This window comes from Kitasatospora sp. NPDC051984 (assembly GCF_044593455.1).
In the GTDB taxonomy this organism is placed as follows: domain Bacteria; phylum Actinomycetota; class Actinomycetes; order Streptomycetales; family Streptomycetaceae; genus Kitasatospora.
In genome coordinates this window covers 1-205,799 of sequence record NZ_JBIUCB010000014.1, presented here as the reverse complement: position 1 = coordinate 205,799, position 205,799 = coordinate 1, and the positions used below count along the sequence as shown (strand labels likewise).

The following is a 205,799-nucleotide window of genomic DNA, read 5'->3' as shown; positions in this document are numbered from 1 at the left end:
ACACTCCAGCACGGCCGGACACCCCGATCAGCGCGGACGCATCGGCACCACACGTTCTGGTGATGACAGAAGCGACATCACGTCACATACCGTCCACTCAGGCGTGATCGGTTCGAAGAGTTCTGGGGTCGATGCCTCGAAGAGGAACTGCGCCACGAAGTCCTCATGACCGTCCTCGAGGTCCAGGCCATCGTGGAGGTGCACCACCTGGGCCCACGTGGTGAGCTCGGCCGATGCCACAAGGCCGTCGGTGGCCTTGGCCAGGGAGGCCTCAAGGGCGGCGCGATCCACGACGGCGCGATCCACGACGGCGTGGGCCGATTGACCTGCGCGGCGTGCGTTTCGCACCAGGTCGTCGAGTTCACCACGCCAGTTGACGAGATCTTCGAGAGCTGGGCTTTCGTCGGCGTTCATGCCGCTCATCCTGCCAGCGGGCGGTCCCCTCCCGAGCGCTGTCCGGTCGAGACGTTCGGCGGCGGCAAACAGTCGAATCCCCTCCCTGGAACGGGTTAAGTGCCGCCCTTCGGCCCCGGCGCGGTCTCGGTGGCCCGGTTACGGTGCAGTGCTCAATCCGGCAACCCGGACCACTCGGAGGCACACATGGTCACCCGAAACACCGCATGGCCTGCTGGAACGCCCTGTTGGGTCGATCTGTCCGCGGACGACCTCGACAAGGCCGTCACGTTCTACAGCAGTCTGCTCGGCTGGCAGGTCCAGCGCGGCGGCAAGGACGTCGGCGGCTACAGCCTGGCCCTGAAGAACGGCGCGAACATCGCCGGCATCGGCCCGAAGATGAAGCCCGAGATGCCCACGGCCTGGACCACCTACCTGGCCACCGACAACGTCGACGACACCGTCGCGAAGATCACCGCGGCCGGAGGGAAGGTCCTGTCGCCCGCGATGGACGTGATGACCCTCGGCAGGATGGCGATCGCGGCGGACCCCGGCGGCGCGGTGTTCGGCGTGTGGCAGTCCGGCGACCACACCGGTTTCGGCGTCGCCAACGAGGACGGCACGGTCGCCTGGAACGAGAACATGAGCCGCGACTACGAGGGCAACCGCAGGTTCTACCGCGAGGTGTTCGGCTACAAGTACGGCGAGGTGTCCGACGGTTCGATGAAGTACTCCACCCTCGACCTGCCGCACGGCACGGTCGGCGGGATCGGCGAGCTGCCGGCGGACACTCCGCGCGAAGTGCCGGCGCACTGGATGGTCGTCTTCGCCGTGCAGAACGTCGACTCGACCGCGGCCAAGGTGCCCGGCCTGGGCGGTCGCGTCACTCAAGCCCCGTTCGACACACCGTACGGCCGGATGTCCGTGGCGTCCGACGACCAGGGCGCGACGTTCACCCTCGTCCAGCCCCTGCCGACGGACTGATCCGCGCTCTGCCGAAGCCCAACTGACCGGCTCTTGCGGCGAACCGCCCCGTAAGCGCCGGTCAGTTGGGCTTCGGCAGGCGGATCACGGCCGAGCCGCGTGCGAGGTCGATCCGGCTGCGGTTCGGCGGGGCGCCGTCCTCGTCCTCGTCGCGAAGCATCAGCGCGGACTGGCGTTCCTTCAGCTCATTCTGCTTGCCCGCCGAGAACTGGGCGTGCAGTTGCTCGAATCCGGTCGCCGAGACCTGCCCCTGCCGGCTGCCGGGCCGCCACGGCAGGAGACCGGCGCGACCGGCCCGCAGCAGCACCTGGTCGACCACCGCGAGCGCGGTGAGCAGCAGCACCAGACCCGGCAGCGTCATGAAGACGATGAACCCCATTCGGCCAGTATCACCGCCCGGCCGCCCTCCGCACAGGGCCTCGCGGCACAGGGCCTCGCGCATCCCCCGCGAACGGCCACCGCATCCCAGCCAACACCCCTCGTACCCCAGCCACCCGGCCGCGCCGCACCGGCCGACTCGCGGATTCGCGTCGTAGCACCGGCCGACTCGCGGATTCGCGTCGTAGCACCGGCCGACTCGCGGATTCGCGTCGTAGCATCGCCCTCGGAGCACCGTGCACCGTTCGCACCCACCCCGCCGGAGGCAGTGAGCATGGACGTCGGTTTCGTCGGTCTGGGTGCGATGGGTCGGGCGATGGCCCGTCGGTTGCTGGATGCGGGGCACTCGGTGCGGGTGTGGAACCGGTCGGCGGAGCCGGTGGCCGAGCTGGTCGCGGACGGGGCGTCGGCGGCGGGGACGCTCGCGGAGGCGTTCGGCGCCGAGGTGGCGATCTCGATGCTGGCGGACGACAAGGTGGTCGAACGCCTGTTGCTGAACGAGGAGTTGCTGTCCGCCGCGCGGGCCGCCGTGCACGTCAACATGGCGACCGTCTCGCCGGGGCTGGCACGCCGGGCCGCCGAGTTGCACGCGCAGCACGGGCTGGGTTACATCGCGGCTCCGGTGCTGGGCCGGGCGGAGGCCGCGGCGGTCGGGAACCTGAACATCCTGGCGTCGGGTCCAGCGGCCGAACTCGACTGGGTGGCACCGCTGTTCGACGCGATGGGCCGGCGCACCTGGCATCTCGGCGAGGACCCGGCGGCCGCGAACGTGGCGAAGATCAGCGCCAACTTCCTTCTGGTGTCGGCGATCGAGGCGTTCTCGGAGGCCGCCGTACTCGCCGAGGCGAACGGTCTCGCACCGTCGGCGCTGCTCGACGTCCTCACCAACTCCCTTTTCCCGGGCCCGGTTTACGCCGGCTACGGCGCGATGATCACCGAGCGGTCCTTCGACCCGGCCGGGTTCCGCCTCGCACTCGGGCTGAAGGACGTCAACCTCGCCCTGGACACCGCCGCCGGCGCCAACGTGCCCCTCCCCCTCGCCTCCCTGCTGCGCGACTCGCTGCTGCAGGCCGTCGCCCACGGCCACGGCGAGAGCGACCTCGCCGCGATCTCCACCACCTCCCGCACCCGGGCCGCCATCTGAGGCCCACGGCCACCGGAACCACTCCAGAACCAGGACCACAGCCACCCACAGCCCGCCTCGAACGTAGCCCACCCCCCCTTTTCGTCGTATTGACGACAACCGGCACGCCCGCTTATCGTCATAGAGACGAAAAGAGAGGACGCCGCGACTCCCATGGCCGACATCACCCGCCGCTTCGGCTTCCGCCACCTGCGCTCCGCACCGACCAGCCACATCCGCCACCTCCGGGGCGGACAGCTCACCCACGAAGGCGCCGGACTCGCCTTCTGGTTCCGGCCGCTCACCGCCGCCATATCCGAAGTACCGGTCGACGACCGCGAGTTGGCGATGATGTTCCACGCCCGCACGGCCGACTTCCAGGATCTCGCGGTGCAGGCCACCGTCACCTACCGGATCAGCGATCCGACGGTCGCCGCCGCCCGCCTGGACTTCGGCATCGACCCCGACACCGGCAGCTGGCGCGCCGAGCCGCTCGCCCAGCTCGCCACCCTGCTCACCGAGACCGCGCAGCAGCACGCCCTCCAGCTGATCGCCCGAACTCCCCTCGCGGACACTCTGGTTGACGGTGTGACGGCAGTCCGCGAGCGGATCGCCGAAGGCCTGGGCACCGAGCCCCGGCTGGGCGAGATCGGGCTGACGGTGCTCGCGGTGCGCGTCACCGCCGTCCGGCCCGAGGCCGAGCTGGAGCGGGCGCTGCGCACCCCGGCCCGGGAGCAGGTCCAGCAGGAGGCGGACCGGGCGACCTACGAGCGTCGCGCGGTCGCGGTCGAGCGGGAACGCGCCATCGCCGAGAACGAACTCGCCAGCCAGATCGAACTGGCGCGCCGCGAAGAGGAGTTGGTGGCGCAGCAGGGCGCGAACGCGCGCCGCGAGGCGGAGCAGAAGGCGGCGGCGGACGCGGTGCGCACCGACTCCGAGGCCGCCCGGCGCACCCGGCTGGCGGTGGCGGAGGCCGAGGCGGCCGGCACGCTGGCCGCTCAACAGGCCGAGGCGGTACGGGCGTTGGGCGAAGCGAAGGCGGCCGCCGAGGCGGCGTGGCTGACGGCGCACCAGCAGGTCGGACCGGAGATCCTGCAAGCGCTGGCCCTGATCCGGCTGGCCGAACACCTGCCGCGGATCGACAGCGTCACCCTCACCCCGGACGTGCTGACCGGCCTGCTCACCCGGCTCTCCACCCCGACGCCCGCCACGACGCCCCACACCCCGACGGGTCCGGCCGGCGACACGGATCGACCGGTCCGATGAGCCTCGCTCCGCGCGTGGTGCTGGTCCACCGGCGCACCGAGTACCAGGAGTTGATCGCCCATCACGGGACGCACGGCCAGGCGGAGTTCTTCCTCGCCGGCCGCGGGCGCTCGCTCGCCGAGGCGGAGCAGCGGCACGACCTGGCCCGGAGTGCGCTGGCCGAGGTGTCGGCGGCGGTGCCGCTGGACTGGCGGCAGACCCGGGTGGAGCGGGCGGACCTGGACCGGTTCCTGTTCGGGCCCGAGGACCTGGTGGTGGTGGTCGGCCAGGACGGGCTGGTCGCCAACACCGCCAAGTACCTGTCGGGGCAGCCGGTGATCGGCATCGACGCGGAGCCGGGCCGCAACCCGGGCGTCCTGGTGCGACACCGTCCGGGGCAGGCCGGGCCGCTGCTGCGGGCGGCCGTCGGGCCGGGCGCGGAGCGGCGCTTGGAGTTGCGCACCATGGTGGAGGCGGTGGCGGACGACACCCAGCGGCTGCTGGCGCTGAACGAGATCTACCTCGGGCAGCCCGGCCACCAGACCGCCCGCTACCGGCTCTCCGCACCGGGTGGCGACGCGGAGTCGCAGGCATCCTCGGGCGTGCTCGTCGGCACCGGCACGGGCGCGACGGGGTGGTGCCGCTCGGCGTGGCTGGAGCGGTCCAGCCGGCTGCCGCTGCCCGCGCCGACGGTGCCGCAGCTGTCCTGGTTCGTCCGGGAGGCGTGGCCGTCCCCGGTCACCGGCACCTCGCGCGTCGAGGGCCTGCTGACCTCGGAGCAGCGGCTGGCCCTCACCGTGGAGTCCGAGCGGCTGGTGGCGTTCGGTGACGGCATCGAGTCCGACGCCCTGCACCTCACCTGGGGCCAGACCGTCCGCGTCGGCCCGGCCGCGCAACGCCTCCACCTGCTCGCCTGAGCCCGCCCCGCGTCCCCCGACCGCACGTCGCCGCAGGCCGGACGGGCAGCGGGCCCCCGCCCCCCGGGGGGCCCCCCCCCGGCGGGGGGGCCCCCCCCCCGGGGGCCCCCCCGGGGGGGGCCCCCCCCCGGGGGGCGCCACCCCGGCGCCCCCGCCGCGGCCCGCGCCCCCGGCCCGGCCGGGGCCCCCCCCCCCCCCCGCCCCCCCCCCCGGGGGGGCGGGGCCCCCCCCCCGGCCGGGCCCCGCCGGCCGCCGGGGCCCTGCCTAGGATGGAACGAACGACGGCAAGGAGGTCCGGCCATGGCTCGACGATTCGCTCTCACCTTCCCCGGGGAGACCGGAGGCCACGCCGAACAGGACGTGGTGGTGGTCGAGGCGACCGGCACCCGAGGCCCCGGCGGGCACCCGGTGTACACCGACCCGTCCGGCATCGTGCAGGCCGAGATCAGCGACGCCGGCGAGGTCCGGATGATGGCCACCGGCGGCCATCAGGCCCCGCGAACGCCGATGCACGCCGAACCACTGCCCTGAGCCTCGGCCTCCCCGCCGCCGACACCAACGGGAAAGCGCTTGCCGGACACCTTCCGGTAAGCGCTTTCCCGTTCGTTCCGGTTCGACCGACTCTCAGCCGCTCACCAGCGCGAGTGCACCTGCGCCCGCAGGCGGCGGTCGTACAGGTCCTGAACGGCGTCCAGGGTCTGCGGCGACAGCGGCGGCAGAGCGGCCGTCTCGGCGTTGGCCCGGGCCTGCTCGGGGCTGCGGGCGCCGGGGATGACGCTGGTGACGCCGGGCTGCTGGACGATCCAGCGCAGCGCGGTCTGCGCGGAGGTGGCGCCGGGCGGGGCGAGGCGGGCGAACTCGTCGGCGGCCTCCACCCCGGTCGCGAAGTCGACGCCGGAAAAGGTCTCGCCCTGGTCGAACGCGGAACCGTCCCGGTTGTAGGTGCGATGGTCGTCCGCACCGAACAGGGTGTCCTTGGTGTACTTCCCGGACAGCAGGCCGGACGCCAGCGGGACGCGGGCGATGATGCCGACGCCGGCCTTCTCGGCGGCGGGCAGCACCTCGTCCAACGGCTTCAGCCGGAACGGGTTGAGGATGATCTGCACGCTGGCGACGCCGGGCCGGGCGATCGCGGTGAGCGCCTCCGCGCAGGTCTCCACGCTGACGCCGTACGCGGCGGTGCGGCCCTCCTCGACCAGGGTGTCGAGCGCGTCGAACACCTCGTCGCTGGAGTACACCGCCGTGGGTGGGCAGTGCAGTTGCACCAGGTCGAGTCGGTCCACGCCCAGGTTGCGACGCGAACGGTCGGTCCACTCACGGAAGTTGGCGAGGGTGTAGTTCTCCGGCAGTTGCGGCAGCCGGCGGCCGAGCTTGGTGGCGACCAGCAGTTCGTCGTCCTGGCGGGACTTCAGGAAACGACCGACCAACTGCTCGCTGCGGCCGTCCCCGTAGACATCGGCGGTGTCGAAGAACGTCACCCCGGCGTCGGCGGCGGCGTCCAGCACCGCCAGCGCGTCGTCCTCCAGCACCACGCCCCAGTCGGCGCCCAGCTGCCACGTCCCGAGACCCACCACCGACACCGGACGCCCGGTCCGGCCAAGTACACGCTGTTCCATGCGCCGAGCCTGCCACAATGCCCGACGCGGCCCAACCCCCGACACTCCCCGGACGGCACCGGCCCCACCGGCCGTGCAGACCTGAAGGCCGCCCCGGCGCCCAACGGCACCGGGACGGCCCGGCTCGATCAGCGGCGCGTACCCGCCAAGGGGCGACGCCCGCTCAGACGTTGACGCCGTAGTCCAGCGCGATGCCCCGCAGGCCGGAGGCGTAGCCCTGGCCGATGGCGCGGAACTTCCACTCGGCGCCGTAGCGGTAGAGCTCACCGAAGACCATCGCGGTCTCGGTGGACGCGTCCTCGCTCAGGTCGTAGCGCGCGACCTCGGCGCCGTCGGCGTCGTTGACGACCCGGATGAAGGCGTTGCGGACCTGGCCGAAGCTCTGGCGGCGCTGCTCGGCGTCGTAGATCGACACCGGGAAGACGACCTTCGCGACCTGCGGCGGAACGGCCGTCAGGTCGACCCGGATCTGCTCGTCGTCGCCGTCGCCGCCACCGGTGAGGTTGTCGCCGCTGTGCTCGACCGAACCCTCCGGGCTGCGCAGGTTGTTGTAGAAGACGAAGTGCTGGTCGCTGAGGACCCGTCCGGCCTCGCTGCACAGCAGCGCGCTGGCGTCGAGGTCGAAGTCCGCGCCGGTGGTGGCCCGGACGTCCCAACCGAGGCCGACGATGACGGAGGTGAGCCCCGGGGCCTCCTTCGTCAGCGAGACGTTTCCGCCCTTGGCGAGCGAGACTCCCATGTTGCCCTCCTGTGGTATCCCCGTACCGGGCCCGGTAGTTCGGCCCGGCGGCCGGCAGCCGCCGCGTGATGCGGGCGCAGGCCCCGAAGTTGAATCTACAGCACTGTAGAACAGGACGGAATCCACCTTCGTACCAGCAGCGTCCCAAAAGTCACCGCGCGGCACCGGATCTGACGGCACCACACCGAGCGGCACCGGCCTGATCGTCGGATCGGTTCTCGCGAGGTCGGACGCCGGCGTCCCCCGCTGGTCACCCACAGCGTCCCCCGCAGGTCACCCGCAGCGTCCCCCCGCAGGTCACCCGCCGCGCGCCGCCCAGGTCACCCCCCGCGCCGCGCCGGGGCCGCCTACCGGCGTCGGCCGTCGCCCCGGGCATACCCTTTCCGAGGAGGTGCCCCAGATGAGTGATGACACGACGATCCCCGGTATCGATCCGAAGGTGCCGCCCAGCGGCGACGGCTGCGTGGAGTGTCTGGCCGGCGACGGCCAGGGCTGGTGGTTCCACCTGCGCAGGTGCGCGGCGTGCGGACACATCGGGTGCTGCGACTCCTCACCGTCCCAGCACGCCACCGCACACGCCCGGTCGGCCGGCCACCCGTTCCTGACCAGTTTCGAACCGGGCGAGGACTGGTTCTGGAACACCGAGACCGAACAGTTCTACGAGGGCCCGCCGCTCGCCGGCCCGTCCGCGCACCCGGTCACCCAGCCCACCCCGGGCCCGGCCGGCCGCGTCCCGATCGACTGGCAGCAGCGCCTGCGCTGACTCCCCGCCCACCACAACCGACCGTACCCGCGCCACCATCCGTGCCGGGTACGGTCGGTTTGTGGTGCGACGCGGGCCGGCGCGGCCACCCGCACGGACCGGCAGCGACAGCGGCGGCGACGGCGACAGCGACGGCGAAGGCGAAGGGGCGGGAACGTGGACGCACAGCAGTGGGAGACGGTGCGGCGGCTGGCGGCGTGGCTGGCCGAGGGAAGTACTCAACCCCCGGAGATGCAACGGGTGTTGCAGTGTCTGAAGATCAGCGAGGAGGCCGGCGAGGTGGCCGAGGCGGTGATCGGCGCACTCGGCCAGAACCCGCGCAAGGGCTTCTCGCACACCTGGGACGACGTGGCGGGCGAACTGTGCGACGTGGTGATCACCGCGATGGTCGCGCTGACCCGGGTGCATCCGGACCCGGCCGCCGCGTTCGACGCGCACCTGGCGAAGGTCGCTGCCCGCGCGCTGCCGACACCGGAGTCCGACGCCGCCCCGAACTGAGGCGGGCCGACCCGTCAGCGGTGCCCGACGGCGAACAGCAGGAGCACGAATCCGGCGAACACGTGGGTACCCACGATGTAGATCAGCGCACGGATCAGCATCTGCTTGCGCCGCGCCTTCTCCTCACGCACGGCGGAGCTGGTCACGTCGGTCCTCCTGTCGTCCTGTCCTGTCCCGGTTCTGCCGTTCCGGCCTTTGCAGGGTACGCCGTACGGGGCCCGTGGCGGAGATCACGGGCCACTTAGGGCCACCTACGGTGGCGTAGGTCACTTCACACAGTGAACTATCTCCTCCATGGCCGACTACCAGGAGACCCTCGACCTCAGTTCCTACGCCGCACTCGGTGACAGCTTCACCGAGGGCCTGAACGACCCCGGCCCCGACGGGAAGTTCGCCGGCTGGGCCGACCGGCTGGCCGGAATGCTGGCCGAGCGGCGCCCGGAGTCCGATCTCCGGTACGCCAACCTGGCCGTGCGCGGCCGCCTGCTGGACCAGATCGTCACCGAGCAGGTCCCGAAGGTTCGCGAGCTCCAGCCCGATCTGGTGACGTTGTGCGCCGGCGGCAACGACATCCTGCGTCCGGGCAGCGACCCGGACCTGATCGCCGAGCACTTCGAGTCGGCCGTGCTGGAACTGCGCGAGCACGCCGGGAAGGTGCTGATCTGCACCGGCTTCGACACCCGCAACGTGCCGGTGCTGCGCCACCTGCGCGGCAAGGTCGCAACCTACAACTCGCACCTGTGGGCGATCGCCGACCGCAACGGTCTCGCCGTCGCGGACCTGTGGTCGCTGCGGGCGGTGCACGACCGCCGGGCCTGGTCGGACGACCGGCTGCACCTGTCGCCGGAGGGCCACCAGCGGGTGGCGCTGCTGGCGGCGCGCGCCCTCGGCCTGACCGAGGTCGGCGACCCGGAGGCCGCCTGGCCGCCGGCGCCGGTCACCACCCCGGCCGAGCAGCGCCGGGAGAACCTCCAGTGGGCCCGCACCTACCTGCTGCCGTGGGTGGGCCGCCGCCTGCGCGGCGAGTCGTCCGGCGACCACATCGAGGCGAAGCGCCCGGAACTGCTCCCGCTCTGACCCGACCCGGCCCGCCCGAGGCACAATCCACGCGACCCGAGACCCGATCCACCCGGCCCGGACGCAACCCACTCGGCCCGAGCCCCAATTCACCACCGCCAGACCCGACTTCGACCCAGCCATGCCCAGACCCAGCCATGCCCAGGTCCGAACATGCCCAGGCCCGGCCATGCCCAACAGCGCCTGGACACCACTGCGGGCCGCCCCGCCCCCACGCGGTCGGCGGCCCGCAGTCCCCAGGTGAGACCCCTGCCTCGCCTTACTCGACGACCAGCTCCACCGGAACGTTCCCGCTGATCGCCTTGGAGTACGGGCAGACCTGGTGGGCCTGCTTGACCAGCTGCTCACCGGTCTCGCCGGCCAGCTCCTCGGGCAGTTCCACCCGCAGGACGACCGAGAGGGCGAAGCTGGTCTCGTCCTTGCCGATGGTGACCTCGGCGGTCACCGAGACGTTCGAGACGTCGACCTTCGCCTGCCGGGCGACCAGGCCGAGCGCTCCGGAGAAACAGGCCGCGTAGCCGGCCGCGAACAGCTGCTCGGGGTTGGTGCCCACGCCGTCGCCGCCCAGCGCCGGCGGCAGCGACAGCTTGAGGTCGAGCTTGCCGTCCGAGCTGACGGAGCGGCCCTCGCGGCCGTTCGAGGTGGCAACTGCGGTGTAGAGCGGTTCCATTCCGAGCTCTCCTGTCTCGTCCATACCTGATCTCAGACCGGTGTCCGGCAGCGTTTCCGCCGGCGCCGTCTCCGGCCTGCCCTGTCCTGCCCCGTAACTACAGCACACAATTCAATTGCGCACAACTGAATCGGCCGCTTGCTACCCTTGAGCCATGACCAGCCACGACGAAGAGGACGAAGCCAGGGCCGGGACCGGCACCGACCCGACGATCACGACGCTGGAGGAACTCGCGGCCGCAGGCTCCGACCTGCTCCTGCTCGACCAGCAGATCTGCTTCTCGCTGAGCGCCGCCTCCCGCGCGTTCGGCAGCGTCTACCGGACGGCGCTGAAGGATCTGGGCCTGACGTACCCGCAGTACCTCGTGATGCTGGTGCTCTGGCAGCACCGCGAACTCCCCGTCAAGCAGCTCGGCGAGCGCCTGCGGCTGGACTCCGGCACGCTCTCCCCGCTGCTCAAGCGGCTGGAGGCGACGGGGCTGATCGCCCGCGAGCGCAGCCCGCAGGACGAGCGGTCGGTGATCGTCTCGCTGACCCAGGCCGGCCGCGACCTGCGCGAGCCCGCCCGCGCCGTCCCGCGCCACATCGGCGCCGCGGCCGGACTCCCCCTGTCCGACCTGCGCACCCTGCGCGAATTGCTCACCCGCCTGACCGCGAACCTGGACGCGGCCGGCGCCTGAGCGTCGAGAATCCTCAACACGCAGGCGCCGGGGCCGCGTTGAAAAGACCTACCGGTGCCGCAGGTATGCCGCCGCGGTCGCGCGCAGCCGCTCGTGCAGGCCGTCGTACGCGCGGGCCCGGCCGAGGACGGACTTCGGCAGCTTGGCGACCATCGTGTAGTTGGTGTCGCAGACGTTCGCGGCCGGCGCCAGTCCGGCCTGGCTGACCAGCTGGTACGCGTCGAGCTGGTCCAGGCCGAGGAGTTCGCCGGTCCAGCCGACCAGGTCGTGCTGGCTGATCCGGAAGGCGTCCTCCAGCGGGCGGGCGGAGCCGGTGCTGATCAGGTAGTCGTCGTTCTCCAAGCGGGGCCAGGCCGGCCCGCCGCCCTTGATCAGGTCGACGATCACGGTGGTGCGCATCGCGGCCTCGACGGCGGTGCCGCACACCTCGCCCTCGCCCTGGCGGGCGTGGCCGTCGCCGATGGCGAGCAGGCCGCCGTCGACGTTGACGCCGAAGTAGGCGGTGGTGCCGGCCCGCATCTCGGGGGTGTCCAGGTTGCCGCCGTGCGCTCCGGGGGTGATCGAGGCCAGCACCTCGCCGGCGGCGGGGGCGACGCCGACGGTGCCGTGCATCGGGTCGAGCGGCAGCGCGACGGTGAAGTCGCTGCCCCGGGCCCGGAAGTGGCACAGGCCGGCGGCGACGTCCAGGTCGTAGATCCAGACCCGTTCCTCCAGCGCGGGGTGCAGCATCGCGGTCTGGTGGGTGGCGGTGAGCGCCCCGAAGTGCGGGAAGGTGCTGGAGATGCCGTAGTCCCGGGCGGGGGTGATCTCCACGAAGTGCACCGCGAGGACGTCCCCGGGTTCGGCCCCGGCGACGGCGATCGGGCCGGTGACGGGGTTGAGGTACGGGAAGACGCAGACCTGGCTGGGCAGGTCGCCGGTGCCGCGCACCTTGCCGCCGAAGCAGTCCTCGGTGGTCAACTCGACGATGCTGCCGGGCTGAACGGTGGTCAGCGGGGCGCGTCCGCCGAAGGTGTAGGCCCAGTCCTCCGGCGCGGGGGTCAGCTGGACGATCTCGGGCAGGGTCACTTGTCGGTCTCCTCGGAGGTGGTGTCGGCGACGGCCAGTCGGGGCTTGCGGCCGGTCAGCATCAGTCCGGCCAGCACGATCCCGCCGATCAACAGCCAGACGAAGCCGAGCCGTTGGGCCGCGATGTTGGCGTTGACGACGACGTAGGCGAGGATCGCGAAGCCGAGCAGCGGGGCGATCAGGTGGCGCCAGTAGTCCGTGCTGCGCTTGCGGATCAGGTAGTGGACGACGACGGCGACGTGCAGCACCAGGAAGGTGGTCAGCGCACCGAAGTTGACCAGCGTGCTGAGCAGGGTGATGCCGTCCTCGCGCGAGGCCGTGTACAGGCCGAGCACCAGCGAGATGCCGGCGGTCAGCAGGGTGGCGTTGACGGGCACCCGGCGGGTGGGGTGGATCTTGGCGAGGAATCGGGGCAGTTGGCGGTCGCGGGCCATCGCGAACAGCAGCCGCGAGGTGGCCGCCTGCGCGACCAGGGAGTTGGCGAAGCCCCAGGCCACGGCGGTGGACGCGGCGGTCAGGGTGGCCAGCCAGCCGCCGCCGGCGGCGCGGGCGGCGTCGTAGAAGGCGGTGCCGTTCGGGTCTCCGTCGGCGATCAGCGCGTCCGGGTCGGCGACCAGCAGCGAGGCCACCCAGGTCTGCACGATGAACAGTGTGCCCGCGAGCAGCAGCGCGGCCACCATCGACCGGCCGATCGCCTTGGTGGAGTCGCGGTTCTCCTCCGAGAGGGTGGAGATGCCGTCGAAGCCGAGGAAGCTGAGCACGGCGATCGAGACCGCGCCGAAGGCCAGGTGCCACGAGAAGTGGTGCGAGTTGTACAGCGGCGTGAGATCGAAGCCGCGGCCCTTGCCGTTCGCCAGCGCGATCACGCCGACCACCAGGAACACCGCGAGCACGACGAGTTCGCCGATCAGCACCGCCTTGTTGACCTTGGCGGTGGTCTCGATGCCCAGGTAGTTGACGACGGTGTTGAGCAGCACGAAGCCGACCAGCCACAGCCAGACCGGGACGGACGGCACCAGCGAGTTCATCGCGACGCCGGCGATCAGGTAGAGCAGGCCCGGCACCAGCACGTAGTCCAGCAGGATCATCCAGCCGGACAGGAAGCCGACCGGTGCGCCGATGCCGCGCCCGGCGTAGGTGTAGACCGAGCCGGCCATCGGGAACGCCCGGGACATCTGGGCGTACGACAGGGCGGTGAACATCATCGCCACCATGCCGAGGACGTAGGCCAGGGCGACCATGCCGCCGGAGCCCTGGAAGACGCCGCCGAAGATGCCGAAGGGGGCGATCGGCACCATGAAGACCAGCCCGTAGACGAGCAGGTCGGTGAAGGTCAGGGACCGGCGCAGCTCCTGTTGGTAGCCGTAGTCCTCGATGCCTTGGTGCGCGGGTGTGTCGGCCATGGTGCTCTCTCTCCGTGACGACCCTGCGGGTGTGTGGGGGAGACTGTAGAGCGAAGTATTTCCATATGGAAGGGTTTTGCGAGGGCGTTCCACCGACTGAGAAAGCGGGCGCTCAGCGGTCTTCGCAGGTCAGCTGCCTTGACGCGGCGACAGGACGGCGAAACCGGCCCCCTCGGCCCGGGCCAGGTGCACGGCGCGCCGCGCCCCGCCCAGCAGCCGGCCGGCCGCCCGGGCCAGCCCGTGCGGCTCCAGGGCGTGACGGTGCGCGAGCGCCGCGAGCAGCTGCAGGCCCGTCGTAGAGACCGACGGCGTACGCGTCCAGCACGGGCGCCCACGGCCCGCACAGCGCCCGGTGCCGCTCGCCGAGCAGCTGCCGGGGCTCCTCGGCGAGGGTGGCGAAGGACGGCATGGCGGCGTACAGCGTCCCGGTGTCGTCGCCGCCGAGAGCGAGCAGTCCGTTCTCCTCCAGCGCCCCGGACAGCCGGACGATTCGGCGGTCGAGTCCGCTGCGGCGCAGCGCGCGGTTGAAGTGCACCAGGTCGCGGCCGATCAGGCTGAGCAGCAGAGCGTCGGCGCGGGCCGTGCGCAGCGCCTCGAGCAGTGGTTCGACGGCCGGTTGGACGGCCCCGAACGGGACGCGGCGCTCCAGCACGATCCTGGCTCCGGCGCGGGTGGCGAGGGTGGCGGCGGCGCGGTGGACGGAGCGCGGCCAGATGTAGTCGTTGCCGATCAGCGCCCAGCGGCGCAGTCGGTGACGCTCCGTCAACATGCCTACCGCCCCGGCGAGTTGACCGGTCGGGTCGGTGCCGGTGCACAGGACGCCGGGGCGGCGGGTGCCGCCTTCGTGCGGCGGGGTGTAGATGTAGGCGATGCGTCCGGCGGCGACGGTTTCGACGGCACGGTGGACGTCGCTGGTGTGGCAGCCGGCCAGGGCGTCGAGGGCGCCGGCGTCGAGCAGCCGGCGGACTTCGGCGGCCACGGGGTGGGGTGCGCCGCCGCCGTCGACCAGGACGAGGTCGAGGGGGCGGCCGAGGATGCCGCCGCGGGCGTTGATCTCGTGCGCGGCGAGCAGGGCGCCGTCGAGTGCGGACGGGCCGGTCAGTCCGAGCGGGCCGGACTGCGGCACGACGAGGCCCACCCGGAACGCGCCGCCCTCCCTGGGGAGGTGGAGCGCGTCGAGCGGGTCGACCAGCCTGGCATCCAGCGTCACCAGTGCGAGTATGGTCGGGATGTCGGCCCCGGGAAAGCCCGCGAGGCTCGGGGGGACCTCGGAACGGGAGGGTCGGATGGCCATGAGGAGCGCTGCCGCGCACACCACCGCCGCGCCCGGTCCGGCGGGCTCGCCGCCGCTGCTGGTGGAGCTCGTGGCGCTCGCCCACCGCCGGCTCACCTCAGGGCTGGCGACGGCGCTCGCCGAGGAGGACTGCACGGTCGACCAGTGGCGGGTGCTGCGGGCGCTCGCGGACGGCGAGGGCCGATCCATGGGCGAGTTGGCGCAGGCGCTGTTGATTCCGCAGGCCAGCCTGAGCCGCCTGGTGGACGCCCTCGCGGATGCCGGGCTGGTCTACCGGCGCCAGGACGACCAGGACCGCCGCCGGATCACCGCCCACCTCTCCCGCCAGGGCCGCACCCGCCTGACCCGCCTCGACGCCCTCGCGGCCGCCCACGACGCCGCCGTCCGCGCCGCCTGCGGCCTCCCCGACCCCACGGCGCCGCTCACCCGCCTCGCGTCGATCTGACACCGGGCAGCCCGCGGCTACGACTCGTAGCGTTCGATCTCCTCGACGCTGCGGACGCCGGCCTGGTTCGGGTCGTCGCCGGCGTCGGTGCGGGCCCGGCGCTGGCGCAGCAGGTCCCAGCACTGGTCGAGCTGTTCTTCCAGGTCCTTGAGTTCGCGCTGTTCGGTGGACTGGTCGATGCGGCCTTCGGAGAGCGCGGCGCGCAGTTTCCGTTCCGCGTCGACCATGGCGCTGATCCGGTCCAGGATGCGGCGGTCGGTGGCGCCGCCCTTGCCCTGCTCGTCCATCGGAGGCCTCCTCACGGTCCGCCCTGTTCCTCACTCTAGGAAGCCGGGATGCGGCCCGCCACCAGGGCCGATCGGGGCGGCGGGCCCTTCGCGGCGGGGCGGGTTGACCCGAAAGGGGGAGCGTAATTGACAGGGCATCAGGGGGCTTGCCAGGATCACTTATTGAAAACGACTTCCACTTCCATTCCGATTCCATTCCGCCCCCGAAAGGCCACCCCCATGTCGCTGGACGTCTCCCCCTCCCTGCTCACCCTGGCCGAGCGCGACGAGGTCGCCGACGCCGACTTCCTCGCCACCGTCCGCACCTCGCTGCCCTACGCGTACCGGCTGGTCAACGACCTGACGGCCGAACTCGCCACCAGCGACGCCGAGTTCGCGGACAACACGGTCGCCCCGACCGACGCCGAACGCGCCCAGCTGCTGCGCGCACTGGCCAGCGACTCGATCCGCGGGGCGCTGGAGCGGCACTTCTCGGTGAAGCTGGCCTTCCAGAACTGCCACCGCCTGGCGGTCTTCCACCCGCACACCGAACACACCGACGCCTACCGGAAGTTCACCTCCATCCGGGCCCAACTGCTGAACCAGTCCCCGGAGTTGCGCGACTGCTGACCGCACGCCGAACACCCGCCGCCCCGAAGACTGCACCGGGGCGGCGGGTTCAGCGCATCCAACTCGGCTCAGCCGAGGGTGACCTCGGTGTCCCGCTGGGCGGCCGCGGGCTCCACCGGCGCGGGTACCGGCCGGGTGCGACGGGACGGCACCAGCAGTGCGGCGAGCGCCGCGGCCAGGCAGAACGCCGCGAGCAGCGCGAAGCCGTGGGTGTAGCCGGACTCCATCGGGCGGCCGGAGGGCTGGAGGTGGCCGGTGACCAGGCCGGTCATCAGCGCGGCGCCCATCGAGCCGCCGATGGTGCGGATGTTGGCGTTCATGCCGGTGGCGGCGCCGGTCTGGGCGGTCGAGACGCTCTGCACGATCAGGTTGCTCATCGAGGCGAACGCCAGGCCGATGCCGAGCCCGAACACCCCGGCCGCGACGGCGACGTCCGCCGGCGTCTGGTGCCGGGCGGCGAGCAGCGCGCAGGCCACGGCACCCAGCAGCGCGCCGGTGACCAGCTGCGCCTTGGCGGGAAAGCGGCCGGCCAGGCGCCCGCCGAGGATGCCGGAGACGAACATCGCGCCGACCATCGGCAGCATCAGCAGGCCGGCGCCGGTGACGGTGGAGCCGAAGCCGTAGCCCGCGCTCGTGGGGGTCTGGACGAAGCCGGGCAGGAACGCCCACACGGCGTACATGCCGCCGCCGAACAGCAGGGCCGCAGTGTTGGTGGTCCACACGGCGTGCAGCCGCATCACCCGCAGGTCGATCAGCGGGTTGCGCGAGCGGGCCTCGTTGAGCACCCAGAGCGCGAACAGCACGACGGCGGCGGCCAGCAGGCCGAGCACCCGGGCCGATCCCCAGCCCCACTGGGCGGCCTGACTGACCGGCAGCAGCAGCGCCACCAGCCAGCCGGAGAGCAGCACGGAGGAGGTCCAGTCGACGCCGCCCTCGCTGCGGGTCGGCGACTCGGGGACGTAGCGCCAGGCGAGCAGCACGGTGGCGGCGACCACGATGACGGGGAGCCAGAACAGCCAGCGGTAGTCCAGCGCGCCGACGATCGGGCCGGCCAGCACCATGCCGAGGCCGCTGCCGACGGCGATCACGGCGGACAGGTTGCTGATGCCGGTGGGCACCCGCCCGGCGGGGAACTCGTCGCGAATGATGCCGAAGGACAGCGGGAACAGCGCACCCGCGATGCCCTGGAGGACGCGCGCGATCAGCAGCACGGTGATGTCGGGGGCGAGCGCGGCGACCAGGCAGCCGGTCAGCAGCGCGACCAGCGCCGCGACCAGGGTGCGCTTCTTGCCCACCAGGTCGCCGACCCGGCCGAGGATCGGGGTGAACACGGACGCGGACAACAGGTAGGCGGTCATCACCCAGGTGACGGTGGACTGCGAGGTGTGCATCGCCTCCTGAACGATCGGCAGGGCCGGCGTGATCAGCGACTGGAGCAGCGCGAACACGCCCGCTCCGACGGCGAGCACGCCGAAGGTGACGCGGTGGGACTGGCGATTCATCGAACCCTCTCGGGACTCGGGTCGCGGCGCACGGGAACAACGGCGCGCCACGGCGCACAACTGGCAGGCAGACGCCCGAACGGGCGGTGGTGCGGAGCAGAAACGGACGACGGGTCAATGCCGGTACGGTCAAACAGAATTGACGACAGCGGTGCACGTTCCGTCAGTTCGGATTGACGACCGCGATGCCGGTACGGTCAACCCTGTTTGACGGCAGCGGTGCCGGCACAGGGCGCCGGCACGGGGCGCCGGCACGGGGCGGCGCGGGTGCTGCGGAGAGCCCGTCGCCGACGGGCGACAGGCCGAAGCCAGGGCCCCGGTGCTAAAGTCGAGGCATGCCTCCAGATTAGCGGAGGTGAGCCTCCGGTTCAATCCGGATGTGTCGAAACGAGGTCACCGTGTCCGAACCGATCTCCGTCGGCGAGTTCCTCGCTGCCCGGCGCCCGCGCCGCGCCGACGCCGCGCGCAACTTCGACGCGCTGCTCACCGCCGCCCGTGAGGCCTTCGCCGAACACGGCGCCGACGCCTCCCTGGAGGACATCGCCCGCCGGGCCGGCGTCGGCATCGGCACCCTGTACCGCAACTTCCCCACCCGCCGGCACCTCTTCGAGGCCGTCTACGCCAACGAGGTCGAGGACCTCGCCCGGGTCGCCACCGGCCTGGCCGACCGGCCGTCCTGGGACGCCCTGGTCACCTGGCTGCGCCGCTTCGTCGACTACGCGATGACCAAGCGCGCCATCCGCGAGGCCCTCCAGGGCGAGGAGTCCGCCGTCTTCCTCGCCTGCCGCCGCTCCATGTACGACGCCGGCACCCCCCTGCTGGAACGCGCCCAGCAGGACGGCAGCGTGCGCACCGACATGAACATGGACGACCTGCTCCGACTGGTCTCCGGCATCGCCTCCGTCGCCTTCCCGGACGACAAGCAGCGCGCCAAGGTCCTCGCCATCGCCCTGGACGGCATCCGCCCCCGCCCCTGACACCTCCCGTTCGACGATCAGCCGCTCCCGAACGGGTTCGCGGCGTCCCGGCCCACCAGAGCCAGCAGCCTGGTCTGCGGATCGGCGTCGGCCGCCACCGGCACCGCGTCCGCGAACAGGCCCGAGGCCGCCAACGCGCCTGCGTGCGGGGCGACTTCGGCCAGTCCGAAGCTCACCGCCGCCGGATCCATCCGGGCGTCCGCGCCGATCCCGGTGGCCAGGTCCCAGCCGTGCACGATCGCGTCCACCGTCATCTCCCGGGCGTACCCGGCCGCCCGCCGCTGCCCGTAGGAGAGGTGGACGGTGCGCCGCAGCGCGCCCGGCGCGGCGAACGCGGCCCGGGCGGCGTCGGCGGCGGCCGTCCATGCCGCCACCGGGTCGTCGCCGAGCATCTCCCCGTCGTAGCGGTCGCCGACCTCGGCGACGGTCGCTCCGTCGAGCAGGTCGGGCACCCACAGCTGTTCGTAGGTGAGATGCCCGACCAGCTGACGGACCGTCCAGTCGGTGCACGGGGTGGGGGCCTGCCAGCGGTCGTCGGGCACGGCGCGGACCAGCCGGCCGAAGTGGTCCAGGGCCTGGGCGTGCAGCGCGAGCAGGGCCTGGTCGTCGAGGTGTGTCGCCATGGGCCCACGCTTGCCCGCCCGCGCCTCCCGGGCAAGGCGACACCCCGTGGCCCGGACGGACCGCTCCCCGGCCCCGGACGGACCGCTCCCCGACCCTGGACCACTCGTCCAGGCCCGGCCTACTCGTCCAGGCCGGCCTACTCCTCGACCGGGGCCTTCTCGCGCAGCAGCTCCACGAACGCGCGCATCCACGCCGGGTGGTCCGGCCAGGCGCGGGCGGAGACCACGGTGCCGTCCACCACCGCGTCCCCGTCCACGAAGCTCGCCCCGCCGGCGGCCACGTCCGGCTCCAGCGCCGGGTATGCGGCGGTGCGGCGGCCGGCCATCGAACCCGTCCGCAGGGTGATCAGCGGGCCGTGGCAGATCTGCGCGAGCGGCTTGTCGTCGGCGACGAAGTGCGCGACGATCCGCTGCACCTCCGGGTTGTTGCGCAGGTACTCGGGCGCCCGGCCGCCGGGCAGCACCAGCGCCACGTACTGCGCCGGGTCCACCTCGTCGAACGCCAGGTCGGCGGGCCAGGTGTAGCCGGCCTTCTCGGTGTAGGTGTCGAAGCCCTCGACGAAGTCGTGCACCACGAACTGCAGGGTCTTCCGGGTGGGCGCGGCAATGTGCACCTCGTACCCCTCCTCCAGCAGCCGCTGGTAGGGGTAGAACACCTCCAGCGACTCGGCCGCGTCGCCGGTGATGATCAGGATTTTCGCTGCCATTCGGGGCTCCCGTCCCTCCGCGCGTCCGGCACACCGCCCACCCCGGCGGGGCCCGCGCTGCCCACCCTGCCCGCTGACGCGTCGTCAGGCAATGGGGCGCGCGCAGCACACGGCGCGCGGTCGGGGCGTGCGCTCCGCCGCTCGATGCAGCGTCCCGCCCGGCAGGGGGTACTCCGGGGGCGACCCGCCCGGGGCCCGCCTAGCGTGCTGACGGGGCCGGTCTCAGGGCGACGTTCGCGATGCCGTCGGGCCCCGCCACCGCAGGTCCGCCGGCAGGGAGGTCGCCATGCAGCACTCGCACATCGTTGACTCCGCCACCGTCGCCAACCTGCGCGATCTCGGCGGCATCGACCTGCCCGGCGGCGCCCGGGTCCGCTCCGGACTCGCGCTGCGCTCCGGCCAGTTGGACCGGCTCGACCCGTCCGGCGACCCGATGTTCGAGGCGCTCGGCGTGCGCACCGTGATCGACCTGCGCAGCGGCGCCGAGCGCACCGCCTACCCGGACCGGGTGCCCGGCGGGGCGCACCTGCTGGTCGCCGATGTGCTCGCCGACCGGGCGGGCAACGGCGTGGCGACCGCGCTGACCGCCGCGCTGGAGGACCCGGCCGGCGCCAACCGCACCCTCGGCGGCGGCCGTGCCGCGCTCGCCCTGACCGAGGACTACCGCGCCTTCGTCACCTCCGCCGCCGCCCGGCACGCGTACAAGCAGCTGCTCACCGCCCTCGCGCACCAGGGCGGCGGCCCGGTGCTGTTCCACTGCACGGCGGGCAAGGACCGTACCGGCTGGGGCGCCGCGCTGATCCTGCTGCTGCTCGGCGCGGACGAGGAGACCGTCCGCACCGAGTACCTGTCGGTCGATCCTGCGGTGCACGTCCGGTACGCCCCCGTGCTGGAACGTTTCCTCGCCGGGGGCGGCGACCCGGAGATCGCCGACGCGATCCTCTCGGTCCGCGCCGAGTACCTGGCCGCCTCCCTGGACACCCTCGCCGACCACTGGGGCGACCCGGAGAGCTACGCCCGGGCCGCCCTCGGCCTCAAGGACGAGACCCTGGAGAGCCTCCGCGGCCGCCTGGTCCAAACGTCCTGACCGGACCGGCGTCAGCCCGCCGCGCCGGCCGCGCCGACGCAGGCCTCGTTGCCCTCGGGGTCGGCCAGCACCCACAGGGCCGGGGCGTGCTCGTCCGTCACCACCCGGCCGCCGGCGGCGATCGCGGCGGCGACCCGCTGCTCCGCGACGTCGTACGGCACCCACACGTCCACGTGCACCCGGTTGCGCTGCGGCCGGGGCTCGTCCATCTGCTGGAAGTAGAACGGCGCGCCGCGGCGGGCCGGGTCGATCAGGTCCTCGGGGCTGCCGGCCCGGTCGCGGTAGCCGAGCAGCGCGCGCCAGAAGGCGACCACGGTGGGCATTTCGAGGGCGTCCAGGGTGACCTGCACGGTCTGCACCGCGTGCGGTTCGGCGACCGCGCCGAACGCGCGGGCGGCCGCGGAGATCCGTCGGGCCAGCTCGATGTGGCGCTCCGTCAGCCCGTAGAGCTCGTCGGTGGCGGCGATCAGCCGGACGGTGACGCCCTCGGGCCGCAGGTCGATGTCCGGCGCGCCGAAGCCGTCCACGGCGGTGGCGATCGCGGCCACCAGCCGGGCGCCGTCGGCGAAGGAGCCGGTGCGGAAGAACGTGCACGCCCCCTCGCCCAGGACCCGCCAGTCCTCCGTGCCGGGCGCGGCGTGGAACGCCAACGGCCGGATCCTGCTGTCGGTCCCCACCTGAAGCTGATCATCAGTCATCCGGGCAGGGTAGCGCCGGAGTCCGACAACCCGATCAGCGGGCCGCGGTCCAGGCCAGCAGGTGGTCGACCGACCAGGCGGTGAGGATCCGCTCGGCGTCCAGGCCCAGCGCGGCGGCGCGTTCGCAGCCGGTGATCTGCCAGTCGAGCTGGCCGGGGGCGTGCGCGTCGGTGTCGATGGTGAACAGGCAGCCGAGGTCGGCGGCGAGGGTCAGCAGGTCGTCCGGCGGGTCCTGGCGGTCGGGGCGGCAGTTGATCTCCACGGCGGTGTCGTGCTCCCGGCAGGCGGTGAAGACCGCCTCCGCGTCGAACTCGGACTGCGGGCGCGGCTTTCCGCCGAGCCGCCGCCCGGTGCAGTGGCCGAGCACGTCGACCAGCGGGTTGCGGACGGCCGCCAGCATCCGACGGGTCATCGCGGCGCTGTCCATCCGCAGCTTGGAGTGCACCGAGGCGACCACCACGTCCAGCCGGCCGAGCAGTTCCTCGTCCTGGTCGAGCGAGCCGTCGTCGAGGATGTCGCACTCGATGCCGGAGAGCAGCCGGAACGGGGTGAGCCGGCCGTTCAGGTCCTCGATCACGTCGAGCTGTTCGCGCAGCCGCTCGGCGCTCAGACCGTTGGCGACCGTCAGGCGCGGCGAGTGGTCGGTGAGCACGGCCCAGCGGTGGCCGAGGTCGCGGGCGGTGCGCGCCATCAGTTCGATCGGGGCGCCTCCGTCGGACCAGTCCGAGTGCAGGTGGCAGTCGCCCTGGATCTTCTCGCGCAGCCGGAGCCCGGCCGTGGACGGCGCGGGCCCGGCGGCGGCCCGGGCCTCGGCCTCCAGCAGGTACTGCGGGGTGCGTCCCGCCGTCGCGTCGGCGATCACCCGGGCGGTGACGGGCCCGACGCCCGGGAGGCGCTCGGCGGTGGCGACGTCGACCGGCCCGGCGGGCAGCCCGGTGGCGGCTTCGGCGGCGGTGCGGAACGCCTTGACCCGGTACGGGGAGGCGAGTTCACGTTCCAGCAGGAAGGCGATGCGTTCCAGGGCGGTGACCGGATCCATGCGGCCAGTCTGCGCGGGGCCGCAGGGGGTCGCATGCGGGCCGCAGCCGGACGGCAGCGACGACAGCGACGACAGCGACGGCAGCGGCGGCAGCGAGGGCACGAATGGACGGCCGGGGCGCCGGTGATCTGCGCGAAACCCTTGTTGACACTCTGTCTCATTGGTTTACTCCTCCTGGAGCCCCTGCCCCCGCGACCTCCGGAGCCCGCCCATGCCCGACACCACGGCCCCCACCGGAACCATCGCCCAGCAGCGCAACGCCGACCGCGAACTCAACGCCGCCCGCCTGCTGCGCGCCTCCGCCAAGCACTCCTTCGACCCGCTCACCGAGATCGACTGGACCGCCCCCGTCGACCCCGACCACTACGCGCTGCCCGCCCACCGCGTCGCCCTGTACGGCACCCCGCTCTGGGAACGCCTCGACGAACGGCAGCGGGCGCAGCTGAGCGTCCACCAGTTCGCGTCCACCACGGCGGCCGGCATCTGGTTCGAACTGGTCCTGATGGAAGGTCTGATCCGGCACGTCTACGAGAACGACCTGACCACCGGCCACGCCCAGTACGCGCTGACCGAGGTCGCCGACGAGTGCCGGCACTCCACCATGTTCGCCCGCTACATCACCGCGACCGGCTACCCGTCCGCCCGCCCCACCAGGCGCGCGGACCGGCTCGGGCGGCTGCACTTCCTGCTCAACGACACCACGATGACCTTCGCCGGGGCGATCTTCGTCGAGGAGTTCACGGACGCGATGCAGCGGGAGATGATCCGCGACGAGAGCCTGCAGCCGCTGGCCCGCTCGGTCGCCCGCATACACGTCGTCGAGGAAGCCCGGCACATCGGCTACGCCAAGCCCGAACTCGAACGCCGCTGGGCCCGGATGCACCCCGCCCGCCGCGCCGTCTTCCGCCGTGCCCTCGCGACCCTGGCCCGCCAGTCCGTCGCCGAGATCGTCCACCCCCGCGTCTACACCCTCGCCGGCCTCGACCCCACCGAGGCCCGCCGCGCCGCCGCCACCAACCCGCACTGGCGCCAGGCCCGCATCGACTGGTCCCGCAAGGCCCTCGACTTCTTCACCGACCTCGGCATCGTCACCCCCGCGACGGCCCGCGCGTGGCGCCGCGGGTCGCTGCTCCCCTGACCCTGTCCATGGCCCTCCGCCTGCCCGAGCAGGAGATCTCTATGCTGGTGCGTCTGTGCCCACGGCGGCAGAAGACAGCCGGCCGCGGATCGATGCGGGCACTCCGGAGGGGGAGCGGGAATGACTGCTGCGCGAAAGTTCGCCGACGCCGAATCGCTGACCCCGGTGATACGGGAGGTCTTCGGCACCGACCGCCGCGTCACCGGAGTCGACCGGCTGCTCAAGGGAAGCAAGAAGGGCGTCTACCGGGTCACGCTGGACGACGCCACGAGCACGATCGTCTACGTCTGGAACGCTGACGAGGACTTCTGGGACGGGCTGCTCCCGGACGGCCACGACGACCCGTCGAACCCGTTCGCCCACGCCTCCGGTCTCGACTTCCTCGAGGGTGCCACCCGCCGGCTGGAGGCGGTCGGAGCCCGTTCGCCGCGGCTGATGCTCGCCGATCGCAGCAAGAACCTGTACCCGGCCGACATCGCCGTCGCGGAGGACATCCGCGGCGGAACGCTGGAGGCCCTGCTGGAACGCGATCCGGACGCCGGCCGACGCACGCTCGCCCGGCTCTCCGACATGCTGCGGCGCATGCACGCCCACCGTGCGCCGGCCTTCGGGCGGGTGGCGTGGATCGACGGCGGGGGCGCACCGCCGGACGGGAGCTGCGAGCAGGCGTACTTCGAGCGGGCGCTGGTGAACATCGCCACCGCCGTGTCCCGTGACGTCCGCGCGGCCGAGGGCGAGGCCGTGCTGACGGAGAAGCTCCGCGTCCTGCGCGCGGCACTCGAGCCGCGTGCGGAGTTCGGCGTGGTCCACGGCGAACTGTGCGCGGAACACACGCTCGTCGGGCCGGACGGGGAACCCGTCCTCATCGACATCGAGGGCCTGATGTACACCGACATCGAGGTGGAGCACTGCTGGATGCGGATGCGTTTCGGCCCGCACTACGAGGCGCTCCGCAACCCGGACCTCGACCCTCGGCGCATGAACTACTACCAGTACGTCATGCACCTGGACCTGGTCGGCGGCCCGCTGCGGATCGCCGACGGCGACTTCCCGAACCGGCAGTGGATGCTCGACGTGGCGGACTACCACCTGCGGAAGGCACTCGCCTACCAGGCCTGAGTCGGCCGCGAGTCCTCCCTCCGACCGCCCCGGCCGCCCGCACCGCGCCCCGCCTTCGCCCCCGCCAGCCGGCAACCCGCAGGGCGCGGTGGGCTGGTCCCGGCCACCCACACCGCAACCTCCCCCCACGGCCGCCCGCAGGGCAATCCCCCTCCGCCCCACCAACCGCGCACAGCGCACTCCCCCATCCCCCAACCGCCCCCACCGCGCCCCCGCCGGCCGGCAACCCGCAGGGCGCGGTGGGCTGGTCCCGGCCACCCACACCGCAACCTCCCCCCGCGGCCACCCACACCGCAACCTCCCCCCACGGCCGCCCGCAGGGCAATCCCCCTCCGCCCCACCAGCCGCGCGCAGCGCACTCCCCCATCCCCCAACCGCCCCCACCGCGCCCCGCCGGCCGGCAACCCGCAGGGTGCGGTGGGCTGGTCCCGGCGCGGGTCCTGGCGGAGGATTCGTTGCGTGAGCGAGGATGCGGCGGGTGTGGCCGGCGGAATTCGGCTGGGGACTGGGCGTGGGCGGTGGGTCGTCGCGGCGACGGCGCTCGGGTCCGGGATGGCGTTGCTGGACGGCACGGTGGTGAACGTCGCGCTGCCGCGGATCGGTGAGGATCTGGGGGCGAGTCTCGCCTCGCTCCAGTGGACGATCAACGCCTACATGCTGACGCTCGCCGCGCTGATCCTGCTGGGCGGTTCGCTCGGTGACCGTTTCGGCCGGCGCCGGGTGTTCCTGATCGGGGTGTGCTGGTTCGCGCTGGCCTCCGCGGGGTGCGCGGCGGCGCCGACGGTGGAGGTGCTGATCCTGGCCCGGGCGTTGCAGGGCATTGGTGGCGCGCTGCTGACGCCCGGTTCGCTGGCGATGCTTCAGGCGGTGTTCCACGAGGACGACCGGGCGGGTGCGGTGGGCGCGTGGTCGGGTTTCGGCGGCGTCGCGGCGGCGGTCGGGCCGTTCCTCGGTGGCTGGCTGGTGGACGGCCCGGGCTGGCGGTGGATCTTCCTGCTCAATCTGCCGCTGGCGGCGGTCGTGGTGGCGGTGACGGTCCGCCATGTCCCGGAGACCCGCGACCCGGACGAGCAGGGCCGGTTCGACGTGCTGGGTGCGCTGCTCGCGGCGCTCTCCCTGGCGGGGATCACGTACGCGCTGACGGAGGCGGGTTCCGGTCTGACGCCGGCGGCGGCCCTCGCGGGGCTGGCGGGTGTGGCGCTGGCGGCCGCGTTCATCTTCGTCGAGCACCGTTCGGCGAATCCGATGCTGCCGCTGTCGCTGTTCCGGTCCCGGCTGTTCACGGTGGTCAACCTGGTCACGCTGTGCGTGTACGCGGCGTTCAGTGGGGTGTTCCTGCTGCTGACGGTGCAGTTGCAGATCGTCGCCGGGTTCACGCCGCTGCTGTCGGGGGTGGCGCTGGTCCCGATCACGGTGCTGATGCTGCTGTTCTCGGGGCGGGCGGGCCAGTTCGGCCGTGCGGTCGGGCCGCGGATCCCGCTCACCGCGGGCCCGCTGCTGGTGGCGTGCGGCGTGCTGCTGATGCTGCGGATCGGCCCAAACGCGAACTACTGGCTGGACGTGCTGCCCGCCGTGACCGTCCAGGGCGCGGGCATGACCCTGCTGGTCGCCCCGCTCACCGCGACCGTCCTCGCCGCCGTCGACGTCCGCCGCGCGGGCATCGCGTCCGGCGTGAACAACGCGGCCGCCCGCGCCGCGGGCCTGTTCGCCGTCGCGGCGATCCCGCCACTGGCCGGTCTGAGCGGTGAGGCGTACCGGATCCCGTCCGAGGTGGACAGCGCTTTCCGGACGTCCATGCTGATCTGCGCGGGGCTGCTCGCCGCCGGCGCCGCGATCGCCTTCACCACCATCCGCTCCGACGCCCTCGCCCCGGCCCACCCCGTCGCCGAGCCCGACTGCGACTGGTACTGCTCCCCGACCTCCCCGCCGATCCATCCGAACCACGAGGAGGCCTGACGGCGCGTCGCCCGAGGCCGTTTACTTCAGGACGGCGGTCACGGTGGGAATCGGCATCGTGTGGGGCCCCGTCGGCCCGGGGGTCGGCACTCCGGTCGGCTGTTGCGGTGCCGTCGTCGTCGGGTCGGGGTAGACGGGGGGCTTGATCGGTACCCCGGTGGGCGCGGGCTTCTGCGTGACCGGTGTTCCGGTGGGCGTGGGCGCCTTCGTGGTGCCACTGGGAGCCGGCATGGTCGTGCCGATGGGTCCCGGCCCCGGAGGCGTCGTCGTCGGCCCCGGGCCCGGTGAGGTCTCGACGTACCCCCAGCTGACGTCGATGGGGCCGCCCTTGGGGTCACCGCCGAGCGCCACGAAAGCCCCGAGCGACAGATCGAGGTCGTGGAGCGGCATGCCGGCGGGCCCGCGGTCGAGGACGGTCGCGACGATCGACGTCCCGCCGTGCTGGATCCAGACCGACTGGAAACAGTGCGGCGTCGAGTATCCGTTGCCGAACTCGCCGGGGCTCAGTGCCACCACCAGGTCGCCCGGCACCGATGACTGGCCACAAGCACCGAGACCCACGGGGTAGTGCGTCGCCCGTCCCGTGTAGGCGGCGCTGGGCGAGGCCGTCGCCAGCGTGATGCCGCCGGCGAGCAGCAGCGCAGCCGCTCCGGTCTTCGCCGTTCGTGCCCTCATGAACTCCTCTTCTCTGCCGGCCCGCGCCGATCGGCGCCGGTGGGCACCACGCTCGCAGCCCCCGCTCACGCCTGACTCACGTTCGGCGTGCGCGGGCCTGGTCAGCGGCGTGCCGCCCGGTCGTCGCACGCGCCGAAGCCCCGAAGAGCACCTGCGGGTGCAGGGCCCTCCGGGGCTTCGCGAAGGCGGCGGGGCGGCAGCGTCAGAGAATGTCGCCCGGCGCGTACTTGGCGGCCTCCGGGTGGGCGGCGGCCACGGCCTCGATGCGGCGGACGAGTTCGCCGACCTGGGCGGCGGCGGCGCCGGTGAAGGAGAGGCGGTCGGCGAGGAGTGCGTCGATCGCGTCGCGGTCGAGCGGGATCCGGGTGTCGGCGGCGAGCGCCGGCACCAGGGTGTTCTCGCGGGCGCCCTCGCGCATCGCCAGCGCGGCGGCGACGGCGTGCTCCTTGATGACCTCGTGCGCGGTCTCCCGGCCGACGCCGGCCCGGACGGCCGCCATCAGGACCTTGGTGGTGGCCAGGAACGGCAGGTAGCGGTCGAGTTCGGCCTCGATGACGGCGGGGAAGGCGCCGAACTCGTCGAGGACGGTGAGGAAGGTCTCCAGCAGGCCGTCGAAGGCGAAGAACGCGTCCGGCAGCGCGACCCGGCGGACCACGGAGCAGGAGACGTCGCCCTCGTTCCACTGGTCGCCGCCGAGCTCGGCGGTCATCGAGGCGTAGCCGCGCAGGATGACGGCGAGGCCGTTGACGCGCTCGCAGGAGCGGGTGTTCATCTTGTGCGGCATCGCCGAGGAGCCGACCTGGCCGGCCTTGAAGCCCTCGGTGACCAGCTCGTGGCCGGCCATCAGGCGGATGGTCTTGGCGATGCTGGACGGGCCGGCGGAGAGCTGGACCAGGGTGGAGACCACGTCGTAGTCGAGCGAGCGCGGGTAGACCTGGCCGACCGAGGTGAAGACGTTGTCGAAGCCGAGGTGGCCGGCGACCCGGCGCTCCAGCTCGGCAAGCTTGTCGGCGTCGCCGCCCAGCAGGTCGAGCATGTCCTGGGAGGTGCCGACGGGGCCCTTGACGCCGCGCAGCGGGTAGCGGGCGATCAGCTCTTCCAGGCGGGCGAAGGCGACCAGGACCTCGTCCGCGGCGGTCGCGAAGCGCTTGCCGAGGGTGGTGGCCTGGGCGGCGACGTTGTGCGAACGGCCGGCCATCACGAGCTCGCCGTACTGGGCGGAGAGGCGGCCGAGGCGGACCAGGACGGCGACGGTGCGGTCGCGGACGTGCTCCAGCGACTGGCGGATCTGCAGCTGCTCGACGTTCTCGGTGAGGTCACGCGAGGTCATGCCCTTGTGGATCTGCTCGTGCCCGGCGAGCTCGGAGAACTCCTCGATGCGGGCCTTCACGTCGTGCCGGGTGACCTTCTCGCGGGCGGCGATGGACGCCAGGTCGACCTGGTCGACGACGCGCTCGTAGTCGGCGATCGCGGTGGCCGGCACCTCGATGCCGAGGTCCTGCTGGGCCTTCAGGACGGCCAGCCACAGGTGGCGCTCGAGGACCACCTTGTGCTCGGGGGACCACAGCTGGGCCAGGGTCGCCGAGGCGTACCGGGAGGCCAGGACATTGGGGATCTTGGGCTTCGCGCTCACGCTTCGCAAGCCTAACAGTCGAGGTCAGGAGGTAGTGCAGCGCATCCGGTGTACGGGTGGACGGACGGCCGGGTAGCATGGCCGGTTATCACCAGATCGACTCTCGACTAAACAACTTCCTCAACGCAAGGATATCACGTTGACCGAACAGATGGCAAGCGACGCCGTCCTCACGGCCGAACTCCGCACCGAGCAACGCCGGTTGACGGAGCTGTACGCCCGCCTCGACATCCTGCGCGAGCAGGCCCGCACCGCCCTCGAGCAGGCCGGCGCCGAGCACACCGGACCGGGCGGCACCCGGCAGGCCCGGCTGGAGCAGGAGGTGGTGCTCGCCGAACGCACCCGCCGGCTGGCCCGGCTGACGGCCGTCGAGCGCGGCCTGTGCTTCGGCCGGATCGACGGCCTCGACGGCACGGTCCGCCACCTCGGCCGGATCGGCCTGCTGGACGAGGAGTTCGAACCACTGCTGCTGGACTGGCGGGCCCCGGCCGCCCGCCCGTTCTACACCGCGAGCGCCGCCGACCCGGCCGGCCTGCTGCGCCGCCGTCATCTGCGCACCCACCGGCGGGAGGTGGTCGGCCTGGACGACGAGGCGTTCGACCTGGACGCGCTCGGGGACGACGGCCGGCGCACCCTGGTCGGCGAGGCGGCGCTGCTGGCCGAGCTGCGCCGGGCCCGGACGGGGCGGATGCGCGAGGTGGTGGCGACCATCCAGGCCGAGCAGGACCGGGTGATCCGCTCGGGGCTGCACGGCGCGGTGGTGGTGCACGGCGGTCCCGGCACCGGCAAGACGGTGGCCGCGCTGCACCGGGCCGCGTACCTGCTGTACACCCACCGGGAGGTGCTGGAGCGGCGCGGCGTGCTGGTGATCGGCCCGAACCGGGCGTTCCTGCGCTACATCGAGCAGGTGCTGCCCTCGCTCGGTGAGACGGAGGTGCTGCTGCGCACCCTCGGCGAGCTGTTCCCGGGGGTGCGCGCGGTTGACGCGGACCAACCGGAAACCGCTTTTCTGAAGGGTTCGCTAAAGATGGCGGACGTCCTCGCCGAGGCGGTGCGCCTGCACCAGCGGCTGCCCGCCGGGGACGGCCGGATCGAGGCGCTCGACCTGCCGCTCCCCCGCCGGCTGCTGGCCGCGGCCCGGGAGCGCGCCCGCGGCCTGCGGCTGCCGCACAACGCGGCCCGCGCCGAGTTCCTGCGCGCCTCCCTGCACAGCCTGGCCCGCACCCGCGCCGACGCGATCGGCCGCCCGTGGGACGAGGAGGAGGCCCGGTACGCGCCCGGCGAACTGTGGGCCGAGCCGGAGGTGCGGGCCGCCCTGGACGCGCTGTGGCCACTGCTGACCCCGCACCGGCTGGTCGAGTCGCTGCTCGCCGACCCGGAGCGCCTCGCCCCGTCCCTCTCCCCCGCCGAGCGCACCGCCCTGCGCCGGGCGCCCGGCGCGCCGTGGGCGGTGGAGGACGTCCCGCTGCTGGACGAGGCCGCCGAACTGCTCGGCAGCGACGGCGCGGAGCGGCGCCGGGTCGCCACCGAGCAGGGCCGGGCCCGGGCCGACGCCGAGGCGTACGCCCGCGGAGTGCTGCAAGTGACCGATCAGGAGGGCGAGTTGGACGCGATGGCACTGGCCGAGCGGCATGCCGACGCGGGGCGGTACCGCTCGACGGCGGAGCGCGCCGCGGCGGACCGGGAGTGGACGTTCGGTCATGTGGTGGTGGACGAGGCGCAGGAGTTGTCGGCGCTGGCCTGGCGGATGGTGATGCGGCGGCTCCCGACCCGTTCGCTGACGGTGGTCGGCGATCTGGCCCAGACCTCCTCGGCGGCGGGCGCGCACGACTGGCAGCAGATGCTGGGCCGCTACCTGGGCACCCGCTGGCGGGAGGAGCGGTTGAACGTCAACTACCGCACCCCGGCCCCGATCATGGCGGTGGCCGCGGCGATGCTGGCGGCGGTCGATCCGGCGGCGCGGGCCCCGGAGTCGGTGCGGGCGGACGGCGAGGCGCCGCGGGCCGTGCCGGTCGAGGACTACCGGGCTCAGCTGCCGGCCCTGCTGGCGCTGGACGGGCCGGGCACCACGGGTCTGGTGGTGCCGGACCGGCGGCTGGCCGAGCTGGCGCATCTGGGGGCGCTGACTGCCGTGCAGTGCAAGGGACTTGAGTTCGACGCAGTGGTGGTGGCCGATCCGGCGGCGATCCTGGCGCAGTCCCCGCGCGGCGGCCACGACCTGTACGTGGCGCTGACCCGGGCCACCCGCCGGCTGACCGTCGCCCACCACGGCCCGCTGCCGGAGCCGCTGCGGGCGGCCTTCTCGAACACCGGCCGGGCGGAAATGGGGTGATCGGGACAGGCCGGGCGGGTTAGGGTCCCGCCATGACGACTCGTACGTTCCGGATCATGGTGCGCGGTTCCTTCGACGCCCTCACGCCCGAGCAGCACGCCGAGCTGACCGCCGCGGCGGCCGAACACGACGTGCTGCAGGCGAAGTTCACCGACGAGGGGCATCTGACGTACGACCTGTCGGCGCGTCCGTTCTTCACCTTCCGGTTCCTGGAGTACGGGGAGGCGGAGGAGGACATCGTGGCGGCCTCCGTGCGGGCCGAGACGGCGGCGGAGCTGTGGCTGACGAACCGGGGGTACGGCTACAAGAACCTGAAGTCGCAGGCGCAGGACATGTCCTTGGCGGCGGTGGGCGCCCGGGGCAAGCAGGAGGCCCGAAAGAAGAGCTGACGTCAGAACAGCGTGTCCTGCTCGGCGGCGGGGCGGGCCCGGGGCAGCAGGGTGAGGCCGTCGCAGCTGTCGGCGGCCTCGGCGTGCAGGGTCCAGCCGGTGAGCAGGCGGGTGTCGAGGAGCAGCGGGGGGCCGGCCGGCGGGTCGAGGAAGAGGTGGCCGCCGATCGGGCGGCGCAGTCGTCCGGTCAGGCGGGCGCCGTCGCTGAGTGCTTTGACCTGCTGGTACTGCTCGGGGGCGCCGGCGGCGAGGCCGTACAGCTCGACCTGGTCGGTGACGGGGTGGTCGGGCAGCAGGGTGACGGGGTGCTCGGCCAGGAGTTGGTGGGCGCGGGTGCGGCCGGCGGTGAGTTCGGCGTGCCGGTCGGCGGGGGTGGGCAGCGTCCACCAGGCGGGGTACTTGGCGGCGGCGGGGATCCGTTCGCGGGCCAGTTTGGCGTGGGCGACGGCGAGTTCGGCGCGGCGGACGGCGGGCAGCGGTCCGCGGGCGAGGAACGTCCAGGTGAGGGCGGCCTGTTCGAGCAGCCGGACGGTGCCGCGTTCTTCGGCGGTGAGGCCGATCTTGAGCAGGCCGGGGCCGAACCAGGCGAGGTAGAGCCGATAGGTGCGGCCGTCGTCGAGGATGCGGTCGCGGGCGAGTTGCAGGCCGCGGTCGGCGCTCTGGCAGCTGGGGCACTGGGTGGTGGTGCCGTCGGGTTCGATGTGCGCGTGGTGCGGGCACGGGCGGTGGCCGCGGGCGGTGGTGGCGCCGGTGCATTGGCGGGGGCCGGCGATCCGCCAGGCGACGGGGAGGCCGTCGGTGAGCGGCCGGGTGTGGCTGGTGCGGCCGTCGGTGGCGGTGAGGCGGGGTGCGCCGTCGTGCCAGCGAAGGCCGGTGGAGGTCCATCCGTTCGCCTGGTGCATCCGGTGAGCGTAGGGCATGCGACGGACAGTCAGGGGCGCAGCAGGGGCAGGACCTGTTGGCAGAGCCGGGACAGGGCGGTGCGTTGCTCGGCGTCGAGGCTGTCGAAGGCGTGGCGGGCGCGGGTCATGTCGTCGCGGATCCGGTCGAGGACGGCGCGGCCGTCGTCGGTGATGGTGACGATCTTGACGCGGCGGTCGGCGGCGGCGGCTTCGCGGCGGGCCAGGCCCAGTGCTTCGAGGCGGTCGACGATGCCGGTGACGTTGGAGGCGTCGCAGCCGAGGCGTCCGGCGAGGGCGCGCATCGGGACGGGTTCGAGGACGGCTTTGAGTGCTTTGGCCTGCGAGGAGTTGAGCCCGTGGCGGGCCGCGGCGGCGGCGAAGTCCTGGAAGTAGGCCGCGCCGACCGCGGCGACCTGCTCCATGAGTTCGGGGGTGGTGGGTGCGGCGGTGCCGGTGCCTGTGGTGCTGCCCATGGCGGTCAGGGTACGCCCATCGTTTCAGTGCCTCAAGTATTGAGTGAGGCAAGTAGTCGGGAGGTCCGGAAGCGAGGCAGGCGGTCAGAGGACCAGACGGTCGAACAGGTGGTGGAGTTCCGCGGCCGGGTCGGTGGTCAGGCCGGTGTGCACGGGGCCGGGCTGGACGACGGCGCTGCGCGGAGCGGTGAGCCAGCGGAAGCGCTGTCCGGGGCTGTCGGCGGCGGCCGGTCCGGCGGCTTCGCCGCCCGCGCAGATCGCTTCGATGCCGCGCAGGGCGCGCCGCACGCCGGCCACGTCGGCGACGGCGTCGAGGGCGAGCAGCCGGCCCTGGTCGAGGTGGGTGCGGGCGCCGAGGTAGCCGGAGTCGCGGCAGTACAGCAGGACGCCGATGTTGACGCACTCGCCGCGTTCGACCCGGGGGACGGCGCGGATCAGCGCGTACTCGTAGTCCTTGGGGTGCTGGTCCATCAGGCGTCCACCTCCGGGAGCCAGTCGCGGGGCCCGGCGAGGCGGGCGGTGAGCTGCGCGGTGTAGGCGGCGCGGACGTCGTCGGGGGTGTCGAAGCCGGGTTCGTCGGTGAGCCACACGTCGGGGATCGCGGCGACGGCGGCGGGCAGCGCGGTCTCGGCGAGGGCGGCGAGTTCGGCGTCGACCTTCGGCAGGTGGCCGACGGCGTGCCGCAGGGCGTGGTCGGAGGCGTCGTACGGCTTGCGGCGCCAGGCCTCGGCGCGCGACCAGCTGTGGTGGAAGATCAGGCTGGCGCCGTGGTCGATGAGCCGCAGGCCGCCGGTGGCGACCAGCAGGTTGGGGTTGCGCCAGGACCGGTCGACGTTGCCGATCAGGGCGTCGAACCAGAGCACCCGGGCGGCGGTGTCGGTGTCGGTCTCGAAGCACAGCGGGTCGAAGTTGAGCGCCCCGGACACGAACGCCATGCCGAGGTTGGCGCCGCCGCTGGCCCGCATCTGGTCCTGGATCTGCACCTCGGGCTCGCTGCGGGCGAGCACCGGGTCGAGGTCGACCAGGGCGAGTTCCGGCACCGGCAGGCCGAGCCCGCGGCCCAGTTCGCCGGCCAGCACTTCGGCCACCAGCGCCTTGCGGCCCTGGGCCGCACCGACCCATTTCAGCACGTACATCCGGCGGTCGTCGGCCTCGATCAGGCCGGGCATCGAACCGCCTTCGCGCAGCGGCGTCGCGTAGCGGACGGCCGTCACCTCGGAGAGCATCCCGACAGCCTAGCGGCCCTCACAGGCGGCTCCGGCCGGGCAGGGGCCGCGACCGGTTGGAGATGCACCCGCCGTTGCCCCGTGCGAGTGTGGCCAACAGTCGTCCTTAGTCAGTCACGGACCCGCAAACCCAGGGGATGAACGATGGAACGACCTCGGATCCTGATCGTCGGCGGCGGCTTCGCCGGGCTGGAGTGCGCGCGTCGTCTGGAGCGCAAGCTCGCCCCTTCCGAGGCGGAGATCTCGCTCGTCACGCCGTTCAGTTACCAGCTGTACCTGCCGCTGCTGCCGCATGTCGCGGCCGGGGTGCTGACCCCGCAGTCGGTGGCGATCTCGCTGCGGCGCTCACTGCGGCGCACCCACATAGTCCCGGGCGGGGCGATCGGCATCGATCCGCGCTCCCGCGTGGCGGTGGTCCGCAAGATCACCGACGAGGTGGTGGCGGAGAAGTACGACTACCTGGTGCTGTCGCCGGGCAGCGTCACCCGGACCTTCGACATCCCCGGCCTGCCGGACTACGCGCGCGGCATGAAGACGCTCGCCGAGGCCACGTACATCCGCGACCACGTGATCGCCCAGCTCGACCTGGCGTCCGCGTCGATGGACGAGAACGAGCGGGCCTCGCGCCTGCAGTTCGTGGTGGTCGGCGGCGGGTACGCGGGCACCGAGACGGCGGCCTGCCTGCAGCGGCTGACCACGGCGGCCATCAAGCGCTACCCGCGGCTGGACCCGGACCTGATCAAGTGGCATCTGATCGACATCGCGCCGAGGCTGATGCCGGAGCTGGGCGACAAGCTCGGCCAGACCGCGATGGAGATCCTCACCCGCCGCGGCGTGGACGTCTCACTGGGTGTGTCGGTCGCGGAGGTCGGCGCGGAGACGGTGAAGTTCACCGACGGCCGCACCCTGCCGTGCCGGACGCTGATCTGGACGGCGGGCGTGGCCGCGTCGCCGCTGATCGGCACGCTGGACGCGGAGACGGTGCGCGGGCGCCTGGCGGTGACGGCTGAGATGCGGGTGCCGCAGTTCGAGGGCATGTTCGCGCTCGGTGACGCCGCCGCGGTACCGGACCTCGCCAAGGGCGACGGCGCGGTGTGCCCGCCGACCGCGCAGCACTCGGCGCGGCAGGGCCGGCAGCTCGCGGACAACCTGGTGGCGGCGCTGCGCAACCAGCCACTCCAGCCGTACTTCCACAAGGACCTGGGCCTGGTGGTGGACCTCGGCGGCAAGGACGCGGTGTCCAAGCCACTGGGTGTCGAACTGCACGGCCTGCCCGCCCAGTTGGTGGCGCGCGGCTACCACGTGATGGCGATGCGCACCAACAGCGCGAAGTACCGCACCAGCGCGAACTGGCTGCTGAACGCCACCGCCGGCGACGACTTCGTCCGCACCGGCTTCCTGGCCCGCCAGCCCGCCCGGCTGCGCGACTTCGAGTACACCGACGCCTACCTCTCCCGCGACCAGGTCCGCGAACACGCCCAGGCCCTGCTGGCCAAGGGCTGACGCCTTCCGGTGCGGGTGGAGCCCCCGTCCTCGAACGGGGGCTTCGTCACACGGTGTACGGGTACAGCTCGGCGTACTCGCGCGGGACGGCGAGCTCCAGCGGGCCGGGAGGGTGGCCGGGCAGATCCAGCAGGACCAGGCTGTCGCCGATCCGCAGCGCCGCCTCGCCGTCGAACTCGCCCACCAGCACGAGCAGTTCGCCGTCCATCCGGACCTCGGGACCGGGCCCGGCGGCGGGGCGGACCGCGGCGTGCTCCTCGTCGATCGTCCACTCCACGAAGTACGGCCCGGGCGGGTCGGCCGGGCCGCCGCGCCAGCGGGCGACGGCCGGGCCGTGCGGGGTCGCCACCTCGGCGAGCCCGGCGCGCAGCCTCCGGAGCTCGATCCGCATCAGGTCACCCGCGATCCGTGGGCCGGGCCGCGCAGCGCGTCGGCGATGGCGGCGGCCAGGGCGGGGGCCTCGGCGGGGGCGAGGGCGGCGATGCCGATCCGGATCGCGGGCGGGGAGCCGAGGCGGAAGCGGGAGCCGGGGGCGACCACCCAGCCGCGGTGCAGCAGGGCCGCGGAGACGGCGGTCTCGTCGGGGACGGGCACCCAGACGTTGACGCCGCTCTTGCCGTGGGCGCGGACGCCGTACGCGGCGAGCGCGGTGAGCAGCGCGTCGCGCCGGGCCCGGTAGGCGGCGGCGGGGGCGGCGTCGGTGCGGCGCAGTTCGACGACGGCGCGTTGCAGCAGGTGGCTGACCCAGCCGGCGTCCAGGCGCTGGCGGCCGAGGACCCGGGCGACGGTGTCGGCGTCGCCGGTGAGGACGGCGACCCGCAGGTCGGGGCCGAGTGCCTTGGCGGCGGAGCGGATCAGTGCCCGGTGGGTGACGGTGGTGCCGCCGCGGCCGTCGGAGGCGAGCGACTGGAAGGGCTGGTCGACCATGCCGTGGCCGTGGTCGTCCTCGATCAGCACGGTGTGCGGGCGGGCGGCGAGGACGGTGCGCAGCGCGGCGGCGCGGGCGGGGGTGAGGGCGGCGCCGGTGGGGTTCTGGGCGCGGCTGGTGACGACGAGGGCGCGGGCGCCGGCGTCGAGTGCGGCGGCGACGGCGTCGGGGAGCGGGCCTTCGTCGTCGACGGGGACGCCGGCGGTGCGCAGGCCGAGGGCGGGGACGAGGTCGAGGACGCTGCCCCAGCCCGGGTCCTCGACGGCGACGGTGTCGCCGGTGCGCAGGGTGGCGGCGAGGACGCGGCCGATGCTGTCCAACGCGCCGGAGCAGACGGCGAGTTCGCCGTCGGGGGCGCCGTCGGCGCGGAATTCGGCGCGGAAGCCGTCGAGGAGTTCGGGTTCGGCGACGGGTTCGCCGTACAGGACGGTGGGGCCGGCCGCGGCGGCGGCGAGGGCGGGGCCGAGCGGGGGCAGCAGCGCGGGGTCGGGGTTGCCGGCCGACAGGTCGCGGGCGCCGGGCGGGACGGGCAGCCGGGCCTCGTCGCGGGGGGTGGTGGCGGGCCGGGGTCGGATCCGGCTGCCGCGCCGGCCGGCGGTCTCGATGACGCCGCGTTCGCGCAGCAGGCGGTAGGCGGCGGCCACCGTGTTGGGGTTGACGCCGAGCTCGCCGGCCAGGTCGCGCAGCGGCGGCAGGGCGGCTCCGGGTGCCAACTGGCCTTCGGCGACGGCGCGTTCGACGTCGGCGGCGATATCGCTGGCCCGCCGACCGGTGATCCGATATTCTCCTAGCACAAACGTGAGTATGCACTAGTACATTGAGGTTGTCATGCCGGACACGCCCAAGGACACCTACGCCCGGAACCCTCTCACCACCCCCACCCGGGACAAGGAGCGGGCCGACTGGGACCGGGACGCGGTGCACGCCGTCCTGGACGCCGGATACCTGTGCCACCTGGGCTTCGTCCGGGACGGCGCGCCGGTGGTGCTGCCCACGCTGTACGCGCGGGTCGGCGAGCGGCTGTACATCCACGGCTCCACCGGCAGCCGCCCGCTGCGCGGCGCGCGCGGCGAGCAGGGCCTGGCGGTGTGCGTGACGGTGACGCACCTGGACGGCCTGGTGCTGGCGAAGTCGGCGTTCAACCACTCCGTCAACTACCGCTCGGTGGTGGCGCACGGCACCGCGCACCAGGTCACCGACCCCGAGGAGCTGCGGATCGCGCTGGACGCGATCGTCGAGCAGGCGATACCGGGCCGCGCCGCCGACTGCCGGCCGGGCAATCCGAAGGAGCTGGCGGCGACGGCGGTGATCCGGCTGGAGCTGGACCAGGTCTCGGCGAAGACCCGCACCGGCGACGTGATCGACGACGAGGAGGACCTCGACCTGCCGTACTGGGCGGGCGTGGTGCCCGTCGCCCCGGTCTACGGCACGCCGGTGGCCTCCCCGCACTCGGACCTGCCGCTGCCCGGGTACCTGGCCGGCCCGGCATGCTGATCCGCGGCTGGGACCGGGGCACCGACCGGGAGTGGCAGGAGTGGCTGGCCGCCGGGCGGGACTTCGGCACGCTGGCCGCCAACGGCCCCGACGGCCCGGTCCTGGTCCCCACCCACTTCCTGCTGGACGCCGAAGCGGGCGAGATCCTGCTGCACCTGGCCGCCCCCAACCCGCTGTTCGCGGCGGTGCGCGCCGACCCGCACGTCACGCTGGCGGTCACCGACGACTACGCGTTCGCGCCGGGCCGCTGGCGCGACGCGCCGTACACGCCGACCAGCTACTACGCCTCGGTGCAGTTCTCCTGCACCGCCGAGATCGTGGACGACCCGGCGGGCAAGGCGGAGATCCTCAACCGGCAGCTGGCGCACTTCCAGCCCGAGAACCACGAGGACCGGGTGACCGTCGGCGCGGCGCCGTACGGCCCGCAGCTGACCGGCCTGCGCGGGCTGCGGCTGACGGTGCGCCGGGTGCGGGCGAAGTTCAAGTACGACGACAAGAAGCCGGTGGAGCTCCAGTTGGAGATCGCCGAACGGCTGGCCGAACGCCACGCGGCGACCGGCAACCCGCAGGACGCGGCGGCCCGGGCGCAGCTGCTGCGGCGGCGCACCCGCCGTCCCGCGCTCGGCCCTTCGTCGGACTGACAGCTCATTGGTTCCGGGCGTGTCGAAGCCGCGCCACGGGGTAGCCGCTGGTCGAATTTACCTCCGGATAGATCCGCCCCGACCGGACGGATCGTCACGTAGGGAGAAGAGCACTGGCTACCCACTCCTCCGCCGTCCGGGACGAGCACCTCGGCCATGTGGTGTTCATCTCCGCCGCCGCCGCGATGGGCGGCTTCCTGTTCGGCTACGACAGTGCGGTGATCAACGGCGCGGTCACCGGCATCCAGAAGCACTTCGGCGTCGGCAACGGCGAGACCGCGTTCGTGGTGGCGATCGCGCTGCTGGGCTCGGCGGCCGGCGCGGTGGTCGCCGGGTGGCTGGCCGACCACATGGGCCGGGTGCGGACCATGCTGCTGGCCGCGACACTGTTCGCGATCAGCGGCATCGGGTCGATGTTCCCGCCCACCATCGAGGTGCTGGGGGTGTGGCGCGTGCTCGGCGGCATCGCGATCGGCATCGCCTCGGTGATCGCCCCGACCTACATCGCGGAGGTCGCGCCGACCGCGTACCGGGGCCGGCTGGCCTCGTTCCAGCAGATGGCGATCGTGCTCGGCATCACCGTCTCGCAGCTCGCCAACTGGGCGCTCAACCAGGCCGCAGGCGGCGAGTCCACCAACCATCTGGCCGGCATCCAGGCCTGGCAGTGGATGCTCGGCGTGGAGGCCGTGCCCGCCCTGGTGTACGGCCTGATGGCGCTGTCCATCCCGGAGTCGCCGCGCTACCTGATCGCCGACGGGCGCGAGGATCAGGCCCGCAAGGTGCTGGCCGAGGTGGAGGGCGAGGACACCGACCTGGACGCCCGGGTCGCGGAGATCCGCCGGGTGCTGGACACCCGCCGCAAGCCGCGGCTCACCGACCTGCTCGGCGGGCGCTTCGGGCTGCTGCCGATCGTCTGGGTCGGCATCGGCGCCTCGGCGTTCCAGCAGTTCGTCGGCATCAACGTGATCTTCTACTACTCGTCGTTCCTGTGGCAGTCGGTCGGCATCAACGAGTCCAACTCGCTGCTGATCTCGCTGTCCACCTCGATCGTCAACGTCATCGGCACGGTGGTCGCGATGGCGCTGGTCGACCGGATCGGCCGCAAGCCGCTGGCGCTGGCCGGCTCCACGGGCATGGCGCTCTCGCTCGGGCTGGCCGCCTGGGCGTTCTCCTACCGGCACGGCACCGGCGACACCGCCACCCTGGCGAACACGTACGCGACGACCGCGCTGGTCGCCGCGCACGTCTTCGTGTTCTGCTTCGCGTTCTCCTGGGGCGTGGTGGTGTGGGTGCTGCTCGGCGAGATGTTCCCGAACACCATCCGGGCGCTCGCCCTGTCGGTCGCCGCGTCCGCGCAGTGGATCGCCAACTGGGCGATCACCGTCTCCTTCCCGACCCTCTCGGACTGGAACCTGTCCGCGACGTACGTGATCTACGCCTGCTTCGCCCTGCTGTCGATCCCGTTCGTGGCCTTCTGCATCAAGGAGACCAAGGGCAAGGCACTGGAAGAGATGGGCTGAACTCCCGCTGACACACCGCCAGTGTGCCGTTGAAGCAAGCGAGTTCGCGCCTAGAGTGCCAGACGAGACTTCCTGCCCGCCGCCGCGCGCGGCCGCCTTGACGGAGAGCCATGGGTGCTGCCCGCCAGAACGTCAGCTTCGTCGGCCGCTCCGGCCGGACCGTGCACGGCTACCTGGCGGTGCCGCCCGCCGGGGTCGGTCCCGGAGTCCTGGTGATCCAGGAGTGGTGGGGGCTGACCCGGCACATCGCCGAACTCACCGACCGGCTGGCCGCCGAGGGCTTCCTCGCGCTCGCGCCCGACCTGTACGGCGGTACCGTCACCCACGACCGGGAGGCCGCCGCCCGGATGAAGCACGAACTGCCCGCCGCGCGGGTCGCGGAGGAACTCGACGCGGCCGTCTCCCACCTGCTCGCCCACCCGGGGTCGGTCGGCGACGCGGTCGGCGTGGTCGGTCTCTGCATGGGCGGCGGCCTCGCCCTGCGGCTCGCCGCCCACGAGGGCGACCGGGTGGCCGCCGTCGTCCCGTTCTACGGCCTGCCCGGCGACCCCGAGTACGACTACCGCGGCCTGACCGCCCACGTCCTCGGCCACTTCGGCGAACAGGACGCCTCGCTACCCGCCGCGGTGGTCGACGAGGCCGCCATCCGGATCGGCGAGGCCACCGGCCGCCGCCCCGAGATCCACTTCTACCCGGCCGGCCACGCCTTCATGAACGACGAGAAGACCCCCAGCAGCTACGACCCCCTGCAGGCCGCCATCGCCTGGCGCCGCACCCTCACCTTCCTCTGGGCGCACCTCGGCTGAGCCGGGCGCACCTCGGCTGACGAAAAACGCTGGCCAGGGCGGTGCGGCGGGTGGTAGCTCTGACGGATGCTGATCGGGGAGAAGATCCTGCTGCGGGCCCGGCACGAGAGCGATGTCGCCGTCCTGCACGAGGAGTTGTACGAGGACGTCGCGATGCGCACCCGCACGGACGGGCGGCCCTGGCGGCCGTTGCCCGTCGAGGCGTCGCCGTTCCGGGCGACGGGGGCCGAGGAGCCGGCGGTGTTCTCGGTGGTGGAGCGCGCCGGCGGTGAACTCGCCGGCGCCGCCGTGCTGTGGGGCGTCAACACGCACCACCGCTCCGCCCACCTCGGGATGTCCCTGCGGCCGGGTGTCCGCGGGCGCGGCTTCGGGACGGACGTGGTGCGGGTGCTGTGCCGGTACGGGTTCGAGGTACGCGGCCTGCACCGCCTCCAGGTGGACACGCTGGCGGACAACGCGGCGATGATCGGCGCCGCCGAGCGGGCCGGGTTCCGCGTCGAGGGGACGCTTCGCGGGGCCGCGTGGGTGTCGGGGCGGTTCGTCGACGAGGTGCTGCTGGGGATGCTCGCGGCGGACTGGACGCCCTGAAATTCGTTGGACAGGGCGGTGGTTGGCGGTCCATCGTCTGGAAGTGCGAATCACCTATCCGGCGTGGGCCGGCCGAAACTACCGGATCCAGACCGCCGCCACGGTGGTCAGCGGGCTGGGCAACGCCGCCGCGCCGATCGCCACCGCGTTCGCCGTGCTGGGCGCGGGCTGGCACGCCACCGAGGTCGGCTATGTGACGGCGGCGCGGACGGTGCCGCTGGTGGCGCTGATGCTGATCGGCGGGGCGGTGGCCGACCGCTGGCCGCGGCATGTGGTGATGGTGGGCGCCAATGTGTTCAACGCGGTGTCGCAGGCGGTGCTGGCCGCGCTGGTGCTGATGGGGCATCCGCCGCTGTGGGCGCTGCTGGTGCTGTCGGCGGCGGGCGGCGCGGGGCAGGCGTTCTACACCCCGGCCGCCGAGGGCGTGATCCTGCAGGCGGTGCGGGCCGAGCACGCGTCCAAGGCGCTTTCGGTCTTCAAGATGGGCGTGAACGGCGCGCAGATCGCGGGCGCCGCGCTCGGCGGCCTGCTGGCCGCGCTGCTCGGACCGGGCTGGGTGCTGGCGGGGGACGCGCTCTGTTTCGCGGTGGCGGCGCTGATGCGCTCCGGTCTGACGCAGGTCGGCGAGCGGCGCGAGTCCGGGCCCAGCCTGGTGCACGAACTGCGGGTCGGCTGGCGGGAGTTCGTCTCGCGCCGCTGGCTGTGGGCGATCGTCGTGCAGTTCTCCCTGATGAACGCCTGCGTGCTGGCCGTGGAGACGGTGTACGGGCCGGTGATCGCCGAACAGCGGATGGGCGGCGCCGCGGCGTGGGGCACCGCGATGGCCGCGCTCAGCGTCGGCATGGTGGCGAGCGCGGTGCTGATGGCCCGCTGGCAGCCGCGCCGGATCCTGCTGGTCGGCAACGGCGGCGTGTTCCTGTTCGGCCTGCCGGCGCTGGTGCTGGCGCTCGGCCTGCCGCTGGTGCCCGTCGTGGTGGCGATGTTCCTGTCGGGTGTCGGCGTCACGGTGTTCGTGGTGGGCTGGCTGGTGGCGCTCCGTCAGGAGATCCCGGAGGAACTGCTGTCGCGGATCTCCGCGTACGACGCCTTCGGTTCCTTCGCGCTGATGCCGGCGGGCACCGCGCTGGCCGGCCCGGCGGCGAAGGTGCTGGGTCAGTCCGGCGCGCTGTGGGCCTGCGCGTTGACGTGCCTGGGCCTGGCCGCGGCGGTGCTACTGGTGCCGGAGGTACGGCAGTTGGAGCGCACCGTGCCCGAGGCGCGCGGCAACGTACCGCAGCCGGAGCCGGCCACGTCCGGGTGACGCGGGAGTTGACCTGCAACCCCCCGGGGCCCGGATGTCGTCCAGTCCCTGACTGACCTTGACCCGGGGAAGGGACCCGCATGGGCAAACCGCTGCTGTACCTTGACGTCGACGGGGTGCTGAACCCGGTGTTCCCGCACCCCGAGGAAGACTTCGACTCCCATACGCTGCTCGGCTATTCGGTGCTGCTGTCACCACGCCACGGCGAGTGGCTTCGCGAACTGGCCGACCACTACGACCTGGTGTGGGCGACCACGTGGGAGTTCGAGGCCAATGAGTACATCTCGCCCTTGCTGGGCCTGCCCGAGCTCCCGGTGGTGAAGTTCACCGGCTACGTGCCGCAGCCGGGCGATCCGCGGGTGCCGCTGATGGAGCTGTTCTCGGCGTTCAAGTGGGCGCCGCTGCTGCGCTACGCCGAGGGCCGCCCGTTCGCGTGGGTGGACGACTGCATCCCGCCGCGGCTGGTGCGCCGCAGCCTGCTGCGCGCGGACCGGCTGCTGATGCCGATCGACCCGGCGCAGGGCCTGCAACGCGAGCACGTGGACCGGCTGTTGCGCCGTCCCCCGTCGCGGGCCTGGCTCAGCCGTCGGACGGGCTGACCTCGGACGTGGGGAGCGGTTCGCCGACCTCGACCCAGACGTGCTCCCAGCGGGCGGTGCGGGCGTGGCCGAAGCGGTCGCCGTGGCGCAGGACCCGCAGCAGCGCCAACGTCTGGGTGCCGTCCGGGCGTTCGGCGATCTTCACGCTGACCTTGGTGGTGCCCTTCGTGCGGCCGCGCTCCACCAGTGGCGGCCGGCCGGTGAGCTTGTGCAGGGCGTCCGCGATGCGGCGGGCGCGGTCCCGGTCGCCGTGCCAGCCCTGCTGCCCGCCCATGGCCGCTCCCCGCTCCCCTGCCGGGCGGCGCACCGCGCGCCGTCCACCGGGCGTCACCCTACCGGCAGCCGACCGATCGTCAGGCGGGATTCGGCAGTCGGCTTCAGGAGGGCAGCCAGCTCACGTGCCCGGCCAGCAGGGCGTAGCCGATGAAGCCGACGGTGTCGATCAGGGCGTGCGCGGCGACCAGCGGGCCGACCCGGCGCCAGCGGCGGTACAGCAGGCAGAACACCACGCCCATCACGATGTTGCCGATCAGGCCGCCGATGCCCTGGTACAGGTGGTAGGAGCCGCGCAGGACGGCGCTGGCGGTGATGATCGCGGGCCAGGTCCAGCCGATCTGGTGCAGGCGGCGCACCAGGTAGCCGACCACCACGACCTCTTCCAGGATGGCGTTCTGCCAGGCGGCGGCGATCAGCACGGGGATCCGCCACCACACGTCGGGCAGGCCGGAGCCGGCGACGGTCAGGTTGAAGCCGGCCGCCTGCATGGCGATGTAGAACGCGAGCCCGGAGCCGCCGATGGCCGCCGCGAGCAGCGTGCCCCGGCCGAGGTCGGAGAGCTTGTGGCGCAGGTCGAAGCCGATGGTGCGCAGCGAGGCGCCTTCGCGGACCAGCAGGTAGCCGACCAGGGCGACGGGCATCAGGGCGCGGACGATGTAGAAGAGCTGCCAGGCGAGGTCGAGCCAGGGCCGGCCGGGGGCGCGGGAGGCGTTGAGGGTGGCGACCTGCTGGCCGAGGCCGACGGGTTCGGTGAGCGAGCCGAGGAAGCTGATCAGCGCGGAGACGCCGCTCATGCCGAGCGAGAGGCCGAGCACGATGAGCAGTTCGGCGACGAGCAGGCGGCGGGAGAGGGTCTTGGTGGTGGCGGGCTCGGCCGAGGCGGTGGTCACTGGTCTCCCCGAGGACGGATGCGGCCCGGAGCGCACTGCCTGGCTCCGGGCCGATCATCCTTTCACAGCACGATGAGACGTTTCTGGACCTCGGGGAGCGGCGTCAGTCCACCGGCCAGGTGTGCACGGGTTCGCCGCTGCGCATGCCCTCGATGTAGCGCCGGGTCATGGCGGCGATCGCCGCGTTCGGGTCGAGGCCGTGGCGTTCGCGCAGGCGGTGGACGACGGCGGCCTGCCAGGCGGCGCCGTTGGTGCGGCGCAGGCAGCGCTGTTCGATGATGCCGAGGTAGTGGTCGCGGTCGCGGGCGGCGATGCCCCAGCGGTCGAGGCCCTGGTGGGCGAGCGGGAGCAGTTCGTTCAGCACCAGGTCGGTGGCGGGCAGTTCGACCAGGCCGCGGGCGCCGCGCCCGGAGCGGGGCCACCACTGGACGGCGTCGATGCCGTGCCGGGCGCCGTTGACGAAGTTCTGGTCGGCCTTCTCGTACGGCAGCCTGGTCCAGATCGGGCGGGGCTGTTCGGCGAGCACCCGGACCAGGCCGTAGTAGAAGGCGGCGTTGGCGAGGATGTCGGCGACGGTGGGGCCGGCGGGCAGGCAGCGGTTCTCCACCCGCAGGTGGGCGACGCCGTCGGCGACGTCGTACACGGGGCGGTTCCAGCGGTAGATGGTGCCGTTGTGCAGCCGCATCTCGAAGAGCCGGGGGGCGCCGCCGGAGGCCAGCACCTTGACCGGGTCCTCGTCGTCGCAGATCGGCAGCAGTGCGGGGAAGTAGCGCAGGTTCTCCTCGAACAGGTCGTAGGCGGAGTCGACCCAGCGTTCGCCGAACCAGGTGATCGGGCGCACCCCCTGGGCCTTGAGTTCGGCCGTGCGGGTGTCGCAGGCCTGCTGGAACAGCACCGGGCGGGTCTCGCGCCACAACTCTCGGCCGAACAGGAACGGCGAGTTGGCGCCGAGGGCGAGCTGGACGCCGCAGATGGACTGGGCGGCGTTCCACACCGAGGCGAACCGGGCGGGGGTGACCTGGAGGTGCAGTTGGAAGGAGGTGGCGGCGGCCTCGGCGACCATCGACACCGAGTCGATGGTCAGCCGCTCCACGCCGTCGATGTCGAGGGCGATGTCCTCGCCGCGGGCGGCCAGGATCTGGTCGCTGAGCAGGGTGAAGCGGTCGTTGCTGGACATCGCCTCCAGCCCGGCGTGCTCCAGGTCGAGGGTGGGCAGGATGCCGACCATGACGAGGCGTCCGCCGGCCTCCTCGGCCCGCCGGTCGGCGTAGCGCAGGGCGGTGCCGAGTTCCTCGCGCAGGTCCTCGAAGACGTGTCCACTCAGGCGGCGGGGGGCGATGTTGAACTCGATGTTGAAGCGGCCGAGCTCCGTCTGGAAGTCGGCGGAGGCGATCGCGTCCAGCACCGCTTCGTTGCCGAGCATGGGGAGCCCCTGCTCGTCGGCCAGATTGAGTTCGATCTCCACGCCCATCATGGCTTTCGGGCGGTCGAACCGTTCCTCCCTGAGCATTCGCCCCAGGACGTCCAGACAGGACTGGAGTTTGCGGCGGTACAGCTGCCGGTCGGCCAGCTCCGCCCGGGTCGCGACGACCTTCTCGCCCACGGGTGCCTTCCCTCCCCTCGGTCGACAGTGCCTGTCCATCATGCCCACGGCGAAGATTTCTAGCCCACGGCTCGAACAGCCGAACGGGAGAGCATTTCTGACGGCCGATCAGCTCAAACGCACTTGCGCAATGACACGGAACGTGATATGAAGGTCACCCTGCGCACTTGTTCGAGTAGAATTCGCACGCCGCTCAGGCCAGGTCAGGGCCGTCCGAGAAACCCCCACTGTCGAGGGACTCGTCGACGACCCGCCCACCCCCTCGGCGATCATGCCCAACCGGACACGGCCAGACCCCTCAATGTCGATGCCATGCCGGTATGCCGCAGCACGCCGATCTCGAACGGAGAGGCGACTCACCATGACGTTGCACCTGTCCCAGCCCCCGGCCGGCGCCCTGCACGCCGTCCACTCGGCCCTCGCGCCCGGGGCGGCCCTGCCGCCGTCGGCGGCCGCCGTGCTCCGCCATAGCGAGGGGCGCCCGGAGCCGCTGCTCGCGCTGCCCGTGCACGCCCTGCGCGGGCCCACGCCGCAGCTGGGCGGGGCGGACTGCATCGGCTGGCGGTTCCTGCTGCGCGCCGCCCGTCCGGACGCGGCGCTGCCGCACTGCCCGCACGGGGACTGCGACGGCGCGGGCGGCCCGGCGGGCGGACGGGCGGCGGGCGGGCGGACGGAGCACCGGCCGCTCGCCGTCGGCGAGTTCACCGAGGACGGGCTGGAGCAGGTGACGGCCGCCGCCGAGGTCGCCGTCGGCGCGAACGGGCCGGCCTTCTCGCACCTGACCGCCGGGCCCTACCTGGACTCCACGGTGCGGGCGCTGCGCCAGGCCTGGCAGCTGGTGCACCCCTCCCCCGCCCGGTACGAGCCGCGACTGCTGTCGCTGCCCGAGCACTACGCCTCGGCGCTGTGGCTGCACAGCGCGCTGCCCGGGGAGGACCTGCTGATCCCGCTGGCGCCCGCCCCGCTCGGGGTGGCGGCCCATCAGGTGTTTCCCGCCGCCGAGCTGCTGGCCCGGCTGGCGAACGCACCCGCGGCCCGGCCGACCGCGCTGATCGGCTGACGCCCTTCTTCCGCTCGCACCACCCGGACGGGCCATGCCGGAATGATCCGATCGGATCGCTCCGGGATGGCCCGTCCGTGCGCGGATCGGATCGCCCGCCGCCCGGTAGGGTGATCTCGCCGGATCTTCTGTGGCGCATGTCACCAAATGCCTGCGCGAGCGCCCGCGGAGTCGGACACTGGTGTCGGTCGGGGAGGACCACACGTCCTACCCGGCTGACGCCGTTTCACACCTGATGCGGTGAGAAAGTTTCCGTCGGCAGGGCGGGCGCCCCGGGGGGGTGACCGTACGGCGGCGCGAATCCCGAGCGAAGCGAGGTACAACGATGTGCCAGCACCGAACCGACTGTCCGTCCGCCGAGTCGTCGGACCGTGAAGCGGCCGAAGCGGTCGCCCGCCACCCCGAGCAGGGCTGGAGCCTGCTCTGCAACGGGGTGCTGCTGTTCGACGACACCGGCGAACTGCTGCCGGACGGCCGCGTGATCGCCCCGCGCCGGACCCTGCTGATCGCCGCCTGAACGCCGGTCCGCACCACCTCACCGATCACCGCCCGCCCGGAGTGCGCCCTCCTGGCGGGCGTCGGCATTTCCGGGGCCCTTCAGCACGCCTTCCGGCGCGGCCATACGCCGTCCGGCGCGGCCGTTCGACGCAGCCGTTCGACGCAGCCTCAGGATCCGCCGAGCGGGTGGTCGGTGGGCGTGGACGGGTCGTACCAGAGGCTGAGCATCGGGGCGTGCCAGCGCCAGCCGAGGGCGGAGTAGAGGGCGCGCCCCTCGGTGGTACCGACCAGCAGACCGGTGTGCGCGCCGGCCGCGTGCGCCTCGCTCTGCAGCGTGCGCATCAGCAGGGAACCGAGGCCGCGGCGGCGGCGCTCGGGGGCGGTCTCGATCTGGTCGGCGGCGGCGAGCAGGCGGCCGTCGGAGCCCGGCCCGATGCCCATCTGGCCGCGCGCGGCGTACTCGCCGTCGGTGGTGCGGACCAGGGCGCGGATCACGCCGCCACGGCTCCAAGTGGTGATCCGGTAGCCGGCCGGGACGGTCGGGCTCTCCGGGCGCAGCCGGCAGGTCATCAGGTGGCCGGGGACGTCGATGTGCCAGCCGGGGCCGATCCAGGGCAGGGCGCGTTCGTCGACGTCGAACAGCTTGAGCCAGGTCCACGGGACGGTGGTGCCCTCGGTGAGTTTGCGGACGTCCGGCTCGGTGGGGGCGGGCAGGACGTGCCGCCAGGGGTGGCGGGGCTGGCCGACGTCGATGCTCCAGCCCCATGGCTCGGGGCGGGGGTCGGCGGCGCCGCGGGAGACCGTCCAGCCGCTGATCCAATCCCGGACGAGGGCGGGGACGGTCGGGTCGTCGGGCATGGCCACACTCCACTTGTAAGGGTCTCAATTGCCTCGTGGATATTACCTGTTGAGGGTGCGGGGCGTCCCGGAATTTCGCTGCCGGGCGAGATGTCTGTACAGGTTGCGGAGCGCGTCATCCACTGGACACCCGTCGCACCGGTCCAGTCCACCTGGGCGGCCTACGACTGGTCGCGGCCGGACGGAGCGAAGCCCGGCACCGTGCCCGAGGGGCCCCGATGAGTCCCGAACTGTCGCGCCGTACCCTGCTGGGCGGTGCCGCCGCCGCGGCGGTGCTGTCCGCGTTGCCGCTGAGTGTCCGTCAGGCGCTGGCCGCCCCCGCCCGCCCGGGCAGGCTGGAGGACATCCAGCACGTGGTGATCCTCATGCAGGAGAACCGGGCGTTCGACCACTGCTTCGGCACCCTGCCCGGCGTGCGCGGCCTCGGCGACCGCGCGGCAGTGCGCGGCGTCAACGGCCGGTCGGTCTTCCACCAGCCCGACCCGTCCCGGCCCGAGGGCTACCTGCTGCCCTATCCGATGAACGCCGCCCACACCAGCGCCTACCAGCAGGGCGCGCCCGCGTTCGGCTACGGCGACTCGATGAGCGCCTGGAACGAGGTCAGGTGCCGGGGCAGAGCGGTTCGGGGGCGGTGTGCACGGCGGCCCTCGGGGTGGGGTCTGGTGTCAGCGGGCGGTGCGCAGGTGGCGGCGGCGTTCCTCGTTCACGTAGCCCTTGCCGGGGCTCTGGATCGTCCAGCCGCAGGTGCACACGGCCTTGGAGTACGCGCGGCCGGGGCAGCCGTCGGTCAGCGGCTTGTTGCGGCTGGTGTGCTTGTGGGCGGGCGGGCAGTCGGTGTCGTCGGCGTGGTGGTCGGTGCGGGGCGCGTGATGCTTGGCCGCGGGGGTGTTGTCCTTCGGCCGGCGGGCCGGGGGCGGGGCCTGGCGCCCCTCGGCGGTCTGCTTCAGCGGGGCCCACTCGGATTCCTGGGCGGCCCACTCGTCCTCGGTGAGGGCGTCGCCGGCGCACACGGGTTCGGTGTGGTGGTACCAGGTCTCCCAGTCCTGTTCGACCAGTGGTCCGGCCTGGGCCTGGGCTGCTTCGGGGGTGTCGGCTTCGACGGGCACCACGTGCACGGTGATGACGTCCACGGCGACGGTGTACTTGGGCATGCCGCTTGCTCGCCTGGACTGCCCGGGGGGCCCGGGGTCTGGCCGGGTCTCGGCACGGCCCGGGTGGTCCGGGCCGCACCGGGGTCGGTCGGGCCTTGCCGCAGGGGCGTTGGGTGCCGGCTTGATCGCAACGGGTGAATTTCGGACGTGTTGTACACAAATCTGACGGTACGTGGAATCTGTGGGTGTATAGACGAGTCCCGCTGAACACCGGGGACTCCCCCTCAGTGAAAGAAGGAGACCCCAGTGGTCAAGCGCGCGGTGAAGTTTGCCCTCGTGGCAGCAGCGGCTGCGGGAATGCTGGTCAGCTCGGTCGGCTTTGCGGGAGCTGACGGCCCGGCAACGATGGACATCGTGTACGGCCCGATTGTCACGCTTCCCCCGTCGCCCGGCGGCGGCTACGCCGGTGACGCGGCGGCCCAGGCCAAATGTCCGGCCGGAGAGGTCCTCACGGGCGGCGGAGCCGAGGTGAAGGCCGGAAACGCGTACGTCCAGCGCTACAACCTCGCGGCCAGCAGGCCGCTCGGCAACGAGACCTGGTGGGCGTACGCCACGAACAGCGACCCCACCAGCCCGGGCACCCTCCAGGCGTTCGCGGTCTGCGCGAAGGTGACCAACATGAATGTGGTTCACACTCCCTGACGTCCCCGTGACGTGACGACGAGGTGGTGCCCCTCTGGGGCGCTGCCTCCTCGTTCATCAGGCTGGACCCGGTCGGCCTCAGGAGTGAGCACCCACGGAGGGGGCAGGCCTGGTGCTTACGCGGCCTGGGCGGTGGCCGGCAGCGAGGCGTTGAGGGCGTGGAGTACGGCTTCGGCCATGGCGGGGGTGAGGTGCGAGCACGTGATCTCGACACTGCCGAACCGGGCGCGATGGACCTTGACGACGGCGTGGGGTGATGCCCGGGACGTTCCGGGGCCCTGGTTCCACCGCAGGGTGCGGGTGGTGTCCTCGCCGTGGCGGCGGTTCGCGGTGCTGGGCGGCTGGCCGGTGGTGAGCGGTACAGCCTTCAACCTGCGGGCGACGGCGGTGACTTCGTGCAGGTCGGTGAGGTGCCGGTGCTGCCTGCGGCTCATCTCCGCTACCGCCTCGTTGAGGACGGGCAGCAGCCGCCGCTGCATGTCCCGTGCGACCTGGGCCGCCGCTTTGGCCCGGGTGACGGTGATCTCTCCGGCGTCCAGGCCGTGGCGGTCGTAGTAGGTTCCCTCGGGCCGGACGCCGTGCACCCACCACCGGCCGGGGCGAAGGCGTTCCTGCTGGATCAGGACACGGGCCCCGTCTTCGGTGCGGACGAGTTCGACACACGGGTGTCAGTCGGTCACCCGGCGCGGGTCCACGGTCCACTCGTTGTCGCCGAGGGCCTGGGCGAGTCCTTCGGCCAGCTCCAGCAGTTCGGCGCGGAGGGGGCGAGTTCGTCTCGGAGGTGGGCACTGGTGTCTCCTGCGGGTGGTGCGGGGGCGGGGCCTGGTGTCAGCGGCGGGTGGTCACGCGGCGAGCAACTGCGGTGCGCGGACGCCGGGTTCGTGGCCGTTGCGGTACCCGGACTCGCGGTCGTCGCTCTCGAAGATGTCCAGGGCTTCGGCCTCGGCTGCCTCGGGGCTGGCGGCTTCGACCTCGTACAGGTAGGTCTCGGTGTTGTCGGTGCGGACGGTGTAGCGGGGCACTGGTGTCTCCTGCGGGTGGTGCTGGGGGTGGGGGCTGGGGCTCGGCCGGCGTCGGGGCGCGTCCCCGGCCGGCCGGGGGGTGGGGCCTGGTGTCAGTGGCCGTCGTAGGAGATCCACCAGTCGCTGTATCCGGTCTCGTAGGCGAACCACTCGCCGTCGTCGCCGTGCAGGCCGACGGCTTCGGCCCAGGCCTTGTATCCGGCGAGCGCGGCCAGCGCCCGGCGAACGTGCATCACGTGTCGAGGCGGGCCGGTCAACGGGCGTCCCGGTCACGGTCGTACGGGCTGGCGGGGGCGACGGCCACGGACGGGCCGCTCACGGCCCGCTTGACCAGCGCGGGCACCTGCCGTGCCTCATGGGCGGCCAGGGTCGTCAGCAGGGCTGCTGCGATCGTTCCGCCCCAGTTGTGGGTCTGCCACGGCGACGCCGCCAGGAACATCGCCAGCCCGAGGGCTGCGGGACCGAGATTCTTGCGCACAGTGGCTCATTTCGAGGGCCGAGGGGCGCGGCCGTTGCGCGCCGCCATCGGGGGATTTCCAGTCGATCGCTCCGGCGGTGATTCCGTCCGTGGCAGCGGCATTTTGCCTCGCTGCGCTTCGCCGTTCCGGCCGATCAATTCCAATGAAGCAAATGTGCAGCTCAGAAGGCAAGTTGAGGCGACGTGGTGTGCGCCTCATGCATTTCAGGCAATACCCGGGGGCGACTCCCCCGCATCTCCTTTTACTGCCCGGGGCGTCATAGCAGCCCGAATCCGATACGAACGCCGGCCGACCCTTTCTTCCGGGTCAAGAACGCGGCGCGACCAGCAGGAATGGACTGTTCGTCACGCACTGAATACTTTTAGTAGTGTCGGCCTCGTGGGGCTTGCATGCCTGAAGGCGGGGTTCTTCAAGCCGTTTGGGTGCATAAAGGCTTGTGGTCCGCCCGGCGCTGCCAGACTGAGTGGGTGCCAACTCGGCGCCTTACCGGACCTCGGAAAAGGAGTTCCACGTGGCAAGCTTCAGCTACGAAGACGTGGGCAGTCCTCTGGACAGCCTCAACATTCGGTCCGTTACCGCCACCCCGGACCCCCCGGAGCCGGGACGTAACGCCACCCTCAGGATCTCCGGCGTGGTCAACTCGGAAATCAAGGAGGGTGCCTACTACCAGGTCGTGGTCAAGGTGGGCCTGATCAGGATTCTCCAGCAGCAGGTCGACCTCTTCGAGCAGTTGCGGGACACGAAGGACGACGGCTTCAGGCTGAGCTGTAACACCAGTGGCGGGAACGGCTCCATTCCCGCAGGGGAGACTGTCCTGACCGCCGCTTGTGAACCCCTTCAGCGCGAGATCCCGAGGGCGAAGCTAAAGATCGAAATCCGCGCTTACACCGTGGATGATGACGATCTCGCCGCCCTCAACCTCACGGTGGACTTCACGCCGAGCGCGCGGCCCTAACCGGAGCGCCCGGGCGTCGGCCGGCGTGTTGACCGCCCGGCCTTAATTCATGTGGAGGCGGTTCGCGCGCGTGCGCGCACGCGTTGCAGCGGCACCCCGGCCGGCCTCCCCTCGCAGCCCTGCCAGGGCAACGCTCCCCCGACCGGCCCTCTCTCCCCGGTCGCGGTCGAGCACCTGGCGGGGCCCTGCGCTTCAAGGAGGCTGCCGTGTCTGCGAGTTCACGCCGTACGACCCCGCTTCCCGCGCACTGGCCGCGCCTTCGCCGGGCGGTGATGAACCGCGACGGCTGGGTCTGCCGGCACGTCCGGCACGACACCGGCGAGATCTGCGCCGAGCCCGCGCGCCACTGCGACCACATCGTCCCCGCCTCCGAAGGCGGCAGCGACAACCCCGCCAACCTCCGCGCGCTGTGCGACTGGCACGTGCTCCGCAAGGACGCCGCCGCCGGCCGCGCCCGCAAGAGGGCCGCCGCCGGCCGCTGGCAGCCCGCCCGAACCGGCCGACCGCACCCCGGGGAGGTCCGTTGAACGTCGATCCGACGCTGAAGGACCCGCAGGCCGTCCGCGCCGCGCTCATCGAGCTGTACGAGACCGAACTCGACCTCGAACCGGGCGACTTGGTGGCGATCGACATCGCCGCGGCCATGCTCGCCCGCGCCGCCCAGCTCGACGCCGTGGTCAAGCGCGAAGGCCAGATGATCCCCGGCGGCAGCCGCGCCGGCATGTTCGTCCTGCACCCCGGCATCGCTCAGGCCCAGACCAACCGGGCGAGCGCGGCCGGCCACCTCGCCAAGATCCGGGGTGAGGGCGACGGCCCCAAGCGCGGCCACAACGCCCGTGACGCCGTCGGCGCCCGCTGGGGGAATCGCGTGTGAAGCGCGGCTCCCGCTGCTCCGTTAGTCGCAGACGACCACACGGACGACATCAACTCGTTACGGAGAGCGGCGAGTTGAGGCTGAGTGGCTGGGTTGGCGCCAGGGCATCATGGCTGCGGATTCCAATCGACCTGCGCGTAGAGGTGGCTATGCGGAGCAAGTACCGAGCAGCATTTCAACGGCTAAGTGGACTCTTGCTCGTTCTGTATTGGGTTGTCTTCGCCCTCATAGCCGTAGCGCTCGTGGTGGGCATGATCTACGCCTTCGTTAACGGGCCTGATCCCGACCGCTCGAACAAGCCGGTTCGCCACGACCCACCTGTCTACCGGCCCCCGATGATTCCTCCCCCGCCGCCCTATCCAGGGTGGCCGGGGCCGCCGCCAGGACAGGTGTACCGGTAGTCGCCTTCGACGTCGACGCGATGAAGGGAGCCCGCCATGGCACGCCGCAAGACCCGGGCCGCCGGGCCCTCGGACGAGTCCCTGCGCATCACGCGGACGATCGTCTACTACGAGGCGTGCTTGGACTCCGAGGTCCCACACGCCATGGCCCGCGAACTGTGGGCCCACGACATGAACTTCTCCTTCGCGGCCGGTGAGCACGTCTCCATGGACACCGCCCGGCTGCTGGAGGAGCGCGCCCGCCGGGATGCATCCCCCCAGTAGAGGCAGCCGTCAGCCTTCGTCTGCGCTGGGCTGCCTAATGCCGAGCCGCAGTTCCTCCAGCCGAAGACGGACCTGAGCCTCTTGGAGACGCACTTGCGCCTGATGAAGGCGCAGTTCCTCTTGCTTGGTCTTCTGCACCTCCTGTTGGGTCTTCTCTTCCGCCAGTCTGACCTTCATTGCGCGCTTGTCCCTGATCAAGCCAGGCAGCTCTTGGCCGAGCACGTCGATCGTACGAGAGGCTCCGAACTCCGCCACCCTGGCCGCTCGGTCGCTGAGCTTCACCACTTCTGGGAAATGGGGCTCCATCGGCGTGCCGGACACGACGTGCCGCGGCGGGGTGACTGCTGGGGTGCGGGGGGCGGGCAAATTCGACATACCGTCAGTTTAGGGCTGCTGCGCAGTCACTCGGCATGGCCTACCCTGTAGGCCGCGGGTAGGAGGTGACGGTCCTGGCCATCGCCTACGGGCCCGTCCGCACGATCCCGGATACCGTCCCTCACCCGCACCGCACGCCCGCGGGCGAGTTGCTGCGCTGGTCCGCACACGCGTTCCGACCGGACTGGAAATACACCCCCCGAGCAGTGCCGCATCCTGGCGCGCTGGTACGAGCTACGCGACGACGCCGTTCCCGAGGGCTTTCGCGCCGACGGCTCGCCGGTCGGCGGCCCGCCGCAAGAGGCGTGGGTGCAAATCTTCGCCACCGCGGCCGGACAGAACGTCAACACGATGTCGGCGCTGTCCACGATCTTCTCCCAGGCCGCCATCGACCGGTACGCGATCAAGCTGGGCCAAGAGGTCTGCTACGCCAGCCAGTCCGACTCCGACGGCCGCCAGTGCCGACTGGAGGCGAAGGCCTCGTCCTTCCGTGCCGCCGAGGGCGGGCGCCCGTCGTTCGCCCTGTTGAACGAGACGTGGCACTGGGTGGAGGGCAACCACGGACCCCGCCTCGCCGCCACAATCCGCCCCAACGCCATGAAGGTTGGCGGGCGGACGATGGAGATCACCAACGCCCGATGATCGGCGAAGAGTCCGTCGCGGAGGGGACCTGGTACGCCTTCGAGAAGCAGCGCGACGGGGTCAACCGCGACGCGGGCATCTACTACGACTCAGTGGAGGCCCCGCCCGGGGTCGATCTCGCCGACGAACAGCAGCTGCGCGCCGCGATCCTGTGCGCGCGGGGCGACTCGGTGTGGATCAACCCGGACCGCGTGATGAAGGACATCTGGTCGGCGTCCACCACCGAGGACGAGTCCCGCCGCAAGTACCTGAATCAGCTGTCCAGCCACGACGACGCCTTGGTGGACCGCGACACGTGGGACCTGGCGACGGTCGAGCCGGCCGACGGAATACGCCCCGGCGAGAGAATCATCCTGTCGTTCGACGGCGGCAAGACCGACGACTCAACCGGCCTGCTGGCTATGCGCGTTCGCGACAAGCTCGTGCAGAAGGTCGCGCTGTGGGAGAAGCCGGACGGCCCGGCCGGCAAGACCTGGGAAGTGGACGGCACCGAGGTCAACGACATGGTGGGCCACGTCTTCCGGAAGTACACGGTGGTCGGGTTCTTCGCCGACGTCGCGGGGTGGGAGTCCTACGTCGCCGACTGGTCGGAGAAGTACGGCAAGCACCTGCTGATCAAGGCGTCCGGGAAGTCCACGGTGGGCTTCGACATGCGCGCCAACCAGCGCGAAATCACCACCGAGCACATGGCGATGGTCGGCGCGATCGAGACGGTGGCCCTGCCGCGCGTGCGGGACTACTCGCTGACCCGGCACACCCTCAACGCCCGTAAGAGGCCCAACCAGTACGGGATTTCGTTCGGCAAGGAGTCCCGCGAGTCGAAGCTGAAGATCGACCTCTACGCCGCGATGGTGCTCGCCTGAATCGCCCACCGGCGCCTGACCGAGAGCGGCAAGCTCAAGCCCCCGAAACAGCTCGGAACGCTACAGACCAGAGGAGGGTGCTGATGTCCTCCCTGTCCGTCGTTCTCCAGCGTGCTCGGCACGCGAAGGGCCTGATCGACCGCGACCAGGAACGTCTGAACCTCGTGGACCGTTACGCCCGCGGCCTGCACCGCGCGCCGTGGATGCCGGCCAAGGCGAACGCCGAGTTCAAGGACCTCGTGAAGCGGTCGATCGTCAACGTCTCCGCCCTGGCGGTGGAGGCCCCGCTGAACGCCCTGCGCGTGCAGGGATTCCGCAAGCCGGGCAGCGGCGAGAACGCGTACGAGTGGCGGTACTGGCAGAAGAACCGGCTGGACGAGCGTCAGAACGCCGTCCACCGCGCCGCACTCACCTCCGGCGCGGCCTACGTCGTCGTCACCCCGGACCCGCGCAAGGGCCGCCGCGAGCCGCTGATCCGCGCCTACGATGCGATCAGCACCGTGGCCGTCTACACCGACCCGGCGTGGGACGAGTTCCCGGTGTACGCGCTGCACGTGCCCGAGCAGCAGCCCGACGAGCGCGGCACGCTCGCGTTCCTGTGGGACGACGTGGCGAAGTACACCGTCGACCTGGACGCCGAGCCGGAGGCCGCGGTGCTCACCGCCGAGCCGCACGGCATGAACGTCTGCCCGGTGCTGCGCTTCTCCCCGGCCGTGGACCTGCGGGGCCGCACGAGGGGCCTCGTCGAGCCGCTGATCGTCTCTCAGGACCGTCTGAACCAGCAGACGCTGTCGCTGCTGCTCAACGAGCACTGGGGCGCCCACGCGATCCGCTTCGGCACCGGCCTCGCGCCGGCCGAACGCCTGGACCCGGAGACCGGCGATCCGCTGCACAACCCGGAGACCGGCGAGCCCGTGTACGACGCGCCCTCGCTGGACCCGTCCACGCTGCTGACGGCCCCCAACAGCGACGCCAAGTTCGGGCAGCTCCCGGCGATGCCGACCGGCGATCTGCTGGCGTCCCGCCGACAGACGATCGAGGAGCTGATGGGCCTGGCGGACGTGCCGCCGCGCTACCTCGCCAGGTCGAACCTCGTGAACCTGAGCGCGGACGCGTTGGCCGCTGCGGAGACCTCGTTCAAGCGGTTCCTGTCCACCCTTCAGGATTCGCTCGGCGAGTCGTGGGAGTCGGTGTTCCGGCTGTGCGCCCGTGCGGCCGGCCGGGGCGAGATCGAGCAGGACGAGAGTCAGGTCGAGTGGGCCGAGAAGGCCACCCGGTCGCTCGCGCAGTCCGCCGACGCCATGGTCAAACTCATGCAGCAGGGCGTCCCCCTGTCCGTCGCGCTGCGCAAGGTCCCAGGCTTCAGCCAGGCCGACATCGACGAGGCGGTGAAGGCCGCCGAAGAAGCCGCCCGCAAGGCGGAGGCCGCCGAGGCCGCAGCCCTGAAGCAGCAGGAGGCGACCGCCGGTGGCATGGACTCCAAGGTCCGCCGAGATTCTGCGGGCGGTGGCCGCGTACCAGCTCGCGCAGCAGGCGCTGGCCGCTGACTTCGCCGCCCGCTGGGCCGAGGTGCTGGCCACCGTCGAAGCCCGCGAAGTCGCCTCCTCGCTCGCCGAGTTGAGCACGCGCTACGCGGCGGCCGTCCGCGAATACGCGGCCACCTCCCGCGTCCTGTCGATCGCCTTCTACCGACTGGTGCGGGCGCTGGAGACCGGCCGCGTGATCGGCGGCCCCGGCTACCGGCCCGGGGGCCTCGCTCGGCTCCCTGTGGGCCGACTTCAACAAGGCGACGGGCAGGCGGACCGGCTCCGGCCACTCGACGCCTCTGCCCGTGAACACCCGCAACCCCTTCCCTGTCGCCAACCTCAGGCGTGAGGCCCAGCGGGCCGAGGACGCGTTCCGCGCCGAGGTCGCCGCCCGTGTCGAGAAGGACGAGCGCGAGCGCGCCGGCCGGGGCTCGGCCGCCCTGGACGACGCCGAACTGGTCGCCTGGGAGAAGGAGTTCCTGGAGTCGCTGAAGACCGGCAGCAGCGGGGCGGGCGGAATGCTCGCCCAGGACGGCGGCCGGGACATGATCCACAGCGCCCTGCAGAACGGCCCCCGGGGCGATCGGCTACTACCGCAAGACCGACGCGAGCCCCTGCTACTTCTGCGCGCTCATGGCCGCGCGCGGCGCGGTCTACAAGTCGAAGCGCACCGCCGCGTTCGGCGCCCACCGCCACTGCCACTGCCAGGCCGTTCCGATCTTCTCCCGCCGCTACCAACTCCCCGCCGAGAACAGGAAGTTCGACCGGATGTTGCGGGACTTCGGCGGCGGGTCGCTGGCGGACTGGCGCATCTTCTATGGAAAGAGGACATAGAAATCCGAACGGCCCGCCGAGCGAATCGACGGGCCGTCACGGGCGCGGTCCGATCCTGGCTACTCGACGCTCCACTTGATCGTGACGTAGTCATCCTTGGACTCCCCGCCGAGAAGCTTGATTTCCTCTCCGGCGAGGCCAGAAGACATGCCCTTGCTCCCGTCGGCGAGGAGGTCATGCTGGCTAAGGAGGTCGTACTCCTTCACGGTGCCACTGAAGTACAACCGTTCCGGGCGAGAATCCGCCTGGATTGTGACGGTGGCGGTGGTGGATGCCACGGTCGGGGTGCTGTTGCCGTCCAGTTCCTGCTTCCACAGGCTGTACCCGTACGACTGGACGTTCTGAGGGTGGAGCATGATGTGACCGTAAGGCTCCGGGTCTCCGGGCTCACCTCCATTGACGAACTTGATTTCACAATTAATCTTGTACGACTCGCCCATGTTTAGCCCCATGGATTCTTGGCGACTGGCCAATGCTACTGACCTCACCCTAGTAGCCGCCAGCGGCCTTGGTGGGAGAATCGCGCAGAACTGGCTGAAATGCGAGAATCGGATTAATCGGGCCGCCTCGCCGTCCAGTAAATACCACCAATCCCTTGACTCAACGACTTTCGTCGGCCCCGTTTTGGTTACGTGCGAAATGCTGGACGCTTCACTGCTTCACTAGTGTTGCCATAGACCTTATCTGCTATCGCAGGCTATTCCCATGAGATGATTTTAGGAGAGACGTGCCCGAGACCCCGACCCCGGCCGAGGCGATCCCCGGCGGCGTCGCCCACCCGGACACCCCGCCCGCGCCCGAGGAGCCCGAAGCCCCGGCCCCGAAGCCTGCGGAGCCGGACTACCGGGCGCTGCACGAGAAGATGCAGGCCGATCTGGACGCCACCCGTGAGCGCTCCACCGAGGCCGGCGTCGAAGCGGACGAGCTGCGCGCGCAGGTCACCCAGCTCCAGGAACAGGCGATGCGCGACCGGATCGCCGCCGAGTACGCCCTGCCGCCCGTCCTCGCCTCCCTCGTGCAGGGCGGCAACGAGGACGCGGTGCGCCAGCATGCCGAGCAGCTGGCCGCCGTCGCCGCGCCGAAGCCGCTGCTGGGCGCCGGGGGTCTGACCCCGCACTCCGAGCCCGACCCGTACAAGGGCCTCGCCGAGAAGCTCCGCCAGCACCGCTACGGCATCTGACCCACCCCCGCCCCACCTGAGCCGCCCTACCCCCGGGGCGGCTCTTCGTCTTTCCGAGGAACAGCGCCATCTCTCTCAACCCCGCACGTGCCAAACGCCTTCCAGAACCCGGACAAGCTCGTCACCCAGGCCCTGGCCAACCTGAAGGACTCCGTGGTCCTGGCGAACATGTTCGACCGCCGCTCGGCGGCCGACTTCGTCAACGCCACCGGCCAGGTCATCAGCATCCGCCGCCCCGCCCGCCTCAAGGGCGCGGAAGAGGCGATCGACGCCAAGCGCAAGTTCAACGACGCCTCCACCTGGATCCAGTCGGAGAACCTGAACGAAGGCCTGCTGGAGGTCCGCATGGACACCCACGCCTACTCCGCGGTGGACCTCTCCGACGCCGAACTCACCCTCGATCTCCTCTCGTTCGGCGAGCAGGTGATGGTCCCGCAGGTGGACTCCACCACCGAGCGAATGGAGCGCAAGGTCGCCACCGCGATGAACGAGTTCCCGGACGTCGCCACCGCCGCGAAGATCCCGGTGGACCTCACCAAGGCGACCAGCGACGAGCACGCCGGCCAGATGATCCGCAAGGCGCTCGCCCGCCTGCGCGTCCAGCTCAACAAGGAGAACATCCCGGCCGAGGGCCGCACCGCCGTGCTCGGCTCGGAGGCCGCGTTCTACCTGCTGAACTCCTCCTTCATCCTCAACGCCTCCGAGCACGCGGACGGCGGCGCGGCCCTGAAGGAGAGCACCCTCGGGCGGGTCCAGGGCTTCCGCCTCGTGGAGGCCACCAGCGACACCCTCAACCCGATGGGCATCTACGCCTTCCACCGCTCCGCGATCCAGCTCGTCTCCGGCGCGCCGTCGGTCCCGGAGTCCGCGAAGGGCGGCCGGCAGTCGGCGGAGGGCTTCTCGCTGCGCTGGATCAAGGACTACAACTCCGGTGCGGCGATGGAGCGTTCGCCCCTCTCCTCGCACTGGGGCGCCACCTTGGTCACCGACCTGAAGAAGGGCGAGACCAACTGGCAGGACCCGAAGAACCTGGTCAAGGTCCGGGGCGTGCGGGTCACCTTCACCGGCGAGCCGAAGCCGCTCGCCCTGGCGGCCTGACCGGGCCCGTGGTGCTGGACGTCGCCGACCTGTTCAAGCGCCTCGGCAGGCCCGATCCCGAACCCGGCACGCCGGACTGGGAGCGGGCCAACGCCGCACTGGAGGACGCGTTCTGGGTGATCGCCGCCACCGGCCACCCCGCGTGGTCGCCCGAGCGGCACCCGCCCGCGATCCGCACCCTGGCACTCGCCGTCGCCGACCGCCGCTTCCGCAACCCCGAGGGGTACGTGCAGGAGCAGGCCGGAGAGGTCTCCTACCGCATGCCCGACGGCTCGCCGATCGGCCTCGCCCTCACCCGGGGCGAGATCGCGCTGATCGAACGGGTGGCAGGCCGCGGTGGCCTGCGCTCCGTCCCCGCCCGCCGCGAAGTCGCCTCCCGGGGGCTGCGCACCGGCTACCCGTTCCCCGACCCCGAGGACTGGCGGGGGACTCCAAGGGCCTGTTCTCGATCCCCACCAGCCCGGCCGCGCAGGACCGGGCGCTGATGATCGCCGCCGTAGACGGCACCAAGGCCGTCGTGTGGCACTACCCGAAGACGTCGATCATCGGCGCGGACTCCGTGACCATGGACCCCGCTGCGCTCGGCGAGATGCCGGTGAAGGCCAGCGTCGTAGCCCTCAACCAGTCCGCGCCGCTCGGCACCGTGACGCCGGTGTTCGACCTGGAATCGGGCCTCCGGCCCGCCGATTGACCGGCCGTGCAAGCAAGTGACGTCACCTGCTTGGGCCGTTGCTTTGGCGAAGAACACCCAGCCCGGTACAGGATCAGTCCGTGTTCACTCGAACACGGAACGCATTGATTGCCTGCAAGCAGTTCTTCATACGTATTCGATCTGTCTGTGTCGTCGCTGCTGTAGCAGTGGGTGCGACCACCCTTGGGGTGGGTACTGCCGACGCGACCGGGCCGTTGACCGGAACCAAGATCCGCACCTACCAGACCGGGTGGGTCCTGGGCGTCACGAACAATGTCGGCGGCAGTTCGGTTCTGTATCAATTCGACACCGACGATCTGTCCCAGAAATGGGCCGTCGGTCCGGTCAGCACCACGACCTTCCTGCTTCGCAACCTCTCCAGCGATATGTGCATCACCGCTGTGACTGGTGCAGCCGGGGAAGCACTTCAGCAGCGGCCGTGCGACCCGCGCTGGGACGAGCAGGTCTTCTCGCTGGAGGACTCCAGCAGGACCAATCGCTACCTGGTAAAGAACCAGGCATTCGGCAAGTGCCTGAACCCCAGCACGGGCGCAGTGAACACCACCGCCACGCTTGTCGCCTGCGCCAGCAACATCACCAACGGGTACACCCAGCACTCGTTCGATGTCCGCTGATCACTCCTGCGGCGTCTGTGCCTCCGAGACGAAGCACAGGCGCCGCATCTTGCTGCCCCGGCCGAGCAGTCTCGTTTTCTTCGACACCTGTTCAACCCCTTGGAGTAGATAATCCGTGGCCATACTGACGAGCAGGCCGCGCCGGGGGAAGCGCAGGCCTGATCAGGCTGCTGGACAAGCACGGCGCGGAGATCGCCGCCGACCTGCGGCGCTTCTGCGGCGTCGATGTCCTGGACTTCATCCGGGCCGGCACTCCGCCCGCTACGTCCTCGCCCTGATCGGGACACTGCCCGACGACTCCGCCACGGTCGCCGCGATGCGCGGCGGTCGTGAGGCCCTGGGTTGGGACGCCCAGACCTACGTCCTGGCAGATCTGGTGGACGCCGTACAGGCGCTGACCCACGTTCAGGTCGCCAAGGGCGCGAAGAACCCGCGCAGCGTGGAGCGGCCGAAGCCGTACCCGCGCCCGTACGCCAAGAAGTCCCGCCGGCCGACCGGTGCCAGTAGCCCCTTCGCCCAGGCCCTCGCCCGTGAGGTCGGCGAAGGTGGGGGCCCGGCTGTCGCCGAGCCTCTTTCCCCCCTTTCAGAAACGTTCCGCCTTCCGGCGGGCGTGCTCGCGCGCTCCACCGCGCCTGTGCGGCCCGCGCCGGTCCGGCTCACGTAGGAGGTGAGCCTGTGGCCGGCCCCGGCGGCAAGGAGGCCGGGCGCGTGCACGTGCGCGTCCTGCCGGACACCGACGGCTTCCGGAACCGCCTGAAGCGGTACCTGGAGATGCTGGAGAAGTACACCAAGCCCTCCCGCAGCAGCCGCGCGCCGTCCGCACCGCCCGGCCCGTACCACCTGCGGGTCAAGGCGCGGGTCCGCAAGGGCGTGCTCACCCTCGACCTGGCCCACCCCGGCCGGCAGGGCGCGGCGATCGCCGCCTACCCCGAGCCCGGCACCGCGCCCCGGCACTGCACCGTGGACGTCAAGGGCAAGCTCTCCGACAGCTGGCAGCTCGGCCCGGACGGCTACGACCTGCGTCTGCACGGCCCGAACGGCGCGCTGTGGCACCTGCGCGGTGACGCGGCCGGCTCGTACGAGGCGTCCGTCTCCGAGGACGGCGGCGGCGGGTGGCAGCTGGCCGTCGAGGTCGCCAACCGCACCGGCGTCAGCCGGGTGATGACGGAACTGGTACCGGGCCGTCGACCACGTCCGCCTGGACACCCGCCCGATCGGCGGCTGAGCCGGCTGTCGCCCTGTCGTTGGCCTTGCGTCAACGACAGGGCGCCGCACGGCGGTTCAGATGATCTGGATGGACCGGACCCGCGGCGGGTTGTTGGGGAAGGTGATGTCCGTCCAGCGGTCGATGCGCACCGAGTCCCCGTTGACGTCGTAGTAGATCAGGTCGTTGTTGCCGGTGGAGATGCGGTCCACCCACCAGCCGCCGAAGTCGGTGGTGCCGCCGTTGGCGTAGCAGTCCACGCTGTCCCGGCCGTCGAGGTGCGACCAGATCTTCAGGAAGTTCTCGCCACCGACGCACTGGATGTGGTCGATGGCGAACGCGTGGCCGCTCGGCACGGTGATGGTGAACGCGACCGCCGCCGCGAACGCCGTGGCCAGCGAACAGACGACCCTCTTGGTCCTCGAGAACACGGATTCCCCTTTGTGCGAAGCCGGCCGGTGGACGGCCTGCTGCCGCCCGGTCCGGGAGACCTCAACGTAGGGGACCGTCCCCCGTTCGGCGGAGCAACACTCCGGGCGCGAACCGCCCTTGCGCGAGTTCACCCATTCGTGTGAGAAGCGCCGGTCAGTCGCGAGTGAAGAACGGTTTCTGGTCCAGCTGTTGGGGCAGGAAGGCGAGCTGGAGCCCGTTGTCGAGGCGCACCCGCAGGGTGGTGTCGGCGGCCAGGGACTGGGCGAGGCGGGACGCGAGCGGGCGGGGGTCGGCGGTGGGGTCGGCGAGGACGAGGGCCAGGGTGGCGTCGGCCTCGGCGGCCGGGGCGAGGTGGGCGGCGGCGATCTCGGGTTCGGCGGCCAGCAGTTCGCGCAGCGCGCGGTGCACCTCGGGGTCGGTACGCGGCGGCAGGTAGGGGCGGTTCTCGGCGATGGCGCGCAGGCGGGCGCCGCCGAGCTGGTAGGTGACGGGGCCGGCCGGGTCGACGAGGAGGATGTCGGCGCGCTCGGAGAACGCGACCATCGCGGCCTGCGGGGCGGCCACGGGCGCCGGGCGGGCGTCCGCGCGCCAGCTGGCCATGGTCTCCATCGACGTGAACGCGGGCAGCGCGCGCCGGCCGTCGGCGGCCTCCAGTACCGGCACCGCCATGTCGCTGGTCTTCTCGCGCTTGTGCCCGTTCTCGTCGTACTCCACCTCCCCCAGCACGGCGACGATCGGCACCATCAGCCGGCTTCGGGTCAGCACGGTCAGCAACTCGCCCTCGACCGACGAGTCCTGCTGCCAGGCGGCGAGGGCGGCGGCGAGGACGGGATCGGCAGTGCCGTCGTCCTCGGCGAATCCGGGGTTGGGGATGTTCTTGCGGTCCACCCGTCGAGCGTATGCCACGTTTACGTCCGGGCGGTCGGCGGTGCGGGGGCCGCCGCCGTTCGGGTGGGCCCGGCGGATTTCGCCGCGGGCCCGGCGCCGGTGCGGCACGCTGGGCGGGACGGTACCGGTGGAAGGGGAGATCGTGGGTTACGACCCGATGTACGCGGTCCGCACGGCGGCCCAGGCGATGACCGAAGCAGCAAAGGACGTGGCTGCCGGGCACACCGGATGGGACCGGCCGGCGGACGCCGCCAATTCGCTGGAGCAGATGGCGAAGCTGGTCACCGCCCTGTCGGACCTGCTGCGCCAGCAGGCGGAGGCGCTGCCGGGGCTGACCGCGGATCCGCAGGCCGCGGAGGCGGCCAAGCTGGTCTCTGAGGCGGTCGCCACCGCCACGAAGCTGGGCGAGCAGATCCGGAAGGCCGGCAGCACGGCGAGCGCCGTTCGCTGATCCCTCCCGGGCGCGGCCCCGACTCCCGTCATGATGATCGGACCGGCCCACCGGGTGTGGGCGAGTCGTCGGACGGGCGGGAGCGGTGCGGGCATGGGTGGGTTGCGGATCGGCATACTGGTTCCTCTGAGCCGGCCGGGTTGGGTCGAGGCGGGTCAACAGTTGCTGGGCGGAATGGAGTTGGCCGTCCGGGAGATCAACGCGGCGGGCGGCGTGGACGGGCGGCCGGTGGAGCTGCTGGTACGGGACACGGCCGCGGACCCGCAGCGGGCCGCGGCGGCGGTGACCGAGCTGGCCGGACTCCAAGTCGCCGCACTCGCAGGCGAGTTCCACAGTGTGGCGGCCCGCGCGGCCGCGACGCAGGCGGACCGGCTCGGGCTCCCGTTCCTCTGCTCGTCGGCGGTGCTGGACGCCCTGACCGACCACCCGACGGACGTGGTGGCGCGGCTGGCACCCGCCCAGTCGCACGGCTGGCGGGTGTACGCGGACTTCCTGCTGGCTGCCGGGCACCGGCGGATCGCGGTGGTGACCCAGGGCGGCGCGTACTGGGAGTCCGGCACCCGCATCCTGCGCGAGCGCCTGTCGGCGGACGGCGGCAGCGTGGTCGAGCTCGGCCCGGCCGACGTGCCCGATGCCTTGGCCGCCTCGGGCGCGAGCGCCGTCCTGCTGCTGACGGGCTTCCCGGAGCCGGCCGTCCCACTCGTCCGGGCCGTCCGCCGGGACCGGCGGCTCTCCGACGTGCTGATCGGCGCCCCGGCCGGGCAGCCCGAATTCGCCGAGTGGGCCCGGCTGTTGGGCGCGGAGGGTGCGGGGGTCCCGTTCCTGCGCTACCTGCCGGAGCGGCTCGACCCGCCCGGTGCGCGAGTCGCGGACGCCCTGCGCGAACGCCTCGGCGGCGAGCCGTCGTTCGTCGCGTTCGAGGGTTGGGACACCGTCACCGTGCTGACCGCGATGGCGCGTTCGGGCAGCGCCGACTGGTCCGGCGTGCGCGTGACGGGCAGCCGGGGGCCGATCCGGTTCGAGCGGGTGCCCGGGATCGGCGTGTGGCAGTGGGCGTGGGCGCCGGTCCATGTGGCCGACCGCGATCCGGCGGGGGCGGGGCGGTGGCGGGTGCTGCACACCGGCTGAGACGCGAACGGCCCGGGGCAGGTGACGCGGCGGGTGGGGGCGCAGCCTCGGCGGGGGTCGGCGAGTGACGGTGGGCGTGGGCGCCGGCCCGAGCCGTCGAGCGCGATCCGGCCGAGCCCGGGCGGTGGCGGGTGCTGCACACCGGTTGAAGCCCAGGCGGGCGCGGTCGCAGCCCCGGCGAGTGGCGGGGGTCGGCGAGTGGCGGTGGGCGTGGGCGCCGGCCCGAGCCGTCGACCGCGACCCGGCCGAGCCCGGGCGATGGCAAGTGCTGCACACCGGTTGAAGCCCAGGCGGGCGCGGTCGCAGCCCCGGCGAGTGGCGGGGGTCGGCGAGTGGCGGTGGGCGTGGGCGCCGGCCCGAGCCGTCGACCGCGACCCGGCCGAGCCGGGGCGGTGGCGGGTGCTGCACGTCGGCTGAAGCCCGGGTGGCCGTGGGCAGGTGGCGCGGGGGCGGCCCCAGCAGGTCGTTCGCCGGGCGATGGCGTGCGCGACGTCGGCCATGGCCTTCCATCGAGCGGGCCCGGACCGCACGCGGGTGTGGTCCGGCCACGGCCCGGCTGGAGTTCCTCAGCGGGCCCGTCGCCGTCGAGCGGCGGCCTGCGAGATGGATTGCCCGGGCGGAGGACCTACCGCCCGGTAGGGGGATGTGGCAGTCTGCGGCCATGGCTCTCGCTGACACCACCGCGACTCGCGGCGCCGTCTCCGACCGCGCCCGGTACGACCGGGCGACCGCGCATCTGGACGCGCCGCTGGCGATCGTCGATCTGGCGGCGTTCGACGCCAATGCGGCGGATCTGGTGCGGCGGGCGGCGGGGAAGCCGATCCGGGTGGCGTCGAAGTCGGTGCGGTGCCGGGCGTTGCTGGAGCGGGTGTTGGCGCGGGACGGCTTCGCGGGGGTCATGAGTTTCACGCTGGCGGAGTCGTTGTGGCTGGTGCGCAGCGGGTTCTCGGACGTGCTGCTGGCGTACCCGTCGGCGGACCGGGCCGGGTTCGGGCGGTTGACGGCGGATCCGGAGCTGGCGCGGCAGGTCACCGTACTGGTGGACGATGTGGCGCAGTTGGAGCTGATCGACGCGGCCCGGGAGGGTTCGGCGACGGTGCGGGTCTGCCTGGAGCTGGACACCTCGCTGCACCTGCTGGGCGGCCGGGTCCGGGTCGGCGCCCGGCGTTCGCCGCTGCGGACGCCCGAACAGCTGGGCCGGCTGGCCGAGTTGGTGAACGCGCGGCGCGGCTTCGAGGTGGTCGGGCTGATGGCGTACGAGGGCCATGTGGCGGGTGTCGGGGACGCGGTGCCGGGCCGGGCGGTGCGTTCGGCGGCGATCCGGCTGATGCAGTCCAGGGCGCGGACGGAGCTGGCGCGGCGCCGGGCCGAGGTGGTGCGGCGGGTGCGGCAGGTCGCGGATCTGGAGTTCGTCAACGGTGGTGGTACCGGCAGCGTGGAGTCCACGGTGGCGGAGCGCGCGGTGACGGAGGTGGCGGCGGGGTCGGGTCTGTTCGTGCCCCGGCTGTTCGACAACTACCGGTCGTTCCGGGGCCGTCCGGCGGCGCTGTTCGCGCAGCCGGTGGTACGCCGGCCGGGGGTGGGTGTGGTGACGGTGCTCGGCGGCGGCTACCCGGCGTCCGGCCCGGCGGGGGCGGACCGCTCCCCCGTCCCGTACCTGCCGGCCGGTCTGCGCTACGACCCGCAGGAGGGTGCGGGCGAGGTGCAGACGCCGCTGCTGGGTTCGGCGGCGGACGACCTGCTGATCGGCGACCGGGTGTGGTTCCGGCACGCGAAGGCCGGCGAGCTGTGCGAGCGCTTCGCGCAGTTGCACCTGGTCGAGGGCGACGCGGTGGTGGAGACGGTGCCGACGTACCGCGGCGAGGGCCATACGTTCCTGTAGAGAAGCCGGCGGAAAAATCTTCGGGGGCCGTGTCGAGAACCTCGTCGCGGCTCCGTCCCCGGGGTGAAGGCGACCACAATGGGTCGCGTCACCACCGAGGAGTGAGAACGATGGCGAAGTACCTGCTGCTGAAGCACTACCGCGGCAACCCGCAGGCCGTGAACTGCGTGCCGATGGACGAGTGGACGCCCGCCGAGGTCTCCGCGCACATCCAGTACATGAACGACCTCGCGGACAAGCTGCGGGCCAGCGGCGAGTTCGTGGACGCGCAGGCGCTCGCCCCGCGCGGCACCTGGGTGCGGTCCGACGGCGAGGGCCGTCCGCCGGTCACTGACGGGCCGTTCGCGGAGACCAAGGACCTGATCGCCGGCTGGATGGCGATCGACGTGGACTCCTACGAGCGGGCGCTCGAGGTGGCCGCCGAACTGTCCGCGGCGCCGGGCGCGAACGGCGAGCCGATCCACGAGTGGCTGGAGCTGCGCCCGTTCCTGACCGAGTACCCGGACACCGTCACCGAGTGAACGAGCGCGGACAGGACGGCCGGGTGAGTGTGATGGACGAGGCGCGGCTGCGCGTCCTCTACCCCGAGGTGCTGGCCGTCCTGGTCCGCCGGGGCGCGGATTTCGCGGCGGCGGAGGACGCCGTCCAGGAGGCGCTGCTGGAGGCGGTGCGGACCTGGCCGGACGATCCGCCGCGCGACCCGAAGGGCTGGCTGATCACCGTCGGCTGGCGGCGTTTCCTGGACGCGGCCCGTTCGGACGCCTCGCGCCGCCGCCGTGAGGACCTGGTGGACGAGCAGCCGGAGCCCGGCCCGGTGCCGGACGTCGACGACTCCTTGCAGCTGTACTTCCTGTGCGCGCACCCGTCGTTGACGCCGGCCTCGGCGGTGGCGCTGACGCTGCGCGCGGTCGGCGGGCTGACCACGCGGCAGATCGCGCAGGCGTACCTGGTGCCGGAGGCGACGATGGCGCAGCGGATCAGCCGCGCCAAGCGGACGGTGAGCGGGGCGCGGCTGGACCGGCCGGGCGACCTGGCGACGGTGCTGCGGGTGCTGTACCTGGTGTTCAACGAGGGCTACTCGGGGGACGTGGACCTGGCGGCGGAGGCGATCCGGCTGACCCGGCAGCTGGCCGCCCGGATCGACCACCCGGAGGTGTCCGGCCTGCTGGCGCTGATGCTGCTGCACCACGCCCGCCGGGCCGGGCGCACCGCGCCGGACGGCAGTCTCGTCCCGCTGGCCGAGCAGGACCGCAGCCGCTGGGACACCGGGCTGATCGCCGAGGGGGTGGCGATCCTGCAGCTGGCGCTGTCCCGCGAACGGCTGGGCGAGTTCCAGGCGCAGGCGGCGATCGCGGCGCTGCACGCGGACGCGCCGAGGGCCGAGGAGACGGACTGGGTGCAGATCGTGGAGTGGTACGACGAGCTGGCCGCGCTGACGGACAGCCCGGTGGTGCGTCTCAACCGGGCCGTCGCCGTCGGCGAGGCGGACGGCCCGCGGGCGGGCCTGGCGGCGCTCGCCGCGCTGGACGACACGCTGCCCCGGTACACCGCCGCGTGCGCCTACCTGCACGAGCGTTCCGGCGATCTGCGGACGGCGGCCCGGCTGTACACGGAGGCTGCGGCGAAGGCCGGGGCGGTGGCCGAGCGGGACCACCTGGTGCGGCAGGCCGCGCGGCTCAACACCCTGCTGCGTGAGGGGAGTTGAGCCGCGCGGCCACGGTGGTCAGGCGGCGGTGCCGGTGACCGGGCCGCCGCCCTGGAAGGCGGCGATGCCCTTGACGATGGAGTCCATCTGGTCGAGGCCGGGCGCCTTGTCGGCGATGTCGAAGCCCATCCGGACGCCGGTCAGCGCCTTGCCGTCGGCGGTCGGGAAGACCACCGTCTCCACGTAGCCGCCGTTGCCCTTGGACACGTCCACCTGCCAGCGCACCAGGTAGCCGGAGCGGCCGGCCACCGTGACCGCCTCGCTCTTCAGCTCCTTGTGGCCGGTGATGTCGGGGTAGGACTCCTTGGCGGCGGCCTCGATGTCCTGCTGCGCGGCCTGCTTGGCGTCGGTGCCGGTGATCTTGCTGGTGTTGACGCCGCCCAGCGTGCAGGTGTTCGAACCGTCGACGCAGGTGTACTCGCCTACGTACGCGCTGGCGAAGCCGTCCTTGGTGGTGCCGCCCTTCCAGCCGCTGGGGATCGGCAGCGAGACGCCGTTGATGAGGTCGATGGCGAGGTTCGCGTTCGCGCCGCCACCCTTGCCCTTGCCGCCCTTGCCGTCCCCGTTGCCCTGGCCGTTCCCATTGCCCTGGCCGGGCAGGCCCGGCAGGCCGTCGCCGCCCTTCTGCCCGTCGTCCTGGCCGTCGCCGCGGAGCTGGCCGTTCCGCGACCGTTCGGCGGACGCGGACTTGTTCGAATGCCCGTCCATCGCCAGGTAGGTGACGCCGGAGCCCACCGCCAGGCCGAGCAGCGCGGCCGCCGAGGCCGCGATCAGCACCGGCTTGGACGCGCGGCGGCGCGGCTTGGCCGGCGGCTGCTCGGCGTACGGCGGCAGCGGCGGGTAGTGGACGGCCTGCCCGGAGGCGTCCAGCACGGTGCCCTCCAGGACGCTGGTGTCCTCGGCGCCGGCCGGCCCGCCGGCCGGGGCCTCGGCGGGCGTGTCGGCGGGCGTGTCGGCGGGGGCTGCCGAGGCCGGGCGGGTGCTGGCGGTCCAGCCCTTGCCGTCCCACCAGCGCTCGGGGCGGGGGTCGCTGTCGGTGTCGACGGGGTCCGGGTACCACCCGGCCGGAATCTGCTGCTCGGTCACACCCATGACCCTAAGCGGCCCCGGATAAGCGGGAAATCAGCGGGCGGCCGGAATCGGGCTCCGGCGATGAGATTCGGGTGAGAATCGCGCACAACCGCCGTTCGGGTGGTCCGGATACGCCGGCCGGGGCGTGCGGGGGCACGCCGGTGGGTGCGTCGCACTACCGGGGGCGCGGCCGGGCGACAGAATCCGCGCCATGACCTCTCGCCCCGTGATCGGCATCAGCACCTTCCTCACCAACGCCGGATGGGGGCGGTGGGACGCCATGCGGTCGGTGCTGCTCCCCGAGCGCTACCCGGCCCTCGTCCAGGAGGTCGGCGGGATCGCCGTCATGCTGCCGCCCGACGCACCCGAACACGCCGCGGACGCGGTGGCCCGCCTCGACGGCCTGGTGATCGCGGGCGGCGAGGACGTCGCCCCCGCCCTCTACGGCGAACCCGCCCACCCGTTGACGGTCGCCAACGCCCCCGAACGCGACCTCTGGGAAGCCGCGCTGATCCGCGCCGCGCTCGCCTCCGGCACCCCGCTGCTGGGCATCTGCCGGGGCATGCAACTGCTCAACGTGGTCTGCGGCGGCTCACTGATCCAGCACCTGCCGGACGTCGTCGGCGACGGTCTCAGCCACCTCGGCGCGCCGACCGAGTACGGCCGCCACGCGATCCACCCCGTCCCCGGCACCCTGCTCGCCGACCTGCTCCCCGAACCCTCCGTCACCGTCCCCACCTACCACCACCAGGCCGTCGCCCGCCTCGGCAAGGGCCTCACCGTCTGCGCGCACGCCGCCGACGGCACCGTCGAGGCCGTCGAGGGCGCCGGCTTCACCCTCGGCGTCCAGTGGCACCCCGAACAGGGCGAGGACCTCCGCGTCGCCCGCGCCCTCGTCCACGCCACCCGCCTTCTCCGCGCGCCCGTCCGCGTCCCGGCCGTCTGACACCGGCACCCGCCGGGTCAGGGCGCGCAGTAGCTGTTCAGTTCGTTGATGTCGCGCTTGAGCGCCTCGGTGGCGCCGCCGTTCCAGGGGTGGTCGTCGATGAACTGCTGGGCGTCGTCGCGGACGTCCTGCCAGTCGGTGTCGTCGGTGGGGGCGCCGGCGTTGGCCAGGTCCTGCCGGGTCTGCGCGACGGCGTCGCCGCACACGCTTGCGGGGCGGGCGGTGGCCGGCGCCGCCCAGGCCAGGGTGGCCAGCGGCAGGGCGGCGAGCACGGCGAGAGCGAGTTTGCGAGTCGTGGCGGCCATTCGGGGGCACTCCTTCGTCGACGTTCCGTCATCCGGCCGTCACGGTACGCACCCGTGGAGCCCTTCCGCCGTGCAACACGCCACGGAAGCCGGCTACGGAAGCGGGAGGCCGGACAGGGTGGCGAGGGTGCCGAGGGTGCCGGCGGCCAGGAGGCAGGGGACGACGCCGCGGCGGAGGGCGAGCAACCAGATGGCGGCGAGGGCGAGGATCGCGTACTGCCAGGGGTGGTGCAGGGCGAGGGCCAGCGGGAGTGCGGAGCCGGCGATCGCGCCGATGACGGCGGGGCCGGCGCCGGTGAGGAAGTCCTGGACGGCGGTGTTGGCGCGCAGGCGGTCGAAGTGGGCGGCGCCGAGCAGGACGAGCGCGAAGGACGGGGCGAAGGCCACGAATGCGGCGAGCAGTCCGCCGAGGATGCCCGCGGCGGCGTAGCCGACCACGGCGACGGTCTGGACGACCGGGCCGGGGGTGATCTGGCCGAGGGCGACGGCGTTCAGGAACTGGCCGTCGGTCATCCAGTGGTAACGGTGCACGGCGTCCTGCTGCATCAGCGGGATGATCACGAAGCCGCCGCCGTAGGAGAGCGCTCCGACCTTGAAGGCGACCCAGGCGAGCGCGCCGAGTCCGCCGGTCGCGGCCAGGCCGGGGACAAGCAGCGGGAGCGCCGAACGCGGCGGGGTGTCACCCTCCGGTCGGCGCGTCGCGGGGGCGGCGGTGTCACCCGTTCGGCTGGTTCGGCGGGCGCCGCGCCGGAAGGCGATCTCGGCGGCGCCGGTGGCCAGCAGGACCAGCACCAGCCAGGGGCCGGTGAGGATCGCGGCCGCGGCGCCGAGCAGCAGGTAGCAGGCCCAGCGGATCCGGGCGGGGCCGCCGCCGGAGCGTTGCAGGCTGGCCGGGACGAGCGCGGTCGCGGCCTGCGCGGCGACGGCGGCGACCGCCGCGCCGGCCCCGGCGGCGGCGCCGAGCACCCAGCGCGGCGGGTTGCCGGCCAGGAACAGTGCGGCCAGCAGCAGGATCAGCGCCAGTCCGGGCAGGATGAACGCCGCGCCGCCGACCAGCGCACCGGCCGTGCCGCGCACCCGCCAGGCGGTGAAGATCGCCAGCTGGGTGGAGGCGGGGCCGGGCAGCAGGTTGGTGGCGGCGATACCGTCCTCGAACTCGCTCGCCGCGAGCCAGCCGCGCTGCTCCACGCAGAGCCGGCGCAGCAGCAGGATGTGCGCGGGCGGCCCGCCGAATCCGAGAGCGCCGATCCGGCCCCACTCCTTGGCGATCACCGTCAGCGGCACCTGCTCCGTCATCGCTCCCCCATCTCCCGTTCAACGGCCCGAACACCCGCGCGACCTGCACGGATGCGGGCCGCACCCTACCTGACCCGAATGGCCTACAAGGGAACGACAACGGTCACCAGTGCAGCCTTTGGATCTTCCTCCGAATTGGGGTTCACTTCCGGTGCGGACACCGGAGCGGAGGGACCTCGATGGCCAAGCACGGGCACGACCACGACGACCACCAGGACGACCACGGCCACGGCGGACACAGCCACAGCCACGCCGTCTCGGCGGACGCGGACCGGCGCTGGCTGTGGAGCGCGCTGATCCTGCTGGTGGTGTTCATGGCCGGCGAGGTGGTGGTCGGCTTCGCCGCGCAGTCGCTGGCGCTGATCTCGGACGCGGCGCACATGCTGACCGACGCCGCGTCGATCGCGCTCGCGCTGGTGGCGATGCGGCTGGCGGCGCGTCCGGCGCGCGGCGGCTACACGTACGGGCTGAAGCGGGCGGAGATCCTGTCCGCGCAGGCGAACGGGGTGACGCTGCTGGTGCTGTCGGCGTGGCTGGGCTACGAGGCGGTCGCCCGGCTGATCGCGCCGCCGGCGGTGACGGGGTCGCTGGTGCTGGTGACGGCGCTGGTGGGCGTGGTGGTGAACATCGCGGCGACCTGGTGCATGTCGAAGGCGAACCGGTCCTCGCTGAACGTGGAAGGCGCGTTCCAGCACGTCCTGACCGACCTGTACGCGTTCATCGCGACGGCGGTGGCGGGTGCGGTGGTGCTGCTCACCGGGTTCGTCCGGGCGGACGCGATCGCCTCGCTGGTGGTGGTGGCGCTGATGCTGCGGGCCGGCATCGGGCTGGTGCGGGACTCGGCGCGGATCTTCCTGGAGGCGGCGCCCGCCGGGATCGACCCGGACCAGGTGGCGGACCGGCTGGTGGCCACCGCGCAGGTGGAGGAGATCCACGACCTGCACATCTGGGAGATCACCTCCAACCAGCCCGCGCTGTCGGCACACATCCTGGTCACCCCCGGCGGCGACTGCCACGCCGTGCAGCACGAGTTGCAGCGGCGGCTGCGCGAGGAGTACCGGATCACCCACGCCACCCTCCAGGTCGACCACGTCGGCGAGAGCGGCGCGGACGGGCTGCTGCAGATCTCGTCCAGCTCCTCGGCGGCGGCCGCCGAGGAGGAGGCCCGCGAGCACTGCGCGGACGCGCACGGGCCGGTGCACCGCTCGGGGCCGCACCCGCACTGAGGCCGTGCAAGTGCCGGCCCGGACCTCTCGGCAGGGCCCGGCTGTCACCGGCATGCGGCATGATCGGGGGGTGACCGCACCCACCGCACCGCGCCTGATGCTGCTCGACACCGCCAGCCTCTACTTCCGCGCCTACTTCGGCGTGCCGGATTCGCTGCGCTCGCCGCAGGGCGAGCCGGTGAACGCGGTGCGCGGGCTGCTGGACTTCATCACCCGCCTGGTCCAGGACCACCGGCCGGACCACCTGGTGGCCTGCATGGACGCCGACTGGCGCCCGCAGTGGCGGGTCGATCTGATCCCCACCTACAAGACCCACCGGGTGGCGGAGGGCGCGACCGCCGGCGAGGAGGAGGTGCCGGACACCCTCGCCCCGCAGGTCCCGGTGATCGAGCAGGTGCTGGACGCCATCGGCCTGGCCCGCGTCGGCGTCCCCGGCTACGAGGCCGACGACGTGATCGGCACCCTGGCCACCCACGCCACCGGCCCGGTCGAGATCGTCACCGGCGACCGGGAGACTGCAGATCACCAACCTGCGCGCGTCCTGATCGTGACAGGGGACAGAGACCTCTTCCAGCTGGTCGACGACGCCCGCGGCGTCCAGGTCCTCTACCCCGTCAAGGGCGTCGGCAACGCCGAGGTCATCACCGAGGCCGCCCTCCTCGGCAAGTACGGCGTCACCGGCCCCGAGTACGCCGACATGGCCGCCCTGCGAGGCGACCCCAGCGACGGCCTGCCCGGCGTCAAGGGCATCGGCGAGAAGACCGCCACCCAACTCATCCGCGAGTACGGCAACCTCGCCGGCATCCGCGCCGCGGCCGCGGACCCCGCCTCCAAGCTCACCCCGGCCCGCCGCAGGAACCTCCTCGAAGGCGCCGCCTACCTCGACGTCGCCCCGACCGTCGTCCGCGTCGCCACCGACATCCCCCTCCCCGCCTTCGACCCCGCCCTCCCCCGCGAACCCCTCGACCCCATGGCCTTGGAAGAGCTCTCCACCCGCTGGGGCCTCGGCACTTCCCTCACCCGCCTCCTCGACACCCTCGCGGCCACCCGCTGACGAGGATCGGCAGGACACCGGCGCCCGGCGACCCCCTTGCCGACCGCACAGCACATGCGCACCCGAACGGGAGCCGTACAGCTCACTGACAATCAGAAGCCGTTGTCGTACCGGTCTTGGTGGACGTGGGTTCGACTGGAACAGCTCGGTCGGGTGATCTTGCCGCGTGCCGAGCATGAAGACAGCGCCTCTGGTGCAGCTCGGGGTTGTCGGGACCTCGAGTGCGCCAAGAGGCCCTGTTGTCGCAGTTGTACGCCGAAGAGAGGACACGACACCCCGACTCTGCCACCGAATCTCCGGCACTATGCCTGACCAGCGGAAACGCACCCGTCACTCTTGGAAAGACAACGGTTTCCAACAGCCGGCCCGTGTCCGTGCTGGCCCGCAGTCATCTCTGATCTGGGCCTTGCGGTCGTCGCAGGAATCCACCTCTGGGGCTTCGAGATCGGAACGGTTCGCCGCCCTGCAACGTCGACAGCCTCGTCGTTCCGCCCGGCGATGGGCTTCGGAGTGGTCGACTCCACGACCGGCGTCACCGTGCCCATCGCCATGCCGATCTCGCGCAGTGGGGCGTTCGCGTTCGACGGAGTCACCTACGCCGCAAAGCGGCCAACCTTTGCAGCGGCACTCGGCGCCCCGGCGGCCCGTACAGGAAGGGCATGCCCCCGGCTTACCCGCTTCCATTTACCGGAGATCAGACCACAGCGGGGAGGATACTGCGCGGCCAATGGCCGAGCCAGAACACTGCCGTGGACGGCTCGGGTTGGTCCTCGGTCGAGCCGTCGTGGGGCAGTAGTTCGGTGGGGGCGATGTAGCCCTCGCCCGGGGCCAGCCGGATGCGGAAGACGCGCAGCGGCTGCCGACCGGTGACGTAGGCCCGCAGGTCGTCGGTGTGGGGGTAGCGGCTGGCAGAGTCGGCGTAGAGGGTGCGGCAGATGGTGCGGATGTCGAGGTCGGCGAGCAGGAGGTAGCGGGTGCCGGGGCCGAGGTTGAAGCACAGGCGCCGTCGGCCGGTGTGCTTGGACTCGTAGTCCAGGCGGTCCCAGTTGTCGACGTGCAGTCCGATGCGGCGGCCGTCCTGGTAGTTGGGAGTGGTGGTCAGGGCCTTGGCGGGGCTGGCGGCCTGACCGAGGTGAACGGCGTCCGGATCTCCGAGCGGGTCGGCCAAGGCCGCCAGGCTCGCGGGCACCGGACCGTCGGGGAGCTTGACCAACTCGACCAGCGTGTCGTCGGCTGTCTGGGCGCTGGGCATGAGCCGTGCGGCCAGGTCGGCCGTCAGGGGTTGCCAGGGGCCGGCCGGAAGGACAGCCCCTGGCTCGTACTCCGGCTCACTGCCGGCGATGCGGACCCCGGCGGTCTCGCAACGGGCGATGAGGGCGGCGGGGTCGGTGTGGGCGATGGCGAGGTTCAATCCGGGCTCCTCCCGGTTCGGGTCACCGGTGCTGGTTCAGGGTGTCGCCGAAGGTCACTTCCAGCTCCGCGATCAGGGCTTCGGCGAGCTCGGCCTGCTGGGACCGGTCGATGACCACCTTGGCGAGGTGGGCGACACCCCGCAGCGAGGTCAGGTCGTTGCCCCGCAGGTCCAGGCCCTGGTACTTGCCCCGCCCGAACTCCGCCAGCCGCAGCGTGCACGCGTCCAGGACCACTCCGGTCAGGTCGCAGCCGGTGAACGAGGCTTCGGTGAGCGCACACTTGGAGAACGAGACCGGCCCGGTGGCCCGGACCTGCTCGAAGCTCGCATAGTCGAGCTTGCAGTTCTCGAAGAGCACGTTGTCCAGGGCCACGCCGGTGAGGCTGGCACCCATGATCTTGCAGTTCCGGAAGACGACACGGGACAGCTTGCTGTCGGCGATGCGGGCGGTGGCCAGGTCGCAGGTGTCGAACTCGACGGAGTCCAGGCGGACCTTGTCGAGCTGGACGCGATCGGCCCGCAGCCCCCTGACGCGGCCGGTGATGAGGCTGGTGTCGGACAGGTCCAGGTCCCGCAGGTCGGCGTCGCCGTACTGGAAGTCCTGGACGATGCCCCGGGCGGAGTCCAGGGACGCGACGTTGGACAGGTAGAGGCCGGGCTCGTCCAGGGTGGGCAGGGTGACGGTGACGCGGCCGAAGGTGATGCTGTCCACGGGTGGGGCTCCGCTCTGTCGGGCCGGGCCCGCACCGCGCGGTGCGGGCCCGGGTGCTCAGGTGGTGCTACTTGCTGGTCTTGTTGTCCCAGGTCGGCCGGTTGTCGAACGACGAGCCGACGTTGTCCCAGGTCGGCCGGTTGTCGAACTTGGCGACCGCGATCGGGTGACTGGACGTCAGGTGGGCAACCACGGGGGAATCAGTGACGGCCAGCAGTTCGAGGATGGTCATGCTGCTTGCTCCTCTCGGACGGTATCGGACAGTGCGGTGACGAGGGCCTGCCTGGATACGCGGCAGTAGTTGGTTTCGGTGGTGTCCAGGCGCCCGTTCTCGAAGTAGCGATTGCCGGCTTGGGCTCCCCGGCAGAAGCCGAAGAACTCGCACCGGGCCTCGCACTCGTCCAGGCCGGTCAGGAACTCGCGCACGTACCGCAGGTGGTGCGCGCGGTCCAGCATGGAGCCGATGGTCAGCTCCAGGACGTTGCCGGCCCGGAAGTCGTTGTATGCCGGGTCTCTGATGCCGGCGAGCTCGGGCGAGAGCAGGACCACGTCCCCGGCAGCGGAGACGGTTGGGATCGGGTCGATCAGCGCGTCATCCCACGCGGCCAGACCCGTTGCACGGGCGGACCGCAGGTAGCTGCCGAGCCGATCGACCTCGCGGACGGTCAGCTCGCGATACCGCCTCGACCAGGCGATGGCGCGGCGCCAGAACTCGCGGGCCTGTTCGACGGTGGGCACCGTCCGGCCGGTATTGACGCCCTCGGTCTCCTCCATGTTCAGCCCGACGCTGTGGCATCCCAGGCCCGCCATGAAGTCCAGCAACCCTTCTGGGTCGAGGATGCTCTCCGCGCTGACGACTGCGATCGCGGAGAACCGGACCCCGTGCTCCCGAAGGCACCCGATGCCCTTCATGATCCGATCGAAGGCCGGACGTCCGGCCCAGTCGACGCGCTGGCGGTTGAGGGCGGCCGGGCCGTCGATGCTCACCCCGATCCGGAACCCGTACTCGGTCAGGAAGTCGCACCAGGCAGGGTTGATCAGCACCGCGTTGGTCTGCACCGAGTGCTCGACCAGGCCGGCCTGCCGCAGCGGCTCGAACGGGGCCAGCAACTCCGCCAGGCGCTGCCGCCCCACGGCCAGCGGCTCGCCCGCGTGCCACAGGATCTCGATGGGCGAGGAGGTCGTGGTGTCGGCGAACTCGGCAATCGAGCGGGCCACCGCCTCAGCGACCGCCACCGGCATCGGTGTGCGCCGGCCTCGGTCGGGCAGGTAGCAGTAGGTGCAGTTGAGGTTGCAGAAGCCGTCGGGCTGCACGACCACCGTGTTCGGGCGGCGGGCGATGCGGCGCCGGTATCGGGCCAGGGTCTGCATCGTGCTGGCTCCTCGCTCGGTCAGAGGGATTCGGTGGCCGGGTCGGCGTCCGGCGCGCTGGCGGTGAGCGGCTGGTACTGAGGCGGCTGGTGCTCGACCAGGTAGCCGAGCAGACCGAGCACGACGAGGTGGCCGGACACCACCGGGGCCTTCAGGGTGTCGCCGAGCAGGTCACGGTCGGGGTTGCGGTGCTGGGCGCTCATGCCACGGCCCCAAGTTCGGCGTGAACGGTCTTGCCGTTCGGCAGTTGGTCAGCGCCCCAACGGCCGCCGGTAAGGTGGTGGACCAGCGCGATACCCCGACCGCCCTCGTCCTGCCCGTCGGCCTTGACCATGACCGGCAGGATGCGGCAGCCGTCGGTGACACGGATCTGGACCGCCTTCTCGGTGAGCCGTTCGATCTCGACCCGCATCCGCAGCCGACAGCCGGTCTTGGCCGCGTTGGTCGCCAGCTCCGAGACGATCACCTGGGCGTCCTCGACCAGGTGCTCCAGGCCCCAGACCGCAAGCTGCCCGCGCACCAGCCGACGAGCGGCAGACACGGACTCGGCCCGATAAGGCAGGTCCACGCCGACCGACTCGGTACCGCTGGTGGCTGCGGTCACGGCGGCCGTTGGCTCGGCTCCCGAAGGCATGCCAGCAGTGAAGGCCATGGCGGAACTCCTGGTTGGAGTGTGGTTGAGGGTTGGCCGGTGCCAGGCTCGGAACACAGGACGGGCCTGACACCGGATGCCGTCCCCGAGAGGAGGACGACCTCGCGTAACCAGTGAACGACCGTCAGCTACGGGCCGGTGAGGCAAAGTACGAGTGCCTCTGGTCCGGGTGCGACCGGAAAACTTGACCGCCTCATTACCCGACCCCCTGCACACCACGTCACACCGCAACTACGTTGATCGCATGGTGGCCAACGTCGCACTCCGCCTCCGGATGGCCGAACGCCGCATGACGAAGGCAGAGTTAGCCCGCGAAGTGAACGCCGAGGTCGAGATCCTCACCGGGAAGCTCGGCACGGTGTCAGAGCGCACGGTCCACAACTGGCTGACTGGTCAGACCCGTTGGCCGCCTGCGAAGATCCGCCTTGCGCTCACGGCAGTATTCGACTGCCCGCCCGAGGAACTGGGCTTCGTCCCCCACAGGACGGGCCCGAAGCAGCACATCGGAGGAAGACGTGAGGCGACGCGACTTCGTAGCAGCCGCCGGAGGCACCGCCGTGGCCGCACTCACGGGCGCCGCGGCCGGACCACGTCGGATCGGGATCGGCGACGTCCAACAGTTGCAGGCCCGCTTCGCCGAGGTCGTCGCCAGCGACCACCGCCACGGCGGTCGCCTCAGCATCGAAACCCGGGCCGGCCAACTGGCCGACGAAGCCCTCGCCCTCCAGGAGCGCGGCACCGCTACCCAGCGGATCAGAGCTCAGCTGTATGCCAGCGCGGCCTCCTTCATGTCGAGCGCGATGTGGGCCGCCATCGACGGCCGCCGCTTCGACGCCGCTCTCCAGCACCATCAGAAGGCCGCCTCCCTGGCAGCCATGTCCGGTGACTCGTCCATCCAGTTCCGCATCTGGTCCCACGCCGGCAGCCTCTACCGGCATCTCGGCCGGCCCGGTGACGCGCTCGCGGCCAACGACGTGGCCCGCAACCTGCCCATCGCCCGGCGCGACCCGTTGTTCGCTTCCCTCGGACACGCCCGCCACGCAGCCATCCACGGCCTGACCGGAGACACCAATGCGGTGCGACGCTCCCTGGGGCGCGCGCAGGAGGCCCTTGACCGAGCCGACTCCGGCGCTTCCCGCCCACTGTGGATAACAGCCTTCTACGACCAGGCCGAACTCGACTCCCTGGCCCTCGCCGCCTACCTCTCAGCCGGCAGTTGGGAGGAAGCGGAAGCTCACGCGCACCGCAGTATGGCGCTTCGCCGGGGCGCCATGCAGCGCTCGCACGCGATCACCACCGTCCGCCTCGCCCACGCCCAGCTCGGCCAGGGCGACCTCGAACCCGCTGTCGTCACCGCCATGTCGGTCCCGGCGGAGGTCTCCGCCCACCCCCGCGTCACCGGCATGCTGAACGCCTTCGGCGCCAAGCTGAGCGACCTGGCCGATGGCAGCAACCTGGCCCGCTCTTGGGCCGAGTACGCATACAACGCCAGGAGGACCACCGCGTGACGATCGAGCTCCGCCACCACACCGACCTCACCGCACAGGCCCGCCAGGACCTGCTGGACGTCTACGCCGACGTGCGAGCACCCTTGCTGCACCTGGCCAACTACCGCGTTCAGACATTCGCCGAGCGCCTCGAGCGGCACGCCGCCGAGCCCGGCTTCGAACTCGTCCTCGGCTACGACGGCGACGTCCCGGTCGGCTACGCCTACGGCAACACCGCCGACGCCGACGACCGGTACTGGAAGCGCATGACCGAACCGCTGCCCGACGGCTTCACCGACACCCCCGTGCTGATCATCAAGGAGATCGGCGTCCGCACCCCCTGGCGCGGTACCGGTACCGCCCGCCGCATCCACGACGAACTCCTCGCCCACCGCGCCGAGGACCGCGTCACCCTGATGGTCAATCCACTCGCCGGCGACGGCAAGGTCCAGGCCCTGTACGAGTCCTGGGGATACCAGGCCATCAACAGCCAGCAGCCTTCACCTGACTCGCCCCGGCTCACCGCCATGGTCCGCCCACGCTGACTCCAGCGCAGGAGCGCTGCAATGTCCAGCGTGATCGGGCGCGAGCCAGCTACGTAGCCATGGCCGGCTTCCTTCTACACCAGGTGCGAGACCTTCTCGGACCCCTTGACCACGCTGACGCGTGCACCGACAACGGCTCTGAGAATGTCCGAATCCTCGCAGGTCAGACCCGGTTTCGCGGGTTGGGAAACTTCTGCCTCCCGCGACCGCGACCTGTTCCAACTGGTCGACGACGCCCGCGCGGTGACGGTGCTGTACCCGGCGAAGGGCATCGGCGCGGCGCAGCGCATGGACGACGCGGCGCTGCTGGAGAAGTACGGCGTCCCGGGTTCGTCCTACGCCGACCTGGCGGCGCTGCGAGGCGACGCGAGCGACGGTCTGCCGGGTGTGAAGGGCATCGGCGAGAAGACCGCCACCCAGCTGATCCAGACCTATGGCGACCTGACGGCCGTCCGGGCGGCCGCCGCCGACCAGGCCTCGAAGCTGACGCCGGCCCGCCGCAAGAACCTCCTCGATGCGGCCCCGTACCTGGACGTCGCGCCGACCGTGGTCCGGGTCGCCACCGACATCCAACTCCCGCCGTTCGACCCGCAGTTGCCCCGCGAGCCGCGGGACCCGATGGCGCTGGAGTCGCTCGCCGAGCGCTGGGGCCTGGGCACCTCCCTGACCCGGGTGCTGGAGGTGCTGGCGGCCCGCTAGATCCCACCTGCCGTCGGGCGCCCACGGCCGTGGGCGCCCTTCCGTGACGCGGGACGGCTTAGATGTAGCCCTCGCGCAGGGCGTAGGCCACCGCGTGGGCGCGGTTGCGGAGTTGGAAGCGGGTGGTGACGGTGTGGATGATGTTCTTGATCGTCCGCTCCGAGTAGAGGAGCTTGACGGCGATCTCCCCGGTGTCCATGCCGTCGGCGACCAGGCGCAGGACGTCGACCTCGCGGGGCTGCATGCCGTGGTCGGCGGGGCTGTTGTCGGGGCCGTCGCCGGTGCGCCGGCGGCCCATGCAGCCGAGCAGTTTGCCGAGCAGGTCGGGGGGCAGGTCGCCGTGGCCGCGGACGGCGGTGCGGACGGCTTGGCGCAGGCGTTCGCCGGTGACCTCGCGGCGCCACAGGATGGTGGTGACGCCGAGGGAGACGACGTTGAGCAGTTCGGGCTCCTGGATCCGGTCGAGGATCAGCACCACGTGCGTCCGTTCGGCCTTGACCAGCCGGGACAGGCCGGCCAGGGCGGCCTCGTCGAAGGTGTCGGCGACCAGCAGGGCGACGCCGGTGCCGGCCGGCTGGTGGTCCTCCTCGACGAGCGATATCTCCGGGCACTGCCGGAGGTAGCTGACCACTCCGGCCCGGGAGAGCGGGTCCAGGGCGTGGACGGCGACCGGGATCGGCCGGGCGGTCTGTGCCGGGATCGTTCTGGCGGTCTGCGTCGGGATCGTTCGGGTGGTCGTCGCGCGGACGTCGTCGGCGTACTGCAGCACGGCGCTGGATTCCTTTCGTTGCGCTTGGCGGTGCGCCCACCGCCCCCCACGAGCGGTGGCGCACCGTCAGAACCGGTCGGCTGGCGTCGTCCGCACGAGACGCCGTCTCTCCTCCTCCTGCGGCCCGGCTGGTCCGCGGGAGCTCCCGTGTCCGCCGGAGGGCCGGCGGGCATGTGCACCGAGTGCAAGCTATCCGTCGCCGGTCAATAAAAGATTGACGGATCCGCATCCGCGTCATCGGTTCCCGTTCGGCGGGAAAAGTTTTTCCGGGCCCGCCGGGCGGGCGATCCGCGGCGCGGCCGTTTCCGCGAGCGGGCATGGCGGAATCGAATGCGCGCGGGCGCGTGGCCGACCGGGTTCCGTCCGTGGCGGTGGAATTGCGTCCGCCCCGGCGCGGCAGTCGGCCGGTCCGAACCGCTACCTTCTGACAATGACGGAAATCGGAGAGCCCCACGGCACGTCGGCCCCGGAGCCGGACGGTGGGGAGGGGCTGCGCCTGTGTCTGCTCGGGCCGGTGCAGGCCTGGTGCGGGGAGCGGGAGTTGGAGCTCGGTCCGCCGCAGCAGCGGGCGCTGCTCACCGCGTTGGCGCTGCGGGCGCGCCGGATCGTGTCGGTCGACGAGCTGCTCGACGCGCTGTGGGAGGAGCCGCCGGCCCGGGCCGCCGCCATCGTGCGGACGTACGTGTCGCGGCTTCGGCGGGTGCTGGAGCTGGACCGGGTGCGCCCGGCGGTGCTGGTGTCCTCGGGCAGTGGCTACGTGCTGCGGCTCCCGGCGGAGTGCGTGGACGCCGAGGTGTTCGAGGACCGGGTCGCGGCGGCGGGCCGGGCCCGTGCGCTGGGGGACGTCGCCGGGGCGCTCGGGCTGCTGCGGGAGGCGTGCGGGCTGTGGCACGGCGAGCCGCTGGCCGGGCTGCCGGGGCCGTTCGCCCAGGCCCACCGGGCCCGGCTGGTCGAGCGCCGGCTGAACGCCGTCCAGGCTTGGCTGGAGACCGAGTTGGAGGCCGGGCGGCACGCGGACGTGATCGGTGAGCTGACCGTGTGGGTCAGCCAGTACCCGCTGCTGGAGCCGATGCGCGAGCTGCTGATGCTGGCGCTGTACCGCAGCGGGCGGCAGGCCGAGGCGCTGGGCGTGTACGCGGACGCCCGCCGCACGCTGCTGGAGCAGCTGGGGGTCGAGCCGGGGCCGCGGCTGCGCGAGCTGCACCTGGGCGTCCTGTCGGGCGATCCGCTGCTGGCCGCGCCGGCCGCGGTGACCGCGCCGGCGGGCGGGCCGGGCGGCGGGCCGGTCGCATCCGTGCAGGTCGCACCGGCCCAGCTGCCCGCCGACATCTCCGACTGGACCGGCCGGGACGAGCTCTGCGCGGCGCTGTGCGCGGACCTCGCGCCGGGCGGTCCGGCCGTGCCGGTGGTGGGGGTGTCGGGCCTGGGCGGGGTCGGCAAGTCGGCGCTGGCGGTGCACGTCGCGCACGCGGTGGGTGGGCAGTACCCGGACGGCCAGCTGTACGTGAACCTGCAGGGGGCGGGGGCGTTCCCCGCCGATCCGGGCGAGGTGCTGGCCGGTTTCCTCGGTGCGCTGGGCGTGGCCGACGCGGCGATCCCGCAGGGGACGGCGGAGCGGGCCGGCCTGTTCCGGTCCCGGGTGGCGGGTCTGCGGGTGCTGATCGTGCTGGACGACGCCCGCGACAGCCGGCAGATCGGGCCGCTGCTGCCCGGCAGCCGCTCTTGCGCGGTGCTGGTGACCAGCCGGGCCTGGCTGTCGGGGATTCCGATGACCCGTCAGGTCGCCCTGGAACCGCTGACCTCGGAGGAGTCGGTGCGGCTGCTCACCGCGATCGCCGGGGTGTCCCGGGTGGCGGCCGAGCCGGCGGCGGCCCGGCGGGTGGCGGAGGCCTGCGGGTTCCTGCCGCTGGCGGTGCGGACGGCGGCGTCCCGGCTGGCGGCCCGCCCGACCTGGCAGCTGTCGCACATGGCGGACCGGCTGGCCTCGGAGCGGCGGCGGCTGGCCGAGCTGGAGACCGGGGAGCTGGCCGTCGCCGCGTCGTTCCGGCTCAGCTACGACCAGCTCGACCCGGAGACCGCGCGCGCGTTCCGGCTGCTCTCGCTGGCGGACGGCCCGGGCGTGTCCTCGGCGGCGGCCGCGGTGCTGCTGGAGCTGCCGGAGCCGGCGGCCGAACGGCTGGCCGAGGCGCTGACCGACCTGGGCCTGCTGTCCTGCCCGTTCGCGGGCCGCTACCAGTACCACGACCTGCTGCGGCTGTTCGCCCGCGAGCTGGTCCGGGAGGTGGACGGGGACGCCGCCGGGCGGGCCGCCGTCGAGCGGCTGCTGCGGCACTACCTGGCGACGGTGGCGGGCCTGTACCGGGTGGTCCGGCCCGGCTACCCGTTCGCGGACCTGGTGGCGGCGGAGGCCGCCCAGCCGGAGGCAGCCCAGCCGGAGGCCGCCCAGCCGGCCTTCGCCCAGCCGGAGTTCGCCAAGCCGGCCTTCGCCCAGTCGGAGTTCGCCGAGCCGGCCTTCGACGGGCCCGCGGAGGGGCTGCGCTGGGCCAGGCAGGAGATCGCCGCCGTGCTGGCGGTCGCCGAGCAGGCCACCCGGGATCCGGACGGCCCGCTGGCGGTGGTCGCGGACCTGACGCTGGTGCTGATCCAGCTGATCGACCTGGGCATGGCCGTGCCGGAGCTGTGCGACCTGGCCGGACGGATCGCCGAGGCCGCCCACGCCGCAGGCCTGCCGGAGAGCGAGGCCCGGGCCCGGTACACGCTGATGTGGGCGCAGCGGGAGTTCCAGCGCACCTGGCAGGCCCGGTCCGAGGCGGGCCGGGTGGTCGCGCTGGCCCGGCGGACGGGGCAGACGGCGCTGCTGCCCGGCGCGCTGGTCGTGCAGGCGCTGACCGGCCTCCCGCACTGCACGGACGAGGAGGTGACGGCCTGGTGCGACGAGGCGATCGCGCTCAGCGCCGAGCTGGGCAACCCGTCCTCGCACGCCTTCGTCGAGGGGATGGCGGCGCTGGCCGACCTCGCCGTGGGCCGGCCGGAGTCGGCGCGGCGCCGGGCCGAGCGCAGCCTGGCGACCTTCCGGGAGCTGGGCGACTTCGTCGGCCAGGTGCACATGCTGTACGCGCGGGCGACGGCGCTGCACGGGATAGGGCGGTACGAGGCGGCGTGCGCGGACTACCGGGAGTGCCTGGGGGCGCTGCTCGCGCTCGGTGCCCGGGACCGGATGCCGGGCGTGCTGGTGGGCCTGGCCGAGTCCTGCCGGGCCGCCGGGCTGCCGGCCCAGGCGCTGGAGGCGGCCGAGCAGGCGCTGGCGATCGCCCGGAAGGTCGGCCTGGAGCACCGCCGGGCGGACGCCGCGGCCGCCATGGGGCGGGCGCTGTTCGACCTCGGGGAGCGCGACCGCGGCCAGGCCTGTCCGGCGTAGCCGGGCCTTCCGGGGCGGCCCGAATTCGAGGGCCTTCGCCGACTCGGGAGCATCTCCATCGCAAATCCGTTATCTTCCCGAGATATTCGGCGCAGGGTGCGCAACGATCATCACGAATCAATTTCGAAGCGGGCGCCCGGGCGGCGAATAGGCGTTCCGGAGATCAATCGGTCGGGCCGGGCTCCGGTGCACCGGACTTCGGGTACGGAAGTCGGGTCGTGCCTGCCGTAGACGATTCCCGGCCGGATTCCGCGCGTGCGTTCTCCGTTCACCCGGAGGGCTCCGCGGCTCACTGGAAGCATTTCGCCCCAGGGCAGGGCCGGCTGCCCCATCGGGCAGTGTCGGCGGGCGGCGGGGACGGGCCGGGGGCGGTGCGTTGACACCCCGCATTGGTCCAGTCCACTGTGGTGAGACCAGGCCATCCACGTTGCCGCCACAGCCCTCCGCCCCGCCGGCGAGCCCGTCCAGGACGGTACGGCGGACCGGTCGGGGCACCTTCTCCTCGCTCGACTGCCGGGCGCCGCAACGAATCTGACGATCAGACGGAGATCCCCACACCATGCAACGAGTCTGCCTCGCCCTGCCCACCATGCGAGCCTGCCCCGGCACCATCGTGGACCTCGTCGAGGAGGCGGCCTACGCCGTCGAGACGTTCGGGGCCGAGGTCCACCTCCTGGTCCTCGACACCACCGAGGACGCCGAGTTCACGAAGAACGCGGACGCCGTGGCCGCGCTGGCCCCCGTCCCCGGCGTGTTCGTCCACCACCTCGGCAACGAGGCGCAGCGCGAGTTCTTCCGCGACGTGGCGGAGCGCTCCGGCGGTGCCGACCCCGGGCTGCTGCTCGACCTGATGCTGCCGTCGGACGTCGCGTACGGCTCCTGCGTCAACCGGATCTTCCTGGGCGCCGCCGCCCTGGGCTGCACCTCGGCGCACCTGCGCAACGACGACTTCGACTACCAGGTCGTCGACGGGAAGAAGATGTTCCCGATCCACCACGAGCTGCTGTCGATCGGCAAGCCGGCCGGGGAGGCGCTGGCCGGGGTGGCCCGCTCCGAGCTCGACCCGGCGGACGCGGACAAGCCGGTGATGCTGGTCAGCGCCGCCTTCATGGGCGAACTCAACGTGGACATCGGCGAGATCAACGAGCTGGACCCGGAGGTCTACCGGGACCTGGTGCGACTGTGGACGCCGCGGGTGTGGACGCGGGAGGAGCAGGACGCCATGGTGGACATCTCCTTCAAGGGCGCCGGGCACGAGACCTTCGACAGCGACGACTCGGTGCTCGGCGTGCCGGACATCTGGGACGTCTACATGTGCAACGTCGCCCTGGACCACCGGGGTTACGAGGTGCTGCCGCTGGTCCCCTCGCTGCGCACCATCGGCAGCGACTACGCGCTGCTGCACGCCCTGGTGCACTCCAAGCTGCCCGCCGTCATCCACAAGCGGCACATCGTCAACTACTACACGCCCGAACGCCGGATCGGCGCCGGGTTCCTCTCGTACCAGCTGCGCTTCGTGAAGATGCTGCTCTCGATGCTGTACCTGTACCCGGTCTACGGCCAGATGATCGACCTCGGCACCGGACTGCTGGACGAGCGGCACGAGTTGAAGGTCGAGCCGATCCTCGGCCTGGTGCGGAGCACCTTCGACCTGGACCGGGACGTCAACGAGCAGTGCCTGGACGAGGTGGACCGCCTGTACCGCAAGCTGGGCGGCAAGTACGCCGAGCTGGCGGACGTGGTGGCCGGGCAGCGGCAGCAGCTGCTGGACGAGGCCCGGGAGGACGCCGAGCGCTGGGCCGTGCTGATCGAGGCCTGGGCCCCGATGGTGGCCGCCGCCCGCGAGCGGGGGCTCGCCGGGTGAACGAGGAGTTCCTGATCCGGCAGCTGGCCGACGGGGACTGGGACGCCGTGGTCGCGCTGGAGCACGACGCCTACGCGGCCGACGGCCTCTCCGAGGGCCGGGAGGCGCTGCAGTCCCGGGCCCGCTGCTCGCCGGAGACCTGCTACGTGCTGGAGCAGCACGGCACCGTCCGCGGCTACCTGCTGAGCCTGCCGTACCCGCCGCTGCGGTGCCCGGACCTCGCCGTGGCCGAGGCCGGGGCGTTCGAGTCGGACAACCTGCACGTGCACGACCTGGTGCTGGCCGAGGAGTTGCGCGGCCGGGAGCTCGCCGCGGACCTGATGGAGCACGCGCACGCGCGGGCCGCCGCGGCGGGCTTCGCGCAGATCTCGATGGTCGCGGTGCGCGGCTCCGACATCCTGCTGCGCTTCTACGGCTACCGCGCGCACCGGGAGGTGGCCGTGCCCGCGTCCTACGGGCGGCGCGCGGTCTACATGTCGAAGTCCCTGGGCTGACGGCGGTGCGTTCTGGGCCCGACCGGCTTGACTGCCGTCGGGCCCTTGCCGCTGTCGGTCAGGCCCAGTGGTGCCGGCGGACGGTGAAGGGGCGGTCCTCGTCGGCGGCGACCGCCGCGCGGAACGGGCCCGGGACGGGGACGTCGGCGAGCCGGAGCGGGCCGGGGCCGAGCGGGCCCGGGTCGGGCAGGCGCAGCGGGGAGGGCCCGGCCAGCGGGAGGCCGAGGCCCTGGGCGAGCCGGCCGCCGTACACCTTGACGCAGGCCTCGCGGCGGCACCAGAGCCGGGTGAAGCACTCGGCACCGTCGGCCGGGGTTGGCGCGTCGAGGACGAGTGCCGCGTCGGCGGGCGGGAAGTGGCGGCGGGCGATCCGGGTGCCGACGCCGGGCGGGCGGAGCTGCTCGACGTCCGCGCCGACCTGGCGCCCGTCCGCGATGGCGAGCAGCGCGAGGGCGCCCGAGGCGGACCAGTTGACGTCGATCCCGCCGCCGCCGCCCGCGGGGCTGGGCTTGCCGTGCGGGCCGCGACGCCACGTCAGGTCGGCGGGCGCGACGGCGAGCCGTTCGGCGACCAGCAGTCGGACGGCGCCCCGGACCACGGTGAAGCGTTCGCCCTGCCGCGGGTCGTGGGCCCGGTCGGCCCGCTGCCGCTCCTCGGCGTCGAGCAGGCCGTACAACTGGCGGACGACGGCCGGGGGCTGGTCAGTGGGGATGCTCCAGACGTCGATGACGTCGATGACGTCGGTGGCGTCGGTGGCGTCGGTGGCGTCGGTGGCGTCGGTGGCGGTGCTCACGGCAGGGTCAGGGTGCTGAGCCGGCCGAGGCGCCGGTCGTGGTCGGCGACCAGCAGCGGGCCATCGGCGCCGCGCCCGGGGAGGCGCTCGGCGAGGCGGTCGGCAAGCAGGCTCCAGACGCCGGTGAACGGCTGTCCGGGGCTCGCGGCCCCGGCGGCCTCGGGGATGCCGCGCGAGGCCAGCTCGGCAGCGAGCAACAACCTTGCACCGGGCCCGAGTTGGCGGTGTTCGTCGAGGACGGAGCGCAGCGCCCGGGCGCCGTCCGGCTCGGCCTGCTGACGTACCCGCAGGCCCTCCCCCGGGGTCTCCTCGCAGACCAGGACGACGGCGCGGTGCTCGGCGGGCAGCTCGACGGGCTCGGCGGGCTCGTAGTGCAGGGCGCTCTGTTCGGCGAGCACGATCACGGCCCGCCGGCAGCCGCCGGTGCGGTGGTGGGCGGCGGCGATCCGCAGGGCGGTGAAGGCGGTGGCGCTGCCCTGGTCGCAGACGGCGAAGGCGGTCGGCTGCCCGGGGCAGTGGCGGCTGAGTTGGAGCGAGGCGGGCGCGGCGGGCCGGACGTCCGGGGAGGAGAAGGCGAGGATCAGCAGGTCGGCGGGTTCGCCCCCGGGCAGGGCCTGTTCGAACAGGCCGGCGGCCATCGCGCCGTAGTCGTGCCCGGCGCCTCCGGTCAGCAGGTCTTCGCGCAGCGGCAGGCCGTACGGGCGGACCAGGTCGGCGGTGAAGGTCCGCAGGTCGGGGTGGAGCGCGGCGGCCGAGTGGCCGTCGAATCCGGCGGCGACCGCCCTGGTCACGCGCAGGCCGCGGGTCTCGGCGGGCATCGGTCAGTCCTCGTCGGCGTAGTGCCCGACGACGTAGTCGGTGAGGCTGTCGATGGTGCGGATGTCGTCGATGGCGAGGTGCTCGACGTCGACCTGGATGGCGAGCGTCTCCTCGATGTCCAGGACCAGTTCGACGATGCCGGAGGAGGTGAGGCCGTAGTCGTCGAAGAAGCAGGCGTTCGCGGGGATGTCGGCGAGCTCGACGCCCAGGACGCGCGGCAGGACGTCCTCGATGCCGCGCCGGATGCGGACGCGCACCTCGGGGTCGACCGACTCGGTGGTGGGCAGGGTGGATTCTGACATGGGTGGACCGTCCGGTGGTGGGTGGCGAGGAACAAGGATGCGTCAGTGCCGCAGCACCATGGCCGCGAAGGTGGCGCCGATGCCGGCGGCGGCGATCAGGTAGTGGTCGCCGGGCCGGAGCGCTCCGCCGGTGGTGGCGGTGCGGAGGTTGATGAAGGCGTCGGCGGCGAAGCTGTGTCCGACCGTGAGCACGTTCTCCAGGACCACCTGCTCGACGGGGTAGCCGAGTTGGCGGCAGATCATCCGCCAGGAGGCCTGGTTGACGTTGTGCGGGAGCAGCAGCGCGATGTCGGAGAGGTCGAGGCCTGCCTGGTCGAGTGCGGCCTGCACGGTCTCGATCATGGTGGGCTGGTACTCCCGCTGATAGCGGACCAGCAGCTCCGGGTCCTCGGCGGGTCGGCCGTAGAACTCGGGGCGCTGGCGGACCGCGTAGGAGAGCACCCGGTTGCGGTCGCCGTCGGGGCCGACCAGGCAGGCCGTCGAGGCCTCGGCGAAGATCGTGGTGTCGGGGACGAGTTGGGCGTCCCGGGTGAAGGTCTTCTCCCCCGCCACCACCAGGGCCAGCGCCGTCGGGTCACCGTCGTCGGCCAGCAGTCGCCCGGCCAGGTCGACGGCCAGCAGCGAGGCGGCGCAGGCCTGTTGGGTGACGGTGAACGCGTCGGCGTGGGTGAGGCCGAAGCGTTCCTGGAGCTGGTGCAGGGGGTTGAGCGGGTAGGGCACGGCGACCGGTGTGTTGCGGGCGTGCAGCAGGTACCGGACGCGGTGTTCGTTGCCGCGCAGTTCGGGCAGCGCCCGGACGGCGGCGTCCAGCAGGTCGAGCAGCGTCCCGTCCGGGTCCAGGCGCACCTGGTCCAGGCCGTGGAAGCGGCGGAAGAGTCGGAGTTGACGTGGGGTAAGGCCGATCCGGGCGCCCACGTCCTCGATCGATTCGAGTCGTGGGGGGAGGTGGACGGCCACTGCCTCCAGTGCGGTCACGCCGGTTAGTATTCCCACGCTCTGCGGGTCGCACAAGCGATCACCGCCCTGGAGCCCCCTCCCTCACCCCCGTTGCCGTCGAGCCGGTGGAGCCTTCCGATGACTGATCCTCAACATTCATCCGTATACCCAGAAACCGTTTCCGGCCTGGCCTCCGGGCCGCCCGGCGCCTTGGATCCGGCGCTGCTGGCCGCGCTGGCCGAGGCCGCCGACGCTCTGCCCGAATGGGCAGAGTCGCTCGCCCCCGGGGACCGACTCGACGGTGATCTCGCCCTGGACGAGAGCGAGTTCGCCGCCCTGGACGCGCTGCTGCGGGAGCGTTTCGGCGCCGACCTGGGCGCGCTGCGGGCCGGCCTCGGCCTGGACGGCCTGAGCGCCCTGACCGTCGGCGACCTGGCGGAGCTGGTGCGCCGATGAGCCGCTTCCTGCTGGTGGTGCCCCCGCTGGCCGGGCACGTCAATCCGGCGGCCGGGATCGCGGACGAGCTGGTCGCGCGCGGCCACGAGGTGGCCTGGACCGGCACCGAGACGATGCTGCGGCCGCTGCTCGGCCCGGACGCCCGGATCTTCGGCACCGGCAACCGGATGTTCCGGGCGATGGGGGGCCACGGCCTGGCCTCGCTGCGTTCGCTGTGGGAGGGCTTCGTCGTCCCGTACGCCAGGTTCACCCTGAAGCCGTTGGACGCGGTGGTGCGGGAGTTCCGGCCGGACGCGCTGCTGGTGGACCAGCACACCCCGGCGGGCGCGCTGGTCGCGCACCGGCACGGGCTGCCGTGGGCGACGCTGGCGCCGGGGGCGATGGAGCTGGGCCGCCCGTACCGGCACCTGCCGCAGGTCGAGGCCTGGACGGCGGGCCTGCTGGCGGGGCTGTGGGAGCGGGCCCAGCTGCCCGCCGACGAGTTCACGGACCCACGCTTCTCGCCGCACCTGCTGCTGGCCACCACCGGCCGGGCGCTGCTCGGCGAGCTGCCGCCGCTGCCGCAACTCGCGCTGGTGGGACCGGTGCTGACCGCCCGTCCGGCGGATCCGGCGTTCCCGTGGGCGCAGCTGGAGCGGGCGCGGCTGGAGTGTGCACGGCTGGAGCCCGGCCGGCGCACCGTGCTGGTCACCATGGGGACGATGTCGGACGCGGTCGGCGCGGACTTCCTGCACCGCACCGTCGAGGCGCTGGCGCACCTCGGGGACGTCCGGGCGGTGATCGCCTCGCCCCGGGGGGCACTGCCGGCTGCCCTTCCGGACTCCGTCGTGGTGGTCGATCGGGCACCGATCCTGGAGCTGCTGTCCAGGGGCGGGTTGGACGCGGTGCTCTGCCATGGTGGGATGAACACCGTGGTCGAGTCGCTGGCGCACGGTGTCCCCGTGCTGGCGGCGCCGATCCGCAACGACCAGCCGTTCGTGGCGCAGCGGGTCGTGGAGGTCGGGGTCGGCCTCCGGGTCCCGTTCGCCCGGGTCAGTCCGCCGGTGATCGCCGAGCGGCTGCGGCGGGTGCTCGACGAGCCCTCCCACCGGACGGCCGCCGAGTCGATCGGTCGTCAACTGCTGTCCGGCGGTGGGGCGTTGACCGCCGCCGACCGGATGGAAGCGCTGGTCGCCCCCTGATATCGCCTCACGCCCGCCAACTCCTGCTTTCTGCACGGGGGTTGGCGGGAGCGAGCCCCCACACACCGTCCCAGCCCGGGAGTTCTGGTTGATCAAGACCAAGGGACTTCGCAAGTCCTATCCGTCCGGCAAGCACGGCCGCACCGTCGTCGACGCCGTCCGCGGCATCGATCTGGATGTCCGGGCGGGCGAGATCTTCGGCTTCCTCGGCCCGAACGGCGCCGGGAAGACCACCACGCTGCGCATGCTCGCCACGCTCATCCGCCCGGACGGCGGCGAAGCCCTGATCGCCGGCGCCGACCTGCTGGCCGACCCGGCCGGGGTCCGCCACCGGATCGGCTACGTCGCCCAGGGCGGCGGCACCGCCGACGCGGTCACCGGCCGCGAGGAACTGGTGATGCAGGCCCGGATGTACGGCAGTCGCAAGGCCGACGCGCTGCGGCAGGCCGAGGACGCCCTGAAGGCCTTCGACCTCACCGAGTTCGCCGACCGCCACTGCAGCACCTACTCCGGCGGCCAGCGCCGCCGGGTGGACATCGCCCTCGGCGTGATCCACTCCCCGAAGGTGCTGTTCCTGGACGAGCCGACGGTCGGCCTCGACCCGGCCAGCCGCGGCCAGGTGTGGGCCGAGATCAAGCGGCTGCGCACCGAGGGCATGACCGTGGTGGTGACCACCCACTACCTGGACGAGGCCGACGCGCTCTGCGACCGGGTCGCCATCGTCGACCACGGCCAGATCGTCGTCGAGGGCACGCCCGAGGCGCTCAAGCGCGAGATCTCCGGCGACGTCGTCCTGCTCGGCCTCGCCACCGGGGACGCCGAGCCCGCGGCCGAGGCCCTGCGCAAGCAGCCCTACCTGCACCGGCTGGAACCGGGCGAGGACGGCCTGCGGCTCTACCTGGACGACGGCGCGGCCGCGATCCCGCAGCTGCTGAGCGTCCTGAACGGGGCGGGCATCGTCCCAGGGACGGTGCAGCTCCAGCGGCCGAGCCTGGACGACGTCTTCCTGGCCCGCACCGGCCGCTCCATCGAACAGTCCTGACGAGAAATCCCTGGGGTCCCTTTCGTGAAGCTCGCCCGTGACACCTGGCTGGTCTTCCAGCGGCAAGCACTGCTGATGTGGCGCACACCGATCTGGATCGTGATCGGCATCACCCAGCCGGTCTTCTACCTGCTGCTGTTCGCCCCGCTGCTCAAGAAGGTCCTCGCGCCCATGGGCGCCACCAGCTACGCCGAGGCCTATCAGATCTACGTCCCCGGCCTGTTGGCGGTGCTCTGCATCTTCGGCGGCCTCTACACCGGCTTCAGCCTGCTCGGCGAACTGAAGGCCGGCATCATCGAACGCTCCCGGGTGACCCCCGTCAGCCGGCTCGCCCTGCTGCTGGGCCGGGCGCTGCGCGAAATGGTCGGACTGCTCGTCCAGGCCGTCATCATCACGCTGGTCGCGCTGCCGTTCGGCCTGCGGGTCGACCCGCTGAGCCTGCTGCTGGCCTACGTCCTGCTCGCCCTGCTGGCCCTGATGACCTCCGCCATCTCGTACGGCATCGCGCTGGCACTGCCCAACGACGCCGCGATGGCGCCGGTGGTGAACACCATCGCCCAGCCGATCGGCCTGCTCTCCGGCGTCCTGCTGCCGCTGGCCCTGGCACCGATGTGGCTGCAACGGGTCGCGGAGTGGAACCCCTTCTACTGGGCGGTGGAGGGCATGCGGGCGCTGTTCTCCGGGCACCCCGGCGACAGCGTGGTCTGGCAGGGGCTGCTGATCGTCGCGGTGCTGACCACCGCGGCGGTGTTCTACTCGGCCAGGCTGTTCTCGGCCCGGATCCGGTAGCCGCGAACGCACGGAAGGGGAAGGGCATCAGCTGGGTGGACTACCAGAAGTCCCGCCCGATCACACGGATCGGACGGGACTTCGTGAACCGCTCCTGAGCCGGCTCCAGCACAGTCGTTCTTCAGGGTTCGGCGTGTTCAGCTCGCGGCGGCCCGGATGAAGTCGGCCAACCGGGCCACTCCCTCCGCTGTCTGACGCTCGCTCAGGGCGCTGATCGACAGCCGCAGGCGGCGCTCGCCGCCGCCCGCCGGGTAGAACGGGGCCATCGGCGTCCAGAGCACGCCGTGTTCGCGGGCGCAGCGTTCCATTGCTGCTTCGTCGGCGGTGAACGGCACCTGGAGCACGGCGAAGAAGCCGCCCTCCGGTTCGTTCCAGGAGACGCCGAGCCGGGCCCGTTCGGCCGGCGGGAAGTGTCGCTCCAACTCCCGTAGCAGGGCTGCCAGGTTGGCTGCGTAGTGGGCGCGGGCGGGGGCGTTGGCTTCGCGCAGGCGGCAGTCGTGGTGGAGCAGCATGCCGCCGATGACGGCCTGGCTGAGCGCCGGGGTGTTGACCGTCGTCATGCTCTTCAGCTTGGCCAACTCGTCGGCGAGCAGGGTCGTCCGGCCGTCCGGGGCGAGTACCCGCTGGTCGGCGACGACGTAGCCGAGCCGGGCGCCGGGGAAGCAGGTCTTGGCGAAGGAGCCGAGGTAGATCACTTGGCGGCGCCGGTCCAGCGCCTTCAGGGTGGGGCGTTCGCCGGGCGCACCGGGCTCGCGGGTGAAGAAGCCGTACGGGTTGTCCTCGATCACCAGCAGCCCTTCCTCGGCCGCTGTCTCCAGCAGCCCGGCCCGCGCCGCGACCGGCATGCTGGTGCCGGACGGGTTGGCGAAGTCCGGGACGACGTAGAGCGCGCGCGGGCGGCGGCCGGAGGCGCGGACGGCGCGAGCTGCCTCGCGCACGGCCTGCGGGTCGGGGCCGCCGTCGGGGCCCTCCGGGACGGGGACGGTCGTCAGGTCGAGCAGCCGGGCGGCGCCGGTGACGCCGACGTAGCAGGGCGAGCTGACCAGCAGGACGTCGTCCGGCGTGGCGCACAGCGCGCGCAGCACCAGCAGCATGCCCTCCTGGGCGCCGACCGTCAGCACCAGCGACTCGGGGGCGACGTGCAGCCCCTCGTCGTTGGCGAGGGTGCGGGCGACCAGGTCGGCGATGATGCCCTTGGTCGGCCCGTACTGGAACAGCGCGGTGCGCACGGCGCTGCCACTCAGACCGCGTTCGGCGAGGTGGGCGAGGTAGCTGCCCAAATAGGTGTGGACGTCCTCGGGCTCGAAGAAGCCCTCGTGCGGGCGGCCGGGGGCGAAGGAGAGCGCGTCCGGGTAGCGCTCGGTGACCTCGTTGAGGAAGGTCATCGCGTCCAGCAGCGGGTCGGCGAGGCTGGCGTGCAGCTCGCCCAGCGGGAGCGTGGTGGTTGTCATCATCGGAGGGCCTCGCGGAGTCGGTCGGCGGCGTAGTGCTGGGCGTCACTGCCGTCGTCCAGGACGCCGGCCATCGCGAAGAAGCCGTGCGGCATGCCTTCGTAGCGGCGCAGTTCGACGGGGACGCCGGCGGCGCGCAGGGCCTCGGCGTACGCCTCGCCCTCGTCGCGCAGCGGGTCGTACTCGGCGGTGATCACGGTCGCGGGCGGCAGGCCGGCCAGCGAGGGGGCGCGCAGCGGGGAGGCCAGCGGGTTCGCGCCGTCGGCCGGGTCGGCGAGGTAATGGCCCCAGTACCAGGCGACCGAGCGGCGGTTGAACAGCAGCGGGTCGTCGTGCTCGCGGACGGACGGGGTGTCCGCGGCGTGGTCGGTGTTGGGGTAGACCAGCAGCTGGTGCCTGATCGCCGGGCCGCCGCGCTCATGGGCGGCCAGCGTGAGCGCGGCGGCCAGGTTGCCGCCGGCGCTGTCGCCGGCGACCGCGATCCGCTCGGCGTCGGCGCCCAGTTCGGCGGCGTGCGCGGCGATCCACTCGGCGGCGGCGATCACGTCGTGCACGGCGGCCGGGAAGGGGTGCTCGGGGGCGAGCCGGTAGCCGACCGAGACGGTGACGCAGCCGACGGCGTTGGTGAGGCGGCGGCAGATCGCGTCACTGGTGTCCGGCGACCCGAGGGTCCATCCGCCGCCGAACAGGTAGAGCAGGACGGGAAGTTGAGCGTCGACCTCGGGGCGATAGACCCGTAGCGGCAGCGGGCCGCCGGGGCCGTCGACGGTCAACTCCTCGACCGAGCCGACCGGTTCCGGATTCCCGGCGGCGGCCCGGATGTCGGCGAGATCCGCGGCGCGAGCCTCGGCGAGAGTACGGGTGTACAGCGGCGGCGTACCGGCGGCGGCGCGCTGCGCGCGCATGGCCTCGGCCTGGGGGTGCAGTGGCAAGGGACGTTCCTGGGGGTCGGTACGGATTGGGGTACGAAAACAGGGGCGCAAATGCCAGTGGTCGCGACCTTACGGACGGGCTCTGCGCTTGTCGCGCAGTTCCCCACGCCCCGGTCTTCGCGCCTGCCTGCGTTCAGCGGGCTTCGGGAACGACCGCAGTGCGGTCGAGCTCGGCCAGCCGAGGGCGGCCCAACAGGGCGAGGGTGTCGTCGAGTTCGGCCTTGAGGAGGTCGAGGACCTGCCCGGCGCCCCGCTCGCCGTCGACGGCGAGGCCCCAGAGGAGCGGTCGGCCGATCAGGACGGCGCGGGCGCCGAGGGCGACCGCGAGGGCAATATCCGTGCCCGTCCGGACACCGCCGTCCAGGAGGACGGGCAGGTTCGGCGGTACGGCGGCGGCCACTTCGGGCAGTGCGGCGAGGGACGGGAGGGCACCGTCGAGCTGGCGGCCGCCGTGGTTGGAGACCAGGACGGCGTCGACGCCGTGCTCGGTGGCGAGCCGGGCGTCCTCGGCGGTGAGGATCCCCTTGAGGACGATCGGCAGGCGGGTGCGTTCGCGCAGCCAGGCGAGGTCGGCCCAGGTCAGGGTGGGGTCGAACTGCTCCTTGGCGTGGTCGGCGATGCCCGAACTGCCGTGCCCTGCACGGTGGCTGGCGGCCATCACGGCCTGGTCGAGGTTGACGGCGCGGACGTGCGCGGGGATCGCGAAGCCGTTGCGGGCGTCGCGCAGGCGGCGGCCGATCCGGGGGGCGTCGACGGTCAGCATCAGGGCGCGGTAGCCGGCGGCTTCGGCGCGTTCGACCAGGGCGGCCAGCGCGTCGCGGCGGCGCAGCCAGTACAGCTGGAGCCAGAGCGGGCCGGTGGCGGCCTCGGCGATGGATTCCAGGGTCCGGCTGGCGAATATCCCGGCGACCATGAGGGCGCCCGCGCGGCCCGCGGCGCGGGCGGTGGCGACCTCGCCTTCGGGGTGGAACAGCTGGTGGTAGGCCATCGGGGCGATGCCGATCGGGGTCTCCAGTCGGCTGCCGAGCAGGGTGAGGCCCTGGTCGGTGACGGAGACGTCGACCATGGTGCGGGGGCGCAGCCGGCACTGTTCGAACCGGGCCCGGTTGGCGGCGAGGGTGCGTTCGGCGCCGCTGCCGCCCTGCACGAAGTCCCAGATCTCGTCGGGGAGTCGGTCGCGGGCCGCGCGTTCGAAGTCCGCCAGTTCCAGTGCGTCCAAGGGTCTGCCTTTCCGGGCAGGCCTCGGTCGGGCCCGCTCCGGCCCGGCAGCGTAGGAGGCCATGCCCCCGCTGGTCTAGACCTTGCCCGGCTCGGACGCCTGTGTAATCGTCGGAAAGCCGAACCGACCCCGTGAGTCGTGAACGGCGTCCTTCCAACCTCCCCTTCGTGGAGTGGCGTTGACCGGATATCCCGCTCTCCCCGCCCAGCCGTACGAGGCCGCCGAGGCCCCGCACGACTGGGTGGACCGTTACCTGCTGGCCGGCCCCGCCGACCAGGAGTGCCTGCGCTTCGGCGCCCCCGTGGACCGGGCCGCGCTGCGCGCCCTGGTCGCCGGGCAGGCCGCCCGGCTCACTGCCGCCGGTCTGCACCGCGGCGGCACGGCCGCGCTGCGGCTGGCGCCCTCGCTCGGCTACGTCGCCGCGCTGCTCGCCTGCTGGCAACTGGGCGCCCAGGCCGTCCTGTTGGACCACCGGCTCACCGATCACGAGGTCGCGCTCGCCGTCGAACGGCTGGCGCCCGAGGTGCTGGTCGAGTCGGCGCACGGCCCGGCGGCGGCGATGCGCGGCTTCGCCGAGACCGACCCGGTGCCGGTGGCGCTGCCGAACGGCCGCCCGGCCGCGACCGGCCACGCCCTGGTGCAGCTCAGCTCGGGCTCGACCGGCCCGGCCAAGGTGATCGCCCGCACGGCCGCCGACCTGCTGCGCGAACTCGACTGCTACGCACGGCTGGAGGCGTTCCCGAAGGCCGGCGAGCGGGTCGTCCTGCTCTCCTCGGTGGTGCACGTCCTCGGCCTGGTCGGCGGGCTGCTCAACAGCCTGCACGCCCGGGTGCCGCTGACCGTCCCCGAGCGGATGACCACCGCGGGCATCCTGGCCACCATCGCCGCGGACGACCGGCCCACCACCGTGATCGGCGTCCCGTTCCACGCCGAACTGCTGGCCGGGGCCACCAACCCGCCGCCGCTGCCGCAGCTGCGCCGGATGATCGTCGCCGGCGAACTGGTCCGCCCGGGCCTGCCCGCCGCCTTCACCGACCAGTACGGCGTGCCGCTGGGCACCATGTACGGGATGACCGAGCTCGGCGTCATCGCCACCGACCTCGACGGCACCCTGCACCCCGAGGCCGCGCCCGTCCGCGGCATGGACCTGCACGAGGACGGCGGCGAACTGCACATCGCGATGGCCGCCTCCCCGTATCCCGGCCTCACCGACGCCACCCGCTGGTCGGACGGCCGGCTGCACACCCGCGACGCCGGCCGGGTCGACCCGGCGACCGGCCGGATCACCGTGCTCGGCCGGCGCGACTCGCAGGTCTCGATCGGCGGCCTCAAGGTCGACCTCAACGAGGTCGAGCACACCCTGGCCGCCCTGCCGGAGGTCCGCGAGGCCGTGGTGGTCTTCGCGGACGGCGCCATCGAGGCCTACCTGGCCACCGAGACCGCCGCAGGCGCCGCAGGCGCCGCAGGCGCCGGAGCCGGCGACCGGGCCGACGCCGACCCGGCCGACGCCGACCCGGCCGACGCCGTCCGGGATGCGCTGACCCGCGAGTTGGCCGCCTTCAAGCGGCCCCGGCAGCTCACCTTCCTCCCGGCGCTGCCCCGCACCGCCACCGGCAAGCTCGTCCGCGACACCGCCGCGCTGCGCGCCGCCGCAGCCGCAGCCGCAGCACCCTGATCCACCGCACCGCACGCACCGAACCCCGACCCCGAATCAGCACGAGGAGCACCACCATGCAGGAGCGCATCCACGAGTTCGTCGTCGCGGCACTCGCCGGGATGAACTACGACGTCGACGGGATCACCGGCGACACCGACCTCGGCCCGGCCGGCCTCGACCTCGAGTCGCTGGCGCTGGCCGAGCTCTCGGTCCAGGTCGAGGACGAGTTCGGGGTCAAGTTCGAGGTGGAGGAGATGGAGACCACCGCGCTGATGACCCTCGACCAGTTCACCACCGACGTGGCCCGCCGGATCGCCGCCAACACCCCCGCCACCGCCGCCACCTCCGGTACCGCCGCGTGAGCACGACCGTGCTGCCGGACCGGGCCGAGGTCGTGGCGATGCTCGCGGCGTTCGGGCAGCGGGCCGCGGAGAGCGTGCCCGAGAACCTCGGCTCGCTCGAACTCACCTGGCTGACCGCCGAGTTCGAGCAGCGCTACGGCATCGAGCTGGACCTCTCGGACGAGCAGTTCGCCGCCGTCCGCACGGTGGACGACGCCGTCGCGGTGCTGCGCGAGGCCGTGCTCGCGGCCGCGCCCTCCCCCGGCACCGGCGCGTCCGACACCGGCGGGGTCGCCCGGTCATGAGCAGCAGCGCACCGCCGGCCGGACGGCCGGTGTTCACCGGCCTCGGGGTGCTCAGCGCCTTCGGCGCCGGGCTCGCCCCGCTGGCCGCCGCGACGGCGACGGGCGGGGCCGGGTTCGCCGAGGTGACCCGCTTCGACGTCGCCCGGCGCGGCACCCGGCGGGCGGCCCTGCTGGCCGACCCGCCGCCGCTCGCCGACGCGGTGCTCGGCGCCGTCGCCGATGCCTGCGAGCAGTCCGAACTCCCGGCCGGCGCACCGCTGTTGCTCGCCCTGCACAGTGACCTGCGCACCCGCGAGGTTGCCGCGGAGGTGTCGAAGGGCGCCGTCGCCCTCGGCCTGGCCGGGGTGACCCGGGTCTACACCGGCGCCTGCGTGGCCGCCGCCACCGCGGTGGCCGACGCGGCCGCCATGGTCGGCTCCGGCCGGCATCCCCGGGTGCTGGTCGCGGCCGGCCACCTGGTGGAGCCTGGCGTCTTCGCGGCCTTCGACGCGGGCCGGGCGCTGGCCCGCGACGGCGAACTGCGGCCGTTCAGCACCGGGCGCAGCGGCACCCTGCTCGGGGACGCTGCGGTGGCCGTGGTGATCGAAGCGGCGGACGCCGCCGCCGGGCGCGGCGCCCGTCCGCTGGCCCGGCTGGCCGGCTGGGGCCGCTCCGGGGACGCGCACCACGTGTGCCGACCGCGGCCGGACGGCGCGGGCGTGGCCCTGGCGGCCCGGTCCGCGCTGGCCCGGGCGGGCGTCGCCCCGTCCGAGGTGGGCTACGTCAACGCCAACGGCACCGGTTCGCCGATGTCCGACCTGGCGGAGGCGCGGGCGCTGCGCGAGGTGTTCGGCGACGTATTGGCCGGGTTGCCGGTCAGCTCCAGCAAGTCCGTCCACGGGCACGCCCTGGAGGCCTCCGCGCTGCTCGAACTCGCCGTCACCATCGGCGCGTTGAGCAGCGGGCGGCTGCCGGTAAACGCCGGCTGGCGGGGCCCGGACCCGGAGATCGGGCTGAACCTCGTGCTGGGCCCTGTGGACGCCCGTCCCCGCTACGCGCTGAGCCTCAACTCGGCGTTCGGCGGCGCCAACACCGCGCTCCTGGTGGCCGCCGCGTGAACCACCTGCGCACGCTCGCCACCGCGAGCTGGACCGACGGCGAGCCGCCGCCCCCGCTGCCCGGCTTCTCGGCCTCGACCTTCAACCCGCTGGTCGCGGCCGTCGCCGAACGCTGCCTGGCCGCGCACTACGGCGAGCCCGGCGAGCCGCGCCGTACGGGTCTGCTGCTCGCCAGCGCCGGGGGCGACCGCGCCACCGCGCTGGCCATCGACACCGGCGCGGCGGGGCACCGGATGCCGCCGCTGCTGTTCTTCCAGTCCAACCCGAACGCCGTCCTCGGGCACCTCGCCGCCCGCTGGGGCCTGACCGGCCCGGTCGTCGCGATCAGCCCCCCGGTGGCCGCCGCGCCCGGCGAAGTGCCGCCGGACGCACTGGAGTTGGCCGCCCTGCTGCTCGCGGACGGCGACGCCGAGCAGGTCCTGGTCATCGCCGCGGAGCAGACCGAGCACGCCGCCGAGCACACCGCCGAGCGGACCGAGCAGGCCGCCGAGCGGACCGAGCAGGCCGCCGGGGAGGCCGCGGGCACCGGCCACGCCACCGCCGTCCTGGTCACCGCCGTCACCACCGCCGTCCTGGTCACCACCGCCACCGCCACCACCGCCGTCACCGCCGTCACCGCCGCCTGAGCGCTTGTCCGCGCGCACCCGCTTTCCGACACCCTGTCCGTACGCGTCCCCGGACGCCGCACCGCACCCGCATGGTCAGCACCATGGGAGGGATCCATCACCGTGAGCATCCGCAGCATCCGCAGCCTCCTGGCGAACGACCCGGACGTCGGCGCCGGGAACGTGCTGACCAGCAGGATCGCCCTGGGCATCGGTCTCGACGACCCGCGGCTGACCTTCGACACCCCGGTGGACGGCCACGCCGCCCGCGAGGCCCTCACCCTGCGCGAGGCCGACCGCGCCGTCCGGGCCCGGGCGGCCGCGCTGCACGCCCTCGGGGTCGGCCGGCGGGACGTGGTGGTGGTGTACACGACCGCCGCCGCTGACCAGGTGCTGTCCTTCCTGGCGCTGGCCCGGCTCGGCGCGATCCCGGCGCTGCTCAACCCCGGGGTGGAGGGCGAGCGCGCGGCCCGCTACATCGCCCGTCTCGGCGCCGTCGGCATCCTCACCGACCCCGCGCACCGGGCCGAACTGGCCGGGTACGACCCGGCGGCCCCGGTGCTCGCCGACGCCGCCGACCTCGGCTCCGGAGACCCGGACGCGGCGCCCGCCCCGTACCGCCACCACCCGGACGACCCGATCGCGATCACCCACTCCTCCGGCACCACCGGGATGCCCAAGGCCGTGGTGCACTCGCACGCCAGCCTGTACGCGTCGATCCGGCACCGCGCCACGCTGCCCCGGCCGCAGGGCATCGACCGGGTGCTCAGCGCGCTGCCCGCCGCGCACGCCGCGACGCTGATCGCGCTCAACCTGGCGCTGAGCTTCGACTCCGAACTGCACCTGATCTCCCAGCAGACCGGCCCGGCCGTGCTGGAGGCGATCGAACGCTGGCAGCCGCAGAGCGTGTTCGGCTTCGCCACCAGCTGGGCCGACCTGGCCCGGCAGGACCTCTCCGCCCGTGACCTGTCCTCGGTCGGCCTGTGGTGGAACACCGGTGACTGCGCGCACGAGGCGCACATCCGCCGCCTGATCGCCCAGGGTTCGCGCGAGACCGTCACCCGCGAGGGCCGGGTCCGCCTGCCGGGCTCGGTGTTCGTCGACGGCCTGGGCTCGACGGAGATGGGCCACTCGCACTTCCACATCACCCACGCCCCCGGCACCGAGAAGTACGGCCGCTGTGTGGGCCGGCCGCACACCTTCGTCGACTGCGAGGTGGTCGGCCCGGACGGCGAGCCGCTCGGCCCCGGCGAGGTCGGCGAACTCGCCACCGCCTCCCCGACCCTGGCGCCCGGCTACTGGAACGACTCGGTCACCACCTACCGCACCCGGCTGCGCGGCCGCTTCCTCACCGGCGACCTGATGTACCGGGACGAGGAGGGCTACTACTACCACGTCGACCGGCTGGTCGACTCGGTCGACCTCGGCGGCGGCCGGCGGCTGTACACCGCGATGTCCGAGGAACGGGTGCTGGCCGACGTCCCCGGCGTGCTGGACTGCACGGTCGTCGCGGTGAAGGACGGCGACCGGGTGGTCACCGACGTGCTGCTGCTGCTCGCGGACGGCGCCGACCGGGCCGCCGACCGCACCGCGGAGGTGGTCGCCGCGCTGGACGAGCACACCGCCGCCACCGTCCGCGCGGTCCTGGTGGTCGACGACGCGGACATCCCGCTCGGCCCGACCGGCAAGGTCCGCAAGGTCCTGCTGCGCGAGCGCCACCTCACCGCAATGACCCCGGCGGCCGCCGTCCCGGCCGGCGCTCTCCCGGCCGGCGCCCGCTCGGCCGACGCCCGCGCGGCAGCCGCCCGATGACCCGCGTCGGACGGCCGGGCGCCGTCGTCACCGGCATGGGCATGGTCACCTCGCTGGGCCGCAAGCCCGGCGAGGTCTTCGAGGCGCTGACCTCCGGGTTCAGCGGCATCACCGCCGTACCGGAGGGCCACGTCGCGCACGGCTGGCTGCCCGCCGCCGGGATAGCCCCGCACATCGACGGCCGAGAGGTGCTGCCGCCGACCGAGACCCGCTGCGTCGACCGCTTCGCGCTGCTGGCGATGGCCGCCGCGGACGACGCGCTGGCCGACGCCGGGCTGGTCGTCGGCCGCGACGTCGACGCCCGCCGCACCGCCGTGGTGCTGGGCACCGGCGGCGGCGGCCTGGAGACCTACGAGCAGCAGGCGCAGCGCCGCCAGGAGCGCGGCCGGCCCGGCGTCAGCCCGTACATGCTGCCCGGGATGCTCTCCAACATGGCGACCGCCCGGATCGCGATCAAGCACGACATCCGGGGCTTCAGCACCGCGATCGTGACGGCCTGCGCGGCCGGCGCCCAGGCGGTGGCCGAGGGGCTGCGGCTGATCCGGGCCGGCGACGCGGACGTGGTGGTGTGCGGCGGGACGGACGCCTCGCTGCACCCGACGATCGTCTCCGCCTTCGCCAACGCCCGTGCGCTGGCTGCTGGTTGGGACGACCCGACGCAGGCGTCCCGGCCATTCGACGCCCGCCGCAACGGCTTCGTGCTGGGCGACGGCAGCGCCGTCCTGGTGCTGGAGAGCGCCGAACACGCCGCCGCCCGGGGCGCGGCCGGGTACGCCGAACTGATCGGCTGGGGCTCCAGCACCGACGCCCACCACCCGACCATGCCCCGCCCCGACGGCGCGGGCGCCGCCGACGCCATGCGCACCGCCCTCGCCAACGCCGGCCTGGCCCCGTCCGACATCGGCTACGTCAACGCGCACGGCACCGGCACCAAGCTCGGCGACATCGCCGAATCGGCCGCGCTGAACGCCGTGTTCGGCGAACACCGGCCCGCCGTCAGCTCCACCAAGGGCGCCACCGGCCACCTGCTGGGTGCGGCCGGGGCGGTGGAGGCCGCCGTCACCGCGCTGGCCGTGGCCCGCGGCCTGCTCCCGCCGACCCTCAACCTGGACGAGCCCGACCCGGCCTGCGACCTGGACCACGTCCGCGGCGCCGCCCGGTCGGTCCGGCTGCGGACCGCGCTCAGCAACTCCTTCGCGTTCGGCGGCCACAACACCAGCCTGATCTTCGGGCCGACGCCCACCGGAACCGTCAAATAGCCCGCTGCGGCCTGCCATCTTCTTTCTCAACTCCGCTTGCAGGGAGTCCAGTTGTCGATCCAGACGATCACCCATGTCGAGTACCACTGCGCCGACGTCGCGCAGACCGCCGCCGAGCTCCAGGCCGGCTTCGGCTTCCGGCGCGACGCCGAGCAGCCGGTGTGGCAGCCCGGCGTGCGGGCCGTCCACCTGATCCAGGGCGGCATCCGGCTGCGGCTGCTCTCCAGCGAGCTCACCGACCACCCGGTGGCCCGCTGGGTCGAGCGGCACGGCGAGGGCGTCGCCGTGCTGGCGCTCGGCTGCGCCGACCCGGCGGCGGCGCTGGAGCGGGCCGAGCGGCACGGCGCCGAGGTGCTGGACCGCGCGGGTGCGCTGATCGCCGGCTTCGGCGACACCGCGCTGCGCTTCGTCCCGCTGCCGGACGGCGCCCCGGAGACCGTTGGCGGCGATCTGTTGGACGCCCTCGACCACGTCGCGATCTGCGTGCCCGCCGGGCGGCTCGCCGAGTCCGTGCGGTTCTGCGAGGCCGCGCTCGGCATGCGCCTGATCTTCGGCGAGTACATCGAGGTCGGCGAGCAGGCGATGGACTCCAGCGTGGTGCAGAGCCCCTCCGGGGACGTCACCTTCACCCTGATCGAGCCGGACACCGGCCGCCGGGCCGGACAGATCGACACCTTCCTCGCCGATCACGACGGCGCGGGCGTCCAGCACCTGGCGCTGCGCACCGACGACATCGCCACCGCCGTCCGCGCGGCCCGCTCGCACGGCGTCGAGTTCCTGACCACCCCCGGCGCCTACTACGACGGCCTGGCCGAACGGCTCGGCGACACCGCGATCCCGGTCGGGACGCTGCGCGAACTGGACGTGCTGGTCGACCAGGACCACGGCGGCCAGCTGTTCCAGATCTTCGCCCGCTCCACCCACCCCCGGCGGACCTTCTTCCTGGAGCTGATCGAGCGCCAGGGCGCGGGCACCTTCGGCACCGCCAACATCAAGGCCCTGTACGAGGCGGTCGAGCGCCAGCGCGCCGCCGCCTCCGTCTGACGCCCGACGCCTGCCCCACCCACCCCGCACGCACCCCGCACCCGTCCTCCGAGGAGGAGCACCCCGTGACCGCCGCACCCGAGTTCGTCCTGACCCCGGCCGAGACCGCCCTGCTGCCCACGCCCGAGGAGGTGGCCGGCTACCGCGAGCACGGCTGGTACCTCTCCGGGAAGCTGCTCACCGACCAGGAGATCGACACCCTCCAGGCCGCCACCGACGACTACTACGAAGGCCGGCGCGACCGCACCCTCGCCGTCCGCCCGCCGCGGCTGGCCGCCTGGGAGCCCGCGCACGGGCCGGTCCAGCGGCACAACGACTACGTGCACTACGAGAGCGACGCGATCGCCGCGATCCTGCGCAAGCCACTGGTCGGTGCCGTCGCCGCGGTGCTCGCCGGGGCCGAGGAGATCCGGATCTTCCAGTCGACCCTGATCTTCAAGCCGCCGGTGCCGGAGGAGCCCTCCAACCAGGTGCCGTGGCACTTCGACAAGCACTACTGGCACACCTCGACCTCGGACGACATGCTGACCGCCTTCATCCCGTTCCACGACTGCGGGGTGGAGAACGGCACCATCACCATGGTCGACGGCAGCAACCGCTGGGAGGAGCTGCCCTCCGAGGAGGACGCCACCCGGCACTTCGCCCAGCGCGACCGCTCCGAGCTGGAGTCGATCCTGGCCGCCAACGCCGCTCACAACGGCGCCGAGGTGCGCAAGGTCCCGGTGGTGATCCCGCGCGGGCACATCAGCTTCCACCACTGCCGCACCTATCACGGCAGCGGCGCCAACCTGGCCGACTTCCCGCGCCGGGCGATCTCGCTGCACCTGCAGGACGGTGCCAACGAGTACCGCCACGCCACCCGCCCGGACGGCTCCCCCGCCGCGTACAACCACGACGTGCTGGTCCGCCGCACCGCCGACGGCCGCCCCGACTACGCCGACCCGGCGATCTGCCCGGTCATCTGGCGGGGACCCCGGTGACGGACCTGCCCACGCCGAACCTGCCCACGCCGAACCTGCCCGGCTCCCGCGACCACGACCACGACCGCCCCCGCGACCGCGACCACGACCACGACCGCCCCCGCGACCACGACCACGACCACGACCACGACCCGGTCGACCTCGACTCCCCCGCGGGGCGCTACCGGATGCTGCGGCTGATCCGCAGCTTCGAGGAGCTCGCGCTCGGCCTGGTGAAGTCCGGGGAGATCACCGGCGGCATCCACCCGTACATCGGGCAGGAGGCGGTGGCGGTCGGCGTCTGCGCAGCGCTGCGCCCGCAGGACCGGATCACCTCCACCCACCGGGGCCACGGCCATGTGCTCGCCAAGGGCGCGGCCCCGGACCGGCTGCTGGCCGAACTGCTGGGCCGCACCGGCGGGTTGAACCGGGGACGGGGCGGCTCGATGCACGCCGCGGACTTCTCGCTCGGCATCCTGGGCGCCAACGGCATGGTCGGCGCCGGCGGTGCGATCGCGGTCGGCGCCGCTTGGTCGGCCCGGCAGGCCGGCGAGGACCGGGTCGCCGTCGCGTTCTTCGGCGACGGCGCGCTCAACCAGGGCGTCCTGCTGGAGTCCCTCAACCTGGCCGCGATGTGGCGGCTGCCGGTGCTGTTCGTCTGCGAGAACAACGGCTACGCCACCACGCTGCCGGCCGCCACCGCGGTGGCCGGCAGCGCCACCGGCCGGGCCGCCGCCTTCGGGATCCCCGCCGTCGAGGTGGACGGGATGGACACCGAGGCCGTCCGCACGGCGGCCGCGGAAGCCGTCGCGCGGGCCGCGGCCGGCGGCGGACCCGGCTTCCTCGAGTGCCGCACCTACCGCTTCGAGGGGCACCACACCATGGAACGGCTGATGAAACTGCGCTACCGCACCCCGGAGGAGGTCGCCGGCTGGCGCGGCCTCGACCCGCTGCCGCGCGCCGCCGCGCTCCTGCCGCCCGGCCTGGCCGAGCGGCTGGACGCCTCGGTGGCCGAACAGCTGGCCGCCGCCCGGCAGTTCGCGCTCGGATCCGAACTCCCGTCCCCCGATGGCGCGTTGGAGTACCTCTACGCGGACGGGCTGCGTCCGAGGGCGGGGTCCGGGGCATGAGGCTCTCCTACACCAAGGCGCTCAACCGGGCGCTCATCGACGCGCTCGCCGAGGACCCGGCGGTCTGCGTGTTCGGCGAGGACATCGGCGCCGGCATGGCCGGCCCCACCCTCAACCTGCTCGACCGCTTCGGCCCCGGCCGGATCGTCGACACCCCGCTCTCCGAGCAGGCGTTCACCTCGATGGCGATCGGCGCCGCGCTGACCGGGCGGCGGCCGGTGATCGAGTTCCAGATCCCCTCGCTGCTGTTCCTGGTCTTCGAGCAACTCGTCAACCAGGCCCACAAGTTCTCGCTGATGACCGGCGGCCAGACCGGCGTCCCGCTGACCTGCCTGGTGCCGGGCTCCGGCTCCCGGGACGGCTGGGCCGGGCAGCACTCCGACCACCCGTACAGCCTGTTCGCGCACGCCGGGATGAAGACCGTCGTCCCGGCCACGCCCACCGACGCCTACGGGCTGCTCCGCTCGGCGATCGCCGACCCGGACCCGGTGGTCGTCTTCGCCCCCGCCGGCGCCCTGCCGGTGCGCGAGACCGTGACCTGGGAGCTCGCGCCGATCCCGCTCGGCTCGGCCCGGATCCACCGCGAGGGCACCGACGTCACCGTGGTCGCCGTCGGCCACCTGGTGCACGACGCGCTGGCCGTCGCCGAGGAGCTCGCCCCCGAGGTCTCCGTCGAGGTGTTCGACCCGCGCACCCTGTACCCCTTCGACTGGACGGCGCTGGCCGCCTCACTGGAACGCACCGGCCGGCTGGTCGTCATCGACGACTCCAACCGCAGCTGCGGCATCGGCGGCGAGATCATCGCCACCGCCGCCGAGGAGATGCGCCTGATCGCCCCGCCCCGGCGGATCACCCGCCCGGACGGCACCGTCCTGCCGTTCGCCCCCGCACTGGACCGCGCCCTGCAGCCGAACCGCGACCAGCTGCGCGACGCCGTCCGCGCGGTGACGAAGCAGCAACGACCCTCGTGCGGCAAGGACCGGGGACAGTGAACCTGACCGCCGAACTCACCTCCCTCAGCCCGGCGTTGCGCTCCGCCCTGGCGGCGTCCGGCGACGACCGGATCTTCTACGACCTGGGCGGCATCACCCGTCGCTACACCGCGCTGCGGGACGAACTCCCGGGCGTCGCCGTCCGGTTCGCCATGAAGGCCTGCCCGGTGGACGAGGTGCTGACCGAACTCGCCGCGCTCGGTGCCGGTTTCGACGCCGCCGGCCCGAACGAGATCGCCCAGGCCCTGCGCACCGGCGTCCCCGCCGAGCGGGTGCACTACGGCAACACCATCAAGTCCGACCGGGGCATCGCCGAGGCCCACCGCCTGGGCATCCGGGACTTCGCCACCGACAGCCTCGCGGACGTCGCCGCGATCGCCCAACACGCCCCCGGCGCCCGGGTGTTCTGCCGGCTCGCCACCAGTGGCACGGGCGCGCTCTGGGGCCTGAGCCGCAAGTTCGGCTGCTCGGCGGCCGACGCCGTCCGCGTGATGACCGCGGCCCGCGCCGCCGGACTGACTCCCGCCGGACTCTCGGTGCACGTCGGCTCGCAGCAACTGACCGCCGAGGCCTGGACGGCGGCCTTCGACCTGCTCGCCGACGTCATGGTGGAACTCGAACGGGACGGCATCCGCCTCGACCACGTCAACCTCGGCGGCGGCCTGCCCGCCCTCGGCTACGCCGACCGCTACGGCGCCGCCCTCGAACCCCCGCTCGACGAGATCTTCCACACCGTCCGCCACGGCCTCGACCGGCTGCGCCGACTGCACGGCGGCGGCCTGCGGTTCGTCCTGGAGCCCGGCCGCCACCTGGTCGCCGACCAGGGCGCGATCCGCACCCACGTCTACCGCCTCACCGACCGCCAACAGCCGGACGGCGAGCGGGAACACTGGCTCTACCTGGCCTGCGGAAAGTTCAACGGCCTGTACGAGACGGACCAGGTCCAGTACCGCCTGGTCTTCCCGACCCACCCCGACGAAGACCGCGTCCCCGCCATCATCGCTGGCCCCACCTGCGACAGCGACGACACCTTCCCCCACGGCCACACCACCGGCCGCGTCCCCGTCCCCCGCACGGCAGCCTCCGGCGACCCGGTCTGGATCCTCTCCAGCGGCGCCTACGCAGTCAGCTACCTCACCCAGGGCTTCAACGGCTTCGACCCCCTGCCGTACACGGTCCTCCCGCCCGACGCCTGACGTCGAACCGAGGCGCCCCCGACGCGAGCGAGCCCGGCCACTTGTGCGAATGGCCGGGCCCGGGGTGTCGAAAATGTGGTTACCCGACGGACGAGTAGGCGATGATGCCGCGGCGCATGCCGTCGACGGCCTTGCGGGCGGTGCGGCGGAGTTCGACGTTGTCGCCGGCAGCGTCCTGGATCTGGCCGAGGACGTCGATCAGTTGCTTGGTCCAGCGGACGAAGTCACCGGCGGGCATGTCGGCGTCGCGCAGGACGGAGTCCAGGTCATGGCCGAGCGCCCAGCGGTAGGCGGGCCAGGCGAAGCCGAGGTCGGGTTCGCGCTGGCCGACGCCCTCGGCGGTGGAGATCTTGTGCTGCTCCTCGAGTGCGTCGAGCTTGCCCCAGATCCGGACCATCCGGCCGAGCGCGTCCTTGGCGCCGCCCTCGGGGACCCGGGGGGCGGTGGCGTCGTCGGACTGCCGGGCCTCGTAGACCAACGCCGAGGCGCAGGCGGCGAGTTCGGCGGCGGCGAGGCCGTCCCAGATGCCTTCTCGGATGCACTCGGAGGCGAGCAGGTCGAGTTCGCCGTAGAGCCGGGCCAGGCGCTTGCCGTCGTCGGTGACGGTGTCGCCGCTGAGGTAGCCGAGGTCGGTGAGCAGGCCGCAGACCCGGTCGAAGGTGCGGGCGATGGTGTGGGTGCGGGAGCGCATCCGGCGTTCCAGCAGTTCGGTGTCGCGGTGCAGGCGGTGGTAGCGCTCGGACCAGCGGGCGTGGTCCTCGCGTTCGTCGCAGCCGTGGCAGGGGTGCTGGCGCAGGGCGGCGCGCAGCCGGGCGATCTCGGGGTCGTCGGCGGCGGCGGCGCGGCCCTTGCGGAAACGCTCGGGCTCGAGGTGGCCGGCCTTGGTGCGCAGCGCGGAGGCGAGGTCGCGGCGGGACTGCGGGCTGCGCGGATTGAAGGACTTGGGGATGCGCATCCGGTCCATGGCGGCGACCGGGTGCGGGAAGTCGATCATCGCGAGGCGCTTGACCTGGCGTTCGGCGGTGAGCACGACGGGGCGCGGCCCGTCCTGGTAGTCGGGGTGGCGGGGGCCGCTGCGCCCGTGCCGGCCGCGGACGTCCGGCGGGAGGCCTGGGTCGAGGACCAGCGCGAGGCCGGCGAACTTGCCGGTGGGGACGTGGATGATGTCGCCGGGCTTGAGCTGCTCGATGGAGTCGATGGCGGCGGCGCGGCGCTGCGAGGAGCCTTCGCGGGCGAGTTCGTTCTCGCGGTCCTTGAGTTCCCGGCGCAGCGACATGTATTCGCCGAAGTCGCCGAGGTGGCAGGTCATCGACTCGCGGTAGCCGTCGAGGCCTTCTTCGTTGCGCTGCACCTGGCGGGCGATGCCGACGACCGAACGGTCGGCCTGGAACTGCGCGAAGGAGGTTTCCAGCAGTTCGCGGGAGCGGTGGCGTCCGAACTGGCCGACCAGGTTGACGGCCATGTTGTAGGACGGGCGGAACGACGACTTCAGCGGGTAGGTGCGGGTGCCGGCCAGGCCGGCCAGCGCCTCCGGGTCGAGGCCGCGCTGCCACAGCACGACGGCGTGGCCCTCGATGTCGATGCCGCGGCGGCCGGCCCGGCCGGTGAGCTGGGTGTATTCGCCGGGGGTGATGTCGGCGTGGGTCTCGCCGTTCCACTTGACCAGCTTCTCCATGACCACCGAGCGGGCGGGCATGTTGATGCCGAGGGCGAGCGTCTCGGTGGCGAAGACCGCCTTGACCAGGCCCTTGACGAAGAGCTCCTCGACGACTTCCTTGAACCGCGGCAGCATGCCGGCGTGGTGGGCGGCGATGCCGCGCTCCAGGCCGTCGAGCCACTCGAAGTAGCCGAGCACGTTGAGGTCTTCGTCGGGGATGTCGCGGCAGCGTTCCTCGACGAACTGGCGGACGGTGAGGCGGTCGGCCTCCCGATTCAGCCGCAGGCCGGAGTTGAGGCACTGCTGGACGGCGGCCTCGCAGCCGGCCCTGCTGAAGATGAAGGTGATCGCGGGCAGCAGGCCCTCGGCGTCGAGCCGGTCGATCACGTCGACCCGGCCCGGCGTCCAGACCCGGCCGGGGCGGCCGGCGGGCATCGAGCGGCCGCGGCCGCGGGCGAACCTGTCCCGGCCGCGGTCGCTCTCGGAGCGGGCCAGGCGCACCAGTTCGGGGTTGACCGCCTTGGCGGGGTTCTTCAGGCTGCCCTTGGGGCGGCCGTCCCGGTCCGGGCTGGCGAACAGGTCGTACATCCGGTTGCCGGCCATCACGTGCTGCCACAGCGGGACGGGGCGGTGCTCGGAGACGATCACCTCGGTGCCGCCGCGCACGGTGTCCAGCCAGTCGCCGAACTCCTCGGCGTTGGAGACGGTCGCGGACAGCGAGGCCAGGATCACGGATTCGGGGAGGTGGATGATGACCTCCTCCCAGACGGCGCCGCGGAACCGGTCGGCGAGGTAGTGCACCTCGTCCATCACCACGTAGCCGAGGCCGTCGAGGGCGCTGGACCCCGCGTACAGCATGTTGCGCAGCACCTCGGTGGTCATCACGACCACCGGCGCGTCGCCGTTGACGGAGTTGTCACCGGTGAGCAGGCCGACCTTGGCGGCGCCGTAGCGCTTGACCAGGTCTCCGTACTTCTGGTTGGACAGCGCCTTGATGGGCGTCGTGTAGAAGCACTTGCGGCCGGCGGCCAGCGCCAGGTGGACGGCGAACTCGCCGACGATGGTCTTGCCGCTGCCGGTGGGGGCGGCGACCAGGACGCCCTTGCCGCTCTCCAGAGTCTGGCAGGCGCGGATCTGGAAGTCGTCGAGCGGGAAGTCGTACAACTGCTGGAAGCCGTAGAGGGCCGTTGCCTGCTCCTTGGCGCGCTCGCGGGAGGCCGCGTACCGCTCGGCGGGGCTGAGCTGCTCTTCGGGCATGGGGTTGCCGTGCACTGGCGTCACCTTTTCTTCCCGTGGGTGTGGCTGGACGGGGGCGCAGACGGCGACGCCTGCGGCTGCGGGGCCGTGGCCTGGGACGGCGACGGGGCGCGGCGGGTGCTTGGGGTGTGGTGATCGAGCATCTCAGCCTGAGATTACCCGTCTGGAGTGACATCAACATCAGACTTTTCCGGCAGCTGAAACGGGTTGCGGGCGGGCGGTGCGAAGCGTGATCGGACGGGTGCCGGGGGTGATCGGGAAAGGGCGCGCGGATGGGGTGAGGTGGAATGCAGGCGGGGCGCGCGGATCGGGTGGCGTGGAATCCAGGCGGGGCGCGCGGATCGGGTGGGGTGGAATGCACGCGGGGCGCGCGGATCGGGCTGGACGGGGTGCGGGGCGGGGTCCTGGTGGGGTTCCGGCGGGGTGCCCGGCGGGTTCGGAAAACCGGGTGCGGGTCGAACTCGCGTTCCGCTAGCGTCCTCGCCGTGGCCAAGTTGAACCAGATCATCGCCGTGGAAAAAGGCGTCAAGTCGAAGTCGTTCCAGGAGCTGACGCAGGCTCACCAGGATCTGCAGAAGCCCGCGCTGCTGGCCGGTATCTCCCGGTCGTACCAGCCGAAGGACGAGGAGGGCGAGCAGTTGCCGCCCGAGTCGACGCGGGTGCAGGTCAAGGCGGAGGACGTGCTGCGCGCCACCGCCACCACGCTGACCCGGCTGTTCGACGTGACAGCCACCAAGGACTGGGCCAACACCGAGGCCCGGGCGGACGTGGTGGTGGACGGGCGGACGCTGGTGACCGGTGCGCCCGTCACCTACCTGCTGTTCCTGGAGAAGCAGTTGACCGACCTGCGGACGTTCGTCCGCAAGCTGCCGGTGCTGGACGCCGCCGAGTCCTGGTCGCACGACCCGTCCTCGGACGCGTGGAAGACCGAGGCGGTGCGCACCATCCGCACCAAGAAGGTGCCGCGCAACCACGTGAAGGCGGAGGCGACGGAGAAGCACCCGGCGCAGGTCGAGGTCTACTACGAGGACGTCGCGATCGGGTACTGGACGACCGTGAAGTTCTCCGGCGCGCTGCCCGCGCGGCGGGTGAACGAGCTGCTGGAGCGGGTGGAGAAGCTCCAGCAGGCGGTGCAGTTCGCCCGCGAGGAGGCGAACGCCGCGGAGGTCACCGACCGCCGGGTCGGCGACGCCGTTTTCGGCTACCTGTTCGGGTAGCCCCATGAGCCCCCCGGGTGAGACCGGGGGTGGCGCGAAAAGCGCAAGCTGACACTGAAGTTGAAGCTGACTTCGGGGTACAAGGTGGAGGTTCGAGTCCTCCCCCCGGCACCAACACGCGTCGGGGTGGCCCAACTTGGCAGAGGCAGCCCCGTCAATCTCAGACTCTCGCTCAAGTCTCAGCATTCGCCGCCGAGCGCCGGATCGACCGGTCGAGGGCCGGTAACGTCGGATGCGGGTTCGACTCCCGCCTGCGCCTCTCCGCGGCGCGGTAGCTTCAATGGCAAAGCACGACGTTGTGAGAGTGACCCTCGGCCTTAAACGTGCCGGCGCAGAGCAATTGGGTGGCACCGCAGGGGCCCGGGAGCTGGATACCGCTCCCGGGCTCCGTCACGTTTTGGGGGCGGGTTCGCCGGCACGTTTCGGGCGCGGGTGCGCCTCGTCTCGGGGCGGCCGCGTCGCACGGGGTGAGCGGGTCGGGCGGCTCCGACGCGTTGATCTATGCGGAGATGATCCGCGCGTAGATGATCTGCTGGGCGGTTTCGAACGTGATCATCCTGAGCCGCTGCGGAAATCACACTCACGTGAACTGTTCACATCCAGAGTTGCAAATGTCTTCATGTGGTCAGCGAATCGGCCTCGCTCGATCGACTTCCGACCAGAGTCGGACGATTGCGATCAGCAGATGGCCGCAGTGCGATCCGGTTCCTACAGTCGTGCCACCGAACCCCACGACAGGAGGACAGGCGATGGCGAATCTCGAGACCTCGCTCAAGGAAGCCATGACCATCGAAGGTGCCATCGGGGTGGCCCTGGTGGACTACGGCAGCGGGATGGCCCTGGGCACTCTCGGCGACGGCGGGGAGATCGATCTGAATGTCGCCGCCGCTGCCAACACCGACCTGGTGCGTGCCAAGATGCGGGCGATGGAGATGCTCAACCTCCACGACGACGGCATCGAGGACATTCTGGTCACCCTGACCGGGCAGTACCACCTGATCCGCCCGCTCACCACGGCCGGCGGGCGAGGACTGTTCCTCTACCTCGCGCTCAACCGCAGCCGGTCCAACCTGGCAATGGCCCGGCACCAGTTGAAGCGGATCGAGGCGTCCCTGGAGGTCTGAGCGCGGGCGGCGGCCTGCGGGCCGCCGGCGACAAAAGGGGAGGAAGCATGCCCGTACCGCTGTACCAGGCCAAGGCCGAGTTCTTCCGGATGCTCGGCCATCCGGTCCGGATCCGAGTGCTCGAACTGCTCCAGGCGGGGCCGACGCCCGTGCGCGACCTACTGCCCGAGCTCGAGATCGAACCGTCCAGCCTCTCCCAGCAGTTGGCCATCCTGCGCCGCTCCGGCCTGGTCACCGCCACCCGCGAGGGATCCACCGTGGTCTACGCGCTGGCTGGCGCCGACGTCGCCGAACTGCTGCGCACCGCACGCCGGATACTCACCGAGCTGCTCGCCGACCAGGGCATGCTGCTGGAGGAGCTCCGCGCGTCCCACTGACCACCCCCGACGGGCCACCCTGCTCCCATCCGGATGGCCCGTCAGTGGTGTTCGGTCACGCAGTTCGCCCGGCCCGCCCGGCCCGCCGGGCCCGCCGGGCCCGCTCGGTCTGCCAGGTCCGCCCGGCCCACCCGGTCCGCCAGGCCCGCCCGCTCCACCCGGATCAGGACTCAGCGAGGGCGAGTGGCAGGCACACCGCGTAGACCGTGTCGTTCGGCTCGGCCTCTTCCGCCCTCCGGGTACACCTCCAGGAACCGCCCCCGGATTGCTCCGAACGCCGCGAGCACTGATGCTGTGTGACATTTCACACGTCATACTTCTAGCCGAATCACGCCCTCCCCGGCCACCATCGGCAGGTGACCCACACCGACTCCTTCCTCGCGCTGAGCGCCGCCACCGGCCGCTTCAGCTATGGCTCGCCCCGCGCGGTCACCCTCGCCGCCGACGCGAGCCGCGCTCTGTTCCTGCGTTCCACCGGCCCGACCGACCCGGTCGAGCGACTGTGGAGCTACGACCTGACGACAAATCAAGAGCGCCTGGTGGCAGACCCGTTGGCGCTCGCGCCCGCCCGCACCGGCGCGGTCGCGGACCTGCCTCCGCTGGAGCGTCGCCTGCGCGAACGGATCCGGTTGTGGGCGCCCGGCATCGGCTCGTTCGCGGCCACCGCCGATCTCGCCACGGCGGTCTTCGCCCTCGACGGCCGGCTCTTCCGCTGCGAGACCGCGACCGGCGCCTGCACCGAACTCCCGGTCGCGGGGCCCGCGTTCGACCCGCGACCGAACCCGGACGGTTCGCTGGTCGCGTACGTCGCCGACGACGCGCTGTACCTGGCGCCGGGCGGCCGGCTCAGTCCGGCGGACGGGGCGCGCTGGGGCGTGGCGGAGTTCGCGGCGGCCGAGGAGCTGGGCCGCTCCCGGGGCCACTGGTGGTCGCCCGACGGCACCGCGCTGCTGGCCGCCCGGGTGGACGAATCGGCGCTGCCGCTGCGGCACTTGGGCGACCTGGCGCACCCGGAGCGGACGCCGGACTCGTTCGCCTACCCGCAGGCGGGCGGCCCGAACGCGGACGTCCAGCTGTGGGTGCTGCGCCTGTCCGGCGCCCGCACCCGACTGCGGTGGGACGAAGCCGAGTTCCCGTACCTGCTGGCGGCCGACTGGGAGGGCGACGGGGAGATCCTGCTGACCGTCGCGGACCGGTTGCAGCAGCGGGTGCTGCTGCTGAGCGCCGACCCGGCCACCGGCATCACGCGTGAACTCTCGTGCACCGAGGACGAGTTCTGGGTGGACCCGCTGCCGGGCACCCCGCTGCGGCTGCCCGACGGTCGGGTGCTGACCTCGGCGGACACCCCGGCGGCGCGCGGGCTGGCGCTGGACGGCAAGCCGCTGACGGACGAGCGGCTGCAGGTGCGCCGGGTGGTCGGACCGTGGCAGGGCGGCCTGCTGGTCGAGGCGGGCGACGGCGACCCGGCCGACCAGCACGTGTACCTGCTGGACCCGGACGGCGGCACCCCGGAGCGGCTCACCGAGGGCCCGGGCGTGCACGCGGTGGCCGCACACGGCGAGGGCGTGCTGCTGCTCGTCTCGGCCACCCTCGACGGCGTCCGGCGTGAATTCCGTCAGCACGGCGTCCGCACCGGCGAGCTCCCCGCCCTGACGGCCGAACTCCCCTACCGGCCGGAGCCGTTGCTGGCCCGGGTGACCGAGCACGGGCTGCCCACGGCGGTGCTGTACCCGCGCGGGCACGTGGCGGGCCGCCGGCTGCCGGTGCTGCTGGACGTGTACGGCGGCCCGGGCTACCAGGCGGTCGCGAACGAGCCGCGCCGCTGGCAGCTGAAGCAGTGGTGGGCCGACCAGGGCTTCGCGGTGGTGACCGTCGACAACCGCGGAACGCCTTTCGTGTCACCGGAGTTCACCCGGGCGATCTTCCGCCGCTTCTCGCAGGTGGCGATCGACGACCAGGTGGCGGCCCTGCACGCGCTCGCCGCGGCGCACCCGGATCTGGACCTGTCCCGGGTGGGCGTGCGCGGCTGGTCGTACGGCGGCTACTTCGCGGCGCTGGCGGTGCTGCGCCGTCCGGACGTGTTCCACGCGGCGAGCGCGGGTGCGCCGCCGACCGACTTCCGGCTGTACGACACGGCGTACACCGAGCGGTACTTGGGGCTGCCGCAGGAGAACCCGCAGGGGTACGAGGCGGACTGCCTGCTCGCCGACGCGCCGTCGCTGACCCGTCCGCTGCTGCTGATCCACGGGCTGGCCGACGACAACGTGCACCCCTCGCACACGATGCTGCTGTCGCAGGCGCTGACCCGGGCGGGCCGACCGCACGCGGTGCTGCCGCTGCCGGGGGTGAGCCACATGCTGCCGGACGGGGAGCTGGAGCGGGTGGCGACGGTGGAACTGGACTTCCTGCGCAGGGAGTTGGGGATGACCTCTTGATGACCTCTTCCACCTGAAGCATGACATGTGAAATATTACCGACCATCCCTTTACCTTTCCTTCCGCTAAGGAGCGGGTCTCTTGCGCAGACTCCCCACAGCCCTCCTGGCTGCGCTGACCACCGGCGCGATAGCGCTGACCGCCGTCCCGGCGTTCGCCCAACCGTCTTCCCCCGCAACGCCGTTGAGTACTGAGGGCCGCGAGGCCCCGCCGTCCCCGCTGCCGCCCCAGGAGAAGGCCCGGCAGGCGCTGAAGACGCAGGCCATGGAGCAGGTCAACCAGGGCAAGGTCGCCAAGAGCGACAAGGGCACCACCCCGGCCAAGGTGAAGATCGGCAACGACTACGTCCAGCTCGCGCACCAGCGCACGGACAAGGTGTTCGTGATCCTGGCCCAGTTCGGCGACCAGGTCGACAACTCCACCCTGTACAACGGAAAGCCGCGCTACGGCGGCACCCCGGGCCCGCAGCACAACCAGATCGCGCAGCCGGGCGCGGACGACACCCACACCTACTGGCAGAGCGACTTCAGCCGCGACTTCTACCAGAAGATGTTCTTCGACGCCACGCCGGGCGCGAACTCGATGCGCAACTTCTACCGCACCCAGTCCTCGGGCCGGTACGACATCGAGGGCACCGTCACCAACTGGGTCACCCTGCCCTGGAACGAGGCCCGTTACGGTTCCAACAAGGGCCCGCAGGGCGGCGGCGGCTGGACGCAGGCGCAGGAGTTCGTCCGGGACGCCACCAAGGCCTGGTACGACGGCGAGATCGCCAAGGGCCGCTCGGCGGCGGACGTCAAGGCGGAGCTGGCGCAGTACGACGTCCAGGACCGCTACGACTACGACAAGGACGGCAACTTCGACGAGCCGGACGGCTACCTCGACAACGTGATCGTGGTGCACGCCGGCGTCGACGAGACCTGGGGCGGCGGCGCGCAGGGCTCCGACGCCCTTTGGGCGCACCGCAGTTGGACGTTCCCCGACCCGTCCGGGCAGACCGGCCCGGCGGGCAACCGGATCGGCGGCGCGCCGGTCGGCGACACCGGCCTGTACGTGTACGACTACGTGCAGGCGGGCGAGAACAGCGGAGTGGGCCTGTTCTCCCACGAGTTCGGGCACAACCTGGGCCTGCCGGACCTGTACTCGACCAACGGCGGCGACAACTCCGTCAGTTTCTGGTCGCTGATGTCCTCCGGCTCGTACCTGGGCAAGGGCCGGAACACCACCGGCGAGTACCCGGGCGACCTGGACGCCTGGAGCAAGTTGCAGATGGGCTGGCTGAATTACGACGAGGCGCAGGCCGCCACCCGTTCCAGCCACACCCTGGGCGTCTCCGGCTACAACACTGACCAGGCGCAGGCCGTCCTGGTGCACCTGCCGCCGGGTTCGACCACCACCACGCTGGCCGACCCGTTCGAGGGCGGCGCGCAGTGGTGGAGCGACACCGGTGACAACATGGACGCCTCGCTGGCCCGCACCGTGGACCTGACCGGCGCCACCGGCTCGGCCGCGCTCGACACCGCGGCCTGGTGGGACACCGAGCAGGACTACGACTTCTTCACGGTGGAGGCCTCGGCCGACGGCGGCCGCAACTGGACGCCGCTGCACGGCACGGTGGACGGACAGCCGATCGGCGACACTCCCGCGAACACCCCCGGCCTGAGCGGAAGTTCGGGCGGCTGGCGCCAGCTGCACCTGCCGCTGGACGGCTACCTCGGCAAGCAGGTGCAGGTGCGCTTCCACGTCACCTCCGACACCAACACCCACGGCAAGGGCGTGCTGGTGGACGCGGTGAAGCTGACCGCGGACGGCGCGGTGCTGCTGGCCGACGGCGCGGAGGGCGGCCCGGGCGACTGGGCGGCCGTCGGGTTCTCGGTCATCCACGGCAAGGACGCCGTCAAGCAGCACCCCCGGGCGTACCTGGTGGAGAACCGCCGCTACGTCGGGTACGGCGCGTTCCTGAAGACCGGCCCGTACAACTTCGGGTACTCGGGCGTGCCGAACAAGTCCAACGTGATCGACAACTACCCCTACCAGGAGGGCGTGCTGGTGTGGCTGTGGGACACCTCCTACGGCGACAACAACACCGTCGACCACCTGGGCGGCGGCCTGATCCTGCCGGTGGACGCGCACCCGAAGGCGCTGCGGTTCGCGGACGGCTCGACCACCAACGGGCGTTCGCAGCCGTACGACGCGACGTTCTCGCTGAAGAAGACCGACGCGTTCACGCTGCACAAGGCGGGCGTGGCGACCAAGGTGCCCTCGGAGCCGGCGGTGCCGGCGTTCGACGACCGCCACGGCGTGTACAGCGACCCGGCGATCCCGCAGCTCGGGGTGAAGGTGCCGGACACCAACACCCGGATCGAGGTGGTCCGCGAGACCCAGGGCGGCAAGCTGACCACCGTCCGCGTGGGCCCGGCGTCCTGATACCGGCCCCCTGAACCCCTGACCGCGGCCGACGGCTGTTCCTCTTGTAAAGCTTCCTTTAGAAAGCTAGCTTTACATACATGAGCGAACAGCCGTCGGCCGTCCGGCTGACCGACCCGCGCGCCCTGCGCGCCTACGCCCACCCGACCCGAATGGCCCTGGTGGGCCTGCTCCGGGTGCACGGACCGCTGACCGCGACCCGCGCCGCGGAGCTGCTCGGCACCGAGTCGGTCGCCAGCTGCTCCTTCCACCTGCGCCAGCTCGCCAAGTACGGGCTGGTCGAGGAGGCCGGCGGCGGGCGCGGCCGGGAGAAGCCCTGGCGGGCCACCGCCACCTTCACCAGCTGGGAGTCCTCGCCCACCGACCCGGAGCAGGCCGCCGCGGTCGACACCCTGCAACGCGCCGTGCTGAACAGCTACTTCGCCCGCGCCACCGCCTGGCTGGAGCACCGCGCCGAGGACACGCCCGAGTGGCGCGAGGCGATCGGCTTCGGCGACACCGTGGTCCGGGTCACCCCCGAGGAACTCACCGAACTCCTCACCCGTATCGAGGAGTTGACCCGCCCCTACGTGGAGCGCACGGACGCCCTCCCCGAAGGCGCCCGCCCCGTCCAGCTGATGCAGCTGGCCGTGCCGACGGACGTACGGCAGTGATCAGCCGCCCCCGGATACCCGAGCTGCTGCGCGATCCGGCCTTCCGCCGCTACTGGAGCGGGCAGACCATCTCCTCCCTCGGCGACCAGATCACCCTGCTGGTGATCCCGCTGATCGCGGTCTCCGCCCTGCACGCCGACGCCGCGCAGATGGGCTACCTGGCCGCCGCCGGCTACCTGCCGTACCTGCTGCTGTCGCTGCACGCGGGCGGCTGGGCCGACCGCTACGGGCGGCGGCGCCGGGTGATGATCGCCACCGACCTGGGCCGCGCCGCGGTGCTGCTGACCGTCCCGCTCGCCTGGGCGGCGGGCGTGTTGACGCTGTTCCAGCTGTACGCGGTGGTACTCGCGGTCGGTACGCTGTCGGTGTTCTTCAACGTCTGCAACCCGCCGCTGTTCGTCGCGCTCGTCCCCGCCGACCAGTACCTGCGCGGCAACGCGCTGATCAACGGCAGCCGCGCCGCCTCCTACGTGGCGGGCCCGGGCCTCGGCGGTCTGCTGGTCCAACTGCTGGCCGCGCCTTTGGCGTTGGTGGTGGACGCGCTGTCCTTCCTGGCGTCCGCGCTGTTCCTGCGCCGGATCGACCCGGCGGAGCCGCCGCCGGCCGAGGCCGGGCGCGGCTCGGCGGGCGAGGGGCTGCGCTGGATCCGCCGCTCCCCCGTGATCCGGGCCGCGCTGCTCGGGACCGCCACTGTCAACCTGTTCACCTTCGTCATCAGCGCGTTGTTCATCCTCTTCGCCACCCGTGAACTCGGCTTCAGCGCGGGCCTGTTGGGCTCGGTGCTGGCCGCCGGCGCGGTCGGCGCGCTGCTCGGTGCGGTGGTCACCGGACGGCTGGCCGCCCGGATCGGTGTCGGGCCGGCCTTCCTGCTCGGCCTGGTGCTGTTCCCCGCGCCGCTGCTGCTGATCCCGCTGGCCGGCGGCTCGACCGGCACCGCCGCCGCACTGCTGTTCGGTGCCGAATTCCTTTCCGGTGTCGGTGTGATGATCCTCGACATCTCGGGTGGGACGATCTTCGCCGCCTGCATCCCGGACGCCCTGCGCTCCCGGGTGTTCGGCGCCTACCAGGCCGTCAACTACGGGGTGCGGCCGCTCGGTTCACTGCTCGGCGGTCTGCTCGGCTCCACCCTGGGCCTGCGCCCCGCACTCTGGACCGCCGCGATCGGAGCGGTGGCCTCCGGACTGTGGGTGCTTTTCTCGCCGATCCCGCGCCTGCGCGAACTACCCGTCCAGGAAGGGCCGGTGGACCCGGACGAACCGGCTGACCAGGAAGAACGGACCGAACAGTCGGTCTGACAACGGATCGGGAGGGCGAGGCACCATAGCGCATTCGGGCATATGCCCGATGGATATGGCCGAAAGTCTCGCCCTCCGGGGGCCCCGCCGGTAGCGTTGCGTCCCGGTCAGACTACCGCAGGTGAAAGCGGTGGCCAGGGACGCACCGTGCCCCGCACGGTGGGGAGGGAATGCGGTACGTGCCCGGTATCGAGGAATGCCTTGCGGAAGCCATGGGGATCACCGGCGCCCTGGGGGTCAGCCTGGTCGACTGGACCAACGGCCTGGCCATCGGAACCGCCGGACTGGGCCCCGACGGCGACCACGAGGTCGGGGCCGCCGACGCCACCGAACTCGCCCGGGCCGTCACCCAGACCCCGTCGTTCGCCGACCCGGACTCCGGTGCCCCGCCCGCCGAGGACGTCATCGTCACCTCGGCCGGCAACTACCACCTGATCCGCTTCGTCCCCGCCGCCTTCGACGCGAACGTCTTCCTCTACCTCCGGCTGGACCGCGACCACGCCAACCTGGCGATGGCCCGGCTCCGCCTCGCCGCCATCGCCGACCGACTGGTGCTCAGCTGATGTGGCCCACCGATACGCTCACCGCGCCCGCCGCGACACCCGCTCCTCCGACCGTCAACACGCTCCCCCCGCGCCTCCTCCCGCACCGCGTCCCGCCGCCGGCCCGGCACGTCGCACCGCCGGCCCGCGCACTCGCCGCCGCGGAGCTCACCCCGGCGACGCCCGTCCCGGCAACACCTGCGCAAGCCGTCATTCCGCCGATGCCGACCGTACCGCCACTACTGGTCGCCTCTCCACTGGCAGCGCCCCAACTCACCACCACCGCACCGCAGTTGACGCCGAGAAGGCGACGCACCCAGGCCGCTCCGCTGCCGCGCCGCCGACGTTCCAGCTGCGCGCCCGCGACCACCTTCGAGGCCGCGCTCACCGACCTCGCCGCCCAGGCCGCCACCGGCGTCCTGCACGGCCCGGACGGCGCGGTGCATCTGGCGGCCGGCCTGGTGGTGCACGCCGAGTCCGCGCGCGGCGCGAGCGTCGGCCACCTGCTCACCGGCGCGGGCCGGATCACCCTCCGCGCCTGGGAGGAGAGCGTGGCACTCGGCGGCGGACACCCCGCCGACCACCTGCTCGCGGCCGGCCTGGTCGGCACCGGCGAACTCGAACTCGCCCGCCTCGCCGCGACCTTGGACGGCGCCCAGGACGCGCTCGCCCAGCACAGCGTCGAACTGCGCTTCGACCCGGCCGCCCGCCCGGCCTTCCAACTCGCCCGCCCGCTCTCCGTCCTGGAGCTGCGCGGCGCGGTCGGCCGGCGGCGCGCCCTGCTGGACGCCTGCTGGCCGTCCGCCGAACTCGACTCCGTCCCGCCGGTCGCCACCGGCGCGGCCCCGACGCGCCGCACCGCCGTACCGCGCCGCCGCCGCCAGGCGCTGCTGGCCGCCGCCGACGGCATCCGCACCGCGCCCGAACTGGCCCGGCTGCTGGGCCGATCCACCTTCGGCACCCTGCTGGACGTCCGGCAGCTGGCCGCCGCCGGGCTGCTCGCGTCCGGCCGGCCCGCCGTCCTTCCCGACCCGCCACCGGCCGCCGGGCCGCAATCCGCGCCGCCGGACGCGCCAGGGCCTGTCCCCATGCCGCCCGGCCCGCGCTCCTACGACTCCTCGGACCCGGAGGTGGGCCTGCTGCTCCGACTACGCGCCGCTCTGGAGGCCCTGTGACCGCCCTGCCCGTCCACCCCTACCCGTCGTCCGAGTCATGAAGCGCACCTTTCGTCAACTGGCCGCGAGGAGGACGCCCGTGCTGCCCGAAGCCGAGGTGCAGGCCGAACTGCGCGGCCTGCGCTCCCGAGTCCCGCACCTGACGGGTTCACTGGTCGCCACCGTCGACGGCCTGGTGGTGGCCCACGACACCAGCGCCCTGGAGGCGGAGAGCGTGGCCGCGCTGACCGCCGCCGCGCTCGGCGTCGGCGCGCGGCTGACGGAGGCCACCGGGCAGGGCGCCTTCCTGGAGCTGATCACCCGCGGCGAGCGCGGCTACACGGCGACGTACGCCGCCGGCTCGTACACGGTGCTCACGCTGCTGGCCGGCGCGCAGGCCAACGTCGGCCGCCTGCACCTGGAGGCCCGCCGGGCCGGGGCGCGGATAGCCGCCCTCGCCGACACGGACCTGGACCGCAGCCCGCTCTGACCCCCTCCCCTCCCTTTGACGCTCATCTCATCTCTGCACCACCCCGGCCCGTCGGTCTGACGTGCCGTCAATTCGTTTACCGGAAGAGGTACTTGCACGATGGCTGCTGTGGAAACCGCGCTCAAGGACATCATGGGGTCGATCGAGGGCACCATCGGTGTCGCCCTGGTCGACTACAACAGCGGGATGGCCCTCGGCCTGCTCGGCGGCGGCCCCGACCTGGACCTGAACGTCGCCGCCGCCGGCAACACCGACGTGGTCCGGGCCAAGCTGCGCGCGATGGAGCTGCTCAACCTGAACGAGGCGATCGAGGACATCCTGATCACCCTCTCCTCCCAGTACCACCTGATCCGCCCGCTCACCTCCCGCTCCGGCAAGGGCCTGTTCCTCTACCTGGCCCTGGACCGCCACCGGGCGAACCTGGCGATGGCCCGCCACCAGCTCAAGAAGGTCGAGACCGACCTGGAGGTCTGACGCTCGGCCGACGCGGCTGGGCCTGCCCTGCACTCGGCCGACGCGGCTGGGCCTGCCCTGCACTCGGCCGGCGCAGGGCCGGCTGGGCCTGCTCCGCGCTCAGCCGGCCCGACGCAGGGTGAGCAGGCCCCCGGTGGGCACCCGGACGGCGAGTTCCGTCCCGTCCACCGGGGTCTGCGCCCGCGCCACCTCCCCGCCCAGGCAGTCCTGGACCAGCAGGTCGACCCGGCCCGGCGCCCGGTCGAAGTCGATCCGCACCAGAGTGTCCGGGTCGGCGTTCGCCACCAGCAGCAGCCGCCAGTCACCGGCGGCGTGCAGCGGCAGCGGGGCGTAGCGGCCGAACGCGAGCGCGCCGGGGCTCCGCGCCTCGATCACGGGGTACGCCAACTCGGGCCGGTGCGGGCGCAGTTCGCTTCGCTGGAGCAGCTCGCGGTGCTCCTTCATGACGCCCAGCCAGAACCTGAGCGCGGCCAGTTGCTCGGGGCGCTGCGCACCGAGGTCGACGGAGACCTGGGCGGTGGCGAACAGGACCGACTGGAGCAGCACGGCGATCTGTTCCGGGCTCTCCTCGGGGTGCCAGGTGAGCGGGTCGGCGTGCACGGCGAGCGGTCCGGCGGTGAGTCGCAGGTCCGCGGTGCGGACCCGGTTCTCCACCGCGTTGTGCGGGCAGTCGGCGGCCCGGACCATGGTGGCGTAGGGCCACAGGCCGGGGCCGAGGTAGTCCTGCCGGTGTTCGACCAGCACGTCGGGGCGGGTGGCGCGGAGCCGTTCGTCGAGGGCGGCGAGCAGTTTCCGCACGCCTTCGGCGACGGTGGCGCAGTCCGCTTCGGGTGAGGCGGTGTGGGGTGCGGCGCCGGGTGCGGGCCGGCGGGCGAAGGTGTCGACGAAGTCGACCTTCAGGCCGTCGACGCCGTACTTCTCGACGGCGGCGGCGAGCCGTTCGACCTGGTGGGCGCGGACGGTGGCGCTGCGCGGGTCGAGCAGGTGGGTCTCGAGTTGCGGCAGGTGGGCGAGGGTGTGGCCGGCCAGTCGTTTCGCCGCTTCGCTGCGGTCGCCGACGAACGGGACGGCGTGCCACAGCAGGTAGTTCAGGCCGAGGGCGCGGATCCGGGCGACGTGTGCGGCGAAGTCCGGGAAGTCGGTGGGGGCGGGCTGCCAGTCGCCGGTGGTGGCGTAGGAGCGGGTGCGTTCGTCGGTCTGCCAGCCGTCGTCGACGATCAGGGTGCGGAAGCCGAGCGGGGCGGCGAGTGCGGCGAGTCGTTCGACGTCGGTGGCGGCCATCGCCAGGTGCAGCGCGTACCAGGTGCAGAACACCGGCTCGAACGCGGCGTCGGGGACGGTCCGGACGGGCGCGAGGGTGGCCCACCAGTCGGCGCATTCCCTTACGGTGTCGGCGAAGTGACGACTGGTCAGGTCGAGGCGCAGGGCGGTCCGGGGGCCGTCCTGCTCGATCCACCAGCTGTAGCGTCCGGTCTCCTCGACGGCGCCTTCGCCGATGGCGACGGGCCGGACGAGTTCACCGACGGCGAAGGTGCACAGCGCGCGGTCGCCCGGGCCGACCAGGCTGCCGACGGGCGCGCCCTTGGGCAGTGACGCCTCCCGGGGTGTCGCCCAACTCGGGGGCAGCCAGCGGGCGTTGGTGTTGGGTGTCCAGTAGCCGGTGGCGCCGGTGCAGGGCAGCTGCCACTCGATCCGCAGGCGGGCGTCCGGTTCGGTGGTGGACGCCTCGATCAACAGCACGCCGGGGGCGCCGAGTTCGGTCACCGTCACGGCCGGTGCACTGTCGCTCCCGACCGCCGTCACCCGGACGGCGAGCGGGCCGGCGTCGACGATGCAGTAGGTCTCGGTGCGGCCGGACGGCGGCGCGGAGCCGTCCCAGGACAGTGTGGTCACGCGGGGGTTTCCTTTCGCAGGGGGGTGGTCCCGCCCCGGCCGGCCGCGGAAGCGGTAGGACGGCCGGCCGGGGCGGGTGTTCGGGGTGCGCCGGCGCAGCAACGCGGCACGCCAGTCAGCGGCGCAGCGGCGCAGCGGCGCAGCGGCGCAACGGCGCAACGGCGCAACGGCTCAGCGGCGCAGCGGCCCTTCGCAGGTGTAGTCGGCGGTGCCGGCCCGGCCGCCGGGCCAGATGTCGACCTTGCCGAAGTAGCAGTTCATGTCGTCGAGGTTGTTGGTGACGCCCTTGGTGCGCTCGAGGACGAAGTGGTCGACGGTGCCGGACATGTCCTTGAACACCTGGTCGGGGTTCCCGGAGTCGGCGAGGTTGGCGGTGATCCGGCCGGTGCAGACGAAGCGCATCGGCTTGTTGTTCCAGTCGCCGTTGTCCTTGCAGTCGGGGGTGTTGTAGGTGGCCTTGGCGAACGCGTCCCGCACCTCGGAGGGGTAGGCCTGGGCCAGGTACCCATTGGGGGTGAACTTGGTGCTGGGTACGGCGAGTTGGTCGATCTTCTTGATCTGCTGGTCGAGGAACGCCGAGTACTCGCGGTCGAGGTTGCGGTCGGCGCCGAGGCGGGTCCGCCAGGCGTCGTAGCCGGCCGGGTCGTCGGCGCGCTGGTAGCCGTACATCTCGCGCAGCAGGGACGGGTGGGCGGTCCACAGGAACTCGAAGAAGGTGCCGGCGTAGTTGTAGAAGTGGAAGTCGGGCTTGTCGGCGTAGCGGGCGTGCAGGATCTGGTCGACGGTCATCCGGGGCAGGCCGGCCGCTTCGTCCTGGGCGAGCTTGTTGACCAGGGCCTTGCGGACCTGGATGCCCTGGTCGCGGGTGGCGCCGTCGAAGAACTCGGCGGTGCCCTCGTCCATCGCGGTGGTGCGGTCGTCGGCGTACCAGCGCTCGTCGCCGTAGTAACCCGGTACCGCCCAGCGGCCGTTGAGGTAGTGCGTGTACTCGTGGCGGAACAGCTCCTCCAGCGTCAGGTACGACTCTGCGCTGGTGCGCTGGTAGGTGTAGAAGGTGGCGCCCTTCTCGATGTAGATGCCGCCGTTGCTGGTCTCCATGCCGGTCAGCAGGGGGTGGTAGACCTCGTAGTCGGCCCGGGACGCGTAGAGGTGGATGTGCAGGGTGGAGTTGGTGTCGCCGGCCAGCGGGGCGTCCGTGCCGAGGACGCGGAAGAACTGGGTCTTCACCTGCTTGCTGGCGTAGTACATCTGGTCGACGGTGGCCTTGTCGAGGCCGGTGCGCACCTCGATCGCACCGTTGTCGTACTTGTAGGTGTAGGGGAAGAGGCGGGCCTCGAAAGCGTCCTTGCACACCCCGAACTGGGCGCACACGCCGTAGGTGTTGGCCCAGCCGGCCGCCTTGATCCAGGGCGCGGAGTACTCGCCGAAGGTGTTCCGGGTGTCCGTCAGGAGCGGGCCGATGTCCGCGGTGATCTGCGGCTTGAGGGCGTCGAGTTCGCCGAGCCGGCCGTACTCGGCCATCGCGTCGCGGGCCACCCATTCGTTCGGGGTGCCCTTGAGGTACCCGGCGGTGGCGAAGCCGCGCAGCAGGGCGCGGTGGGCGGGGTCGGCCGCGACGGCGGTGGTGTACGCCTGGTCGCGGTTGTTGATGCCGAGGTAGTTGGCGGTGAGCGCGGCGAGCACGCCGCCGCCCCACTGCGGGACGGCGACCAGCGGGCTGCCGGGGCCGAAGTGCGAGAGCAGCTGCTTGAACAGCGGCAGGTTGTGCTCGCGGATGGCGGTGGCGCCGGCCGCGATGCCCAGTTCGCGCATGACCAGGCCGGCCTCGGGGGTGGCGTCGAAGGCGTGGCCGCTGGCGAGGTGCGCGTCGATGGCGCGCTGGACGGCGGTGGTGGTGGGTGCGGTGGTCAGGTCGATGCTCTTCTGCGCGAAGTCGTGGAAGACGGCGGCGTGCAGGAAGTACCAGAGCCGGTACAGGGCGGGGCTGTTGGTTCCGGCGAGGCTCTGCGCCTTGGCGGCGACGGCCTGCACGTGCGCCGGGTCCATGGTCGTGGCGAACCGGGCGTCCCAGGTCCACAGGGTCCCGCCGAGGCAGGCCTCGGTGACGGCGGGGTCGGCGAGGAAGTCGGCGAGGCCCTGCGGGGAGAGGGCGGTCAGGCCGTTCAGGTCGCAGCTGACGCCGGCCGCGGTGCTCGCCAACTCGGCTGCGGTGGGGGCGGGTTGGCCGACCTTGGGGGGCAGGGCGCCGGGGATGTGGTCGCCACCGAGGCTTCCGCCGCCGGGTGCGGGCGCGGCGGTGCCGGCCTGCGGGGTGGCGCTGCCGAGGTGTTCGGCCTCGTCGTACGCGGTGCGCTCCGCGGGCGCGGGCACGGGCGCGCCGGCGGGGGCGGCGGGCACCGGGTCGGCGGCGAGGGCGTGGGTGCTCTGGAGCACGGGCAGTGCGAGGGTCACGGCGATGGCTGCGGCCAGCAGGGTCTTTCGGGGTGATCGCACGGTGGGGGTGCCTTTCGTCGGGTGGGGGCGTGCTCCAACAGGCCCCGTCAGGGGCGCGAGGAACTGCGTGGGTGACCGTGCGCATCGGTCGGCCGCGCAGTTCCTTGCGTCCCTCGCGGAGCTCCGGGGTGGGGACGGGAGGGAGCAGTTCCTCCGCTCCCGTCCCCTGGTGCGCTATTCCTCGGGGAAGTGGCAGGCGACCTGCCGGGTGGGGGTGTCGTGGGTGAGCACCGGCGCCTCGGTCCGGCAGATGGCCTGCGCCTTGGGGCAGCGCGGGTGGAAGGTGCAGCCGGGCGGGGGGCTGGCGGGGCTGGGCGGGTCGCCGAGCAGGACGATGCGTTCGCGGGTGCGCTCGGCGACGGGGTCGGGCAGCGGGACGGCGGAGAGCAGCGCCTTGGTGTAGGGGTGGGCGGGTCTCTCGTACACGTCCGCCTTGTCGCCGAGTTCGACGATCCGGCCGAGGTACATGACGGCGACCCGGTGGCTGAGGTGTTTGACCACGGCGAGGTCGTGCGCGATGAAGACGTAGGCGACGCCGAGTTCGGCCTGGAGGCGTTCCAGCAGGCCGACGATCTGTGCCTGGATGGAGACGTCGAGGGCGGAGACCGGTTCGTCCGCGACGACGAGTTCCGGGCGGGTGGCGAGGGCCCGGGCGATGCCGATGCGCTGGGCCTGGCCGCCGGAGAACTGGTGGGGGTAGCGCTCCAGGTGTTCGGGTGCGAGTCCGACCAGCCGGATCAGGTCCCGGACTTCCTCGCGGATCGTCGCGGCGGACGCGCCCTGGGCCCGCAGCGGGGCCGCGATGATCTGCTGGACGGTCTTGCGCGGGTTGAGCGAGGCGAACGGGTCCTGGAAGATCATCTGGAACTTGCTGCGCAGCGGCCGCAGTTGGCGTTGCGGGGCGCGGGTGATGTCCTGTCCGCGGTAGCTGACCTGCCCGGCCGTCGGGTCGAGCAGGCGGACCAGCATCCGTCCGGTGGTGGATTTGCCGCAGCCGGATTCGCCGACCAGGCCGAGGGTTTCGCCGGGGCGGACGTCGAAGCTGACGCCGTCCACGGCGCGGACGCCGGGGAGGCGGCGCAGGACGCCGCGTGCGCCGGGGAAGGTCATGCCGAGGTTCCGGACGCTCAGCAGGGCGTCGGGGGCGGCTGGTTCGGCGCGGGCGGCGAGGTGGGCGGTCTCGGTGGTCATGCGGTCACCTCATCGAGGACGCAGGCGCTGCGGTGGCCGTCGGCGACGGCGCGCAGCGGCGGTCGGTCGCCGGTGCAGCGGGCGTCGGGCGCGGCGGCGTAGACGGGGCAGCGGGGGTGGAAGGCGCAGCCGGCGGGCGGGGCGAGCAGCGAGGGCGGGGCGCCGGGGATGGAGCGCAGGTCGGCGCCGTCCTCGGCGTCGAGGCGGGGCAGGGAGTCGAGCAGCCCGCGCGTGTACGGGTGCCGGGGCGTGGTGAACAGCGTTTCGACGGGGGCCTGTTCGACGGCGGAGCCGCCGTACATGACGAGGACGTCGTCGGCGGCGCGGGCGATCACGCCGAGGTCGTGGGTGATCAGGACGAGGCCGAGGCCGCGTTCCCGCTGGAGGCGGGTGAGCAGGTCGAGGACCTGGGCCTGGACGGTGACGTCTAGGGCGGTGGTGGGTTCGTCCGCGATGATCAGGTCGGGTTCGCAGGACAGCGCGAGGGCGATCATGGCGCGTTGGCGCATGCCGCCGGAGAACTGGTGCGGGTGTTCGCGGGCCCGGCGGGCGGGTTCGGGGATGCCGACGTCGCCGAGCACGTCGACGGCGTGGGCGTGGGCGGCCCTGCGGGTGCCGCCGAAGTGCTGGCGGTAGGCCTCGGCGATCTGGTCGCCGACGGTGAAGTAGGGGTGCAGGGCGGTGAGGGCGTCCTGGAACACCATCGCCATCTTCCGGCCGCGCAGGGCGCGGAGTTGTTCGTCGGGGGTGCCGATCAGTTCGACGCCGTCGAGTTTCGCGGAGCCGGTGACGGTGGCCCCGCGGTGCAGTCCCATGACGGCGAGGGAGGTGACGGACTTTCCGGAGCCGGATTCGCCGACGATGCCGAGGGTGCGTCCGCGTTCGACGGTGAAGTCGATGCCTTTGACGGCGCGGACGGTGCCTTCCGGGGTGGGGAATTCGACGGTCAGGTCGCGTACGTCGAGCAGCGGGTGGGGGGTCATGACATCCTCGCCCTCGGGTCGATCCAGGCGTAGACGAGGTCCACGACCAGGTTGGAGGTGACGATGAAGAAGGAGGCGAGCAGCGTCACGCCCATGATCACCGGCTGGTCGGACTTGTTGAGGGAGTCGGCGAAGAGTTTGCCGATGCCGGGGAGGCCGAACAGCGATTCGGTGATCAGGGCGCCGGCCAGCAGTCCGCCGAGGTCCATGCCGAGCATGGTGGCGACGGGGGTGAGGGCGGGGCGCAGACCGTGTTTGCCGACCACTCGGCGTTCCGGCATGCCCTTGGCGCGGGCGGTGCGGACGTACGGTTCGGCCATCGTCTCGATGACGGAGTTGCGGGTCATCCGGGCGTAGATGGCCGCGTTCAGCAGGGCGAGGGTGATCCACGGGAGGATCAGGTTGGTGACCCACTGGCCGGGGTTCTCACCGAAGGCGATGTACCGGGGGTACGGGAGGATGCCCGCCACGGTGACGACCGCGTAGAGCAGGATCATCGCGGTGAAGTAGACCGGCAGGGCGGCGATGCCGATGGTGCCGACCATCAGGGTGCGGTCGATCCAGGTGCCGCGGCGCAGGGCGGAGATCACGCCGGCGCCGACGCCGAGGATCAGCCAGAGCGCGGCCGCACCGACCGCGAGCGAGACGCTGGTGGGGAGCCTGTCCATCATCAACGCCCAGACGGGCTGGGCGGATTGGAAGGAGTAGCCGAAGCAGGGGAAGCCGCACTGCACGGCGTAGGGGCCGGTGCCGAGGGTCTGCCCGGTGAAGATGCCGGTGACGTAGTGCCAGAACTGGACGATCAGGGGGTCGGCCAGTCCGAGTTGCTGCCGGACGAGTTCGATGCGCTCGGTGGAGCAGTCCTTGCCGCAGAACTGGGCGGCGGGATCGCTGGGGAGCAGGTAGAAGACGGCGAAGGTGAGCGCGCAGACGATCAGCAGGGTGGCCGCCATCGCGGCGAGCCGGCGGAACACGTATCCGATCATGCCCGGCTGCCCTTCGGGTCGAGGGCGTCCCGCAGGGCGTCGCCGACCAGGGTGAAGGCCAGGACCACCAGGAACAGGCAGGCGCTGGGCAGGATGAAGAACATCGGGTCGACCTTGTAGTAGAGCACCGCGTCGGAGATCATCTGGCCCCACGAGGGCGTGGGCGGGCGGATGCCGACGCCGAGGAAGCTGAGCGCGGCCTCGGTGCCGATCAGGCCGGGGACGGCGAGGGTGACGTAGACGATGATCGTGCCGGTGAGGTTGGGCAGGATCTCGCCGAACAGGATGCGGGCGCTGCTCGTGCCGCTGGCCCGGGCGGCCTCGACGTATTCGCGGTGCTTGAGCGAGAGGGTCTGGCCGCGGACCACGCGGGCGATGTACGGCCAGGAGAACAGCGACATGACGCCGACCAGCAGCAGGACGCGGTTGACGTCCCGGGCGACGGAGAGCAGCGCGATCATGAAGATCAGGCTGGGGAAGGACATCATGACGTCCATGAACCGGCTGATCAGGGCGTCGACGCGGCCGCCGAAGTAGCCGGCGGTGATGCCGAGGACGGTGCCGATCAGGGTGATCAGGACGGCGGCGCTGAAGGCGACCAGCAGGCTGATCTGGGCGCCGTAGAGCAGCCGGGCGAAGATGTCGCGGCCGAGCAGCGGTTCGACGCCCAGCCAGTGCTGGGGGCTGATGCCGCCGAGGGCGCCGCGGGGCAGGCCGCCGAGGTAGGGGTCGACGGCCTTCTTGTCGACGGTGTCGGGGCGGGTGCCGCTGATCGCGGTGAGCAGCGGGGCGAGCAGCGCGGCGAGCACGAAGAAGGCGATGATGCCGGCGCCGACGAGGGCGGTCTTCTGCCGGCGCAGGCGGTGCAGGGCGAGCTTCCAGGGGGAGGCGGGGGTCTCGGCGGTGTCCGAGGCCCCCGCTCCCCCGGCCGGCGCCGGGGCGAGCGGGGTCGTCGTCATGGTGGTGGACTCCCGCTCTAGTTCACGGACTTGAGGCCGATGACGGCGTAGTCGAGCTGGCCTGCCCAGACCGGGTGGGCGTACGCGCCGGCGATGTTGGAGCCGACCAGGACGGGCTTCTTCTGCCAGATCAGCGGGACGGCGGGCGAGGCGTCCATGATCTTGGCGTCCAGGGCGAGCCAGGCCGCGTTGGCCTTCTGCAGGTCGTCCAGGCCGGCGATCCGGTCGAGTTCGGCGTTGACGGCCGGGTCGTTGAACCGGGTCATGTTGCCGTTGTTGCCCTTGTCCTTGATGGCCCGGCCGTCGAAGATCATCGGCAGGAAGGTGGCGGCGGACGGGTAGTCGGGGCACCAGCCGAGGCTGGTGAGTCCGGGCTGCTTCTCCTTGTCGCCGACGATCGAGTTGACGGCGGTGGGGTCGACGGTGGTGATGGTGACGTTCACGCCGGCTCGCTTGAGTGCGGCCTGGATCGCCTCGGCCTGCGGCTTGCCGCCGGTGGAGGTGACGAAGTCGGTGGAGAAGCCGTTCGGGAAGCCCGCCTCGGCGAGCAGCTGCTTGGCCTTGTCCGGGTCGCCGCCCGGCTTGATCCCGAAGTGGTCGACGGGGGTGCCGCCGGTGATCACGGGGGGCAGGTAGGTGGTGGCGATGTCGTTGAACGCGGGGCCGCCCGTGGCGGCGGCGAAGGACTCCTTGTCCACCGCGTACTGCATGGCCAGGCGGACCTTGGCGTTGTCGAACGGCGCCTTGGTGGTGTTCATGTCCAGCTTGGTGGTGCAGCCCGCGTTCTCGCTGATCAGGCGCTTCTTCACGTCGGGATTGGTGAGCACCTCGGAGATCTTCGAGGGCAGCAGGTCGACGTAGGAGACGGCGTTCTTGTCGTCGCCCTGGTCGGCGATCAGCCGGTCGGCGATGCCGCTGCCCTTGAGGGTCTGCTCGACCACGATCTTGTCGGGGTACGCCTTGCGGACCGGGTCGGTGGCCTGGTCCCAGTGGGTGTTGCGGACCAGCACCATGCGCTTGCCGCGGTCGTAGCTCTCGATCTTGTACGGGCCGGAGGAGACCGGGTGGTTGGAGTAGTTGGCGCCGGTCTCCTTGGCCTTGGGGACGGGCGCGAAGGTGGGCAGGGTGACGGTGTAGCCGAACTCGGCGACGGGGCGCTTGAGGTGGAAGACGATGGTCTTGGCGTCGGGGACCTCGATGGCCTCGTTGCCGAGCCGCTCGCCGCCCAGCGGGCCCTTGTAGCCGGCCGGGGCGTTCAGGTAGCGCACCGCGTAGTCGGGGCCGCCGGGCAGTTCCGGCGAGTACGACCGCTCGACGTTGTACTTGATGTCGTCGGCGGTGATCGGGGTGCCGTCCTCGTACTGGAGGTTGTCCTTCAGGTGGAAGGTCCAGGTCTTCGCGCCGTCGCTGGGGGTGCCGAGGTCGGTGGCCAGGTCGGGTTCGACCTTCAGGCCCTCGGCGCCGGGGGCGGCCCTGAAGGTGGTCAGGGTGCGGTAGAGCATGCGCACGCCGACGTCCATCACCGGCATGGTCCAGTTGCGGGCGGGGTCGAGCTGGTCGAAGTCCTGGTTCGACAGGATCGTCAGGGTGCCGCCCTTGACCGGGGTGCCGCCGACGATGCCGTTGCCCTCGGTGGTCACGCCGTGCTGCCCGCTGCCGTCGTCACCGCCGTTGCTGCTGCTGCCGCACGCGCTGAGGGCGAGGGTGAGGGATGCCGCGATGGCCGCCGCGAGGGCGGCGTGGGTACGCCTGTTCATGTGTATCTCCGGAACTGGGGGTCGCTCAACGGGGATCGGGAATCACCGAGGAACCGGTGCCGCCGGGGATCGGTGCCGCCGGGGTCTGGCCCGCCCTGAGGTGTGACCTGTAACATAGTAATGTGAAATTGCACTGCGCAATGAGGCGCCCGGACCGTTACCGAGCCGTGTCATTGCCCGCCGCTCAGCAGTGCAATTTCCTTATCCCTCACCCCAGTTGTCCAGGTATCGACCCCGCTCGGAGGAACCCCCTTCCATGGCCGACCAGCCCGCACTGAACACCGGCAGCCACGACCTCCCCGTCTCCCCCGCCCTGGCGGAGTACATGTCCGACCGGTGGGCCGCCACGCCGCTGCCCGCCGAGCTGCGCGTCCCCGGCCACGCGTACACCCCGGGCCGCCGGGCCCGGATCGCCGCCGCCTTCCCCGGCGAGCGACTGCTCGTCCCCGCCGGGCAGTTGAAGGTCCGCAGCAACGACTGCGACTACCGCTTCCGCCCGAACAGCGCCTACGCCCACCTCACCGGCCTGACCGGCGAGGAGCAGGTCGGCCACGTCCTGGTGATCGAACCCGACGGCGAGGCCGTGCTGTACCTGCGGCCCCGCTCCGACCGGGCCGACGGCTCCGGCGCGTTCTTCCGCGACCGCCGCTACGGCGAGTTCTGGGTCGGCCGGCGCGCCGACCTCACCGAGGCCGCCAACCTCACCGGCCTGCGCACCGCCCACCTCGACGACCTGCCGAAGCTGTTCACCGGCTCCACCCCCACCCGCATCCTGGCCGGCGTCGACCCCGCCCTCGACGCCGCCCTCGGCCGCCCGTCCGCCGACCACGCCGGGCGCGACGGCCAACTCGCCGCCGCCCTCTCCGAGTTGCGCCTGATCAAGGACCCGTGGGAGGTCGAGCAGCTCCAGCTCTCCGTCGACCACACCGCCGCCGGCTTCGCCGACGTGGTCCGCGCCCTGCCCGCCGCCCTGCGCCACCACCGCGGCGAACGCATCCTCGAGGGCGCGTTCAACGCCCGCGCCCGCGCCGAGGGCAACGGCACCGGCTACGAGACCATCGTCGCCTCCGGCGCGCACGCCTGCGTCCTGCACTGGATCCGCAACGACGGCCCGCTCGACCCCACCCAACTCCTGCTGCTCGACGCCGGCGTGGAGTCCGACACCCTCTACACCGCCGACATCACCCGCACCCTCCCGCTGTCCGGCACCTTCTCCTCCGCCCAGCGCGACGCCTACGAACTCGTCCTCGCCGCCCAGAACGCCGGCATCGCCGCGCTGCGCCCCGGCGCGTCCTTCCGCGACTTTCACCGCGCCGCGATGCGCGTCATCGCCGAGGGCCTCTCCGACTGGGGCGTCCTGCCCGTCCCCGCCGAGCAGGCGCTGCGCGAAGACTCCGGCCTGTACCGCCGCTACACCCTCTGCGCCAGCGGCCACATGCTCGGCCTGGACGTCCACGACTGCGCGAAGGCCCGCGCCGAGACGTACCTGGACGGCGTCCTGGAGGAGGGCATGGTCCTCACCGTCGAACCCGGCCTCTACCTCCAGCCCGACGACCTCACCCTGCCGCCCGCCCTGCGCGGCATCGGCATCCGCATCGAGGACGACCTGGTCATCACCGCCGACGGCGCCCAGCTGATGTCCGGCGCCCTGCCGCGCACGGTGGACGGCATCGAGTCCTGGATGGGCGAGTTGCTGGCCTGATCAGCGGAGGGCCGGACGGCCCCGGGTGCCTGGGCCCGACGCCCCCGACCGATCGCCGCGAGGTCGAGGCCCCCGGCCCGGCACCCGGTGATCCGACGGTCGCGGGTGTCGGCCCGGCTCCGGCGATCGGTCACCCCGCGCACCCTGACGGACGGAGCTCGCCGACCCGGGTGATCCGACAATCGCTGGGTGCGTAGGCTCGGCTCCCGTGACCGATCGCCGTACCCACATCGCCCGAATCCTGGCCGGACTCCCCGACCTGACGGACGTCACCGGCGTCTCGGCGATGGCCGAGGAACGGCTCGCACAGGGCGACGCCGCCTTCCTCGCCGACCTCGGCCTCGCCCTCGCCGCGCGCCTCGATTCCCCCGGGGCAACGTGGCAGTACCGGAGCGTCTTCGACCGCCTGGTCCGGCTGCTGGCCGTCACGCCGGGCGCCGAGAACGTCCGCCAGGCGCTCCGCCTGCTCGCCGCCGCACCGCGCAACGGCTGGAACGGCGACCGCCTGGCGGCCTCGCTGCTGGCGTCCGGCCACCGGCCGGCCGACCTCGCGGCAGCGTTCGCCGGGCCCGCTTCGAACGAGCTGCGGGCCTGCCTGGTCCACGAGTTGGTCCTGCGCGGCGTCGACCTCTCCTCGATCCCCCGGATCTCCGCCTGGGCGACCGCCCCGCACTTCACCCACCACCCGCTGGGCGCACTGCCCCTGACCCGCTCCCCGCTGGAAGCCTTCGCCGACCTGCCCGGCTACAGCGCGCAGGGCGGCTGCCACGCCATGCCCTACGGGTCCCTGGACAGTGAGCAGTTGACGACCCGCCGTACCGCTGCCGCGCTCCCGCCCGCCACCGGGACCACCACCCCGGAGCTGACCGCAGCCCTCGGCCGGGCCGTCGCGAACTGGGCCGGGGAGTCCAACGGCCGCATCGAGGCCCGGGTGTTCGAGTTCGCCACCCCACTGCCCACCGAGTCCGTCCCCGCCGCACTCCTCACCCTCGGCCTCGACTGCCTCACCGACACCAAACCCTCCACCCTCTCCGTCAGCACCTGCCCACCGGCCGACGCCTGGCGCGTCCTGTTCGCCGCGGCCTCCACCGGCGGCGCCTACAACTCCGGTGCCCACGGCGCCTACGGCCGCCTCGCCGCCTGGCAGTCCGTGGCCGCCCTGGCCGACGCCACCCTCCCCACCGCCGAGGCCCGCGCCACCGCCTGCCACTGGTTCGGCTTCGACGCACCCACCCCCTGGTTCCACGACATCGCCTGGGACTTCGGCCTCGCCACCCTCACCCCCGACGGCCGCCGCCTCGCCGTCCTCGCCGCCACCGACACCGACTGACGCCCACCCTCACGGCGCGTACCGCAGCACCACCACGTCCCCCACCGTCTCGGCCCCCAGCAACCTCATCCGGTGCGTGCTGCCACCCGGAAACTCGGCCGGATACACAAAACGCGGCGCACCCGCCTCGCCGACCAGCAACGGCGCCACCGCCAGCTGAATCTCGTCGGCGAGGCCCAGCGACAAGAACTGCGTGTGAACCCGACCGCCGCCCTCCACCATCAGCCGCCGCACCCCACGAGCCGCCAGATCCTCGAGCATCGCCCCGAAATCGACGGCGTCGCCGGTGCTCACCACATCGGCCAGCCCGTCCAGGCTGTCGCCCAGCTTCAACGCACCGGCATCCGTGGTGTAGACGACCTTCTCGCCCCCGAAGTGCCAGAACTTGAGCCCCCGATCGAGCCCACCCCCCGCCGTCACCGTCACCTTCAACGGATACTCCGGCTTCCCCGCCGCCACCCGCGCAGCCCGCCGCGCCTCACTGTTGACCAACAACCGCGGATTGTCCGACCGCAGCGTGTTCCCCCCGACCAGAATCGCATCCGACTCCGCCCGCACCTGATCCACCCGATCGAAGTCCGCCGCGTTCGACAGCAACAACCGCTCCGCCGACGTGTCGTCGATGTACCCGTCGATCGAAGTCGCAACGCTCAACAGCACGTAGGGCCGCTCGGCCATGGTGCCTCCGTTCTCCGCGGATGGACCCCGACGGTCCTCGGGCATGATCACACGCCGCCGCACACGACGCCGAAATCCCCCGCACCGAACGGAACGATCACGACACACTACGACCATGACCGACTCCACCACCGCCGCCATCGGCGAACACATCCGCGCGTTCAACCACCGCGACGTCGCCGCACTCATGAACGGCTTCACCGACGACGCCGTCTGGATCACCGGGACCACAATCGTCCGCGGCCGCGCCGCCCTGACGGAACTGTTCACCGACGCCATGGCCGAACTACTGCCAACCTTGACGATCCAGAACCTCCTGGTGACCACCGATCACGCGGCCTGCCAGCTCATCGAAACACTGACCGTCGCAAGCGAGGAACGCGTCTACTCCATCGCAGGCTTCTACCACCTGCGCGACGGCCTCATCGCCTCGGCCAAGATCTACCGCGAAGGCACCGCCGACATCACCTGACCACCACCGCCCTGCCCTACCCCGCGCGTCCCCCACAGCCCGCGCGTCACCTCCCCCGCACTCGCATGCGCCGTCCCCACCCGAAGACGCATCCCCGCAGCGTCGTCACGCCGAACGGCAGCAGCCGAACTCCCCCGCCCCTACCCCGCGCGCAGCGCGTCCCCCCACAACCCGCGCGTCACCTCCCCCGCACCACCCTCCCGCGCACTCGCATGCGCCGCACCCACCCGAAGACGCATCCCCGCAGCATCGTCACGCCGAACGGCAGCAGCCGAACTCCCCCGCCCCTACCCCGCGCGCAGCGCGTCCCCCCACAACCCGCACGTCACCTCCCCCGCACCACCCTCCCGCGCACTCGCATGCGCCGTCCCCGCCCAAAGATGCATCCCCGCAGCATCGTTACGCCGAGCGGCGGCAGCCCTGAGCGGTTGGGTCAGGTAGTGCACCTCCGGGTACGCCGCCGGCGCGTGCCCGTCGTGGCGGGTGATGAACGCGTTGCGGAGCGCCCTCGCGGGGCGCCCGGTGAAGGCGCGGGTGACGGTGGTGTCGGGGAGTTCGACGAGCGCCCGCCGGTGTGTGGCCGTGGCGCCGGATTCGTCGGTGCGCAGGTACGCGGTGCCGAGTTGGGCGGCGCTCGCACCGGCCCGCAGCGCGGCAGCGATCGCCGCGCCGTCACCGAGGCCGCCGGCAGCAATGAGCGGCAGCGACGTCACTTCCCGCACAGCACCCAGGAGTTGAAGCAGCGGAACAGTACCGGGAACGTCCTCCGCACGATGGGTGCCACGGTGCCCGCCCGCCTCCGGCCCCTGAACGACCAGCGCGTCGAGACCGAGCGCGGCGGCGGCACGCGCCTCCTCGGGGCTGGTGACGGTGCCGAGTTGGCGAATCCCGGCGGCCCGCAACGCGTCGGCCTCGTCGCGGCGGGGGAGGCCGAAGGTGTACGAGACGTACGCGACGGGCTCGCGCAGCAGCGCCTCGAGTTTGGCGTCCCAGCCGTCCCGGTCGGCGGGAATCTCGGTGGGCAGTTCGACGCCCCACTGTTCGGCTTCCGGCAGCAGCCGCTCGCGGTAGGCGGCGACCGGCCCGGGGTCGGAGGGCGGCGCGGGGACGAACAGGTTGACGCCGAACGGGCGTTCCGTCAGCTCACGGGTGCGGCGGATCTGTTCGATCGTCCCGTCGACCGTCCGGTACCCGGCGGCGAGGAAGCCGAGGCCGCCGGCGCCGTTGACGGCCGCGACCAGTTCGGGGGTGCTCGGCCCGCCGGCCATGGGGGCCGCGATCAGCGGCACCTCCCAGTCGAACGCCATGCCGTTCCCTCGCCTCCGTACGCACCGACCGCGGTCGCTCCCCACCCTACGTCCGCGGTGGATTGCGCCGGCGGCCATTCAGCGGGGGTCGGCCGGTGCTTCAGGACCGGTAGTCGCAGTTCCGCACCTCGGCCGACCCGCCACTGAACCAGGAGCCCGTGGCCGTTGCTCATCGGTTGCCGGAGCAAACGGCCACTCCGAAATACTCCCCGGATGCTGTTGACCTGGATCGCCGAGGTGGCGGACGAACCGCTGGTGCTGGAGCCGGCCGACCGCCGGGTGGAGTGGGAGACCAACACCTGGTGGCTGAGCACGGACGACGAGGACCGGCGATCACTGTCCGTGCCGGAGGTGGTCGCCGCCTTCGAGCGGACCGCTTCCCGTATCCGGGAGCGCATCCGCGAACTCGACTACGCCGGGATGGCGACCTTCTACGTGTGGCATGACGAGCAGGCCGGGCAGCTCCGGTGCTCCACCGGGTCGGTGCCCGCCGAGCAGTTGCCCTTCGGCGGCGCGTTTCGGCCGGTCGGCGACCTCCGGCCGGTCGTCGAAGGGTATCTGCGCGACGACACTCCGGGCCTGACTCCCTGGACGGACCTCGAAGTCGTCGACGACGACTCAGGGCCCGCCCCGGAGTTCCCGCCCTTCCCGGTGTGGGTGCGCAGCGTCGGCGCGGCCTGTCTGCACGGTCGGACGGACGTCGACGGATAGCGTGACGGGCGTCACATTCGCGGGGCTGTCACATTCGGGGAAGCAGCGGGGTCAGTCCTTGCAGAAGCACACACGACAAGGAGCCCGACCGTGGACGCACGTCTGAACTACTTCGGCAACCCGCTCGCCGGGAAGATCATCAAGCACATCAACTCGGCCGGCGCCGCCATCGGCGGCTCCTCGCTGCCGGCGGCGACCCAGGAGTTGGTGAAGATCCGCGCCAGCCAGATCAACGGCTGCGGCTTCTGCACCGACATGCACACCAAGGACGCCACGCACGCCGGCGAGACCCAGCAGCGCCTGAACCTGGTCGCCGCCTGGCGGGAGGCGACCTGCTTCACCGACGCCGAGCGCGCCGCGCTCGAACTCACCGAGCAGGGCACCCGGATCGCGGACGCGGCGGGCGGGGTCAGCGACGAGGCCTGGGCGGAGGCCGCCAAGCACTACGACGAGGAGCAGCTGATCGCCCTGGTCGGTCTGATCGCGCTGATCAACACCTACAACCGGGTCAACGTGATCATCCGCCAGCCCGCGGGCGACTACGTCCCGGGCCAGTACGCCTGACACACCGCCACTCCCCCGCCGTGACGCCCCCCGCTCCCCGGGCGTCACGGCAGGGGCGTCCGCGCAGCCATCGCGGCGGCAGCAACCCGCACCTCCGCCTCCCACGCGACGAACACCTCGGGCGGCCAATGCCCGACGCAACACGAGCAGTAGTCGGACAGCAGCCCGAGCAGCGCCTCCTCGTCCTCCTGGCTCGCGCCGAACGACTCCCGGTACATCACCGCCTCGGCGAACTCCCCCGGCGCCAGGCTGCCCTCCCCCACCCGGCCGGCGAGCTCGCGCAGCCTCCACCGCTCACCGTCCGCACAGCTGGGGAGCGGCACCCCGAGCTCGTCCAACGCCTCCCGCAGCAACGGCTCCAACTCGGACGCCGCCTCCCGCCGCCCCCGCCCGGCCAGGTCGTACAGCGCCGGCGACTCGTATCCGTCGGCCACCAACTCGGCGGCGGCCATCGGAAGTTCACCGGCAGCCAACTCACCCGCCCGATACCGCAGGGCGACCGCCCGCACCCGACTCACCGCGCCTCCGCCACGAGCGCGGCCGCGGCGGCCCGCACCTTCGTCTCCCACGCGGCAAGCAACTCCGGCTCCCCGACGGCGATCAGGTCCTCGACACACCACTGACAGCAGCCCTCCCGCACCGCGAGGGAGAACCGCAGCTCCGGCCCCTCCTCCGCGTTGTCGATGTCCAACCCGGTGACTTCCCCCACCAGGTCGGGGAGCGACACGATCTGGCCGGAGACCAGCCGGGCGGCAGCGTCCCGCAGCGCCCACCGCTCGGCCTCCGCCAGCTCGAGGCGCTCCACGCCCAGTTCGTCGAGCACCTGGTACCACAGCTGCACCAGCTCGGCACTCCGCTCACCTCCGCTCCACCCGGCCAGCTCCCGCAGCGCCGGCGAGTCGTGGCCCTCGGCCAGCAACTCCGCAGCGGCCATCGGAAGGTGCTCGGGCCAGAGCCGCCCGGCCACCTGACGCATCGCCATCACCCGCAAGGACTCCATGACCCGCACCCTGCCAGCCATGCCACCCTCCTGACCAGCGATTTCCCGACGCGGGACCGGCCGGTCAGCCGTGGCTGGTGTCGATCACACAGAAGCGGTTCCCCTCGGTGTCGGCGAGGACCACGAAGTCCGGATCCTCGGGGTGGTCGTCCCACTCGACGCGCTGCGCCCCAAGGCCCACCAGCCGCTCGATCTCGGCGGCCTGCTCCGCCGCATCCCCGGCGTACAGGTCGAGATAAACGCGCGGACGCTCCTGCACCGGCGTCTCGCTGTACCCGAGCGCGATCTGCACCCCACCGCCCCCACCGCCCTCACCGCCCCCACCACCCGGCACCAGCACCACCCAGCCGTCCTGCGCATCCTCCCGCGGCACGTACCCGAGCGCCTCCCCCCAGAACGCCGCCGCCCGCGCCACATCCGAAGCGCCCAGCACCACTGACCCGACCGTCACCATGCCGCCGATTTTCGCCCACCCGCCCCCGTCACCTCACCGCCCCCGCGCCACCCACAACACCAACGCGATGACAGCATCGTCCGATGAGCATCCTCATCACCTTCTTCACGGCCCCGGACGACACGTCAGCCGCCGCCGTCCTCCCAACCGGCCCGGGGCGGGCGTTCGAGTCGGTGTCGTTCGGCGGATTCGACCCCGAGGAGGCCGCGGTCGAGTGGGAGCACCTGCTGACCGGCGCCGACCCCGATGACCTCCTGGACGCCGACGAGCCCCGGACCGTCACCGACCACGGCGACGACGACAGCGGATGTCTGGTCTTCGCACTCTCGCCCCGCCTGTCCACCGCCCTCGCCACCGCCGAACCCGCCACCCTGCGCAGCGCCGCCACCGCCTGGACCCACCTGCGCGCGGAGGACGGCGAGCACATCGACGCGGACATCGCGAGCGCGATCATGGACGACCTCGCAGCCCTCGCCACCACGGCCGCGGGCGAGAACCACGGCGTCTACTGCTGGGTCGCGTAACGGCCGAGCGCCGGCTCGCCGTCTTCAGGCGAATCAGCGCCGCCGGTACCGCCCCGCCATCGCGTCGAACACCTGCTTGCGTTCCCACCGTCCGTCGCCGTCCAGCGTGCGCACCACCCCGTACGAGCCGAGGTCGCGCAGGCCGGGTTTGTCGTAGGAGGCGAAGGTGTACCAGAACGCGGCGCCGACGCCCTCCTCCTCGAAGACGTCGAGCAGGTCGCCGAAGCAGCGGACCTGTTCGGTCTCGTCGGGGACGGCACCGGGCGGTACCTGCCAGGCCATGCCGCCGAGGTCGGTGGCGCCCCGGTAGGCGCAGGTGCCGAACTCGGTGACGGCGACGGGTTTGCCGTGGGCGCGGGCGGCGCGGAGCTGTTCGCGGTAGTCGGCGGCGTTCTGCGCGGAGCGGTAGGCGTCGAGGCCGACCAGGTCGAACGGGGTCCAGTCGACGGGCTCCCACGGTCCGGACGCGTAGCCGACGGGGCCGGCGAACTCCCGGCGGACGGCGCTCGCGGTCTCGGCGAGGAAGGCGTTGAGCCGTTCCGGGACGGGGCCGAGCGAGAGCCACCAGTCCAGGTCGGCGGTGGTCATGGCGTGCAGCCGGTCGAGGTGGGTGGCGCCGGGCAGGAACCCTTCGGCGAACACGCTGAGTTCGCAGCCCGCGACGAACACCACCCGGGCGCCGGTGCGGCGCAGCGTCTCGGCGCGCCGGGCGCAGTCCGCGAAGAACGGCAGCAGCGCGGCGGGCGGCAGGTCGGCGGGGAACGGCGAGTACCACACCTCGAGTCCGGCGTCGGCGGCCAACTGCGCGGCCAGGTCGAGGCGTTCGGGGTCGCCACCGGTGATCCGGACGGCGTCGCAGTGCAGTTCGTCGGCGATCGCGGTGAGGTCGTGGCGGACCTGGGCGGGGTCGAAGTGGCGGCGGGTGAGGCGTTCGCCGGTGAAGGTGCCGGTGTCGTAGGTGATGCCGAGGGTGCGCACGGTCAGTGCTCCGCCGTCCGGTCGAGGCCGTGTTCCAGCAGGTCGAAGGCGAGTTCGAGGTCTTCGGCGAGGGTCTGTCCGGCCTGGTCGGCGGGGGTTCCGGCGACCAGGCGGGCGAAGTGGCGTTCCTGCAGGACGGCGAGCGAGGCGGCGATCTGGGCGGCCATCAGCGCGCCTGCCGTCTCGCCGTGTTCTTCGGCGAGGACGTCGGCGAGTGCCTGTCGCTGCCGGTAGCGCAGGCTGTCGGCGGCGGCCCGCAGGGTGGGGCTGGCCTGGATCACCCGGACCCGGGTGAGCAGCGCGGGCAGGTCGGCGACGGGTCCGGCGGCCAGGGTGCGGTGGTGGGCGCGCAGGGCGTCGAGGGCGTTCTGCCCGTCGGGGCGGCCGGCGACGATCGTGGCCAGGTCGTCGCCGGCGACGCCACCGAGGACCAGTGACTCCTTGGTGGGGAAGTAGGCGAACAGGGTCGCCCTCGCTACCTCGGCGGCGAGGGCGATCTCGCCCATCGTGACGTCCTCGAAGCCGCGTTCGGCGAACAGGCGCAGGGCTTGTTCGGCGATCCGGCGTCCGGTCCGTTCCTTCTTGAGTTCCCGCAGTCCGACCATCCGCTCAGCATATCCAGACCAAGTACAAAATCATACCCAGTCCGAAAGTAAGGGCTCAGCGATCCACGGGCCTGATCAGCCCCGCCGCCAGACCCGCCGCGACCGCCGAGGTGCGGGAGTCGACGCCGAGCTTCTCGTACACGTGCACCAGGTGGGTCTTCACGGTGGCTTCGCTGATGAACAGCCGCTTGGAGATCTGCCGGTTGGGCAGCCCCTCGGCGAGCAGCTGGAGGATCTCGGCCTCGCGCGGTGACAGCGTGGGGCGCCCGGCCCGGACCCGGCCCAGCAGGCGGGCGGCGACGGGCGGGGCCAGGACGGTCTCGCCGCGGGCGGTGGCGTGGATGGCGGCGGCGAGGTCCTCGGGCGGGGCGTCCTTGAGCAGGTAGCCGGTGGCCCCGGCCTCGACGGCGGCGAGGATGTCGGCGTCGGTGGAGTAGGTGGTGAGGACCAGGACGGCGGGCGGGTCGGGCAGCGCGGTGATCCGCCGGGTGGCTTCGACGCCGTGCATGCCGGTGCCCATCTGGAGGTCCATCAGCACGACGTGCGGGCGCTGCTCGGCCGGGAGCGCGGCGAGCAGGCCGAGCGCGGCGGCCCCGTCGGCGGCCTCGCCGACGGCGGTGACGTCGGGCAGGTCGTCGACCATCGCGCGCAGGCCGCGCCGCACCACGGGGTGGTCGTCCACCACCAGCACCCGGATCACCGCCGCACCCCCGCGAGCCGCACCCCTGCCGGTCGCACCCCTGCCGGCCGCACCCCTGCCGGCTGCACCTTTGCCGGTCCCACCCGCAGCGCAGTGCCGGTGGGCGGCGACGGACGGGAACGGCCCGGCGGCGCCTCGACAGTCCCGGCCGGCGGGTCGATCGCGCGCAGCGGCAGGGTCGCGGCGACGGCGGTGCCCTCGCCGGGCGTGGATTCGACGGTGAGGGTGCCGCCGAGCGCGGCGATGCGTTCGTGCATGCCGTGCAGCCCGAAGGAGCCGGGGGCGGGTGCGGTGGCGGGGTCGAAGCCGGTGCCGTCGTCGTAGACGTCGAGGGTGACGGTGTCGTCGAGGTAGCCGAGGGTGACCGCGATGTGCTGGGCGGCGGCGTGCCGGACGGCGTTGGCGAGGGCTTCCTGGGTGAGGCGCAGCAGGGCGACTTCGGCTTCGACGGGCAGGGGGTAGGGCTCGCCGTCGAGGTGGAAGGCGGCGTCGGCGCCGTCGGCGAGGCGGCGCAGCGCGTCGGCGAGGGTGGTGTCGTCGAGTGCGGGCGGGGTGAGGGCGTGGACGAAGCGGCGGGCCTCGGCGAGGTTCGCGGAGGCGGTCTGTTCGATTTCGCGGAGCAGCGCGGCGGCGTCCGGCGGGGAGTCCGGCAGTGCGGTGGCGCTCTCCCGGGCCAGCAGCACGATGCCGGACAGGCCCTGGGCGAGGGTGTCGTGGATCTCCCGGGCCAGGCGCTGGCGTTCGGCGAGGCGGCCGGCTTCGCGCTGGCTGGCGGCGAGTTCGCCACGGGTGCGGACCAGGTCGTCGATGAGTTGCTGGCGGGCCCGGCTCTCGCGGTAGAGGGCGGCGTAGCCGTAGGCGGTGAGCAGGGCGACGACGACGCCGGCGAGCGGGCCGAGCACCTTGGCGGTGGTGAGCCCGCCGGGGGTGGTGGCCTGTGCGGCGATCACGGCGCCGGTCAGGGTGGCGACGGCGGGCAGTGCCCAGCGCAGTGGCAGGACGTGCAGGCAGACGAAGTACAGCGGGAACGCGAGGTAGCTGAACTCGGGGTGGTGCAGGGTGAGTTCGATCCACAGCAGGGAAACCACGAGCAGCCACACGGCACCGAGGGCGCGCGACTCACGGATCTGCCGCATCAGACCACCGGCGGCGTAGGCGGCGGCGAGTGCCCCGGCGCAGGCCCAGCCGGCCGGGCCGAGTTCACCGGCGGCTGCGGCGCGGATCAGCAGTACGGCGAGCAGCGCGAAGAACAGGCCGTGCACGGCGAGGTTGGCCAGCCGCAGCGCGGGCGTCGGGCCGACGGGTGAGCGGTGCGGCTCGGTGCGCGGCTCGGTGCGCGGCGAGGACGGTGATGGTTCGGTTCGGGGCACGCTGTCCGAGGGTACGGGGCGTCGGCGGCCGGTCGGCGCGGCACGGCATCAACCTTTCGATGGATTTTCGGGTGCACCGCTCGGACGGTGCGTACTCCGCCCATCTCGCCGATGGCAGGGCGGGCGAAAAACGCGAAGGTGGAGTGGTCTCGTCCAGTGTCCTTTCGGAAGGTTTCCCGTGTTCGTCGCATTGCGTGACATCCGTTTCGCCAAGGGGCGGTTCGCCCTGATGGGTGCGGTGGTCACTCTGATCACGACCCTGGTGGTGTTCCTCTACGGCCTTACCGGCGGCCTCTCCTCGGCGGCGTCCTCGACGATCGCCGAACTGCCCGTGGACGGCGTGGTGTTCGGCGCGCCGGCCGGCGCGGAGCCGGAGGTGTCATTCGCCTCCAGCACGGTGACTGCCGACCAGCAGGCGAAGGTCGCCGCGGCCCCGGGCACCCGGGACGCGCACCCGCTGGGCGTGGCGATGACGCGGCTGACGGCCCCCGACGGCGCGGCCTCGGTGAGCGTGCTGGGCACCGATGCGGCGCTGCTGCCGCCGGTGTCGTCCGGTGCGGCGCCCAAGGACGGCGAGGTCGCCGTCGGCTCCGACGTCGCGAAGCAGTACCACCTGTCCCCCGGCAGCCAGGTCACCCTGGGCGCGGAGAGGCTGACGGTCAGCGCGGTCACCGCGGAGCGTTCGCTGTCGCACGCGCCGAGCGTGTGGACCACCCCGACGACGTGGCAGCAGGTCTCCGGCCAGAAGCAGCCGACCGCGATCGCGGTGGACGGCACCCCGAAGGACCTGCCCGCCGACCTGAAGGCGGTCTCCCGGAGCGACGCACTCGCGGGCATCAACGGGTACTCGGCGGAGCGGGGCAGCCTGCTGATGATCCAGGGCTTCCTGTTCGCGGTCAGCGCCCTGGTGATCGGCGCGTTCTTCACGGTGTGGACGGTGCAGCGCCGCCCCGACATCGCGGTGCTCAAGGCCGTCGGCGCCTCCAGCGGCTACCTGGTGCGCGACGCCCTCGCCCAGGCCGCGGCAGTACTGGTGGCGGGTTCGCTGCTCGGCGGGGCGATCGGCGCGATCGGCGGGGCGATCGCCTCGGCGGCGGTGCCGTTCGACGTGGGCGTGCTCACGGTGGCGGTGCCGGTCGGCGCGATGGTGGTGCTCGGCCTGCTGGGCGCGGCCCTCGCAGTGCGCCGGATCACCGCCGTGGACCCGCTCGCCGCGCTGGGCGCCAACCGATGACCGTCGTACCTCTCTTCCCGAAGGACCTCGCCATGACCACCACCGCCGTCCGCACCGGCCTCGCGCTGAGCGGCGTCACCCTCACCTACCCGGACGGCGAGAGCCGGCTGACGGCCCTGAACAACGTCGAGCTGTCCGTCGCCCCGGGCGAGTTCGCGGCCATCGTGGGCCCGTCGGGCTGCGGCAAGTCCAGCCTGCTGGCAGTCGCCGCGACGCTCCAGCGCCCCGACACGGGGCAGGTGCTGATCGATGGCGTGGACGCGGGCGCGCTCAGCGACAAGGAACGCACGTCGCTGCGCCGCGAGCGCCTGGGCATCGTCTTCCAGCAGTCGAACCTGCTGGCCTCGCTGACCGCCGTGGAGCAGCTCCTGGTCCTCGAATCCGTCCGCGGCCGCCGCCCGGCCGCGGCCCGGCAGCGCGCCGAGGACCTGCTGGAGTCGGTGGGCCTGGCGGGCCCGAAGCAACAGCGCCGCCCGCACCAGCTGTCCGGCGGCGAGCGCCAGCGGGTGAACATCGCCCGTGCCCTGTTCGGCGACCCCTCCGTTCTCCTGGTCGACGAGCCCACCTCCGCCCTCGACCACGAACGCGGCGCCCAGGTCGTCGACCTCCTCGCCGAGGTCACCCGCACCCACAACACGGCCACCGTCATGGTCACCCACGACCGCGACCTGCTGAGCCGCACCGACCGGGTCCTGGAGATGCAGGACGGCCGCCTGACGACCCGCTAGGCCTGGCGGCGACGCCGGGCCGGCGGTGGCATGGGCATGGGCATAGCCCTGCGAGCATTGGACTGCCCGCAGGGCTATGCCGCCGCCCACCGCACGCCCAGCAGCTCGTCCAGCGCCCGCTCCCCCACCGCCGTTACCCGCACCGCCCGGCTGTCGGGTCGCCGCTCCACCCAGCCCGCCGTCAGCGCGTGCCCGCACAGCGCGGCGCCGACGGCGCCGGCCAGGTGCGGGCGGCGTTCGGTGTAGTCCAGGCAGGCGCGGACGGCGGCACGGCGGCCGGGGGCGACGGTGATGCCCGCTGCGGTGAGCCAGTCGGTGCCGGCGGGGGTGAGGGCGAGGCCGTGGCGGTCGTCCAGCAGGCCGCGGGCGGTCATCGCGTCGGTGACGGCGACGCCGAGCGCCCCGGCCAGGTGGTCGTAGCAGGTGCGGGCGCAGGCGAGTTCGCCGCCCTGCCGAGCGGCCCGCAGCGAGGTCGCGGCGGGTGGCGGCCCGCCGGTGAACTGGGCGAGCGCTTCGACGAGTTCGGCGGCGGTGGGCCCGGCGAGCCGCAGGTAGCGGTGGCGGCCCTGGCGTTCCTCCGCGAGCAGCCCGGCGGCGACCAGCCGGTTGAGGTGGCCGGTGGCGGTGGGGGCGGCCACCTTCGCGTGCCGGGCGAGTTCGCCGGCCGTCCAGGCCCGCCCGTCCAGCAGGGCGAGGCAGATCGCGGCCCTGGTCGGGTCGGCGAGCAGGGCCGCCGTGTCGGCGAGCCGGCGGGCGCTGAGCTGGGTGTCCACCCGTCCATGGTGCCGCGCGGACACTTCGGCGCGGGCCGAAGTGTGCCCGGCCTACGGTCGGCGCCATGCACAAAACCCCGCCACACCGCACTTCCCCGACGCACCGCACCTCCCCGAGGCACCGCACCTCCCCGACACCCGGCACTTCCCCGACAGATCGCGCTTCCCTGACGCACCGCGTGGTCGAGCCGCACATCCTGTACTTCGGCACGCCGGTGGTGCTGCTGAGCACGCTCGACGCCGACGGCGCGGTCAACCTGGCGCCGATCTCGTCCGCCTGGGCGCTGGACCGCACGGTGGTCCTGGGCCTCGGCCCGGACGGCCAGACCTCCCGCAACCTCGCCGCCCGCCCCGAACTGGTGGTCAACGTCCCCGGCCCGGGGCTGTGGCGGCAGGTGGAGCTGCTCGGCGGCACCACCGGCCGGGCGGACGCGGCGCACTTCGTCCGCGACAAGTTCGCCCACGCCGGCCTGACGGCGCAGCCCGCGGAGCTGGTGGCGCCGCCCCGGGTCGCCGAGTGCCCGCTCCAGCTGGAGGCCCGGGTGGCGGACCTGCGGGCGGACGCCACCGGGGAGTTCCTGGTCGCGGAGGTGCAGGTGCTGCGGGTGCACGCGGCCGAGTCGATCACCGTGCCGGGCACCGACTACGTGGAGCCGGCCGCGTGGAGTCCGCTGGTGTACAACTTCCGGCACTACTTCGGTCTGGGCGCGGAACTCGGCCATTCCTCGCGCAGCCGCACGCCCCGCGCCGACTGACGGGCCGTCGGTCAGCGGCGGGGCAGGCGCAGCACGCTCTCGGCCTGGGCACGGAACTCGACCACTCCTCGCACAGCCGCACGCCCCGCGCCTGACAGACGGGCCGTCGGTCAGCGGCGGGGCAGGCGCAGCACACTCTCGGGCTGGGCGCGGAACTCGACCACTCCTCGCACAGCCGCACGCACAGCCCCACGCCCCGCGCCTGACAGGCGATCAGCCGCACGCACCCGCCTGACGCCGATCAGCCGCGGCCCTGCTCGCCCGCCGCCCACAGGTGCCGGATGTGGCCGAGGTGCCGGGTCATGCACTCCTCGGCGGCCTTGGCGTCGCCGGTGAGCAGCACGTCGAGCAGTTCGAGGTGCTCCTCTGCGGAGGAGACCAGCTCGCCGCGCTGGTCGAGCCGGTTGAGGCCGTACAGGCGGGAGCGCTTGCGCAGGTCGCCGACGGTCTCCACCAGGCGGGCGTTGCCGGCGAGGGACAGCAGGTCGAGGTGGAACTTGCGGTCGGCCTCCAGGTAGCCGATCAGGTCGTGCTTGCGGGCGGCAGCGACGATCGCCTCGGCCTGCGGGCGCAGCGCCTCCAGCTGCTCGGCGGTGGCGGCGCGGGCGACCCGGCCGACCGTCGGGACCTCGATCAGGGCGCGGATCTCGGTGAACTCGTCGAGGTCGCGCTCGCTGAGTTCGGTGACCCGGAAGCCCTTGTTGCGGACGGCCTCGACCAGGCCTTCGCGGGCCAGGTCGAGCATCGCTTCCCGGACGGGGGTGGCGGAAACCCCGAAGTCGGCGGCCAGCGCGGGCGCCGAGTAGACGACGCCGGGGCGCAGTTCGCCGGAGATCAGGGCGGCGCGCAGGGCGTGGGCGACCTGGTCGCGCAGCCGCTCCTGGACGGAGATGAGGTTGCGGGGCTTCAGGTCGGACATGGCGGTTCCTCCGGTGTCAGCAGAACCCCATTGTACAATGTCACGTTGCTCAGAGTGAACGCCTCGGTCCGCTTTCGCCGGGCGGGCCCGTGAGCTCGTACTGGGCCGCCGCCACCGCCAGATCCTGCCAGGCCATGCCGACGCTCTTGAAGAACCTCGGCCGATCATGACGGACAACCGCCGTCCCGGTCACCAGTTCCGACAGATTGATCAGCCTTTCCTCCGCGGCCCCGGCCATCAGCAGGTCCCCCGCCTCCCGCCGGGCCACCGCGCGCGCCTCCACGAACAGGTCGGCGCGACCCACCAGTTGGGCATCCACCTCACGGGCGTCCGGCTCGTGCGAACCCACCGCCGCGACCACCGCCCCGTCGGGCACCAGCCGCCCGTCGAACAGCGGAGTACGCGCCGTGGTGCAGCACACCACCAGGTCCGCCTTCGCCACCGCCTCCGGGCCACCGACCGCCGCGCTCAGCCCCAACTCGGCTGCATACCGCGCCAGTTGATCCGCCGAACCAGGCCGCCGCGCGACCACCGTCACCCGCTCCAGCGGCAGCACCGCCCGCAACGCCGCCACATGCCCGAACGCCTGCGGGCCCGCACCGAACACCACCAGGTGCGCGACGTCCGGCCCGGCCAGCTCACGCATCGCCAGCGCCGTGACGGCCGGCGTGCGCAGCGCAGTGAGCGCCGCACCGTCCAGCAGGGCCACCGGCCGCAGCGTCGGCCCGTCCAGCAGCAGATAACTGCCGGTGATCCGGGGCAACCCGGCCGCCGGGTTCGCGGGCGCCACCCCCGCGATCTTCACCCCCGCGAACGCGCCGGTCGCGGCGGGCATCAGCAGCAACTCCCCGGCCGGCACCGGCACCGCCGACCGCTGCGGGCACCGCTCGACGTCCAGCCCGTCCAGCAGCATGCCCTCCAACGCCTCGACGGCCGCCCGATGATCGAGCGTCAACTCCAACTGGTCGATCACAGCAGGCTCGGCCACAGCAGGCTCGGTCACAGCAGGCTCGGTCACAGCAAGAACCCCGCTCCGAGCATGTCGTCACTGTCCAGCACGAACCGGTGCTCACCGGTCCGGTGCGCGGCACCCGTCACCTCGGTGACCGCGCCCTCCAGCCCGTACGCGCGAACCCGGCCGGTGAACACCGTGCCGATGATCGACTCGTGCCGCAACGTCTGCTCCGACCGCAGCGCCCCCTCGTCCGCGAGCAGCGCCAGCCGCGCGGACGTACCGGAACCGCACGGCGAACGGTCGATCTGCCCGTCCGCGAACACCGTGACGTTGCGCTGATTCGGCCCCGAGGGCGCGTCGGCCAGCTCGTCGTACAGGATGACGCCGTAGACGCCGTCCCGGTCCTCCGCCAGCGCCGGATGCCCCTCCAGCGCGGCCCTGATCTCCCGCCCCGCGGCGGCCAGCGCGGGCAGCCGCTCGGGAACGACGGACAGCCCGAGCGCGGCGGCCGGCAGCGAGGCGTACACCGCCCCGGAGTGCGCCAGATCGACCGCCACCGACCCACCGGAGACAGCCAGTTCGACCTTCCGCGCCAACACCCGGGTCGGCACATTGCGGAACGTCACAGCAGTCGTCCGCCCAGCACGCCGGTGCACGGTCGCACTCACCCGCCCGGACGGCACATCGATCCGCACCAGCGCCGTCCCGTCGTCCGGCGCCGCCACCCGTCCGGTGTCCACCGCCCACGCACCGAGCGCCATCGTCCCGTGCCCGCACGCCGTCGAGTACCCGTCCTTGTGCCAGAACAGCACCCCGAAGTGCGCCTCGTCGTCATCGGCCGGAACCACGAACCCGCCGTACATCCCCGCGTGCCCGCGCGGCTCCCGCGTCAACAACCGCCGCACATCGTCCAACGCCCCCCGCCGCGGCGAAGTCGCCGTCCCACCCGCCCCAATGGCAATCGCCCGCCGCTCGGCGACGCTGTCGCCGGGCACGGGCGGAAGACCACCGGTGACGATCCGGAACGGCTCACCGGCGGTGTGATAGTCGGTGGTGGTGATGTTCATCAGTACTCCACGACAAGACGCACGCTGACAACGGACAAAAACAACAAACGACCAACCCGGCCCCGAGACGCCAACCCCACGCCGCGCGAAGCCGACCACTGGACCACAACTCGCGCCGACCACCGCGCGACAGCACCCTCGGCAACCCGACGCCGGGGGCACGCAGTTGACACAACCCGCCCCCGCCCGACCCGCCGACGCCCGCACCAGCCGCCCTCTCAGGGGCCGCCGACCACCAACCGCCGCACGGCACCCGAACACCGACCCGAACGGCGCAGCCCGACCGCCGGCAGGCCAGCCGACCGATCGCCCGACCGACCGCCGGCAGGCCAGCCGACCGCCGGCAGGCCAGCCGACCGCCCGACCAACCGACCGCCCGCCCGGCCGACCGCCACCAACTCCCCGGCCACCGCCCCCCGTTCGGGAACGCAGCGCTCACACCCCGCCGGGCGCTCCGTCTCAGCTCCCGCCCCCCGGCAGCACACTCACCGTCCGCGAAGCGGTGTAGAAGTCCAGCGCCGCCCGCCCCTGCTCCCGCCCCCCGTACGACGCCGCCTTCGCCCCGCCGAACGGAAGGTGGAAGTCCACGCCACTCGACGGCGCGTTGATCCGAATCATCCCGGCGTCCAGCCGGTCCGCCGCAGCCAGCGCGACGTCCAGGCTCCGCGAGTGAACGGACGTCGACAGGCTGTGCCGCGTCTCGTTGGCCAGCGCGATCGCCTCGTCCAGGTCCTCAGCAGCCACCAGCACCGCCACCGGCCCGAAGAACTCCTCCCCGGCCAACGGGTGTTCCGCAGGAACGCCTTCCAGCAACGTCGGCTCCAGGTACCACCCGGCGCGTTCCGCCCGCGCGCCGCCCGCCAGCGCCGTCGCGCCGGCCGCCTTCGCACTGTCGATCGCGTCGGTGAGCCGATCCAGCGCCTGCCGGTTGATCACCGGCCCGCACACGGTGGACGCCGCCCCCGGGTCGGCCGCCGCAGCCTCCCCCAGCGCCTTCGCCAACGCCTCCGCCAGCGGCTCGTACGCGTCGCCGACGGCGATCACCCGGCTGGTCGCCGTGCACTTCTGCCCCGCGTACCCGGCGATCGCCGACGCCAGGTGTGCGGCCGCCTGCGCAATGTCCGCGTCCGGCAGCACGATCGCGGCGTTCAGCCCGCCCATCTCGGCCTGCACGGGGACACCGCGCCCGGCAGCAGCGGCAACCACCTGCCGCCCGACGGCGGTCGAACCGGTGAACGACACCACATCCGTGCCCGCCACCAGCGCCGCGCCCTCCTCCCCGCCGCCGGGAACGACCGTCAGCACCCCGTCCGGGAGTCCGGCCCGGCCGGCCAGTTCGGCGAGGCGCAGCGCGCACGCGGTCGCTTCGGGGGCGGGCTTGAGCACCACCGCATTGCCGACGGCCAGCGCGGGCGCGGCCTTCCAGGTGGGGATCGCCAGCGGGAAGTTCCACGGCGTCACCAGGCCCGCGACGCCGTACGGCCGGCGCCGGGTCAGCAACAGACCCTGCCCGGCGGCGGGTTCGTGCACCTCGCCGGAGGGGGCGAACGGCGCCTGCGCGTAGTACCGCCAGATCGCGACCGTCCGCGCGACCTCGCCCCGCGCCTCGGCGACCGGCTTGCCGACCTCGCGCACCGTCAGCGCCGCCAGCTCCTCGGTGGCCGCCTCCACGGCCGCCGCGACCTTCCCGAGCACCGCCGACCGCCCGGCCGCGCCGAGCGCCCACCACTCCCGCTGGGCGACCCGTGCCCGCGCGATCGCCTCCTCAACTCCCTCCGCTCCCACAGCAGTTACCGAAACCACCAAGTCATCGGGGTCGGCAGGGTTGTACGAGTCGACGGTGCTCACAAGCACATACCTTTCACTTCAATACCAAATACAGCTACAGCAGGAACCCGGCCGGAAACGGATCCGTCGGATCGAGGAAGTACTGCGCCGTCCCGGTCACCCAGGCCCGGCCGGTGACGGTCGGCACGACAGCGGGCTGCCCGGCCACCGTGGTCTCCTCCACCAGGCGGCCCACGAACGTCGTACCCAGGAAGGAGTCATTACGGAAATCGGCCCCGAGCGCCAGCTCGCCCCGAGCGTGCAGCTGCGCCATCCGCGCGGAGGTGCCCGTCCCGCACGGGGAGCGGTCGAACCAGCCGGGGTGGATGGCCATCGCGTGCCGGGAGTGCACCGCGTCCGAACCGGGGGCGAGCAGTTGGACGTGGTGGCAGCTGTGGATGGACGGGTCCTCGGGGTGCACGGGGCGGTGCTCGGGGGAGGCGTTGATCGCGTCCATCATGGCGAGCCCGGCGGCCAGGATCTCGCCCTTGCGCTCGTGCGCGAACGGAATTCCGAACTGCTCCAGCGGCAGGATCGCGTAGTAGTTGCCGCCGTACGCCAAGTCGTACGTCACCGTGCCGTACCCGGGCACGTCGAGCTTGCGGTCGAGCGCCACCGAGAACGACGCCACATTGCGGATCGTGACAGCCACGGCCGCGCCGTCCTCGACCTGAACCTCGGCAACCACCAGCCCGGCGGGGGTATCGAGACGGACAGTCGTCACGGGCTCGACCACCGGAACCATCCCGGTCTCGACCAGCACGGTGGCGACACCGATCGTCCCGTGACCGCACATCGGCAGCAGGCCCGACACCTCGATGTACAGCACCCCGAAGTCGGCGTCCGGCCGGGTCGGCGGCTGCAGGATCGCCCCGCTCATCGCGGCGTGGCCGCGCGGCTCGTACATCAGCAGGGTGCGGAAGTGGTCCAGGTGCTGCTGGAAGTGGGCGCGCCGCTCGGCCATGGTGGCGCCGGGGATGGTGCCGAAGCCGCCGGTGATCACCCGAGTGGGCATGCCCTCGGTGTGCGAGTCGACGGCGTGGAAGACGTGACGGGTCCGCATCGCGGGATTCCCTCCTGACGGCTGGTGGTCCGGTCCGGGCCGGGCGAGCTCGCCCGGTCCGGACCGATGCTTCAACTACCTGCAGACAACGCCTACTTGTGGCCCTCGGCGAGCGCCTTCTCGGTCGCGGCGCGCACGGCGGCGTCGATCTCGGGGCGCAGCGGCAGCCGCGGGGCGCGGGTGGGTCCGCCGGTGCGGCCGGCGATGTCCATGGACAGCTTGATGGCCTGGACGAACTCGGTCTTGGAGTCCCAGCGCAGCAGCGAGTGCAGCGACTTGTAGAGCGGCAGCGCGGTCTCCAGGTCGCCGGCGACGGCGGCGTGGTACAGCTCGGCGCTGGTGGCGGGCAGCGCGTTGGGGTAGCCGGCGATCCAGCCGACCGCACCGGCGACGGCCAGCTCCAGCAGGACGTCGTCGGCGCCGATCAGCAGGTCGAGCCCGGGGGCGAGTTCGGCGATCTCGTAGGCGCGGCGGACGTCGCCGGAGAACTCCTTGACGGCGACGATGTGCCCGGCGGCGTGCAGGTCGGCGAGCAGCGCGGGGACGAGGTCGACCTTGGTGTCGATCGGGTTGTTGTAGGCGACGATCGGCACGCCGGCGGCGGCGACCTCGGCGTAGTGGGCGCGCACGGCGTCGTGGTCGGCGCGGTAGGCGTTCGGCGGGAGCAGCAGCACGGAGCCGGCGCCGGCCTCGGCGGCCTGCTCGGCCCAGCGGCGGGACTCGGCACTGCCGTACGCGGCGACGCCGGGCATCACGCGCGAGCCGTCCCCGGCGGCTTCGACGGCGGTGGTGACGACCTTGGCGCGCTCTTCGGGGGTGAGGGTCTGGTACTCGCCGAGCGACCCGTTGGGGACGACGCCGTCACAGCCGTTGTCGAGCAGCCAGCGGACGTGCTCGGCGTAGGCGTCGTAGTCGACGCTGCGGTCCTCGCGGAACGGCAGGGTGGTGGCGACCATGATGCCGCGCCAGGGGCGGGCGGGGTCGTGGGCGGTGCGAGTCACGGGGATCTCCCTCGATATGATGTGTGACATTTTACAAATCCTCGACGAGGGCGCAAGACCCCCGCCGACCTCTACTCCGACAGCTCCGGCGACTCCGGCGGCTCCGACGAACCGTCCTGCTGCGCCAGTTGGGCCAGCGGAACGGGGCAGGACAGCGGCCGGCTGTCGGGCCCGCCGAGCGGCCCGCCGGACAGACAGGCCACCGCGGGCCCGCACATCCGGCCCTGGCACCAGCCCATGCCGGCCCGGGTGAGCAACTTGACGGTCCGCGCATCGGCGGCGCCGAGTTCGGTGACGGCCTCCCGGACGGCCCGCGCGGGGACTTCCTCGCACCGGCAGACGTCGGTGTCGTCGGTCACCCAGCCCGTCCAGTCCGGCCCCGGCGCGTGCGCGGCCGCCATCAGCGAAGCGAACTCCCGCCGACCCCGCCGGACCCTCAACTCCCTTGCAGGAGCAGGCTTTCCGGCCACCGAGTGAGCGGCGAGCACCCCCTCGGCCAGCGCCAGGTCCGCGCCGCCGACACCGCAGGTCTCCCCCGCGGCCCACAGCCCGGGCACACTGGTGCGCTGCTGCGCGTCCACCCGCAGCGCGGCGGTGTGGTCGGCGGTGGTGACGGTGGCCGCGCCGAGCTCGACGGCCAGGTCGATCTGCGGCACCAGCCCGTGCCCGACCGCGAGCGCGTCGCACGCGATCCGCCGCTCGGTGCCGGGCACCGGCTTCCAACGGGCGTCCAGCCGCGCCACGGTGACGCCGGTGACCCTCTCGTCACCGTGCGCCTCGATCACGGCGGCCCGTCGGCGCAACCGCACCCCGTGCCGCAGCAACCGGGCCGCATGGTCGGCACCCTCGACAAGCTTCGCCGGGTTCCCCGCCAGCACGGGCAGCCCGCGCGCATAGCCGAGATACGCCGTCGCCTCCACGATCGCCGGAATCCGCGCCCCGGCCGCCGCCAGCGAGGACGCGGCCGCCAGCAGCAACGGCCCACTGCCCGCCACCACGACCCGCCGCCCCGGCAGCACCAGCCCCGACTTCAACATCGCCTGCGCCCCGCCGGCCGTCACCACCCCGGGCAACGTCCAGCCGGGGAACGGCAGTTGACGCTCGTACGCACCCGTGGCCAGCAGCAGATGCCGCGCCTCGACGGTGACCCGGTCGCCGCCCTCCGGGCCCCGGGTGGCATGCAGCTTCCACCCGTGCCCGCCCCGCTCGGCGGCCCACACGTGATGGCCGGCCAGGTGATCGACCAACGGCGACGCCACCAGCCGCTCCCGCAGCCCCGCGAACGTCCGCCACCCGTGGTGCAGCTTCTCCGGACGCGCCGCACCCAACTCGGTCGCGGGATGCCGGTAGTACTGCCCACCGAGCCGCGCCCCCGCGTCCACCAGCGCCACCCGCAGCCCGAACCCGGCAGCGGCATCCGCAGCCGCCAGCCCCGCCGGACCCGCACCGATCACCGCCAGGTCGTACTCAGACCGCGAGTTCATCACGCCCGTGCCCCTCCTGCGTGCTGACGACGTCGCCGTCCTCGGCAGTCACCAGGCACAGCCGCTGATTGGGCCGCCCGTTGACGGTCGCCAGACAGTCGAAGCACTGACCGATCCCACAGAACGCCCCGCGCAACCGCCCACCCACCCGGGTCCGCCGCCACGCCACCACCCCGTCCGCCCACAAAGCCGCCGCCAACGTCTGCCCCGGCAGCGCCTCCACCGCCCGACCGTCGAACGAAACCACCCGCACCGCCCCGGGCTCAGCACCCACCAGATCAAGCGGATCCACGCTCACACCTCCCGAACAACACCGAATTCCCCAACCACCCCGCACCCGGAACCCGCCGGCCACCCACCAGCGGCCCCAACCGGGCCACCTACTCCTCCCCCGCGCCCTCGAACCGCTCCGGCCGGAACGGCCCCAGCTCGAACCCGGCCTCAGCACCCACCAGTTGGCGACTGATCAGCAACCCCGTCGCCGGCGCCAGCCCGATCCCCGCCCCCTCGTGCCCGCACGCGTGGTACAGCCCCGGCACCCTCGCATCCTGCCCGATCGCGGGCAGGTGGTCGGGCAGGTACGGACGGAAGCCCCGGTACGCCCGCTGCACGGCCACCGTCCCCAGCACCGGAAACAGCGCCACCGCCTGCGCGGCCAGCCGCCGCAGCACCTCGGGGCTGAGGGTCCGGTCGAACCCGACCCGCTCCCGGCTGGCGCCGATCAGCACCGGACCGGCGGGAGTGCCCTCGACCACCGCGGACGACTGCAGGTCCGCGGACCCGGAGGCGACGTCCGCGACGTAGTCCGCGGCGTACACCTTCCGCCGGACAATCCGCGGCAGCGGCTCGGTGACCAGTACGAAACCCCGCCGCGGCAGCACCGGCAGCCGCACCCCGGCCAGCTCGGCCACCGCCCCGCCCCAGGTACCGGCCGCGTTGACGACCGCGGGCGCAGCGAGCTCCCGGCGCTCGGTGACCAACCCGGCGATCGCACCGCCGGGCCCGCGCCGCAGCGCGGTGACGGCCTCCCCGAGATAGCTGTCGGCACCGGAGGCCCGCAGCAGGTGGGCCGCCGCCAGCGCGGGCTGCACCTGCGCGTCCTGGGGGTACAGCACCCCGCCGGGCAGCCCCTGGGCGAGGTGCGGCTCCAGCTCGCGCAGCGACTCCGCGGCAACGGCAACGGCCTCCACCCCGGCTTCCCGCTGCTTGGCGGCGAAGCGGTTCAGGGCGTCCAGCCCGGCGGGCGCGGAGGCGACCACCAGGCCGCCCTTGGGCTCGTACTCGACCCGGTCGCCGAACTCCTCCGCGAGCTCCCGCCACAGCGTCACCGACAGCATCGCCAGGTCGAGCTCGGGGCCGGGTTCCTTGTCGGAGACCAGCAGGTTGCCCTCGCCGGCGCCGGTGGTCCCGCCGGCCACCGGCCCGCGGTCGACCACGGCGACCCGCAGCCCGGCCCGGGCCGCGTAGTAGGCGCACGCGGCACCGACCACACCGGCACCGACCACCACAACGTCGTAGGAGGTTTGCTTCAGCACGCCAGTAATATGTCACATGTTCAGAATCACCGACAAGCCCCCCACCAGCCCGAATCCACCCCCGGGCACTCACCGAAAACGCCGAACGGCCCCAAAACGCCGAACGGCCCCGGACCGTCAGGTCCAGGGCCGCCAGCGGGGCCGTCAGCGGGGCAGTCCCCGTCTGTCAGGTGATGTCGTCGATCTGGTCGCGTCGCCCGGCCTGCACCGGCTCGACGCCGCCCACCGTCTCCGCGTCCTCGACGGCGTCCACCGTCAGGTCGACGTGGGAGGCCTCCTCGTCGTCCAGCAGCGCGTCGGGGTTGCGGGCCAGCTTGCGCTTGTCGTTGAGCAGCGCGAAGCCGGCCGCCAGGAAGTACAGCAGCCAGATCGGCGCGGCCAGCGCCAGCATCGACAGCGGATCGGCGGACGGCGTGGCGAAGGCCGCGAACACGGTGATACCCATCACGAAACCGCGCCACCAGCCCAGCAGCCGCTTGCCGGAGAGCACCCCGACCACGTTCAGCATCGCCAGGAACAGCGGCAGCTCGAAGCCCAGGCCGAACACCAGCACCATGCGGGTGATCAGGTCGAGGTAGGTCTCCACCGGCACGATCGACTTGACGCCGTCCGCGATGAAGCTGATCAGCATCTGCGCCGTGACCGGCATGATCACGTAGGCGAGCACCGCGCCGGCCAGGAACAGGGGGGTGCCGAGCGCCAGGAACGACACCGAGTAGCGCTTCTCGTGCCGGTGCAGGCCGGGCGACACGAACTTCCACAGCTGGTAGAGCCAGACCGGGGTGGCAGCCACCACGCCGGCGGTCAGAGCGACCTTCAGCGCGACGGTGAACGGCGTGGTCAGACCGATGTTGGAGATCTCCACGCACTGCTTCAGCCCGGCCGGCAGCGACCCGTCGGGGTTGCACGCCGGCAGCGGCTTGATCAGAAAGTCCACCAGCTCCCTGTGGAAGAACGCCGCGGCGATCGTGAACACGATGATCGCCAGCAGTGACTTGACCAGCCGGTTGCGCAGCTCGCGCAGATGGTCGGCGAGCGCCATCCGCCCCTCAGGGTCCTTGGGCGCTTTGGTCGTCTTGCTCAACCCGGTCCTCGAATCGTGCGCTCGTCGGTGGTGGTCGGAGTGGTGGTGCGGGGCCGTACGGTTCAGGCGGCCCGGTCAGTACGGGAGGCCCCGGAGGCGCCGGGGGCGGACTTGACCACCCGCTCCGGCTCGGCGACAGCGGCAGCAGGCGCCGCCGCAGACCCCCGCGCACCGGCCGTGAACTCGCCGCGCAGCGCCTTGCCCTCGCTCTTGAGGATTCGCAGGGACCGCCCGAGCCCCCGCGCCACGTCGGGCAGCCGCTTGCCGCCGAACAGCAGCACGGCGAACACCACGACGATCAGCAGCACGCCAGGTGACAGGATCCGCATCGGAGCTCCGCCTTCCTTGTCCGGGAGGTCCGGGAAGTCAGGGAGGCAGGGCTCCCCCTGCGCGATGGTAGCCGCTCGGGGTGTCGCAGCGGGAACCCGGTCCCCAACCATCAGTGACCGGGCCCACTCCCCCGCGCGCTCAGTCCTTCTCCGCCGCCCGCCGCAACGCGGCAACCGCCCCGTCCACCTCGCGGGTCAGCGCCCGCGCGTCCAGCCACAGCCGGACGGCGAGCACCCCGAGCACCAGCAGACCGGCGGTGGACAGCAGGACGGCACCGACCAGGGTCCAGTTCATGCGCTTGCGGCCTTTCCTATCCGTCCACCGGCAGCAGCCGCATGGTGTGCACGCCGGCGGCGGTGAGCGCGGCGACGATCCGCTCCCCGGCGATCTTGCGGACGGACGCTCCGCAGGCCGGGCAGGTGAAGCTGTAGAAGGTGCGTTCCCTGCTGGCTCCGAGCGCCAGCCGGAACTCGGGTGCCGGGAGTTCGACCTTCTCCCGGCACTGCGAGCAGTACACCTTGAATCTGGTGCCCTCGGTCACGTGGTTCAGACCTGTCCGTCCCGATAGTGCTCCAGCGCGGCCAGCGCGGCGGTGCGGGCCTGTTCGGCGAGCTGCGGCGGGGTGGTGATCCGGCCGTCCCGGCCGAGCCGCAGCGCGAGGGTGCGCAGGCCGGACGGTTCGGCGGAGCGCAGGGTGATCCGCAGGCCGCCGTCGGGGAGTTCCTCGGCGCTGTCGTGGGTGTAGTACTCGGCGACCCAGCGGCCGCCGGGGCCGACCTCGACCACCACCTGCGGGTCGTCGGCGCCGGGTGCGACCAGGCCGGCGGACAGGTCGCGGGGCTGCATCCGGGGCGGGTTGGCGGGCTCGTCGAGGACCTTGATCTCGGCGATCCGGTCGAGCCGGAAGGTGCGCCGGTCCTCGGAGGTGCGGCACCAGCCCTCCAGGTAGGTGTGGCCCTCCGTGACCAGCCGGATCGGGTCGACCTCGCGCTCGGTGAGCTCGCCGCGGCCGTGCGACCAGTAGCGCAGCCAGATCAGCCGGCCCTCGCTGAGCGCCCGGTCGATGTCGGCGAAGACGGTGCCCTCGGCCTCGAAGGTGACGCCGATCCGGGCGGCGGACTCGGCGCTCTCGCCGGCCGCGTCCTCGATCTTGGCGACGGCCCGGGTGAGCGCCTGCCGGTCCCGCTCCCGCAGTCCGGGCAGCCCGGCCACGGCGCGGGCGGCGACCAGCAGCGCGGTGGCCTCGTCGGCGGCCAGCCGCAGCGGCTGGGCGACGTCGTCCACGTTGTGCCACCAGATCCGCTCGCCGTCGGTGTCGATGTCGAGCAGGTCGCCGCCGCGGAAGGACGTGCCGCACATCGGCAGCACGTTCAGGTCGCCGATCAGTTCGCGCTCGGTGATCCCGAACGCCCGCGCCACCTCCGCGACCTCGGCCCCGGGGCGTTCGCGCAGGTAGGTGACCAGCGACAGCATCCGCCGCGTCTGATCGATGGCGTTACTCATGCCTGCACCTCCGCGAGACCGGCGACGGCACGCAGCCGGTCGATGACGTCGGCCCGCAGGTCCTCGGGGCCGATCACGATGACGTCGGGGCCGTACTCGGCGAGGTCGGCGCCCAGGCCGTTGCCGTACGGGATGTCCAGCTCGTCCCAGTCGGCGTCCACCGGCCGGGTGTCCAGCGCACGCTGGCGCAGCGGGTACGCGGCGCCCCGGCGGACCCGCACCACGGCGACCGCGGTCGCGCCCTCGCCCGCGAACCGGGCGACCACGGCACGCACGTCGACGTGCTCGGGGACGTCGCCGGTGAACGCGCCGGCCCGGGAGCGGACCTTGCCGGTGATCCGGGAGAGCCGGAACACCCGGGCGGAGCCGCGGTCGCGGTCCCACCCGGCCAGGTACCAGTGGCCGCGCCAGCACTCCAGCGCCCACGGTTCGACCGACCGCGGCTCGGCGACGGCGGCGCCGGCCTTGCGGTACTCGAACGTGACGGGCCGCCGGTCGCGCGCGGCGGTGAGCAGCGGCTCGAACGCGGCCTCCCGGCCGGGGATCCGCGGCTCCAGCGCACCGTGCTCCCGCTCCTCGGCGAACGGCACGCCGGCGGCCCGCAGCTTCTGCAGGGCGCCGCTGGCCGCGCCGGACATCTTGGCCTGCTGCCAGACCCGGGCGGCGAGGGTGAGCGCGGCGGCTTCCTCGGCGTCCAGGGCGATCTCGGGGAGGCGGTTGCGGTCTCGGCGGGCGAGGTATCCCACTTCGCCGTCGAGCGCGTTCTCGTCCACGTCGATGATCAGTCCGAGTTCGCGCAGGTCGTCCTTGTCGCGCTCGAACATCCGGTTGAAGGCGTCCTCGGAGCCTTGTTGCCAGGCTTCCCGGTACGCCTCGACGGATTCGCGCAGCTCTTTCTTGGAGAGCGGACGCCGGGTGTTCATCAGGCACAGGGCGAGGTTCATCAGCCGCTCTGCCTTGGCGATCGCCATCGCTGACCTTTCCTCCGTTCGGGGGTGACCCGCCGACCGTACCGGTACGGACACGCTCCGCGAAAGCCGAACCCCCGGCTCCGAGCGGAACCGGGGGTTCGGTGATGCGTCCGAGGTCAGACGCCCAGCAGGTCCACCACGAAGATCAGGGTGGAGCCGGCCGGGATCAGCGGGCTCGGGGACTGGTTGCCGTACGCCAGGTGCGGCGGGATGACCAGCTCGCGGCGGCCACCGACGCGCATGCCCTCGACGCCCTGGTCCCAGCCCTTGATGACGCGGCCCTTGCCCAGCGGGAAGCGGAAGGTCTGGCCACGGTTCCAGGACGCGTCGAACTCCTCGCCGGAGGCGAAGGTGACACCGACGTAGTGGACCTCGACGTTCGCGCCGGCCTTGGCCTCGGCACCCTCGCCGACCTTGATGTCGCGGATCTGGAGCTCGGTCGGGGCGTCGCCGCCCGGGAAGTCGATCTCCGGCTTGGTCAGGCTCACTGTTGCTCTTCTCGTTCGGTTGCGTGAACGCTGCTCATCCTAGACAAAAGCGGCGGCCGGTCAGTCCTCGCCGCCGACGCCGGCGTCCAGGATGTCGATCACGAACACCAGGGTGGAGTTCGCCGGGATCGAGCCGCTGGCCTGGTCCTTGTACCCCAGCGAGGCGGGGATGACCAGTTCGATGCGGCTGCCGATGTTCTGGCCGACGACGCCCTTGTCCCAGCCCTCGATGACGCTGCCGGCGCCGGTGGCGAAGGTGAATGCCTGGCCGCGGTCGAGCGAGGAGTCGAACTTCTTGCCGTCCTTGTACAGCGCGCCGGTGTACTGGACGACGACCTTCTCGCCGCTCTCGATCTTGCGGCCCTTGCCCTGGATCAGGACGTGCGACTTCAGCTCGGTCGGGTCGGCGGCGCCGGGGACCGGGGTGATGTCGAACGGCTTCTTGCCGTTGTCCTTGACCTGCGGCATGCCGGCCGGCGGCGGGGTCATCTCGCCGCTGAGCACCGCGTCGGGCGCGGTGGCCTGCCGGATGTCGAGCACGAAGACCAGGCTGTCGGTGGCACCGATGCCGAGCTGCGAGTTGCCCTGGGCGCCGAACGCGGCGGCGGGCGGCGCGACCACCAGCACCCGGCTGCCGGCCTTGTGCCCGGCGACGGCCTTGTCCAGGGCCGGGATCAGCTTGCCGGAGTCGGCCTGGAACAGCTGCGGCTTCCCGGCCTTCTCCCCGTACGAGCCGGGGATCTCCTTGCCGGTGTTCCAGTCCATCGCGGTGTAGTCGACGGACACCCAGTTGCCCTTTTCGACCTTGGCGCCGCTGCCCGCGGTCAGCTCCTTGACCACGAAGGTGCCGTCCGGCTTGTCCTCCGGCACGGTGATGGTCGCCTTGGAGCCGAAGTCGCCGGTCACCGTGGGCAGCGCCTTGGCGCTGTCCTTGATCGGCGGCACCGGCTCCTGGCTGGGCGTGTCCGAGGCGGCGGGCTTCGCCGCGTCGGACTTGCTCGCGGGCTTGTCGTCGCCCTTGTTGACCTGGTACATCGTGATCGCGGAGCCGATCAGCAGCACCGCGAGCACCGTACCGAGGATCGCGCCGAGGCGGCCGGAGCTGCCCGGATCCTCGTCGTAGCCCGCCTCGGACGGGTCGACCTTGCGCTGGGTGGAGGCGAAAACCTGCGGGGCCTCGGCGGCCCCGGCGGCCGGCGCGGAGGGCGCCGGCGGAGCCCAGCCGGCCTGGGTCAGCATTTCGGCGGGGACCACGATCGACTCGCGGTCTCCCGGACGCTGCTGCCCGTTGTTGTCGGCCCCGCCCGGGCTCGACGGCTTCTCAGACATGACTCCCCAATTCATCTCGCCCGACGACGCGTGTACCACTGGTGCGGGGCAGCAGTATGTCAGGTCGGAATGAGAGCCGGTCAGCCCGACCCTGGCCCCGCTGTCAGGTGGCGATCAGACAGCTTCCAGGATGTCGATCACGAACACCAGGGTGGAGTTCGCCGGAATCGACCCGCTGGCCTTGTCGCCGTAGCCCAGCGACGGCGGGACGACCAGCATCACCCGGCTGCCGACGGTCTTGCCGACCAGGCCCTGGTCCCACCCCTTGATCAGGCTGCCGGTGCCGACCTGCAGCGCCTGCGCCCCGCCGTGGCTCCACGAGGAGTCGAACTGCTTGCCGTCGGCCCAGGTCACGCCGGTGTACTGGACCACCAGGGTCTGACCGGACTTCACCTCCGGGCCGGTGCCCTTGATCAGCACGTACTGCTGCAGGTCGGCGGGCGGCTGCTCCCCCGAGGGGATGGTGATGGTGGGCGCGGCCTTGCCGTTGTCCTTGACCTGCGGCGCGTTCGCGGGCGGCTCGGTGACCTGCCCGGAGACGGTGGAGTCCTGCGGCACCGACTGCATGATGTCCAGCACGAACACCACGGTGTCGTCCTTGCCGACACCGAGCGCCGTCGAGCCCTGGGAGCCGAACCCGGCAGCCGGCGGGGCCACCACCACCAGCCGGCTGCCGACCTTCTTGCCCTCCACGCTCACGTCGAACGCCGGCACCAGCTGCCCGCTGCCCGCCTGGTACAGCTGCGGCTTGCCGCCGGAGTCGTAGGAACTGGTCAGGTCCTTGCCGCTGGTCCAGTCCTTGGCGGTGTAGTTGACGGTCACCCAGTCGTTCTTGTTGACGACCGGCCCGGTGCCCTCGGTCTCGGTGCTCACCACGAACTGCCCGCTCGGCTGCCCGCCGGGCAGCGTGATCGTCGCCTTCGAGCCGAACTCCCCACTGATCGTGGGCATCGGCGAGGCGGACGCCACCGGGCTCGGCACCTCCACCGGGGAGGCCGCCGCCGAGGGCGTCGCCCCGGCGGTCTTGCCGGAGCCGCTGCCGCACGCGGTCAGCAGCACGGCGGCGAGGGGAACGGAGAGCAGGCAGGCGATTCGACGCATGAGGCCAGCGTATGGCCCGATTCGTCCGGTCCGTCGGAGGCACTCGGGCGCGCCCCCGACAAGGGCCTGCCCGGCCGGGCTTGTCGGATCAGCGCGCGGCGTCGGGCGCCCGGCTGGGCGTGCCGGCGAAACGTCCTCGTACTGGGTGTACTTGGATGTTTTGCCGGTGCGTCCAGGCGGGATGATCCGGCGTCGCGCGCCCGGCAAGACCGGCCGGGCAGGCCCTGGCCGTCGACGACTTGATCACATTCCGGCGATCAGCTTCTCCACCCGCTCGTCCACCGACCGGAACGGGTCCTTGCACAGCACGGTGCGCTGCGCCTGGTCGTTCAGCTTCAGGTGCACCCAGTCGACGGTGAAGTCGCGGCGCTGCTCCTGCGCGCGCCGGATGAAGTCGCCGCGCAGCCGGGCCCGGGTGGTCTGCGGGGGCACCGACTTGCCCTGGAAGGTCTTGAGGTCGGTGGTGACGCGCTGCGCCTGGCCGTTCTTCTGCAGCAGGTAGAACAGGCCGCGGCGGCGGTGGATGTCGTGGTAGGCGAGGTCGATCTGGGCGACCCGCGGGTTGGACATGGTCATCTGGTGCTTGGCCCGGTACTTCTCGATCAGCTGGTACTTCATGATCCAGTCGATCTCGGTGCCGACCTTGCCGAGGTCCTCGGTGCGCACCGCCTCCAGGGTGCGGCCCCACAGGTCCAGGACGCGGGCCACGGTGCCCTCGTTGAGGCCCTTGCGGTCGGCGAACTCCAGCGCCTTGGTGTAGTACTCCTCCTGGATCTCCAGGGCGCTGGCCTCCCGGCCGTTGGCGAGCCGGACCTGGTGGGTGCCCGTCAGGTCGTGGCTGACCTCGCGGATCGCCCGGATCGGGTTCTCCAGCGTCAGGTCCCGCATCACCACGCCGGCCTCGATCAGCCGCAGCACCAGGTCGGTGGCGCCGACCTTGAGCAGGGTGGTGGTCTCCGACATGTTGGAGTCGCCGACGATGACGTGCAGGCGGCGGTAGCGCTCGGCGTCGGCGTGCGGTTCGTCGCGGGTGTTGATGATCGGGCGGGAGCGGGTGGTGGCGGAGCTGACGCCCTCCCAGATGTGCTCGGCGCGCTGGCTGACGCAGTAGACGGCGCCGCGCGGGGTCTGCAGCACCTTGCCGGCGCCGCAGATCAGCTGGCGGGTCACCAGGAACGGGATCAGCACGTCCGCCAGCCGGGAGAACTCGCCGTGCCGGGCGACCAGGTAGTTCTCATGGCAGCCGTAGGAGTTCCCGGCGGAGTCGGTGTTGTTCTTGAACAGGTAGACGTCGCCGGCGATGCCTTCCTCGTGCAGCCGCCGCTCGGCGTCCACCAGCAGGCCCTCGAGGATCCGCTCGCCGGACTTGTCGTGGGTGACCAGTTCGACGACGTCGTCGCACTCGGGGGTCGCGTACTCGGGGTGGGAGCCGACGTCGAGGTAGAGCCGGGCGCCGTTCTTCAGGAAGACGTTGCTGCTGCGGCCCCAGGAGACGACACGGCGGAAGAGGTAGCGGGCGACTTCGTCCGGCGACAGGCGGCGCTGGCCGCGGAAGGTGCAGGTGACGCCGTACTCGTTCTCGATCCCGAAAATTCGGCGGTCCATATGGCGACTCTTCTCTGTGGGAAGCTCCGTGAAACCCTTCGGTGCGGTGATGGATCGTCAGGCGGCCCACCAGGCAGGTGGCGGGCCGCCGGACGCGGTCATTCGGTGTCGGACGCCTCGTCCTCGTCGGTGGCGGCGCTCTCGTCGCCGCTGAGCAGCCGGGACAGCTGGCTGCCCAGGATGCGCTTGAACTTGCGCTGCTGGACCCGCTGGCGGTCGAGGACGGCAACCTCCAGCTGTTCGGGCGTCATGGTGCGCGGGCTGCCGCCGTTGGGGTCCCGGGCCAGGCCGTCGACGGCGAGCTTGAGCGCCTCGGCGAGGGTCAGGCCGGCCCGGTGGCGCTGGCCGAGGTAGTTGCCGATGGAGTCGGCGTTGCCGCCGACCACGACGGCGTTCTTCTCGTCCACCACCGAGCCGTCGGGGGTGAGCCGGTAGATCTGGTCGTCGGCGTCGGTGCGGCCGACCTCGGCGACGATCAGCTCGACCTCGTAGGGCTTCTCCCCGACCGAGGAGAAGATGGTGCCCAGGGTCTGGGCGTACACGTTGGCCAGGCCGCGGGCGGTGACGTCGGCCCGGTCGTAGGAGTAGCCGCGCAGGTCGGCGTAGCGCACGCCGCCGATCCGCAGGTTCTCGAACTCGTTGTAGCGGCCGACCGCGGCGAACGCGATCTTGTCGTAGATCTCGGAGACCTTGTGCAGGGCGCGGGAGGTGTTCTCCGCGACGAAGACGATGCCGTCGGCGTAGGTCAGCACGACCACGCTGCGTCCGCGCGCGATGCCCTTGCGGGCGTACTCGGCGCGGTCCGCCATGGCCTGCTGGGGCGAGACGTAGAACGGGGTGGACACCGCCGGTCTCCCTTCGGGTGGTTGAGGCGGATTCAGAGCAGCGGGGCCTGCGGGCCGTTGGGGTGCTCGCGCCGCTGGTCGGTGATGGACACCGCGATCGCGGTGACCTCTTCCTCGCTGAGCCGGCGGAAGCCGTCCTCGGTGATCAGCGTGACGATCGGGAAGATCTTCCGCGCGAGGTCGGGCCCACCGGTCGCCGAGTCGTCGTCGGCGGCGTCGTACAGCGCCTGGACGGTGAGGGTGGCGGCCTGCTCGGCGGTCATCCCCGGCCGGTAGAGCTTCTTCATCGAGCCGCGGGCGAACACCGAGCCGGAGCCGGTGGCGGCGAAGCCCGCGCGTTCCTCGGAGCGGCCGCCGGTGACGTCGTAGGTGAAGATCCGGCCGCGGCCGAGGTCGAGGTCGTAGCCGGCGAAGACCGGGACGACGGCGAGGCCCTGCATGGCCATCGCCAGGTTGGACCGGATCATGGTGGTGAGCCGGTTGGCCTTGCCCTCGAGGGAGAGCACGGTGCCCTCGATCTTCTCGTAGTGCTCGAGTTCCAGCTGGAACAGCCGCACCATCTCGATGGCGAGGCCGGCGGTGCCGGCGATGCCGACCGCGCTGTACTCGTCGGCCGGGAAGACCTTCTCCATGTCGCGCTGGGCGATGACGTTGCCCATGGTGGCCCGGCGGTCGCCGGCGAGCACCACGCCGCCCTCGAAGACCGCGGACACGATGGTGGTGCCGTGCGGGGCCTCGACGACCATCCCCTCGGGGAGGGTGCGCCGCCCCGGCAGGAGGTGCGGCGCGTGGCTGTCGAGGAAGTCGAGGAACGAGGAGGAACCGGGGGTGAGGAAGGCAGCCGGTAGACGCCCGGTGCCACTGAGGTTGGCTTCCACACGTGTCCTTCCAGATCGAAGATCCAAAGTTGGAGTTGTGCCCCGGACCCTACCCGCTCCCGGGGCCTGATCCACGTCCTTGGGCGACGGGCCGTAGAGAAGGCGAGGCCGCAGGCGCGCTTTGGGCATGCCTGCGGCGCTCGCCGTGCTCTTTTCCGGTGGAAAGGGGTTGCCCCCTCTCACTCGCCGCCCTTCTGCACGAATCCGCGCACGAAATCCTCGGCGTTGGATTCCAGCACTTCGTCGATTTCGTCCAGTACCGCGTCGACGTCGTCGCTGAGCTTTTCCTGCCGCTCCTTGAGGTCGTCCGAGGCCTGAGTTTCCGCGGCCTGCTCCTCGACCTCCTCGGAGGAGCGGCTGGCCCGCTGCTGGCCGCCGTCGGTGTCCTTCTCCGCCATTTTCCTCACCCCGCTCGCTCGGTGTTCCGGTACAACGCTCGCTGCTCACCTGAATGATTCCCCGTCGGGGAAATGTTCACCCGTGGTGATCGAAAAGTTACCCGCCGGACAGGACCCGAACCAGGTCCTCCGCGGTGCGGCACCGGTCGAGCAGCTCCTTGACGTGTGCCTTGGTGCCGCGCAGCGGCTCCATCGTGGGCACCCGCTGGAGGGTGTCGCGACCGGGCAGGTCGAAGATGACCGAGTCCCAGGACGCGGCGGCCACGTGGTCGGCGTACTGCTCCAGGCAGCGGCCGCGGAAGTAGGCGCGGGTGTCCTCGGGCGGCTCGGTGACGGCGCGGCGCACCTCGTCCTCGGTGAGCAGCCGCTCCATCCGGCCGCGCGCCTCCAGGCGGTTGTACAGCCCCTTGTCGGGGCGTACGTCGCTGTACTGGAGATCGACCAGCTGGAGCCGGGAGCTGTCCCAGTTCAGGGCGTCGCGCTGGCGGTAGCCCTCCAGGATCTCCTTCTTGGCGATCCAGTCGAGCTGCCGGGACAGGCTCATCGGGTCGCGCTCCAGCCGGCCCAGCACGTCCTCCCAGCGGGCCAGCACGTCCATGGTCTGGTCGTCGGCGTCCTGCCCGAAGCGGTCCTCGACGTACTTGCGGGCCAGCTCGCAGTACTCCATCTGCAACTGGACGGCGGTGAGCTTGCGGCCCGAGCGCAGCGACACCAGGTGCTTCAGCTCCGGGTCGTGGGAGACCCGGTGCAGGGTGCGCACCGGCTGGTCGACGGCGAGGTCGACGGCGATGAAGCCGTCCTCGATCATCGACAGGACCAGCGCGGTGGTGCCGAGCTTGAGGTAGGTGGAGATCTCGGAGAGGTTGGCGTCGCCGATGATGACGTGCAGCCGGCGGTACTTCTCGGAGTCCGCGTGCGGCTCGTCGCGGGTGTTGATGATCGGGCGCTTGAGGGTGGTCTCCAGGCCGACCTCGACCTCGAAGTAGTCGGCGCGCTGGCTGATCTGGAAGCCGTGCCCGCCGCCCTCCTGCCCGAGCCCGACCCGGCCGGCCCCGCACACCACCTGGCGGGAGACGAAGAACGGCGTGAGGTGGCGGACGATGTCGGCGAACGGGGTGGCCCGCTGCATCAGGTAGTTCTCGTGGGTGCCGTAGGAGGCGCCCTTGTTGTCGGTGTTGTTCTTGTAGAGCAGGATCCGCTGCCCGCCCGGCAGCTCCAGCGCGCGGGCGGCGGCCTCGGCCATGATGCGCTCGCCGGCCTTGTCCCACAGCACCGCGTCGCGCGGGTTGGTGACCTCGGGGGACGAGTACTCGGGGTGCGCGTGGTCGACGTAGAACCGGGCGCCGTTGGTGAGGATGACGTTGGCCAGACCGATGTCCTCGTCGGTGAGCTGGCTGGCGTCCGCCACGTCCCGGGCCAGGTCGAAGCCCCGGGCGTCGCGCAGCGGATTCTCCTCCTCGAAGTCCCAGCGGGCGCGGCGCGCCCGGTGCATCGCCGCCGCGTACGCGTTGACGATCTGGGACGAGGTGAGCATGGCGTTGGCGTTCGGGTGGCCCGGCACGGAGATGCCGTACTCGGTCTCGATCCCCATCACGCGCCGTACGGTCATGCGGCCCTCCTGACCCTGTCGGTACTGCCGGTGCAGACGCGCCGTCCGGCTGCGGAGCCCTGCGAGCGCCGCAGCCGGACGGGTGGTTCGCGTACTACAGGTACTGCCCCGTGTTGGCGACAGTGTCGATGGAGCGACCGGACTCGGCGCCCTGCTTGCCGGTGACGAGGGTGCGGATGAACACGATCCGCTCGCCCTTCTTGCCGGAGATGCGGGCCCAGTCGTCCGGGTTGGTGGTGTTGGGCAGGTCCTCGTTCTCCTTGAACTCGTCCACGCAGGCGGCGAGCAGGTGGGAGACGCGCAGACCGCGCTGGCCGTGGTCGAGGAAGTCCTTGATGGCCATCTTCTTCGCGCGGTCGACGATGTTCTGGATCATCGCGCCGGAGTTGAAGTCCTTGAAGAACAGCACCTCCTTGTCACCGTTGGCGTAGGTGACCTCCAGGAAGCGGTTCTCCTCGGTCTCGGAGTACATCCGCTCGACCACCGACTGGATCATGGCGGCGACGGTGGCGGGCACCGAGCCCTCGTGCTCCTTGACGTCGTCGGGGTGGAACGGCAGCGAGTCCTTGAGGTACTTGGAGAAGATGTCCTTGGCCGCCTCGGCGTCCGGCCGCTCGATCTTGATCTTGACGTCCAGCCGGCCGGGCCGCAGGATCGCCGGGTCGATCATGTCCTCGCGGTTGGAGGCGCCGATCACGATGACGTTCTCCAGGCCCTCCACGCCGTCGATCTCCGCCAGCAGCTGCGGGACGATGGTGTTCTCCACGTCCGAGCTGACGCCGGAACCGCGGGTGCGGAACAGCGACTCCATCTCGTCGAAGAAGACGATGACCGGCGTGCCCTCGCCCGCCTTCTCCCGGGCCCGCTGGAAGACCAGGCGGATCTGCCGCTCGGTCTCGCCCACGTACTTGTTGAGCAGCTCGGGGCCCTTGATGTTCAGGAAGTAGCTCTTGCCCTGCGGCCGGCCCGTCACCTCGGCGACCTTCTTGGCCAGCGAGTTGGCGACCGCCTTGGCGATCAGCGTCTTGCCGCATCCGGGCGGGCCGTACAGCAGCACGCCCTTGGGCGGGCGGAGCTCGAACTCCTTGAACAGGTCGGCGTGCAGGTAGGGCAGCTCGACCGCGTCCCGGATCTGCTCGATCTGGTTGGCCAGGCCACCGATCTGCCGGTAGTCGATGTCCGGGACCTCCTCGAGGACCAGTTCCTCGACCTCGGACTTCGGCACCACCTCGTACACGTAACCCGAGCGCGGCTCCAGCAGCAGCGCGTCGCCCGCCCGCAGGGTGAGTTCGCGGAGCGGCTCCGCGAGGCGCACCACCCGTTCCTCGTCGGTGTGCCCGACCACCAGCGCGCGGTCGCCGCCCTCCAGCAGCTCCTTGAGCGTGACGATCTCGCCGATCCGCTCGAACGCCATCGCCTCGACGACGTTCAGCGCCTCGTTGAGCATCACCTCCTGGCCGCGGCTCAGCTCGTCCAGCTCCACGCTGGGGCTGACGTTGACCCGGAGCTTGCGGCCGCCGGTGAAGATGTCGGCCGTGCCGTCCTCGTTCTGCTCGAGGAAGACGCCGAATCCGGCGGGCGGCTGGGCGAGCCGGTCCACTTCCTCCTTGAGGGCCACGATCTGGTCGCGGGCCTCGCGCAGGGTGGCGACGAGCCTCTCGTTCTGGGCGGTCACGCCGGCCAGGTTGGTCTGCAGCTCGACGATCCGCTCCTCAAGCACCCTTGAGCTGCGCGGAGAATCGGCGAGCCGGCGCCGAAGGACGGCGATCTCCTGCTCGAGGTAGGAGACCTGCGCGGCCTCGTCGGACCCCCGTGCGGGCCTGCCGGCGCTGCGGTCGTAGTCGTCATCGTTGGCTGCCACGGTCCTCACCTCCTCCTGGGGGAGCTGGACGACCCAAACCTACCTGGGACCAGGGTCATGTAAACCCCTAGATCAGAAAGATGGATCGGGCGTGTCCGATGTTCGCCCTGCACGCTTCCCCTCTGACAGAGGAGATGCCCACCCCTCAACGGTTCAAAGCAGCGCGGATGTATCGTGACAGGAATGTCCCCGAATGCGGGGCGACCAGAGCAGAAACGGCAGGGGCAATGGCGGGGACGGGCGAGGCACTCGAAGTCTGGATCGACCAGGATCTGTGCACCGGGGACGGGATCTGCGCGCAGTACGCGCCCGAGGTCTTCGAACTCGACATCGACGGACTCGCCTATGTGAAGGGCGAGGACGACGAGTTGCGGCAGCAGCCCGGCGAGACGGTGCCCGTCCCGCTCACGCTCCTTCAGGACGTCGTCGACTCGGTGAAGGACTGCCCGGGCGACTGCATCCACGTCCGCCGTGCCGCCGACGGCGTCGAGGTCTACGGTCCGGACGCGGACTGACGAACCGTCAGGCGGTGTGGGCGGCGGTCCGGGTCTCGGTCTTCGCCCACACCCCGCCGGTGGACTTCGTCCACACCAACTCCACCGCCATGTCCGGCGAGAAGCGCGGTATGTCGTCGGAGGAGTAGCCGCGAGCCGCGCCGCGGATCGAACCGTCGGAGCGGATCGCCAACTCGGTGAGCGTGTAGCCGTCCCGGTCCGAGAGCAACTCGACCGGCCTGCCGGCGCCTTCCACCACGAACATCTGGTCCGGCGGCGTCCCCATGTCGGCCTGGCAGTGCGCCGCGAGCACCCCGAGCGGCTTCCCGTCCACCACCGCCGACGCCTTCAGACTCACCGCGACCGGGAACGGCCCGCACTCCATGGGCAGTTGGACCTTCGACAGATCCACCTCCGGCACCACCGCCTCGGCCTGATGACCCGTCACCACGGCCCCGGTCGCCGAGTTCGCCCCGAGCGCCCCACCCACAACAGCGGCACATCCCGCCGCAACCAGCACCCAGTGCTTCAAGCCCGACTGCGCATGCACCACGAACTCCCCTTCCGGTGTGGGCATTTTCGCACAGTGGGAAGTGTGGGCGAACAACCAGGGGCGGAAGCGGGTGGATGCGAAAACAGGGGCGCGGGGAACTGCGCGAATCGGAAGGCGCCCGTCCGCAAGGTCGCGACGCGGGCAATGACTTGCCGTTGATCGCGACCTTGCGGACGTGCGTTCCTTGCTCGCGCAGTTCCCCGCGCCCCTGGTAGCCGAATCTCTCAGCTCAGGTCGCGGCCATCATGTGCGGCCGCTTCCCGCTGCGCCTTGCGCACCGCAGCCCGCTCCGCGAGCGTCAGCTCGGGCTCGGCGTTGTCGTAGTCCTCGCCGTAGGCGCCCTTCGCGGGGCGGCGGCGGCGGAGCGGGGGTTCGACGCCGTCGGCCAGGCGGCGAGCCGTGAGCAGGAAGCCGGTGTGGCCGATCATGCGGTGGTCGGGCCGGACGGCGAGGCCTTCGAGGTGCCAGGTGCGGACCATGGTCTCCCAGGCCTGCGGCTCGGTGAAGGTGCCGTGTTCGCGCAGCGCCTCGACGGTGCGGGACATCTGCGTGGTGGTGGCCACGTAGCAGCAGATGAGGCCGCCGGGGACGAGCGCCTTGGAGGCGACGTCCAGGCACTCCCAGGGGGCGAGCATGTCGAGGATGACGCGGTCGACGTCGGTCTCGACCAGGTTGTCCTGGAGGTCGCCGACGGTGAGCTTCCACGCGGGGTGCGGGCCGCCGAAGTAGCGTTCGACGTTGCTGCGGGCGATGTCCGCGAAGTCCTCACGCCGTTCGTAGGAGGCGAGCATGCCGGTGTCGCCGACGGCGCGCAGCAGGTAGGTGGACAGGGCGCCGGATCCGACGCCCGCCTCCACCACCCTCGCGCCGGCGAAGATGTCGGCCATCGCCAGGATCTGCCCCGCGTCCTTGGGGTAGATCACGGCAGCGCCGCGCGGCATGGACAGGACGTAGTCGGGGAGCAGGGGGCGCAGCGCGAGGTACGGGACGTTTCCCGTGGTGCGGACGACCGTGCCCTCGGGAGCGCCGATCAGCTCGTCGTGCGGGAACGCACCCTTGTGGGTGTGGAATTGGTTCCCGGCCTGGAGCGTGAACGTGTAGTGGCGGCCCTTGGGGTCGGTCAGCTGGACCTGGTCCCCGACCTGGAAGGGCCCGCGTCGGCGGGCGGCACCGGTCGGTTCGGACATGGGGGCCATCCTACGGGAGCCGGAGGGCCGTCCCGACCACATGATCGGTTCAGGCGCCCGGCCGCCCGAGTACGGCGGCGGTGAGGCGGCGTTCGAGGTCGGTGAGGGAGAGCACGCCGTAGACGGTGCCGTCGGCGCGGACCACCAGGTATTCGGAGGCGGGGGCGCGGCGCAGGGTTTCCAGGATCTGTTCGCCGGCCAGGTCGACGGGGATGGTGTGGCCGGGTTCGAGGTCGCGGGAGACGGCGGAGACGGCGACCCAGGGGCGGCGGTGTTCGGGGACGTTGTGGACCGCGGATTCCTTGACCAGGCCGGTGGGTTCGCCGCGGCCGTCGACGACCACGAGGGCGCCGGCGTGTGCCTCGTGGGCGCGGCGGAGGGCCTCGCCGAGGGGGGTGTCGGCGGTGACGTCGATGCTGCGGCGGGCCAGGTCGCGGACCTTGAGCCCGGGCAGGACCTCCTTGAGGCGGGCGTTGCGCAGCGAGTTGCCGGCGCCCTGCCAGATGATGAAGCCGAGGATGGCGGCGAGGACGCCGTCGAGCATGGCTTCGCCGGTGGAGCGTTGGGCGTTCTGGGCGGCGCCGATGACGGGCAGGCCGAGGACGACGGCGATGGCCAGCGCGCGGCCGGTCCAGACGGCGGCGAGGGTGCCCTTCATGGGGTTGCCGGTGACGGCCCAGACGACGGCGCGCAGCATCCGTCCGCCGTCGAGCGGGAGGCCGGGCAGCAGGTTGAAGGCGGCGACCACCAGGTTGGAGATCATCAGGCCGGCCAGCAGCACGCCGGGGACGGTGGCGGGTTCGACCGCGCGCAGGCCGGCCCAGAAGATGCCGGCCAGTACCAGGGAGAGCAGCGGGCCGACGACGGCGAGCCAGAACTCGCGCCAGGGGCGGTCGGCCTCCTTCTCGATCTCGGAGATGCCGCCGAGGAACTGGAGCTGGATGCGGCGCACGCCGAGCTTGTAGCGCAGGCCGACCAGGGTGTGGGCGAGTTCGTGGACCAGCACCGAGCCGTAGAAGGCGACGGCGAAGGAGAAGGCGAGCAGGTAGCGGGTGGCGCCGAGCTCGGGCAGGACGTAGGCGAGCCGGCTGCCGAAGATCCAGGTGATCAGTGCCGCGACCAGGAACCAGGACGGGGTGACGTAGACGGGCACGCCGAACGGGCGGCCCATCAGGATGCCGCCGCGGGGCGGTTCGCCCCTGTGCGGCGAGTCCGGTGCCCCGGGTGCCCGCCCCTTGGTGTCGTTCACCGTGCTCCCTCCACTCTCCGCCGACCCTCTGGTGCCCCGCACGCTCCGTGGATTTCGCGTTCGCGACGTGGGTTCCTCGTACGCTACGTGATCTCCGGCCCGCTGCGGCGGCGCACCCCGCTCTCCTTGTGCCATACCCAGCTTCTCGACCCGTTCGCCCATGCTGTCCGTCCGGTGCAATAGGGTCGGGGCATGCAGCAGACCGACCCCACGCCCACTGCCCGTCCGGCGGCCGCGCCGACCGGGCTGTCGCCGTCCCGGGCGGGTGACTTCATGACCTGCCCGCTGCTGTACCGGCTGCGGGTGATCGACCGGCTGCCGGAGCCGCCGAGCGCGGCGGCGACCCGGGGGACGCTGGTGCACGCGGTGCTGGAGCGGCTGTTCGACCACCCGCCGGTGGAGCGCACCCCCGAGCGGGCCCGGGGGCTGCTGGCCCCGCAGTGGGAGCGGTTGCTCGGGGAACGGCCGGAGCTGGCCGGTCTGTTCCCGGATGACGCCGGGAAGCTGGCCGCCTGGCTGGGCGATGCCGAGAAGCTGGTGGAGAAGTGGTTCCGGCTGGAGGACCCGACCCGGCTGCACCCGGTGGAGCGGGAGCTGTACGTGCAGACCGCGCTGGCCTCGGGGCTGCTGCTGCGCGGCTACATCGACCGGGTGGACGTCGCGCCGTCCGGCGAGGTGCGGCTGGTGGACTACAAGACCGGCCGGGCGCCCTCGCGGGACTTCGAGGGCAAGGCGATGTTCCAGATGAAGTTCTACGCGCTGGTGGTCTGGCGGTGGAAGGGCGTGCTCCCCAAGCGGCTGCAGCTGGTGTATCTCGGCGGCGGCGGCGACGTGGTGACGTACGACCCGGACGAGGCCGATCTGCTGGCGGTGGAGCGGAAGCTGGAGGCGCTGTGGGAGGCGATCTCGGCGGCGGTGGCCACCGGTGAGTTCCCGGCGACCCGCAACCGGCTGTGCGACTGGTGCGACCACAAGTCCAGCTGTCCGGAGTTCGGCGGCACTCCCCCGCCGTATCCGCTGCCCCTGGCCACTCTGACCAATCCCCGCAAGGAGTCGTAGGTGACGATCCGTGTGCTGCTGGTGGACGACCAGCCGCTGCTCCGTACCGGTTTCCGGATGATTCTGGAGGCGGAGTCCGATCTCGTGGTGGTCGGCGAGGCGGGCGACGGGCAGCAGGCGCTGGACCAGGTCCGCGCGCTGCAGCCGGACGTGGTGCTGATGGACATCCGGATGCCGCGGATGGACGGCGTGGAGGCCACCCGCCGGATCGCCGGCCCGGACCGCAGCGGCCCGGCGAAGGTGCTGGTGCTGACCACCTTCGACCTGGACGAGTACGTGGTGGAGGCGCTGCGCGCGGGCGCCAGCGGCTTCCTGCTGAAGGACGTCCCGGCGGAGGAGCTGGTGCAGGCGATCCGGGTGGTGGCGGACGGTGCGGCGATGCTGGCCCCGTCGGTGACCCGCCGGTTGCTGGACATGTACGCCACCAAGCTGCCGTCGGGTGACGAGGCCCCGCCGCAGGCGCTGACCGTGCTGACGGAGCGCGAGGTGGAGGTGCTGCGGCTGGTGGCCCGCGGGCTGTCGAACGCGGAGATCGCGGCCGAGCTGTTCGTCTCCGAGACGACGGTGAAGACCCATGTCGGCCACGTGCTGACCAAGCTCCAGCTGCGCGACCGGGTGCAGGCCGCGGTGTACGCGTACGAGAGCGGTCTGGTGCGCCCCGGCGCCCTGTAGGCCCTCTGGAACGGCCGACGGCCCGCCACCCCGGTTTGGGGGTGGCGGGCCGTTCTGGTGGCCGTACGGCCGGGCGAAACGTTACTTCTTGCCGGTGCGGCCGATCTCCCAGAAGCGGAAGCGGCTGGTGTTGTCCACGGTGCTGTCGACGCCGGTGACGCCGGTCCGGTACACGTAGAACGACTTGTTCTGGTACAGCGGGACCATCGGCACGGCGTCGGCCAGCTTGTTCTGGATAATCGCGTAGGCGCCGCCGCCGGTGCGGTCGGTGAGCTTGATCGATTCCGGCACCAGCTTGGTGCTGATCTGCGGGTCGTCCCAGTTGTTGTGGAACGCGCCGCCGCCGACCACCAGCGGGGTGATGTAGTTGTCCGCGTCGACGTAGTCGGGGGTCCAGCCGATCAGGTAGGCCTGGTAGCTGTTGTTCGACCAGTTGGCGATGAAGGTGTTCCAGTCCGGCTCCTGCTGGACCGTCACCTGGAACAGGCCGCTGGCGTCCAGCTGCTTCTTGACGTTCTCCAGCTCGGCGGCGCCGGCCCGGGAGCGGGACCAGGTCAGGTTGAGCTTGACCGGGGTGCTGATGTGCGCGTCGGTCAGGATCTTCTTGGCCTTGGCGATGTCCGGCTCGCCGTACTTGTCGAAGAAGGCGGTGTTGTGGCCGACCACGCCGGCCGGGACGACCGAGTACAGCGGCACCACGGTGCCCGCGTACACGTCGTGGGCGAGCGCCTTGCGGTCGAGCAGCTGGGCGACGGCCTGGCGGACCGGCTGCTTGCCGCCGACGTCGTCCTTGGTGTTGAACACCAGGTAGAAGGTCTCGCCGCTGTCGCCCTCGGCGACCCGCAGGTTGCCCTTGCCGGACTGGTCGTCGCTCTTGATCTGGGCGGCCGTGGCGGGCTCGAGGCTGTTGTCCGCGACGTCGACCTCGCCCTTGTCGAGGGCGGCCTTCAGCTCGTCCGCCTTCTCGTAGAAGCGGACGGTGAACTTGCTGTTCTCGGGCTTGCCGGCGCTGCCCTTGTAGGTCGGGTTCGGCGACAGCGTGACCTTGGCCGGGCTCTTGCCGTGGTTCTCGATCGCGTCGATCTTGTACGCGCCGGAGCCGACCAGCTTGTCGTTCTCGAGCAGCTTGTCGGCCGGGAAGACCGCGTGGTCCACGATGGCGCCGGCCGGCGAGGCCAGCTTGGCCGGGAAGACCGCGTCCGGGGTCTCCAGGTGGAAGGTGACCTCGCGGTCGCCGTTGGTCTCCACCGACTTGATGGTGGACAGCAGCGGGAGCGGACCGGCCGGGTCGTTGATCTTCTTGGTGCGGTCGATCGAGTACTTGACGTCCTCGGCCGTCACCGGGTGCCCGTTGGTGAACTTCAGCCCGGTCTTCAGCGTGCAGGTGTACGTCATCGTGTCGTTGCCGGTGAACTGGCACGACTCCGCGGCGTCCGGCTGCGGCATGGTCGCGCCGGGCGGGAAGGCCAGCAGCGACTGGAAGGAGTTGTTGAGCACCAGCCAGGAGCCGATTTCGTAGGCGCCGGCCGGGTCCAGCACGGTGGTCCCGTTGGTGGTGCCCAGGGTGATCGCAGCACCGTTGTCGCCGCCGGTGGCAGCCTTCTCCACGGACGCGCAGCCGGCCGCCGTGGTGGCGACGAGCGCGGCGCAGCTGAGCACGGCCAGGCGGTTGGGCGTAGTCATGCGGGGTGGTCTTCCTTACTGCGTGCGGCCGGCCGACGCCGGAGAACCGGCCGGCCGCGGGGTGGGGTGGCCGGCGCAGGTCTGGTACGACGCGCGGGCGCCCCCGGCCGGGGTCTGACGGCGGTGGGCGGCGGCGCGGGATGGCTACTGATCGGATGTAGCGTGCCACATCGCACCGGGTCGGTCACCGACTGTTCGAACAATGGGTCGGCGAGACCCGGAAAGCTACTCTCCGGGAACCGACGAGTTGTCAGCCAATGCCCGATTTCGCACCTGCTGCCGGATACGGTCCGCGTACCCACGGACGCGGAGGGGAACCGGAAAACCGCATGAAGGAGACGAAGGTCACACCCGGGCGCCGGCCAGGGTGCGCAGCAGGTCGAGGTCGACCTGCTCCAGCGAGGACAGCACCAGCCGGCCGGGGCCGGGCTCGATGGTGGCGATGGAGGGTACCGCGATGACGGGGCAGCCCGCCGCCTCGGCGGCGGCGACGCCGGTGGGGGTGTCCTCGACGACCACGCAGCGGGCCGGGTCGGCGCCCAGGCGGGCCGCGGCGGTCAGGTACGGGTCCGGGAAGGGCTTGGTGCGCGGGACCTCGTCCCCGGCCACCGTGAAGGCGAAGTTCTGCGCGCCCAGGCTGCGCAGCACGATGTCGATGATGTGCCGGTGCGAGGCGGACACCAGGGCGGCCGGGATGCCGTGCGCGGCGAGGGTGTTGAGCAGGCGCTCGGCGCCGGGCATCAGCGGGACGCCGCCGTGCAGCAGGTCGACGAAGCGCTGGTTGATCTGGGCGCCGAGGTCGGCGGGGCGGATGGCCGCGCCGGTGCGGGTGAGCAGGTAGTCGATGACGCGGGTCATCGGGCCGCCGACCACGTGGGTGCGGTCCTCGGCGGTGAGGTGGTGGCCGAGTTCGGCGAACAGGTCGACCTCGGCCTGCCACCAGAAGTCCTCGGTGTCGACCAGGGTGCCGTCCATGTCCAGCAGGACGGCCTGCAAGCCGCTGCCGTCGCCGTCTCCGCCGACACGGATCGGGGTCGAGACCGTCGTCATGCGCGCCGTCCTTCCGGGTGGTCGTCCGGAGCGCACTGCGTCCGGGGATGGCACAGGCCGGCCCGCTGGTGAGCGGACCGGCCCGTTCAGGATCATCAAGAATACGCCCGCCGGGGCGGATTGCGCCGGGCGCCTGCGGGGCGAACGGATGATCTGTGGTGGAAGTGTTCTACCGGGCGTTGAAGTACTTGGCCTCGGGGTGGTGCAGGACGATGGCGTCGGTGGACTGCTCGGGGTGCAGCTGGTACTCCTCGGAGAGGATCACGCCGACCCGTTCGGGCCTGAGCAGTTCGGCGATCTTGGCGCGGTCCTCCAGGTTCGGGCAGGCGCCGTAGCCGAGCGAGAAGCGCGCGCCGCGGTACTTGAGCGCGAACATGTCCTTGACGTCCTGCGGGTCCTCGTCGCCGAAGCCGAGCTCGTAGCGGACCCGGGCGTGCCAGAACTCGGCCAGTGCCTCGGCCAACTGCACGGACAGGCCGTGCAGTTCGAGGTAGTCGCGGTAGGAGTTGCCGGCGAACAGCTCGCCCGCGGCCTCGGAGATCCGGTTGCCCATGGTGACCACCTGGAGGCCGACCACGTCGCGCTCGCCGCTCTCCTCCGGGCGGAAGAAGTCGGCCAGGCACAGGCGGCGGCCGCGGCGCTGGCGGGGGAAGGTGAACCGGGTCAGTTCGGAGCCGTCCTCGCGGTAGAGGATCAGGTCGTCGCCCTTGGAGTTGGCCGGGAAGTAGCCGTAGACGACGGCGGGCTCCAGCCAGCCCTCGGTCTGCAGGCGGTCCAGCCAGCCGCGCAGGCGCGGGCGGCCCTCGGTCTCCACCAGCTCCTCGTACGACGGCCCTCCGGAGCGGCCGCCCTTGAGGCCCCACTGGCCCTTGAACAGGGCGTCCTCGTCGAGCCAGGAGGCGTAGTCCTGGAACGGGATGCCCTTGATGATCCGGTCGCCCCAGAACGGCGGGGTGGGGACGCGGTTGTCGACGGCCACGTCGGAGCGGATCTGGCCGAGGTTGACCTCCTCCGGCTCCTCGACCTCGACCCGGGCGTGCCGGCGCTTGCGCAGCTCCGGCAGGACGACGCCGGGGACGCCGCGCTTGACGCCGATCAGGGCGTCCATCAGCCGCAGGCCCTCGAAGGCGTCGCGGGCGTAGCGGACCTCGCCGTCGTAGACCTCGTGCAGGTCCTGCTCGACGTAGGCGCGGGTGAGGGCGGCGCCGCCGAGGATCACCGGGAAGTCGGCGGCCAGGCCGCGCTGGTTGAGCTCCTCCAGGTTCTCCTTCATGATCACCGTGGACTTGACCAGCAGGCCGGACATGCCGATCACGTCGGCCTTGTGCTCCTGGGCGGCCTCGACGATCGCCGACACCGGCTGCTTGATGCCGATGTTGACCACGTTGTAGCCGTTGTTGGACAGGATGATGTCGACCAGGTTCTTGCCGATGTCGTGGACGTCGCCCTTGACGGTGGCCAGCACGATGGTGCCCTTGCCCTCGCTGTCGGACTTCTCCATGTGCGGCTCCAGGTGGGCCACCGCGGCCTTCATCACCTCGGCGGACTGCAGCACGAACGGCAGCTGCATCTCGCCGGAGCCGAACAGTTCGCCGACCACCTTCATGCCGGACAGCAGCGTGTCGTTGATGATCTCCAGCGCCGGGCGCTCGGTCAGCGCGGCGTCCAGGTCGGCCTCCAGGCCGTTGCGTTCGCCGTCGATGATGCGGCGCTGCAGGCGCTCCTCCAGCGGGAGGGCGGCCAGCTCCTCGGCCTTGGAGGCGGCGCTGGAGGCGGCGGAGACGCCCTCGAACAGCTGGAGCAGCTTCTGCAGCGGGTCGTAGCCCTCGCTGCGGCGGTCGTAGACGAGGTCGAGGGCGGTCTGCCGGCGGTCCTCGGGGATGCGGTTCATCGGGAGGATCTTCGCGGCGTGCACGATCGCGGAGTCCAGGCCGGCCTCCACGCACTCGTGCAGGAAGACCGAGTTGACGACCTGCCGGGCGGCCGGGTTGAGGCCGAAGGAGATGTTGGACAGGCCCAGGGTGGTCTGCACGTCCGGGTGGCGGCGCTTGAGTTCGCGGATCGCCTCGATGGTCTCGATGCCGTCGCGGCGGGACTCCTCCTGGCCGGTGGCCAGGGTGAAGGCCAGGCAGTCGACCAGGATCGAGCTCTCGTGGATGCCGTACTCGCGGCCCAGCTGCTCGATCAGCCGCTCGGCGATGGCGACCTTCTTGTCGGCGGTGCGGGCCTGGCCGTCCTCGTCGATGGTGAGGGCGATCAGGCCGGCGCCGTGCTCGCGGGCGAGTGCGGCGATCTTGCCGAAGCGGGTGTCGGGGCCGTCGCCGTCCTCGTAGTTGACGGAGTTCAGCACCGCGCGGCCGCCGAGCATCTCCAGGCCGGCCCGGAGCACCGGCGGCTCGGTGGAGTCGAGCACGATCGGCAGGGTGGAGGCGGTGGCGAGGCGGCCGGCGATCTCCTTCATGTCGGCGACGCCGTCGCGGCCCACGTAGTCCACGCACAGGTCGAGCAGGTGCGCGCCCTCGCGGATCTGCTCGCGGGCGATCTCCACGCAGGCCTGCCAGTCGGCGGCGAGCATCGCCTCGCGGAACTTCTTCGAGCCGTTGGCGTTGGTGCGCTCGCCGATCGCCAGGTACGAGGTGTCCTGCCGGAACGGCACCGTCTGGTACAGCGAGGCGGCGGCCGGCTCGGGCTTCGGCTCGCGCGGCGTGATCGGCCGGCCCTGCACCCGCTCGACGACCTGGCGCAGGTGCTCGGGGGTGGTGCCGCAGCAGCCGCCGACCAGCGCCAGGCCGTAGTCGCGGACGAACACCTCGTGCGCGTCGGCGAGTTCCTCGGGGGTCAGCGGGTAGTGCGCGCCGTCCTTGCCGAGGACCGGCATGCCCGCGTTCGGCATGCAGGACAGGCCGATCCGGGCGTTCTTCGCCAGGTAGCGCAGGTGCTCGCTGTACTGCTCGGGGCCGGTGGCGCAGTTCAGGCCGATGAAGTCGATGCCGAGCGGCTCCAGCGCGGTCAGTGCGGCGCCGATCTCCGAGCCGAGCAGCATGGTGCCGGTGGTCTCCACCGTGACCTGCGCGAGGATCGGCAGGTTCAGGCCGGCCTCGGCGAGTGCCTCGCGGCAGCCCAGCACGGAGGCCTTGGTCTGCAGCAGGTCCTGGCTGGTCTCGACCAGCAGGGCGTCGGCGCCGCCCGCGATCAGGCCGGCCGCGTTCTGCCGGAAGCCCTCGCGGACCGTCTCGAAGGTGGTGTGGCCGAGCGTCGGCAGCTTGGTGCCGGGGCCGATCGAGCCGAGCACCCAGCGGGTGCGGCCGTCCTTGGCGGTGTACTCGTCGGCGGTCTCGCGGGCGATCCGGGCGCCGGCCTCGGACAGCTCGAAGATCCGGTCGGAGATGTCGTACTCGCCGAGCGCCGAGTGGTTGGCGCCGAAGGTGTTGGTCTCCACGCAGTCCACGCCGACCGCGAAGTACGCGTCGTGCACCGAGCGGACGATGTCGGGGCGGGTCAGGTTGAGGACCTCGTTGCAGCCCTCGAGCTGCTGGAAGTCCTCCAGCGTCGGCTCCTGGGCCTGGAGCATCGTGCCCATCGCTCCGTCGGCTACCACCACCCGGGTGGCGAGGGCCTCGCGCAAGGCGGTGGCGCGGTCCTGCTGGGTGGACGCGGATACAACGGTGGCCATGAGGCTGCTCCCTGAGTGCGACGGCTGTCGGCTATGCGGCCCCCCTTGACCGGGGACGCACCCGGTCAGGGTATCCGCCCGACGGCGGTGCGATGGAACCCATTTCGCATCGTGGGCGTCCCCATCCACCGGAAGGGAGCCCGTCCATGCCCGCTTCATCGCGTTCGAGCAGGTGGCGTCACCGTGTCCGTGCCCTTGGGCCGTCCGTATGGCGGACGGTGCCCGCCCGGGCGCGTCGCCGTTGGAGCCGCCGCACCCGCTGGACCCGGCGCCGCCGGGTGGTGACGGCGTGCGTGGTGGTGCTCGCGATGCTGGTGGTGCCGCTGGTGGGCGCGGGTCTGGCGCTGCGCTGGTACTACTCCGGCGACCCGGCGGCCGACGCCCGCACCCGCGGCCGGGACGCGATCTGGCTGGGCCACGCCTGGGTGGACGGGCGGCGCACCGACGCCGATCTGACGATGCTGGCGTCGCGGGTGCGCGGCACCGGCATCCACGACCTGTACGTGCACACCGGCCCGCTGGAGCACGACGGTTCGCTCGATCCGAAGCTGGCCCCGGGGGTGGCCGGTTTCCTGGAGCGGGCCCGGGCCGCGATGCCGGGGGTGCGGATCCAGTCCTGGCTGGGCGACGTGGTCGCGCCGGAGAAAGTGGGCCTGCACCTGGACCGGCCGGACGTGCGGGAGCGGATCACCGCCTCCGCGAAACAGGTCCTCGACCTGGGCTTCGACGGCGTCCACTTCGACCTGGAACCGGTGCACAACGACTCCCCCGGGTTCCTCGCGCTGCTCGACCAGGTGCACGCGCTGACCGCCGCCCGGGGCGTGCCGCTGTCCATCGCCGCGCCGCAGATCGAGCCCGTCCCGATGATCGGCCGGGTGACCTTCGCGCTCACCGACCACGGCAAGTGGTGGAGCGCCGGGTACTTCGCGCAGGCCGCGCGGCGGGTCGACCAGGTCGCGGTGATGTCCTACGACACCTCGATGCCGGTGGAGTCGCTGTACGGCGGCTACGTCGCCCGGCAGACCGAGCTGGCGCTGGCCAACACCCCGCCGGGGACCGATCTGCTGATGGGTCTGCCCGCGTACTGGGACGACACCCCGGCCCACCGGGGCGACGCCGAGACGGTCCGCGCCGCCGTCCGCGGCGCCCGCCTCGCGCTCGGCCCGGGCTCGCGGCAGAACTTCGGGCTGGCGCTGTACGTGGACTTCGCGGCGACCCCGGACCACTGGGCGGCGTACCGGGACGGCTGGTGCCTCTGACCTGGTGCGATCCGGCCGTCCGGCCCCCGGTGCGCGGGACGGTCCGGAGGGTTTCCTAGCATCGCTCTCGGCTCCGCCGTGTGGGGAAGGGGCCTGCACCCAGGAGGAACGAACGTCCATGCAAGCCCGGAAGATCGGCGCGGCTGCCGCCGCCGCCGCGGTGGCGGCGCTCGCCGCCCGCGACCTGCTCCAGAAGAAGCACGCACTGCTGAGGAACTTCCCGGTGCTCGGGCACGCCCGGTACGCGCTGGAGACGATCGGGCCGGAGCTGCGGCAGTACATCGTGACCTCCAACGAGGAGGAGCGGCCGTTCAGCCGTGACCAGCGGAGCTGGATCTACGCCTCCGCCAAGGAGGAGAACAACTACTTCGGGTTCGGCACCGAGGTGGACGTCGCTCAGGCGCAGGGCCGCGCCTACCTGAAGCAGCGCACCTTCGCCGGGCCGCTGCCGGACGGGCACGACCCGCAGGCGCCGCTGCCGTCGGCCAAGGTGCTGGGCGGGCCGCGCGGGCGGGCCAAGGCGTTCCGGCCGGGCAGCGTGGTGAACATCTCCGCGATGAGCTTCGGCTCGCTCTCCGGCGCGGCCATCACCGCGCTGAACAAGGGCGCGGCGCAGGCCGGCGCGATGCACAACACCGGTGAGGGCGGCCTGTCGCCGTACCACCGAAACGGCGCCGACCTGGTGCTCCAGCTCGGCACCTCGTACTTCGGCTGCCGCAACGAGGACGGCACCTTCAACCTCGACAAGCTCAAGGACGTGGTGGCGGGGGCGCCGGTCCGGGCGATCGAGATCAAGCTGTCGCAGGGCGCCAAGCCGGGCCTGGGCGGCATGCTGCCGGGCGCGAAGGTGACGCCCGAGATCGCGAAGATCCGCGGCATACCCGTGGGCGAGGACTGCGCCTCGCCGTCGCGGCACTCGGCGTTCGGCGACGTGGACTCGATGCTGGACTTCGTCGAGCTGCTGGCCGCCGAGACCGGCCTGCCGGTCGGCATCAAGAGCGCCGTCGGCGAGCTGGACTTCTGGCAGGAGCTGGCCGCGCGGATGGCGCGCGGCGACCGGGGCGTCGACTTCGTGACGATCGACGGCGGCGAGGGCGGCACCGGCGCGGCGCCGCGGATGTTCGCGGACTCGGTGTCCCTGCCGTTCCGGATGGGCTTCTCCCGGGTCTACGGCACCTTCGCGGAGCTAGGGCTGACCGACGAGCTGACGTTCATCGCCTCCGGCAAGCTCGGCCTGCCGGAGAACGCGGCGGTGGCGTTCGCGCTGGGCGCCGACATGATCAACGTGGCGCGCGAGGCGATGATGTCGATCGGCTGCATCCAGGCCCAGAAGTGCCACACCGACAAGTGCCCGACCGGCATCGCCACCCAGAACCCGTGGCTGGCCCGCGGCGTGGACCCGGTCTCCAAGTCGGCCCGGGCGGCGGTCTACCTGCGCACCCTGCGCAAGGAGTTGACGAAGGTCTCCTCGGCGCTCGGCGTCGCCCACCCGTCGCTGATCACCGCCGAGGACATCGAGGTGCTGAACGGCGACTACGAGGCCCGCAGCCTGGCCGGCGTGTACGGCTACAAGGAGGGCTGGGGCGAGCTCGGCCCGGAGCTCGCCGCGGAGATCACCGCCCTGATGACCGGGCGGGCTTCTGCCTGACGCGGTGTCGTCGAGGGGGACGGGTGTCCCGTCCCCCTCTCCGCCGCCGGGGTCAGCGCAGGTCGAACACCAGGCGGGCCGAGACCTTGCCCGCGAGCACGTCCTCGAAGCAGGAGTTGACGTCCTCCAGCTTGCGGGTCTCCCGGATCACCTTGGTGCGGCCCAGCCCGTGCAGCCGGAACACCTCCGCGAGGTCCTGCCGGGTGCCGACGATCGAGCCGATCACCTTGGTGCCGTTCAGCACCGTCTCGAACACCGGCAGCGTCAGCTCGCCCTCCGCGGGCAGCGCGACCAGTACGAGGGTGCCGCCGCGGCGCAGCGAGTCGTAGGCGGCGCGGAAGGACGCGTTGCTGACGGCCAGCGAGACGGCGGCGTCGGCGCCGCCGAGCTTGTGCACCTCTTGCGCGACGTCCTGGGTGCGGGCGTCGATGACGTGGTCGGCGCCGAGGTCCTCGGCAAGCTTCAGTTTGTCGTCGGTGATGTCCACCGCGACGGTCTCGGCGCCGAAGATCCGCGCGTACTGGAGCGCGAGGTGGCCGAGGCCGCCGATGCCCGAGATCAGCACCCGGGTGCCGGGCCGGGCGCCGGCCAGCTTGACCGCCTTGTACGTGGTGACGCCCGCGCAGGACAGCGGGGCGGCGTCCATCGGGTCCACGCCGTCGGGGACGGGCACCACGTAGTCGCCGTGCGCGAGGGCGTACTCGGCGTAGGCGCCGTCCACCGAGTAGCCGGAGTTGTGCTGGGACAGGCAGAGCGTCTCCCAGCCGGTGACGCAGTAGTCGCAGCGTCCGCAGGCGTCGGCCAGCCACGGGATGGCGACCCGTTGGCCGACCTCGACGTGCCGGACGTTCGAACCGGCCGCCTCCACGATGCCCACGCCCTCGTGGCCGGGCACGAACGGCGGGGACGGCTTGACCGGCCAGTCGCCGCGGGCGGCGTGGATGTCGGTGTGGCACAGGCCGGAGCACTCGATTCTGACCAGCACCTGGTGCGGCGCCGGGGTCGGCACCTCGCGTTCCTCGATCTCCAGCGGCTCGGTGAAGTCCCGGACCACAGCTGCCTTCATGGCCTTGTCTCCTCGCAGAGCGGTAAATCCGATAGACGGAACTATCTCTGCAGATCAGCCTGGTGGTTCGGGCGGGGAACCGCGAACGGGCGCGCCGACCGCGGCGGAGGTCCCCTCGCCGACCTGACGGCCCGTCAAGGTAGCGTTGACCAAAGCCCGTCATTTCCAGGCGGGTTGGGCAGCCACGCTGCCCGCCGCACACCACCCGGGCACGGAGGAACCACATGCCCCGCACACTCCTGCGCACCGCCGGAACCGGACTGGCGCTGCTCACCGCCGGCCTGCTCCTGGTCGGCTGCGAACCCGCCAAGAACGCCAAGGCCGCACCGCCGCCCAGCCCCTCCCCCACCGTCTCGACCACCACCCCGACCCCCGCCGCCAGTACCCCCTCGACCCCGCAGCTCGACGACTCGTACTTCGCCGAGGGCAAATGCGCCCGCGCCCTCAACCCGGGCGGCAGCGGCACCACCTCGCACTACGAGATGGTGCCCTGCGACAGCCCGAACGCCGAGGCCAAGGTCACCAAGCGCAGCGGCACCCTGACCGGCGTCGCCGCCGCCCTCCCGCACGGCGCGGACTGCCCCGACGGCACCGACGTCGCCCTCGACCTCACCCAGAACGCGCTCACCAACGTCGCCCGCAACAAGTCGGCCTGGGCCTGCCTGCGCAACCTGCATGACCCGCACCCGGGCGACCCCGGCGGTGGCGGCGGAGTGGGCATCGTCGTGGGCGACTGCGTCTACGCCGTCAAGAGCGCCAGCGGCTCCGACAGCGTCGCCGAGACCCGGTGCGACGGGAAGGGCGACCACAAGCCCGAGTACAAGGTCGACAAGGAGTACGTCAAGCAGACCGTCAGCCTCAAGGGCAGCACCGAACACACCTGCCCCGAGGAGGCCACCGTCTCCTTCACCATCCCCGCCCCGCCCGGCACCCTCGCCATGAACCCGACCATCGCCTGCGCCGAACCCGTCGACTGAGACCCGGTGCCCCGTCCGCTCACGGCGTACGCTTGGGCCCCTTGCCCGGCCACGGGTGGCATTCAAAGCCCGTAGGCTGGGCAGGTAGGGACCTGGGGGCGGCAGTGCCCCCGCCACGCACGGAGGGAGATGCCGGGTGATCGAGCTGGAAGACCTGCCCGAGTTGATCGACCCGGTGATGATCTGCGCCTTCGAGGGCTGGAACGACGCCGGCGACGCGGCCTCCGCCGCGCTCGGACACCTCGACGAGACCTGGGGCGGCAAGGTGTTCGCCGCGCTCGACGCCGAGGACTACTACGACTTCCAGGTCAACCGGCCCACCATCTGGCTCGACGGCGGAGTCCGCCGGATCACCTGGCCCACCACCAGACTCTCGGTGGTCCGGGTCACCGAGCCCAAGCCGCGCGACCTGGTGCTCGTCCGCGGCATCGAGCCCAGCATGCGCTGGCGCTCCTACTGCAACGAACTGCTCGGCTTCGCCCATGAGTTGGGCGTCGAACTGGTCGTCGTCCTGGGCGCGCTGCTGGGCGACACCCCGCACACCCGGCCGGTCCCGGTCTCCGGTGTCACCTCCGACGCGACGGTGGCCCGCAGCCTCGACCTCGAAGAGAGCCGCTACGAGGGCCCCACCGGCATCGTCGGCGTCCTCCAGGAGGCCTGCGCCCACGCCGGCGTCCCCGCCGTCACCTTCTGGGCCGCCGTCCCGCACTACGTCTCCCAGCCGCCCAACCCCAAGGCCACCCTGGCCCTGATCAACAAGCTGGAAGACCTCCTCGACCTCCGCATCCCCCCGGGCGAACTCGCCGACGACGCCCGCGCCTGGCAGCTCGGCGTCGACCAGCTCGCCGCGGAGGACTCCGAAGTCGCGGAGTACGTGCAGCAGTTGGAGGAGGCGCAGGACACCGCGGAGTTGCCGGAGGCATCCGGGGACGCGATCGCCCGCGAATTCGAGAGGTACCTGCGGCGCCGCGAGAACCAGGGCCCGAAGGGCGAGAAGCCCATCACGGGGCACGCGACGGAACGGCCCAAGGACGAGGAAGACGAGTAGCCGCACAGCGGATCGGCCCGAGGACGGTGGTTCTGTCCTCGGGCCGATCTGGCTGTGCGTTCTCAGTTTCTCGCGCAGTTCCCCGCGCCCCTGACGGGGCTCGATGAAGTCTCCTACAGGGCTACGCCCAGGAGCGCGTCGACCGCGCGGGAGACCAGGCCCGGGGCGCCGATGTCCTCGCCGCCGTCCGCGTGGGCGGTCGCCGCCCAGCGGTCCACCGCGGCGAGGGCCGCGGGGGCGTCGAGGTCGTTGGCGAGGGCCTCGCGGAGCTCGGCGAGCAGTGCGGTGGCCGGGGGGCCGTCGGGGCGGGAGACCGCTGCGCGCCAGGTGGCGAGGCGGGTGAGGGCGGTGTCGAGGTCCTCGGCCGTCCATTCCCAGTCGCTGCGGTAGTGGTGGGCGAGCAGCGCGAGCCTGATCGCGGCGGGGTCGATGCCGTCGCGTCGCAGGGCCGAGACGAACACCAGGTTGCCGCGGGACTTGGACATCTTGTGGCCGTCGAGGGCGACCATCCCGGCGTGCACGTAGGCGCGGGCGTAGGGGCGGGTGCCGAGGGCGACCTGGGCGTGCGAGGCGCCCATCTCGTGGTGCGGGAAGGACAGGTCGCTGCCGCCGCCCTGGAGGTCGAACTCCATGCCGAGGTACTTGAGCGCGATGGCGACGCACTCGATGTGCCAGCCGGGCCGGCCGTGGCCGAGTTCGGTGTCCCAGGCGGGTTCGCCGGGGCGGGCGGCGAGCCAGAGCAGCGCGTCGAGGGGGTTCTTCTTGCCGGGGCGCTCGGGGTCGCCGCCGCGTTCGGCGAAGATTGGCAGCATCTGTTCGCGGGTGAGCCCGGAGACCTCGCCGAAGTGCGGATCGGACTCGACGGAGAAGTAGATGTCGCCGTCGACCTCGTAGGCGGCGCCGGAGGCGAGCAGCTGCTGCACCAGCGGGACGATCCACGGGATGGATTCGACGGCGCCGATGTAGTGCGCGGGCGGGAGCATCCGCAGCGCGGTCATGTCCTCGCGGAACAGCGCGGTTTCGCGGGCGGCGAGTTCGGTCCAGTCCTGGCCGGTGGCGACGGCGCGCTCCAGGAGCGGGTCGTCGACGTCGGTGACGTTCTGGACGTACAGGACGTCGTGGCCGGCGTCCTTCCAGACCCGCTGGACCAGGTCGAAGGTGTTGTAGGTGGCTGCGTGGCCCAGGTGGGTCGCGTCGTAGGGAGTGATGCCGCAGACGTAGAGCCGGGCGGTCGGGCCGGTGGGAACGACCTCTCGGACACTGCTCGTGGCGGTGTCGTAAATGCGCAGGGGAAGCCCCTGACCGGGCAGGGCGGGAACCTCGGAAGTGGGCCAGGCATGCATGGCACCGACTCTAACCGTGCACTGATTTGAAAGACCAACCTGTTGGCATGATCGGCTTGATTCCGCTTGTTCTCTGTTTCGGATCGGTATCAGACCGGCGGCCAGGGAATAGACGGCCAGTCAGCCGACGGCAGCGGATGCCGTCCGGAGGCCAGCAGCGCGCCGGTCCGGGCCCGCAGCGCGTCGAGTTCGACGGGGGTCAGGTGCGGGCGCAGCCGCTCGCCGAGGGCGCCGTCGAGGTCGGTGGCGAGCCGGCCGAGGACCTCGAGGGCCTCGGCGGTGAGCGGGCGGTCGGCCCAGCCCCACAGCAGGGTGCGGAGTTTGGGCTCGGTGTGGAAGGTGACGCCGTGGTCGATGCCGTAGATCCGGCCGTCGGCGGCGGGCAGCCAGTGGCCGCCCTTGCGGTCGGCGTTGTTGAGGACGGCGTCCAGCACGGCGAGCCGGCGCAGCCGTTCGTCGTCGCGGTGCACCAGCCAGGCCTGGCGTCCGGCGTCGACCTCGGCGCGGACGATGGGGAGCCAGCCGTCGGCGGGCCCGTCCAGGGGCTGGAGGTCGAGGAGTTCGGGGGCGTCCGGGTCGGGTTCGATCCACAGCTGGACCATGCCGGGGCCGACCGGGCCGTCGCGCAGGACGGTCGGCGGGATCAGCTGCCAGCCGGTGGCGGCCGAGACCTCGTGGGCGGCGGTCTCCCGGCCGGCCAGGGTGCCGTCGGGGAAGTCCCACAGCGGGCGTTCGCCGGCGACGGGCTTGTACACGCAGGGGGCGGTGACGCCGTCCAGCGTGGCGGTGCAGTAGAGGACGGCGTTGGAGGCGTCGGTGACGCGGCCGTGGACGGCCAGCGCGCCCTCGCGCAGCAGGGCGAGGGCGGCGGGGGTGTCGGCGGCCAGTGCGGCGCTGGTGGCCGGGTCGGTGCCGGGGGCTTCCACGGCGCGCTGCTCGTTCAGCGCCGGTAGCCGTTCGCGCGGGGGCACAGGTGGCCCTCGGGGTCGAGCGGCAGGTTGCAGAACGGGCAGGGCTTGCGGCCCGCCGCGACCAGGTCGAGGGCGCGCTTGGCGAACACCCGGGCCATCGCGCCGCTGAGCCGCACCCGCAGCAGGTCGGGGCCGTTCTCGTCGTCGAAGACCTCGATCTCGTCCTCGTCCTCGGACTCCTCGACGTACGCCTGCGCCTCGATCACCAGGCACTCCTCGCGGGCGTCCCAGGCGAGGGCCATGGTGCCGACCCGGAACTCCTGCTCCAGCGGCAGGTCGAGCGGGGCGGCGTCGAGCAGGTCGACGGGCGCGGCGGCCGGGATGGAGGCGTCGCCGCCGCTGCGCCGCAGCGCCTCGTCGAGGACTTCCTCGATGCGTTCGGCGAGGGCGGCGACCTGGGCCTTCTCCAGCAGGACGCTGGTGATCCGGCCGCGCGAGGAGGCCTGCAGGTAGAACGCCCGGGCGCCGGGCTGGCCGACGGTGCCGGCCACGAACCGCTCGGGCTGGTCGTAGAAGTGGACCTGACGGGACACGCTGCTCGCTCCGGTACGGGGGTGTGCGGTCTTCTCGCCTCTCACCCTACGGCCAAACGGGCCTGCCGTGGGGCGCGGGTGGCGCGGATTCCCGGTGGGGACGGTGGGGCTGGTGCGGTGCCGGCCCGGCTGGGCTCAGACGGTGCCGGTGTCGCCGCCGACCACCGCGTCGTCGCCGGCCGAGTGGCCGTGCGGGCGCGGGGCGAGCGAGGCCAGGGTGCCGGTGTCGCCGAGGCGCAGCAGGTACGGGCGGTTCGGGGTGTAGCGGATCGCGGTGACGGAGCACGGCTCGACGGAGATCCGCTGGAAGTGGTCGAGGTGCAGGCCGAGGGCGTCCGCGACGATCGCCTTGATCACGTCGCCGTGGGTGGCGACCGCCCAGAGCGCGTCCGGGCCGTGTTCGACGGCGATCTTCTCGTTCCACTCGCGGACGGCGTCCACGGTGCGGTGGCTGAGCGTGCGCAGCGATTCGCCGCCGGGGAAGGCCGCGCCCGAGGCGTGGTCCTGGACGGTGCGCCAGAGCGGCTCGTCGGCGAGTTCGGACAGCGGGCGGCCGGTCCAGTCGCCGTAGTGGCATTCGCCGAGCCGCTCGTCGAGGTCGGGCGGGCCGAGTTCGGGGCGGGCGGCGACCAGCGGTTCCAGGGTCTGGCGGCAGCGCTCCAGCGGACTGCTGACCAGGCGGGCGACGGGCAGTCCGGCCAGCCGTTCGGGCAGGGCGGCGGCCTGCGCGCGGCCGGTGTCGTCCAGGTCGACGCCGGGCGTCCAGCCGGCCAGGATTCCGGCGGTGTTGGCGGTGGAGCGGCCGTGGCGCACGAGCAGCAGGGTGGGCATACCGCAAGCGTACGGGGTGCACCCCTCCCGGCAGCCCGGGGGTTCGGGTCACAATGGCGGGCATGATCGTGGATTGCGGCACTTACCGGGACGGGCGGCGCACCGAGGGACCGGAGGACTTCTCGGACGCGCTGGAGGCGGTCCGGGCGTCCGGCGACGGCTTCGTGTGGATCGGCCTGGCGGACCCGACGAGGGCCGAATTCGACCATGCCGTCGACGAGTTCGGCCTGCACCCGCTGGCGGTCGAGGACGCGTTGACGGCGCATCAGCGCCCGAAGGTGGACATCTACCAGGACTCGGTGTTCACCGTTCTGAAGACCGCCGGGTACCACCCGAAGGACGAGTCGGTCTCCATCGGCGAGCTGATGATATTCCTGGGCGACTCGTACGTGATGACGGTCCGCCACGGGCCGGAGAGCCCCCTCAAGGACCTGCGGGCCGACCTCGAGAAGCAGCCCGAACTGCTCGCCCACGGCCCCGCCGCCGTGCTCTACGCGATCTGCGACATGGCGGTCGACCAGTACCTCGACGTGGCCACCGAACTCCAGACGGACCTGGACGAGTTGGAGGCCGAGATCTTCTCCCCCGGCCGGGTCCGCGGCGCCGCCGAGCGCATCTACTCCTTCAAACGGCAGGTGGTGAACTTCCGCAAGGCCACCTACCCGCTGATGGAGCCCGCCCTGCGCTTCACCCGGACCGGCACCGCCGTCGGCGAGGTCAGGGTGCCCTTCGTCCCCGCCGAACTGCGCCCCTACTTCCGGGACGTCGCCGACCACCTGGCCAAGGTCAACGAGGTGGTGGAGAGCCTGGACCGGCTGCTCTCCGACATCCTCTCCGCCAACCTCGCCCAGGTCAGCGTCCAGCAGAACGACGACATGCGGAAGATCTCCGCCTGGGCCGCCCTGGCCGCCGTCCCCACCATGATCGCCGGCATCTACGGCATGAACTTCGAGCACATGCCGGAACTCAGCCAGCCCTGGGGCTACCCCGCCGCGCTGGCCGTGATGGGCGGCGTCTGTGTCGTCCTGCACCGCCTGTTCAAACGCGCGGGCTGGCTGTAGGCCACCCACCGAAGGCCGAAAGGCCCGGCGGGGGTGCCGGGCCTTCGGGCCGATCGTCGGGACTGCCGCGGCCGACTCAGAAGCCGTTGGCGGCGTCGCGGGCCTGAGCCTCGGCCAGGCCGACGAGCAGGACGTGGCGCAGGAACGCGGAGTCGTTCGAGCTCAGGGCCTCGTTGACGAGCTTCTTGACCTCGGGGCCGCCGAGGTACATGGCCCGGGCAAGCCGCACCCGGATGTCGCTGTCACTGATGGTGTCCAGGCCGGCCTGGAACGCCGTGAAGTCGTCCGCGCTCAGCGCCTGGGTGGCGGCCTCGGTGAGGGTCAGCGAGCTGCCCGGCCGGATCAGCCGGTCGATCACCTTCCGCCAGCGCTCGTCGTCGAGGAGCTGCGGGTACTCGACGTCGAGGAAGTAGTCGATCTCCGCGTCGCCGCCGCTCAGCGCCCTGTTCGCGGCCGCCGCGATCGGGCTGCCGGGCGTGGCCTTGGAGAGGATCACGACCACCTTGACGCGCCTGTCGTCGCGGATGATCTGCGGCATCTCGACCTCGAGGAAGCGCTTGACGTCCTCGGCCGTGCCTGCCATCGCCGCCTGGGCGTGCTCGTAGAAGTACCGGCTGTGCCCGGGCTCCGCGATCACTGCCGCCAGCCGCGCCCGCAGCTCGGTCTCCTCCTCTGGCGTGATGTCGGAGGAGAGCGCGGACGCGGCGGCCGACTGTGACTGCGCGGCGGGCGCGGGCGTGGTGTCGGCCAGGGCCGGGGTGACACCGAGGACGGCCGGGGCGGAGACCGCGGCGACGAAGACGGCAGCGGCGATCGAACGACGGATGCTCAAAGTCCCCCCAAGGAACAACAGCGGTTCACGGACGCTTCGTTCGCCGCCGTGACGGGCTGTCACAGTGGCGAACGAAGTGATCGTATCGAAACCACTTGCCCGGCGGAGGGCTTTCTTGGCTTCGCCTTTACTCGACGTTCGATGCCACGCCCGGCGGACGGAGCGTCAGGACTGCTGCTGCCGACGGCGGCGGGCTGCCACCAGGGCGGCGCCGAGGGCCACGGAGGCCGCGCCGGTGGCGGCCAGGGTGCCGAGCGGGGCGTCGACGCCGGTGGAGGCGAGGGTGCCCGTGCCGGAGGTGCCCGTGCCGGAGGTGTTGGCACCGGAGGTGTTGGTACCGGAGTTGGTACCCGTGCCGGTGCCGGTCTGGGTCGTGTCGGACGCTGGGGTGACGGTGGTGCCGCCGCCCTGGCCGCCCTGGTTCGGGGTGGTGCCGCCGCCGGTGCCGCCGTTGTTGCCGTCGTTTCCGCCGGTGTTGCCGCCGTTGCCGCCGTTGCCGCCGCCCGTCTCCTGGGCGTTGGCGGTGTCCCGGGCCTGGGCCTCGGCCAGGCCGGTGAGCAGGAAGGTGTGCAAGGCCTCGGAGGTGTTCGCGTCCAGGGCCTCACCGGCGGCCTTCCGGACCTCGGGCCCGCCCAGCGACATGGCCTGGGAGAGCCACAGCCGGGCGTCGTCGTCACTGACGTTCTTCAGGTCGGACCGGAAGGCCTCGGCGTCGTCCGCGCTCAGTACCTGGGCGGCAGCCTCGGTGATGGTGAGCGAGCTGCCCGGCCGGACCAGCTGGTGGAGCACCTTCCACCAGCGGTCGTTGGCGAGCAGCCTCGGGGCCTCGACCTCCAGGAAGTGGTCGATCGCCGCGTCGTCGCCGTCCAGCGCCTTGCTCGCGGCCTCCGCCAGGCGGCTGCCCGGCGTGGCCTGCTCCAGGATCTGCGAGACCCGGACGCGCTTGTCGCTGCGGATGATCTGCGCCATCTCGACGTCCAGGAAGTGCTTGACGTCCTCGGCCGTGCCGGCCATCGCCGCCTTGGCGTGCTCGTAGAAGTACCGGCTGTGCCCCGGCTCCTCGATCACCTTGGCCAGCCGGGCCCGCAGTTCGGCCTCCTCCTCCGGCGAGATGACGGTGGAGGGCGCGGGCGTGGCGGGGCCGGTCTCCGCCGGGGCGTCCGCCGCCGGGACATCGGCAACGGGCGCGTCCGGCAGGGACTGGCCGGTGGGGGCGGGCGTGCCCTCGGCAAGGGCGGGGGTGGAGCCGAGGACGGTCGGAGCGGAGACCGCGGCAACGAAGACGGCTGCGGCGATCGAACGGCGTATGCTCAACGTTCCCCCAAGGAACAGTGGTTCAGAGGTGCGTCGCCCTTGGCCGGAGCGCACTGCCACGGCGGCGAACGCGGGTGATCGTATCGGAACCACTTACCCCGTCAAAATGCGTTCTTGCCAGCACCTTTACTCGTTGTTCGAGGGCCGGTGTTCGATCCGTCCAGGGCCGGACCCGGCCTCTCCGGGGCGTCACCTCCCGTGCGCCGCACGGCGATCCGCCCGTCGAGCGCCCGGGCGGCCCGGCGGCTGGACGAACGCGCCCGCCGGGAGGCAGCACTTCGCCCCGGCGAGGCTCCGAAGGGCCTGACCGGGGCGAGTGTCGGGCCGGCGGTTCTCGCGCGCCCCGGGGCAGCTGTGCCTAGCCCATCGACTCCCGCAGGGAACGGGGGCGCATGTCCGTCCACACCTCCTTGATGTAGGCCATGCACTCCTCCTTGGTGCCGGTCTTGCCCGCGGCCTTCCAGCCGGGCGGAAGCTCCCGGCCCACGGGCCAGAGCGAGTACTGGTCTTCGTCGTTGGACGTGACCTGGTAGGTGACCTCGTCGTCCTCGGCCATGTCGGTCTCCGTTTCGTGTGGGTCAATGCCGACCCGAGCATTGCCCGTCGCGGTCACCCCGTACAGCCACGGTCAGCAGTTCGACTGATCCATTGGAGATCTGCTGAGAGACGGACCTGAAGTGCGATAGAAGGCCGACGCATCCCTGCGCAGGACGAGAGCGCCCACGGCGAAGGGCGCAGAGCACAGCACTGCCACCGCCAGGCCGGTGGTGGTGGCGATGACCTTCTGCCACCAGTTCGTCTGGACAGCGACCTCCGAGGAGGGAACCACGACGACCACGCTGTTGCCGCCCGCGAGCCGGACGGTTCCATCGAATGGGACGTCGTCGGCCGGCGTCGGGTACACACCGGGTCCGTAGGTGTCCGTGCTTTGCTTGATGTCGAACTGACAGGCCGTCGCCCCGATACCCACGGCGTTCGCACCGGTCGGCGGCGTGAACCCGGCCATGACCAGCGCGAGCGCCACCGCGACTGCCATGGTGCGGAACTCGTTCCACCTCGGCCTTCGCCATCCTCGCTTTCGGGGGTTCAGCCCGCAGGTTCGGTGGCCAACTTGTGCAGCAGGTCGGCGGCTTCGGTGTGACGCCGGTGGTTGAGGCCGACGAGTGCGCGGTGGGCTGCGGTCAGCTCGGCCCGGGCCTCGGCGCGGCGTCCCTGGTGGTGCAGCGCGACGGCGAGGTCGAGCCGGACGGGCTCGCTCCAGGCCGGCATGTCGAGCGACTCGAAGGCGGCCAGCGCCCGGCGCAGCGGCGGCTCGGCTTCGCTCCAGCGGGTCAGGGCGGCCAGGTCGCAGCCGAGTTGGTGCTCGGTGATGGCGAGGTAGACGGTGTGGAGTGTGGGGGTCTGGCCGGGGATCCCGGCGTGGCAGATGGCTTCGGCGCGCCGGTGGACGGTGAGTGCCTGTTCGGCTTCGCCCGCGTCGCGCAGCAGGGTGCCGAGGGCGTTCCAGGCGCTGACTTCCGCGAGCCGGCCGCGTGGGTCGGGGTTGTGCTGGTGGCAGTTGGCGGCGGACCGCATCCGGGCGGTGGCCTCCTCGGTGCGGCCGAGGCGGTGGAGGGCTCCGGCTCCGTAGCCGAGGGCCCAGCCTTGTTGCAGGCGGTCGTCGGCGGCGAGGGCGGCGGTGTGGGCCCGGTCGGCGGTCTCCAGTGCCCGCTGGTGGTCGTAGGTGCAGAGGTTGTGCGCCCAGGCCAGGTAGTTGAGGTGGGTGGCCTGTTCGGCGTGGGAGCCGAGGGTTTGGGCCGATGCCGCGGACAGCTCGAACACCTCGGTCCACTGTTCCCAGTGCTGGGTGCGGTCGGAGAACCAGTGCATGGCCTCGGCGGTGTCCACGACCTCGCGGTGCAGCCCGTGGCCGTGGGCGTGCCGCAGCGCCCACAGCCACTGCTCCCGTTCGGCCTCCAGCCAGGCGCGGGCCTGCCCGGCGTCTGCCGGCGCGGTGGCCGGGTCGGGATCACTGGTGACGGGGCGGTCGTGTTCGGCGTCGAAGTGCGCGGCGGCGGCCTCGGCCCGGGCCAGTAGCCAGCGGGCGGCCTGCGATCGGATCCGTTCGATCGCGGCGGGGTCGTCCTCCTCGGCGAGCTGCTCGGCCGCGAACAGGCGCAGAAGGTCGTGGAAGCGGTAGCGGTCCGGCTGCGGGGTGGCTTGCAGCAGTCCCTGCTGTTCGAGGTCCTCGGCCAGCCTCCGTGCTTGGCGCAGGGGCAGGTCGGCGAGCAGGGCGAGGGTGTGGGCGCTGAAGTCCGGTCCTTGCGCGAGCGCGGCGCGGCGCAGCAGTGTGCGTGCGGGGGGCGTGAGGCGGCGGTAGGAGAGGGCGAACGCCGCGCGGACTTCCAGGCTGCCGGCGCGAAGGGCGTCCAGCCGTCTTTCCTCGTCGGTGAGGTGCGACACGAGGGTGCCGATGCGTTCGTTCGGTCGCGCGGCCAGCCGTTGGCCGGCCACCCGGATGGCCAGTGGCAGTCGGCCGCACAGGTCGGCGAGGTCGCGGGCGGCCTGTTCCTCGGCGGCGACCCGGTCGGCGCCGAGGATGTGGGTCAGCAGGTGGATGGCCTCCTCCCGGCGCAGCAGGCCGAGGTCCGTCCGGCAGGTCGACTCCAGGCCGGCCAGCGAGTGCCGGCTGGTCACCAGGGTCAGTGAGGTGCCCTGGGCGGGCAGCATCGGGCGTACCTGGTTCTCGTCGGCGGCGTTGTCGAGGAGGATGAGCAGCCGGCGGTCCGCTGTGAGGGTGCGCCACAGGCCGGAGCGTTCCTCGGTGCTGCGGGGGATGGCGCTCTCGTCCACGGCGAGGGCGCGCAGGAGCCGGGCCAGTGCCTCGCGCGGGTCGGTCGGCCGCTCGTCCGTGCCGCGCAGGTCGAGGGCGAGTTGGCCGTCGGGGTATTCAGGTGCGAGCAGGTGCGCGGCGTGGACGGCGAACGCGCTCTTGCCCAGGCCCGGTTGACCGGTGATCAGGGCGACGGGGGCCGGGCCGTGGTCGGAGCAGGACGCCGCCTCGCGCACCTTGTCGAGTGCTTCGGTACGCGCGGTGAAGTCCCGCAGGTCGCGGGGAAGGGCGAGCGTACCGGCGAGCGGTGCCGTGGGCACGGCGCGTGGGCGTCCCAGTGCCGCGGTGGTCTCCAGCGCACGGGCGTCGTCGGCGTCCAGGGCCAGCGCCCGGGCGAGTGCCTCGACGGTGCGGCGCTGCGGCCCGCGGGCCCTGCCGCGTTCCAGGTCGGCGACGGTACGCACGCCGAGCCCGGCGGCGTGGGCGAGGTGCTCCTGGCTGTGGCCCGCGCGCAGTCGCAGTCGGCGCAGCAGCGCGCCGAACTCGCCGGGGCCGCTCACGGCCGGACGGCGCGCGCGATGCGCGGCGCCTTGCGGGTGGGCTGCACGGCGGGCTCCTTACGGCGGGCGCCGGGACGGTTCGAGGACTGCGCCCCTGACCGTGGTGCCGGCCGCCTGCACGGGTCGCGGCGGCGACTCTGTTGGCGCGTCGGCGGATGATGCGTCAGGAACATACCAGCGCGGCGCGCACCGGCAGGAATCGGCGGCCCGTACTTCTGCCGGTGGTTCCGCCGGGACGCGGGTGGTCGGGCCGGATACGTTCGCTCCTGCTCGAACCCGCTTCTCCGGACGGCTTGTTCCGGCGCGGTGGCAGCCGGGCGCCGTCGTGGACCGTTCGCAGTCGGAGGTACCAGTCCGTGGCCGTTGAGCTCCCCGAACCGCTTCAGTGGGTCCTGCTCCTGCTGGCCGGCTGCCGTTGGCCGGAGGCGGACGAGGACCGGTTGCGCGAGATGGCCGGGCACTGCCGCCGGGCGGCCGAGGGGCTCAAGGAGGCTGCGCAGGGCGCGGATTCGGCGGTTCGGCGTGCTCTCGACGGGCAGGAGGGTGCCGCCGCCGATGCGCTGGGCGCGTACTGGGTCAGGTTCTCGGTCGGATCGGGCAGCGTGGACGACCCGGGCCGGCTCGGTGGTGTGGTC

212 protein-coding genes and 4 pseudogenes are annotated in these 205,799 nt (G+C 72.3%); 105 read left to right on the top strand and 111 right to left on the bottom strand.

The features are described from left to right. Positions 1-27 precede the first annotated feature (27 nt). Positions 28-414 (bottom strand): hypothetical protein, encoded by a 387-nt coding sequence (locus tag ACIHEI_RS25820; RefSeq protein WP_396608240.1) that lies wholly within the window; start codon positions 412-414, stop codon positions 28-30. Positions 415-600: 186 nt separating this feature from the next. Between ACIHEI_RS25820 and ACIHEI_RS25815 the strand changes: the two genes are divergently transcribed. Continuing rightward, entirely contained in the window at positions 601-1,377 is a 777-nt protein-coding gene (locus tag ACIHEI_RS25815) for a VOC family protein (protein ID WP_392943705.1), read from the top strand. Positions 1,378-1,438: 61 nt separating this feature from the next. Here ACIHEI_RS25815 and ACIHEI_RS25810 read toward each other — a convergent pair whose 3' ends face one another. Further along, positions 1,439-1,756: a DUF6191 domain-containing protein gene (locus ACIHEI_RS25810; protein ID WP_392943706.1), complete on the bottom strand. Its 318-nt coding sequence runs from the start codon at positions 1,754-1,756 to the stop codon at positions 1,439-1,441. A 273-nt stretch (positions 1,757-2,029) separates the two neighbouring features. On the opposite strand from ACIHEI_RS25810, the gene ACIHEI_RS25805 reads away from it, so the two are divergent. From ACIHEI_RS25805 to ACIHEI_RS25790, 4 genes are all read left to right on the top strand, one after another. Then, a complete protein-coding gene (locus tag ACIHEI_RS25805; protein WP_396608239.1) occupies positions 2,030-2,899 on the top strand; it encodes an NAD(P)-dependent oxidoreductase in 870 nt (289 codons plus the stop codon). A gap of 153 nt (positions 2,900-3,052) precedes the next feature. Next, the gene (locus tag ACIHEI_RS25800; RefSeq protein WP_387633704.1) at positions 3,053-4,144 is read left to right on the top strand and encodes an SPFH domain-containing protein; all 1,092 of its coding nucleotides are present in this window, start codon (positions 3,053-3,055) and stop codon (positions 4,142-4,144) included. Further along, positions 4,141-5,040, top strand: a complete 900-nt coding sequence (locus tag ACIHEI_RS25795; RefSeq protein ID WP_387864503.1) for a hypothetical protein — start codon at positions 4,141-4,143, stop codon at positions 5,038-5,040. The genes ACIHEI_RS25800 and ACIHEI_RS25795 overlap by 4 nt, the downstream gene beginning before the upstream one ends. 300 nt (positions 5,041-5,340) lie before the next feature. Beyond that, positions 5,341-5,571, top strand: a complete 231-nt coding sequence (locus ACIHEI_RS25790; protein WP_387633707.1) for a DUF6296 family protein — start codon at positions 5,341-5,343, stop codon at positions 5,569-5,571. A 101-nt stretch (positions 5,572-5,672) separates the two neighbouring features. On the opposite strand, the gene ACIHEI_RS25785 is transcribed toward ACIHEI_RS25790, so the two are convergent. Both ACIHEI_RS25785 and ACIHEI_RS25780 read right to left on the bottom strand, forming a co-directional pair. Beyond that, on the bottom strand, positions 5,673-6,656 hold the full coding sequence (locus ACIHEI_RS25785) for an aldo/keto reductase (protein ID WP_396608238.1): 984 nt from the start codon (positions 6,654-6,656) through the stop codon (positions 5,673-5,675). A 163-nt stretch (positions 6,657-6,819) separates the two neighbouring features. After that, positions 6,820-7,395 (bottom strand): TerD family protein, encoded by a 576-nt coding sequence (locus ACIHEI_RS25780; protein WP_392943710.1) that lies wholly within the window; start codon positions 7,393-7,395, stop codon positions 6,820-6,822. 400 nt (positions 7,396-7,795) lie between these two features. Here ACIHEI_RS25780 and ACIHEI_RS25775 point away from each other — a divergent pair, with 400 nt between their 5' ends. Both ACIHEI_RS25775 and ACIHEI_RS25770 read left to right on the top strand, forming a co-directional pair. Next, positions 7,796-8,158 carry a UBP-type zinc finger domain-containing protein gene (locus ACIHEI_RS25775; protein ID WP_392943712.1) on the top strand — a complete coding sequence of 121 codons (363 nt, stop codon included), beginning with the start codon at positions 7,796-7,798 and terminating at the stop codon, positions 8,156-8,158. Between the two features lie 156 nt (positions 8,159-8,314). Beyond that, positions 8,315-8,656 carry a MazG-like family protein gene (locus ACIHEI_RS25770; RefSeq protein ID WP_392943714.1) on the top strand — a complete coding sequence of 114 codons (342 nt, stop codon included), beginning with the start codon at positions 8,315-8,317 and terminating at the stop codon, positions 8,654-8,656. A gap of 14 nt (positions 8,657-8,670) precedes the next feature. Here the strand turns inward: ACIHEI_RS25770 and ACIHEI_RS25765 are convergent, their stop codons facing one another. Continuing rightward, positions 8,671-8,802: a DUF6126 family protein gene (locus ACIHEI_RS25765; protein ID WP_387633717.1), complete on the bottom strand. Its 132-nt coding sequence runs from the start codon at positions 8,800-8,802 to the stop codon at positions 8,671-8,673. 148 nt (positions 8,803-8,950) lie between these two features. Between ACIHEI_RS25765 and ACIHEI_RS25760 the strand changes: the two genes are divergently transcribed. Next, positions 8,951-9,733, top strand: coding sequence for an SGNH/GDSL hydrolase family protein (locus ACIHEI_RS25760; RefSeq protein WP_396608237.1), 783 nt, complete (start codon positions 8,951-8,953; stop codon positions 9,731-9,733). 259 nt (positions 9,734-9,992) lie between these two features. On the opposite strand, the gene ACIHEI_RS25755 is transcribed toward ACIHEI_RS25760, so the two are convergent. Further along, positions 9,993-10,403, bottom strand: a complete 411-nt coding sequence (locus ACIHEI_RS25755) for an organic hydroperoxide resistance protein (protein WP_387633721.1) — start codon at positions 10,401-10,403, stop codon at positions 9,993-9,995. Positions 10,404-10,557: 154 nt separating this feature from the next. Between ACIHEI_RS25755 and ACIHEI_RS25750 the strand changes: the two genes are divergently transcribed. Beyond that, positions 10,558-11,082 carry a MarR family winged helix-turn-helix transcriptional regulator gene (locus ACIHEI_RS25750; RefSeq protein WP_396608236.1) on the top strand — a complete coding sequence of 175 codons (525 nt, stop codon included), beginning with the start codon at positions 10,558-10,560 and terminating at the stop codon, positions 11,080-11,082. 48 nt (positions 11,083-11,130) lie between these two features. Here the strand turns inward: ACIHEI_RS25750 and ACIHEI_RS25745 are convergent, their stop codons facing one another. The 3 genes from ACIHEI_RS25745 to ACIHEI_RS25735 form a co-directional block, all read right to left on the bottom strand. Then, complete coding sequence (locus ACIHEI_RS25745) at positions 11,131-12,150, bottom strand: acetamidase/formamidase family protein (protein ID WP_387864513.1); 1,020 nt, start codon at positions 12,148-12,150, stop codon at positions 11,131-11,133. Beyond that, positions 12,147-13,553, bottom strand: coding sequence for an APC family permease (locus ACIHEI_RS25740; protein ID WP_396608235.1), 1,407 nt, complete (start codon positions 13,551-13,553; stop codon positions 12,147-12,149). The genes ACIHEI_RS25745 and ACIHEI_RS25740 overlap by 4 nt, the downstream gene beginning before the upstream one ends. 112 nt (positions 13,554-13,665) lie before the next feature. Beyond that, positions 13,666-14,763, bottom strand: a complete 1,098-nt coding sequence (locus ACIHEI_RS25735) for an ABC transporter substrate-binding protein (RefSeq protein WP_396608234.1) — start codon at positions 14,761-14,763, stop codon at positions 13,666-13,668. 76 nt (positions 14,764-14,839) lie between these two features. Between ACIHEI_RS25735 and ACIHEI_RS25730 the strand changes: the two genes are divergently transcribed. Then, a complete protein-coding gene (locus ACIHEI_RS25730; RefSeq protein ID WP_387633731.1) occupies positions 14,840-15,292 on the top strand; it encodes a MarR family winged helix-turn-helix transcriptional regulator in 453 nt (150 codons plus the stop codon). Between the two features lie 17 nt (positions 15,293-15,309). On the opposite strand, the gene ACIHEI_RS25725 is transcribed toward ACIHEI_RS25730, so the two are convergent. Further along, positions 15,310-15,579, bottom strand: coding sequence for a DUF2630 family protein (locus tag ACIHEI_RS25725; protein WP_387633733.1), 270 nt, complete (start codon positions 15,577-15,579; stop codon positions 15,310-15,312). A 219-nt stretch (positions 15,580-15,798) separates the two neighbouring features. Here ACIHEI_RS25725 and ACIHEI_RS25720 point away from each other — a divergent pair, with 219 nt between their 5' ends. Beyond that, positions 15,799-16,188 (top strand): SCO5389 family protein, encoded by a 390-nt coding sequence (locus ACIHEI_RS25720; protein ID WP_387633734.1) that lies wholly within the window; start codon positions 15,799-15,801, stop codon positions 16,186-16,188. A gap of 68 nt (positions 16,189-16,256) precedes the next feature. On the opposite strand, the gene ACIHEI_RS25715 is transcribed toward ACIHEI_RS25720, so the two are convergent. Beyond that, entirely contained in the window at positions 16,257-17,690 is a 1,434-nt protein-coding gene (locus ACIHEI_RS25715; protein ID WP_396608233.1) for an MFS transporter, read from the bottom strand. Between the two features lie 398 nt (positions 17,691-18,088). On the opposite strand from ACIHEI_RS25715, the gene ACIHEI_RS25710 reads away from it, so the two are divergent. Next, positions 18,089-18,667: a TetR/AcrR family transcriptional regulator gene (locus ACIHEI_RS25710; protein WP_396608232.1), complete on the top strand. Its 579-nt coding sequence runs from the start codon at positions 18,089-18,091 to the stop codon at positions 18,665-18,667. Between the two features lie 17 nt (positions 18,668-18,684). Here the strand turns inward: ACIHEI_RS25710 and ACIHEI_RS25705 are convergent, their stop codons facing one another. Continuing rightward, complete coding sequence (locus ACIHEI_RS25705) at positions 18,685-19,290, bottom strand: TIGR03086 family metal-binding protein (RefSeq protein WP_392943734.1); 606 nt, start codon at positions 19,288-19,290, stop codon at positions 18,685-18,687. 137 nt (positions 19,291-19,427) lie between these two features. After that, a complete protein-coding gene (locus tag ACIHEI_RS25700) occupies positions 19,428-19,997 on the bottom strand; it encodes a DJ-1/PfpI family protein (RefSeq protein WP_387633742.1) in 570 nt (189 codons plus the stop codon). Positions 19,998-20,283: 286 nt separating this feature from the next. Between ACIHEI_RS25700 and ACIHEI_RS25695 the strand changes: the two genes are divergently transcribed. Beyond that, complete coding sequence (locus ACIHEI_RS25695) at positions 20,284-21,084, top strand: tyrosine-protein phosphatase (RefSeq protein WP_396608231.1); 801 nt, start codon at positions 20,284-20,286, stop codon at positions 21,082-21,084. Positions 21,085-21,095: 11 nt separating this feature from the next. On the opposite strand, the gene ACIHEI_RS25690 is transcribed toward ACIHEI_RS25695, so the two are convergent. Together ACIHEI_RS25690 and ACIHEI_RS25685 are read right to left on the bottom strand one after the other, a co-directional pair. Then, positions 21,096-21,782, bottom strand: coding sequence for a VOC family protein (locus ACIHEI_RS25690; RefSeq protein ID WP_387633746.1), 687 nt, complete (start codon positions 21,780-21,782; stop codon positions 21,096-21,098). A 34-nt stretch (positions 21,783-21,816) separates the two neighbouring features. Then, positions 21,817-22,821, bottom strand: a complete 1,005-nt coding sequence (locus tag ACIHEI_RS25685; protein ID WP_392943742.1) for a PHP domain-containing protein — start codon at positions 22,819-22,821, stop codon at positions 21,817-21,819. A 211-nt stretch (positions 22,822-23,032) separates the two neighbouring features. Here ACIHEI_RS25685 and ACIHEI_RS25680 point away from each other — a divergent pair, with 211 nt between their 5' ends. The 3 genes from ACIHEI_RS25680 to ACIHEI_RS25670 all read left to right on the top strand — a co-directional run bounded on the left by ACIHEI_RS25680 (position 23,033) and on the right by ACIHEI_RS25670 (position 27,034). Next, positions 23,033-23,959, top strand: a complete 927-nt coding sequence (locus tag ACIHEI_RS25680) for a diiron oxygenase (protein WP_396608230.1) — start codon at positions 23,033-23,035, stop codon at positions 23,957-23,959. A gap of 120 nt (positions 23,960-24,079) precedes the next feature. Continuing rightward, positions 24,080-25,078, top strand: a complete 999-nt coding sequence (locus tag ACIHEI_RS25675) for a phosphotransferase (protein ID WP_396608229.1) — start codon at positions 24,080-24,082, stop codon at positions 25,076-25,078. Positions 25,079-25,537: 459 nt separating this feature from the next. Beyond that, positions 25,538-27,034, top strand: coding sequence for an MFS transporter (locus tag ACIHEI_RS25670; RefSeq protein ID WP_396608228.1), 1,497 nt, complete (start codon positions 25,538-25,540; stop codon positions 27,032-27,034). A 21-nt stretch (positions 27,035-27,055) separates the two neighbouring features. On the opposite strand, the gene ACIHEI_RS25665 is transcribed toward ACIHEI_RS25670, so the two are convergent. Beyond that, entirely contained in the window at positions 27,056-27,709 is a 654-nt protein-coding gene (locus ACIHEI_RS25665) for a hypothetical protein (RefSeq protein WP_396608227.1), read from the bottom strand. Positions 27,710-27,911: 202 nt separating this feature from the next. After that, positions 27,912-29,351 (bottom strand): adenylosuccinate lyase, encoded by a 1,440-nt coding sequence (gene purB, locus ACIHEI_RS25660; protein WP_392943750.1) that lies wholly within the window; start codon positions 29,349-29,351, stop codon positions 27,912-27,914. A 130-nt stretch (positions 29,352-29,481) separates the two neighbouring features. On the opposite strand from purB, the gene ACIHEI_RS25655 reads away from it, so the two are divergent. Then, complete coding sequence (locus ACIHEI_RS25655) at positions 29,482-31,674, top strand: HelD family protein (RefSeq protein ID WP_396608226.1); 2,193 nt, start codon at positions 29,482-29,484, stop codon at positions 31,672-31,674. A gap of 32 nt (positions 31,675-31,706) precedes the next feature. Next, positions 31,707-32,063: a DUF6204 family protein gene (locus ACIHEI_RS25650; RefSeq protein ID WP_396608225.1), complete on the top strand. Its 357-nt coding sequence runs from the start codon at positions 31,707-31,709 to the stop codon at positions 32,061-32,063. 2 nt (positions 32,064-32,065) lie between these two features. Here ACIHEI_RS25650 and ACIHEI_RS25645 read toward each other — a convergent pair whose 3' ends face one another. The 4 genes from ACIHEI_RS25645 to ACIHEI_RS25630 all read right to left on the bottom strand — a co-directional run bounded on the left by ACIHEI_RS25645 (position 32,066) and on the right by ACIHEI_RS25630 (position 34,664). Continuing rightward, positions 32,066-32,983: a DUF2797 domain-containing protein gene (locus tag ACIHEI_RS25645; RefSeq protein WP_396608224.1), complete on the bottom strand. Its 918-nt coding sequence runs from the start codon at positions 32,981-32,983 to the stop codon at positions 32,066-32,068. 11 nt (positions 32,984-32,994) lie between these two features. Continuing rightward, positions 32,995-33,438 carry a MarR family winged helix-turn-helix transcriptional regulator gene (locus ACIHEI_RS25640; protein WP_387633766.1) on the bottom strand — a complete coding sequence of 148 codons (444 nt, stop codon included), beginning with the start codon at positions 33,436-33,438 and terminating at the stop codon, positions 32,995-32,997. 84 nt (positions 33,439-33,522) lie between these two features. Then, on the bottom strand, positions 33,523-33,912 hold the full coding sequence (locus ACIHEI_RS25635) for a DUF3037 domain-containing protein (RefSeq protein WP_387636758.1): 390 nt from the start codon (positions 33,910-33,912) through the stop codon (positions 33,523-33,525). Next, positions 33,909-34,664: a HipA family kinase gene (locus ACIHEI_RS25630; protein WP_387633768.1), complete on the bottom strand. Its 756-nt coding sequence runs from the start codon at positions 34,662-34,664 to the stop codon at positions 33,909-33,911. Before ACIHEI_RS25630 ends, ACIHEI_RS25635 begins: the two co-directional genes overlap by 4 nt. A 144-nt stretch (positions 34,665-34,808) precedes the next feature. Here ACIHEI_RS25630 and ACIHEI_RS25625 point away from each other — a divergent pair, with 144 nt between their 5' ends. Then, the gene (locus tag ACIHEI_RS25625) at positions 34,809-36,167 is read left to right on the top strand and encodes an NAD(P)/FAD-dependent oxidoreductase (protein ID WP_392943757.1); all 1,359 of its coding nucleotides are present in this window, start codon (positions 34,809-34,811) and stop codon (positions 36,165-36,167) included. 46 nt (positions 36,168-36,213) lie between these two features. On the opposite strand, the gene ACIHEI_RS25620 is transcribed toward ACIHEI_RS25625, so the two are convergent. Further along, on the bottom strand, positions 36,214-36,558 hold the full coding sequence (locus ACIHEI_RS25620) for a hypothetical protein (protein WP_396608223.1): 345 nt from the start codon (positions 36,556-36,558) through the stop codon (positions 36,214-36,216). Further along, on the bottom strand, positions 36,558-37,889 hold the full coding sequence (locus ACIHEI_RS25615; protein ID WP_396608222.1) for an aminotransferase class I/II-fold pyridoxal phosphate-dependent enzyme: 1,332 nt from the start codon (positions 37,887-37,889) through the stop codon (positions 36,558-36,560). The genes ACIHEI_RS25620 and ACIHEI_RS25615 overlap by 1 nt, the downstream gene beginning before the upstream one ends. A gap of 34 nt (positions 37,890-37,923) precedes the next feature. On the opposite strand from ACIHEI_RS25615, the gene ACIHEI_RS25610 reads away from it, so the two are divergent. From ACIHEI_RS25610 to ACIHEI_RS25580, 7 genes are all read left to right on the top strand, one after another. Further along, entirely contained in the window at positions 37,924-38,589 is a 666-nt protein-coding gene (locus ACIHEI_RS25610) for a pyridoxamine 5'-phosphate oxidase family protein (protein WP_396608221.1), read from the top strand. Further along, positions 38,583-39,230 carry an FMN-binding negative transcriptional regulator gene (locus ACIHEI_RS25605; protein ID WP_387864553.1) on the top strand — a complete coding sequence of 216 codons (648 nt, stop codon included), beginning with the start codon at positions 38,583-38,585 and terminating at the stop codon, positions 39,228-39,230. The genes ACIHEI_RS25610 and ACIHEI_RS25605 overlap by 7 nt, the downstream gene beginning before the upstream one ends. 158 nt (positions 39,231-39,388) lie before the next feature. Continuing rightward, positions 39,389-40,750: a sugar porter family MFS transporter gene (locus ACIHEI_RS25600; protein WP_396608220.1), complete on the top strand. Its 1,362-nt coding sequence runs from the start codon at positions 39,389-39,391 to the stop codon at positions 40,748-40,750. A 110-nt stretch (positions 40,751-40,860) separates the two neighbouring features. Next, positions 40,861-41,556: a dienelactone hydrolase family protein gene (locus ACIHEI_RS25595; protein WP_396608219.1), complete on the top strand. Its 696-nt coding sequence runs from the start codon at positions 40,861-40,863 to the stop codon at positions 41,554-41,556. A 66-nt stretch (positions 41,557-41,622) separates the two neighbouring features. Beyond that, positions 41,623-42,144, top strand: a complete 522-nt coding sequence (locus ACIHEI_RS25590; protein WP_387633784.1) for a GNAT family N-acetyltransferase — start codon at positions 41,623-41,625, stop codon at positions 42,142-42,144. Positions 42,145-42,187: 43 nt separating this feature from the next. After that, entirely contained in the window at positions 42,188-43,444 is a 1,257-nt protein-coding gene (locus ACIHEI_RS25585) for an MFS transporter (protein ID WP_396608218.1), read from the top strand. Positions 43,445-43,524: 80 nt separating this feature from the next. Next, positions 43,525-44,043 carry an HAD domain-containing protein gene (locus ACIHEI_RS25580; RefSeq protein ID WP_387633788.1) on the top strand — a complete coding sequence of 173 codons (519 nt, stop codon included), beginning with the start codon at positions 43,525-43,527 and terminating at the stop codon, positions 44,041-44,043. On the opposite strand, the gene ACIHEI_RS25575 is transcribed toward ACIHEI_RS25580, so the two are convergent. The 3 genes from ACIHEI_RS25575 to ACIHEI_RS25565 all read right to left on the bottom strand — a co-directional run bounded on the left by ACIHEI_RS25575 (position 44,024) and on the right by ACIHEI_RS25565 (position 46,812). Continuing rightward, entirely contained in the window at positions 44,024-44,317 is a 294-nt protein-coding gene (locus tag ACIHEI_RS25575) for a hypothetical protein (protein WP_387633790.1), read from the bottom strand. The two genes, ACIHEI_RS25580 and ACIHEI_RS25575, sit on opposite strands and share 20 nt — an antisense overlap. A gap of 103 nt (positions 44,318-44,420) precedes the next feature. After that, a complete protein-coding gene (locus ACIHEI_RS25570; protein WP_387633792.1) occupies positions 44,421-45,209 on the bottom strand; it encodes a CPBP family intramembrane glutamic endopeptidase in 789 nt (262 codons plus the stop codon). A gap of 103 nt (positions 45,210-45,312) precedes the next feature. Beyond that, positions 45,313-46,812, bottom strand: a complete 1,500-nt coding sequence (locus ACIHEI_RS25565) for a glutamate--cysteine ligase (RefSeq protein WP_396608217.1) — start codon at positions 46,810-46,812, stop codon at positions 45,313-45,315. 361 nt (positions 46,813-47,173) lie between these two features. On the opposite strand from ACIHEI_RS25565, the gene ACIHEI_RS25560 reads away from it, so the two are divergent. Together ACIHEI_RS25560 and ACIHEI_RS25555 are read left to right on the top strand one after the other, a co-directional pair. Beyond that, on the top strand, positions 47,174-47,872 hold the full coding sequence (locus ACIHEI_RS25560) for a hypothetical protein (RefSeq protein WP_396608216.1): 699 nt from the start codon (positions 47,174-47,176) through the stop codon (positions 47,870-47,872). Between the two features lie 325 nt (positions 47,873-48,197). Then, positions 48,198-48,389 carry a DUF5999 family protein gene (locus ACIHEI_RS25555; protein ID WP_387633798.1) on the top strand — a complete coding sequence of 64 codons (192 nt, stop codon included), beginning with the start codon at positions 48,198-48,200 and terminating at the stop codon, positions 48,387-48,389. 149 nt (positions 48,390-48,538) lie between these two features. On the opposite strand, the gene ACIHEI_RS25550 is transcribed toward ACIHEI_RS25555, so the two are convergent. Next, on the bottom strand, positions 48,539-49,228 hold the full coding sequence (locus ACIHEI_RS25550) for a GNAT family N-acetyltransferase (RefSeq protein WP_396608215.1): 690 nt from the start codon (positions 49,226-49,228) through the stop codon (positions 48,539-48,541). Positions 49,229-49,446: 218 nt separating this feature from the next. Between ACIHEI_RS25550 and ACIHEI_RS25545 the strand changes: the two are divergent. Beyond that, a pseudogene (locus ACIHEI_RS25545) lies at positions 49,447-49,818 on the top strand (alkaline phosphatase family protein); the annotation flags it as partial. Positions 49,819-49,893: 75 nt separating this feature from the next. Here ACIHEI_RS25545 and ACIHEI_RS25540 read toward each other — a convergent pair. Next, positions 49,894-50,379 (bottom strand): hypothetical protein, encoded by a 486-nt coding sequence (locus ACIHEI_RS25540; RefSeq protein ID WP_396608243.1) that lies wholly within the window; start codon positions 50,377-50,379, stop codon positions 49,894-49,896. Positions 50,380-50,625: 246 nt separating this feature from the next. Here ACIHEI_RS25540 and ACIHEI_RS25535 point away from each other — a divergent pair, with 246 nt between their 5' ends. Next, complete coding sequence (locus ACIHEI_RS25535; RefSeq protein WP_396608214.1) at positions 50,626-51,021, top strand: hypothetical protein; 396 nt, start codon at positions 50,626-50,628, stop codon at positions 51,019-51,021. Between the two features lie 116 nt (positions 51,022-51,137). Here ACIHEI_RS25535 and ACIHEI_RS25530 read toward each other — a convergent pair whose 3' ends face one another. From ACIHEI_RS25530 to ACIHEI_RS25515, 4 genes are all read right to left on the bottom strand, one after another. Then, positions 51,138-51,605, bottom strand: a complete 468-nt coding sequence (locus ACIHEI_RS25530) for a hypothetical protein (RefSeq protein WP_396608213.1) — start codon at positions 51,603-51,605, stop codon at positions 51,138-51,140. Positions 51,606-51,863: 258 nt separating this feature from the next. Next, positions 51,864-52,043 carry a hypothetical protein gene (locus ACIHEI_RS25525; RefSeq protein WP_396608212.1) on the bottom strand — a complete coding sequence of 60 codons (180 nt, stop codon included), beginning with the start codon at positions 52,041-52,043 and terminating at the stop codon, positions 51,864-51,866. Positions 52,044-52,135: 92 nt separating this feature from the next. Beyond that, positions 52,136-52,279 (bottom strand): hypothetical protein, encoded by a 144-nt coding sequence (locus ACIHEI_RS25520; RefSeq protein WP_396608211.1) that lies wholly within the window; start codon positions 52,277-52,279, stop codon positions 52,136-52,138. Between the two features lie 17 nt (positions 52,280-52,296). Beyond that, the gene (locus ACIHEI_RS25515) at positions 52,297-52,521 is read right to left on the bottom strand and encodes a hypothetical protein (RefSeq protein ID WP_396608210.1); all 225 of its coding nucleotides are present in this window, start codon (positions 52,519-52,521) and stop codon (positions 52,297-52,299) included. A 512-nt stretch (positions 52,522-53,033) separates the two neighbouring features. On the opposite strand from ACIHEI_RS25515, the gene ACIHEI_RS25510 reads away from it, so the two are divergent. From ACIHEI_RS25510 to ACIHEI_RS25495, 4 genes are all read left to right on the top strand, one after another. Then, a complete protein-coding gene (locus ACIHEI_RS25510; RefSeq protein WP_396608209.1) occupies positions 53,034-53,477 on the top strand; it encodes an ML domain-containing protein in 444 nt (147 codons plus the stop codon). A 206-nt stretch (positions 53,478-53,683) separates the two neighbouring features. After that, on the top strand, positions 53,684-54,004 hold the full coding sequence (locus tag ACIHEI_RS25505) for an HNH endonuclease (RefSeq protein ID WP_396608208.1): 321 nt from the start codon (positions 53,684-53,686) through the stop codon (positions 54,002-54,004). Next, the gene (locus ACIHEI_RS25500; protein ID WP_396608207.1) at positions 54,001-54,351 is read left to right on the top strand and encodes a hypothetical protein; all 351 of its coding nucleotides are present in this window, start codon (positions 54,001-54,003) and stop codon (positions 54,349-54,351) included. Before ACIHEI_RS25505 ends, ACIHEI_RS25500 begins: the two co-directional genes overlap by 4 nt. 437 nt (positions 54,352-54,788) lie before the next feature. After that, positions 54,789-55,016, top strand: coding sequence for a hypothetical protein (locus tag ACIHEI_RS25495; RefSeq protein WP_396608206.1), 228 nt, complete (start codon positions 54,789-54,791; stop codon positions 55,014-55,016). A gap of 9 nt (positions 55,017-55,025) precedes the next feature. Here the strand turns inward: ACIHEI_RS25495 and ACIHEI_RS25490 are convergent, their stop codons facing one another. Then, a complete protein-coding gene (locus tag ACIHEI_RS25490; protein WP_396608205.1) occupies positions 55,026-55,391 on the bottom strand; it encodes a hypothetical protein in 366 nt (121 codons plus the stop codon). A 309-nt stretch (positions 55,392-55,700) separates the two neighbouring features. Between ACIHEI_RS25490 and ACIHEI_RS25485 the strand changes: the two genes are divergently transcribed. From ACIHEI_RS25485 to ACIHEI_RS25465, 5 genes are all read left to right on the top strand, one after another. Beyond that, a complete protein-coding gene (locus tag ACIHEI_RS25485) occupies positions 55,701-56,033 on the top strand; it encodes a hypothetical protein (RefSeq protein ID WP_396608204.1) in 333 nt (110 codons plus the stop codon). Further along, positions 56,030-56,896, top strand: coding sequence for a hypothetical protein (locus ACIHEI_RS25480; protein ID WP_396608203.1), 867 nt, complete (start codon positions 56,030-56,032; stop codon positions 56,894-56,896). The genes ACIHEI_RS25485 and ACIHEI_RS25480 overlap by 4 nt, the downstream gene beginning before the upstream one ends. An 83-nt stretch (positions 56,897-56,979) precedes the next feature. Beyond that, a complete protein-coding gene (locus ACIHEI_RS25475; RefSeq protein WP_396608202.1) occupies positions 56,980-58,443 on the top strand; it encodes a phage portal protein in 1,464 nt (487 codons plus the stop codon). Next, positions 58,403-58,771, top strand: a complete 369-nt coding sequence (locus ACIHEI_RS25470) for a hypothetical protein (protein ID WP_396608201.1) — start codon at positions 58,403-58,405, stop codon at positions 58,769-58,771. The genes ACIHEI_RS25475 and ACIHEI_RS25470 overlap by 41 nt, the downstream gene beginning before the upstream one ends. 284 nt (positions 58,772-59,055) lie before the next feature. Beyond that, entirely contained in the window at positions 59,056-59,256 is a 201-nt protein-coding gene (locus tag ACIHEI_RS25465; protein WP_396608200.1) for a hypothetical protein, read from the top strand. A gap of 59 nt (positions 59,257-59,315) precedes the next feature. Here ACIHEI_RS25465 and ACIHEI_RS25460 read toward each other — a convergent pair whose 3' ends face one another. Then, a complete protein-coding gene (locus tag ACIHEI_RS25460; RefSeq protein WP_396608199.1) occupies positions 59,316-59,696 on the bottom strand; it encodes a hypothetical protein in 381 nt (126 codons plus the stop codon). 287 nt (positions 59,697-59,983) lie between these two features. On the opposite strand from ACIHEI_RS25460, the gene ACIHEI_RS25455 reads away from it, so the two are divergent. The 7 genes and pseudogenes from ACIHEI_RS25455 to ACIHEI_RS25425 all read left to right on the top strand — a co-directional run. Beyond that, a complete protein-coding gene (locus ACIHEI_RS25455; RefSeq protein ID WP_396608198.1) occupies positions 59,984-60,436 on the top strand; it encodes a hypothetical protein in 453 nt (150 codons plus the stop codon). A gap of 87 nt (positions 60,437-60,523) precedes the next feature. After that, a complete protein-coding gene (locus ACIHEI_RS25450) occupies positions 60,524-61,534 on the top strand; it encodes a P22 phage major capsid protein family protein (protein ID WP_396608197.1) in 1,011 nt (336 codons plus the stop codon). 8 nt (positions 61,535-61,542) lie between these two features. Beyond that, a complete protein-coding gene (locus ACIHEI_RS25445; protein WP_396608196.1) occupies positions 61,543-62,019 on the top strand; it encodes a hypothetical protein in 477 nt (158 codons plus the stop codon). Further along, on the top strand, positions 62,019-62,225 hold the full coding sequence (locus ACIHEI_RS25440) for a hypothetical protein (protein WP_396608195.1): 207 nt from the start codon (positions 62,019-62,021) through the stop codon (positions 62,223-62,225). Before ACIHEI_RS25445 ends, ACIHEI_RS25440 begins: the two co-directional genes overlap by 1 nt. A gap of 80 nt (positions 62,226-62,305) precedes the next feature. Continuing rightward, entirely contained in the window at positions 62,306-62,860 is a 555-nt protein-coding gene (locus ACIHEI_RS25435; RefSeq protein ID WP_396608194.1) for an RICIN domain-containing protein, read from the top strand. Between the two features lie 316 nt (positions 62,861-63,176). Next, the gene (locus tag ACIHEI_RS25430; RefSeq protein ID WP_396608193.1) at positions 63,177-63,524 is read left to right on the top strand and encodes a hypothetical protein; all 348 of its coding nucleotides are present in this window, start codon (positions 63,177-63,179) and stop codon (positions 63,522-63,524) included. Positions 63,525-63,631: 107 nt separating this feature from the next. After that, positions 63,632-63,913: pseudogene (locus ACIHEI_RS25425) on the top strand (phospholipase domain-containing protein); the annotation flags it as partial. A gap of 228 nt (positions 63,914-64,141) precedes the next feature. Here the strand turns inward: ACIHEI_RS25425 and ACIHEI_RS25420 are convergent. Both ACIHEI_RS25420 and ACIHEI_RS25415 read right to left on the bottom strand, forming a co-directional pair. After that, complete coding sequence (locus tag ACIHEI_RS25420) at positions 64,142-64,495, bottom strand: beta/gamma crystallin domain-containing protein (protein ID WP_387633804.1); 354 nt, start codon at positions 64,493-64,495, stop codon at positions 64,142-64,144. A gap of 154 nt (positions 64,496-64,649) precedes the next feature. After that, positions 64,650-65,384 carry an SseB family protein gene (locus tag ACIHEI_RS25415; RefSeq protein ID WP_396608192.1) on the bottom strand — a complete coding sequence of 245 codons (735 nt, stop codon included), beginning with the start codon at positions 65,382-65,384 and terminating at the stop codon, positions 64,650-64,652. Between the two features lie 142 nt (positions 65,385-65,526). Between ACIHEI_RS25415 and ACIHEI_RS25410 the strand changes: the two genes are divergently transcribed. The 5 genes from ACIHEI_RS25410 (at position 65,527) to ACIHEI_RS25390 (ending at position 70,550) form a co-directional block, all read left to right on the top strand. Next, positions 65,527-65,835, top strand: coding sequence for a hypothetical protein (locus ACIHEI_RS25410; protein ID WP_396608191.1), 309 nt, complete (start codon positions 65,527-65,529; stop codon positions 65,833-65,835). 93 nt (positions 65,836-65,928) lie between these two features. Further along, on the top strand, positions 65,929-66,963 hold the full coding sequence (locus tag ACIHEI_RS25405) for an ABC transporter substrate-binding protein (RefSeq protein ID WP_396608190.1): 1,035 nt from the start codon (positions 65,929-65,931) through the stop codon (positions 66,961-66,963). Between the two features lie 661 nt (positions 66,964-67,624). Then, entirely contained in the window at positions 67,625-68,845 is a 1,221-nt protein-coding gene (locus tag ACIHEI_RS25400) for an alanine racemase (RefSeq protein ID WP_396608189.1), read from the top strand. A gap of 110 nt (positions 68,846-68,955) precedes the next feature. Then, complete coding sequence (locus ACIHEI_RS25395; RefSeq protein ID WP_387633814.1) at positions 68,956-69,366, top strand: YciI family protein; 411 nt, start codon at positions 68,956-68,958, stop codon at positions 69,364-69,366. Positions 69,367-69,398: 32 nt separating this feature from the next. After that, complete coding sequence (locus tag ACIHEI_RS25390) at positions 69,399-70,550, top strand: RNA polymerase sigma factor (protein ID WP_396608242.1); 1,152 nt, start codon at positions 69,399-69,401, stop codon at positions 70,548-70,550. An 18-nt stretch (positions 70,551-70,568) separates the two neighbouring features. Here the strand turns inward: ACIHEI_RS25390 and ACIHEI_RS25385 are convergent, their stop codons facing one another. Then, on the bottom strand, positions 70,569-71,636 hold the full coding sequence (locus ACIHEI_RS25385) for a DUF2510 domain-containing protein (protein WP_396608188.1): 1,068 nt from the start codon (positions 71,634-71,636) through the stop codon (positions 70,569-70,571). Positions 71,637-71,832: 196 nt separating this feature from the next. Between ACIHEI_RS25385 and ACIHEI_RS25380 the strand changes: the two genes are divergently transcribed. Continuing rightward, the gene (locus ACIHEI_RS25380; protein ID WP_396608187.1) at positions 71,833-72,567 is read left to right on the top strand and encodes a gamma-glutamyl-gamma-aminobutyrate hydrolase family protein; all 735 of its coding nucleotides are present in this window, start codon (positions 71,833-71,835) and stop codon (positions 72,565-72,567) included. A gap of 17 nt (positions 72,568-72,584) precedes the next feature. On the opposite strand, the gene ACIHEI_RS25375 is transcribed toward ACIHEI_RS25380, so the two are convergent. Together ACIHEI_RS25375 and chrA are read right to left on the bottom strand one after the other, a co-directional pair. Beyond that, positions 72,585-72,872, bottom strand: a complete 288-nt coding sequence (locus ACIHEI_RS25375; RefSeq protein WP_396608186.1) for a hypothetical protein — start codon at positions 72,870-72,872, stop codon at positions 72,585-72,587. 93 nt (positions 72,873-72,965) lie between these two features. After that, complete coding sequence (gene chrA, locus ACIHEI_RS25370) at positions 72,966-74,168, bottom strand: chromate efflux transporter (protein ID WP_396608185.1); 1,203 nt, start codon at positions 74,166-74,168, stop codon at positions 72,966-72,968. Positions 74,169-74,347: 179 nt separating this feature from the next. On the opposite strand from chrA, the gene ACIHEI_RS25365 reads away from it, so the two are divergent. Both ACIHEI_RS25365 and ACIHEI_RS25360 read left to right on the top strand, forming a co-directional pair. Beyond that, the gene (locus ACIHEI_RS25365; RefSeq protein ID WP_392943828.1) at positions 74,348-75,394 is read left to right on the top strand and encodes a cation diffusion facilitator family transporter; all 1,047 of its coding nucleotides are present in this window, start codon (positions 74,348-74,350) and stop codon (positions 75,392-75,394) included. A 97-nt stretch (positions 75,395-75,491) separates the two neighbouring features. After that, positions 75,492-76,448 (top strand): 5'-3' exonuclease H3TH domain-containing protein, encoded by a 957-nt coding sequence (locus ACIHEI_RS25360; protein ID WP_396608241.1) that lies wholly within the window; start codon positions 75,492-75,494, stop codon positions 76,446-76,448. Positions 76,449-77,142: 694 nt separating this feature from the next. On the opposite strand, the gene ACIHEI_RS25355 is transcribed toward ACIHEI_RS25360, so the two are convergent. The 6 genes from ACIHEI_RS25355 to ACIHEI_RS25330 form a co-directional block, all read right to left on the bottom strand. Continuing rightward, positions 77,143-77,859: a hypothetical protein gene (locus ACIHEI_RS25355; protein WP_396608184.1), complete on the bottom strand. Its 717-nt coding sequence runs from the start codon at positions 77,857-77,859 to the stop codon at positions 77,143-77,145. Positions 77,860-77,881: 22 nt separating this feature from the next. Next, positions 77,882-78,571: a pentapeptide repeat-containing protein gene (locus ACIHEI_RS25350; protein WP_396608183.1), complete on the bottom strand. Its 690-nt coding sequence runs from the start codon at positions 78,569-78,571 to the stop codon at positions 77,882-77,884. Between the two features lie 67 nt (positions 78,572-78,638). Further along, on the bottom strand, positions 78,639-78,803 hold the full coding sequence (gene amcA, locus ACIHEI_RS25345) for a multiple cyclophane-containing RiPP AmcA (protein WP_392943834.1): 165 nt from the start codon (positions 78,801-78,803) through the stop codon (positions 78,639-78,641). Then, the gene (gene amcB, locus ACIHEI_RS25340; protein WP_392943836.1) at positions 78,800-79,942 is read right to left on the bottom strand and encodes a cyclophane-forming radical SAM peptide maturase AmcB; all 1,143 of its coding nucleotides are present in this window, start codon (positions 79,940-79,942) and stop codon (positions 78,800-78,802) included. The genes amcA and amcB overlap by 4 nt, the downstream gene beginning before the upstream one ends. 20 nt (positions 79,943-79,962) lie before the next feature. Beyond that, on the bottom strand, positions 79,963-80,145 hold the full coding sequence (locus tag ACIHEI_RS25335; protein ID WP_396608182.1) for a hypothetical protein: 183 nt from the start codon (positions 80,143-80,145) through the stop codon (positions 79,963-79,965). After that, a complete protein-coding gene (locus tag ACIHEI_RS25330) occupies positions 80,142-80,594 on the bottom strand; it encodes an ATP-binding protein (RefSeq protein ID WP_392943838.1) in 453 nt (150 codons plus the stop codon). Before ACIHEI_RS25330 ends, ACIHEI_RS25335 begins: the two co-directional genes overlap by 4 nt. A gap of 557 nt (positions 80,595-81,151) precedes the next feature. Here ACIHEI_RS25330 and ACIHEI_RS25325 point away from each other — a divergent pair. From ACIHEI_RS25325 to ACIHEI_RS25315, 3 genes and pseudogenes are all read left to right on the top strand, one after another. Then, positions 81,152-82,102 carry a hypothetical protein gene (locus tag ACIHEI_RS25325; RefSeq protein ID WP_396608181.1) on the top strand — a complete coding sequence of 317 codons (951 nt, stop codon included), beginning with the start codon at positions 81,152-81,154 and terminating at the stop codon, positions 82,100-82,102. Further along, positions 82,099-82,626 carry a GNAT family N-acetyltransferase gene (locus ACIHEI_RS25320; RefSeq protein ID WP_392943842.1) on the top strand — a complete coding sequence of 176 codons (528 nt, stop codon included), beginning with the start codon at positions 82,099-82,101 and terminating at the stop codon, positions 82,624-82,626. The genes ACIHEI_RS25325 and ACIHEI_RS25320 overlap by 4 nt, the downstream gene beginning before the upstream one ends. Positions 82,627-82,830: 204 nt before the next feature. Continuing rightward, a pseudogene (locus ACIHEI_RS25315) lies at positions 82,831-83,325 on the top strand (5'-3' exonuclease H3TH domain-containing protein); the annotation flags it as partial. A 58-nt stretch (positions 83,326-83,383) separates the two neighbouring features. Here ACIHEI_RS25315 and ACIHEI_RS25310 read toward each other — a convergent pair. Continuing rightward, positions 83,384-84,094, bottom strand: coding sequence for a LuxR C-terminal-related transcriptional regulator (locus ACIHEI_RS25310; protein WP_392943844.1), 711 nt, complete (start codon positions 84,092-84,094; stop codon positions 83,384-83,386). A 430-nt stretch (positions 84,095-84,524) separates the two neighbouring features. On the opposite strand from ACIHEI_RS25310, the gene ACIHEI_RS25305 reads away from it, so the two are divergent. From ACIHEI_RS25305 to ACIHEI_RS25295, 3 genes are all read left to right on the top strand, one after another. Continuing rightward, positions 84,525-87,512, top strand: a complete 2,988-nt coding sequence (locus ACIHEI_RS25305; protein WP_396608180.1) for a BTAD domain-containing putative transcriptional regulator — start codon at positions 84,525-84,527, stop codon at positions 87,510-87,512. Positions 87,513-88,071: 559 nt separating this feature from the next. Further along, entirely contained in the window at positions 88,072-89,376 is a 1,305-nt protein-coding gene (locus ACIHEI_RS25300; protein WP_396608179.1) for a DUF6271 family protein, read from the top strand. Next, complete coding sequence (locus tag ACIHEI_RS25295) at positions 89,373-89,870, top strand: GNAT family N-acetyltransferase (protein WP_396608178.1); 498 nt, start codon at positions 89,373-89,375, stop codon at positions 89,868-89,870. Before ACIHEI_RS25300 ends, ACIHEI_RS25295 begins: the two co-directional genes overlap by 4 nt. Positions 89,871-89,928: 58 nt before the next feature. Here the strand turns inward: ACIHEI_RS25295 and ACIHEI_RS25290 are convergent, their stop codons facing one another. From ACIHEI_RS25290 to ACIHEI_RS25275, 4 genes are read right to left on the bottom strand one after another with little or no spacing between them, the layout of a single operon-like run. After that, positions 89,929-90,663 (bottom strand): 4'-phosphopantetheinyl transferase family protein, encoded by a 735-nt coding sequence (locus tag ACIHEI_RS25290; protein WP_396608177.1) that lies wholly within the window; start codon positions 90,661-90,663, stop codon positions 89,929-89,931. After that, on the bottom strand, positions 90,660-91,481 hold the full coding sequence (locus ACIHEI_RS25285; protein WP_396608176.1) for a hypothetical protein: 822 nt from the start codon (positions 91,479-91,481) through the stop codon (positions 90,660-90,662). The genes ACIHEI_RS25290 and ACIHEI_RS25285 overlap by 4 nt, the downstream gene beginning before the upstream one ends. A gap of 3 nt (positions 91,482-91,484) precedes the next feature. Beyond that, positions 91,485-91,784, bottom strand: coding sequence for an acyl carrier protein (locus ACIHEI_RS25280; RefSeq protein ID WP_396608175.1), 300 nt, complete (start codon positions 91,782-91,784; stop codon positions 91,485-91,487). Positions 91,785-91,826: 42 nt separating this feature from the next. Next, a complete protein-coding gene (locus tag ACIHEI_RS25275; protein ID WP_396608174.1) occupies positions 91,827-92,759 on the bottom strand; it encodes a 3-oxoacyl-[acyl-carrier-protein] synthase III C-terminal domain-containing protein in 933 nt (310 codons plus the stop codon). A gap of 171 nt (positions 92,760-92,930) precedes the next feature. On the opposite strand from ACIHEI_RS25275, the gene ACIHEI_RS25270 reads away from it, so the two are divergent. The 4 genes from ACIHEI_RS25270 (at position 92,931) to ACIHEI_RS25255 (ending at position 96,188) form a co-directional block, all read left to right on the top strand. Then, entirely contained in the window at positions 92,931-93,176 is a 246-nt protein-coding gene (locus tag ACIHEI_RS25270; protein WP_396608173.1) for a hypothetical protein, read from the top strand. Further along, positions 93,173-94,357, top strand: a complete 1,185-nt coding sequence (locus tag ACIHEI_RS25265) for a glycosyltransferase (RefSeq protein ID WP_396608172.1) — start codon at positions 93,173-93,175, stop codon at positions 94,355-94,357. The genes ACIHEI_RS25270 and ACIHEI_RS25265 overlap by 4 nt, the downstream gene beginning before the upstream one ends. Before the next feature lie 88 nt (positions 94,358-94,445). Continuing rightward, the gene (locus tag ACIHEI_RS25260) at positions 94,446-95,399 is read left to right on the top strand and encodes an ATP-binding cassette domain-containing protein (protein WP_396608171.1); all 954 of its coding nucleotides are present in this window, start codon (positions 94,446-94,448) and stop codon (positions 95,397-95,399) included. A 24-nt stretch (positions 95,400-95,423) separates the two neighbouring features. Beyond that, positions 95,424-96,188 carry an ABC transporter permease gene (locus ACIHEI_RS25255; RefSeq protein ID WP_387633870.1) on the top strand — a complete coding sequence of 255 codons (765 nt, stop codon included), beginning with the start codon at positions 95,424-95,426 and terminating at the stop codon, positions 96,186-96,188. 137 nt (positions 96,189-96,325) lie between these two features. On the opposite strand, the gene ACIHEI_RS25250 is transcribed toward ACIHEI_RS25255, so the two are convergent. The 3 genes from ACIHEI_RS25250 to ACIHEI_RS25240 form a co-directional block, all read right to left on the bottom strand. Then, on the bottom strand, positions 96,326-97,639 hold the full coding sequence (locus tag ACIHEI_RS25250) for a PLP-dependent aminotransferase family protein (RefSeq protein WP_396608170.1): 1,314 nt from the start codon (positions 97,637-97,639) through the stop codon (positions 96,326-96,328). After that, positions 97,639-98,571, bottom strand: coding sequence for an alpha/beta hydrolase (locus ACIHEI_RS25245; RefSeq protein ID WP_396608169.1), 933 nt, complete (start codon positions 98,569-98,571; stop codon positions 97,639-97,641). Before ACIHEI_RS25245 ends, ACIHEI_RS25250 begins: the two co-directional genes overlap by 1 nt. A gap of 133 nt (positions 98,572-98,704) precedes the next feature. Further along, entirely contained in the window at positions 98,705-99,790 is a 1,086-nt protein-coding gene (locus tag ACIHEI_RS25240) for an alpha-hydroxy acid oxidase (RefSeq protein WP_396608168.1), read from the bottom strand. Between the two features lie 172 nt (positions 99,791-99,962). Between ACIHEI_RS25240 and ACIHEI_RS25235 the strand changes: the two genes are divergently transcribed. The 12 genes from ACIHEI_RS25235 to ACIHEI_RS25180 all read left to right on the top strand — a co-directional run bounded on the left by ACIHEI_RS25235 (position 99,963) and on the right by ACIHEI_RS25180 (position 112,187). Next, on the top strand, positions 99,963-101,465 hold the full coding sequence (locus ACIHEI_RS25235; RefSeq protein ID WP_396608167.1) for a class I adenylate-forming enzyme family protein: 1,503 nt from the start codon (positions 99,963-99,965) through the stop codon (positions 101,463-101,465). A gap of 56 nt (positions 101,466-101,521) precedes the next feature. Next, a complete protein-coding gene (locus ACIHEI_RS25230; protein WP_396608166.1) occupies positions 101,522-101,809 on the top strand; it encodes an acyl carrier protein in 288 nt (95 codons plus the stop codon). Next, positions 101,806-102,093, top strand: a complete 288-nt coding sequence (locus ACIHEI_RS25225; protein WP_396608165.1) for an acyl carrier protein — start codon at positions 101,806-101,808, stop codon at positions 102,091-102,093. Before ACIHEI_RS25230 ends, ACIHEI_RS25225 begins: the two co-directional genes overlap by 4 nt. Further along, on the top strand, positions 102,090-103,190 hold the full coding sequence (locus tag ACIHEI_RS25220; protein ID WP_396608164.1) for a beta-ketoacyl synthase N-terminal-like domain-containing protein: 1,101 nt from the start codon (positions 102,090-102,092) through the stop codon (positions 103,188-103,190). The genes ACIHEI_RS25225 and ACIHEI_RS25220 overlap by 4 nt, the downstream gene beginning before the upstream one ends. Then, positions 103,187-103,816, top strand: a complete 630-nt coding sequence (locus tag ACIHEI_RS25215) for a hypothetical protein (protein ID WP_396608163.1) — start codon at positions 103,187-103,189, stop codon at positions 103,814-103,816. The genes ACIHEI_RS25220 and ACIHEI_RS25215 overlap by 4 nt, the downstream gene beginning before the upstream one ends. A 102-nt stretch (positions 103,817-103,918) precedes the next feature. Continuing rightward, positions 103,919-105,607, top strand: coding sequence for an AMP-binding protein (locus ACIHEI_RS25210; protein ID WP_396608162.1), 1,689 nt, complete (start codon positions 103,919-103,921; stop codon positions 105,605-105,607). After that, positions 105,604-106,866 (top strand): beta-ketoacyl-[acyl-carrier-protein] synthase family protein, encoded by a 1,263-nt coding sequence (locus tag ACIHEI_RS25205; RefSeq protein ID WP_396608161.1) that lies wholly within the window; start codon positions 105,604-105,606, stop codon positions 106,864-106,866. The genes ACIHEI_RS25210 and ACIHEI_RS25205 overlap by 4 nt, the downstream gene beginning before the upstream one ends. Positions 106,867-106,917: 51 nt before the next feature. Further along, positions 106,918-107,910, top strand: a complete 993-nt coding sequence (locus ACIHEI_RS25200) for a VOC family protein (RefSeq protein ID WP_396608160.1) — start codon at positions 106,918-106,920, stop codon at positions 107,908-107,910. A 65-nt stretch (positions 107,911-107,975) separates the two neighbouring features. Continuing rightward, on the top strand, positions 107,976-108,890 hold the full coding sequence (locus ACIHEI_RS25195) for a phytanoyl-CoA dioxygenase family protein (RefSeq protein ID WP_396608159.1): 915 nt from the start codon (positions 107,976-107,978) through the stop codon (positions 108,888-108,890). After that, complete coding sequence (locus ACIHEI_RS25190; protein WP_396608158.1) at positions 108,887-109,999, top strand: thiamine pyrophosphate-dependent dehydrogenase E1 component subunit alpha; 1,113 nt, start codon at positions 108,887-108,889, stop codon at positions 109,997-109,999. The genes ACIHEI_RS25195 and ACIHEI_RS25190 overlap by 4 nt, the downstream gene beginning before the upstream one ends. Then, complete coding sequence (locus ACIHEI_RS25185; RefSeq protein ID WP_392943893.1) at positions 109,996-110,991, top strand: alpha-ketoacid dehydrogenase subunit beta; 996 nt, start codon at positions 109,996-109,998, stop codon at positions 110,989-110,991. Before ACIHEI_RS25190 ends, ACIHEI_RS25185 begins: the two co-directional genes overlap by 4 nt. Further along, the gene (locus tag ACIHEI_RS25180) at positions 110,988-112,187 is read left to right on the top strand and encodes a type III PLP-dependent enzyme (protein WP_396608157.1); all 1,200 of its coding nucleotides are present in this window, start codon (positions 110,988-110,990) and stop codon (positions 112,185-112,187) included. Before ACIHEI_RS25185 ends, ACIHEI_RS25180 begins: the two co-directional genes overlap by 4 nt. A gap of 79 nt (positions 112,188-112,266) precedes the next feature. Here the strand turns inward: ACIHEI_RS25180 and ACIHEI_RS25175 are convergent, their stop codons facing one another. Beyond that, positions 112,267-115,101 carry a DEAD/DEAH box helicase gene (locus tag ACIHEI_RS25175; RefSeq protein WP_392945437.1) on the bottom strand — a complete coding sequence of 945 codons (2,835 nt, stop codon included), beginning with the start codon at positions 115,099-115,101 and terminating at the stop codon, positions 112,267-112,269. 485 nt (positions 115,102-115,586) lie between these two features. Between ACIHEI_RS25175 and ACIHEI_RS25170 the strand changes: the two genes are divergently transcribed. The 11 genes from ACIHEI_RS25170 to ACIHEI_RS25120 all read left to right on the top strand — a co-directional run bounded on the left by ACIHEI_RS25170 (position 115,587) and on the right by ACIHEI_RS25120 (position 127,289). Next, positions 115,587-116,318, top strand: a complete 732-nt coding sequence (locus ACIHEI_RS25170; RefSeq protein WP_396608156.1) for a hypothetical protein — start codon at positions 115,587-115,589, stop codon at positions 116,316-116,318. A 749-nt stretch (positions 116,319-117,067) separates the two neighbouring features. Next, positions 117,068-117,442, top strand: coding sequence for a hypothetical protein (locus ACIHEI_RS25165; RefSeq protein ID WP_100584647.1), 375 nt, complete (start codon positions 117,068-117,070; stop codon positions 117,440-117,442). 47 nt (positions 117,443-117,489) lie between these two features. Then, the gene (locus ACIHEI_RS25160; protein WP_387633916.1) at positions 117,490-117,819 is read left to right on the top strand and encodes an ArsR/SmtB family transcription factor; all 330 of its coding nucleotides are present in this window, start codon (positions 117,490-117,492) and stop codon (positions 117,817-117,819) included. Positions 117,820-118,175: 356 nt separating this feature from the next. Next, a complete protein-coding gene (locus ACIHEI_RS25155; RefSeq protein ID WP_396608155.1) occupies positions 118,176-120,254 on the top strand; it encodes a prolyl oligopeptidase family serine peptidase in 2,079 nt (692 codons plus the stop codon). Between the two features lie 81 nt (positions 120,255-120,335). Then, complete coding sequence (locus ACIHEI_RS25150) at positions 120,336-122,681, top strand: immune inhibitor A domain-containing protein (RefSeq protein WP_396608154.1); 2,346 nt, start codon at positions 120,336-120,338, stop codon at positions 122,679-122,681. An 80-nt stretch (positions 122,682-122,761) separates the two neighbouring features. Then, positions 122,762-123,334 carry a winged helix-turn-helix domain-containing protein gene (locus tag ACIHEI_RS25145; RefSeq protein ID WP_396608153.1) on the top strand — a complete coding sequence of 191 codons (573 nt, stop codon included), beginning with the start codon at positions 122,762-122,764 and terminating at the stop codon, positions 123,332-123,334. Further along, a complete protein-coding gene (locus tag ACIHEI_RS25140; RefSeq protein WP_396608152.1) occupies positions 123,331-124,629 on the top strand; it encodes an MFS transporter in 1,299 nt (432 codons plus the stop codon). Before ACIHEI_RS25145 ends, ACIHEI_RS25140 begins: the two co-directional genes overlap by 4 nt. 179 nt (positions 124,630-124,808) lie before the next feature. Continuing rightward, a complete protein-coding gene (locus tag ACIHEI_RS25135) occupies positions 124,809-125,192 on the top strand; it encodes a hypothetical protein (protein WP_387633928.1) in 384 nt (127 codons plus the stop codon). Then, positions 125,192-126,346: a hypothetical protein gene (locus tag ACIHEI_RS25130; protein ID WP_396608151.1), complete on the top strand. Its 1,155-nt coding sequence runs from the start codon at positions 125,192-125,194 to the stop codon at positions 126,344-126,346. Before ACIHEI_RS25135 ends, ACIHEI_RS25130 begins: the two co-directional genes overlap by 1 nt. A gap of 37 nt (positions 126,347-126,383) precedes the next feature. Beyond that, the gene (locus tag ACIHEI_RS25125) at positions 126,384-126,815 is read left to right on the top strand and encodes a roadblock/LC7 domain-containing protein (RefSeq protein WP_387633931.1); all 432 of its coding nucleotides are present in this window, start codon (positions 126,384-126,386) and stop codon (positions 126,813-126,815) included. A gap of 99 nt (positions 126,816-126,914) precedes the next feature. Beyond that, positions 126,915-127,289, top strand: a complete 375-nt coding sequence (locus ACIHEI_RS25120; RefSeq protein ID WP_387633933.1) for a hypothetical protein — start codon at positions 126,915-126,917, stop codon at positions 127,287-127,289. A 99-nt stretch (positions 127,290-127,388) separates the two neighbouring features. Here ACIHEI_RS25120 and ACIHEI_RS25115 read toward each other — a convergent pair whose 3' ends face one another. From ACIHEI_RS25115 to ACIHEI_RS25085, 7 genes are all read right to left on the bottom strand, one after another. Then, positions 127,389-129,182: a glycoside hydrolase family 36 protein gene (locus tag ACIHEI_RS25115; RefSeq protein WP_396608150.1), complete on the bottom strand. Its 1,794-nt coding sequence runs from the start codon at positions 129,180-129,182 to the stop codon at positions 127,389-127,391. 171 nt (positions 129,183-129,353) lie between these two features. Next, on the bottom strand, positions 129,354-131,675 hold the full coding sequence (locus ACIHEI_RS25110) for a collagenase (RefSeq protein ID WP_396608149.1): 2,322 nt from the start codon (positions 131,673-131,675) through the stop codon (positions 129,354-129,356). Between the two features lie 174 nt (positions 131,676-131,849). Continuing rightward, entirely contained in the window at positions 131,850-132,866 is a 1,017-nt protein-coding gene (locus tag ACIHEI_RS25105; RefSeq protein WP_396608148.1) for an ABC transporter ATP-binding protein, read from the bottom strand. Continuing rightward, positions 132,863-133,849, bottom strand: coding sequence for an ABC transporter ATP-binding protein (locus ACIHEI_RS25100; RefSeq protein WP_392943917.1), 987 nt, complete (start codon positions 133,847-133,849; stop codon positions 132,863-132,865). Before ACIHEI_RS25100 ends, ACIHEI_RS25105 begins: the two co-directional genes overlap by 4 nt. Continuing rightward, positions 133,846-134,835 (bottom strand): ABC transporter permease, encoded by a 990-nt coding sequence (locus tag ACIHEI_RS25095; RefSeq protein ID WP_396608147.1) that lies wholly within the window; start codon positions 134,833-134,835, stop codon positions 133,846-133,848. Before ACIHEI_RS25095 ends, ACIHEI_RS25100 begins: the two co-directional genes overlap by 4 nt. Further along, positions 134,832-135,794: an ABC transporter permease gene (locus ACIHEI_RS25090; protein ID WP_396608146.1), complete on the bottom strand. Its 963-nt coding sequence runs from the start codon at positions 135,792-135,794 to the stop codon at positions 134,832-134,834. Before ACIHEI_RS25090 ends, ACIHEI_RS25095 begins: the two co-directional genes overlap by 4 nt. Before the next feature lie 17 nt (positions 135,795-135,811). Continuing rightward, positions 135,812-137,551, bottom strand: a complete 1,740-nt coding sequence (locus ACIHEI_RS25085) for an ABC transporter substrate-binding protein (RefSeq protein ID WP_396608145.1) — start codon at positions 137,549-137,551, stop codon at positions 135,812-135,814. A gap of 256 nt (positions 137,552-137,807) precedes the next feature. Here ACIHEI_RS25085 and ACIHEI_RS25080 point away from each other — a divergent pair, with 256 nt between their 5' ends. Then, positions 137,808-139,253 (top strand): aminopeptidase P family protein, encoded by a 1,446-nt coding sequence (locus ACIHEI_RS25080; RefSeq protein WP_387633949.1) that lies wholly within the window; start codon positions 137,808-137,810, stop codon positions 139,251-139,253. A gap of 208 nt (positions 139,254-139,461) precedes the next feature. Beyond that, positions 139,462-140,583 carry a DUF6183 family protein gene (locus ACIHEI_RS25075; RefSeq protein WP_396608144.1) on the top strand — a complete coding sequence of 374 codons (1,122 nt, stop codon included), beginning with the start codon at positions 139,462-139,464 and terminating at the stop codon, positions 140,581-140,583. Positions 140,584-140,592: 9 nt separating this feature from the next. On the opposite strand, the gene ACIHEI_RS25070 is transcribed toward ACIHEI_RS25075, so the two are convergent. Further along, positions 140,593-141,261 (bottom strand): RibD family protein, encoded by a 669-nt coding sequence (locus tag ACIHEI_RS25070; RefSeq protein ID WP_387864685.1) that lies wholly within the window; start codon positions 141,259-141,261, stop codon positions 140,593-140,595. Between the two features lie 115 nt (positions 141,262-141,376). Between ACIHEI_RS25070 and ACIHEI_RS25065 the strand changes: the two genes are divergently transcribed. Next, complete coding sequence (locus ACIHEI_RS25065) at positions 141,377-141,733, top strand: nuclear transport factor 2 family protein (RefSeq protein ID WP_396608143.1); 357 nt, start codon at positions 141,377-141,379, stop codon at positions 141,731-141,733. Positions 141,734-142,020: 287 nt separating this feature from the next. Here ACIHEI_RS25065 and ACIHEI_RS25060 read toward each other — a convergent pair whose 3' ends face one another. After that, entirely contained in the window at positions 142,021-143,040 is a 1,020-nt protein-coding gene (locus ACIHEI_RS25060) for a nitronate monooxygenase (protein WP_396608142.1), read from the bottom strand. A gap of 213 nt (positions 143,041-143,253) precedes the next feature. Between ACIHEI_RS25060 and ACIHEI_RS25055 the strand changes: the two genes are divergently transcribed. Both ACIHEI_RS25055 and ACIHEI_RS25050 read left to right on the top strand, forming a co-directional pair. Next, positions 143,254-143,751: a hypothetical protein gene (locus ACIHEI_RS25055; protein ID WP_396608141.1), complete on the top strand. Its 498-nt coding sequence runs from the start codon at positions 143,254-143,256 to the stop codon at positions 143,749-143,751. A gap of 90 nt (positions 143,752-143,841) precedes the next feature. Continuing rightward, positions 143,842-144,315: a carboxymuconolactone decarboxylase family protein gene (locus tag ACIHEI_RS25050; RefSeq protein WP_392943937.1), complete on the top strand. Its 474-nt coding sequence runs from the start codon at positions 143,842-143,844 to the stop codon at positions 144,313-144,315. A 44-nt stretch (positions 144,316-144,359) separates the two neighbouring features. Here ACIHEI_RS25050 and ACIHEI_RS25045 read toward each other — a convergent pair whose 3' ends face one another. The 3 genes from ACIHEI_RS25045 to ACIHEI_RS25035 are packed head-to-tail and all read right to left on the bottom strand — an operon-like array spanning position 144,360 to position 145,769. Next, positions 144,360-144,833, bottom strand: a complete 474-nt coding sequence (locus ACIHEI_RS25045; protein ID WP_396608140.1) for a hypothetical protein — start codon at positions 144,831-144,833, stop codon at positions 144,360-144,362. Further along, entirely contained in the window at positions 144,830-145,336 is a 507-nt protein-coding gene (locus ACIHEI_RS25040) for a hypothetical protein (RefSeq protein WP_396608139.1), read from the bottom strand. The genes ACIHEI_RS25045 and ACIHEI_RS25040 overlap by 4 nt, the downstream gene beginning before the upstream one ends. Positions 145,337-145,379: 43 nt before the next feature. Next, the gene (locus tag ACIHEI_RS25035; RefSeq protein ID WP_396608138.1) at positions 145,380-145,769 is read right to left on the bottom strand and encodes a VOC family protein; all 390 of its coding nucleotides are present in this window, start codon (positions 145,767-145,769) and stop codon (positions 145,380-145,382) included. Positions 145,770-145,852: 83 nt separating this feature from the next. Here ACIHEI_RS25035 and ACIHEI_RS25030 point away from each other — a divergent pair, with 83 nt between their 5' ends. Next, positions 145,853-146,293 carry a hypothetical protein gene (locus tag ACIHEI_RS25030; RefSeq protein WP_396608137.1) on the top strand — a complete coding sequence of 147 codons (441 nt, stop codon included), beginning with the start codon at positions 145,853-145,855 and terminating at the stop codon, positions 146,291-146,293. Positions 146,294-146,326: 33 nt separating this feature from the next. Here the strand turns inward: ACIHEI_RS25030 and ACIHEI_RS25025 are convergent, their stop codons facing one another. From ACIHEI_RS25025 to ACIHEI_RS25010, 4 genes are read right to left on the bottom strand one after another with little or no spacing between them, the layout of a single operon-like run. Then, on the bottom strand, positions 146,327-147,271 hold the full coding sequence (locus ACIHEI_RS25025) for a hypothetical protein (RefSeq protein WP_387633969.1): 945 nt from the start codon (positions 147,269-147,271) through the stop codon (positions 146,327-146,329). Between the two features lie 2 nt (positions 147,272-147,273). Beyond that, the gene (locus tag ACIHEI_RS25020; RefSeq protein WP_392943949.1) at positions 147,274-147,876 is read right to left on the bottom strand and encodes a TetR family transcriptional regulator; all 603 of its coding nucleotides are present in this window, start codon (positions 147,874-147,876) and stop codon (positions 147,274-147,276) included. A 55-nt stretch (positions 147,877-147,931) separates the two neighbouring features. After that, on the bottom strand, positions 147,932-148,576 hold the full coding sequence (locus ACIHEI_RS25015) for a response regulator (RefSeq protein ID WP_392943951.1): 645 nt from the start codon (positions 148,574-148,576) through the stop codon (positions 147,932-147,934). Then, positions 148,573-149,946 carry a sensor histidine kinase gene (locus ACIHEI_RS25010; protein ID WP_396608136.1) on the bottom strand — a complete coding sequence of 458 codons (1,374 nt, stop codon included), beginning with the start codon at positions 149,944-149,946 and terminating at the stop codon, positions 148,573-148,575. Before ACIHEI_RS25010 ends, ACIHEI_RS25015 begins: the two co-directional genes overlap by 4 nt. A 178-nt stretch (positions 149,947-150,124) precedes the next feature. On the opposite strand from ACIHEI_RS25010, the gene ACIHEI_RS25005 reads away from it, so the two are divergent. Both ACIHEI_RS25005 and ACIHEI_RS25000 read left to right on the top strand, forming a co-directional pair. Then, the gene (locus tag ACIHEI_RS25005) at positions 150,125-151,180 is read left to right on the top strand and encodes an ABC transporter permease (RefSeq protein ID WP_392943955.1); all 1,056 of its coding nucleotides are present in this window, start codon (positions 150,125-150,127) and stop codon (positions 151,178-151,180) included. A gap of 32 nt (positions 151,181-151,212) precedes the next feature. Next, positions 151,213-151,908, top strand: coding sequence for an ABC transporter ATP-binding protein (locus tag ACIHEI_RS25000; RefSeq protein WP_380485878.1), 696 nt, complete (start codon positions 151,213-151,215; stop codon positions 151,906-151,908). 74 nt (positions 151,909-151,982) lie between these two features. Here ACIHEI_RS25000 and ACIHEI_RS24995 read toward each other — a convergent pair whose 3' ends face one another. Then, positions 151,983-152,681 (bottom strand): ArsR/SmtB family transcription factor, encoded by a 699-nt coding sequence (locus ACIHEI_RS24995; protein ID WP_396608135.1) that lies wholly within the window; start codon positions 152,679-152,681, stop codon positions 151,983-151,985. A 179-nt stretch (positions 152,682-152,860) separates the two neighbouring features. Between ACIHEI_RS24995 and ACIHEI_RS24990 the strand changes: the two genes are divergently transcribed. Then, positions 152,861-153,436, top strand: coding sequence for a flavin reductase family protein (locus ACIHEI_RS24990; protein ID WP_396608134.1), 576 nt, complete (start codon positions 152,861-152,863; stop codon positions 153,434-153,436). A gap of 241 nt (positions 153,437-153,677) precedes the next feature. Here ACIHEI_RS24990 and ACIHEI_RS24985 read toward each other — a convergent pair whose 3' ends face one another. The 24 genes from ACIHEI_RS24985 to arc form a co-directional block, all read right to left on the bottom strand. Next, positions 153,678-154,355 carry a GntR family transcriptional regulator gene (locus ACIHEI_RS24985; RefSeq protein WP_387633982.1) on the bottom strand — a complete coding sequence of 226 codons (678 nt, stop codon included), beginning with the start codon at positions 154,353-154,355 and terminating at the stop codon, positions 153,678-153,680. Between the two features lie 49 nt (positions 154,356-154,404). Continuing rightward, positions 154,405-155,358 carry an ornithine cyclodeaminase family protein gene (locus ACIHEI_RS24980; RefSeq protein WP_396608133.1) on the bottom strand — a complete coding sequence of 318 codons (954 nt, stop codon included), beginning with the start codon at positions 155,356-155,358 and terminating at the stop codon, positions 154,405-154,407. An 11-nt stretch (positions 155,359-155,369) separates the two neighbouring features. Beyond that, complete coding sequence (locus tag ACIHEI_RS24975) at positions 155,370-156,377, bottom strand: proline racemase family protein (RefSeq protein ID WP_396608132.1); 1,008 nt, start codon at positions 156,375-156,377, stop codon at positions 155,370-155,372. 459 nt (positions 156,378-156,836) lie between these two features. Continuing rightward, a complete protein-coding gene (locus ACIHEI_RS24970) occupies positions 156,837-158,225 on the bottom strand; it encodes an aldehyde dehydrogenase family protein (protein WP_396608131.1) in 1,389 nt (462 codons plus the stop codon). A gap of 34 nt (positions 158,226-158,259) precedes the next feature. Next, on the bottom strand, positions 158,260-159,267 hold the full coding sequence (locus ACIHEI_RS24965; protein WP_396608130.1) for a proline racemase family protein: 1,008 nt from the start codon (positions 159,265-159,267) through the stop codon (positions 158,260-158,262). Between the two features lie 92 nt (positions 159,268-159,359). Further along, positions 159,360-160,298, bottom strand: coding sequence for a dihydrodipicolinate synthase family protein (locus ACIHEI_RS24960; protein WP_387909765.1), 939 nt, complete (start codon positions 160,296-160,298; stop codon positions 159,360-159,362). Between the two features lie 41 nt (positions 160,299-160,339). After that, the gene (locus ACIHEI_RS24955) at positions 160,340-161,752 is read right to left on the bottom strand and encodes an NAD(P)/FAD-dependent oxidoreductase (RefSeq protein ID WP_396608129.1); all 1,413 of its coding nucleotides are present in this window, start codon (positions 161,750-161,752) and stop codon (positions 160,340-160,342) included. Next, positions 161,736-162,044: a (2Fe-2S)-binding protein gene (locus ACIHEI_RS24950; protein ID WP_387636770.1), complete on the bottom strand. Its 309-nt coding sequence runs from the start codon at positions 162,042-162,044 to the stop codon at positions 161,736-161,738. Before ACIHEI_RS24950 ends, ACIHEI_RS24955 begins: the two co-directional genes overlap by 17 nt. Positions 162,045-162,132: 88 nt before the next feature. Then, positions 162,133-163,287 (bottom strand): NAD(P)/FAD-dependent oxidoreductase, encoded by a 1,155-nt coding sequence (locus tag ACIHEI_RS24945; protein WP_396608128.1) that lies wholly within the window; start codon positions 163,285-163,287, stop codon positions 162,133-162,135. 166 nt (positions 163,288-163,453) lie between these two features. Continuing rightward, positions 163,454-164,329, bottom strand: coding sequence for a twin-arginine translocase subunit TatC (tatC, locus tag ACIHEI_RS24940; protein WP_392945440.1), 876 nt, complete (start codon positions 164,327-164,329; stop codon positions 163,454-163,456). 104 nt (positions 164,330-164,433) lie between these two features. Next, positions 164,434-164,700 carry a Sec-independent protein translocase subunit TatA gene (tatA, locus tag ACIHEI_RS24935; RefSeq protein WP_396608127.1) on the bottom strand — a complete coding sequence of 89 codons (267 nt, stop codon included), beginning with the start codon at positions 164,698-164,700 and terminating at the stop codon, positions 164,434-164,436. A gap of 139 nt (positions 164,701-164,839) precedes the next feature. Further along, positions 164,840-164,995 carry a hypothetical protein gene (locus ACIHEI_RS24930; RefSeq protein WP_387633998.1) on the bottom strand — a complete coding sequence of 52 codons (156 nt, stop codon included), beginning with the start codon at positions 164,993-164,995 and terminating at the stop codon, positions 164,840-164,842. A 16-nt stretch (positions 164,996-165,011) separates the two neighbouring features. Next, the gene (locus tag ACIHEI_RS24925; RefSeq protein WP_043911529.1) at positions 165,012-165,242 is read right to left on the bottom strand and encodes a hypothetical protein; all 231 of its coding nucleotides are present in this window, start codon (positions 165,240-165,242) and stop codon (positions 165,012-165,014) included. Positions 165,243-165,247: 5 nt separating this feature from the next. After that, entirely contained in the window at positions 165,248-166,204 is a 957-nt protein-coding gene (locus ACIHEI_RS24920; RefSeq protein WP_387634000.1) for a helix-turn-helix transcriptional regulator, read from the bottom strand. Then, positions 166,201-167,175, bottom strand: a complete 975-nt coding sequence (locus tag ACIHEI_RS24915; protein ID WP_387634002.1) for a helix-turn-helix transcriptional regulator — start codon at positions 167,173-167,175, stop codon at positions 166,201-166,203. The genes ACIHEI_RS24920 and ACIHEI_RS24915 overlap by 4 nt, the downstream gene beginning before the upstream one ends. 116 nt (positions 167,176-167,291) lie before the next feature. Continuing rightward, positions 167,292-167,663, bottom strand: coding sequence for an FKBP-type peptidyl-prolyl cis-trans isomerase (locus tag ACIHEI_RS24910; RefSeq protein ID WP_387634004.1), 372 nt, complete (start codon positions 167,661-167,663; stop codon positions 167,292-167,294). A gap of 60 nt (positions 167,664-167,723) precedes the next feature. Then, positions 167,724-168,992 (bottom strand): FKBP-type peptidyl-prolyl cis-trans isomerase, encoded by a 1,269-nt coding sequence (locus ACIHEI_RS24905; RefSeq protein WP_392943975.1) that lies wholly within the window; start codon positions 168,990-168,992, stop codon positions 167,724-167,726. Between the two features lie 114 nt (positions 168,993-169,106). Next, positions 169,107-170,093, bottom strand: coding sequence for an FKBP-type peptidyl-prolyl cis-trans isomerase (locus ACIHEI_RS24900; protein ID WP_387634008.1), 987 nt, complete (start codon positions 170,091-170,093; stop codon positions 169,107-169,109). A 243-nt stretch (positions 170,094-170,336) separates the two neighbouring features. Next, the gene (pafA, locus tag ACIHEI_RS24895; RefSeq protein ID WP_396608126.1) at positions 170,337-171,698 is read right to left on the bottom strand and encodes a Pup--protein ligase; all 1,362 of its coding nucleotides are present in this window, start codon (positions 171,696-171,698) and stop codon (positions 170,337-170,339) included. A gap of 98 nt (positions 171,699-171,796) precedes the next feature. Continuing rightward, positions 171,797-172,543, bottom strand: a complete 747-nt coding sequence (prcA, locus tag ACIHEI_RS24890; RefSeq protein ID WP_387634011.1) for a proteasome subunit alpha — start codon at positions 172,541-172,543, stop codon at positions 171,797-171,799. A 32-nt stretch (positions 172,544-172,575) separates the two neighbouring features. Then, positions 172,576-173,421 (bottom strand): proteasome subunit beta, encoded by an 846-nt coding sequence (prcB, locus tag ACIHEI_RS24885; RefSeq protein ID WP_387634013.1) that lies wholly within the window; start codon positions 173,419-173,421, stop codon positions 172,576-172,578. Positions 173,422-173,600: 179 nt separating this feature from the next. Beyond that, the gene (locus tag ACIHEI_RS24880) at positions 173,601-173,819 is read right to left on the bottom strand and encodes a ubiquitin-like protein Pup (protein WP_396608125.1); all 219 of its coding nucleotides are present in this window, start codon (positions 173,817-173,819) and stop codon (positions 173,601-173,603) included. Between the two features lie 97 nt (positions 173,820-173,916). Beyond that, positions 173,917-175,428, bottom strand: coding sequence for a depupylase/deamidase Dop (gene dop / locus ACIHEI_RS24875; RefSeq protein ID WP_396608124.1), 1,512 nt, complete (start codon positions 175,426-175,428; stop codon positions 173,917-173,919). Between the two features lie 94 nt (positions 175,429-175,522). Next, positions 175,523-177,289 carry a proteasome ATPase gene (gene arc / locus ACIHEI_RS24870; RefSeq protein WP_387864733.1) on the bottom strand — a complete coding sequence of 589 codons (1,767 nt, stop codon included), beginning with the start codon at positions 177,287-177,289 and terminating at the stop codon, positions 175,523-175,525. Between the two features lie 227 nt (positions 177,290-177,516). On the opposite strand from arc, the gene ACIHEI_RS24865 reads away from it, so the two are divergent. Then, positions 177,517-177,804: a ferredoxin gene (locus ACIHEI_RS24865; protein ID WP_285737743.1), complete on the top strand. Its 288-nt coding sequence runs from the start codon at positions 177,517-177,519 to the stop codon at positions 177,802-177,804. A gap of 7 nt (positions 177,805-177,811) precedes the next feature. Here the strand turns inward: ACIHEI_RS24865 and ACIHEI_RS24860 are convergent, their stop codons facing one another. The 3 genes from ACIHEI_RS24860 to ACIHEI_RS24850 all read right to left on the bottom strand — a co-directional run bounded on the left by ACIHEI_RS24860 (position 177,812) and on the right by ACIHEI_RS24850 (position 180,772). Continuing rightward, the gene (locus ACIHEI_RS24860; protein ID WP_396608123.1) at positions 177,812-178,231 is read right to left on the bottom strand and encodes a hypothetical protein; all 420 of its coding nucleotides are present in this window, start codon (positions 178,229-178,231) and stop codon (positions 177,812-177,814) included. 329 nt (positions 178,232-178,560) lie between these two features. Then, positions 178,561-179,523, bottom strand: coding sequence for a tRNA (adenine-N1)-methyltransferase (locus tag ACIHEI_RS24855; RefSeq protein WP_387634022.1), 963 nt, complete (start codon positions 179,521-179,523; stop codon positions 178,561-178,563). Positions 179,524-179,572: 49 nt separating this feature from the next. Beyond that, positions 179,573-180,772, bottom strand: a complete 1,200-nt coding sequence (locus tag ACIHEI_RS24850) for a site-2 protease family protein (RefSeq protein WP_392943986.1) — start codon at positions 180,770-180,772, stop codon at positions 179,573-179,575. A 192-nt stretch (positions 180,773-180,964) separates the two neighbouring features. Between ACIHEI_RS24850 and ACIHEI_RS24845 the strand changes: the two genes are divergently transcribed. Together ACIHEI_RS24845 and ACIHEI_RS24840 are read left to right on the top strand one after the other, a co-directional pair. Next, positions 180,965-181,831: a RecB family exonuclease gene (locus tag ACIHEI_RS24845; RefSeq protein ID WP_396608122.1), complete on the top strand. Its 867-nt coding sequence runs from the start codon at positions 180,965-180,967 to the stop codon at positions 181,829-181,831. After that, on the top strand, positions 181,832-182,503 hold the full coding sequence (locus tag ACIHEI_RS24840; protein WP_073808639.1) for a response regulator transcription factor: 672 nt from the start codon (positions 181,832-181,834) through the stop codon (positions 182,501-182,503). Positions 182,504-182,584: 81 nt separating this feature from the next. Here the strand turns inward: ACIHEI_RS24840 and ACIHEI_RS24835 are convergent, their stop codons facing one another. From ACIHEI_RS24835 to metH, 3 genes are all read right to left on the bottom strand, one after another. After that, a complete protein-coding gene (locus tag ACIHEI_RS24835) occupies positions 182,585-184,186 on the bottom strand; it encodes an ABC transporter substrate-binding protein (protein WP_396608121.1) in 1,602 nt (533 codons plus the stop codon). A gap of 345 nt (positions 184,187-184,531) precedes the next feature. Continuing rightward, complete coding sequence (locus tag ACIHEI_RS24830) at positions 184,532-185,236, bottom strand: HAD family hydrolase (RefSeq protein ID WP_387634032.1); 705 nt, start codon at positions 185,234-185,236, stop codon at positions 184,532-184,534. Between the two features lie 169 nt (positions 185,237-185,405). After that, a complete protein-coding gene (gene metH / locus ACIHEI_RS24825) occupies positions 185,406-188,909 on the bottom strand; it encodes a methionine synthase (protein WP_396608120.1) in 3,504 nt (1,167 codons plus the stop codon). A 218-nt stretch (positions 188,910-189,127) separates the two neighbouring features. Between metH and ACIHEI_RS24820 the strand changes: the two genes are divergently transcribed. Together ACIHEI_RS24820 and ACIHEI_RS24815 are read left to right on the top strand one after the other, a co-directional pair. Further along, positions 189,128-190,168, top strand: coding sequence for a hypothetical protein (locus tag ACIHEI_RS24820; protein ID WP_392943995.1), 1,041 nt, complete (start codon positions 189,128-189,130; stop codon positions 190,166-190,168). Positions 190,169-190,286: 118 nt separating this feature from the next. Continuing rightward, on the top strand, positions 190,287-191,816 hold the full coding sequence (locus ACIHEI_RS24815) for an FMN-binding glutamate synthase family protein (RefSeq protein ID WP_396608119.1): 1,530 nt from the start codon (positions 190,287-190,289) through the stop codon (positions 191,814-191,816). Between the two features lie 52 nt (positions 191,817-191,868). On the opposite strand, the gene adhP is transcribed toward ACIHEI_RS24815, so the two are convergent. Further along, complete coding sequence (gene adhP, locus ACIHEI_RS24810) at positions 191,869-192,882, bottom strand: alcohol dehydrogenase AdhP (RefSeq protein ID WP_387634040.1); 1,014 nt, start codon at positions 192,880-192,882, stop codon at positions 191,869-191,871. A gap of 224 nt (positions 192,883-193,106) precedes the next feature. Here adhP and ACIHEI_RS24805 point away from each other — a divergent pair, with 224 nt between their 5' ends. Both ACIHEI_RS24805 and ACIHEI_RS24800 read left to right on the top strand, forming a co-directional pair. After that, positions 193,107-193,859, top strand: a complete 753-nt coding sequence (locus ACIHEI_RS24805; protein WP_396608118.1) for a hypothetical protein — start codon at positions 193,107-193,109, stop codon at positions 193,857-193,859. Between the two features lie 136 nt (positions 193,860-193,995). Further along, on the top strand, positions 193,996-194,907 hold the full coding sequence (locus ACIHEI_RS24800; RefSeq protein ID WP_387634044.1) for a PAC2 family protein: 912 nt from the start codon (positions 193,996-193,998) through the stop codon (positions 194,905-194,907). Positions 194,908-195,020: 113 nt separating this feature from the next. Here the strand turns inward: ACIHEI_RS24800 and mshC are convergent, their stop codons facing one another. The 4 genes from mshC to ACIHEI_RS24780 all read right to left on the bottom strand — a co-directional run bounded on the left by mshC (position 195,021) and on the right by ACIHEI_RS24780 (position 198,585). Continuing rightward, on the bottom strand, positions 195,021-196,250 hold the full coding sequence (gene mshC, locus ACIHEI_RS24795) for a cysteine--1-D-myo-inosityl 2-amino-2-deoxy-alpha-D-glucopyranoside ligase (protein WP_396608117.1): 1,230 nt from the start codon (positions 196,248-196,250) through the stop codon (positions 195,021-195,023). Positions 196,251-196,339: 89 nt separating this feature from the next. Continuing rightward, entirely contained in the window at positions 196,340-197,221 is an 882-nt protein-coding gene (locus ACIHEI_RS24790) for an SCO1664 family protein (RefSeq protein ID WP_392944005.1), read from the bottom strand. Next, the gene (locus ACIHEI_RS24785; RefSeq protein ID WP_392944007.1) at positions 197,191-197,754 is read right to left on the bottom strand and encodes a DUF3090 domain-containing protein; all 564 of its coding nucleotides are present in this window, start codon (positions 197,752-197,754) and stop codon (positions 197,191-197,193) included. The genes ACIHEI_RS24790 and ACIHEI_RS24785 overlap by 31 nt, the downstream gene beginning before the upstream one ends. Positions 197,755-197,889: 135 nt before the next feature. Beyond that, positions 197,890-198,585 carry a histidine phosphatase family protein gene (locus ACIHEI_RS24780; RefSeq protein WP_387634050.1) on the bottom strand — a complete coding sequence of 232 codons (696 nt, stop codon included), beginning with the start codon at positions 198,583-198,585 and terminating at the stop codon, positions 197,890-197,892. Between the two features lie 62 nt (positions 198,586-198,647). On the opposite strand from ACIHEI_RS24780, the gene ACIHEI_RS24775 reads away from it, so the two are divergent. Continuing rightward, the gene (locus tag ACIHEI_RS24775; RefSeq protein ID WP_396608116.1) at positions 198,648-199,646 is read left to right on the top strand and encodes a magnesium and cobalt transport protein CorA; all 999 of its coding nucleotides are present in this window, start codon (positions 198,648-198,650) and stop codon (positions 199,644-199,646) included. Positions 199,647-199,722: 76 nt separating this feature from the next. On the opposite strand, the gene ACIHEI_RS24770 is transcribed toward ACIHEI_RS24775, so the two are convergent. From ACIHEI_RS24770 to ACIHEI_RS24750, 5 genes are all read right to left on the bottom strand, one after another. Then, positions 199,723-200,478, bottom strand: coding sequence for a hypothetical protein (locus tag ACIHEI_RS24770; RefSeq protein ID WP_396608115.1), 756 nt, complete (start codon positions 200,476-200,478; stop codon positions 199,723-199,725). A gap of 165 nt (positions 200,479-200,643) precedes the next feature. After that, complete coding sequence (locus ACIHEI_RS24765) at positions 200,644-201,792, bottom strand: ALF repeat-containing protein (RefSeq protein WP_396608114.1); 1,149 nt, start codon at positions 201,790-201,792, stop codon at positions 200,644-200,646. 358 nt (positions 201,793-202,150) lie between these two features. Beyond that, positions 202,151-202,348 carry an MbtH family protein gene (locus ACIHEI_RS24760; RefSeq protein WP_396608113.1) on the bottom strand — a complete coding sequence of 66 codons (198 nt, stop codon included), beginning with the start codon at positions 202,346-202,348 and terminating at the stop codon, positions 202,151-202,153. A gap of 72 nt (positions 202,349-202,420) precedes the next feature. Beyond that, entirely contained in the window at positions 202,421-202,828 is a 408-nt protein-coding gene (locus ACIHEI_RS24755) for a hypothetical protein (protein WP_396608112.1), read from the bottom strand. Between the two features lie 50 nt (positions 202,829-202,878). Beyond that, entirely contained in the window at positions 202,879-205,164 is a 2,286-nt protein-coding gene (locus tag ACIHEI_RS24750; protein WP_396608111.1) for a helix-turn-helix domain-containing protein, read from the bottom strand. Positions 205,165-205,520: 356 nt separating this feature from the next. Here ACIHEI_RS24750 and ACIHEI_RS24745 point away from each other — a divergent pair. Further along, positions 205,521-205,799: pseudogene (locus tag ACIHEI_RS24745) on the top strand (hypothetical protein); the annotation flags it as partial.

Excerpts from the sequence above, each read along its gene's own strand:
- ACIHEI_RS25805 (WP_396608239.1), top strand. The coding sequence starts at position 2,030 with ATGGACGTCGGTTTCGTCGGTCTGGGTGCGATGGGTCGGGCGATGGCC.
- ACIHEI_RS24965 (WP_396608130.1), bottom strand. The coding sequence starts at position 159,267 with ATGCGGACCCGTCACGTCTTCCACGCCGTCGACTCGCACACCGAGGGC.
- ACIHEI_RS25550 (WP_396608215.1), bottom strand. The coding sequence starts at position 49,228 with ATGCCCGACGACCCGACCGTCCCCGCCCTCGTCCGGGATTGGATCAGC.
- ACIHEI_RS25630 (WP_387633768.1), bottom strand. The coding sequence starts at position 34,664 with ATGCTCTCCGAGGTGACGGCCGTCCGCTACGCGACGCCGCTGCGCGAA.
- ACIHEI_RS25090 (WP_396608146.1), bottom strand. The coding sequence starts at position 135,794 with ATGACGACGACCCCGCTCGCCCCGGCGCCGGCCGGGGGAGCGGGGGCC.
- ACIHEI_RS25475 (WP_396608202.1), top strand. The coding sequence starts at position 56,980 with ATGTCCTCCCTGTCCGTCGTTCTCCAGCGTGCTCGGCACGCGAAGGGC.
- ACIHEI_RS25130 (WP_396608151.1), top strand. The coding sequence starts at position 125,192 with ATGTGGCCCACCGATACGCTCACCGCGCCCGCCGCGACACCCGCTCCT.
- ACIHEI_RS24880 (WP_396608125.1), bottom strand. The coding sequence starts at position 173,819 with ATGGCGGAGAAGGACACCGACGGCGGCCAGCAGCGGGCCAGCCGCTCC.
- ACIHEI_RS25030 (WP_396608137.1), top strand. The coding sequence starts at position 145,853 with ATGAGCATCCTCATCACCTTCTTCACGGCCCCGGACGACACGTCAGCC.
- ACIHEI_RS25685 (WP_392943742.1), bottom strand. The coding sequence starts at position 22,821 with ATGGATCCGGTCACCGCCCTGGAACGCATCGCCTTCCTGCTGGAACGT.
- ACIHEI_RS25160 (WP_387633916.1), top strand. The coding sequence starts at position 117,490 with ATGCCCGTACCGCTGTACCAGGCCAAGGCCGAGTTCTTCCGGATGCTC.
- ACIHEI_RS24855 (WP_387634022.1), bottom strand. The coding sequence starts at position 179,523 with ATGTCCGAACCGACCGGTGCCGCCCGCCGACGCGGGCCCTTCCAGGTC.
- ACIHEI_RS25285 (WP_396608176.1), bottom strand. The coding sequence starts at position 91,481 with ATGCCCGCCGAGACCCGCGGCCTGCGCGTGACCAGGGCGGTCGCCGCC.
- ACIHEI_RS25035 (WP_396608138.1), bottom strand. The coding sequence starts at position 145,769 with ATGGTGACGGTCGGGTCAGTGGTGCTGGGCGCTTCGGATGTGGCGCGG.
- ACIHEI_RS25465 (WP_396608200.1), top strand. The coding sequence starts at position 59,056 with ATGGCCGCGCGCGGCGCGGTCTACAAGTCGAAGCGCACCGCCGCGTTC.
- ACIHEI_RS25480 (WP_396608203.1), top strand. The coding sequence starts at position 56,030 with ATGATCGGCGAAGAGTCCGTCGCGGAGGGGACCTGGTACGCCTTCGAG.
- ACIHEI_RS25815 (WP_392943705.1), top strand. The coding sequence starts at position 601 with ATGGTCACCCGAAACACCGCATGGCCTGCTGGAACGCCCTGTTGGGTC.
- ACIHEI_RS25575 (WP_387633790.1), bottom strand. The coding sequence starts at position 44,317 with ATGGGCGGGCAGCAGGGCTGGCACGGCGACCGGGACCGCGCCCGCCGC.
- ACIHEI_RS25430 (WP_396608193.1), top strand. The coding sequence starts at position 63,177 with ATGCGCGGCGGTCGTGAGGCCCTGGGTTGGGACGCCCAGACCTACGTC.
- ACIHEI_RS24755 (WP_396608112.1), bottom strand. The coding sequence starts at position 202,828 with ATGGCAGTCGCGGTGGCGCTCGCGCTGGTCATGGCCGGGTTCACGCCG.
- ACIHEI_RS25720 (WP_387633734.1), top strand. The coding sequence starts at position 15,799 with ATGTCGCTGGACGTCTCCCCCTCCCTGCTCACCCTGGCCGAGCGCGAC.
- ACIHEI_RS25675 (WP_396608229.1), top strand. The coding sequence starts at position 24,080 with ATGACTGCTGCGCGAAAGTTCGCCGACGCCGAATCGCTGACCCCGGTG.
- ACIHEI_RS24805 (WP_396608118.1), top strand. The coding sequence starts at position 193,107 with ATGCCCCGCACACTCCTGCGCACCGCCGGAACCGGACTGGCGCTGCTC.
- amcA (WP_392943834.1), bottom strand. The coding sequence starts at position 78,803 with ATGACCATCCTCGAACTGCTGGCCGTCACTGATTCCCCCGTGGTTGCC.
- ACIHEI_RS25645 (WP_396608224.1), bottom strand. The coding sequence starts at position 32,983 with ATGCCCTACGCTCACCGGATGCACCAGGCGAACGGATGGACCTCCACC.
- ACIHEI_RS25695 (WP_396608231.1), top strand. The coding sequence starts at position 20,284 with ATGCAGCACTCGCACATCGTTGACTCCGCCACCGTCGCCAACCTGCGC.
- ACIHEI_RS24930 (WP_387633998.1), bottom strand. The coding sequence starts at position 164,995 with ATGAACTGGACCCTGGTCGGTGCCGTCCTGCTGTCCACCGCCGGTCTG.
- ACIHEI_RS25125 (WP_387633931.1), top strand. The coding sequence starts at position 126,384 with ATGAAGCGCACCTTTCGTCAACTGGCCGCGAGGAGGACGCCCGTGCTG.
- mshC (WP_396608117.1), bottom strand. The coding sequence starts at position 196,250 with ATGCATGCCTGGCCCACTTCCGAGGTTCCCGCCCTGCCCGGTCAGGGG.
- ACIHEI_RS25060 (WP_396608142.1), bottom strand. The coding sequence starts at position 143,040 with ATGGCGTTCGACTGGGAGGTGCCGCTGATCGCGGCCCCCATGGCCGGC.
- ACIHEI_RS25220 (WP_396608164.1), top strand. The coding sequence starts at position 102,090 with ATGAGCAGCAGCGCACCGCCGGCCGGACGGCCGGTGTTCACCGGCCTC.
- ACIHEI_RS25300 (WP_396608179.1), top strand. The coding sequence starts at position 88,072 with ATGCAACGAGTCTGCCTCGCCCTGCCCACCATGCGAGCCTGCCCCGGC.
- ACIHEI_RS25175 (WP_392945437.1), bottom strand. The coding sequence starts at position 115,101 with ATGCCCGAAGAGCAGCTCAGCCCCGCCGAGCGGTACGCGGCCTCCCGC.
- ACIHEI_RS25730 (WP_387633731.1), top strand. The coding sequence starts at position 14,840 with ATGGCCATGAGGAGCGCTGCCGCGCACACCACCGCCGCGCCCGGTCCG.
- ACIHEI_RS25605 (WP_387864553.1), top strand. The coding sequence starts at position 38,583 with ATGCTGATCCGCGGCTGGGACCGGGGCACCGACCGGGAGTGGCAGGAG.
- ACIHEI_RS25750 (WP_396608236.1), top strand. The coding sequence starts at position 10,558 with ATGACCAGCCACGACGAAGAGGACGAAGCCAGGGCCGGGACCGGCACC.
- ACIHEI_RS25360 (WP_396608241.1), top strand. The coding sequence starts at position 75,492 with ATGCTGCTCGACACCGCCAGCCTCTACTTCCGCGCCTACTTCGGCGTG.
- ACIHEI_RS24975 (WP_396608132.1), bottom strand. The coding sequence starts at position 156,377 with ATGAACATCACCACCACCGACTATCACACCGCCGGTGAGCCGTTCCGG.
- pafA (WP_396608126.1), bottom strand. The coding sequence starts at position 171,698 with ATGGACCGCCGAATTTTCGGGATCGAGAACGAGTACGGCGTCACCTGC.
- ACIHEI_RS25760 (WP_396608237.1), top strand. The coding sequence starts at position 8,951 with ATGGCCGACTACCAGGAGACCCTCGACCTCAGTTCCTACGCCGCACTC.
- ACIHEI_RS25380 (WP_396608187.1), top strand. The coding sequence starts at position 71,833 with ATGACCTCTCGCCCCGTGATCGGCATCAGCACCTTCCTCACCAACGCC.
- ACIHEI_RS25400 (WP_396608189.1), top strand. The coding sequence starts at position 67,625 with ATGGCTCTCGCTGACACCACCGCGACTCGCGGCGCCGTCTCCGACCGC.
- ACIHEI_RS25780 (WP_392943710.1), bottom strand. The coding sequence starts at position 7,395 with ATGGGAGTCTCGCTCGCCAAGGGCGGAAACGTCTCGCTGACGAAGGAG.
- ACIHEI_RS25145 (WP_396608153.1), top strand. The coding sequence starts at position 122,762 with ATGAGCGAACAGCCGTCGGCCGTCCGGCTGACCGACCCGCGCGCCCTG.
- ACIHEI_RS25650 (WP_396608225.1), top strand. The coding sequence starts at position 31,707 with ATGACGACTCGTACGTTCCGGATCATGGTGCGCGGTTCCTTCGACGCC.
- ACIHEI_RS24835 (WP_396608121.1), bottom strand. The coding sequence starts at position 184,186 with ATGACTACGCCCAACCGCCTGGCCGTGCTCAGCTGCGCCGCGCTCGTC.
- ACIHEI_RS25590 (WP_387633784.1), top strand. The coding sequence starts at position 41,623 with ATGCTGATCGGGGAGAAGATCCTGCTGCGGGCCCGGCACGAGAGCGAT.
- ACIHEI_RS25495 (WP_396608206.1), top strand. The coding sequence starts at position 54,789 with ATGGCACGCCGCAAGACCCGGGCCGCCGGGCCCTCGGACGAGTCCCTG.
- ACIHEI_RS24780 (WP_387634050.1), bottom strand. The coding sequence starts at position 198,585 with ATGCCCACCCTGCTGCTCGTGCGCCACGGCCGCTCCACCGCCAACACC.
- ACIHEI_RS25440 (WP_396608195.1), top strand. The coding sequence starts at position 62,019 with ATGATCGCCGCCGTAGACGGCACCAAGGCCGTCGTGTGGCACTACCCG.
- ACIHEI_RS25250 (WP_396608170.1), bottom strand. The coding sequence starts at position 97,639 with ATGACAACCACCACGCTCCCGCTGGGCGAGCTGCACGCCAGCCTCGCC.
- ACIHEI_RS25715 (WP_396608233.1), bottom strand. The coding sequence starts at position 17,690 with ATGAATCGCCAGTCCCACCGCGTCACCTTCGGCGTGCTCGCCGTCGGA.
- tatA (WP_396608127.1), bottom strand. The coding sequence starts at position 164,700 with ATGCGGATCCTGTCACCTGGCGTGCTGCTGATCGTCGTGGTGTTCGCC.
- ACIHEI_RS25460 (WP_396608199.1), bottom strand. The coding sequence starts at position 59,696 with ATGGGCGAGTCGTACAAGATTAATTGTGAAATCAAGTTCGTCAATGGA.
- ACIHEI_RS25690 (WP_387633746.1), bottom strand. The coding sequence starts at position 21,782 with ATGACTGATGATCAGCTTCAGGTGGGGACCGACAGCAGGATCCGGCCG.
- ACIHEI_RS25740 (WP_396608235.1), bottom strand. The coding sequence starts at position 13,553 with ATGGCCGACACACCCGCGCACCAAGGCATCGAGGACTACGGCTACCAA.
- ACIHEI_RS24915 (WP_387634002.1), bottom strand. The coding sequence starts at position 167,175 with ATGGCGATCGCCAAGGCAGAGCGGCTGATGAACCTCGCCCTGTGCCTG.
- ACIHEI_RS25595 (WP_396608219.1), top strand. The coding sequence starts at position 40,861 with ATGGGTGCTGCCCGCCAGAACGTCAGCTTCGTCGGCCGCTCCGGCCGG.
- ACIHEI_RS25790 (WP_387633707.1), top strand. The coding sequence starts at position 5,341 with ATGGCTCGACGATTCGCTCTCACCTTCCCCGGGGAGACCGGAGGCCAC.
- ACIHEI_RS25820 (WP_396608240.1), bottom strand. The coding sequence starts at position 414 with ATGAACGCCGACGAAAGCCCAGCTCTCGAAGATCTCGTCAACTGGCGT.
- ACIHEI_RS25085 (WP_396608145.1), bottom strand. The coding sequence starts at position 137,551 with ATGAACAGGCGTACCCACGCCGCCCTCGCGGCGGCCATCGCGGCATCC.
- ACIHEI_RS25265 (WP_396608172.1), top strand. The coding sequence starts at position 93,173 with ATGAGCCGCTTCCTGCTGGTGGTGCCCCCGCTGGCCGGGCACGTCAAT.
- dop (WP_396608124.1), bottom strand. The coding sequence starts at position 175,428 with ATGACCGTACGGCGCGTGATGGGGATCGAGACCGAGTACGGCATCTCC.
- ACIHEI_RS25490 (WP_396608205.1), bottom strand. The coding sequence starts at position 55,391 with ATGTCGAATTTGCCCGCCCCCCGCACCCCAGCAGTCACCCCGCCGCGG.
- ACIHEI_RS25625 (WP_392943757.1), top strand. The coding sequence starts at position 34,809 with ATGGAACGACCTCGGATCCTGATCGTCGGCGGCGGCTTCGCCGGGCTG.
- ACIHEI_RS25405 (WP_396608190.1), top strand. The coding sequence starts at position 65,929 with ATGGGTGGGTTGCGGATCGGCATACTGGTTCCTCTGAGCCGGCCGGGT.
- adhP (WP_387634040.1), bottom strand. The coding sequence starts at position 192,882 with ATGAAGGCAGCTGTGGTCCGGGACTTCACCGAGCCGCTGGAGATCGAG.
- ACIHEI_RS25785 (WP_396608238.1), bottom strand. The coding sequence starts at position 6,656 with ATGGAACAGCGTGTACTTGGCCGGACCGGGCGTCCGGTGTCGGTGGTG.
- ACIHEI_RS25020 (WP_392943949.1), bottom strand. The coding sequence starts at position 147,876 with ATGGTCGGACTGCGGGAACTCAAGAAGGAACGGACCGGACGCCGGATC.
- ACIHEI_RS25365 (WP_392943828.1), top strand. The coding sequence starts at position 74,348 with ATGGCCAAGCACGGGCACGACCACGACGACCACCAGGACGACCACGGC.
- ACIHEI_RS25095 (WP_396608147.1), bottom strand. The coding sequence starts at position 134,835 with ATGATCGGATACGTGTTCCGCCGGCTCGCCGCGATGGCGGCCACCCTG.
- ACIHEI_RS24900 (WP_387634008.1), bottom strand. The coding sequence starts at position 170,093 with ATGCGTCGAATCGCCTGCCTGCTCTCCGTTCCCCTCGCCGCCGTGCTG.
- ACIHEI_RS25775 (WP_392943712.1), top strand. The coding sequence starts at position 7,796 with ATGAGTGATGACACGACGATCCCCGGTATCGATCCGAAGGTGCCGCCC.
- ACIHEI_RS25680 (WP_396608230.1), top strand. The coding sequence starts at position 23,033 with ATGCCCGACACCACGGCCCCCACCGGAACCATCGCCCAGCAGCGCAAC.
- ACIHEI_RS24985 (WP_387633982.1), bottom strand. The coding sequence starts at position 154,355 with ATGTCCGACCTGAAGCCCCGCAACCTCATCTCCGTCCAGGAGCGGCTG.
- ACIHEI_RS25810 (WP_392943706.1), bottom strand. The coding sequence starts at position 1,756 with ATGGGGTTCATCGTCTTCATGACGCTGCCGGGTCTGGTGCTGCTGCTC.
- amcB (WP_392943836.1), bottom strand. The coding sequence starts at position 79,942 with ATGCAGACCCTGGCCCGATACCGGCGCCGCATCGCCCGCCGCCCGAAC.
- ACIHEI_RS24775 (WP_396608116.1), top strand. The coding sequence starts at position 198,648 with ATGATCGTGGATTGCGGCACTTACCGGGACGGGCGGCGCACCGAGGGA.
- ACIHEI_RS25555 (WP_387633798.1), top strand. The coding sequence starts at position 48,198 with ATGTGCCAGCACCGAACCGACTGTCCGTCCGCCGAGTCGTCGGACCGT.
- ACIHEI_RS25100 (WP_392943917.1), bottom strand. The coding sequence starts at position 133,849 with ATGACCCCCCACCCGCTGCTCGACGTACGCGACCTGACCGTCGAATTC.
- ACIHEI_RS24955 (WP_396608129.1), bottom strand. The coding sequence starts at position 161,752 with ATGAACTCGCGGTCTGAGTACGACCTGGCGGTGATCGGTGCGGGTCCG.
- ACIHEI_RS24905 (WP_392943975.1), bottom strand. The coding sequence starts at position 168,992 with ATGTCTGAGAAGCCGTCGAGCCCGGGCGGGGCCGACAACAACGGGCAG.
- ACIHEI_RS25620 (WP_396608223.1), bottom strand. The coding sequence starts at position 36,558 with ATGCGGATCGAGCTCCGGAGGCTGCGCGCCGGGCTCGCCGAGGTGGCG.
- ACIHEI_RS25065 (WP_396608143.1), top strand. The coding sequence starts at position 141,377 with ATGACCGACTCCACCACCGCCGCCATCGGCGAACACATCCGCGCGTTC.
- ACIHEI_RS25185 (WP_392943893.1), top strand. The coding sequence starts at position 109,996 with ATGAGGCTCTCCTACACCAAGGCGCTCAACCGGGCGCTCATCGACGCG.
- ACIHEI_RS25390 (WP_396608242.1), top strand. The coding sequence starts at position 69,399 with ATGGACGAGGCGCGGCTGCGCGTCCTCTACCCCGAGGTGCTGGCCGTC.
- ACIHEI_RS25375 (WP_396608186.1), bottom strand. The coding sequence starts at position 72,872 with ATGGCCGCCACGACTCGCAAACTCGCTCTCGCCGTGCTCGCCGCCCTG.
- tatC (WP_392945440.1), bottom strand. The coding sequence starts at position 164,329 with ATGGCGCTCGCCGACCATCTGCGCGAGCTGCGCAACCGGCTGGTCAAG.
- ACIHEI_RS25230 (WP_396608166.1), top strand. The coding sequence starts at position 101,522 with ATGCAGGAGCGCATCCACGAGTTCGTCGTCGCGGCACTCGCCGGGATG.
- ACIHEI_RS25395 (WP_387633814.1), top strand. The coding sequence starts at position 68,956 with ATGGCGAAGTACCTGCTGCTGAAGCACTACCGCGGCAACCCGCAGGCC.
- ACIHEI_RS24920 (WP_387634000.1), bottom strand. The coding sequence starts at position 166,204 with ATGAGTAACGCCATCGATCAGACGCGGCGGATGCTGTCGCTGGTCACC.
- ACIHEI_RS25755 (WP_387633721.1), bottom strand. The coding sequence starts at position 10,403 with ATGGAACCGCTCTACACCGCAGTTGCCACCTCGAACGGCCGCGAGGGC.
- ACIHEI_RS25000 (WP_380485878.1), top strand. The coding sequence starts at position 151,213 with ATGACCACCACCGCCGTCCGCACCGGCCTCGCGCTGAGCGGCGTCACC.
- ACIHEI_RS25280 (WP_396608175.1), bottom strand. The coding sequence starts at position 91,784 with ATGTCAGAATCCACCCTGCCCACCACCGAGTCGGTCGACCCCGAGGTG.
- ACIHEI_RS24865 (WP_285737743.1), top strand. The coding sequence starts at position 177,517 with ATGGCGGGGACGGGCGAGGCACTCGAAGTCTGGATCGACCAGGATCTG.
- ACIHEI_RS25560 (WP_396608216.1), top strand. The coding sequence starts at position 47,174 with ATGACGTTGCACCTGTCCCAGCCCCCGGCCGGCGCCCTGCACGCCGTC.
- ACIHEI_RS25105 (WP_396608148.1), bottom strand. The coding sequence starts at position 132,866 with ATGACCACCGAGACCGCCCACCTCGCCGCCCGCGCCGAACCAGCCGCC.
- ACIHEI_RS24815 (WP_396608119.1), top strand. The coding sequence starts at position 190,287 with ATGCAAGCCCGGAAGATCGGCGCGGCTGCCGCCGCCGCCGCGGTGGCG.
- ACIHEI_RS25080 (WP_387633949.1), top strand. The coding sequence starts at position 137,808 with ATGGCCGACCAGCCCGCACTGAACACCGGCAGCCACGACCTCCCCGTC.
- ACIHEI_RS25725 (WP_387633733.1), bottom strand. The coding sequence starts at position 15,579 with ATGGACGAGCAGGGCAAGGGCGGCGCCACCGACCGCCGCATCCTGGAC.
- ACIHEI_RS24830 (WP_387634032.1), bottom strand. The coding sequence starts at position 185,236 with ATGACGACGGTCTCGACCCCGATCCGTGTCGGCGGAGACGGCGACGGC.
- ACIHEI_RS24760 (WP_396608113.1), bottom strand. The coding sequence starts at position 202,348 with ATGGCCGAGGACGACGAGGTCACCTACCAGGTCACGTCCAACGACGAA.
- ACIHEI_RS25330 (WP_392943838.1), bottom strand. The coding sequence starts at position 80,594 with ATGGCCTTCACTGCTGGCATGCCTTCGGGAGCCGAGCCAACGGCCGCC.
- ACIHEI_RS25120 (WP_387633933.1), top strand. The coding sequence starts at position 126,915 with ATGGCTGCTGTGGAAACCGCGCTCAAGGACATCATGGGGTCGATCGAG.
- ACIHEI_RS25580 (WP_387633788.1), top strand. The coding sequence starts at position 43,525 with ATGGGCAAACCGCTGCTGTACCTTGACGTCGACGGGGTGCTGAACCCG.
- ACIHEI_RS25055 (WP_396608141.1), top strand. The coding sequence starts at position 143,254 with ATGCTGTTGACCTGGATCGCCGAGGTGGCGGACGAACCGCTGGTGCTG.
- ACIHEI_RS25070 (WP_387864685.1), bottom strand. The coding sequence starts at position 141,261 with ATGGCCGAGCGGCCCTACGTGCTGTTGAGCGTTGCGACTTCGATCGAC.
- ACIHEI_RS25335 (WP_396608182.1), bottom strand. The coding sequence starts at position 80,145 with ATGAGCGCCCAGCACCGCAACCCCGACCGTGACCTGCTCGGCGACACC.
- metH (WP_396608120.1), bottom strand. The coding sequence starts at position 188,909 with ATGGCCACCGTTGTATCCGCGTCCACCCAGCAGGACCGCGCCACCGCC.
- ACIHEI_RS25705 (WP_392943734.1), bottom strand. The coding sequence starts at position 19,290 with ATGGCGACACACCTCGACGACCAGGCCCTGCTCGCGCTGCACGCCCAG.
- ACIHEI_RS24845 (WP_396608122.1), top strand. The coding sequence starts at position 180,965 with ATGCAGCAGACCGACCCCACGCCCACTGCCCGTCCGGCGGCCGCGCCG.
- ACIHEI_RS24960 (WP_387909765.1), bottom strand. The coding sequence starts at position 160,298 with ATGTCACACATCATATCGAGGGAGATCCCCGTGACTCGCACCGCCCAC.
- ACIHEI_RS25700 (WP_387633742.1), bottom strand. The coding sequence starts at position 19,997 with ATGGCAGCGAAAATCCTGATCATCACCGGCGACGCGGCCGAGTCGCTG.
- chrA (WP_396608185.1), bottom strand. The coding sequence starts at position 74,168 with ATGACGGAGCAGGTGCCGCTGACGGTGATCGCCAAGGAGTGGGGCCGG.
- ACIHEI_RS25610 (WP_396608221.1), top strand. The coding sequence starts at position 37,924 with ATGCCGGACACGCCCAAGGACACCTACGCCCGGAACCCTCTCACCACC.
- ACIHEI_RS25665 (WP_396608227.1), bottom strand. The coding sequence starts at position 27,709 with ATGAGGGCACGAACGGCGAAGACCGGAGCGGCTGCGCTGCTGCTCGCC.
- ACIHEI_RS25540 (WP_396608243.1), bottom strand. The coding sequence starts at position 50,379 with ATGCCCAAGTACACCGTCGCCGTGGACGTCATCACCGTGCACGTGGTG.
- ACIHEI_RS25040 (WP_396608139.1), bottom strand. The coding sequence starts at position 145,336 with ATGGCTGGCAGGGTGCGGGTCATGGAGTCCTTGCGGGTGATGGCGATG.
- ACIHEI_RS25795 (WP_387864503.1), top strand. The coding sequence starts at position 4,141 with ATGAGCCTCGCTCCGCGCGTGGTGCTGGTCCACCGGCGCACCGAGTAC.
- ACIHEI_RS25205 (WP_396608161.1), top strand. The coding sequence starts at position 105,604 with ATGACCCGCGTCGGACGGCCGGGCGCCGTCGTCACCGGCATGGGCATG.
- ACIHEI_RS25640 (WP_387633766.1), bottom strand. The coding sequence starts at position 33,438 with ATGGGCAGCACCACAGGCACCGGCACCGCCGCACCCACCACCCCCGAA.
- ACIHEI_RS25165 (WP_100584647.1), top strand. The coding sequence starts at position 117,068 with ATGGCGAATCTCGAGACCTCGCTCAAGGAAGCCATGACCATCGAAGGT.
- ACIHEI_RS25800 (WP_387633704.1), top strand. The coding sequence starts at position 3,053 with ATGGCCGACATCACCCGCCGCTTCGGCTTCCGCCACCTGCGCTCCGCA.
- ACIHEI_RS25305 (WP_396608180.1), top strand. The coding sequence starts at position 84,525 with ATGACGGAAATCGGAGAGCCCCACGGCACGTCGGCCCCGGAGCCGGAC.